Origin of the sequence: Hymenobacter psoromatis, from assembly GCF_020012125.1 — a bacterium.
In the GTDB taxonomy this organism is placed as follows: Bacteria; Bacteroidota; Bacteroidia; order Cytophagales; family Hymenobacteraceae; genus Hymenobacter; species Hymenobacter psoromatis.
Genome location: NZ_JAIFAG010000001.1, coordinates 56,660 through 287,345, shown reverse-complemented (window position 1 = coordinate 287,345; position 230,686 = coordinate 56,660). Strand labels below are relative to the sequence as shown.

The following is a 230,686-nucleotide window of genomic DNA, read 5'->3' as shown; positions in this document are numbered from 1 at the left end:
CACGGCCCCGGCTCGCTCTGCGGCAAAACCACCAGCCCCGACCTCGACAGCACCATCGGCAAGGAGCTGGCTACCAACTATGCCCTGCAACCCCAGTCGGAGCCGGAGTTTATCGCGGCGCTGCTCGCCGACCAGCCCTTCGTGCCCAAGTATTTCGGCCACGACGTGCAACTCAACAAGCAGGGCGCGCCCAGCTTTGAGGATAGCGTGCGGTCGGTGCCGCGCCTGGGCGGCGGGGCGGCGCTCGCGCCGGGCGTGCTCGTGGTGGATGCCCGGCCGGCCGCGCAGTTCCGGGCCGGCCACCTGCCCGGCGCGCTCAACCTCCAGGATGGCGGCAAGTTTGAGACCTGGCTTGGCGCGGTGGTCGGCCCCCAGGAGCCGTTCTACCTGCTGGCCGACACCCAGATTCAACTCGACGCGGTGCTGCGCAAAACGGCCAAAATCGGCTACGAGGGCAATATCAAGGGTGCGCTGCTGGCCCCTACCCCCCTGCCCGCCACCAGCCCCGCCACGGACGTGGCCGCCGTGCGCGCCCACCCCGCGCAGTTCACCATCGTGGACGTGCGCAACCGCTCGGAAGCCGCTAAAAAACTGTTCGACCACGCCTTACTCATCCCGCTACCCGGGCTGCGCGAGCGCGTGGGTGAAATCCCAACCGATAAGCCCGTGCTGGTGCACTGCGCCGGCGGCTACCGCTCGGCGGCCGGGGCCAGCATCATTGAAGCTGGCTTGCCGGGGGTAGCAGTGTACGATTTAGGCGAGGCGGTGGAGGAGTTTGTAGAGCGATGAGATTCTTACTGCTGACTGGTTTCTTCTTGCTGCATCTAACTGTATTTGCGCAGCAGCAACAACCTTGGCCTCGAAACCGAACTACTGGCCGCGTAGAATTTAATGGACGATTGCGGTGGCCTGATACCGTTCGCACTGAATTGCAACGGCAAATACTGGTGCGGCATTGGTATCGCAGCAAGCTGACCAATAATACCGTCAAAGAGATACAGTCCTTTGTTCTCTCAAGTGGCACCACGTATGGCGACGTACCGAAAGAAAGCTGCTACAAATTAAGCATTTTAAATGAAGATGATGAGCGTTTCAACTTATGTTTTCATATAAAATTAAACGCTGATAGCATCGGACTAAATTACTATTTTTTCGATTTTGAAGGCAGTTACCTAGCAATAGATAATGGCAGTGGTTTCTCGCTAGAAGAAGTACTGAAAGGAGATGAAACTCGCACACAGTCCGTCATGGATGGGTTTCATGAAAAGCTACTTTTGGCATTGAAATCCTGGTAGCTTTTTGTTAAGGTGTCTAATAAACGTTACTCCCCTACCCCCGCACCAGCCTGCTACTGTCCCACAGTAGCAGGCTGGTGCGGGGGTAGGTATTCACATCAATCAGTCAATTATCCTTGATTCCTACCTTTGCCGCAAGCGCGTTTAGGTAGTCCCCAATGGCCAGACGGTAGCCTCTGAAAAGAGGAAACCCCGGCTGCGGACACAGACCGGGGTTTCAATGCGGGGTTCTAGACCAACCCAACAGCATACTCACAAGCAAGATAATGGACCGGGGCGAAAAAAACCTCCCCTACCCCCGCACCAGCTTGCTACCGTCCCACAGCGGCAGCACGTCGGGGTAGGTATCTACCTGGGTGCAGAAGAGGTAGTCGTCGTTAGCTTCCAGCTCGCGCAGGCGGCGCAGGGCGGCCGACTGGTGCAGGTAGCCGGGCAGGTCGGCACGGGCGTTTTGCCAGAGCTGGTAGGCGGTGAGGGCGGCGTCGGACTCGCTGATATCGAGGCCGTGGGGGAGCAGGCGCTCGGCCAGGGCCCCGCCCAGCAGGGTGTCTTCGAGGCAAAACTTGCCCTTCCAGCCGGCGGCCACTACCAGGATGTCGCGCTGCTGCGCCAGGCAGAAATCGGCCACGGCCGTCAGGTTGATGAACGCGCCGCACACCAGGGCCTCGGCGGCCAGCGAGTGGCGCAGGGCCTTGGTGCCGTTGGTGGTGCTGATGGCCAGCTCGCGGCCCCGCACCGGGTAGTCTTCGTGCAGTAGCTCGAAGGGCGAGTTACCTATGTCCACACCCGCAGCCCGCACGCCGTCGCGCTCGGAGGCGGTGAGGCAGCCGCGCTCGTGGCCCAGCGCGATGCACTCGGCCACGGTGGTAACCGGGTACACGGCCGTCATGCCCTGGTGCAGCGCCGTGGCGATGGTGCTGGTGGCCCGAAACACGTCCACGATAACGGCCACCTGCCCGCGCAGGTCATAGAGGGGTAGCAGGTCGGGCGAGAAGCAGAGGTCTAATTTCATGGGAATTTTAGTCGTCCGTCATTGCGAGCAAAGCGAAGCAATCACACCCGAACGGTGGACGAACGAGCTGGTAGAACGACCGGCGCGGGTATCGTTCAGGTGCGATTGCCGCGCTGCGCTCGCAATGACGGACGGGTTCGGCTATATTATTAAACTTCTTCCGTGCCTGGCACCAGCGGCAGCTTAGCTACCGTAGCGGGCAGATTCTTGCCGCGCACCTGCACGAAAATGGGCGTGCCGGGAGCCGCCAGCGCGGTTTGCACGTAGCCCAGGCCAATGCCCCGGCCCAGCGTCGGCGACTGCCCGCCGCTGGTGACTTCGCCGATGGGCGCGCCTTGCGCGTCCACGAGGGGGTAGTGGCTGCGGGGCAGGCCGCCGGGGCCGTCCATGACGAAGCCCACGAGCTTGCGCGTGACGCCGGCCGCCTTTTGGGCCTTTAGGGCCTCGCTGTTGGTGAAGTCTTTGGTGAACTTAGTAATCCAGCCCAGGCCGGCTTCGAGCGGCGAGGTTTGGTCGGTGATGTCGTTGCCGTAGAGGCAGTAGCCCATTTCGAGGCGCAGGGTGTCGCGCGCGCCCAGCCCGATAGGCTTGATGCCGAAGGGCTTACCGGCTGCCATGATTTTATCCCAAACCTGGGCAGCGTACTCATTAGGCACGTACAGCTCGAAGCCGCCCGCCCCGGTGTAGCCGGTGGCCGAGATGATGACGCCCGGCGCGTCTGCAAAGGTGCCCTGCACAAAGCTGTAATACGGAATGGCAGTCAGGTCCACATCCGTGAGCGTGCGCAGGGCGGCGGCCGCTTTCGGACCCTGCACGGCGAAGAGGCTGAGCTGGTCGGAGAGGTTTTCCATCGCTACCCCCTCGGTATTGTGCTGTTGCAGCCAGTTCCAATCTTTTTCGATGTTGGAAGCATTGACGACCAGGAAGTAGTCTTCCTCGGCGAGCATGTACACGAGCAGGTCGTCCACAATGCCACCCTCGGCGTTGGGCAGGCACGAGTACTGGGCCTTGCCGGGCGCGAGCTTGCTGGCATCGTTGGAAGTAGTGCGCTGGATGAGGGCCAGGGCGCGGGGGCCGCGCAGCCGAAACTCGCCCATGTGCGACACGTCGAACATCCCTACCCCCCGCCGCACGGTGTGGTGCTCATCAAGGTCGGAGGAGTAGCGCACGGGCATGGCGTAGCCGGCAAACGGGACGATTTTGGCCCCCAGCTGCTGGTGGGTGGCGTGCAGGGCAACGGTTTTGAGCGGGGTGGCTTCCATGAAAAAGGGGGGGTAGGCGGGGCGGGGTAGGGAGCCGCAAAGCTACTTCGGGGCCGCGCAACGCCCGCCTTACCCCCTTACCTTTGCCCCATGTCTCCGGCCGCTATCAAACAGGACTTCGAGTCCGCCCTTGTCAAGCACTTTTCCTTTAAAGCGCGGCTGCGCTCCTTTTTGCACGGCAATGGCAACGAGGAAGGCCCCCTGCGCGACCCTGACTTGTGCAGCCTGGGCCAGTGGATAGCTGAGCGCCACCAGGGCACCTACCAGCACCTGCCCGAAATGCGCGAGCTGGACCAGCTGCACCGCCTCATCCATACGCGCGCCAACCGCCTGATGGACTTATACCTGGCTGGCCACCGCGAGGAAGCCCTGGTGGGCTTTGGCGAAGTGCAAGTTTTGGCCGACGACCTACTGGCGCTGCTGCAAACTATGGAAGCCAAACTGCGTAATGCCCAAGCCTGACCGGCCCTGGGTGCCATGAAAATCAACCTTACCACTAAAATATTCGCGGGTTTTTTGCTGCTACTGGGGCTATTTACCACGGTAGTGCTCATCAACTACCGGCTGGCCGGGCAGGTGCTGCGCAACTCGCAGCGAGTGGAGGCCTCGCAGCGCACCTCGGCCGACGGCACCACGCTGCTGCGCAACATCATCGACATGGAAACCGGCTTTCGGGGCTACCTGCTGCTGGGCAATGAGCAGATGCTGCAGCCCTACTACTCCGGCGAGCGCGACTTGCTGCACCGCTTTCAAACGGTGCGCGAAGAACTGACTGACGAGCCGCAGCAGCGCCAGCGCCTTGACACGACCCAGCACTTATTTCAGCAGTGGACGGCCTATACGCACTTGCTGATAAGCGAAAAGCGCGCCATCCATCAGCGCGATGCTACCCAAACGGGCCTCGCCGGGATGCCGCACGCCAGCTTGGGTGCGGGCTTATCAGGCAAGCAGGTAATGGATGCCATTCGCTTTCAGATGAGCCACTTCGATGAGGTGGAAAACAACAACCGCCAGGTGCAGCGCCAGCGCCTAGCCGACAGCATTACGCGGGCGCAGCGGCTGTCGGGGCTGCTCACGGGTCTGGCCCTGGTGTTCGGGCTGCTGTGGGCCGTATACCTCGTGCGGCTGCTGGGCCGCCGCCTGCGGGGCATGATAACGATGGCTCGCCGCTTGGCCGAAGGCGACTACAAAACCCAGCTCGTGGACGACGGCCACGACGAGATGAGTGAGCTGACCGCCGCCCTCAATACGATGGCCCACACCATCGACCAAAATATTACCCAGCTCGAAGGCCGCAACCAGGAGCTGGACCAGTTTGCCTACGTGGTATCGCACGACCTGAAAGCCCCCCTGCGGGGCATTGAAAGCGCCTCGCGTTGGATTGAGGAAGACATGGAGCAGACCGGCCTGCCGGCCCACGTGCGCGAGTTTCTGGCCCTGATGCGGCAGCGCGTGCACCGTATGGAAAACCTTATTACCGGTATTCTGGCGCTGGCGCGGGTGGGCCGCGTGGTGGAGGCCAACGAGGCCGTATTCGTGCGGCAGCTGCTGCGCGAAATTACCGATACCCTGGACCTACCCCCCGGAATGCACCTGGAGCTGCCCTTTTTCCTGCCTACCCTACCCACCAACCGCACCCAGCTCCAGCAGGTATTTACTAACTTGATTTCCAACGCCGTAAAGTACCACGACCACCCCGAGGCGGGCACCATCCGCATCGGCTGCGAGGACCTGAACGATAACTTCTACCAGTTTTCGGTGCAGGACGATGGGCCGGGCATCGCGGCCGAATACCACGAGCGCATCTTCATCATTTTCCAAACCCTGGTGGAGCGCGATGCGCTCGAAAGCACGGGGGTAGGGCTGGCCATTGTGAAGAAAATAGTGGAGCGCCAGGGCGGCCGCATCTGGGTCGAGTCGGCGGAAGGCCAGGGCGCTACCTTCTTCTTTACCTGGCCCAAGAAGCCGGCCGCCAAGACCGCCGCCACTAGCGCGCAAGCCGTGCCACCCGCCCAGCTGCTGGCCCAGGTTCAGTAGCGGGCCCGCATCCTTTCGGGGGCCAGCTGCGTTAAAACGGCTCAGCCTATTTTGGCCCCTGCCCGCCTAGTTTTCGCCATGACCCCGCTTTCCTCGCCGGCCGCGCCGAGTATTCTCCTTGTTGAAGACGACCAGATGGACGTCATGAACGTGCAGCGCGAGCTGCGCAAGCAAAACATCACCGTACCGCTGGTGCACGCCCGCAACGGCCGCGAAGCCCTCAACCTGTTGCGCGGCGAAAATGGGGAAACCAAAATTGAGCGCCCCGGCCTAGTCATGCTCGACCTGAACATGCCCCGCCTCAATGGGCTGGAGCTACTCAAAATTTTGCGCGAAGACTCGGAGTTCAGCGACCTCAACGTGTTCATTATGACCACCTCGGACCTCGACACCGACCGCTCGGGGGCCAATGCGCTGGGCGTGAGCGGCTACATTATCAAGCCCCTTACCTTCGATGCCTTCGGCAGCGAAGGCGGCGGCACTGTCGATGGCTTCAGCCTATTTCTGGATTTGCTCAAGCTGAAGAATTCGTAATAAAGGAATAACAAGAGAACGTTCTGCTGACGCAGGACGCATCTCGCCCGCGCAGGTAATTCTACCGGTTGAGGTTAGTTGCGCGGGCGAGATGCTTCCTTCGTCAGCATGACCGTTCTTTTTAGTACCTATTACCTCATTACCCATTTAAAGCAGCCGGAACCCCATGCGGTGGTGGGGGGTAGGGCCGTGGGCGCGCAGGGCGGCCCGGTGGGCGGCGGTGGGGTAGCCCGCGTTCTGCGCCCAGCCGTAGGCCGGAAACTCGTCGGCCAGCCGCGCCAGGTGCTCATCGCGGAAGGTTTTGGCCAGGATGGAGGCGGCCGCGATGTGTCGAAACCGGCCGTCGCCGCCCACGGCGCAAGTGTGCGGCAGGCCGGGGTAGGGCCGGAAGCGGTTGCCATCGACCAGCAGGTGGATGGCGGGCACGGCCAGCGCGGCCACGGCCCGGTGCATAGCTAGGTAGCTGGCCTGCGCAATGTTGATAGCCTCAATTTCGGCCACCGAAGCTTCGCCCACGGCCCAGGCCACGGCCTCGGCGCAAATGGTGGCGCGCAACGCCACCCGGCGGCGGGCCGTGAGTAGCTTCGAGTCGTGGAGGAAGGGCGGGTTAAAATTGGGGGGTAGGATGACGGCGGCCGCAAATACCGGGCCCGCCAGGCAGCCGCGCCCGGCCTCGTCGAGGCCCGCCTCGTGGGGGTGGCCAGTGTGGGTAGCGAGCAGGCCCACCGCCGGAGAAGAAGCACTACGCATAAGCAAAACGGCCCCACCGGCCAAACGCCAGCGGGGCCGCAAAGGTTGGCGGGCGCGGGCTAGAAACGCAGCACCTGCAAGAAAAACACCTGCCGCTCGGGGCCGTTGCGGCCGGCGCGCAGGCGCTGAAAGCCGCTGGCCACATACTGGCCATTGGCCCAGGGCAGCAGGTCAGACTGGCGCACGTCAAGCACTTTTTCCGGCTCGGCGGCCGAAGAGGTGAGCAGGTCCACTTTCGTGTCGTTGGGGCTGGCTTCGCTTTGCGTAATGCGCTTGTAGTGCAGCTCATTATCGAAGAGGTAGGCCAGCACCAGACCACCATTGGCCAGGGGCAGGGGCTGCACGGCCTCTTCCAGTTCGGTGCGCACGATACCGGGCCCTACCACGAAGTTATTATCCCACAAAAGATTACCACGCTTATCGAAGCCGCACACCAACACATGGGTAGTCCGAAAGCCCACGAACGTGCGGTTGTTGCCGTAGCCGCCGTAGCCGTAGCCGCCCGCGCCGGGGTAGCGCCCGGTGAGGGGGTAGGAGCTTAGCGAAGACAGCGTGTTGCCATATCCGTTGTTGGAGTAAGTGTACTGGGGCGTGTATACTTCGGCCACGAGGGTGTAGCCGCCATCGGGCTGGCGCAGCAGCTCGTGCAGCAGCAGGTGGTAGTGCCAGCGCAGGGGGCTGGCGGCGCGGGCCTCGCGGCGGGCGGCGCGGCCTTGGAGGCGGGCTTGGTGACCAGGCCCCAGGTAATCAAAAAAGTGCCGGAAGCGCTTAAAGTCATAAAAGCGCAGGCCCGAATGGGTGCTGGCTGAATTATCGGCGCGCGGGCTGAGGTCGGTGGCAAATAACCCCTGGGCGTAGCGCAGGTCGCGCAGGCCGTAGGTGCCGGCCAGCAGGCGGGTAGTAGTGTCTTCAGGCGAGCTGAGCTGGGCCGTGAGTAGGCTACGCTCGCTCTCGGTTTGCACCAGCTCCGAGTTGAGCAGCTCGCCCTGGGTAGCCGACAAGCGCTTGACCAGCAGGCGCTGCTTACGGCCGTTGCTCTGGCTGAGCACGAACTCGGCCCGGCCGGCGGGGCGGTCGGCTACGCTGGTCAGCTCGGTGTTGAGGGGCTCGTAGAGGGAGGGCAGAAACTGAAAGCGCCCGCTGGCCACGTCGAGCAGCAGCACGGTCTGGTGCAGCTGGTCCGCGAGCGTCACGTTGACCAGCAGCCGCCCCGTCATAGCCTTTACGCTCACCACGTCGCGGCACAGCTTGGTATCGAAGTTCTGGGCGCGCACCTGGCCGTCGTGCACATTGTAGGCCACCGCCAGCAGGCGGCCCGGCTTGTCGGGCGAGTTGAATAGGGCGTAGGCGATGCCCGGCTCGCTGGTCATACGCTTCAGCTCATACTCGGGCGCAATTTCCAGGCTCACCTCGTTGCGTAGGTGTAGGTCGGCCCCGTACTGCTGAAACACATAGCGCGCCTTGCGCTGGCCCGGCGGCTGGTGCCGGATGAAGAGCACCACGGCCGTATCGGCGGGCATGGCTTGCACTTGCACGTCGTCGTTGGCGGGGTCGAGCAGCAGCTCGGCGCGGGCCACCTGCTGGGGCGCGTCGGGCGGGGGCGGGGGGGTAGGGCGCTGCGCCAGCGTCGCCAGCGGCAGGCAGCCTATGCTCAGCAAGCAGGCGAAGAAGTGTTTCATGGGGTCAGTCGCGCAACGCCGCCCACGCGCGAATAGTTGGCCGGGCTCTCACGAAGTTAACCCTTTTTCCGCGCTTTAATTTCCGGCGGCAAAAGGAGCTGAGCGCGAGACCGTTTGCCACTAGGAGCGCGGCAATGACAAACGGCCCTACCCCTCCCCCAACGCCAGCACCACGTCGAACTCGTCGGGTGTGATGGGCGTCACCGAGAGGCGCGACTGCCGGATGAGGCCCAGGCCGGCCAGCCGGGGCGCGGCCTTGAGGGCGGCCAGCGGCACGGGGCGGGCCAGCGGCGCGTGGGGCCGCAGGCGCACGGCCACCCAGGGGCTGCCGGCCTCGGCCGTGGCATCGGGGGCGGCGGGAGCGTGCACGCGGGCCACACCCACTACCGCCTTCTCGCTCACGCTGTGATAAAACAGCACGAGGTCGCCGGGTTGCATGGCTTGCAGGTTGTTGCGGGCCTGGTAGTTGCGCACGCCCGTCCAGTCGGTGCCGGTCTCCTGCACAAAGTCAGCCCAGGAATAAGTTTCGGGTTCAGACTTAACGAGCCAATGCTTCATGGCCACAAAGGTCGGGTGGGCGGCGGCTCATTTAGTAAAAAAGTAAGTTCGTCCATATTACTTTTAAGGCGTCGTCCTACCAGTATTTCCCAGATTTATTTATGCCAGTAGCATGCTGCATTAGCTTAATTAGCAAGCGAGTGACCTGGCTAAAGTGTGGAGGCAACTTTTTCTCAAAAGTTTAGGCCGCTTTTCTTAGTACTTTGAAATAGCCTTTTTTTGAGAAAAAGTTGACTGCAAGTGTCTTATTTTCGTATACCGCCCGTCTCATCCCGCCCTGCCTTCACCTGCGAAAACCAGTACTGCGCCTACCCCCTGTTTTAGCCTACCCCCAGTGAGCGACGAGATACACGAGATTACGGACGAGCTAACCATCGTAAAGGATGAGGTGGGCATGGCCAAGCCCACTATGCGGCGCTTTGCGGTGAACGTGGCTTCGCTGTTCAGCGTGCAGATTGCCAACTTTCTGCTGCCGCTGCTCACAGTGCCCTACGTGGTGCGCATCATTGGCCCCGAAAAGCTGGGCTTGCTCAACTTTTCGCAGGCCTACGTCACCTATTTCAGCCTGCTCATCAACTACGGCTTCGACATGGCGGCTGTGCGCAGCATCGCCGCCAATCGCGCCGACAAGGAGGCCACCAACCGTATTTTCAGCCAGGTAATGGCCGGCAAAACGCTGCTCTGGGTGCTTTCGACGGTCGTTTTTGTCGCGGTTTCACTGTCGAACGCCGAGTTTAAGGCGCACCTGTTTTTGCACGTGTGTACCTACCTGGTGTGCATCGGCACGGTGCTCTCGCCGTTCTGGCTTTACCAGGCAATGGAGGATTTGGGGCGGGTAGCGCTCTTCAACCTGGCGGTGAAGCTGATTTTCTCGCTGTCGGTGCTGCTGCTTATCCGGCAGGCCGGCGATTATTTCTACCAGAACCTGGCTATCAGCGTCTCGCAGATTGTGGTGAGCGTGGGAGCGCTGTACGTAGCCATGCGGCGGTTTGGCATCCGGTTTAGCTGGCCCAGCGGGCCCGAGCTGCGCACCCGGTTTCGGGAGGACCGCACGCTGTTTTTCTCGTCGGTCACGATTACGATTTACGCCAGCTCCAACGTTTTCATCCTGGGCCTAATGAGCCTGCCCTACAACGTGGGCATCTACGCGGCCGGCACCCGGCTCGAGGGCATGGCCGAAACCTTCGTGGGCCTGGCCCTGAACCAGGCGCTGTTTCCGGTGGTGGCCCAGGCGTTTGGGCAGGGGCGCGAGCAGGGGCTGCGCATGGTGCGCACCACGTTTTTCCCACTCTTTATTCTCTTGAGCATCGTGGCGGTGGGGCTGTGGCTATTGGGGCCATTCGTGCTCACGCTACTCTACGGCACCAAGTTTCAGGATGCCGGCACCGTGCTGCGCGTGGTGTGCGTGCTGCCGCTCATTATCGGCCTCAGTGGCCTGCTGGGCATTCATACCATGATAAACCTGCGCATGGACCGCGCTTTTTTCACCATCACGGCGGTGGGCTCGGTCATTGGGCTAACGCTTAACTGGCTACTCATCCGGCCCTTTGCCCACATTGGGGCGGCCTACGCGCTGGTGCTCACCGAGCTCTATATCACGCTGGCCATGTATGGCTACCTGCGCTGGAAAGGCATCAATGTCATCAAGCTCTCTCACCTGCGCGAAGCTATTGACTTTACTAAAACTAGAATCCAAACCCTTAGAAATCGGTAAGTTATGGAAACTGTTGCCGCCGTATTAGTTACGTATAATCGCCTGGCCGACCTTCAGCTCTGCCTCGACAGCCTGCGCCGCCAGACCCGGCCGCTCGACCGGATTTTCGTCATCAACAATGGCAGTACCGACGGCACCGCCGAGTGGCTGGCTACCCAGCCCGACCTGGCCGTGACGACCCAGGCCAACCTGGGTGGTGCGGGCGGCTTCGCCACGGGCATCCAGACGGGCTATGACGCCGGCTACACCTGGCTCTGGTGCATGGACGACGACTGCCTGGCCGAGCCCGACGCGCTGGCCCAGCTGCTGGCCTCGCCCAACCTGGGGCCGTGCATCAAAAATGCTATGTCGGTGAGCGCCAGTAACTCCGAGGAACTAGCCTTCTTCGTGGACCGCCCCAACCAAAACTACCGTAAGGTGACCGACATGACAAGCCACGACCTGGTGTACGGGGTAGCGTCGTTCTTCAACGGCACGCTCGTTCACTCAGAGGTGGTAAAAGCTATCGGCGTGCCCGATAAGTCGCTGTTTATTTGGGGCGATGAGGTAGAGTATATGACGCGGGCCCAGAAAAATGGTTTCCCCATCGTCACGGTGCCCCGCAGCGTTTTCTACCACCCGGCTTCGTTTGACCGCGACGGCATTCCGTGGCCTGCCGCCTGGAAGCAGTACTACGCCGTGCGTAACCAGCGCCGGGTGCTACAAAATCAGTTTGGTAACACCCTGGGCCGGGTGCTATTTGCCAGCTGGGCTGCCAAAGCCACCTTTCAGCAAGCCGTATCCAAGCGCAAGAACCGCTTTTATAACTTCCTGCTCTACGGCGAGGCGATGGTGGATAGCCTCACCAATAACTTCGGCAAGCGCCCCGATACCATTCGCACGCTTCAGCTCTACAAGCGGCGGCATCGGTAATGGAATATTAAAAGAGCGTCATGCTGAGCTTGTCGAAGCATCTCTACTGCGTAACCAACTTCTAACATTGAGGTTAGCTATGCGATAGAGATGCTTCGACAAGCTCAGCATGACGCTCTTTTAGTACTCCTACCCCCTTACTTCTGCGTGACTTGCATACTCACGCGGCGGTTCAAAGAGCGGCCTTCTTCGGTGTCGTTATCGGAGATGTTATCGAGCGCGCCGAAGCCGACGGCTACGAGGCGGCTGGGGGTTACGCCCATGCTCACGAGTGCGTCCATCGTGGACTTGGCCCGCTCGCGGCTCAGCTGCAGGTTGCGCAACGGGTTGCCCGAATTGTCGGTGTAGCCGCCCACCTTGATTTTAGCCGCTGGAAACCGCTTCAGAATGCTGGCCACGTTGGAGAGCTGCCACAGCGACTCGTTGGTCAGCGTGGCTTTGTTCGACTCAAAATAGATGCGGTCGAAGCCAATCCAGTCCTTGGTGGGGTCCACGAGGTCCACTTCTTTGCTGGGGTCAATCAGAAATTGATAAAGCTTACTCTCGGTAGAGGCCGCGCCGATAATCTGGCGCACGCCATTTTTGAGCTTTAGCACGACTGGTACCGCCCCCGTGCCCCGGCTGACGCCTGGGCTGCGGTTCACCACCGGCAGGGCCGTGTAGGGGTGGTTGGCTACGGCCGCCGCGCCCTCGGCGAGGGTAGGGGCGCTCGTGGCCGCGGCGTCGGCGGCCGCCGGAGCGCCAGTGGTGCGCGTACCCAGGATGTAGCCAAACTCGGCCATCGCCAGCAGGCTCACGCCGACCAGCAGTGCATTGGAGCCTCTGGTAATCCACGAGCCGCCAGCCGCGGCTACCATCGGGCGCGCCACGATGGGCGCGGCTGCTACCACGGCGGCGGGCGTGCTGGGAGCCACTTGGTGGGGCCGCAGCCACTGGCCCAGCTGCTGGGCCGTCCAGTTATTTTCGGTCACTAACCGGCCCATTACGGCCAAGGCGGCCCCGGCCACGGTTTCGAGCAGCTGGCCCACGGTGGCGGTTTGCACGCCGGTTTCCTTCACGATGCGATTGACTGTGCCGTGGTAGCGGTCGTCGAGCACCGAGCGCACGAGGTCGGCCCCCTGCTGACCCGAATCCGGGGCGGTACCCGCCTCGCGGGCCAGGTTCCAGACTACCTCACGGCCGGTCGTCTGGCCGGCCGTTTCGGCGAAGGCGCTCATGACTACCTCCGTTACGCGCGCCAGGGCCGTATGCTCGCTGGCGGGCGCTTCGCCGGGCCGGGCCGGAGTGGCGGCAGGCTGCTGATGGTCACGGATGAAATTTTCAATTTCTTCCGGCATGTGTTGAAGCGTAGTCATGGCGAAGGCGAGAAAAAGGTGAGGAACTCCTACTTTTTATTCTATTAATACAACTTCTACTTACGACGCATACCCCTTGACAGATTGCGGGCAGCAACCGAACCAAGGCCCAGGGAAAATGCGGGGGTAGGAAAAAGCTGGCGGCCGGCTACCCGGCCAGCCAACGGCTAAGCCAACTACTAACTAGCTATTCTTAAAGCAGTTCGACTTTACCACCGGGATAAACCACGAAGTTGGCGCTGTCGAGCACTAGCGCGCCGGCGTTGTCTTTGCGGCGGTAGGTGTGTAGCAGCTGCGTACCCAGGCGGGTCGTGTCCTTCACCCCGATAAATTTATTGGCAATTACCAGTAGCGAATCGTTGTACTTATTGGCCTTGCCGTAGACCGTCTCGATGGCTTTGTTGCGGGCGGGCGGGTCGTGGCGGGCCAGGGAGGCTTTGTAGTTGGCCAGCGCCTTGTTGCGTGGCACTAGGGCATCATCAAACACCTTCATGGCCACCACGCCTTTAATAGCTGCCTCACTTTGGCGCGTATACACTACTGGCCTACCCCACTTAACCGGCTCGTAGCCCGGAAATTCCGCCTTATTGGCTTCTATGTAAGTCGCTACTGCTTTTTGCAGCGAGTCGGTAGGAGCCACGGCAGTAGGGGCCGCGCCAGCCGGGGCACTGGCCGGCGTAGAGGGATTGGTGCAGCCGGCGGCAGCCAGCAGAACGAGCGGGAGAAGATTTTTTTTCATAGAACGGGTAAGTAGTAGGGGAAGCGAAGCAGGTGGCCAGTACAATTTTTAGTCAGAAAAAAATAAACTACGCGGCAACTGATTAACGAAACTTACGGTGGAGGTTACCAGCCGGAGCACCGGGGCGCTATACGGTGCAGCGGGCCATCAAGTTAGGCCCCCAAGGGGCAGAACACAGCAAAAGTCAGCAACCGCGACAGCCGCCTACCCCCACTCTTCCGTATGGGTCGGCTAAGCTACTAAAAATAGGCTGATTTGGTTTGAAAAAATAAATTTTCCAATTTTGCAAAACCGCTGCCTGTCATTTTATCGCTAAATAATTGTGCCGTGAGGGAGCGCCACCCTTTTTTCACTTCTTAACCACACCCTCATGATTTCATTTTTCCGCTTGTCGTTCCTTAGCCTGGGGCTACTAATAGTGGGGCTCAGCGGCTGCGTAGTGCAGAACAAGCTGCCCTACCTACAGGGAGGCAATTACTCGACTACGCAGCCCTCAGAGGTGCAAAACGCCCGCCCGGTCTACCTGCTTCAGCCCGGCGATGTGCTCAGCATTAAAGTACAAAGCGTGCAGCCCGCGCTGAGTGATATTTTCAACGTGCAGGGGCCGCAGGTGATAACCTCCGGCGACCCCGGCGTACTGTACCTGACGGGCTACTCGGTAGATGACACAGGTATGATTACGCTGCCCACCATTGGCAAGCTGAAAATGGCGGGCCTGAGCGTGGAGGATGCTCAGACGCTGGTGCGCACCAAAGTGGGCGCTTACGTGCGCGATGCCAACGTATTGGTTAAATTGCTAAGCTTTAAAATAACAGTGCTAGGCGAGGTACGCCAGCCGGGGCGCTACTTCATCTATAATCCGCAGGCTACCGTATTGGAAGCGCTGGGGCTGGCCGGTGACCTCACCGAGTTTGGCAACCGTCAGAACGTCAAGCTTATCCGGCAAACGGCGAAAGGCTCAGAGGTTGTGCTCCTGAACCTTACGGACCCCAAGCTGCTTCAATCGCCCTACTATTACTTGCTGCCCAACGATGCCCTGTACGTGGAGCCCATGAAGGCCCGCACCGACCGCGGCAATGCCAACAACCTGAGCCTGCTGTTCGCGGGTATTTCGGCCATCGTACTGTTAATTAGCTACATCACCCTTAAGCGTAATTAAGTTGCTGCCTGACAGCCGGCTTGTTTACCGCTCCCAACCTTCCTTCCGCTATGGAATCACGTCCTGTGCCGTTCGCGGCCGAAATTGACTTGCACGAGCTTTTTTTTAAGCTTCAGCGCCGCTGGCCATTATTTGTGGGCTCGCTGCTGCTGGCCGGGGCCCTGGCCTGGGTGTACCTGCAAGTAAAAACGCCGGTGTATGATTTTGAATCGACGCTGCTCATCGGCGACCAATCGACGGGCTCGAAGCAGGCCCAGGAATTGTTGCAGCTACTTGACAGCAAGCCCAAGGGCCTCAAGCTCGAGGATGAGGTAGGGCTGCTTACTTCGTCGGGGATGATGCGGCGCACGCTGGCCCAGTTGCCCTTCACGGTGAGCTACTTCGTGGAGCCCAACTCGTGGCTGAACTGGGTGCGGCCTTTGCAGGTGCGCGAGCGGGCGGCCGGCGACCTACCCTTCTGGGTGGTGGCCGTGCCGGGCCGGCCACAGCTCACGGGCGTGCCCATTTATGTAGAGACGCTGCCCGACGGCAAGTTTCGCATTCATGCCGATGCCAAGCGCGGCGAGTTGCGCCAGCTGGCCACCGGCGACTTGGTGCGCGAGGTGCTGGGCGTCAAGTTTGATAAAACTATCGCGGCCGGCGACACGCTGCGCAGCCCCCTACTTACGGTGGTGCTGCGCCCCGAGCCCGACCAGCTGGGCACCAGCGAGGGCCAGTATTTTTTCAAGCTCAACGACCTGAGCAGCCTAGTGGGTGACTACCAGAGCCGCCTGAAGGTGAAGCCTACTGACCACGAGTCGCGCATTCTGGAGCTGAGCGTGCAGGGCTCGGTGCCGGCCAAGGAGCAGCAGTTTCTGAACACGCTGATGAATACCTACGTGCAGGACGACTTGCTGCAAAAAAATCTGATTGGGGGCAAGACGGTGGCTTTTTTGGATAACGAAATCAATAAGCTGGCCGATTCCAAGAATCGGGCTTCGCAGAGCCTCAGCTCGTTCCGCTCGGCCAATAGCCTGGTGGATGCGGGCACGCAGTCGGGGGTAGGGATTCAGCAGCAAACCGAGTTGAATTCCAATCGCAACCGCCTAGCTACCAGCCGCCGCTACTACCAGAACATGCTCAGCTACCTGAAGGAACACCGTGGCCCCAGCCGCTTGGCGGCGCTGAGCAGCGCCGGCGTGGAGGACCCGGCCACGACGGGGCTCATCCAGCAGCTCTCGGAGCTGAATAGCCAGCGGGCCTCGCTCATCGTGAACGGCACCGAGATAAACCCGATAGTAGTGGCGCTGGATGAGAAAATCAGCACAACCAAGGAGCTACTTATTCAGACCCTGACCGGCCTGATAAACAGCTCAGGCAGCGCCCTCAGCGATGTGGAGCAGCAGCTGGGCAGCGTGCGCGGCCAGCTCACCAAGATGCCCGAGAACGAGCGCCAGATGAACAACCTGCAGAACACCAGCAACTTCAACGAGAAGAACTATAGCTACCTGGTGGAGAAGCGCAACGAGGCGGCCATCGCGCTGGCTACCAACGTGACGGATAAGAAAGTGGTGGACCCGGCCAAACAGAATGGCCTGGGGCCCTCAGCCCCTAAGCCACTGCTGGTGGCGTTGCTGGCCGTGCTGGCCGGCCTGCTGCTACCCGCCGCCGTAGTGCTGATGCAGGACAAAACCAACCGCCGGGTGCAGAGCAAGGAGGACCTGGCCCGTCTTACCAACATTCCGCTACTGGGCGTGATTCCGCACGGCACCCAAGAGGACAAGCAAACCATGCTGCACGACCCGCGCAGCTCCATCGCGGAGGCCTTTCGGGCGGTGCGGGTGAATATGCAGTACTTAGCGGCTGGCCTCGACAAGCGCGTGATTGGCGTTACGTCGTCGGTGCCGGGTGAGGGCAAAAGCTTCTGCACCGTGAACCTGGCCGCCGAGCTGGCCCAGAGCGGCCGCCGCGTGGCCGTGCTAGAGTGCGACATGCGCCGCCCTACCCTGGCTGGCTACTTCGGCATCAGCTCGCGCGCGCCACATGGCCTGAGCACCTACCTGGCCGGCGAGAGCACCTTGGATGAAGCCCGCAGCCGCACCAGCATCCCGAGCCTCGACGTGCTGTGCTGCGGCCCGCTACCCCAAAACCCCACCCGCCTCATCGAGAGCCCGCGCCTGGCCGAGCTGATTCAGCAGCTGCGCGAGGAGTACGACTACCTGCTGGTGGATATTCCGCCGCTGGGCTACGTCTCGGAATTCCTGGTGCTGCTGCAATACCTGGATGCCAAAATTTACGTGGTGCGCCAGAACTACACCGACCGCGCCCTGGTGGGCCAGATAACCGAGATGCACCGCGACCACAAAGTGAAGCAACTCTATATGGTTATCAATGACGTGCACTTTGGCAATACCTACGAGTATCGCCACAAAGCGAATGCGTATAAATACGGGGTATAAAACCAGCCGTCGTAGCGAGCTTGCACAGTAATTGCTATGACAAGATTTGCGAACAGCTCAACCTAACATGGCAGTAACCACCCAAAATCTAACTTCTACCGCCGTGCGCGGGGTGCAGTGGACGACGGCGGCCACGGTGCTGACAGCAGTGCTCCAGATTGGCTACACTGCCGTGATGGCCCGGCTGCTCGACCCCGCCGCCTTCGGCTTGGTGGCGATGGCGGGGGTAGTACTGCGCTTTGGCAGCTACTTCGCCGAAATGGGCCTGGGCCACGCCCTGGTGCAGCGCCTGAGCATTGACGACGACGACGTGCGGGCCACCTTCACGGCCTCCCTGGGGCTAGGGCTGGCGGTAGCGGGCGTGGCTTGGCTGGCCGCGCCGCTGGCCGTTTTTTTCCTGAAAAATGATGCCGTGGTGCCGCTGGTGCGGGTGCAGGCGCTAGGCTTTATTTTGGTGGGCCTGGGGGCCACGGCTACGAGTATGCTGCGCCGCGAGATGCGCTTCGAGGCCCTGGCCAAGGTGGAGGTGGCGGCCTACGTGCTGGGCTACGGGGGGGTAGGCGTAACGCTGGGCCTGCTGGGCGCGGGCGTGTGGAGCCTAATTGCGGCCAGCCTGGCGCAGCAGCTGTTCGCGGCGCTGTTTAGCTACGGTGTGGTGCGGCATTCGCTGCGGTTTATTTTCCACAAAGCGCCCTACGCCCGGCTGCTGGGCTACGGCGGGCGGGTGTCGGTGGTCGGCTTCTTGGAATTTATCAATGGCAACCTCGATACACTGCTCATTGGGCGGCTACTGGGCTCGGTGCTACTGGGCATCTACAACCGCGCCTATATGCTGCTGTACCTGCCCATGTACTTCCTGACCAACAGCCTGGCGCGGGTGGCTTTTCCGGCGTTCAGCAAGATTCAGAATGACTTGCCGCGGGTGCGGGCTTTGTACCTGACTAGCAGCACGCTGGTAGCCACCGTGGTGCTGCCCGTGTGCGCCGGCGTGGCCGTGGCCGCCCCCGAGCTGGTGGCCGTGCTGCTGGGCCCACGCTGGGCCAACTCCGTACCGATTCTGCGGGTGCTGTGCCTGTCCATCCCACTGAGCATGACCACCTTATTCGCGGGCGTAGTGGCCGATGCCCGCGCCAACCTGCACCAGAAGATTATCCTCAACCTGCTGTTTATGGGCCTGCTCTCGGGCTTATTTTGGATGCTGAAGGGCTACGGGCTGGCCGGCATAGCGGGAGCCATCGGTACGGGCGAGGTGGTACGCACTTTCCTCTACATGCGCGTGACGCACAACGACATTGGCCTGCCCTACGGGCGGCTATTCGGCATTTACCGGGCCGGCGCGCTCAATGCCGCTGCCGTGGGGGTAGGGCTGCTGGGCGTGGCTACGCTGGTGCGCCCGCTGCACCTGCCGCCCGTGCTGGCCTTACTGGCCCTGATGGCCACCGGGGCCGTGGTGCTGAGCGCGGTAATGCTACGCTGGCCTTCGGCTGAGCTACGGCCCGTGCTGGCGCAGGCCCTGGCCAAGCTGCGTAGCTTGGCGGCTATGCCCACCGGCGTGCGCGCCCGGCTGACGCGCTACGCCGGCTTTCTGGAGCGGCGGCCGGGCGTGCTGGCTGCCTTCGATGACTTTGACCAACCCCTCATCCCGTGAATATTCTGCTGACTTCCCTGCAAGTGCCGGGCGCGGCCTCGGGGGTGCGGGTGCACTACGAGCGGCTGGCGGCGCTACTGCGCGCCCAGGACCATCGCGTAACGGTGGTGACCCAGGACGACCTGCGGCCCTGGCTCCGGCGCGCCATTGGGGTAGGGCGGCGGGCGCTGGGGGTGTTCGGGACGCTGGGCCGGCGCGTGGGCCTGGAGCTGGGACAGGTACTGGAAATCTATTTTGCCATCGACCACCGGCAGCCCTATGACGTGGTAAATGCCCAGGACGTGGCCAGCGGCTGGGCCGCCCGCCTGGCCCTGCGCGACCGCGTGCCGGTGGTAGTGACCGGCCACTACAACGACCACCCCGGCACCGAAGTAGTGCAACAGCTGGCCCTACCCCCCCGCGGCTGGGCAGCCCGCTTCGAGGGGCGCTGGTTTAATTTTCTGCTGCATCGCACCCGGTTCTTTTTAGGAATTTCGGAGTACGCGCTCCGGCTCACCCAGCCCTTCCTACCCCCGGATGCGCAGACGGCCATCGCCCACAACGGCGTGGATATGGCCGCCTTCGCGCCGGGCGCGGGGATGCTCGGCGCGGGGCTTGATTTGCGGGCCAAGTTTCCCGGTCGGCCCATCATCCTGAATATTGGGCAGCTCGAAGCGCGCAAAAACCAGCGCTACCTGGTGGCCGTGGCCGCCGAGCTGCGCCAGCGCTACCCCGGCTGCGTCACGGTGCTGGTGGGCCAGGGCGAAGACGAAGAGTTGCTGCGCAATCTCATTGCAGAACAGGGACTGGAAAACGATGTGGTGCTGCTGGGTTACTACCCCCACGTAATCCATTTGCTGCACGCCGCCGACCTCTACGTGCACGTAGCGCTGCGCGAAAACTGTCCCTACGTGGTGATTGAGGCCATTGCTGCCGGCTGCCCGGCCTTGGCCCTGGCGGCCGGCGGTAGCCCCGAGCTGCTGGCTGCCACCCCCGAAGCCTCCCTGCCCCAGGCTACGCCGCCCGCCGCGCTGGCCGCCCAAGTGGCCGAGTTGCTGGCTAACCCCGCCGCCCTGCTGAGCTTGCAGCAGCGCCAGTATACCTACGCTCGCACCCGCTTCGACCGGGCGGCGATGGTGCGCAATACGCTGGCCTTTTACCGGCGGGCAGCGGGGCTGGCTCCACTGCCCGCCGAGGTGCCCGCTGAGGCACTGGTGGCAGAGTGAGCCGGCGGCAAATGACTGCGTGCGCAGGGAGCCGCGGTGATGCGCGAAATATCATCTGCCTAAATTACGTAAGTCTCCCTGGCACTCCGTAACGTTAAAACCCAACTTTTGCGCCGATATTCGGTAAGCGACGGGGCAGCAGCTGAATAAGCGCTGGCCCGTTTTATTTCTCATGAAAATTCGTCTCAACTTTCTCGTCATCCTGCCGCTGCTGGCCGTGCTGGCTACCAACGCGGCATTTTGGGAGTTCATCTACGGGCCGCAGGTGGACCAGGAGCCCGACGGCGTTAAGCTCTACACCTATGCGCTGTTCGCGGCTTCGGTGGGCGCGCTGGTGCTGTACGCGCGCTACATGGAGCCGCTTATCAAGCGGTGGATGTGGGTAGTAGTAGCCGCCATTGGCGGGCTGATGCTGGAATCTTACGCCAACCAGGGCTCGTGGCTGGCCTACCCCCACGTGTTCAGCAAGCTCTTCGTGCTGCTGATTATGTTCGGGATTTATGCCTTTTACCGGCGCTTCGGGCTGCCCTCGCTGGGCCAGGTTATTGGGGTAATGACGTTTGTGCTGCTGGCCAACCTGCTGGTTTTTCACCGCGACTCGCTCAGTCTGAGCGCCTTCGCGGAGAATGAGCGGGGCTTTGGCTCATCATCGGCCTACCTGTTTGTGCTCGTGACCCTGTACTGCCTCAACCGCTACCTCACCCGCGGCGGGCTGACGATGCTACTGGGCTTTTTCGTGTGCCTGCCGCTGATTATTTTCTTGCAGCACCGCTCGGTATGGATTGCCACGGCGGTGGCCGTGCCCCTCGACATGTGGCTGCTGCGCCGGGCACCGGGCACCAGCTTTTCGTTTTCCAAAGTAGCGATGCTGGTGCTGGTGCCGGGTATTCTGGGTTCGCTGGGCGTCACGGCCATCGTGCTGAACAACCCCGAGGTGGTGACCCGGATGCAGGACAACGTGGAGGACATGGCCAACGCCGACAAGCAGGGCACCGGCAGCTGGCGGCTCAAGCAGATTGAGTCGTACATGCCGCTGGTGTACGAGCGGCCCATCGCGGGCTGGCGCCTGGAGGGCTTCGAGGTGCCCATGCAGTTCTACGACCCCAGCAACGACCAGCCGATGTGGGCCGACCGCACCGGTCACCACTTCCATAATTTCTACCTCGACCGGGCCTTTTACTTTGGCATTATTGGTATTTTGATGGTGCTGCTGGTGCCCATTGTTCGCATCGTGCAGCGGCTGTGGCAGCCCGGCCCCATGCGGCCCGATACGGCGCTGCTGATTGCTTATTTCGGCTGTTTGCTGGTGTTTTCGGCATCCTACGACTGGTCTACGTATCACTTTGGGCTGCTGGGGCTGCTGCTGGCCGCTTTGGCCGAGCCGGAGCCCCGCCCGCTACCACTCGTTTCCTTACCCCCCACCGAGCCCGAGACCGCGCCCGTACCTGCCGAGCTGATGCCGGCTTAATCGTTTGTCATGACCGCGCTGCGCTCGCAAGGACAAACTATTTTCGCTAATCACTCTATAACTTTTAACTCCCCCAATGCCTGCTCCTGACCAAGCGGCCGAAGCGTTGCAAACGCCCGTGCTGCTCCTGATATTCAGCCGGCCTGACACCACGCGGCGCGTGTTTGACACCATTCGGCGCGCCCGGCCTACCCGTCTCTACGTGGCCGCCGACGGGCCCCGCCCCGGCCACCCCACTGATGCCGCCCGCTGCGCCGAAACCCGCGCCGTGGTGCAGGAAGTGGATTGGCCCTGCGAGGTGTTCACGCTGTTTCAGGAAGCCAACCTGAACTGCGGGCTGGCCCCGGTCACGGCCATGAACTGGTTTTTTGCGCACGAGCCGGAGGGCATTATTCTGGAAGATGACTGCGTGCCCGCGCCCAGCTTTTTTCGGTTTTGCCAGGAGCTGCTGGCCCGCTACCGCGATGATGCGCGGGTGATGCACATTGGGGGTAACAACTTTGGCTCGGAGGCGCAACAGCCGCTCGCGCCCGATGCGCCTTCGTACCATTTCTCCACGCAGCGCAACAGCTGGGGCTGGGCTACCTGGCGGCGCGCCTGGCAGCTGTATGACTATCACCTCACTGATTTTGAGGGGGTAGCGAAAGCGGGCGAGCTGAACGACAGCTTCACCGGGCCGCTCGAAAAGCGCTACCGGCTGGGCAAAATGGCCGGCGTGCGCGCCCTGCCCCAGCCGCCCGACGTGTGGGACTACCAGTGGGAGTACACTATTGCGCGGCACCACGGCCTCTACATCGTGCCGGCCGTGAACCTGGTGGGCAACATTGGCTTCGGCAATGGCTCGACCCATACCCACGACAGCGCCGACAACATGGCCGCCCTGCCCGCCCGCGACCTAAGCTTTCCGCTGCGCCACCCGGCCGTGGTAGCCCAGGACCGCCGCCGCGACAACCGCCGCTTCAACGAGTTCTTGCTGAGCCGGGTCGGGGCCATTGTGCGGCGCGTGTTCGCGGGCCAGAAGCCGGTGGCAGCGGGCCTACAAAGCCCGAAGGTGAAGCAAAGCGCAGGGTAGGATTTAGCCTGCCGCCTGGTGCATAGCGTTAATTATAAGTTGATTATTTAGTATATTCCTTGGCTAACTTAATTAAGTAGCAAAACGTCAAGCTAACGCTTACCTTACACTGCTTTTCCCGCATGAAAATTCTGCTCTCCGCCTATGCCTGCGACCCCTTGCACGGCAGCGAGGAAGGCTCGGGCTTCAACTGGCTGTGGCAGGTGGCCGCGCTGGGCCACGAGGTGTGGTGCCTCACTACCCCCCGCGGCCGCGCCAACCTGGAGCAGGTGCTGGCCGAGCGCGCCGCCGACCCGGTGGCGGGCCGCATTCACCCGATATATATCACGGTGCCTAAGGCCATTGACTACGCCTACCGCTGGCAGCCGGGCGTTTATCTGCATTACCTGGCGTGGCAGTACCGGGCCTGGCGCGTGGCCCGGCAGCTCGATGCACAGGTGAATTTTGACGTGGTGCACCACGTCACCTATAACAGCCTGCAAATGGCGTCTTGGCTGTGGCGCTTAAAAAAGCCGCTGCTGCTGGGCCCGCTGGGCGGCGGCATGACGGCCCCCGCCACCCTGCGCCGCTACCTGCCCGACTGGTTCAAGACCGAAACCGTGCGCAACGGCATCAGTAACCTGCTCACTACGTTTGACCCTAACGTGCGGCAGTCCGTGCGCCACGCGGCGCTAGTGTTGGTGGCTAACAGCGACACGGCCGCGCTAGCCCGGCGGCTGGGCGCGCGCCGGGTAGCGCTGGTGATGAGCGCCGCGTTGGCCGCCGACTATTTCCCGGCCGCCTACGTGCCCCGGCCGCCGCTGGCGGGCCGCGAGCTGCGCATTTTGTGGCTGGCCCGGCTGTTTCCGCGCAAAGGGCTGCACCTGGTACTTGACGCACTGGGCCGGGTAGATAAGCGGGTGAAATTTCACTTGGATGTGATGGGCGATGGGCCAGTGGGGCCGCTGGTGCCCGGCTGGATTGCCGCCGCCGGCCTCACCGACCGCGTAACCTGGCACGGCAGCGTACCTTATGAGGCCACCCGCGCCGCCTACCTCGGCCACGACCTATTCATGCTGTGCAGCCTGCGCGACACCTACGCCAATCAGTATCTGGAGTCAATGTCGCTGGGCCTGCCCATCCTGACCCTGGACCACCACGGGGCCACTGACTTCATCCCCGACGCGGCGGGCATCAAGGTGCCGGTGCAGTCGGCCGACGCCACCGTCGAGGCCCTGGCGCGGGCCGTGGAAACCCTCTGGGACCACCCCGAGCGGCTGGACGCGATGGGCCGGGCGGGCTTCGCCTACGCCGCGCAGTTTGCCTTGCCCAAGCTTGTGGCCAGTTTGTATCAACTGGCGGCCGATACTGCGCCCGAGCTGGCGGGGCTGGCGGTTGGTAGAAGGAATTAAAATAGAAGAATTAAGTGAAAAGTATTTGTCATTGCGAGCGCAGCGCGGCAATCGCACTCAAACGAAACCCGCGCCAATCGTTCGTCCATCGTTTGGATGCGATTGCCGCGCTGCGCTCGCAATGACAAATACTTTTCAGATAGAATTCGTAACCAAAAAACATGCTTTACATCGTTATCCCCGTTTTTAATCGCTGGCGCTACACCAGCGCCTGCCTGGATTCGCTGCGGGCGCAGACCAACCAGGACTTTCGGGTAATTGTGGTGGACGATGGCTCCACTGACGAGACGGCCGCCGCGCTGGCCCACGACTACCCCGAGGTGGAAGTAGTAACCGGCAGCGGTAATCTGTTCTGGACGGCCGGCGTGAACCGGGGCATCGAGCGCGCCCTGGCGCTGGGGGCCGACCGCGTGCTGACCCTCAACAACGACGTGCTGACCGCGCCCGACTTTGTGGCCCAGATGCTGGCCGCCGCTGCCAAAAATCCCCGCGCCGTACTCGGCGCGCTGGAGTTTGACGCCAATACCGGCCAGGCCATTTACGGTGGTGAGCGGCTGAGCTTCAAGACCAATACCCGCTCTGATTTGTTGGATGAACTGCCGGCCGACCAGCGCACGGGGCTGCACCCGGTGACGTATTTGCCGGGGCGCGGGCTGCTTATTCCGAAGGCGGTGATTGACAGAGTGGGGTTGTTTGATGACAAGCGTCTGCCGCACTACCTGGCCGATTTTGACTATACCAGCGTGGCGCGCCGGGCGGGCTTCCCGGTGTATTGTAACTACGAGGCCCGCCTCAGCACCTACCCCGAAGAAAGCGGCCAGACCCTGACCCGCAAGCACCGCAGCGTAAAGGGCTATTTTCAGCATCTGTTCGGCATCCGGGGTGGGGGTAATATGGTCAATTTCACCCATTTTGCTCTTAAAAACTGCCCTTGGCCTTACTTGCCTTATTTCCTGCTGAACGGCTACGCCCGCCGGCTGGTAGGCTACTTTCTGCACTAAATGACGGTTTCCTACCATGCACTCGCTTGGCTGACACTGGTGCTGGGTAGCGCGCTGAGTGCCTGCGCCAGCCACCACGCCGGCGGCGAGGCCACCCTGGTTATCACCAAGGGCGGCACTTACTCGGGCCGCTACCAGAGCGCGGCCTCGGGCGTGGCCTGCGTGCGGGTGGCCACCACCGAGCTGGTGGTGCTCGATGGCTGCGTACTCACCGGCCCCGGCAATCTCATTGAGGCCGGCGAAGGGGCCGACCTAACTGTGCGCAACTGCCGCGGCCAGGGCCTACCCCCCACCGTGGATAAGCAAGCGCCCGGCCACTTTCTGGATGTGTATAAGCCCCAGCGCCTGGTAGTGGAGCACAATTTCTTCGCCCAAACCAGCGGCATGGTCGTCAACCGCTGGCGCGGCACCAGCGGCGCGCTACTGGTGCGCTACAACCAGGCCCGCGACGTGGACGGGCGCTGGCGCGGTAACGCGGGCGGCACGCATTGCAGCTTCTTGATTCTGAACACCGTGGCGCACCTGCCGGGCGTAGAAATCGCGTTCAACGAAGTGTTGAACGCGCCCGACAAGAGTTTAGTGGAGGATAACATCAACCTCTACAACTCGTCGGGCACGGCGGCCAGTCCCTTGCGGGTGCACGATAATTTTGTGCGCGGGGCCTACCCCTACCCCGCCTCGGCGGGCCAGTTTACGGGCACGGGAATGACTACCGATGGCGACGCGAAAACCCTGGCCGAAGCCGGCGGCTTCATCGAGGCCGACCATAACCAGTTTGTGAGCACCGGCAATGCGGGCATGAACCTCGCGGCCGGGCACGATATTTTTTATCATGATAACCGCGTCATTACCAGCGGCTTGTTACCCGGCGGCCAGCGCTTCAACGCTACGCACGCCGGGCTGGGCATCTTTAATTTTTACAAGCAGCCGGCCAACGTTTTTTTCAACAACCGCGCCGAGCGCAACGTCATCGGCTACGTGCGCTGGGGGGCCGGCAGCCCCTACCCCGACCGCCAGGACCTGAGCACCGACAACTGCGCCACTTGCACGGCCACCGAGCATTTGCCCAATCCCATCACGCCCGCCACGGAAGCAGGCGAGTGGGCGCGGTGGCAGCAGAAACTGCAAAAGCAGGGCGTGACGGTGGGGCCACTGCTTTCGGGTGGCAAGTGAGGTAGTTAGTAAACGGGGTAGTAGTATTTTTATTCTAATAATTGACTAATTATCAACGAGGTATGTACATCGCCGTTTTAGGCCCCATTGCTACTAACGACCTGCTACTACCCGCCGAGCAGGACGGCCGCGCCTACCCGGCGGGCCGGGCCGGCGCGCCGCTGGTTAGCAATCTTATCAAGGAGTACATTGCCCGCGGCCACCGCGTGCTGGCTTTGACGCTGGATGACCAACTGGGCGACGACGACGCGCCTTTCGTGCACGAAGGCCCTGGCCTGACCTATGTGGTGGTACCTAGTCGCAGCCGCACTTTCCGGCCCAACGGCCGGCGACTGGGCCGCACCGCCGACTTTTTCTGGCTGGAGCGCCGGCAGTTGCTGGCGCAGCTACGCCGTTACCAACCTGAGGCAGTACATGCGCACTGGACCTACGAGTTTGCGGTGCCCGCGCTCCGCTACGACCGCCGCGCCTTAGTGACGGTGCACGATAACGCGCTGGTTATCTACCGCTATGTGCGCACGCTCAACCGGCTGTTTCACCTGGCAATGGCGCGTTACGTGTTCTGGAAAGGGCGGCGCTTCACGGCCGTATCGCCCTACATGGCCGCCTCAGTGCAGCCCTGGACGCGCAACCCGGTACTGGTGGTGCCTAACCCCGTGGTAGTGCCCGAGCGCGCCAGCTCGGAGCGGGCCCCGCTCAGCGCACCCGTCCTCAGCGTGGTGGTAAATGGTTGGGACGACCGCAAAAACAGCAAAAATGCGCTGCTGGCCTTCAAGGAAGTGCAGCGGCGGCACCCGGCGGCGCGGCTCTGGGCAATGGGCACGGCCTTCGCGCCAGGCGAAGAAGCGGCCGAGTTTTGCCGGGAGAACGACGTGCCGAATGTAATTTTTCTGGGCCCTACCCCCCACCACGAGGTACTAGCCCGCCTGGCGGCCAGCACGCTCGTACTGCACACCTCGCTGGAAGAGTCGTTCGGGATGGTGCTGGTGGAGGCGATGGCCTACGGCGTGCCCGTAGTGGCCGGCCAGGCCAGCGGGGCCGTGCCTTGGGTGGTGGCCGACGGCGGCCTGCTGGTGGACGTGACCAGCGTGGCCGACATTGCCGGGGCTATAGAACGCCTCCTCACCGACCCGGTCCTGTACGAGCAAGTGGCGGCGCGGGCCGTAGCTATCGTAGCCGAACGCTTCCCGCTGGCTAAAGTCGCGGACCAGTACCTGGCGCTACTGGCCGGTTCCTGAAGTACCCGCTCTTGCTTAGCGGGCCCGTTCCATCAAACGTCTTTTCTTAACCCAAACTTAATATAAGGCTTTTCGAAGCGGCCGTCTGGCAAAGCGTGCCCCAGCTGCCTCAACCGGCACTTTCGGTAGGACTCGGGTTAGCATTGACCACTCGGGCGGCGTGGCGCGGTAGGCTAGCGGGAGTCCGGTCTTAGCTGGCTGAGGGTGTGCTTCTAAGCCGGGTTCATAGTCCAACTAAAAACGGGTAGGCAGCGGCACGGCCTGTAATAAATAAGCTCAACAGTTATTCATATTAATTTCACTTTTCCCATAAAATCATTACTAGGGTATACAGTTTTAACTACGAAACAAAATTATAGCTTTCGCTGGCTCAATAGCTTATAAGTGCCGCGCGGCTTTTATCTTTGCTTAGATAGCCTACATTCATTTTATACTCTTTTAAGTTTTAGTAATCTGTTTTAAGTATGGTTAAACCAACCAGTTTTAGAGCTTGGCTGCTGGCGGCGGCTAGTATACTACCTGCTTGGGCCTCGGCGCAGGCCATTAACTACGCGGGGCCGCTCGTTATCACGCAGGGCGGCACCTACTCGGGCAACTACCAGAGCCTGGACTCGCGGGTGCCGTGCATCTTGGTCAATACGACCGCGCCGGTGGTGTTGCTAGGCTGCAAGCTATCGGGAGCCGGCCACCTCATTCAGTCCGGTACTGGTGCCAACCTGACGGTTCGGGAGTGCAGCGGGGTCGGCCTAGCACCTTCCGTTGATGGCCAGCCACCCGGCCACTTCCTCGACTCGTACCAGTCGCAGAGTCTGGTGGTAGAGCACAACTCGTTTAGCGGCACCAGTGGCATTGTGGTCAACCGCTGGGCCGGCAACTCCGGTGCCCTGACCGTGCGCTACAACCAAGTGCGCAACGTGGATGGCCGCTGGCGCAACAACGGCGGCAGCAGCCGGTGCAGCTTTTTGCAGCTGAACACGGTAAGCAACCTAGCGGGCGTGGAAATTGCCTTCAATGAGGTGATTAACACCCCCAACCAGAGCCTGGTAGAGGATAACATCAACTTCTACAACGCGTCGGGCACGGCGGGCAGCCCTATTCGGGTGCATGACAATTTTGTGCGCGGAGCCTACCCCTACCCCGCCACGGCGGGTACTTTCACGGGCACCGGCCTCACCACCGACGGCGATGCTTCGCTATTAGGCACGGCCGCGGGCTACATCGAGGCCAGCGCCAACCAATTCGTGAGCACCTGCAATGCGGCCATGAATATCGCAGCCGGCCACGACGTCTATTATCACGACAACCGCATCGTTACCAGCGGAATGCTGCCCGATGGCACCCACCTGAGTACCACGTACGCGGGTACGGCCGTTTTCAATTACTACAACCAGCTGGCCAGCGTCTTTTTCAACAACCGGATTGTTAATAACACCATCGGCTACGTACGCTGGGGGTCTACTAATCCCTACCCCGACCGCCAGGACCTGAGCCCCGGTGCCTGCGCCACCTGCACCGGCACCACCAGCCTGCCCAACCCCATAACGCTAGCCACCGAGGATAACGAGTATGCCCTCTGGCAGCAGAAGCTGGCCCAGAATGGCGTGACTGTGGGACCAACCGGGGCGGCCGCTCCGGCCTCGCGCCCTGCGGCTACTACCCCCGGCAGCATCGTTAACCCCGGCTTCGAAGCCGACAACACCCCGGTTGGCGCACCCGCCGGCTGGCAGACTACCACCGGCCAGGGTACCAACGACAACGCCGACTACACCGAAGCCTACGGCGGGGCGCACTCGGGCACTTACCACGGCACGCACTACCGACCCGAAGCCTACGAAGTGTATACCTACCAGGTAGTTACCGGCCTGGCCAATGGCACCTATACGCTGAGCGCCTGGGTGAAAAGTAGTGGTGGCCAGAGCCTAACCCAACTCAAAGCCAGCAACTTCGGTAGCAACGCCCTGACGACCGGTATTGCTGCTGCACCCGATAACTGGGTGCAGGTATCGGTACCGAATATCAGTGTGAGCAACGGGCAGTGCGAAATTGGCGTGTACTCAAATGCTGGGGCCGGGCAGTGGCTATACTTTGATGACTTCACGCTCACCAAAACGGCGGCCAACGTACCGCCCAGGGTAACGCTCACCGCCTCGGCAGCGAGCCTCACCCTGGGCCAGGCCCTGTTGCTGAGCGCTGCTGCTGCCGATAGCGATGGCACTATCGCCAAGGTTGAGTTCTTTGCCGGCACCACCAAGCTGGGCGAAGACGGCGTCGCGCCTTACCAGCTAAGCTGGACGCCTACCGCCACCGGCACGTATGCCCTCACGGCCGTGGCCACCGACAATACCGGGACCGCTACTACCTCGGCCGCCACCACGGTGACCGTAGCCGCCGCTCCGGCCCCTACCCCCCCGGCTTCGGCGAGTGGCAACCTGGTCGTCAACCCTGGCTTCGAGGCCGACAACGCCCCGGTAGATGCACCCACCGGCTGGCAGACTACCACCGGCCCCGGTACCAACGACAACGCCGACTACACCGAAGCCTTTCCCGGCGCGCACAACGGCCTTTACCACGGCACGCAGTTCCGGCCCGAGCCTTACCAGGTATATACCTACCAGGTAATCAGCAACCTGCCTACTGGCACCTATTCGCTGAGCGCCTGGATGAAAAGCAGTGGTGGCCAGAGCCTAGCTCAGCTGCAAGCCCGCAACTTTGGCGGCAACGCCCTAACGGCCGACGTGGCCGCTACCCCCGACGGGCAGTGGGTACTCATCACCATTCCCAACATCGCAGTCAGCAGCGGGCAGTGCGAAATCGGCTTTTACTCGCAGGCAGGTAGCGGTCAGTGGCTTTACTTTGATGATGTGCAACTGGTAGCGCAGAATGGTAACGCGAGCCCTACCCCTCCCCCGACCACGGGCCCTACCCTCTTCCCCAACCCCGCCGACAGTCAGGTAACGGTGGATGCCTCCTTCCCCCGCGCCGATTTGGCGGTCATTTCCTTTATTGATGCGCAAGGCAATCTGGCTGGCAGGCACTGGCGCACGGTTACGCCCGGCGACAACCAGCTTTCCGTCTATATCGCCTACCTGCCAAGCGGCCTGTATACTGTATCTATCACCAGCAATAGTGATAGCAGCCAGCCGCCTATCAAATTGCGGCTAGAAGTGCGGCACTAGGCTATCAGCAAAGAAAGGGGGGTAGGGAGGTCTAAGCGGACTTCCCTACCCCCCTTCTTTTGGCTGATAGCCTAGCTCCTGAAATAAGTAATTCACCAAGGAGGCTACTCTAAAGCCCACACAAAATAAACGCTCTATCAGGGCCTATTGGCTATTTCCAGGCTCTGGCCAGTATCTGGCGGGCCATGAGGTAGAGGAAGCGGGAATTGGTGAGCAGGTAGCGCCGCCACAGGCGGCGGGGCTCCAGCCAGAGGCGATAGGCCCATTCCAGCCACATGCGGCGCGCCCACACTGGCAGGCGCTGCTCCAGGCCCGCGTAGACCAGAAATGCCTGCCCCACACCCAGCATACAAGCTTTTACCTGGCCTTGGTGGGCCGCCATCCACTTCTCCTGGCGCGGGCAGCCCAGCGCCACGAACAGCAGGTCGGGGTCAGCAGCGTTGATGGCCGCTGTGTGGGCGGCTTCCTCGGCAGGGGTAAGAGGGCGGAACGGGGGGGCGCAGGTGCCCACAATGCGCAGCGCCGGCAACTCCTGAGCCGCCCGCGCCACGATGGCTTGCAGTACCTCATCGGTGGTGCCGTAGAAATATACCGACTGCCCGCGTCGCGCGGCCTCAGTTAGCAGGGCGGGTAGCAGGTCCATGCCCGCTACCCGCTCCTGAGGGTGGCCGCCGCGCCAGCCCGCGATGCTGGCTACGGGGCCGCCATCAGGCGTCACGAGGTCAGCCTTTTCCAATACCTGCTGAAACTCCGTATCGCGGTGCGCCTCTACGAGCATGTGCACGTTAGCGCAGCACACGTAGGCCGACGTACGGGCCGCGCCCAGCTTCAGAATAGTTTCGACAAATTCCGGGAACGGGCCCGTGGCAATGGGCGAATCAAGCACTAGCTGCTTCGACAACATAGGATAAGGTAGCTTACTAACCACTAACTAGGACGCGTTGCCGAAGCTGCTCGCTTACTTAGCAAAGCAACCCCGGCAACGCGCTTTTAGCCAGCAATCAATTAATAGGCGTTTTTCTCGCCAGAAATCATGTTTTTCACCGTCTTCAGGATGATTTGCAAATCTAGTAGCAGCGACCAGTTTTCCACATACTTTAGGTCATATTCCACGCGCTTTTCCATTGCACCCAGAGCACGGGTTTCACCCCGGTAGCCATTCACCTGCGCGTAGCCCGTAATGCCGGGCGTCACGGTATGACGGTGAGCATACGTATGGATATACTTGGAATACTCTTCGAGCTGCGACTGCATATTGGGCCGGGGGCCAACTACCGACATGTGGCCCAGCCACACGTTGAAAAACTGCGGCAGCTCATCGAGGCTTGAAGCCCGCAGAAACCGGCCAACACGCGTTACGCGGGCATCACCCTTCGTGGCTTGCAGCTCAGTGCCGCTCAGGTCGGTGCGCATAGTACGCAGCTTATAGCACGGAAACAGCTTGTTGCGCTTGCCCGGCCGCATTTGCTTAAAAAACACCGGCCCCGGTGAGTCGAGCTTAATGAGCAGGGCCAGAATAGGAAGTAGTATCGGGAAAATCCCGCCGATAACCAAGCCTGAAAAGGCCAGGTCAAATGCCCGCTTCGAGAGCTGGTTGGCGCGCGAGCCCAAGGGATGGCGGCGCACCGTCAGGATGGGGCCGTAGTCGTGGTACTGCACGGTCACGTTCTTGCGCAGCGTACCCTCAAAATCCGGCACGATGCGGAAGCTGATGAAATTATCATCGGCGAAGCTTGACAGTTCTTCCACGCTATCAGTATGGTCTAGAGGCAGGGCGAAGTACATTTCATCCACTTGCTCGTGCTCGCAGAAGGCCGGCAGGTCACTCAGGCGGCCTAGCACTAAGTGGCTAACCTCAGCGGGGGCCGGCTCGTCGGTGAAGAACCCTAAGAAGTGGTTCGCGGCCGGGTCGTGCACGGTCAGGAAGCGATAAAGGTCGATACCGCTACGGCTTGCCCCTACCATTACAAACCGGTTTTGGGTGCGGCCCCACCGGTAGCGATAAGTACGGCGCAAGAAGGCCAGCACCAGCCGTCCACCCATCATGCCCACTCCCGCCAGGCCATAAAGTACGCCCAGGTAGCGCAACGGCATCAGGTGCACTTGCAGCAGCACCACGCCCGCCGTCAGCACTATCATGTGCAGAATAAGCGTCCGCACCAGCGCCCAGGATTTCTCCCAGTAAGTGGTTAGGCGCTCGCTCGGGTTGGGCGCAACCGGAGCCGCAAACTGCCCAGCCAAAATCCACCACAGCAGGGCGAAAATGGCAAAGAACAGCGAGTAATTTTCCCCAAATTGCCAGTCGCCACGCTGGTAGTAGCAAACCAGCCGAAAGGACCCGAGGATAACTAGCACATCCAAAATCAGCAGAATAAACTGATTAAGGTAAATGCGTTGTTTGTAAAGTACCATGTCAATAGTTGATTAGTCTGTTTTCGAAGAGGAGAGCGGAGTTCTTTTGAAGGGTGGGAGTTTTCAAAAGCTCCACTAAAATACGCCGCTTATATGTAAATGGACTTCGAAAAGATGTGCTTAAAGAAGATTTAGTTGAAATATCATAAGACAACTGCCTTTTCAATGGTAAAATGCTTAGAATAATTATAAAAAATAAAGTGACCACATTGGCACTTTGCAATGCTTATAAGTCCCTGCATAGGTCTTGGCCATGACTCCCGAAGCCCAGAAAGCCTCTTTCCTTAGCGAGAACAGGTAATTTTTAAGGGCAGGAGGGTAAAAAACAGTTTTTTAAATTTATTACATTATTAAATCGTTAATTACCAGCTTATTACATACTATGCACGCAGTTTGTCCATTTTATGGGATAGCTACACATTCTTCCACATAGCACCCCCAAAGAGGTACACAAAATAGGGTTTAGCCTGCCTGGATGGGAGTTACAGAGGGTAGCGACGCAGCTTAAGTACGCCTTTTTGGTAAGCCAGTACCGCCAATTCATAATTGGGTGGAGCTTCCGGGAGCTGGATACGCAGTCGGCCGGAGCTAGTTTCACTCCAGTTGCCTTCTTGGGCCAGCAGACCACCGCCGGAGGCTACGTCGTAGCGAATGAAGCGGCCCGCCGGCCCTAGCCAGAAGCCCGGCCGCCCGCCCGGCCGGTACCGAAAGCGGTAGGTATTGCGGCGGTACGCGAGTGTGTCGGCGCGGCTGGCTTCGGGCACCAGCAGCCAGGTACCTTGCAAGGCGGCCAGCTCGCCCGTGGGCAGCTCGGCAGAATGGCGGTCGGCGGCGGAGTGGCAGGCAACGAGTAGCAGCCAGCTCACTGGCAGCCCACGTAGCAGCTTTGAAGCAGCAAAGGACATAGCAGACAATACTACGTAGAATGCCTACCCCACGCCTACTTTTGGACTCTTCTTAAATTCCTGGCTTCTGGCTTAGAAGTTAACCGGTGCAGGTATATAGCTATTCAGAATCAGGAATCCAAAACAACGAAATGGACAACCGCGCCCTTATTAAAGCCTTCCGGCTCACGGCTCAGCTGCTGGAGTTGCACGACGAAAACGCCTTCAAGATAAGGGCTTACGAGGGTACCGCTACGGCCCTGGAGCAGTTGGAGTTTCCGGTGGCCGAGGTGGAGCGCCCTGGCCTGCCCGACCGCACCGGCCTGAGCAAAACCCAGGCCGCTAAGGTGGCCGAGCTGCTCGATACCGGTACGTTTGAGGAGCTTCAGCGCTTGATTGACACTACCCCCCCCGGCGTGGTTGAGCTGCTGAATATCAAGGGTATCGGCCCAAAGAAAGTGCGCGCCCTGTGGCGCGATGCGGGCATCGAGGGGCCCGACCAGCTGCGCGAGGCCGCCGAAGCCGGCACCGTGGCCAAACTCAAGGGCTTCGGGGCCAAAACTCAGGAAAGCATCCTGGCCGCGCTGGCCTTCACTGACCAGAGCGCGGGCAAGCTGCTGTTTTCGCAGGCCGAACAACTGGCGAATGACTTGGCCGCGCGCCTGCGCCAGGTGCCGGGGGTAGGCGCAGTGGCTGCCGCCGGCGAGGTGCGCCGCGCCCTCGAAATCGTGGAAACGGTCGAAATCCTGGCCGCCGCCGCTGACCCCGCGCCCATCCACGCGCTGCTCGATGCCGCACCCGGCCTGCGCACCGATGCCCGGCGCTCGGGCCCCTGGGCCTGGCGCGGCACGGCCGCCGACTCGGGGGTAGGCGTGGCGGTGCGCGTGGTAGCTGAAGCCGATTTTGTGAACCAGCTTTTTGGGGCGACCGGCAACGAGGCGCACCTGAGCGCGCCGCTGCCCGGCGCGGGCCCCGGCCAGCCCGCTACCCTGCGCCAGTGGGCCAAGCGCGAGGTATTCAGCAGCGAGGAAGCCATCTATGAAAAAGCCGGCCTGCAATACGTAGTGCCCGAGCTGCGCGAGGGCCTGGGCGAAATTGAGCTGGCCGCCGCGCACAAAATTCCGCGCCTGCTGGAAGACAGCGACCTGCGCGGCTCGCTGCACAACCACAGCACCTACTCCGATGGCAACCACTCGCTGCGCCAAATGGCTACTTTTTTGCGCGATGCGGGCTACGAGTACCTCGGCATCTGCGACCACTCGCAGGCGGCGCACTACGCTCAGGGCCTCAGCCCCGAGCGCGTGCGCCAGCAGCAGCGCGAGATTGACGAGCTGAACGCCGAGCTAGCCCCATTTCGCATTTTCAAGGGCATTGAGGCCGATATTTTAGGTGATGGCAGCCTGGACTACGACGCGGAGCTGCGCGACACCTTCGACTTCATTGTGGCAAGCATCCACTCTAATTTGAAGATGGACGAGCAACGCGCCACCGAGCGCCTGCTGGCCGCCATTGCCAACCCGCACTGCACCATGCTGGGCCACCCCACCGGCCGGCTACTGCTGCGCCGCGCCGGCTACCCCATTGATTTTAAGGCCGTTATTGATGCCTGCGCCGAGCACCAGGTTATCATCGAAATCAACGCTAACCCTTGGCGGCTCGACCTTGACTGGCGCTGGGTGCGCTACGCGCTCAGCCAGGGCGTGCAGCTCAGCGTTAACCCCGATGCCCACCACACCGCCGGCTACGCCGATATGCGCTACGGCGTGCTGGCCGGTCGCAAGGGTATGTTAACTAAGGAGATGACGTTTAATACGAAGTCGGTGGACGAGGCGGCGGCGTACTTTGAGGCGCGGAAAGCAAAGTTTAGAAGGTAACAGCACGTCATGCTTCCCTTCGGTCTGCATGACGTGCTGTTAGCCATTCCCATGAAAATCCTCGTTCTCCGCTTCTCCTCCATCGGCGACATCGTGCTGACGACGCCAGTGGTGCGGCAGCTCAAAACTCAATTGCCGGGGGCGCAAGTACACTTCGCCACCAAGCCCGCTTTTGCCAAGCTCTTTGAGGCCAGCCCCTACGTGGACAAGCTGCACCTGCTCAGCGGCAGCCTGGGCGAGCTGGTGCGCGAGCTGCGCGCCGAGCGGTTCGATTTTATCGTGGATTTGCATCATAACCTGCGCACCCGGCTCATCCGCTGGCAGCTGCCCGGCGTGCCCGGCCGAGCCTTCGACAAGCTCAACTGGCAGAAATACCTGCTGGTGCGCTTTAAAATCGACCGCCTACCCCCCCTCCACCTCGTGGACCGCTACCGGGCCGCCGCCGCCCCGCTGGGCATCCACGACGATGGCGCGGGGCTCGATTACTTCATTCCGCCTGCGCAGGAAGTGGACGTGGCGGCGGCCCTACCCCCCGGTTTCCGGCCGGGGCACTACGTGGCGGTGGCCATCGGCGCGCAGCACGCCACCAAGCGCCTACCCCCCGATAAGCTCATCGAGCTGGTGCGCCACCTGGCCCCACGCCCGGTAGTGCTGCTCGGTGGTTCCGAAGACGAGCCAATCGGCCATGCCATCGAGCTGGCAATCGCCCCTTCACCCATTTACAACGGCTGCGGGCGATTTTCGCTGCATCAATCGGCGTCGCTGCTGCGGCAGGCGCAGTTTGTGGTGAGCCACGACACGGGGCTGATGCACATCGCGGCGGCGTTTAAGCAACAGGTTTTCAGCGTGTGGGGCAACACGGTGCCGCAGTTCGGCATGTACCCCTACCGCACGCCATTTGAGGTGCTGGAAGTGCCGGGCCTACCCTGCCGGCCATGCTCCAAGATTGGCTTCGCGCAGTGCCCGCAGGGGCATTTCAAGTGCATGAGGGAGCAGGACTTGGCGCGGGACTGGCCGGAGTAGTTCCCTTTATTGGCAACTTACTTCCAGTCGCCCCCGCCGCCCGCGCCCTTCTCCCCTTCCGGCTTCAGCAACCGAAACTCCACCCGGCGGTTGATGCGGGCGTCGGCCTCGGTCAGCTCATCTTTGAGGGGCTTGCTGGAGCCGTAGCCGAAGCTCTCGATGCGGTCGGGGTTGATTTTACCCTTGCGCTCGATGTAGCGGCGGATTTCCTCGGCGCGGTCCTGCGAGAGCTTTTCGTTCACGTCGGGGTCGCCGCGGCCATCGGTGTAGCCCGCGATGCTGAGCCGGAACGTGGGATGGTCGGCCAGAAACACGGTAATGCGGTCCAGGGTGGAATGCATGCCGGGCAAAATCCCCGACTTACCGGCTTCAAACTCAATGTTTTTAAAAATAAGCGGCAGCTTGTAATCGATGCTGTTGGTGAGCAGGCTCATCACGGTATCGCCCTGCAAGGCAAACTTTTTCTCCACCGTGAAGGCATCGGGACTCTGGATGAGCATGGCGTAGTGCGAACCGTCCATCAGCTCAAAATCGAAGGAGCCATCGGGCCGCAAGTACTTGCTGGCTACCTCAATCCCATTATCCAGGTCGATGATGCTGATGATGCCCTTCAGCGGGCGGCGGCTCACCGAGTCCGTGAGCGTGCCGGCTACCTGGGTGGTCGCCAGCGGCTGGGCCTCCATTGGCAGCGGGAAGGAGTAGAGGTCCAGGTTTTCCATGTCCTGGGCCTCAGAGCGGGCGTAGTAGAGGTTTTTGCTCTGGCTATCGATAGTAAAGTAATATTCTGACCCTTTGCCATTTACGAGCGGCCCAATGTTGCGCGGCTCCTGCCAGCGGCCGCCTACCCGGTAGGTTTTGTAGATGTCGAAATCGCCGAAATTGAGCAGCTGCCCCCGCGAGCTGAAATACAACACCTGGTAGAGCGGGTGAAAAAACGGGCTTACCTCGCTCTCGCGGGTGTTCACGGTGGGACCCAGATTCAGGGCCTTACCCCACTGACCATTCTTGGCCTTCACGGTGTAATAAATGTCGCTGAGGCCGAAGCCGCCCAGCCGGTCGGAGGCGAAATACAGCGTATCCTCCTTAGGCGAGAGGGTCGGCTGCGAGTCCCAGGCGGGCGAGTTCACGAGCGGGCCGAGGCTTTGAGGATTGCTCCACTGGCCATCCGCGCTGAGCGTGGCGGTGAAAAGGTCGCAGTTGCCGTGGCAGGTAGGGCACTCGCATCGGGCGAAGAAAATAGTGCGCCCATCGTGCGAAAAGCAGGCCGAGCCCTCGTTGTAGGGCGAGTTGATGGGCTTAGGTAGCGGCTGGGCATCAGACCAGTACGTGGGCCCGTCGCGGTGCGAGACATACAGGTTCTCGTCTACTTTGGCGCGCACGCCCTTGCCCATTTGGCGCTTCGAGCTGAAGAGCAGCAGCGAGTCGCCGGCCCCCAGCGCCGGGCCGTAGTCCGGAAATTTGGAGTTGATGGCGTCGCCCATGTTGGTGTACACGTTTTTGGGCGGGTGGAAGGTGTTGAGGCTCTTGCGGTATTCCACCACCTCGTAATATACCTTGAGGGGCACGTAGAGGTCGGCCGTTTTCTCTTCTAAGGAGTCATAATAAAGCTGCACGCGGCGCACGTCGGTGCGGTGGTGCTTCAGGGCCAGCCGGAAATAAGTCTTGGCCAGCTCCTGCGACCGGGCGCTGGCACTGTCGCGCTGCAAGAGCTGGCCCAGGTGCCAGAGCAGCTCGGTATTACGGTAAAAATTCTCGATGCCAAACTGGCCCACGTACTGCGTCAGCAGGGTGCGCGCCTCGGCGTAGTGGTGGTGGCGCTCAGCCCGCTGAATGGCTTTGAGGGCTTTTTTATCCTCAAAAAACGCAACTTTATTCACATTGGGAAAGTCCGGCGTGCCATCGGGCCGCACGCGCAGGCGGCGCGCAATGCGCCCCCGCAGGGCCCGCTGCTGGTAAGCTGGGCGAGCCGTAGGCGGGGGGGTAGGGCGGCTAGCCGCCTGGGGCGGTGCCTTAGCCGGGCGGGGTGCCTGCTGTGCCCGCGCGGCCAGGCCGCTCACGGCCAGCACGAAAGCCAGTAGGCCAGCTAATAACGAACGAAACATAAATTGAAGCAAGCGAATAGAATAGGACACTTATTACTAAAGGAAATCACACCGCAAGTTCTCTCCAAAAAATCCTTTTTGTTAATAGTCGCCTGCCAACCCGCAAACAATACGCCGGATTGGCCGCCGCTGAGGGCTGGCACGGCCCTTGTCTTCTACCCCCTACCCCGGCCGTATATTAGCCCGATGGTTGCTAGCTGCCAGGTTGACAGCCGCTAGCGCGCGTTCCGCGCGGTCTATTTTTAGTGAGCTACCAGCCGTTGGCGGGTAGCTAATTGCCTTCTCTATGCCTTTTGATTTGTCCCGCCCCGGCCACGCGCTGGCCGGCGGTCCCGATTCGCCCGCCGACGCTATCGCCATTATGGCTGCCGACCCCGACCACCTGCTACCAGTTGTTGACGCGCCCGCCGTGCTGGCCATCTTGCCGGTGCGCAATACGGTGCTTTTTCCGGGGGTAGTGCTGCCGGTGACGGTGACGCGCAAAAAAAGCATTCGGCTGGTGCGCAAGCTGGCCGCCAAAAACGAAAAGCTGCTCGGTGTAGTGGCCCAGCGCCACCCCGACGCCGACGAGCCCGGCACCGAAGACCTGTACCCGGTGGGCACTCTGGCCCGCATTCTAAAGCTCATCGACCAGCCCGATGATACGGTGACCATCATCATTCAGGGGCAGGCGCGCTTCGTGGTGGGCGAGGAGTTGACGCACTCGCCGCAACTCACGGTGCGGGCCACGTACTTTGAGGAGAAAGCCCTGGATGCCGACAAGGACGGCGAGTTGGTGCTGCTGCAGAGCCTGCGCGAAGCCGCCAGTAAAGTGCTGGAATTGACGCCCGAAATTCCGACGGAGGCGCGCAATATGCTGGATGGCATTCAGTCGCCGGCCTTTCTGATTCACTTTCTCTCCTCTAATGTGCAGCTGGAGCTGCCGGCCAAGCAGCGCCTGCTCGAGCTGGCCGAGCCCGAGGCCCAGGCCCGCCAGCTGCTCGAAGCGCTGCTGCGGCAGATTGAGCTGCTGGAGATTAAGAACGATATTCGGACCAAAGTCCACACCGGCATTGATGCTGAGCAGCGGGAGTATTTTCTGCGCAAGCAGCTCAAAACCTTGCAGGACGAGCTGGGCCAGGGCGAAGGCAGCCCCGAGGGCGACGTGGACGCGCTGCGTGCCCGCGCCCTCACCAAAAAGTGGCCCGAGGCCACGGCTAAGCACTTTGAGAAGGAGCTGAGCAAGCTGGGGCGGCTCAACCAGATGTCGCCCGACTACCCGGTGACGCTCAACTACGTGGAGTTTTTGCTGGATTTGCCCTGGGGCGCGACGACCAAGGATAAGTTCAACCTCAAAACGGCCAAGAAAATCCTGGATGCCGACCACTTTGGGCTGGAGAAAGTAAAGGAGCGCATCCTCGAATACCTGGCCGTGCTGAAGTTGAAACAGGATTTAAAAGCGCCGATTTTATGTCTCTACGGGCCGCCTGGCGTGGGCAAAACCTCGCTGGGGCGCAGCATTGCGCAGGCACTGGGCCGCAAGTACGTGCGCTTGAGCCTGGGCGGCGTGCGCGACGAGGCTGAGATTCGGGGGCACCGCAAAACCTACGTGGGAGCCATGCCGGGCCGCATTATCTCGCAGATAAAGAAGGCCGGCGTGAGCAACCCGGTCATTATTCTGGATGAGATTGACAAGGTGAGCAGCGACTTCCGGGGCGACCCGTCGTCGGCGCTGCTGGAAGTGCTGGACCCGGAGCAAAACTCGACGTTCACGGATAACTACCTGGAAGTGGAGTACGATTTGAGCCGCGTGCTGTTTATCGCCACGGCCAACTCTTTGGAAACCATTCAGCCCGCCCTGCGCGACCGGATGGAGATTATCGACCTCACCGGCTACACCCAGGAGGAGAAAGTACAGATTGCCCGCAAGCATCTCTGGCCCAAGCAGCTGCGCGAACACGGCCTGGGTGAAACGGAAGTAAAAATCACCGACCAGGCCCTGCACCGCGTGGCCGACGACTACACCCGCGAAAGTGGCGTGCGCAGCCTGGAGCGCCAGCTCGCGGCCCTTACCCGCCACCTGGCCCGCCGCAAGGCCAGCAAGGAAGCCCTACCCCCCCAGCTGGACCCAAGCGACGTGCTGCGCATTCTGGGCGCGCCGCGCTTCGAGCGCGACAAGGACCAGGACCACGACACGGCTGGCGTAGTCACGGGCCTGGCCTGGACCAGCGTGGGCGGCGATATCTTGTTCGTGGAGAGCCTCTTGAGTCGGGGCCGGGGTAAGCTTACGCTCAGCGGACAGCTCGGCGACGTGATGAAGGAATCGGCGATTACGGCGCTCTCGTACCTGCGCTCGCGGGGCGACGAGTTGGGCATCGACCACCGCTTGTTTGAGCAGTACGACCTGCACATTCACTTTCCCGAGGGCGGCATTCCGAAGGACGGGCCGAGCGCGGGCATCGCCATTTTTACGAGCATCGCCTCGGCTTATACCCAGCGCAAGATTCGGCCAAAGATGGCCATGACCGGCGAAATCACGCTGCGCGGGCGGGTGCTTCCGGTGGGCGGCATCAAGGAAAAGCTGCTGGCCGCGCGCCGGGCGGGCATTGATATGATTATTCTTTCGCCTAAAAACCGCAAGGACGTGGAGGAAATCCCGGCCGAGTACCTCAAGGGCGTGCGCATTCACTACGCCGAGCGCGTGGACGACGTGCTGGCCGTGGCCCTGCTGCCCGAGCTGGTGGCTCGCCCCCAGAAGCTACCCGTGCGCGACGAGGCCCCCGCCCCCGTAGGGCCGAGCGTGGAGGTGCAATGAGGTAGCGCGATTAGCTTTAGCTCACCGGAAAAATGTAGAGTCAGCTTTAGTTTGCCAACGGTAATTTTTCTGGCTTCCGGCAAGCTAAAGTGCCCCCTATGTTCGTTGGCCCAGCAAGCCAAAGCTGACTACACGCCCGCCACCCTGTTAGTTATATGAAACAACTGCTACCGTTTTTTCTGCTGCTGTCCTTCGCCGCCCAGGCTCAGATTGGCGGGCGGGCGGCGTTTCAGAGTCTGTCCCTACCCCCCTCGGCGCAGCTGGCCGGGCTGGGCGGCATGACGGCCTCGGCCCGCAGTGCCGACCCGACGCAATTTTTTGCCAGCCCGGCGCTGCTGTACAACGCTAATGACAACGCCGCAGCCGCGAGCTACGTGGCCTACGTGGCGGATATTAAGCAGAGCACGCTAGCCTACGCCTTCAATACCGAGAAGCGTGGGCGCTTCGGATTAGGATTGTCGTATTTCAATTACGGGAGCTTTGATAGCTACGACGCGGCGGGCAACCTGCTGAGTACGTTTGCGGTGAATGAATACGTGCTGGCAGCGGCCGACTCGTATACGAAGGGCAAGTTTACCTTCGGCCTCACGGCCAAGCTGGCCGTGTCGAGCATTGCGGGCGTGCGGGCACTAGCGCTGGCCGGCGATGCAGGCGTGCTCTACAAGCCACGGGCGGACCAGGATTTTACGGTGGGCCTGGTGGTGAAGAACGCGGGCGGAATGCTGGTGCCCTACATTGCCCGCGCCCGTGAGCCCCTACCCCTCGATGTGCAGCTGGGCACTACCATCAAGCCCGAGCACATGCCATTGCGCTTCACCTTTACGGCCCACCACTTGCAGCAGTGGAATATTCAATATCTGGACCCCAACGCGACCTCGACCAACCCGGCCGGCGACACAGTGCGGGCCAGTAAAAACTTCGCCGACAACCTGGCCCGGCACCTCACCGTGGGGGCCGAGCTGCTGCTAGGCAAGGGCCTGAGCCTGCGCGCGGGCTACAACCATTTGCAAGCCCGCGAGCTGCGCCTCGATAACGTGGGCGGCGGGGCCGGCTTCAGCTTCGGGGCAATGGTGCGGATTTCGCAGTTTCAGCTCGATTACACGTATGCGACCCTGCAAGCCGCGGGCAGTAGCAACTATATTACCCTCAGCCATCGTTTTGGGGCGGCTACTCCTTGAGAAGAAACGCTAACTGCTTTGTTAACTAAAGAACGGTCATGCTGACGAAGGAAGCATCTCTACCGCATAGTAATTCTGACGATTGGAATTAGTTACGCAGTAGAGATGCTTCCTTCGTCAGCATGACCGTTCTTTACTCATTGCCCTTTCCTACCCCCTCTATTTTCCCGAATGCTAGCTACCACCTTTCTTACCCCGGCCCAGATTGTGGCCGAACTCGATAAGTATATCATCGGCCAGCATGAGGCCAAGCGCCACGTGGCCATTGCGCTGCGCAACCGCTGGCGGCGGCTGCACGCTCCGGCCGACATGCAAAAGGAGATTGTGCCGAACAATATTCTGATGATTGGGGCCACGGGCGTGGGCAAAACCGAGATTGCCCGCCGCCTCGCCATCCTGGCCGATGCGCCGTTTGTGAAGGTCGAGGCCAGCAAGTTTACCGAAGTTGGCTACGTGGGGCGCGACGTGGAAAGCATGGTGCGCGACCTGGCCGAGCAGGCTGTGAGCCGCCTGCGCCAGCGCCGCCAGGAGGAGGTGAAAGCCCAGGCTGCCCAGGCCGTGGAAGACATTATCCTCGATGCGCTCATCCCGCCCCTCAAGGCTCCGGCTAAAGAGGGGGGTAGTAGCTCCAGCCTGGGTTTCGGCATCGGCATCAGCGCCGAGAGCATTGCCGGCGATGCCGTGCCCAACTCGGACCAGGAGCTAAACGAGCGCACCCGCGAGCGCTTCCGCCAGAAAATTCGCAATGGTGAGCTGGAAGACCGCCGCATCGAAATCAGCGTGGCGCAGGGCGGCCCAAGCGTGGGCATCATGGGCGCGCCGGGCATGATGGATGAAGCCACGATGTCGGGTTTGCAGGATATGCTGGGCTCGATGATGCCCAAAAAGCAGCGCAAGCGCAAGGTGACCGTGGCCGAAGCCCGCAAAATTCTGCTCGACGAGGAGGCCGCCAAGCTCGTGGATATGGATGAAATCAAAGAGGAGGCCATCCGCCAGACCGAGAATTCGGGCATCATCTTCATTGATGAGATTGACAAGGTAGCTACCGCTGGCGGCGGCAAGAACGGCGGCCCCGACGTGAGCCGCCAGGGTGTGCAACGCGATTTGCTACCCATCGTGGAGGGTTCGGCCGTGAACACCAAGTACGGCATCGTGAACACCGACCACATCCTGTTTATCGCCGCTGGGGCCTTCCACGTCAGCAAGCCCTCGGACCTCATTCCCGAGCTGCAAGGCCGCTTCCCCATCCGGGTAGAGCTGCAAAGCCTGACCAAAGACGACTTTTACCGCATTCTCAAAGACCCCAAAAACGCCCTCACCAAGCAGTACCAAGCCCTGCTGGCTTCCGAAGACGTGCAGTTGATTTTTGAGGACGAGGCCCTGCTCAAAGTGGCCGACATCGCGGCCGAGGTCAATTCCGAAGTCGAAAACATCGGGGCCCGCCGCCTGCACACCGTGATGAGCCGCCTGCTCAACGACCTGCTTTACGACGTACCGGATAAAATCGCGGCCGGCGCAGCGCTCACCATCACCCCGCAGCTGGTGGAAGAGCGCCTGCGCGACATGGTGAAAAACCGTGACATGAGCCAGTACATTCTGTGATAAACGAGGGCGTTTATAACGCATTAAAAAGCCCCCGGCCAAAAGTTGGCCGGGGGCTTTTTTTCAATAAACAGCGGGTTTAGAAACCCGTGTTCTGCACGATGATACCACCCGTAATGTTCACCTCCCGCGTGGGGAGGGGGAACAGGTTACGGAAAGTTTGGGTGTAGGTTGGCAGCGTCGTTTGCACGGTATTTGTGCGGCGCAAGTCCATCCAGTACTGCCCTTCGTAGGCCAGCTCCAGGCGGCGCTGAAGCAGAATATCGGTCACCAGGTCGGCCGCGGTCGTAGCGGTGCTGGGAGCCAGGCCGGCCCGGCTGCGGATGATGTTGAGCTGGGCAGTAGCCGTTATCAGGTCGCCGGTCTGCGCGGCGGCTTCGGCAGTCGTCAACACCACCTCGGCATAGCGCACGCAGCTGAAGTAATCGTCACGGGTGGCCGTGTGGGTGTACTTCAGCGTGGTACCAGCGGGTGTGAGGTTGTTATTGATAGGTAGGCGCTTATCGCCGGCCGGGTGGGCGGCAATCAGGGCCGGGCCGGGGTCAAACTCGTTGCGGCCACCGGGCGAAGGATACCAGTAGAAGGCATATAAGTTCTGGTCGGTGTTGGAGAAAGACAGCTGCCAGATGGCATCGGGAATAGTGGTGGAAGCCAGCGACAGCGAGGCAAAGCCTGCTACGGCCGGCACCTGCTGGGCATATTTCAGCGCGTCGGCATAGTTACGCAGCCACAGCTCCAGCCGGGCCCGCAGTGCCAGCGCCGCGTTTTTGGTGCAGCGCACCGACCCGCCGCTCGCGGCCACGGGCAGGTTGGCGATGGCAAAATCCAAGTCGGCCCGGATGGCCGTCACCACATCGGCCTCCGAAGCGCGGGCGATGGGGGTAGCCTCCGTGGTACTGGGCACAGGTAGCAGGCGCAGAGGCACCCCTACCCCACTGGGGTAGCCAAAGCCCTGCGTCGTACCGCCCCAATAGCCCAGCAGGTTCATGTAGTTGTAAGCGCGCAGGCAGCGGGCTTCGGCCTGGGTAGTCAGCTTCGGAAAGGCCGGGTCGGTGATATTGTCGCTCTGCTGCAGCAGGTAATTAACGCGGTTGATACCGTCGTAAATGACCTGCCACGTATTTTGTATCTGCACGTTATCGCCCGCGAGCAGGTTTTGTCCTATGTAGCCGAAAGTAGTATTGTAGGTTCCTACTTCCAGAATATTACCCGAAATCAGCTCCCCCATAGAAGAGTATCCTACCCCCTGGTAGTCGGCCGCCTGCACTGCGTCGTAGCAGCCAACTAAGCCGGCGGCGGCGTCCTCCTTGGTGGTGTAGCCAATGGAGGAATTGATAGCCGCCTGGGGCTGCACGTCCAGCGCTTTGTTGCAGCCGCCCAGCCCCAGCGTCAGGGTGAAAGCAGCACTGGCCAGTAGCCAGTGAAAAGAATTAAGTTTCATAGTACGAACTGACGAATAAAATTAAAAGCCGAGGTTTACTCCACCCGTGATGGTCCGGGCCTGCGGGTAGGTGAAGAAGTCCGTGCCCAGCGCCGTATTAGACCCGGCCACGGTATTCAGCTCCGGGTCGAGGCCCGTGTACTTGGTGAACGTGACCAGGTTTTGGGCCTGCACGTAGAAGCGCAGCGTGCGCACGTGCACGTGTGAAATCAGGTCCGTCGGCAGGTTGTAGCCCAGTGTTACCGTCTTGAAACGACCATAAGAGCCGTTTTCCAGGAAGCGGTCCGACGTGCGGGTATTGCCATTCGGGTCGCCATACACGGCGCGCGGCACGTCGGTATTGGTGTTAGTTGGCGTCCAGCGGTTCAGCACGGCCACATCCTGGCCGTATACCGAACTCATGCCCTGGTTGTAGGCCCGCGGGTTGTTGTAAATCTGGTTACCCACGTTGAACTGGAAGAACACGTTCAAGTCCACCCCCTTGTAGCGGAAGGTGTTCGTGATGCCGCCGAAGTACTTAGGCTGGGCATTACCGATGATTTCCTGGTCAGCGGCCGTAACAACGCCGTCGCCGTTCAGGTCCTTAAACTTGATATCGCCGGGGCGGGTAGCCGCCGTCTGGTACGCTCCCGTGGGCGACTTTGAGTTCAGGGTATTAATCTCATCCTGCGTCTGGAAGATGTGGTCTACGCGGTAGCCATAAAAGGCTCCGAGCGGCTCGCCCACTTTTAGGCGGCTGGCAAAGCCCTGCGCTATACCCGTGGGGCTAGGGTCCGATAAGGCCGTTACTTTATTGCGATTGAACGAGATATTGAAATTGGTAGTCCAGCCGAAGCTGTTTCCATCGCCGGCCAGGTTTATCGTCGTCAGGGCTAGCTCCAGGCCCTTATTTTCCAGGCTGCCGATGTTGGCATTGTAGCTCAGGTAGCCCGTATCGAGGGGTAGTGGGGCAGCCAGCAGCAGGTTGCTGGTAATACGCTTATAGATATCCGCCGACAGGTAAATACGGTTTTGCAGGGTTGCGATATCCAGGCCGATGTTGTAGTTTTTCGTGCTCTCCCACTTGAGCGCCGGGTTGGCCAGCTGGCTAGGTGCCAGGCCACCCTGGCCCTGGTAGTTGTAGCCCCCACCGATGAGGCCCACCGCCGGGAAGTCAGCGTTGGCAATGGTGCCGAAGTTGTTGTTACCGGTCTGGCCGAAGCTGGCGCGCAGCTTTAATTCCGACAGGGCCGTCTGGCCCTTCAGAAATGCCTCGTCAATCACGCGCCAGCCCGCCGACACCGCCGCAAAATAGCCTACCCGGTTGTTTATACCGAAGTTCGAAGAGTTATCGCGCCGCACCGAGCCGCCCAGCAGGTATTTGCCTTTGTAGGCATAATTAAGCTTGAGCAACTGGCTGAACAGCGTGCTGTTGGTCGCAAAAGACGTCGCGGCCGTTTTGTTCGCTCCCGCCGACAGCAATTGAATAGAGTTGCTAGGGAAACCAGTGGCCTCGGCAAAAATGCTGCTGTAGCTGGTGCGCTGATATTCTACTACGCCCAGGGCGGTCAACGAATGGTCAGTAGCGAAGATATGCGAATAATTAACGGAGCTGATGTGGTTGAAGCGGGGCTGCTCCACGGAGCCAGCCGAGGCATCACCATTAACCGACGCCCCGGCGTTGGTGATAGTCGGGTAGAAGCGGTCGTCGCGCTCGTACAGGTAGTCGAGGCTGAACGTGGCCCGGTAGCGCAGGTCTTTGATAAACTCAAACTCTGTATACTGCGTGGCCAGCAGGCGGTTATCTACCGACTTGATAAGCGGAACGTTGGCTGCTACAATGGGATTTTCGAGCGAGCCATTTTTGTAGTAGGTCCCATTAGGATTAAATACGGGCAGGTCGGAAGCGTATAAGCGAGCCGTGGTGAGCACCCCGTAAATACTGTTGTCGTTGTTAACTCGATTATTCGCGGCCGAGCTTAAGCCAATTGATAACCCCATTCGGATTTTATCCGACAGGTTGTTATCCAGCGACAGGCGGGCACTGGCCCGGTTATAGCCCGAGCCCACCAGGGTACCCTGCTGGTTGAAGTCATTCACCGACAAGCGGTAGCGCGACTTATCCGTGCCGCCCGAAAAGGTTACGGCGTAGTTACTGATGGGAGCCGAGCGTAGCACGGGGCTTACCCAGTCGGTGGTAGGAGCCGTGGAGGGGTCCTGAAACTGGCTTAGCGGCCGGTAGAAATTATTAGCGGGCTGCGCATACTGGTATATACTGCCGACTTTCGTTATGCCCCCAGGCCCGAAATAGTAGGCGGTTAGGTCAGCGAGACTGCGAAATTGAACTCCAAGCGCATTGATAGTTCCATCAGCATTCGCCGGGTAATAGTTGCTGATTTCATCCAGAAACACCTGCGTTTGCTGCGGGCCATCTATCACCTTGGGGCGCTTCCACACCGTCGAACGTCCCGTGTAGTACTCCAGGTTTACCTGCGTTTTACCGGCTTGGCCGCGCTTGGTGGTAATGAGCACTACCCCATTGGAACCCCGCGAACCATAAACGGCCGCCGCGGCAGCATCTTTTAGCACTTCAATCGTGGCAATGTCGTTGGGGTTCAGGTCGCTCAGGCCGTTGGTGGTCTGGTTGCCCGTACCCAGCTGCGACGTGTTGCCCGTATTAATCGGCAGGCCATCCACCACGTACAGCGGCTCGCTGCTGGCCAGAATGGAGGCCGCCCCCCGCACGCGCACCGAAATGCCCCCGCCCGGTGCCCCCGAATTTTGCGATACCTGCACCCCAGCCGCCCGGCCTTGCAGGGCCTGGTCTACACCGGTAACGGGCTGGTCCTTGTACTGGTTGGAGTTGACGGTAGCAACCGACCCCGTTAGCTCGCGGCGGCTTACCTGCTCCCCATAGCCGAGCACAACTACTTCGCTCAGCTGTTTGCTGTCCGGCCCCAACGCGATATCCAGGTTGTTGCGGTCGCCTAGCAGTACTTCCTGGGTGGTCATGCCCACTGAGCTAATCACCAGAGTACCTCCTATTCCGGGCACGCTCAGGCTAAAGCGCCCGTCGGCACTGGTTGATACCCCCGTAGTGGTGCCTTTCAAAAGCACCGTAGTACCCGGCAGGCCCTCGCCGGTTTTCTGGTCCGTTATCCGTCCAGTTACCGTGCGGGTTTGGGCCAGCACCGCCTGGAACAGGGTAAGCATGAGCACTATGCTCATAAGTAGCTTTTTCTTCATGCGGAATGCTTGTTAAGAAAGTGTGATTAAAAAATGTGTTCACTGTGAAGCCACTAAAGTATGGCGCAAACTTGAATAACATGCACAAAAAGGGGCTTACTGCTTATTATTTACCTAAAAAAAATAAAAGAGCCCCCGGCCACGAAGGCCAGGGGCTCTTAAGCTGGGCAGTAAACAGGGCTACTCCCCTTAAAAAATTATGCCTAGTAGCCGGGGTTCTGCTGGCCAGCTAGGGTAGGGTTAATCTGCGTTTCGGTGCTAGGGATGGGCCACAGAAACAACGTGCTATTAGCCGCTCCCTTGTAGGGCACGGCTGCCAACTTGGGGGTAGCCCCGGCTCCGCAGATGTAGCTAGCAATCGTAAACTGACTGGCCTGGCCGTTCAGCTTGCCAGGAATACCACCGCCTGGAATGGGCGCATACACGGGGTCGGTAGCCAGGCGGGAGATATCGCCCCAGCGCAAGCCCTCGCCTACGAACTCAATGCGGCGCTCGTTCAGGATGGCCTGTACTAGCTTGGTACCTGTGAGAGACCCAGCCGCGTACTGGTCGGTGGCGGCCACCGAGCGGTTACGCACGGCGTTAAGCAGGGCCAGCCCTTGGGCATCATTACCGCTGCGGGCCTGAGCCTCGGCCTGGTTCAGCAGCACTTCGGCGTAGCGCATAATGGGGTTGTAGTCCGTCGAGGTAGCCGCGTCTAGGTACTTCCGGATAACGTAGCACGGACGCACGCCATCTTGCTGCATCATCTCGGTGCGGCGCAGGTCATTGCAGGTAAAGAATGGTGCATTGTACAGAATGGGGCTCACCCCAAGCAGCGAGCGACCGTTGATACCAGGAATGGAATCTGTCGGGGTAGAGGCTGAACCAAAAACGTTGGGTATGGCTCCGTTTACGCCGGGATTGCTGATGTTGCTGTTTTCAATCGAGAAGATACTCTCGTTCGTAGTACCTGCTCCCACGAAGGCAGACCGTTGCGTTGGCATTAGTACCAGACCGTTGATAGGGCTGGTGAACGTAGAAGTACCGCTGATGAGCTTGTTACCCTCCGTGATAGCCCCGGCCCAGTCGCCCTGGTAGATATGCAGGCGCTGCTTCAAGGCAATGGCCGCCGCCTTAGTGGCATGGGTCTTCAGCGCTCCGGCATCACTCGACAGATTAGCCTCGGCAAAGTCCAGGTCGGCCAGCATCTTGGTGTACACGTCGGATACCAGACCCCGGCCTACCAGCCCGGCAGCTCCCAGGGCCTCTGGCGTGTTGATGGGCGTATCGCGGTAGGGTACGCCGGCGTTATTGCCGTTGCCATCGGTGTAGGGTTTGGAGAAGTTGATAACCAGTTCCATGTGCGCCAGCGCCCGCAAAAAGCGCATTTCGCCTTCGTACCCCGCCTCGGTAGCGGCCGGGATAACCCCCGCTGTCGCCGCCTGCTGAATTCCTTCAATGGTTACGTTAGCTTGGTTAATCAGCGCGTAGCAGTTGGCCCACATATACACGATATTGGGGCTATTGGCCGTGATATTGTTCCTGAATACAATACCGAAGAAACCGGCCATATCAGTCACGTCCTCCCCGCGGGCATCGCCCAGGTCCGTAGAGGCCGCGCCAAACGGGTAGCCCCGCCCGCCACCCGAGGTGCCGTTATAAAAACCCACCTGGGCCGCGTTGTACACGCCCGTTACAGCCAGGGCAATCCGGGCCGGGTCGGTATATACGGCCGTTTCCGACAGCGCATCCTGCGGCACCACGTTGGTTACGTTGCAGGCTCCTAGCAGCAAGCCCAGGCCCAGCGTGGCCGTAAAAGCCTTGCGCCGGGTAGCTCCTCCTAAAGACATAAAATTTTTCATTGATAAGAAGTAAAGCAAGAGTTAGAAAGCTACGTTCAAGCCACCCGTGAACACCCGCTGCTGCGGGTTGCTGTTGTAGTCGAGGCCGGTCAAGGTATTGGGATTACCACCGTTGGCAGTCGAATTAACCGTGTTCACCTCCGGGTCTACCCCTTTGTAATTGGTGAACGTGTACAGATTCTGCACCTGCCCGAAGATGCGCACGCGGCTCAGGTTCAGCGCGCCTACGTAGCGGGTAGGCAGGGTGTAGCCCAGTGTGATATTCTGCACGCGCACGAAATTGGCAGTCTGCACGAAGCGCGACGACGACGCGTTGGTCGTATTGACGAAGTCGCCCGAACCCAGCGACAAACGGGGGGTAGTGCCGTCGCCCGGATTGGTAGGCGACTGCCAGCGGCCCAGGATTTCCGAGCCGTTGTTCAGGAAGTCCTGACGCAGCAGCTGCTGGCGCGTGATGTTCATCACGGAGTTGCCGAAGTTGTAGCGGAAGAAGATATCCAGGTCGAATCCTTTATAGGTAAAGGTGTTGTCTAAGCCACCAAAAGCCTTGGGGTTCGTCTGGCCCAGGATAATCTTATCAGCCGTGCCGAGGCTGGACTGCTTCGATATATTGCCCGGATTGGCTGGGTCGTACACCGCGTAGGTACCCGTATCAATGTTACCCTGCACGAGCGAGCCATCCGCCTTACGCCAGATGGGATTACCATTGGCGAGGTCTACCCCGCGGTAATCATAGCCGTACAGCGAGCCGATGGACGAGCCCACCTGCGTAATAGTGTAGGTGCCGCCCTGGAACACACCCGGAATGGGGTTATTGCCCGGCCCCGTCGAAGTAATCTGGTTAACGTTGGTCGAGAAATTTACACTCGACGACCAAGTAAAGTTTTCGTTGCGGATGTTCTGCGTCGTTACCGACAACTCGAGGCCCTTGTTCCACAGCGAACCTACGTTGGCATTATAAGAACTGTTGGGTACCCCGAACGACTGCGGCAGCGGCACGGCCAGAATCAGGCCATCATTGAAGTTGCGGTAGTAGTCAGCCGTAAACGTAATGCGTCCGTCGAGGAAGCCCATGTCAACCCCGTAATCCTGCTTCTTGCTGTTCTCCCAACGCAGGTTGCTGTTGCCAAACTGTCCGTAAGAAATGCCCGACTGGTTGCCGTACTGCGCGGGGTTGTAGATGCCAGCGTAGGGGTAGAAACCAATGTCGGAGTTACCTACGCGGGCGTAGGAGGCGCGCAGCTTTAGGTCCGTCCAGACCTTGCCCAGCGCAGAGTTCTTAAAGAAATCTTCCTGCGACACGCGCCAGCCGATGGAGCCACCGGGGAACCAGCCACGCTGATGACCAGGAGCCAGCGAAGAAAGAGCATCCGAGCGCACGGTACCGCTCACCAGGTAGCGGTCTTTAAACGAATAGTTCAGGCGGCCGAAGTACGACTGGTAGCCCTGCTGCAAGAAGTCGCCGCCGACGACTTGCGAGCCGAGCGTCTGCGTAATAATACCGTTTTGGCCCAATAGGCGGTCCGAGAGCTTGGTACCCGATGCATAGTAGTAATCCGCATTAGTTTTCTGGTACTCTACCCCCACTACGGCGTTGATTTTGTGGTCTTCGGCAATGACGTTGTTATAAGTAGCCGTGTTCTGGAAGTTCCAGCGAATGTTGGGGCTGAACTGCTGTTGCACGTAACCATTCGAGCCGCGGCCGTCACCCTGGCGGGGGTCGTAGTACAACAGGTCATCTTCCAACTGGGTATCGGTGCTGAGCTGCGAGCGAATGCGCAGGTTTTTGATTGGCTCCACTTCCAGGTAGCCATTGCCCAGAATGCGGTAGCTGACGGAGCGGTAGATGTTATTTTCGATGCCGAAAATGACGTTGGGGTAGGCGAAAGAGATATCCGCCGTGTTATTGCCGCGGCCCAGGAAGCCACCGGAGCTGGCGTAGGGCGAGCCGTCGGGATTGCGGGCCGGCACGTTCGGAAACAACGACAAAGCCGAGGCCACGTTGCCCGACAGGCCGTTGGTGCTGGTGTTCAGGCCCAGCGTCTGGGTGCGGGTTATACCGGCGTTGAAGCCGACGCGCAGCCAGGGCTTTATTTCACTGTCCACATTGGCACGGAAGGTGAAGCGCTGCAGCGAATTCGCCTTGACTACCCCCTTCTGGTCGGTGAAGCCGCCCGAGAAGAAGAAGTTGGTTTTATCCGTCGAGCCCGACACGGCCACCGAATGGTTTTGCTGGATGCCGGTGCGGAAAATCTGGCTCTGCCAGTCGGTGCTCACCGGGTTGCCATTGGCATCGGAGTAGGCCGCAGCCAGCGGCACAGCAGTTGGGTCGGCATTGAACTGCTTCTCATTGCTGATTTTGATGAAGTCATCGGCCCCTAGCACTGAGTAGCGCTTCAGGGTTTTGGCCGCGCCAATATAGGCATTGTAAGTAACAGTAGCCTTGCCCTTACGGCCGTGCTTGGTCGTGATGAGGATAACACCGTTGGCACCGCGGGAGCCATAGATAGCCGTAGCCGAGCCGTCTTTCAACACCTCGTAAGACTCGATGTCGTTCGGGTTTATATCGGCCAGGCCGCTTGACCCGTTTTCGTCAATCCCGCTGTTCTGGCCCGTGAAGATGGGCTGGCCATCCACTACCACTAGCGGAGTGGAACCCGAGGAAATCGAGTTCGCTCCCCGAATCTGGATACGGGGCTGCTGGCCCAGCAAAGCGCTGGGCGTTTGCACCGCCACGCCGGCGGCGCGGCCTCCAAGCTGTTGCGCGAAGCTGGGGGTAGCCAAGTTGGCTACCGCCTCGCCCTGCACCGTAGCAATAGAGCCCGTCAGGTCGCGGCGCTCCTGGGTGCCGTAGCCGGTCACGACTACCTCACTCAACACTTTGTTGTCGGCCGCTAGGCCCACAGTGAGTTGCGAGTCGGCTCCGAGCGGACGCTCCTGCGTTACATAATTAACTGAACTGAAAACTAAGGTGCCTCCCGTGGCGGGAACAGTCAGGCTAAATGCCCCGTCCGAGTTGGTAGATACGCCGTTGGTCGTGCCTTTCAGGAGAACCGTTACGCCGGGCAGGCCCTCGCCGGTCTTCTGGTCCGTTACCCTTCCCGATACCGTCCGCGTTTGGGCTAGCGCTACATGGAATAGGGTAAGCATGAGTACAATACTCATGAGTAAGATTTTTTTCATTGAGAAAAAAGGAAGGTGAAAAGAGATAAGAAAATAATACCAAATACAATTGGCATGGGTAAAAATGTGGCGCAATATAAGGTCAAACACGCGACTCGGAAGCCGCTTCCATCAGCTACGGGCCAGCATTTTTTAATTCATTTCAAAATGGAAAATTAACATGCGGCATATTTTATTCTTTGATAAATTTTAATTATTCTACCAAATCTCCTGCGCATCTGCACGAGTAGTACCCCTTACTAATTTTGTTTTTATACACTATAGAGTATATAAAAATTTATTTTGAATTCATCCTGCTAACAGGCTCTTCAGAAAGTCATATGGGCATAGCGCAAACTCCCTAGCTTATGCTACTGGCCGCCACTCGGCCTCCTGAATGCTTGCTGGGTAGCGCACATAAAGTTGTCTTCGCGTGATAGATAAGTTAAATGAATTTATTATGAAAATTCAAAACTACTCTTTTACCACTTCGCAATTGAATTTTTTATCCATCTGCACCATGCAAGAGCAGCATTGACTGCGGGTGCGCCCAATTCAACTGTCACTAATAATTGCTGTTATTTGGATTTTTTGGTTTCAGAATAGCCTGCATACTCATCCACAATCTTCTCATAATAAGCGCAATAGCCCCTAATCCGCCGTAATAATATCCGAAAAATATAGTGGTGGCTGCCTGTTTCCGAAAGTTATCTTTTTTGCTGACCTACTTGGCTAATTTTTACATTCGGTAAGAATGTGATAACTTGGCCTGTGATTCGACTCTTTTTGGCAGTGAGTTAATCTTTTTTTCCACTTTTTACCCCTTCAAGTATGAAGAATTTTTCCCTGTTAGTGGTCCTGCTGCTTAGTTGCCTATGGCAGCAGGCGGCGGCCCAAAACCGGACAGTGGCGGGCCGCGTGACGGAGCGGGCCTCCGGGCAAGGACTACCGGGCGTAACGGTTATCGTTAAAGGGCAACCGACTATCGGCACCTCTACCAACGCCGACGGTGCTTACACCCTGAGCGTGCCCACTACGGCGACCACCTTAGTATTCAGCTTCATCGGCTACACGTTGATAGAGCAAGCCATCGGCAATGGCGCTAACATCAATGCGGCCCTGGCCACCGACGCCAAGCAACTGGGCGAGGTAGTAGTGACGGGCGCGCTGGGTATCCAGCGCCAGGAGCAGCAGGTGGGCTACGCCACGGCTACGCTCGACACCAAAGAAGTTACCCAGGCGCGCCCGACCAACGTGGTGAGCGGCCTGGCCGGCAAGGTTTCGGGCTTGCAGATTCAAACTACGAACAGCGGCATCAACCCTACCCCCCGCGTGACGCTACGCGGCAGCCGTTCGCTGACGGGTAACAACGAAGCCCTCATCGTTATTGACGGGGTTATTACGACCAATGAAGTACTCGGCGCACTGAACCCCGACGACATCGGGTCTATCTCCGTGCTGAAAGGGGCTAACGCCGCTGCGCTCTACGGCTCGCAGGCTTCCAACGGAGCACTTATTATTACTACTAAGCGGGGCGGCACTACCCCTGTAGTTAATTTCTCGCACACCTCGCAGTTTGAGTCCATCTCGTTCCTGCCTAAGTTTCAGAACGAGTTTGGCCCCGGCTCGCCCGACTGGTACAACAACTCGCCGAATGCAAAAGCAGGCATCTTCTTCAAGCCCGACAACACGCCGGACTCGGGTTATGGCTACCAGTACCAAGGGTTTGAAAACCAGCAGTACGGCCCGCGCTACGACGGCTCGCTCCGGCCTTTCGGCCAGCCGCTGGCTGATGGCAGCGTGCAGCAAATCACCTATTCGCCGCATCCCGACGCGAAGAAGGATTTTTTCAACACTGGCTACCAGATGCAGAACGGGGTGTCGTTTTCGGGCGGGGATGAGAAAACCAAGTTTTTTGCCTCCTACCAGAATCTGCACAACAACGGCATCGTGCCCAAGGATAAGTATGACCGTAACAGCTTCCGCTTCAACGCTTCGCGCGAGCTGGGCCGGCTGACGGTGGGCTTCAACGTCTCGTACGTGCTGCAAGCCTCAGACTTCACCTCCAACCTGGACCGCAATACGTCGGTGTATTGGAACGTGTTTAACACGACTTCGCTGGCACCGCTCACGCAGTACAGCGACTATAAGAATGATAAGTACTCGGAACCTAACTACGGCTACTACAACGCCTACTATTACAACCCGTACTTTATCCTCGACGCTAACCGCACGAACGATAAGCGCAACACGCTCCAGGGCAACATTGACCTGTCGTATAAGATATCGAACGGGCTGCGGTTGCAATACCGCCTGGGTACTACCTCTATCGAGCAGGCAAGCCTGACCACCCAGAACAAATTCTCGCTGGCCGATGGCTCGCCCAAGCAGATTACCAGCTATTCCGGCTTCGTGCAGGATTTGAGCAGCAACCTGCGCCGCATCAACTCGGACCTGTTTGTTAGCCTGGATAAGACCGTTGGCAATTTTAACATACAAGCCATCCTGGGTAATAACGTGCAGCAACTGGACAGCCGCTACGGCTACGTGGCTTCGACCGCGCTGGCCGTGCCCGACCAGTTCAACCTCAACAACCGGGTAGGTAACCTGGATGGCTTCGACGCGCACGCCCAAAGCCGGGTATATGCCTTCTACGCCGACCTGACCCTGGGCTACAAGGATTTCTTCTATCTGCACGGCTCGGGCCGCAACGATAATATCTCGATTTTGGATGCTAGCAACCGCAGCTTCGTCTACCCTGGGGTAGATGCCTCGTTCGTGTTCAGCAACGCTATCCCGGCCCTGAAAGACGCTTCGTTCCTGGACTACGGCAAGATTCGCGGCGGTATCACCAAGGTAAGCCAGGTGAACCTGCCCAGCGCCACGGGCATTGGGGTATACCAGACCGGCGGTGCTTATTCGCTGAATTCGACTTATTCGGCCGGTACGGGCTTCCCCTTCGGTGGCCTGGCCTCCTTCACCGCCAACAACGGGCTGGTGCAGCCGGGCCTGCTGCCGGAAAACACGGTGTCGGTTGAAACCGGCATTGAGCTAAGCTTCCTCAAGCGGCGCATAGCTGCGGGGGCTACCTACTACCAGCAGAAGAGCACCGGCCAAACGGTTACGACGAGCGTTTCGTCTACCTCTGGCTACAGCAGCCTGCTACTCAACGCGGGTGAAGTGCAGAACAAAGGTATTGAGGCTGATTTGAACATCACGCCCGTGCGGACTGATAACGGCTTGACTATCACGCTAGGAGGTAACTTCAACTATAACAACAACAAAGTAATCTCGCTGCTGAACCACATGCCGCTGAACCTAACGGCGGGTAGCGGAGCCGTTGGCCAAACCGCCAACGCCGGTCTTTACGCGGTCGAAGGTCAGCCTTTCCCGGTGTTGCAGGGTACTTCCTACCAGCGCACCGATGCTGGCCAGGTAAAAGAGACACAAGTGAGCGACCCCAACGACCCGAACCTGGTGCGCTACGCCCCGCTGATTGATACCAACTTCAAAACCTTCGGCAACACGCAGCCCAAGTATAAGTATGGCTTCAACGCCAACATCACCTACAAGGGCCTGACGCTGGCCGGGCAGGGTGAGCTACGCACGGGCTACGTGATATACAATACCATTGGCGAGAACCTCGACTTCACCGGGGGCGGCATCCGCAGCACGCAGTACGGCCGCAAAGACTTCGTGTATCCCAACTCGGCCATCTCGAACGACGGGGGCAAAACCTACGCACCGAATACTGCCGGCCTGACGCCGGGTGGCTCGGAGTTCTGGGCCAATACGGCGAGCTGGAACACGGGCGTAGCCGAAAACTACGTGACCAGCGGCACCTTCTTCAAGATTCGGCAGATAGCCCTGAGCTATGCTGTGCCGGTGGCAGTAGCTTCGAAATTTGGGTTTGTGAAAGGGGCGACGATTAGCGTATACGGGCGTAACCTCTATACCTGGGTGCCCAAGGAGAACATCTACACCGACCCCGAATTCAGCGGCGTACAAGCCGGTAGCAACGGCATCGGTATCAACACCGTGCTGCAAACTCCCCCGACCAAGTTTTACGGGGGCACCATCAGCGTAACTCTTTAATTTAATCTACATGAAGCTATTTTTAAGAGCAGCGGCGGCGGTGGTACTTACTACTGCCGCGGTAGGCTGCAAGTCGTTTCTCGACATTAATGCGAACCCGAACAACGCGACTTCGGAAACCCCCGATGCTATTCTAGGGGTAGCTTTGGCTACCACGGCCGCCAACTACACCGGCGGGGTGTTGCCCGGACCCAACGATAACTACAACAGCCTCAACAGCTTTACGGCCGGATACTGGAGCAAGTCGGGTACTGTGAGTGGCTACTCCTCGGAGCGGACGTACAATTACTCCAACACGTATTACCAGACCGTGTGGAGCAGCACGTATGACAACCTGAATGACTATCAGATTATTCAGACTACCGGGATGGCTACCGGCTACCCTAATCACGCGGCCATCGCCCGCATCATGAAGGTCTATAACTTCCTGCTGCTGGTGGACGAATACGGCGATATTCCGTACACCAATGCTTTAAAAGGCATTGCTAATACGGCTCCTACCTACGACAAAGCGGCCGATATCTACAAAGATTTTATTGTGCAGTTGAAAGGCGCGCTAACGGACATTGATGCTGCCGCCGCCCTGAAGAACCCGAGCGCGCGGGGCGTAGGCCCCGAGGATATCGTGTTTAAAGGTGACATGACGAAGTGGAAACAATTTGCCAACAGCCTGCGTCTACGCATCTTGTTGCGCGAATCGCAGACCAACGATGCTGCCCTGAATGCTTACGTAGCAACGGAGTTGAGTGCCGTGCAGGCGGATGCCAACGGCTTTATCACGGCGGACGTGGTGGCCCAGCCGGGTTATGCTACTAACACCAACCAGCAAAACCCGTTCTACGACCGCTACGGCTTTGGGGTGGGCCTGACCCGCGCCACGACCGAATATAGCTTCATCCTTCCGACCAATTACATCATTGCCCAGTATATCAGCAATGATGACTCGGCCCGCATTGGGCAGCTGTACCGAGTAGGGACGAAGGATAGCGTGGCCGCCTACCTGGGCGGCACGCTGGGCGAACGCTTGGCTCCGCAGTTTGACCCCACTACCCCCGATGTAGGCTCGCGCCTCCTTCAGGGTGGTACCTTTTTGAGGGGCCCTAATCAGCCCACTATACTCATGCTTTTGTCGGAGCAGCTCTTTTCCAAAGCGGAAGCCGAAACCCGGAACCTATTTATGGGGGGTGAAGCCGCAGCCAAATCGGATTATTACGATGGCATCAAGTCCTCCTTCATCTCCACCTTCCGGGCTGCTACCGTGGCTCCGGCTTCGCTGGCTGCCGCCAGCACCGCGCCGGGGGCAACGCAGTATGCCGCGTACATTGCGAATAATGCTAAAAACCCCGAAGTGAATTACGATTTGGCTTCGCCAACTGGTAACCTGGGCAAGCAGTATATCATTCTGTACCAAAAGTACATAGCTGAAAATACCGTAGCCAGTACCGAAGGTTGGGATGACTACCGCCGCGCCGCGCAGCCGAAAATTCCGGCTTCGCTGCAGTCCAACTCGCCCCGTCCCGATAAGCTGCCAACCCGTCTGCTATATCCGTTGAGCGAGAGCAACACGAATAGCGCTAATATTCCGGCGGGCGTTACCCAGTTTACGCCTATCTTCTGGGATGTGGTGGATTAACCTTCCTACCCCTACTACTAAAAAGGGCTGCCCGCTTGGGCAGCCCTTTTTTTAACGTTCCCATCGAAGAAATAGCATCTGCTCTCCAGCTACACGCAGGCTAAAGCCTAGGCTATATACCAGTCAATTCTGCATCAAAAACCCTTTGATGTACTCGTCCAAATCCCCGTCCAGCACGTTTTGCACGTCAGTGCGCTCGATGCCAGTGCGCAGGTCCTTGATGAGCTTATAGGGGTGTAGCACGTAATTGCGAATTTGGGAACCGAAGTCGATGCGCTTTTTGGTGGCTTCTACTTTATCGCGCTCCACGTTGCGCTTGTCCATCTCGACCTGGTAGAGGCGCGACTTGAGCATGCGCAGGGCGTGTTCCTTGTTCATAAGCTGCGAGCGCTCAATCTGCACGGCAATGATGATGCCGCTGGGCGCGTGGGTGAGGCGCACGGCGGTTTCGACCTTGTTCACGTTCTGGCCGCCCGCGCCGCCGGCCCGGAAGGTATCCCAGGATATATCAGCGGGGTTAATTTCAATGTGAATTGTATCATCCACCACGGGGTAGGCAAACACGGACGCGAACGAGGTGTGCCGCCGCCCGCTGCTGTCGAAGGGCGACATGCGCACCAGCCGGTGCACCCCAATTTCGCTCTTGAGGTAGCCGTAGGCAAAAGGCCCATCAATTTCGAGCGAAGCCGACTTAATGCCCGCGCCTTCGCCCGGCTGGTAGCTCAGCTGCTTCACGGTAAAGCCTTTGCCTTCGCCCCACATGATGTACATGCGCATGAGCATCTCGGCCCAGTCCTGGCTTTCGGTGCCGCCCGCGCCGGGGTTGATGTCGATAATGGCCGATAGCTGGTCTTCCTCATCGGAGAGCATCCGCTTAAATTCCAGCGCCTCTACCTTGGCTTGGGTGGCGTCGTATTCAGTCTGGATTTCGGTCTCCGTGGCTTCGCCTTCCCGATAGAAGTCGTAGAGCACGTCGGTATCGGCCACGGCCTGCTGCACGGCTTCGTAGTCGTCGGTCCAGGTCTTGATGCTCTTGATTTCCTTGAGCTTCACCTCCGCGGCTTTGGAGTCGTCCCAGAAGTCGGGGGCGAGGGTTTCGGCCTCGGCGGCGGCTACCTGTTCTTTGCGGGCATCGTAGTCAAAGATACCTCCTCAGGGCCTCAGCGCGGCCCCTCAAGTCCTTTATCTGGTCTTGGGTCATGTGGTGAATGGATGGATGATTATGGTACAAAGAACGTCATGCTGACGTAAGGAAGCATGACGTTCTTTTGGCAGCTTACCACCGGGCCCTACCCCCCTCACTTCACCGCCACCATCCAGCCGTGCGGGTCGGGGGCGTGGCCGGTGCGGAGGTCTTCCAGGGTTACCCCTACCCGGCGCGAAAAGCTGGTTTCGGTCAGGGCGGGCAGGTCGTGGTCCTGGCCTTCGTAGCCGATGGTGGCGATGGGCGCAATGGTCACGGCCGTGCCAACGCCAAACGCTTCCTGAAGCCGGCCAGCGGCCAGGGCATCCATCACCTCGCGGCTGGACACCTGACGCTCCTCCACGGTCAGGCCCCAGTCGCGGGCCAGCTGCAACACCGAGCGGCGCGTGATGCCATCCAGAATGGAGCTGGACACGGCCGGCGTTACCAGCTTGTTATTCAAGATAAAAGCCACGTTCATCGTGCCCGATTCCTCAATGTATTGATGCTCGGTGGCATCGGTCCAGAGCAGCTGGTCGTAGCCCTGCTGCTGCGCCAGGCGGGTAGGCAGCATGGCGGCACCGTAGTTGCCGGCATTCTTGGCATAGCCGGCCCCACCGGGGGCAGCGCGCACGTACTGCTGCTCAAAACGCACCCGCAGCGGCTTCTTGAAAAACGACGCAACCGGGCAGGTAATGATACCGAAATGGTAGGTGTTGGAGGGCCGCACGCCCAAAAAGCCATCAGTAGCGAACATGAACGGCCGGATGTAGAGCGAACTGCCCGGCGCGCCCGGTACCCAGGCCGTATCCAGCTTCACCAACTCGCACAGGCCCTGCATGAAGACCTCCTCGGGCACTGGCGGCATGGCCATGCGCTCGGCCGAGGTATTGAGGCGGTGCCAGTTATCCAGGGGCCGGAAGAGGGCTACCCCCCCATCGGCCTGCCGATACGCCTTCATACCCTCAAAAATGGCCTGGCCGTAGTGCAGGGCCGAGTTGGCGGGGCTCACGGCCAGTGGGCCGTAGGGCACGATGCGCGGGGCCTGCCACTCGCCGCCCGTAAACTCCACGGTCAGCATGTGGTCGGCGAAGAGCTTGCCAAATTCGAGCTTGGTCAGGTCCATTTCCGCGAGGCGGGAAGTGGCAGCGGGCTGAATATCAATGGTGAAAGTATCGAGCATGGGGTTGATTATTAGTTGTTAATTGTTACTCGTTTGTCACTGCGAGCCTGCGAAGCAACCCTTCCTAATCGGCTGCTGACGTCCGCGAGGCGTGAAGGGAAGTTTGCTTCGCAGGCTCGTGAGGACAAGCGATTTTTAACCCGCAAGCCGTGGCTTCCAGGTAACTTCCGCTACCCCCAATTCGTGCGCCATCGCTCGGCTGAGCACGAAGAGAAAGTCAGATAACCGATTGAGGTACATTATTACTAAATCCTCCACCGGCGACTCTTCGCGCAGGTGAATGACCAGGCGCTCGGCGCGGCGGCACACGCAGCGCGCCACGTGCGCAAACGACACCGACGGGTGCCCGCCGGGCAGCACAAACTCGCGTAGCGGCTCCAGGTCCTTATCCAGCCGGTCCATCTCGATTTCGAGCAGGGTTACGTCGGCATCGTGCAGGTCGGGCAAGCGCTGGCGCGGGTCTTTGGCCGGGTCGGTGGCCAGGTGCGAACCGATGGTGAAGAGCCGGTCTTGAATTTCCTTGAGCAAGTCGCGGCGGGCCGCGTTCACGTCCTGGTCGCGCAGCAAGCCGATATAGGAGTTTAGCTCATCCACTGTGCCGTAGCAATCAATGCGCAGGCTCGACTTGGGTACCCGCGTGCCGCCAATGAGCGAAGTCAGGCCCTTATCGCCGGTTTTAGTGTAGATTTTCATTTAACAAGTATCAATTAACATTTAGCAGAACAACGTGCGCTGCGAATGGCCGCTCCTCTTTCAGTATCACGCACAGGCTGCTAATTCATAACCAGCCCGCGTGCTAAATGATACCTGTTAGTTGTTAAAGGAGGCCACCGCCGGCCGGGCGATTTCGTGGTTTACCTCGTCAGTTTCAACCAAGCCGTCGCGCAGGCGCACGATGCGGTGGGCATAGCGAGCGATGTCCTCCTCGTGCGTCACCATAATAATGGTGTTGCCTTTGGCGTAAAGCGCCTCGAACAAACCCATAATCTCGTAGCTGGTTTTGGAGTCGAGCGCGCCGGTGGGCTCGTCGGCCAGCAGCACGCTGGGGACGTTGACGAGGGCGCGGGCGATGGCCACGCGCTGGCGCTGGCCGCCGCTCAGCTCGTTGGGACGGTGGCCGGCGCGGTCGGCCAGGCCCACCGAGCGCAGGGCTTCGAGGGCGCGCTCGGTGCGGTCGCGCTTGTTCAGGCCGGCGTAGATGAGGGGTAGGGCCACGTTTTCGAGCGAAGTGGAGCGCGGCAGCAGGTTAAAAGTCTGGAAAACGAAGCCGATTTCCTTGTTGCGCACCTCGGCCAGCTCATTGTCGCTCATGCGGCTCACGTCCTGGCCGTTGAGGATGTACTCGCCCTTGGTGGGCGTGTCGAGGCAGCCCACAATGTTCATCAGCGTGCTCTTGCCCGAGCCCGATGGCCCCATAAACGCCACGTATTCCCCGCGCTTAATATCAATGCTCACCGAGCGCAGGGCGTGGATGTGCTCGGTGCCCATCACGTATTCCTTGGCGATGTCGTGGGTTTGGATAACGAAAGGCGTGGGGCTGGCGGCAAGCATGGGGGTAGGGCTAAAAAAATCAGCGCGCGGGCACCGCAGGCTGGTCGAAGGCGGCATTGGCCGCCGCGTGGGCCGCCCGGTGCGCCGCGAATTGCGTCAGCAAGTTAGCGTATTCGGCCGGGCTAAGGCGCGAGCGCAGCTCCGCCAGCGCCGACTGTCCCATCTCCAGCAAGCCCGCGTCGGCGGCGGCCAGCGCGTAGGCCCGCAGCAGCGGTTCGGAAGCCGGGTTTTCGGTCAGGCCCCGGTTCAGGGCATCGTAGGCGTTGGTATAGTCTTTTTGACTGGCAAAAAAGCGGGCGGCGGCCAGCACAGCAGGCTCGTTGAAGGGCGCTTCGGCTAGCACTTGCTGGTAAAGACGGGTAGCGCGGGCAGGGTCGGGTGCCGCGGCACGGGCCGCGGCCAGTTGGTCATCCCCGATTACAGAACCCGGAGAATTTGCCGGCCGGCTATCCGCCGCCAGCGCCGCCAGCAGCTTGCGGGCTACGGGCCGCTGCGCGGAATCCAGCGCCAGCCGCCGCGCCACGGCCGCGGCCGAATCGGGCTGCCCGGCCAGCGCGAGCGCCCACGCCTGGGCCGGCCGGGCCTCCGGGAAGCCGCTACGGCCAGAATGCGCCAGCTGGGCGGCCGCCGTGGCGTACTGCCGCTGCTGCAATTGCCACAGCCCCAGCACATACTGAAAATACCCCGCCGTGGCCGACGAGCCGGCCGTGAGCGGGGCCAGCGTTTGGCGGGCGGCCAGCTCCTGGCCAGCCGCGTGCTTCAGCAGAGCTTGCAGAAACACCAGCTGCTCGTAATAAGGCGCGTTGGCCGGGCGCTCGGCGGCGGCGACTAGGCGGGGTAGCAGCTGCTGGCTGGCCCCTACCCCGGCGCGAACGGCCAGCAGCGCCGCGTGGTAGAGCTGGGCAAACGTGGCCTCGTCGAGGTCAGGGTTAAGGTTGGCAGCGGCGGGGGGGGTAGGGCCAGAAGCCGACCGGCCAGCCAGCAGCCGCGTCAGCGCTAAGTTAGCCAGCAGGGCGGGCTCAGTGGTTGAAGGGGGGGGTAGGGCGGCCAGCTTTTGAGCGGCGGGCAACAGGTTTTGGCTTACTAAAAAAGCCAGCTGGTTGGCGCGGCCCACGGCGCTGCCGGGGCGCAGCTGCTCGGCTTTATCGAGGTACACGGCCACCGAATCGGTGAGCGACGAGCGGGTGAAAAGCTGGGCCAGGTCGGAGGTGAGGGCAAAATCGCGCGGCGCGGCGCGGCGGGCCTGCCGCAGCACATCGAGGGCATCGAGGAAGTCGGATGGGCCGGTGAGCAGGGCGTTGAGGTGCAGGCTGACTTTGGCGCTGGGCTGGCGCAGCAGGGCACGGCGCAGGGCATTGATTTCGTTCTGGCGCTGGTCGCGAAAGCGGTAGAGCGCCGCCCGGCCCAGTTGCGCCGGCTGGTTGAAGCGGTCGAGCACGTCGCCACTTTCGGCGTAGTAGCGCTCGGCGAGCAGGGCCAGGGGCAGGTCGTCGGGCCGGGCCTCGCTCTGCCGGCGCGCGAGGTCGCCGAGCTGGTTGTACTGCCCCGCCCGCACCAGGTCGGGCAGCGGCCAGCCATTGCGCAGCTCCATCAACAGCAAAGCCCCTACCCCCAGAATATAGACGGTAAAAAACGGCAGCCGGCGCGGCTCGAACACCACCCGGTACACCCGCAGCCGCTGCTTTATCAGCCCCCCAAAATTGACGAGCACGTAAAGCAGAAACGCCGCCCCCAGCAGCAGCAGCGCCCGCCCGCTGAACGAACGCATGGCCGCCAGCAAAGGCGCGTTGTCCGTGGCCAGGGCGTAGCCGAGGGCGGCGGCGGCGGCGGCCGTTAGCAGCCAGTACAGGGGCCGGGCGGCCGGGTAGGGCAGCCAGCCGCCGTAGCTGGGAGCGCGGTAGCGCAGGCCCAGGCCGCCCGTGAGCACGGCCGGCAGCAGCAGCAGCAGCGGGTCGAGGTGCCAGCCGCCAGCCAGCAGCAGCTCGTCGTTGTTCCACCAATAAAGCCCCAGCGCGCCCAGGTAGAGCAGGCTGGCCAGCACGAAAGGCAGCCGCCCGAACCGGCTCGCGGGTCGCTCGGCCTGGGTGTTGAACCAGAGCAAGGCGCGCACATTCTCTACCCCTACCCACAGTACCAGCGCGGCCACCAGCGCGGCCCCGGCAGGCGTGGCGTAGGCAGCCAGGTGCAGGGCCGTTTCGGCCAGCGGCAGCTGGGTGCGGGATAGTACTAAAGCCACCAGACCCGCCATCAGGCCCTCAAAGATAACGACCCGCCACACCGCCCGCACCCGGTCGCCGAAGAGCTGCAACCCCAGCGCCGCCGCCCCCAATATGCTCAGGCTCAGAGCTAAAAAATATTGCCGGGTAGGGTTGAAAATACCCAGGCCGTCGGCGTTGAGCGCCAGCAGCAGGAACACTACCGGCACCGTGCCGGCCAGGAAAGCCGGCCGCCGCAGCATACTCACCACCGCCAGCCAGCCGGCCAGGGCCACGGCCAGCGTGCCCAGCCACAAGCCCGCCGCCAGTGGCTGGGGGTAGGGCCCGCCCACGTCGTGGGTGAGGGTGGTGAGATAGCCGCTCACGGGCAGCGGCAGCCGCGCTGCGCCCACGGCCACCGAGTCCAGCACCAGGGGCACCGGGGCCAGGTTCGGCACCAGCCGCAGCGGCAGCGTGGCATCGGCCCCCGCAAAATAAGCATACACCGCGCCGGCCACAGCCAGCAAAGCCAGCAGCGCGGGCAGCCCCGGCAGGCGGCGCAGAAAAGGCAGGTCAGGCAAAAGGAATGAGTTGAAATGTAGAGACGCACCCCTTAGCATCTCTCGGCGTAAGGGTAACCGTTCAAATAAGGGTGGCCGTTCGATGTAAAGAGACGCGAAGGGTCGCGTCTCTACATGCCTTTAGTCCAGCACTTTCGGCACGCGGAAGTAGTCTGAGTCCTTGCGTGGCGCATTCAGCAGGCCCTCCTGGTGGCTCACAGTGTTGCGGGCCTCGTCGTCGCGCAGCACGTTGATTTCGTGCGAGAGGTGCACCAGCGGCGCTACCCCCTCGGTATCAACTTGCGCAAGCTGGTCTACCCAGGCCAGAATTTTATTGAGGTCGGTGAGCATCTGCGCCTCGTGGGCGGGGTCAAATTCGAGGCGGGCCAGGTGGGCCAGGCCGCGCAGGGTTTCGGTATTCATAAAGTGAAACGGTGAGTTAGCGATTGATTGAGTTAATGCAGGAGGAAGGAGTGATGAGTTGAGTGGGAAGCGTTTTCAGTGACAACGCACTAAATCGCTAATTCACCGCCAGGTGCTGGGCTCCGGGATGCCGCGGCCTTCGGGCACGAAGTCGTCGGCAATCTGGGCCATTACCTGGGCTTTGAGGGCGGGCACGTCGGCCTCGGTGAGGCCCTTGGTTTCGATGGCTTCGTGGAAGACGACGCGCAGCTTGGCGTGGCGCACGCGCAGGCCCGCTACGGAAGGCATAAACCGGTGGTTCAGGGGCATACTCACCGGCACCACTGGCACGCCCAGGCTGATGGCCAGCTGAAACGCGCCGTCTTGGAAGGGTAGCAGCTCCTCGCCGGGCTTGGGGCCGATGGTACCCTCCGGGAACATCGCCAGCGGGCGGCCCTCTTTCAGCCCCTGCCGGGCCAGGGCAATGGCCCGGCCCCGGCTCACCACGCTCCGGCGATTGACGGGAATGTATGTTTTGCCAAACAACGGCCCCCACAATGGAAACTTTGCCAGCGATTCCTTACCCATCATATTGAGAAAGCCCGGAACGGTGTGAAACAGCACCATAATATCGATGTAGGAGCCGTGGTTGGCCACGTAAATGCAGGGCTGCGGGATTGGCTGGGTATTTTCCCGAATAATTTCGAGCGATACACCCCATAATATAAAGGAAAACTTGGCCCAGTTGCGGTTGAGGCCGTGCAAATACCGCTGCCACGCGGGCCGGCGCACCAGCACCAGCATCAGCGGGTAGGTAACGAAAAAGTACGAAACAAACCAGAACGTAGCCCAGGTGGTATAGAGGCGGTGACCCAGGTAGCGTAGTAGCTTCGGCATGCCGGCAAAATTACGGCCTACCCGCGGTTGGCGCGGCCAATGGGGGTAGGCGGACGGCAGAACCAGCTTTCTCGCAGAGGGCTACACGGAGGCTCGCGGAATCCGTCGCCTTTCATTAATCAACGAGGTTTTACTTTTTATTTACCCCGCAGCGTCAGTTGGGCGGTACTGTCCTGGGCCACGCGCAGGGCCTCGCGCAGCTCGGCGTCATCGTCGCGCAGCACGGCGCGGGCGGCTTCGGGGCCGTAGGCCAGGCGGGCGATATCGGCCTTGAGAGCCCCGCGCAGGGCAGGTGCGCAGCGGCGCAGCGCGGCCCGGTCGGGGCGCAGGCCGGCCTGGGCGGCCAGGCGCAGCAAGCCATCCAGCTCGGTATCGGTGACCAGAAACACGGCCTGGTACTGCGCAAAGCGCAGGCCGCCCAGCTCCACCTTATGTTGCCGGTAGAAAGCCAGCGCGTAGGCTTGGAGTGCGCCCAGGCGCTGGAGGCGGCCATAATAGGCCGATTGAGCGAGGGTATCGCGGGGTACAAATACGTCGGGCATGATACCGCCGCCGCCATACACCACCCGGCCGTGGTCGGTGCGAAAGCGCGGGCCTACGGCAAACTGCACGGTGTCGGCCGCGGCCAGCTCGCCCCGCTGCTGGCGGCCGGCCAGCTCCTGGTCGTAGGTTTCCTTGTCGGGGCCGTAGGGCTTCTGAATGCAGCGGCCTACCGGCGTGTAGTAGCGGGCCACCGTGAGGCGCAGCTCGCCGCCCTCCTGCAAGGCAATGGGCTGCTGCACCAGGCCCTTGCCGAAGGTGCGGCGGCCCACCAGCAGGGCGCGGTCGTGGTCTTGCAGCGCGCCGGCCAGCACTTCGGCGGCCGAGGCGCTATTTTCGTCCACGAGCACCACCAGCGGGGGCTGCTCCCAGTCGCCGGCCTCGTGGGCGTAGGTTTCGGAGTCGTATTGCTCGTCTTTGCCCACGGTATACACGATTTTGCGCGACCCGGCGATAAACTCATCGGCCAGGCGGGTGGCGCGGTCGAGGTAGCCGCCGGGGTTGCCGCGCAGGTCCAGGATGAGCCGCTTCACGCTTTGGTGCCGCAGGTCGGCCAGCTGGGCCTTAAATTCATCATACGTACTGCTAGCAAACCGATTAACCCGAATATAACCCGTCTGATTATCCTCCAGCAGCACGCCAGGCTCAACGGATAGATTGGGCAGGCGGCCCCGGCTAAATTGAAACCGCAACGGCTGCACCTGGCCCGGCCGAGCCACCACCAAGCTCACGCTGCTGCCACGCGGCCCGTGCAGCAGCTGCCCCAGCCGCCCGTAGCTGAGGTGCGCCCCGGCCACGGGGGTAGGGCCCACCCGCAGCAGCTGGTCGCCGGGTAGCAGGCCCGCCCCGGCGGCCGGGCCGCCGGGCAGCGCGGTCACCACGGTCGCGGTATCCCGAAAAAGATTGAACTCCAGCCCTACCCCATCAAAGCTGCTTTGCAGAAACGCATCAATCTGCTCCCGGTCCTGGGCCCGGATGTAGACGGAGTGCGGGTCGAGCTTGCCCAGTAGCTGGGCCACGGCATAGTTGGTCAGCCCATCAGCATCCACCGAGTCCACGTAGTCGCGGTCCACGTAGGTGAGGATTTCTTTATAGCGCAGGTAGCCGCGGGCCGTAGCGTCGGGGTTTTCGGTACGGGGCCGGAAGGGGTTGGTACCCAGAATAATGCCAATTCCGAGCGTAAGCAGGGGTAGCAGCGCCAGCCCCCACCGCCGCGCCCCCCAGCCGGCGCGGGCGGGTTGCCGGGCCGGATTAATAGCCCCGGCGGGCAGCAGCGGCGTAGCCATAAAAAGAATAGATAACGAAATAAAATTTAACTCACCAAGGATAAATAGCTTAATCAGAGCAAATTTATTGCATTATGCGCCGGTTAGTTACGAGTTCTCAACCCAGCAGGTCATTTTCGAACTAGGCCCCTACATTTTATTGTTAAAGTTCAATCGGCATGCTATTTCGGCCCTGCCCTCGGTGGGCCCGGCGGCCGAAAGGGGGGTAGGGCTGGTCAGGCGGCTGCCGCGCACGATAGCCGCCTGGCCACGCCCTACCCCTGCGGCCGAGCCGTATCTTTGCAGCTTTCGCTAACGCTCATGTCTCCTACCCCGCCCGGCCGCATTCTTGCCCTCGACTACGGCCACAAGCGGGTGGGGCTGGCCATTACTGACCCTTTGCAGCTCATCGCTTCGCCGCTAGATACTATTCATAGCCAAGATGTTATAAAGTTCGTTCTCGACTATCATCAGCGCGAGCCGCTGGCCGCCGTGGTAGTTGGGATGCCGCGCACGCTGCTGAATGAGCCCACCGACTCGACCAGCGCCGTGGTGGGGCTGTTGCGCCGCCTGCGCCGCGAGCTGCCCGCCGTGCCCATTCACGAAGTGGACGAGCGCTTCACCTCGCGCCTGGCCAAGCAGGCCATGCTGGCCGGCGGCCTGGGCCGCAAAGCCCGCCAAAACAAGGCCACCGTGGATAAGGTGAGCGCGGCGCTTATTCTCCAGTCTTTTTTAGAATCCCCTTTGCACGCATGATTCTCCCGATTGTTGCCATCGGCGACCCCGTTCTCAAGACCCTCGCCAAAAACCTGCCCGCTGACCTGCCCGCCACTGACCTGCAGCAGCTGGTACAGGATATGTTTGAAACCATGTACGCGGCCCACGGCGTGGGCCTGGCCGCCCCGCAGGTGGGCCGCAGCGTGCGCCTGTTCGTAATGGACTCGGGCCCGATGGTGACCGTGGACGAAGACGACGAAGATGAGCCCGTGGAAGTAGCTGCCCCCGACGAAATCGCCGAAATGCCCTTCAAACGCGCCTTCATCAACCCCCAAATGCTGAGCGAAACCGGCGAGCCCTGGGGCTTCGAGGAAGGCTGCCTGAGCATACCGGGGGTGCGCGAGCTGGTGCAGCGCTGCCCCAGCATCTTGCTGCGCTACGAGGACGAAAACCGCCAAGTGCACGAGGAGGCATTCAGCGGCATGGCCGCCCGCATTATTCAGCACGAGTACGACCACCTGGAAGGCATCTTGTTCACGGACAAGCTTTCCGCTTTCAAAAAGCAACTGCTGAAAGGCCGGCTGGCCCGCATCAGCAAGGGCGATGTGAAGCACGAATACCGGATGAAATTTCCGACCAGCGTGCGCCGCTAGCAGGGGGGTAGGGCCGCATGACAGTAAAACTGGCATATTCTCTGGGATATGCCAGTTTTTTCGCGTTTTACTGGCATATCAGGACGAAACAGCTAGTAGGCTATTCTTCAAGATGAATGTAAGTTTGCTGGCTAACAGCCGCTTACTTATGAAGAATCTCTTCTTTTTCTGCCTTCTCTCGCTGGTATTGCCCGCGCCGGTGCGCGCCTGGGGCTTTTTCGGGCACCGATTACTCAATCGGCTGGCCGTATACACGTTGCCGCCCGAGATGCTGCCGTTTTTCAAGGCTAATATTGACTATCTCACCAACAACGCTACCCGGCCCGACTCGCGGCGCACGGTGGTGCCCACCGAGGCCCCGCGCCACTTCATGGATGTGGACGTGTACGGCGATAGTGCGCTTACGCGCCACGGCCTACCCCGCGCCTACGCCGATGCGGTGGCCCTGGCCGGCGGCGAGGATTCCTTGCTGCGCCACGGCATCGTGCCCTGGCAGGTGGCCCTCATAAAAAACCAGCTCACCGCCGCCTTCCGCGCTCAGGACACCGACCGCATCCTGTACCTGGCCGCCGACCTGGGGCACTACGTAGCCGATGCCTGCGTGCCACTGCACACCACCCGCAACTACAACGGCCAACTTACCGGCCAGCGCGGCATTCACGCGCTCTGGGAGTCGCGCCTACCCGAGCTGCAAGCTACTGACTACGACCTGCTCACCGGCCAGGCTCCCTACCTGGAGCAGCCCACCGAAGCCGCCTGGGCCGCCGTGGCCCGCGCCCACGCCGCCGTAGACTCGGTGTTTCGCATGGAAAAGCTGGTATCGGCGGAGCTGGCCGAGGACCGCAAATTCAGCTACGAGCAGCGCGGCAACCAGACCATCCGGGTCTACTCGCGCGAGTTCAGCCTCGCCTACCACCGGCGCTTAAACGGCCAGGTGGAGCGCCAGCTTCGCTACGCGGCCCGGCTCATCGGAGCTTTCTGGTACACCTGCTGGGTCGATGCCGGCCAGCCCGACCTCACAGGCCTGGACCAGCAGCCTTCGGCCGCCGCGCAGCTGCAAGCCGCGCAGGAAGCCAAGGCGGCGAGCGCCGCGCCCCCTACCCCCCTGCCGGGGCATGAGGAGTAGGCTCCGCTATTAAGCAATAACCCAACTGCTACCTGAAACGGAAGTGGGCGGGCTGCTCGTCAAAAGTGAGAGACGCTAAATCTTGGGATTTATGTCGCCCATTAGCGCATCATAGGACAGGTTTTCGGCCGGCGTCATGTTGTTGGGCAGGCGAATGTCGTCAGTGTCTTGCACGCGCAGCGTGAGCAGGCCCCCCAGAATCATCCCCGCCCCACCCAGCACCAGCGCGCCCAGCGTGTTGCCGTTGAACAAGTGGTTGGTCAGGAAGCCTAAGCCTACCGAGGCGATGATTTGCGGCGTAACGATGAAAAAGTTGAATACGCCCATGTAGTATCCCATTTTATTGGCGGGTAGCGCGCCGGCCAGCATGGCGTAGGGCATCGACAAAATGCTGGCCCAGGCAATGCCCACTAGCGCCATTGACCCCAGCAGCAGGCGCGGGTCATTGACTAGGCTCAGCGAAATCAGCCCAAACCCACCAATAACCAGGCACAGCATGTGGGTGAAGCGGCGGCTGGTACGCCGGGCCAGCACGGGCAGCAAAAACGCGAAGATGGCCGCTACCCCGTTGCGCACCGACGAGCAGATGCCCAGCCAGTCGGCCCCATCGTTGTACTGCTGTTGCACCCGCTTGAGGTCGGTAGTTGCGGAGGGCGTCAGCGGCATATTTTTCAGCGCGTAGCCGGCCAGGTTGGTCGTAATAACCTTGTCGGCGCTGCTTGCCTGGTGGGCAGTAATATCGGCGATGTCGGCGCGCAGGGCGGCTAGCTCTTTCACTTTTTTCTCGGCTTCCGTGGTCTGGCTCAGGTCGAAGAAGCTTTTGCTAGGTACATCTTTTACCGCCGCCGAGGCATGTGCTACCCGCTGCGCTACCTGCTGATATAAGTCGCTGCTGACCCTCATGTTGTAAATATTGCTGGTAATGGCATTGGTAGAGTAAATCCACATGGCAAACAGCGCAAACCAGGTAAACAGCTGCACCACAGCTAGCTGACTCATGGCCTTGGGCATGTTAAAAATACCCATAAACGAGGCTTTGATGCCGCCAAACATGGTGCCCTCCTGCTTCTCGCGCTCGAATTCGGCCATATCCACTGGTGGATATTCGCGGGTGGTGAACACGGTGTACATCACAGCCAGAAAGAGCGCCGCCCCGCCCATGTAAAATGCGTATTTCACGGAAGGCGGAATAACGCCCTGCGGCGCAATGTTGGCCACGTGAAACAGATTGGTGAACAGCCACGGCAGGCAAGCCGCGATAACCGACCCCACTCCAATAAAAAAGCTCTGCGTAGCAAAGCCGGTGGTGCGCTGGTTGGCCGGCAGTAGGTCGCCCACAAAAGCCCGGAACGGCTCCATCGAGATGTTGATGCTAGCATCCATAATCCACAGCATACTAGCTGCCACCAGGAGCGAGCCAGAATTGGGCATGAAAAACAGCGCCAGCGTAGCCAGCAGCGCGCCCACGAAGAAAAACGGCCGCCGCCGCCCCCAGGTAGGGTGCCAGGTTCGGTCGGAGAAGTAGCCAATAATTGGCTGCACCAGCAGTCCGGTGAGCGGGGCCGCAATCCAGAGCAGCGGCAAGTCATCCTTGTTGGCGCCAAGGGTTTCAAAAATGCGGCTCACGTTGGAGTTCTGCAATTCAAACCCAAACTGGATACCCAGAAAGCCGAAGCTCATGTTCCAGATTTGCCAGAAGCTGAGGCGGGGCTTGACGCGCAGCGCGCCGGACGAAGCAACCACGGGAGAGGCGGCCATAGGGGGTAGGGAGCGAAGGGTGGGAAAGAGAGGGAAAAATACGCCGGCCCGGCCAGCTTATTCGCGCGGCTTTATCTCCAGCACCAGCGCGGCCAGCGGCTCCAGGGTGAGGTTGAGGCCGGGCCGGGCCTCCCCGCCGCCCAGCAGGTCGCGGTAGGTGTACACGCGCTGCGGGTCGAGGCCCACGCGCTGCATCACTTCGCTGGGAATGAGCAGGGTAGGGCGATACGTTTTGGTATCGCTGAAGTTGACCACCACCAGTACCTGCTGGCCTTTGGTATAGCGCAAAAAAGCGTACACCTTCTGCTGGTCGTATTCTTTACTGAGATTATTGGCATCTTGCAGCTCGTAGAACTGGCCCCGGCGGATGGCCTCGCTGCTGCCCGCCAGCATGAGCAGGCGCTTGTAAAAATCGCGCAGCTTCTGCTGGTCCTCGCTTAGCTTGCCACCGTCCATCTTGCCCTGGTTCAGCCACTTCTGCCACTGCGGCACGCCCCAGTAATCGAAAATGGTGGTGCGGCCGTCGGCTCCCGAAAAGCCCTCACTGCCCGCGGCGGGCTCGCCCACTTCCTGGCCCATGTAGAGCATCACCGGGCCGCTGCTCAGGGTGGCCGATACCGTCATGGCCGGGATGGCGCGGCGCGGGTCACCGGCAAATTCCGGGGACGCAATGCGCTGCTCGTCATGGTTTTCCAGGAAGCGCAGCATGTGCGAGCCGAAGCCGCGCGACTCCGTTTTCCAAACGTGGGTGATGTCGTCGGTGGTGCCTTCCTGGCGCATCAGCCGGCGCAGGCCGTCGTAGAGGCCCACCTTATCGTACAAAAAATCGAAGTGGCCCTTGGTGAGGTAGGTATTGTATTCTTTGGGAGTATAGGCCTCGCCGAGGAAGAGAATGCCGGGCTTCACCTTTTTAATTTCGGGGATAACGTAGGCCCAAAACTCGACGGGCACCATCTCGGCCACGTCGCAGCGAAAGCCGTCCACGTCCTTCTCAGCCCAATACACCAAGATGTCGCGCATCTTGCGCCAGGTGTCGGGTATCGGCTCGAAATACAGCTGGCGACCATGCTGGTAGTCCACACCGTAGTTGAGCTTAATGGTTTCAAACCAGTCATCAACCGTGGGCGCGGCCGAAAATACGTCGTTGCCAGTGGCCTTGGCCGGAAATTCGTTGTATTTGCCGTCTTCGCCTGGCCCCTTCAGTTCTCCCAGCGGGTTGTAGCCGGCCGGCACCACGAAGTGCTGGCCGGGCAGGTAGTAGAAGTTATTATTGGGCGCGAACGCCTTGGCTTTGTCATCTTGCGCGCCCAGGTCTACCACACCCGCCGGCTTGGCATCGGAGTGATATGAGCGCGCTACGTGGTTGGGAATGAAGTCGATGATAACTTTCAAACCGTGGTCGTGGGTACGCTTGACGAGGGCCTGAAACTCTTCCAGACGGTTCTTTTTGTTCACCGCCAGGTCGGGGTCCACGTCGTAGTAGTCCTTCACGGCGTAGGGCGAGCCGGCGCGGCCTTTTACCACGTCGGCATCGTCGGCGGGCAGGCCGGCCTGGGGGTAGCTGGTCATGGTGGCGTGCTCCAGCACGCCGGTGTACCACACGTGCGAGGCTCCCAATTCCTTTATCTTGGTCAGGGCCAGGTCATTGATATCGTCAAATTTCCCGCAACCGTTTTCTGTGATGGTGCCGTAGGGTTTGTTCAGCGCCACCTTGTTGCCGAAGAGGCGGGGTAGGAGCTGGTAGATAACGAGCTTGTTATCCTGCGGAATCTCGTCGGTGGTGTTAGGGTCTTGGGCGAGGGTCACGAGGGGCAAGAGCAAGGTGAGGGCTAGTAAGAGATTTTTCATGGGGTAGGCGATGTTTTTACCGCGGAAGACGCGGAGGTATTCGCGGAAGGGCGCGGAGGCAACGGCTCGGTCATGCCGTTAACTTTCCGAAAAATACCTTCTTTAATGCGTGCCACATTGAAATTAATCAATAAGCCCGCCCGGCATCCCGATAGCTTTAAATAAGTCACTAACTGCATGTGATGAACGTCCAGGATATTTTCCAAAGCTTTTAGCTCAACTATCACTTTGCCTTCCACCAGCAGGTCTATGCGGTAGCCTATATCCAAACTGACCTCACCGTAGTTCATCGGCAAGCCAACCTGACTTTTAACCGTCAGGCCAGCTTTCTGCAATTCGTGCATTAATGCCGCCTCATAAGCAGACTCCAACAACCCCGGTCCCAGTGCAGTATGCACATTATAAGCAGATTGCCTAATCAAATACGTAATATCGTTTTCGTGCATGAGCTTCCGCGTCTTCCGCGAGTACTTCCGCGTCTTCCGCGGTTAAAAAAAATTACTTCCGCAATTCTACTACCCAAACCGTGCGTGCTGGCACCGTTAGGCTTTTCAAATCCGACACCCCTACCCCACTCACTACCTCCACCCCGGAAGCAAACCCGCTGGTGCGCTCCGCAAACCGCGTGCCGTCCACCGTTTTTGCCTGGTCCGTGTTATTTGCGATAACCATCACGCAATCAGCCTCATTGTACCGAAAATAGGTATAAATCCCATCCTGCGGGATGAACTGCATGAGCTTACCGCTGCTCAGCACCGGGTGCGCTTTCCGGTAGTTGGCCAGCTTGCTCACATAGTCGAACGCCGCGCCCGCCTGCCCCGGCCGCTCCTTAAAATAGTTGAGCTTATCGCCCGCCCAGCCGCCCGGAAAGTCCTCCCGCACCTTGCCGTCGGGGTCCGAAAAGTTCTTCATTAGCACCTCCGTGCCGTAGTATAATTGTGGGATACCGCGCAACGTTAGCAGCCAGGCAATTCCCATCTTATACTTCGCAAAATCTTCGCCAATAACCGAATAAAACCGGCTCATGTCGTGGTTATCCAGGAAGGTCACGTTGCGCGTGGCATCGGTATAGAGCCAGTCGCTTTGCAGCGATTGATAGATTTTGTTCAAGTCGCCGCCCTTCAGCGCGTCGGCGATGGCGAAGGTGGTGATGAAGTCCAGCACGCCCGGCAGGTTCGACTTAAAGCCATTAACGGGCGGGAAGATATTCTGCGCGAAAAACGCCTGCTCAGAAGGCGTGCCTTCCCACGCCTCGCCGTAGAGCGTCAGCTTGGGGTATTCGTCGGCCAGCGCTTTGCCCCAATCCATCAGGAACTGCGGGTCGGAATAGGGGTAGGTATCGATGCGGTAGCCATCGAGGCCGGTGCTTTCCACCCACCACAAAAAATTCTGGGTTGAATACGTCGCCACCAACGGGTTACTCTGGTTCACATCGGCCATTGTGGTGTCAAACCAGCCGTCGTTCTCCAGCTTCCGGTCCAGGGCCGAGCCGTGAGGGTCATTCAAAGCATACGCATTGTAGTTGCTGCGCGTGAAGGTCGGGAAGTGGTGAAACCAGTCGGCCGCCGGCTGGTCCAGGTATAGGTAATTATTAGTGCCCCAGTGGTTTAGCACAATGTCCTGCACCACCTTCAGCCCGTTGGCGTGGGCGGCCCGCACAAACTGCCCATACTCGGCATTGGTACCGTAGCGCGGGTCGATTTTATAGCAGTCCGTCACGGCGTAGCCGTGGTAGCTGGCCTTGGGCATGTCGTTCTCTATCAGGGGGGTAGGCCAGATAGCCGTCACGCCCAGCTGCTTCAGGTAGTCGAAGTGGTTCTGGATGCCGCGCAGGTCGCCACCGTGGCGGGCGTACATCGAGTCGCGGGCCACCCGGCTCACGCGGGTGCCTTTCACCACGTCGTTCCGCGGGTCGCCGTTCGAGAAGCGGTCCGGCATCAGCATGTAAATAAAGTCGGCCTGGGTGAGGCCCTGCGTGCGCGCCGCCTCCTGGTTGCGGGGCCGCAACTCGTAGGTCTGCGTGAAGCTTTTGTTACCTTTAAACTGAAGCCGAAGCTGGCCGGGCTGCGCCTGCGGGCTTACTGTTAGGTTCACCAGCAAGTAGTTAGCACTTTCCAGCTTCTGAAAGCCGTCGAGCGTCACGCCGGGGTAGGCGGCCAGCGCTACCTGGCTAGCGGCGATGCCCGGCGCGTGCACCAGCAGCTGCAACTTCGGGTTTTTCATACCCACAAACCAATACGTGGGGTCCACCCGCACGGGGGGGGTAGGGCGGGCCGCCGGGCGGACTAGCGGGAGCGGCGAACCGGCCAGGACCGGCGAGGCCGCCAAAAACGAAACGGCCGCCAGCGGGGCCAACAACGCGCGAAAAACCGACATAGCGCAGATACTGAAGAAGTAGGGTGGGAAAAAGAGCGAAAAGCTGCGGAGTCGAAAAACCAATCTGACCTGCCAAAAAAAAGCCATTTTGGCCCGCAAACCATTGCGGCGCGCGTCCCGGCAGCTAGCCCCCAAAGTACGCCGACTTGCTTGGCCGCGCCGCTAGCTTTGGGCCGCGGGCGCTTCCTTTGTAGCCGCGAACCCTCTTAGAAACAACTCGCTACCCCTTTTTTTACATGGCATTTCAATTCAAAATGGCGGCTCCGGCGGCCAAATACAAGGCCCCGGCTGCCTACTTCTCGATGGAGTTTGCCCTCGACCAGAGCCTAAAGATTTATTCCGGCGGTCTGGGCTTCCTGGCTGGCTCGCACATGCGCTCGGCCTACGAGCTGAAGCAGAACCTAATTGGCATCGGAATGCTCTGGACATATGGGTATTACGACCAGGTGCGCAACCCCGACCAGACCATGAAAGCCGAGTTTCTGCATAAGCAATACTCGTTTTTGGAAGACACGGGCCTCGTGTTCCCGGTCACCATTCACGATGCCGAGGTGCACGTGAAGGCCTTGTACCTGTCCCCCGAGACGTTCGGCACCGCGCCCATGTTCTTCCTCACCACCGATATTGAGGAGAATGACTACCTCTCGCGCACTATCTCACACCACCTCTACGACCCGGACGCCGCCACCCGCGTGGCCCAAAGCATTGTGCTGGGGGTAGGCGGTGGCAAGCTGCTCGACGTGCTAGGCCGTAAAACCGACATCTACCACCTCAACGAAGGCCACGGCCTGCCGCTGGCGTTTTTCCTCTACGAAAAGTACGGTCGTGACCTGGCCGAAGTGCAAAAGCACTTGGTTTTCACCACCCATACGCCCGAGCTGGCCGGCAACGAGGAGCGCCCTATGAAGCTGCTGCGCGACATGAGCTTCTTCGCCGGGGTGCCCGAGGAAGACGTGCGCCGCGAGGCCCGCCTCGACGGCGACTCGCTCAACTACACGCTCACCGCCCTGCGCTTTGCCCGCCGGGCCAACGCCGTGAGCAAGGTGCACGGCGAGGTGGCCAATGAGATGTGGGGCCACTATGAAGGCATCTGCCCCATTATTTCCATTACTAACTCGCAGAACGGCACCTACTGGCGCGACCCGCAACTGGCCGCCGCCCTAAAAGCCAAGGACGACAAGGCCCTACTGGCCCGCAAGCGCGAGCTGAAGGTGGCGTTTTTCAAGACCGTGGCCGACCAGACCGGCACCCTGCTCGACCCCGACGCGCTGACCATCGTGTGGGCCCGGCGCTTCGCCGCCTACAAGCGCGCCGACCTCATCCTGCGTGATTTTGAGCGCTTTGTGAAACTCGTGAGCGATGATGCGCGGCCGGTGCAGGTCATTTGGGCCGGCAAGCCCTACCCCAAGGACTACGGCGCGATTGACATCTTCAACACCATCATTCGCAAGACGCTGAACCTCAAGCGCTGCGCCGTGCTCACGGGCTACGAGCTGGCCCTAAGTGCCGAGATGAAGAAGGGCTCCGACATCTGGCTCAATACCCCGCGCTACCCCCGCGAGGCCAGCGGTACCAGCGGCATGACCGCCGCCATGAACGCCTGCGTGAGCCTGAGCATCGCCGACGGCTGGATTCCCGAATTTGCCAAGGACGGCGAAAACAGCTTCCTCATCGCGCACGCCAACGTGACGCTACCCGACGCGCAAAAAGATGACCACGAGGCTGATAACCTGCTCACCGTGCTCGAAAATACGGTGATACCAATGTACTACGACCAACCTAAGCAGTTCTTGAAAGTGGTGAAAGCGGCCATGAAGGACGTGGAGCCCGAGTTTGAGAGCACCCGCATGGCGCGGGAATATTACGAGCTGCTATATAAAGCCTAGACCACGGATTCGTCAGATTTTTCGGATTCGTCGGATTTTGTAGACGGCTCGTTAGGCCCTACCCACCCGTCATGGCGAGCAAAGCGAAGCAACCGCATCTGAACGATACCCACACGGGTCGTTCGGATGCGATTGCTTCGCTTTGCTCGCCATGACAAACGGGTCTGATGCCAGTACTTACAATGTCGGCTTCACGTCGAAGGTGAAGCTGGTGCTGCCGGGCTGGCCGCTGGCGCTGAGGGCCTGCACCACGACCAGGTAGCGGCCGGGCTGGTCGCTGGTGTAGAAATTCAGCGTTTGGGGCGAATTGGGGGGTAGGCGCAGGTCGGGGTTCCAGTAGAGGAGGTGGCGCAGGTCTGGGAGGCGGCTTTGCTGCTGGGCGGCGGTTTCGTAGCGCGGGGCGTAGAACTCGCGGGGCACCTGCAAGCCCTCGTATTCTTCGATGAGCGCCTTGGGGTTGAGCGGAAAGCCGCCGAGGTCGCCCTGGTACGTGGCGAAGCTCACCACGCCTTCGTAGAGCTGGGAGCCCAGGAAATAGCGGCTGGCCATCACGTCGAGTCGCTTGATTTTGAGCGGGTCGAAACTCATTATCTGGTTGATATTAAAGATTGGCAGGCCGTCGAGCAGCGTCAGCGGGTTTTCCTGCAGGTTGAGGTGGCGGGGGCGGTCTATCACCACGAAGTGGAAGCCGTCGCGACGCTTGCGCACCAGCACGGCGGGCACGTACTCGCGCAGCACGTCCTCCACGGTGGGGAAGCGGGTGTAGTCATCCAAAAAAAACTGCTCGCTGGGCTTGCCATAAAACGCCACCGTGTCGCCGGGCACTGGGCGCAGCTGCGGCGCGGGCGCGGGGTAGGCGGTTAGCGCTTGCACCAGCAAGTGCCGCTCGGAGAGCGAGGCCGCCCAGCGCGCCGGCAGCGGGGCCAGCCCCGGCGCGGCCCAGCCGCCGCCCGCCGCCGCGAAGGGGCTCAGCAGCTCTACGCGGGCGGTGCTGTCGGCAGTGGCCGAATTGGTTTGGAGCACCAGCTTGCGCAGACCGTAAAAATCGGGCAGTTCAAATTGCACCCGGCCGTCGGCCTGGCTCAGGGCATTAGCGAATTGGAATGCGCGGCCGGGCAAGGACAGGTAGGTTACGGTGCCCGGCCGCGGCGCGCCGCCCGGCGCGCTCACGCGGGCTTGCAGCAGGTAGCCGTTCAACTCGGGGGGGTAGGCGGGCGGCGGGGGCGGGCCGGAAGCCAGCACATCGTCCCAGCGGAAGCGCCGCCAGCCCTGGGTCAGCATCAGGTTGTCGGCCGCCCGGCGGGCCGCGGCGCTGGAATCGCGGCAGTAGTAGCCGGCATCCTCGACGTAGCCGGGCAGGTCGGCGGCCAGTAGCAGGTAGCTGGCAATATCCGCGGCCGGCGCGCCGGCGGCCAATGAATCGAGCCGATACACCGCCAGCGAAGCCTGGGCGGGCGCGGCGGCCGCCAGGCGCAGCGCCACCGGCTGGCGCGGGCCGTAGGCCGCCTGGTCGGCAGTAGCGGCCAATGTCAGCGTTTCGGCCCGCGTGGGCCGCCGGAAATACAGTCGCTCGGCCACCGGCCGCCGCCCACTGAACACCGTGAAGTGCGTGATACCCGGCCGCAGCTGCCGCCCATCTACCCGAAACACCGCCAGGCCATTTGTTGGCATCGCCGAGGCCACGGCCGCCACCTGCTGTCCGCCGTGGGTAAGCAGGTGCAGCGGCTCAGTTGCACCGCGCACTTCCAAAGTAAGCTGCTCATTACCTGATTCTTGCAATTGCAGCGCGTAGCCCTGGGGCGCGGCCGGCAGTAGCGGCTGGCTCAGCACCTGGCCGCCGGGCAGGCGCACGGTTGCAACGTACTTAGCGCCCGCCGCCGGGGTCAGCTCGAAGCGACCCAGGCCCGCCTTGCGGGTTTGGAAGGTGGCCACGATGGTGCCGCGCTCGTCAGCTACGGTGCCGGTGGCGACTAAGCCCCTACCCTGCCCGTCGGTGAGCTGCACGCCCATCCGGCCGGGCAAACCCACCACCAGCTGGCCGCCTTCGGGGTAGAGCCCTACCCCCGCCGTGGGGGCCGGGCCGGCGGCGGCCGGGGGGGTAGGCTGCCAGGTATTGACAATGGTAATCGGGGCCTGGAAGTAGAAGGCCGGGCCCGCGTTTTTCATCCAGTTGGTGTAGGCGCGCAGCACGTAGCGGCCGGTGGACAGCTCGGGGGGTAGGGCCAGCGCGCCCTGGCCCACCGCCCCGCGCAAAGCCAGCTTGGCTTGCAGTACGGGGTGCTGGCTGGCGTCCATCAGCTCCACGTAGGCTACTTTGCTCATAGCTAGCGGGCGATGAGCGGTGCCATCCACGGCGTACACTTTCAGCCACATGGTTTCGCCCGCCGCGTAGGCCGGCCGGTCGGGGTGCACGAACAGCTGCTCGGTGAGCGTCTGGCGGGCGTAGCGGCGCAGCTGCGGGGCCAGCGAATCGGCCGGGGCCTGGGCCCACGCCGCGCCGGGGGGCAGGAGGCTCAGGGCAGCCAGCAGCGGCGAAAGTGGGAAAAGGCGCACGGGAAAACGGAGAAAAATCGGTTCGCGGAAAATTCTAACTTCAGCCCTACCCTACCAGAAACTGGGCTGCACGGTGGTACCGCGCAGGCGGCAGTCGGCGCAGTCGGCGGAGGTGACGTAGTAGCCATTGGGTGAATTATCCACCGGTATGGAATTCGGCAGCTTCAACACGGCGATGACTGCCGGAAAATCGCACTTACCGTTGAGGTCGCAAAAACGCAATTCGCCGACGACGCACTGCTGGTAAGGGCTATCAAACTGCCAGTCTTTAGGAAACGGCAACTCGGCGCGATTGATGAAGAGGCGCTGGTACTGCACCGTGTGCGCCCCCACAAAGCCCAGCACCGGCTCGCTGGCCTGCCCCACCCGGTGCACGTTGCCCGTGAGCTGGGTCGGCAGCGGGTCGTTCACCGTGCCCACGGCCTCCGTGTTCTTGCGCAGCAGCTCGCGGTAGGCAAACTCGTCGGCCGTCTCGGCCGCTTGGCTCACCAGCACGCTGTAGCGGACAATCAGGCGCTCGGCCCGGCTGGAAAAACTCAGCACGATGGCGTTGGCAATGGCATCTTGGCTGAGCGCGGCCGAGGTGCCCTGCTTGATAGCCGTAGGCTGCTCGGTGCGCCAGCAGGTGTAAATCGGGGTCGTGCGCCCGTCAATAGTCGACTGGCCTACTATCGGGTGGGGATAATATTCTAAAAACGAACGTACACCCGCATTAAACTGCCAGGTTTCGACCGCGCCCCAGCGGTAGTAGCGCGCCTGCCCGGCCGGGTCGTGGGTGCTGAGCTGCACCTGTAATTGGTCACCGCTAAGCTGCCAGCCGAGCTTGTCGATGGGCGGCGTCACTTTCAAGGGCACCGGGTCGGACTCATAACCAGCGTTGGCGCTGGTGGTAATGCGCAGCTGGTATTGCCGGCCAGCATTCAGCACCAAGCTATCAGACTGGTAGGTGCCGGGCACCGTCTCGCGCAAGGGGTAGCGCCCGCCGGCATCGTCCGTGATGGCCACGCTGGCCCCCGGCTCGGCGGGCGGGGCGGTGGTAGCAGCCACATTGGTGGTGCGCGAGAGTAAAAACGCAGAGCGCCCGTTGCCGTTGATGAAGCCATCCACCACCAGAAACGTGTTGGGCGCGTTGATGACATCGGGCACGTAGGGCTCCACGCAGCCCGCCAGCGCCAACAAGGTCAGCCGCGCACCCCAGCGGGCCAGCAGTTCGGAGGTTGAAAATCGGCGCATCACAGACGGAAATTATACGTGAGGGTTGGGATGGGACTCCCGAAGATGGAGAGCTTATAGCCTTTCAACTGCCCATCAACCGTTTGGAAATAAACTGAATACGGATTTTTGCGACCCAGCAGGTTGTACACGCCCACCGTCCAGGAGCTGTGGGCCAGCTTCTTGACTTTATGATTGCCCTCGAAGTTCACCGCCAAGTCCACGCGCATGTAGTCGGGCACGCGGTAGGCGTTGCGGTCGGAGTAGTACACGCGCAGCGCCTGGTCGATGTAGTACTTAGCCAGGGGTAGGGTGATGGGCCGGCCGGTAGTGTAGTTAAAGTTCACCCCCGCGTTCAGGCGGCGCGAGAAGCGGTAGTTGCCCACCAGCGTCACGTCGTGGGGCTTGTCGTAGTTGCTGGGGTACCAGGCCCCGCCGTTCACCACGTCGGTAGGGGTATTTACCTGCACCAGGGAGCGGGCGTACGTATAGCTGAGCCAGCCGTTTATCTTCCCCTCCGTTTTGCGCAGCAGAAACTCCACGCCGTAGGCGCGGCCCTGGCCGTTCACCAGGTCGGTTTCGAGGTGGGGGTTGAGCAGCAGCACGGCCCCGCTCTTGTAATCCAGAAAATCCTGGGTGCGCTTATAGTAGCCTTCCACCGAAAATTCCACCGTGTTGCGCTTGAAATTGTGGTAGTAGCCCAGCGATACTTGGTCGCCCACCTGCGGGCGGATATAGTTGTCGCTCAGCTTCCAGCTATCGGTGGGCGACACCACCGTAGTGTTCGAGAGCTGGTGAATGTATTGGCGCTGGCGCGTCAGGCTGGCTTTGATGGACGAGTGTGCCGTCAGCTCCAGCCGGGTTGAGAGCCGCCACTCGGGGCCGCCGTAGTGAGCCAGCACCTGGCCCGAACCGTAGGTTTCTGTGCCGGTAGCGGTGTTTTCGCTGCGCGAAAGGCCCGGTTGGTACTGCGTGACGGTACGCGGCCCCAGCGCCTGGTAAAACGAGTAGCGCAGCCCCGCCAGCACCGAAAAGCGCGGGCTTACCTCAAACTGGTCCGAGGCGTACACGGCACTCTCCGCCGCCCGCTCGTGCTGAATGGTGGTGGGTAGCAGCAGCGAGGCATCGCCCAGCGGCTGCTGGTTGCCGGGCGCGGTATTATACAAAATGGAGCTGGCCCCAAAATCCACGATGTGCCGGGCGCTGGCCAAGTAGTTGAAATTGGCTTGCAGCGAGCTTTGATTAATGTTGTAGGCAAATGCCGAGGCCGTAGTTGGGTTCAGCGTCGTGTTCAGGCCGAAGCCGTAGCGGCTGTAAGCCCCGATGGCCGTGCTTTGCAGCTTATCACCAAAGGTGTGCTTCCACTTGAGGCTGCCGGCCGTGTTCCGATACTCATACACGGTATCGCTGGCCAGCCGAAAGCGGTCGTGGCTGATGTAGCCGCTGGCCTGCAAGGTATTGTGTTTATCCAGGTCGTAAACCAGCGTCGCGTTCAGGTCGTAAAAGGAAGCCGCGCTGCGCTGCAAGGCCGCGTTGGGCACCTTGTGCAGCAGCCAGTCGGCATACGAAATCCGGCCGCCCACCAGAAACGAGCCCTTGCTGCCGGCCAGCGGCCCTTCCAGCGCCAGCCGGCTGGTCAGCGGCCCGATTCCGCCGGACACCCCCAGCTTGTTGCGCTGCCCCTCGCGCCCCACAATGTCGAGCACTGACGATAAGCGCCCGCCGTACTTAGCCGGAATCGCGCTTTTATACAATTCCACGGATTTCACCACATCCGCATTAAACGCCGAGAAAAACCCGAACAAGTGGGCCGGATTGTAAATCGTGGCGTCGTTATAGAGTACCAGGTTCTGGTCGGTGCCGCCGCCGCGCACGCTCAGGCCGGTGCTGCCCTCGCCCACGGTTTTTACGCCCGGCAGCGTCATCACCACCCGCAGAATATCGGCCTCGCCAAACACGGTGGGCACCTGCTTGATAGTTTTGAGGTCGAGTAATTGCGTGCCCATTTGCAGCCCGCGCACGTTCTGCTCCTTCTTGCCTTCCACTACCACCTCGTTCAGATTGGCCGCGTCGGGGGCCACTTCCAGGTCGAGGCGGCCGTCGCCGCGCAGCCACACCTGCCGCCGCGTGCTCCGAATACCCATGCCCCGAATATTCACATTGTAGCGGCCCACCGGCAGCGTGAGCGCGTAGTGGCCCTCGCGGTCGGTGGCTACCCCCACGCTCGGGGCCTCCACGTACACGGCCACGCCTAGCGCCGGCTGCCGGGTGCCCGCCACCCGCACCGTGCCCGTGAGCGTGACTTTGCCGGTCCCTACCCCCCCTCGCTGCGCCGTACCCACCTCGTAGAGCTTAAACTCGGAGGAGCCGGCCAGCGCGCCGCCGCTCCCGCCACTAGCCGGGCGGACGGGGGTAGGCGGCGGCGGCAGCACGGCGGGCAGCGCGCCCGGCTGAAAAGCATCGTCGGGAATGCGGACTTGCAGCGGTGCGTTGGCCGTAACGTACACCCGCCGGGCGGCCTCATCAAGGGCAAAGTGCAATTGCGCCCGCCCCAGCACCTGCGTCAGCAGGGCCGGCAGTGGCAATCCACTAGCCTGCATCCGCACCACCACGGTATCGGTGGCGGCCGGGTCGAAGAAGAAGCGGTAGGCCGTTTGGGCCTCCACCTGCCGCACAAACTCGGCGAAGGGCAGGCCCCGGAAGTCGCCGCTGACCCCGCCCGGCGCGGGCTGCTGCGCCCAGGCCGCCGGGCCGGCCAGCAGCAGGCTTAGCGTTAGTAGAAGCGGGTAGCGTTTGGGCATATGGGTTATTTTTTGAGCTGCTAGCCTTCTGAGTACTTTGTCCTTGCGAGCGCAGCGCGGCAATCTTTCCTGGTCGTTCGCTTCATCAAGTTAGTACCCCTAACGACCAGGAAAGATTGCCGCGCTGCGCTCGCAAGGACAAACGAGTTTTGATAAATCTCACAGCGAATAGTAGTACCGTAGCAGCTGCCCAGCCGAGGCAGCGCGGTCGGTGGGCTTAAAGCTCAGGTGCTGCTGCCGGGCGTAGCGTTGCAGCTCGGTTTGGTGGGCGGGCAGCAGCGCCAGCAGCTTTTTCAGGCTCGTAACCGTGGTTGTAATAGTGGGCGTGCGCACGAAAAGCTCGTCAGTTTGCTGGTATTCCAGCGTCAGGGCCTGACTGATGATAGTTTGGTGCACCTGCTTACGGTGGCGGGCCAGCAGGCGCACGGGACCTTCGGCCAGCAGCTCGTAGTAGCCGGTGGGGAGGGCTCCGGCCAGCGTATCGCCCACCAACCGCACGAAGCGGCGGCTGCCCAGCGTGAAGCCCGCCACGTGCGCGGCCGGCAGCACGATGGTTGCCGTCAGGCTGGGGTAGAATAACAGCAGCTCATCGCGCAGCAAATCGTAATTCAGCGGCACGTCCGCAAACGTGCCGCCGCGATACATTACGCTGCCGGTTTGGGCCTGGGGCTGCTCCCAAAACTGGTGGCCCCGCGTGCCCGGCGTGGTATAGTCCACGTACTCGGGCCCGTCGTAAAGCATTTGCTCGGTGCCCAGCGCTGCCGCGTAGGTGCGACCTGCCGCCGCCACGGCGGCGGCCGTGGCGGCCGTATCAGGGGCAGGGGCCTGCGCCGCGGCGGGCAGGCGCAGCGCCAGGCTCAGTAGACTTAGCAGAACAGCCACGCGCCCGCGCCACCAGGGGGGTAGGGCAGGCAATTTGACGCGCATACGCATGGGGTAGATTCCGGTCGGAAAAGGCTTGTTTTCAGGAAGGATAACGCGCCGCAAGATAGGGTAAGCGCTACCAATCAGCAAGCCGCCGCCTACCCCCGCTGCCGGGCGCAAGCACCCCCGCTCGCCCCGGCCCCGACCGCAGCAGACAACACGAAGCGGCCTCGCTGCGTCTACCCAAAACCTGGTGCGAAGCGCCCACCACCGTCGGCCGTCGGCGTTTGGTTAAGTTCCATCCTGAGTACGCTCAAAACCCAACCCTCGCGTAGGCAGCCGCGCCGCGGCGTATCCGCGAAATCCATTAAATCAGTTTGAATCTGCGGTCCTATGTGTGGTCGTTATACCGTTATTACCCCCGCGTCGGCCTTAGCCCGGCGCTTTGCGGCGCAGGAAGCCCCTACCCCCGCGCCCAACTTCAACGCCGCGCCCTCGCAGGCGTTGCCCATTATCACCAATGCCGCGCCCGGCCAGATTCAACTGGTGCGCTGGGGCCTGGTACCCGCCTGGAGCCGCGACCCGGCCAGCGGCCCCAAGCCCATCAACGCCCGCGCCGAAACGCTGGCCGAAAAGCCGAGTTTCCGGCAGCTGCTGGCCCGGCGGCGCTGCCTGGTCCTGGCCGATTCGTTCTACGAGTGGCAGGCCACCGAGCGGGGCAAGGTGCCGCACCGCATTCTGCTCCAAAATGAGGAGCCCTTTGCTTTCGCCGGCCTCTGGGATGAGTGGGTGGATAAAGCGTCGGGCGAGGTGCACCCCACTTTCACCATCATCACCACCGAGCCTAATGAGCTGATGGCCAGGCTCCACAACCGGATGCCCGTCATCCTGCCCGGCCCCGACGCCGAGCGCGCCTGGCTTGCCGACGACCTCGCGCCCGCCGCCCATCAGAAATTGCTGGTGCCCTACCCCACCGATTTGATGCAGGAGTACGCCGTCACAACCCGCGTCAACTCGCCTGCTCACAACGACCCCGACGTGCTGGCCGCCGCGTAAGGCACCAAGTGGAGTAGTCTGTCCTTGCGAGCGAAGCGCAGTAATCGCATCCGAACGATGGACGCACGACCAGCGTGGGTGTCGTTTGGGTGCGATTGCCGCGCTGCGCTCGCAAAGACAACTTCTTGTCTTTTAAGCTTCTAATTTCTCACAGCGCCGGCTTCACTTCCAGCACCAGGCGGGCGCTACCGGCGCGGCCATCGGCGGCGAGGCCCTGGGCTACTACCAGGTAGCGGCCCACTTGGTCGGAGGTGTAGAAGGTGAGCGTGCGGGGCTGGCCGGGCGTCAGGGTCATGTCGGGCTGCCAGTGGAGCAGGTTGCGGAAGTCGGGGAGGCGGCTTTGCTGCCGGGCGGCGGTTTCGTAGCGCGGGGCGAAAAACTCGCGCTCGCCCTGCAAACCCTCGTACTCTTCGAGCAGCGCCTGGGGGGGTAGGGGGAAGCCGGCCAGGTCGCCCTTGTAGGTGGTGTAGCTCACCACACCGTCGTAGGTGAGGGGGCCGTGGAAAAAGTGGCCATCTACCACGTCGAGCTTACGGATTTTTAAGGGGCTGAAAGCCATTATCTTATTCACATCAAACACCGGCACGCCGTCGAGCAGCACCAGTGGGTTGTTGCGAAACGTGGCGTCGTTGCGCTTGTCCACCACCAGGAAGTGGAAGCCGTCGCGGCGCTTGCGCACCAGCACGCCGGGCACGTACTCGCGCATCACTTCCTCCAGCACCGGAAAGCGGGTGTAGTCATCCAGTAAATACTGCTCGTCGGGCCGGCCATAAAAGGCCAGCGTATCGTGCGCGGGTTGGGTATACGCATTCTCAAAGCGGCTGAAAAACCTGCGCTGCGTCTGCACCTGCACCGAGCGCTGGGTGAGGGCCGCCGCCAGCCCCTGGCTTAGCGCGAAAGGCCGAGCCTGTCCGGCCGCGAACTGCGTCGAAAACGGACTCAACAGCTCCAAGTGATACGTGCTATCGCGCAAATAATCGGTTTGTAGCACCAGCTGGGTAGGGCCGTAAAACGGGTTCGTCTCAAACCGTAAAATACCATCTACTTGGCTAATAGCATTATACAGCCGAATGGCCCGGCTCGGCGAGGCCAGGTAGGCGGTGAGGCCGGCGGCCGGCGCGCCGGTGCGGCGGTCCGTGAGGCGGCCGCGCACGAAGTGGCCGTTCACCTCGGGCAGGTAGGGGAGCGCGGGCGGGCGGGCAGCCAGCACATCGTCCCAGCGGAAGCGGCTCCAGCCCTGGGTCAGCAGCAGGTTGTCGAGGGCGGCGCGGGCGGTAGCGCTGGTATCGCGCAGGTAGTAGTTGGGCGCTTCCACGTGGCCTTTCAGCTCCGAGGTCAAACTCAAAAACGTATCAATGTCGGCCGGCTCGGCGGCGTTCAGCGAGTCGAGCTGGTACACGGCCAGCGAGGCGTTGGCGGGCGCGTCGGCGCGCAGCTGCACTTCCACGCGGGCGCGGGGGGCGTAGCCGGCCGGCGCGGCCACGACCAACGCCAGCGGGTGCCGGGGCCGCTGAAAATACAGCCGCTCGGCGCGGGGCCGCGCCGCGCCGTCAAACAGCGTGAAGCGCATCGTGCCGTCGGGCAGGTCTTTTTTGGCAAACGCAAACTCCCCTACCCCCCCGACCAGCGGGCCACGAACCGCGGCCACGATGCGCTGGCCGGCGTGCCCCAGCACCGCCACCGGGCCGGGGGGTAGGGCGCTGCCCTGGGCCTGCACCGTCAGGCGCACGGAGTCGGCGGTGGCGTCGGCCAGGCGCAGCACGTAGCCGGCTTCAGTGGCGGCTGGCAGCGGCACACTAATATCTTGTCCATCCGTTATTTGAACAGCAGCTACGTAGCCCGCGCCGGCCAGTGCGGGCGTGAAATCAAAGCTGCCCAGGCCGAATTTCAGCGTCTCGAATGTGGCTACGGGCTGGCCTTGCGCATCGCGCACAATGCCGGTGGCGGCCACGCCCTGGCCGGCCGCGTTCACCACGCGCAGGCCCACGCGGCTGCGCAGGCCGCGCACCAGCTGGCCGCCTTCGGGGAAGAACTGCACGTCGTAGCCGGCCGCGGCGGGCCGAGCGGCGGGGCCGGGCGGGCGGGCAGTATTGAGCACCGTGACCGGGCAGTGGAAGTAGCCTTCGGGGCTGAAATTGCGCATCCAGCTGGTGTAGGCGCGCAGCACGTAGGGGCCGGCGGGCAGGTCGGGGGGTAGGGCCAGCGAGCCGTGGCCGGTGGCGCGGCTCAGCGCCAGCCGGGCTTGCAGCACGGGCTGCTGCTGAGCATTAAGCAGCTCCACGTAGGCGATTTTGCTCAGGGCTAGCGGCTGGTGCCGGGTGCCATCCACGGCGTAGATTTTCAGCCACATGGTTTCGCCGGCCGCGTAGGTGGGCCGGTCGAGGTGCGCGAACAGCTGCTCGACCAACGCCTGCCGGGTATAGCGCGCAAACGGCCGGCTGAGGCCCGGCAGTGAGTCGGGCACGGCCTGGGCTTGGGCCAAAGCGGGGGGTAGGGCCGCCAGCCGGAGCGCCAGCAGTAACAGGCGCGAAAAGCGGCGAAGAAAAATAGCAGACATTATGCTAGGGATGAGATGCTTATCATTCAAAATGAGTCGCCTAGCGCCAGAAGCTCGGCCGCAGGTTACTGCCGCCGCGGGCGCGGCAGTCCACGCAGTCGGCCGAAGCGCCGAGGTAGCCGACCTCGGCACCCTTTTCGTTGTACGCCGGGTCAATGGGTAAGGTCTTATCGCCAATAAGCAAGCCCCTGGCCTCAAATGGTGAGTAGACATCGGGCATTTTACCGCAGCTTTCGTAGCCCGTCTCAAACAGCCAGTTGGAGGGCAAGGGCAGCTCGGTGCGGTCAATGAAAATGCGGCGGCTGCGCACCGAATGCGCCCCCACGTAGCCCAGTACCGGCTCGGCGGGGTCGGCCACGTTGTGCAGGTTGCCGGTGAGCTGCGTTGGCAGCGCATCGTAGAGCGAGCCGATGTTTTCGGTGTTTTTCTTCAACGTTTCCCAGTACTTATACTCGTCGGCAGTCTGGCCGTATTGCAGCACCAGAATACTGTACCGGATGCGCAGCTTCACCGACTTATTAAGAATAAGTCCCAGCGGCTGCCGGCTCAGCACATCCTGGGCCAGCGCGGCGGTGCTACCCAGGTTAATCGTGTTCGAGCCCGCCGTGTTCCAGCAGTGGTAAATGTCTTCGTTGCGCCGCACAAATTCGCTACTGTCTTTATTATAAACCAAATGCGAGTAGAAAGCCGAGGTGTAGAGCCAGGTCTCCTGGTAGTCCCAGCGGTAGAAGGTAGTGGGGCGGCCGGGCGCGCCGTGAGTCGACACGGCGATTTGCACACCCTCACCGGTGTAATTCCAGGAAACAGTATCAATGGGCGGCGTCAGCTGCACCGGCACTAAGTCCGATGCGTAGGCCGCGCCGCCCGCCGTGGTCACTCGCAGTTTGTAGTGCCGGGTCGAGTCCAGGGGCTGAGGTTGGCTTAGGGTGTAGGTGCCGGCCGGCTGCTCGCTGAGCGAGTAATCGTTACCCAAATCATCCTCAATCAGCACCTTAGCCTGGCTTTCGGCCTGGGGCTGGCTGGCCGTCAGCCCCAGCGTGCGCGAGAGCCGGAACGTGCTTGGCCCGTTGGTGCGGATGTAGCCATCCACTACCAAATAGCTTTTGGCGGCGGCGGGTACGGGCGCGTTATAGGGCTTCACGCAGCTGGCCAGCTGCAGAAGCAGCATTATTCCTCCCCACGTCATCCCACCCCCTCTCCTTCGGGAGAGGGGAGCCTGACGACTTGCTACTGCACATGACCGGCTCCCCTCTCCCGAAGGAGAGGGGATGGGATGAACGTCAGAACCGCACATTGTACGTAACCGTCGGGATGGGCGAGCCGAAAATGGAAAGCTGATAGCCATTGATAGTGCCGTTTTGCGACTTGTAATAGACGGAATAAGGATTCTGGCGGCCGGTGAGGTTGTACACGCCCACCGTCCAGGAGCTGTGGAAAGGCTTGTGGATTTTATGATTACCCTCGATGTTGAGTGACATATCCACGCGGAAATAATCGGGCACCCGGTAGGCGTTGCGGTCGGAGTAAAGCAGGCGCAACGTATTGTTCACGTAGTACTTAGCCAGCGGCAGCGTGATGGGCCGGCCGGTGCTGTAGTTCACGTTCATGGAGGTGCTGAAGCGGCGCGAGAAGCGGTAGTTGCCCACTAGCGTGGCTTCGTGAGGCTTGTCGTAGTTGCCGGGGTAGTAGCGGCCGCCGTTCACCTGGTCGGTGGCGGTGTTTACCTGCACCAGCGTGCGGGCGTAAGTGTAGCTGAGCCAGCCATTGAGGCGGCCGGTGGACTTACGCAGCAGGAATTCTACACCGTAGGCGCGGCCGCGGGCGTTCAGCACGTCGGTTTCGATATGGTGGTTGAGGATGAGCACCGCGCCGCTCTTGTAATCCACGAAGTCGCGGGTGGTTTTGAAATAGCCCTCCACCGATGCCTCAATGGTGTTCTGCCGGAAATTGCGGTAGTAGCCCAGCGCGAACTGGTCGCCGACCTGCGGGCGCAGGTAGCGGCCGCTCAGCTTCCAGGTGTCGGTGGGCGACATGGCGGCCGTGTTCGAGAGCTGGTGAATGTACTGGCGCGTGCGCCCCGCGCTGGCCTTGAGCGAGGAGCTAGGCGTCAGCGCGTAGCGCGCCGCCAGCCGGTACTCGGGCCCCTGGTAGGTCTGGATAATCTGGTTGCTACCGTAGTTTGTAACGCCCGTAATGGTGCTTTCCGAGCGTGAAACATTGGGCAGGTAGCTGTTCACCAGTCCCGGCCCCAGTGCGTTATAGAGCGAGTAGCGCAGGCCCAGGTCGAGGGCCAGGCGGGGGGTAGCGTCCCAGTGGTCGGCGGCGTAGAGGGCACTTTCCAGGCCCTGCTCGCGGCCCAGCACGTCGGTCTTGGTCAAGGAGTTATCGCCCAGCGGCACGCGCTCGCCGGGCGCAATGCGGTAGAGCGTGCTGCTCCCCCCGAAGGTGACGGTGTGCCGCGCATCGCGGTAATAGGTGAGGTCGGCGCGCAGCCCGGTCTGGTTCAGGGCGTAGGCAAAGCGCGAGGCGCTGACCGGGTTTTGGTCGCTCGAATTGCTGAGTGCGTAGCGGCTGTACGTGCCCGTGAGCACCCCCGCCAGCTGGCTACTAAAGCCGTGCTGCCACTTCACGCTGGCGGCCGTGTTGCGGTACTCAAACGTGGTGTCGCTAGCCAGCCGGAAGTGGTCGCGGCTCACGTAACCGGTGGCGTACAAGGAGTTGCGCGCATCGAGGTCGTAGCTCAGGTGCGCGTTCAGGTCGTAGAACGAGGCTGCGCTTTTCTTCAAACTGGCATCGGGCGCGAGGTGCAGCAGCCAGTCGGAATACGAGGTGCGGCCGCCCACCAGAAACGAGCCTTTGTCCTTCACCAGCGGTCCTTCCAGGGTGAGGCGGCTGGTAAGCGGCCCAATGCCGGCCGAGCTGGCCAGCTTCTTGCGGTTGCCCTCGCGGGTTTCCACGTCCAGCACCGAGGCCAGCCTACCCCCATACTTGGCCGGAATGGCGCTCTTGTACAGCTCCACCGACTTCACCGCGTCGGGGTTAAAAGCCGAGAAAAAGCCGAACAAGTGCGCCGGGTTATAAATCGTCGCGTCGTTAAATAAAACCAGGTTCTGGTCCGTGTTGCCGCCCCGCACGCTAAAGCCCGTGCTACCCTCGCCGATGGACTTCACGCCCGGCAGCAGCAGCACCGCCCGCAGCACGTCGGCCTCGCCAAACACCGAGGGCAGTTGCTTTATCTGCTTGATGTCCAGCTTCTCCACACCCATGCGGGTGCTGCTCACGTTCTGGTCCTGCCCCCCAATCACCACCACTTCCTTGAGGGGCGTAATGTCCTGCTCTACCTCCACGTCGAGCGGGCCGCTGGCGAACAGCTGCACCTGGCGGCGGGCGTTGCGCAGCCCAATGCCGCGCACGTTCACCGTGTAGCGGCCCACCGGCAAAGTCAGGGCGTAGGCCCCAAACTGGTCAGTGGCGGTGCCGATAACCGGCCCTTCCACGAACACCGCCGCGCCCACCACCGGCTCGCCGGTGCGGGCATCGCGCACGCGGCCGGTGAGGGTAGCCCGGCCGCCGGCCGGCGCAGCCTGCCCCCTACCCACCTCGTAGAGCCGGGTGGCCGCGGGCCGGCTGGGCGCGCCCGCGCCAGCGGCCGGCTCTTCGGGGCGGCCAGCGGCCACGTCGGGCGCGGGCGCGGTGAAGTAGCCGGGCGGCAGCGCGGTCTGGATGGCGGGCGCAGTCGAGATGAAAACGTGGCGGGCCGCATCCACGGCAAACTGCAACTTGCTGCCCGCCAGCGCCTGCCCCAGCACCTCGGCCAGCGGCTGCCCGGTCGCGTTCAGGCTGATAGTCAGGCTATCCACGTCGGCCGCGTCGTAAAAGAAGCGGTAGGGCGTAGCGGCTTCCACGCGCCGCGCAAACTCCGCGAAGCGCACCCGCTCAAACTGCCCGCTGATGGGCGGCCCCGCCTGCTGCCCGTAGCCACGCAGCGCGCCGCTCAGCAAGATTAGCAGGAAACCCAGACGGTAAATTATTAGCATAGAATGTGGTAAAGAGAGTTTTTTTCAAGTACTGAAGCAGTTATTCAACTGGTAAAAGAACGGTCATGCTGAGCTTGTCGAAGCATCTCTGCCGCTTAATTCGGGCTGTTCAACGATGCGGCAGAGATGCTTCGACAAGCTCAGCATGACCGTTTTCTTACCTACTTAAAGTAATCCCCTACCCCACTACCGCAGCGTATTATAATATCCCACCAGCGCCGTGAGCGAATACTGCCGCAGGCCCTCGCCAAAGCTCAGGTGCTGCTTGCGCACGAATTTCTGCAAGGCCGCTTTCTGGTCCGGGAACGCCGCCAGCACGTCTTTGAGGCGGGTGACGGGGTAATAGGCGTCGTGGTGCTGCACCACGTAGCGCGTGGTTTGCTCAAAGTGGCCTTCCATGCCGGCGGGGGTAGGGCGCTCGTAGCTTTTTTTGTGGTGCCGGGCCAGCAGCCGGGCCGGGCCATCCACGAGCAGGTCGTAGAAGCCGGTGCGCACCTGCGGGTTGGCCACCGAGTCGGTGACCAGGCGCACGAAGCGGTGGCCGGCCAGCGTGAACGTGGCTACTTTTTCGGGCACCAGCTGCAAGCTGATGGCCCGGCCGGGCGGCTGCACCACCAGCTGGTCGCGCTGGCAGTCGTAGCGCATGGGCACCGCCGCGTAGGCAAAGCCATCGTAGCGCACGCTGCCCAGCTGCACCTCGCTCACCGGAAAAAACGGGCTACCCTGCACGTAGGGCTTGGTGCGGTTCACGTAGTCGGTGCCGCTGAGCAGGCGCGAGTCGGCCAGGGTGGCGGCGTGGTAGCGCTGGGTGGCGGCCCGCACGGCGGCAGCGGTGCTGCTATCAGCCGCTGCAATTTCTTGAGCCTGAACCCGATAAAATCCCGTAGCCAGGAGCAGGCAAAGACTGTAGAATGCGAAAAAATTCATGTAAGCACGCAGAAACTCAAATGTAGCACCTGAGGAATAAGTGGAGAGGGTAGCATGAGGAACTGAGGAAGCCGTTTGTCTTTCCTCATTCCAAAGCCTATCCTCCCGACCTTTGCGAGCCGCCGGTCGTTGCCTTGCCCATGAAAAAAATAGTTTCCCACCTGCTGCGCCGGTTGGGCCGCCGCCCGGCCCGCGTGCCGGTCACTGTGCGCCTGACCCGCGTGCCGGCCAACACGCCAGCCGGCGCGACCATCTACCTGGCCGGCTCCGGCAATGGCTGGACGACCGACGACCCGGCCTACGCCCTCAGCTTCGACCCCGCCGACGGCAGCTACTACCTGGCCCTACCCCCCGGCCGCGGCACGCTCGACTTCAAGTTTTGCCGAGGCAGCTGGCCCACCATCGAAACCGACGCCGACAACCGCGCCATCCCCAACCGCCGCTACCTCTACGGCCAGGGCCCCGCCGAGCTGCGGCTGGAGGTGCTGAACTGGGAGGACCAGGGCGGTTTTATTCCGCCGCGCCAGCACTCGGCTTCGCCTAATGTGCACATTCTCAGTCCCGCCTTTGCCATGCCGCAGCTGCGGCGCGTGCGCCGGGTGTGGGTGTACCTGCCGCCCGGCTACGCCGCCGACGCGGCGCGTCGCTACCCCGTGCTCTACCTGCAAGACGGCCAGAACGTGTTCGACCAGTACACCTCCTTTGCCGGCGAGTGGGGCGTGGACGAAACCCTCGACCAGCTCGCCGCCAGCGGCCAGGACCCGCGCGGCTGCGTGGTGGTGGCCGTGGACAATGCCGCCCGGCACCGCCTCGACGAGTATTCGCCCTGGCATAATGCCCGCCTCCGGCGCGGCGGTGAGGGCGAGCAATACGTTGATTTTCTGGTGAATACCCTCAAGCCATTCATCGACCATCACTATCGCACCCGGCCCGAGCGGGCGGCTACCTACGTGGCGGGCTCCAGCATGGGCGCACTCATCGCCACCTACGCGGCCCTGCGCTACCCGGCCGTGTTTGGGGGGGTAGGGGCCTTTTCACCGGCCTACTGGTTTGCCGGGCCAAGCCTGCTGACTTACGTGGCCCAGCACCCGCCCCGCCCCGATACCCGCTGGTATTTCGCGTGCGGCACCCTCGAAAGCCCCACGATGCTGCCGCTCATGGCCACCGTGCGCGACGCCCTCCAAGCCGCCGGCGTACCAGCTGACAACTTGAATTTCAACGCCCTACCCGACGGTCAGCATGCCGAGTGGTTCTGGCGGCGCGAGTTTGCGGCGGGGTACGAGTGGCTGGTTGATTGTTAATCGTTTGTCCTTGCGAGCATTTTGCGCATCAAGCAAAGACGCGGCAAGGACAAACGTTTTCGATTACGAAGCCGAAACCCGAAACTTCCCGTAATACGCGCAAAACTCACGCAGCGCGCAAACTTCGCACTTCGGCGAGCGGGCCACGCATACGTAGCGGCCGTGCAGAATAAGCCAGTGGTGCGCCTTCGGGATGACAGCCGGCGGAATATACTTGACCAGCGCTTTCTCCACGGCCAGGGGGGTAGTGGCCGTTTTGGGCACCAGCCCCAGCCGGTGCGACACCCGAAAAACGTGCGTATCGACGGCCATCACGGGCTGGTTATAAATCACAGACACGACGACGTTGGCCGTTTTGCGCCCTACCCCCGGCAGGCGTTGCAACTCCTCGATGGTACTCGGCACCTCGCCGCCAAAGTCGCTGGTGAGTAGCCGGCCCAGGCCAGCCAGGTGCTTAGCCTTATTATTAGGGTAGGAAACGCTGCGGATAAACGGGAAAATATCCTCGGCCGCGGCTTCGCCCAATTCATAGGGGGTAGGGAATTGCGCCAGCAACGCGGGCATTACCTGGTTCACGCGCTTGTCGGTGCACTGCGCGCTCAGCACCACGGCCACGATAAGCTCATATGGGCTGGCGTAGGCCAGCTCGGTTTTAGGCTCCGGGAAGTGGGTGGCGAAGTAGTCGAGAAAGCGACGAAACCGTTCGGGCCGGGTCATTTGGGGGGGTAGGGTGGTGCTATTCGCTAAAAGAGAACGTCATGCTTATCTGGCGTCCGCTTGTCGAAGCATCTCTGCCGCGCCAGTTGGTTTACTAACCTAAGCGGCGCGGCAGAGATGCTTCGACAAGCGGACGCCAGATGAGCATGACGTTCTTCTTTTTGAAAAAACGACCTTCTCTATGAAATAAATTGTACCCTTCAGCGCATGAACGTGCTGGCGTACTGCAAGATAGTGGCCGTAGTAGCCGAGCGCGGAGCGCGGGCCAGGTGGTCGAGGGTGCGCTGGGCAAGCAGCAGGTCGGCGCAAGCTACGGCCAGAGCGGGGTCGTGGAGCAGGGCATCCTCGACCTCGTGCTGCTCGTCAGCTGGCAATTCGTTGTACACGTAGCGAAGCAACGTCGGGTGGGGTAAGGTTTGAATCATACAGGAGCGAATGCGCGGCCATTTTTTTCCGCAGGTTGATGAGAGCATAACGCATGCGGCCCAGCGCCGTGTTGATGCTGACGCCGGTCGCGTCGGCAATCTCCTGAAAGCTCATATCGCCGTAGTGGCGCATAAGCAGCACTTCTTTCTGGGCAGCGGGTAGTTCTTGAATGAGCTGGCGCAGGTGCGCGTGGCTTTCTTCGCGCCCCAGCGCGTCGTCGGCCGACTCTTCCGACAGGTGTAACGAATTAGCAAGCCCCATGTTGTCATCGAGGCTGGTTTGGGGCGCTCTTTTTGCGCGGCGGAAGGCGTCGATGGCCAGGTTGTGCGCGATGCGGCACAGCCAGGAGCCAAATTTGCCCTCGTCCTGGTAACGCCCGCTCTTCAGGGTGTGAATGGCTTTGATAAACGTATCCTGGGTCAGGTCGTCGGCCATGTCCTCATCGCGCACTACGAGGTGAATGGTAGTGTAGACCCGCGCCTGGTGGCGCTGGAGCAGTTGGGCAAACGCCGCTTCGCGGCCCGCCAGGTAGAGGTCGATGAGCGCGGAATCGCTCGGCTGCATGGGTTCCATAAAGAACTACGGGTAAAGGGTAACGTAGAGCTTTGGGTCGATAGTATGCAGTAAGAAGTTAAAAAAAGGAACGCGGGTTAAAAAGAAGGCCCGCCATAATCAAGCCAAATGTAGCAGGCAGCTGCGGGATTATCCACCCGGAGCGGAAGGCTACTTAAAAAAAAGTTGGTATTGCCCGTAGCCTACCCCGCTGCGCTAACCTAAGCAGCAGCTTATCGTTGTAGAAGCGGCGGTTATTTCCCCCGCCGGCTCCTTAAGTTATGCGTCTAATTTCTTCTCTTCCCGCGCTGGCCCTGGGGCTGGCGGCCGTGCTCAGCAGCTGCGGCAAGCATTCCGAAAAAAGCACACCCACGAGTGACAACCCGAGCGATAACGTGCGGCTGAGATTCAATCTCAAGCCCGGCAGTAAATTTTCTTACGACGCACAGAGCGTGCAGGCTATTGAGGCCGGGGGCCAGAATATCAAGCAGGACATTACGATGGTCAGCTCGTTCGCGGTGAAGTCGGCCGCCGACAGCGCCACAAAGCTGGACGTGAGCTACGACCGGGTCGCGATGAAGATGGACGCGGGCAGCCAGCAAATGACCTACGATAGCCGCGACCCCAGCACCAAGGGCAGCCCGCTCGCCCTGATGGGTGGCCTGGTGGGCAAGCACTTCACGGTGGGCGTGACCGAGGCCGGCCGGGTAACCAGCGTACAGGGCGTGAGCGAGTTGGTGAACAGCCTGGTGGACCCCGCCAACCCCAACGCCGTAGCCATGCGCACCCAACTGAGCCAGACGCTTAACGATAAGGCTATCAAGAGCATGATGGAGCAGTCGTTTAACATCTATCCCAACCACGCCGTGCAACCCGGCGACACCTGGACTAAGGTAACTTCCGTGACAATGGGCCCCATGACCATGAGTGCCACCAGCACCTATAAGCTCAACAGCATCAGCGACGGTGTGGCCCACATTGGCGTCAGCAGCAAGCTCGACGGGCAGGGCGCGGTGAGCCTAGCCGGCACCCAGACTGGCACAATGGACGTGGACGTGGCCACCGGCCTACTTGCCGACAGCCAGCTCAAGCAAACGCTGACGGGCACGCCCGCCATGAAAATCGCCACTACGATTCATATTAAAGGTACTAAGGAGTAAAGAATTTATTTCCTGATAAAGCTAGCTGTCATTACGAACATTTTGCGCATCAAGCAAGGTCGTGGCAATCGCACCTGCGCATAATGGCCGAGCAAGCGGCGCGCGTGTCGTTCTGAAGCGATTGCCGCGCTGCGCTCGCAATGACAGACGTTAATCATTAATCACTAATCATTAATTTCTACCCTCCTATGCCTACCTACCTCGCTTTGCACTACTGGGCCGGAGCCGGCCGCGAGTTTGACCTGCTGGCCCCGCTGCTGCCGCCGGGTAGCCGCCTGCTGGCCCCCGACCTGCCCGGCTTTGGGGCGCAGGCCGCGCCGGCGGGCTTCGACTACTCGGTGCGCGCCTACACCGACTGGCTGGCGCACTACATTGCGGAGAATCAGCTCGCTGACTATCAGATTATTGGTCATAGCATGAGCGGTAAGTTTGCGCTGGCGTTGGCGGCGCGGCGGCCGGCGGGGCTGCGCGGGCTGGTGCTACTTTCGCCCTCGCCCCCGAGCCCGGAGCCCATCAGTGATGCCGACCGGGCGGCCAGCCTGGCGGCCTACGGCCAGCCCGCCGAAGCTGAGAAAACAGTTGATAAAATCACGGGCCTGCCCCTACCCCCCGGCTGGCGCGAGCACGTGGTGGACGACAACCTGCGCACCAGCCAGGCCGCCTGGGATGCCTGGCTGGAACACGGCTCGCGCGAGGATATTTCGGCCCTGATGCCCCAGGTGCAGGTGCCCTGCCGCCTGCTGGTGGGCGAGCACGACCACGCCATTCCGCTGGCGGCCCAGCGCCGCCAGACGCTACCGCTGCTACCCCCCGGCTCGCCGCTGGTGGTGATGCCCGGCGCGGGCCACCTGCTGCCGCTGGAAGACCCCATTATGGTGGCTAAGGAGTGCGTGGGGTAGTAAATGTGCGGTAAACTTTAGCTTGCGGTAAACAACATCACATTAATCAACTACTTGCGGCAAGCGAAAGCTTATCCTAACCTTATGCCTACCTACCAGAATCCCGTGCTGGATACCGATTTCCCGGACCCCAGCATCACGCTGGCCCCGGATGGCTATTACTACGCCTACGCCACCCAGACGAAGTATAAGAACCAAATTATCAATATTCAGGCGGCCCGGTCCCTGGACTTAGCCACCTGGGAGTATCTGGGCGAAGTGCTACCCCACAAAGCCGCCTGGGCCGCCACCAGCCAGCGCTATTGGGCCCCCGACGTGAGCCAGCGCGCTGATGGCCGCTATATCATGTACTTCTCGGCGCAGCCCAACGACCCGCAGGCCGGCATGGGCATGGGCGTGGCGCTGGCCGAGCACCCGGCCGGCCCCTTTGTAGCGCAGGCCGAACCGCTGCTGGCGGGCGGCCCTGGCTTTCAAGATATTGACCCCATGCGCTTCGTGGAGCCGGAAACCGGGCGGCAGCTGCTGTTTTGGGGCTCGGGCTTTGGGCCGCTGCGGGTGCGCGAGCTGGCCGCCAATGGCCTAAGTTTCGCCGCTGGCAGCGCGGCCGAGGTGGTGGTGCAGCCGCTGCCGGCCGGGGAAGCCACTTACGGCCACCTCATTGAGGGCAGCTGGGTGCACTACCGCGCCGGGTGGTACTACCTGTTTTACTCTGGCGACAACTGCTGCGGGGCCCACGCCAGCTACGCCGTACTGGCCGCCCGCGCCCGCCAGCCCACCGGCCCCTACCAAACGCTGGCCCAGGCCCGCGGCGGCGACGGCACCATCCTCACCGAAAATACCCGCTGGCTGGCCCCCGGCCACAACTGCCTCGTCACCGATGCGCAGGGCCAGGACTGGCTTCTCTACCACGCCATCGACCGCCACCAGCCCACCTTCGACGCTATCAATGACGAGCAAGGCCAGTCGCGCCGCGTGCTGCTGCTGAGCAAAGTCAGCTACGATGCCGAGGGCTGGCCTTTTATAAAGGCTTAGGGATTGATGCCGTTCTGCTTACTCGCTGAACGCCCCTAATCCCCCTGGCGTGTTTCTGAGGGTGGCAGAGGACGGCTACGCTGTTGGCCCTGGATTCGTACCGAATCTACTGGCTCATCCTGAACTGGCTCGATGAGTGAGGCCTTGCTTAAGGACAAGTGGAGACTACTCCCTGAATGAGGCAGTTGACGACTTTGGTTTTGGAGTCTACACAAATATTTTGGGCGTATTTAGTCACCAGCAGGCCGCGGGCAAAGCCGTTGCGGAGCAGGCTGTTGGTTACGTGTCCCCCGTCCACATGAAAAAAAGCCACCAAGTCGTCGCCCGCTGAGTCGAAATAACAGTTTTCTACGAACATATTCCGGGCTAAGGCATCGTTGGGCTGGTTCAACTGAGGCCCCCCGTGCGGGCTGGCCAGGCAGGGCGACTGCCCCTGAAGGGGCGGGTCCTTATCAATCCGGCAACCGGAAATAAGAACATTTGTCGGACCACCCCGCACCAATACCCGAGTCGAACGCATCCACCGCACCCGAACGAACTGAATACGGTTGCCACCCTGTCCAAACCAGACGGCATTGCCCGCCGCCATCGATTTGATGCCAATCAGGTCGCCTACCAAAAACGGGGTGATGCGGGGATACTTGAGCTGCATCAGCCAGCGGTTAGCAGTCACCCGCGTGGCTATGGTCCAGTCCACCTGCGCCACCGTCATATCTAGCAGAGGGTTGTTAGGATTGTGGCTGTAGCGCCGAAGATACTTCCCCGGATTGCCTTGCGGCGCTACGATTCGTTGCGGCGTAGGGAAACCAGGTTGGATGTCGAGCCAAACTTGACCTGGCTCCACGCGTGCCACAATGCCCTGCGAAACAGTCATCCGAGGCCGGGTACAAGTCAGGTCGCGCAGGGTAAAGTTGCGGACGGCACTGCCCATAAATTCGCTGCTGGCCATGTCGGTGAAGACCAGCGTAGTCTTATCCATACCCGCTCCCTGAATCGTGAGCTGGCCCCTGGGCCCCGTCTGCAAGGAGTTTCCCAACGCAATGCCCGCCCCACCTGTCCCGCCGATGGCGTACCGGCCGGCATTTATCTGGATAATGATGGTATCGTTGGGGCTCGTTTTAAAATGGGCCCGTGCCTCATCAACGGCCATTTGGAGGGATGCCTGCGTAATATGACCGTATTTGACAGCTACGTTCCAGACGAGCGTGGTGGAAGTTGGTTCGGGGGCAACGGCCTCTGAACGGCAGGAAAATGGCCGGGCCTCAACGAATAATAGGCCAATCGAAAGCAGCAGAATAAGTTTTTGCATAATCGTCAAGCGTTTTCATCTATGGAGCCAGCACTTTTACTTCAATGATGTTTTTCAACACTGGTTTAAATAGGGAATATGTAAGTCAGAGGAACCAGGAAATATTATGCTGTGGCTGGCGCGTAATGGATGCCGGTGGCGTGCCCTACCCCTGGCCTAGGGCAACTGGCGCACTACGGATACCTACTTCCGGCCGCTACGGGGGCTTAAGCAGCAAGCTGCACATCGTGGCTGACGCCCACGGCCGTTTTGTACGAGGCTGCCCTTGCTCGGCGAGTTACCCCCCGCCCACCTACTCGCCGACCGCAGCTACGACGCCGGACCCGTTAGCCTGGCCGCTCGTGGCACCTACGCCATCATCTCGCCGCGGTGCAAGCGCTATTGCCCCTGCCTGTATTACCCTGTGCGCTATGCCCAGCGCCAGGCCATTGAACGACTTTTTAGCCGCCTCAAACGCCAGTTCGCCGCGCGCTACGACAAGCCGAACAAGCATTGGTTAGCTCTTACTCACATGGCTGCCACTATGGTCTGGCTCCGCCACTGTTGACAATTCCTACCCCTACTAAAAGGCCCCTATTCCAGCGAGCGGCCACGGAAGAGGATGTAGCCCAGGTGGCCGTACACGCCGAAGCGGTGGGCGGGGTCATCGTAGTATTCGGCGTGCACAGCCAGCGGGCCCACGGGGGTGGTGAGGATGAGGCCCGTAACGGCCGTGAGGTAGGGCCGGCTGAGGCCCTTGCCGCGCTCGGCTATCTGGTTATTGTCGGTAAGGGGGGTAAGGTTGGTATGAGCGAAAAGCTCAGAGCGCCACTCCAGCTTGCCCAGCACCGGCTGCGAGTAGCGCAGCCCGGCCGCCACAAAGCGCGGCGAGCGGTAGTGCTCCATAAAGAGCGTGCGCGAATCGACCAGCGGCGCGAAAACGGGCGCGGTCGTCAGCGAAGAGCGATAGTTGAAAAACGTGCCCTGGCCGCTGACCGAGATTTCCCCGAAGTAGCCCCAGGCCGACTTGTCCTGGCGCAGGGGGTAGTAGCGCTCATAGGTGCCCCTGAATTGTAGCCACTCGTGGTGCCGCGAGCGCTCGCCCAGGTCCTGGGTGTTGGAGGTAGTGCCGGGGTCGTAGACCTCGGTGCCCGTGACGCCCCGCACCGTGATAACGGCGCGCTGGCCCGCCGTGGCGTACTGCTTGCGGTTGAGCGAGTTGCGGGTAAAGCGCAACGCCGCAGTGCCGCCCTTAAATGAGGTGCGGTCGAGCCGGTCCGACGACTGTAAATCGGTCGCGTTAGCATAGTTGTCCACGTTGAAGAAAGCCCCTGCGTCGAGTACCACGCGCGAGCGGTAGCGCGGCGACACCCCAAACTGCGCGCCCACTTTCGTGTCCTTTTGCAGCACCTGCGTATTCACCACATCTCGGCCCAGCAGGCCGCCCGTCTGCTGGTAGTCCCACTGGTTGTAGGTCACGATGGGCGATACGTAGAACGGCAGCCGCCCCGGCGCATTCAGCCGGAACGACGCCTGCGCGCCGTTGTAGAAGCGCCCTACACTCACGTTGGCCGCCACCGAGTACAGCAGCCGCCGCAGGTAGCGAAACTCCACGCCCAAATACAAGCTCTCGATGGGCCGGGTGCTCAGGGCGAAGCCGACCTCAGCCGAAACGTTGTTATTGCGTTGCACGTCGAGCCCGAACACGTAGCCCTTCAGTTCCGGGTCGTAGCGCAGGCGCGGGTAGATATTGCGGAAATAGCTGTCCGAAGCCAAGCGGTAGTAGCCGTTCTCCAGCCCGTCGAGGGTGTAGGTAGCGCCATCCTTCGGGAAAAAGCTGCGGGCATACTCGTTCTGGTCGGGGCGCAGGCCGCTCACTTCTACCTTCACGAAGCGGGGGGTAGGCACGCCCTGCTGAAAAGCCAGGCGGCGCGCCTGCAAGGCCACCGTATCGACGCGACGCGCGATGCGCTGCCGAATTTCGGGTAGCTTGAGCTGGGTAGCTGTGTCGCCCTCGGCAATGAGCGTGCGCACCTTATCGAAGTCGGCTGCGCCCAGGCCGCCCAGGTCCGGTTGAATGTAGATACCGTTTTTCCCCACGCTATTAGTATCGGCCACGCTGGTACCCAAAAAAATCAACGTAGTGGTCAGCAACTCATTATCTTTCTTGTAAGGATATTTCTTGAGCGCCACATCGCCCACGTTCACCCCAATGATAACGTCGGGCTTAAACTCCTTCCGCATCACGTCCGTCGGAAAATTATCCAGCACGGCCCCGTCGAACAGGTAGCGCCCGTCGAGGTTGCGAATGGGCCGGAAAGCCAGGGGGTAGGCCATCGAGTTGCGCACGGCATCGGCCAGCAAGCCCGACTTTTGCACCACCTTCTCGCGCGTGAAGACTTCCGTGGCCAGGCAGCGGTAGGGCACGAACAGGTTGTCGAAATTATAGTTGGCCTCAGCCGCCGCCGGGGCTAGCAGTTTCGCCAAGGCAAAGTTGAGGTTCAGGTCGTTGACGAGGGTAGGCGTGATGGTGGCCTGAAAGGTGGAGTCAATGGACAGGCCCAGGTTGAGGGCAGCGGGTGAGGGCTCAGCCGTGAGAAAATTGTACGTTTGGTCGGGCAGCGTTTTGCCGGTGGCCCAGCGCTGAAAATCCTCCGAGAGTACAATCTGCTCAATATCGCGCGGCGAATAGCCGGCCGCGTACATGGCTCCTACCACCGCCCCCATGCTATTGCCCACAATGTAGTCAATGGGGATACCGTTGGCTTCCAGCTGCTTGAGTACGCCCACGTGCGCCAGGCCCTTGGCCCCGCCGCCACTTAGCACCAGTCCTACTCGCTGGGCCGAGGCCGGGCCCGCCAGCTGCACTATCAACCACCCCCATAAAAGCCAGCGTAATCCGTTTAGCCGCATAGTCTGTTCTGCCAAAATGTAGCTGGCAAGTTACGCGCATCGCGCCGACGGCTCTGGCCAAAGCCCACTACTTGCGGCCAGCCAGGGCCCGGCTGACCACCAGCTAATCGAAACACCGGAATTTGTTCAATATTCTGATAATGAACCTTAAACAAACATAAAAACTTATCCGCACCGTGCAACCCGCGTGCCGGCCGCGCGTAATTTTGGTATTCTACCTTTCTGGCCCTGTGATGAAAACTACTGCCCCCGATGATGCCAGCAGCACCCCAGCTCGCAAACGAACCAAGACTCGGCCCGCCGCCCGCCGCCGCACCGCCGAAAACACGTACTCGGACCCCGCCCTACGCGAGCGCCTGAAAACCGAAATCAGGGTGGCCGCCAAGGGCGGTGAGCCCGGCACCTGGAGCGCCCGCAAGTCGCAGTTGCTCACCCTGGCCTACCAAAAGGCTGGTGGCGGCTACCTCCAGCGCCACCCCAATTCCAAGCAAACCAACCTGCACCACTGGACGGAGCAAGACTGGAAAACAGCCGATGGCCAGCCTGCCCGCCGCGCCGGCGGCACCACCCGCTACCTGCCCGCCGAAGCCTGGGACAAGCTCACTCCTGCCCAACAAAAGGCCACTAGCGCTAAAAAGCAGGCGGGTTCCAGGGCCGGCGAACACACCGTACCCAACACCGCGGCCGCCAAGCGCGCCCGCGGGCAAGCTAAGTAGGCAGGCCCGGAGCAGCCTTGGCAGCTCGGTTAGGTCAATTTTAAGGTACTGAGCAAGCTGGTTTAAATCGGCCGCCGTATAGGAGCTTTATTCTCGCCCTATGCTTGACAATATCAAAGAACTTTGGTCTGACCTGCTGGGTCTTTCTGCCTCTGCCAGCACTATTACCACCAGCCAGATTTGCTGGCGCACGGGAGTCATCTTTGTCATCGCTATTGTGCTGCTCCGCCTGTCGGGCCGTCGCACGTTTGCCAGCAGTAGTGCCCTCGAAACCATTGTTAAGTTTATGCTCGGTGGGCTGCTGAGCCGCGCCATTGCGGCGGCTGGCCCGTTTGGGGCCACTATCGCGGCGGCCGTCACGCTGGTGGTGCTGCACCGGGTTATCGCCTACGCCACGTACTTTTTCCCACCCCTAGGCCGCTTAATTAAGGGGGAGCCTTCCATTCTGGCCGAAGGTGACCTCATTCACTACGACGAACTGCGCGTAGCCAGCTTTTCCGAGCAAGCCATGCGCGCCGCCGTGCGCGGCGCGGCCAACCTCGACGACCTCAGCGAAACCAAAACCGTGCGCCTGGAGCACGACGGCTCCGTAAGTGTGGTGAAGAAGGAGAAGGAGTAAGCGGGTTTCAGCGCCGCCGTAGGTATACCAGGCTGAACTTAGTAAAGCTCTAATACGCCACTGGTTGGGGAATCAACTAACTGTTGAATAGTTGACAAATGTAGCCTCAATAACGCAGCCAATGAGCGAGTTGACTGGTTACCGACCCGTAGCATAACTACTTTGGGCGGAAAACCCAGCACTCCGGCAAAGCGATAAAAATCGTCATCATTGGTAACAACCAGGTAGCCAGGTCTTTTTGCCCAGTCCCAGATGTCGTGGTCCTCGGCCGGGTTGGGCAACCCAGTTTTACTAACGTGTCGCACTTACACGGGCAGTTCCGTCAACTGGCGAACGAGCCGGTATGATAAATTGGCATCTAGCAGCCAGTTCATTTAAGCAGCAAGTTGACGAGTGGGCTCCTCCAAATTGGCCGCGAAGGCCAAAGCCGCCCGAATGTGGACCACCGTTAATTCGGGGAAGTCCTCGATAATTTCTTCGTTTGTCATCCCAGAAGCCAGCCAACCCAGAATGTCCTGCACCGCGATGCGTGTGCCGGTAATGCAGGGCTTGCCAAACCGAATGCCGGGCTGCGTGCTGATAAGTGATGGCGAAGTATTCATAAGGAGCTAAAATTACGGCTTTTAATCTCTCTTCCCCTTCAGCATCTGCTTCAAAGCCCCCAACTCGTCGCGCAACTTGGCAGCTTGCAAAAAGTCCAATTCCTTAGCGGCGGCTTCCATTCGCTTTTCGGTGGTTTTAATGAGCTTTTCCAGCTCGGCTCGGTTCATCATGGCCACTACCGGCTCAGCGGCCATTGCCAGGGCCGCACCGCCTTCGGCGTAGGCTCCGGCGGGGGCCTGGGCCTCTACAGTGCGGTAGTCGGCCAGGTCGGTCTGGCCTAGAATCTGGGCGTGGCTCTTGCGCACCGTGCGCGGCGTGATGCCGTGTTCCTCGTTATATGCCTGTTGGGTGGCGCGGCGGCGGTTGGTTTCGTCAATGGCGCGCTGCATCGAGCCCGTCATGCGGTCGGCGTAGAGAATGACTTTGCCGCGCTCATTACGCGCCGCCCTACCCATCGTCTGGATGAGCGAGCGCTGGTCGCGCAGGAAGCCTTCCTTGTCGGCATCCAGAATGGCTACCAGGCTAACTTCCGGCAAATCAAGGCCTTCGCGCAGTAGGTTTACGCCAATAAGCACATCTACCTCGCCCAGCCGCAGGCGGCGCAGAATCTCCACCCGGTCCAGCGTCTTCACGTCCGAGTGAATATATTCGACCTTAATACCCAGGCGCTCCATATACTTACTCAGCTCTTCGGCCATGCGCTTGGTGAGGGTCGTCACTAGCACGCGGTCGCCGGCCTTCACCCGCTCATCCACCTCATCGAGCAGGTCGTCAATCTGGTTCACGCTAGGCCGCAGGTCAATTACCGGGTCCAGCAGGCCGGTGGGGCGGATAATTTGCTCCACCACTACCCCATTAGCCTGAGTCAGCTCATAGTCAGCCGGCGTGGCACTCACGAATACCGCCTGCCGGTACATACTCTCGAACTCGTTGAATGTCAGCGGCCTATTGTCAAAAGCGGAGGGTAGGCGGAAGCCATACTCGATGAGGGCCGTCTTGCGCGAGCGGTCACCGCCCCACATGGCCCGGATTTGCGGAATGGTGGCGTGGCTCTCGTCCACAACCAGCAGATAATCCTTGGGGAAATAATCGAGCAAACAGAACGGCCGCGAGCCCGGCTCGCGCCGGTCGAAGTAGCGCGAGTAGTTCTCAATACCCGAGCAGTAGCCCAGCTCGCGTATCATTTCGAGGTCAAACTCAGTGCGCTCCTGAATGCGGCGGGCCTCCACGTCGCGACCCTCCTTCTCAAAGTACTTGTGCTGCTGCACCATATCATCCTGAATTTCGTGGATGGCGGTGTTCAGCGTCTCCTTACCCGTCACAAACAGGTTGGCGGGGTAGAGGGTCATATTCTTCTCATCCGAGAGCTTACGCCCGCTCACGGGGTCAATCTTCTGAATCGCCTCAATCTCATCGCCGAAGAAGAAAATGCGGTAGGCGTAGTCGGCGTAGGCCGGAAACACGTCCACCGTATCGCCCTTCACCCGAAACGAGCCGCGCTTGAACTCGACCTCGGTGCGCGAGTACAGAATCTGCACAAACTGGTAGAGCAGGTTATTGCGCGAGTAGCGGTGGCCGGGCGCCAAGAAGATAACATTCTTGCTAAATTCCTCCGGGTTACCAATACCATAAATACATGATACTGAAGCAATCACCACCACATCGCGCCGCCCGCTCAGCAGCGTGCTGGTGCAGTGTAGCCGCAGCTTCTCAATCTCCTCATTGATGGCTAAGTCCTTCTCAATAAAGACGTCGGAGCTGGCAATGTAGGCTTCCGGCTGGTAATAGTCGTAGTAGCTGATATAGTACTCAACGGCATTATTCGGGAAGAACCCCTTAAACTCGCCGTAGAGCTGGGCAGCCAGCGTCTTATTGTGGCACAGTACCAGAGCCGGCTTGCCGGTTTCGGCAATCACGTTGGCCATCGTGAAGGTTTTACCGGTACCCGTGGCTCCGAGCAGCACCTGGGCCGGCTCGCCGGCCTCAACACCCTGCACGAGCTGAGCAATGGCGCGCGGCTGGTCGCCGGTAGGTTGAAAGTCGGAAGTAAGCTGGTACGTGGACATGCGCGAGCGGCTGGAAAAAGGCCAATCTTGCAAACCCTAAACCCACCGCCGAGGTTTCCGCGCTTTCGAGAAAAAGCGAGGGGGTAGGGCCTAGCGCGGGTCGCGCCACACCAGCTGCTCGTCGGTAGCCTGCTGGTAGAACTCCGGGCAGCGGCCGTCACCTTTGCCACTCAGGCCGCCGCTGGGGGCACACAGTACGTTAAAGCACCCGTCATAGAGTGTGACGAACTGGTCGCAGCATGTCTGGTCCGAGGCCAGGTATACCTTCTGGCCTTGCCACTTATACTGCCAGATAGTGTAGGCTGGGTTGCCCTTGGGCTTGGCTTGCAGCTCCACTATTTTGACCTGTAGGCTAGTAGTCGAGCATTCCGGCGTGGGCGCTACCTCCTTCTGGCACCGAGCAGCCAGCAGGGGCAGCACCACTAGAGCAGCCAGGGCGCTCAAACGAAATTTTCGCATAGCTCAGAAGGGCGAGGAATAAAGTAATTAACTGATGCTCAAGCGCGCCGCGCTTAAGGAAGCTGGGACACGAGCCGGGCGCTACCCACCGCAGCGCGCGAGTAGGGCCGACTGGCTTCCTGGCGCTGGCCCAGGCAGTGGCGGGTGGCCAGCCGCGCCCCCACGATGCAGCCACCTGCTGCTGCCACCAGCAATAAGCGTAAGAGAAAAGGCATAAGCTTTTTTTAAAGGATAGTACGCAGCGGCCCAGCGATGGCAGCCCGGCAAATTAAGGGGCTTTAGGACTACGGCCCAGCTCCAGGCCAGCTTCCAGCCCAAAGCTATAGGGCCGCGGCTGGTGCCAGAAATCCTGGCCGGGGTCGGCGCTCATACTCAAAATGCCGACCTCAGCCACCGGCCCCAGGTTGAGGGCCCACTGGTGGCCCGCCGGCCGGTACTGAATGCCGCCCCCGCCCCGCAGGCCCGCCGTCAGGTGCCGGTAGGGCGAGCTGGTCGAGAGTAGAGTGTAGGTGCGCGTGGCTTCGGGCACGCCTTCCACTTCGCTGTGGGCACTGAATAACGTGGTGAGCAGCGCGCCCATTCGGCCGTAGAGCGAGAAGCCCGACTTCACGGGGTTAGTGTAGCGGGCCTCAGCCGACACGCTGGCCGCGCGGTAGCGGTACGTCGTGCGTTGCGCCTGGGCCTGCGGCGGCAGCGCCTGCATATACGCGAGGGTTGCTACCGGGCCGTCGTCATAAATCGCCGCGCCCGCCGAGCTGGCCGTGTTTTGGCTCAGCTCCAGGGCCGTGCGCAGGCCCCAGCGGCTAGCCCCCAGGCGGCGGGTAGCCCACAGGCTCAGGCGCTGGCCCAGGCCCTGGTGCAGGCTCTCGCGGTACTCTACCGTGGTGGGGCGGGCAATGGCTACCGCGTTTGTCGTCACAAAGCTTCCGTAGCTCGCAGTAGCCTTCGTGAAGTTGATATTGGGCTGAAACGCGCTGACCGCGTAGCCGAGCCCAAACTGCCAGTGCCGCGCCAGCTCCACCGGCGGCATCGTCACCGGCACGGGGTCCAAGCTGGCGGGCAAGGCCGCCACGGGCAGCGCCAGGCCCGCCTCGTGGGTGGCCAGCAGGCCAGCGGCCCCGGCCGGGCCGTCTTCCGCGCCCATCGGTGTGCCAGTCGCAGCCAGGGCTACCGCCACTGGGAGGGGTAGAGAGCCCGAGACGGCTTCGGCAGTTGTAGCCGGCGGAGCAATAGCCACATTACCAGTAAGATAAGCCCGCCCAGTGGCCTCACCCGAAACAATAGCCCCATCTGGGCTGGCCAGCAGTGTGCCCGGCGCAAAGCGCCCTAAATGGCGACGGCCGGCCCGGACGCGCGAAGTGGGGGTAGCAACCTGGGCAACGGCCGCTCCAGGGTGAGTGGCAGGGGGTAGGGCCACGGAGGCCAGCGTAGAAGTTTGGTCGATAGCGGGCGGGGTGGTAGTAGCAAGGGTAGCGTCGGAGCGGTTGGTAATAGAAACCGGGCTGAGCTGCGGCGGAGCCAGAGCCGCGCCTGCCCGGCGGGCGGTAGCCAGGCCGGGCCGGTCGGCCGCCGCGGGGGTAGCCGTGGCCAGCGTGGGGGCCGGGGCTAGCTGGCTGTGCAGCCAGCCGCCCCCGGCCAGCGAAGCCAGCAGCAGGCTGGCCGCGATGGCCCAGCGGTGCGCGCGCAGCCGCCGCCGGTACTGTTCATTCTGAGCTAGCAAGAGGCTATTGTCCAGCTGCTCCCACACGTGAGGGCGCGGGGGCACCGCCGCCGCCTCGCTCTCGAGCAGGTGGTGGCGGAACAGGTCTTCTAAGCTACCCTTGGGCGGGGTCGGGGATTCCATAAATGAGTAATTGAAATTATTTAGCGGGAGGTTGGAGGCGGGCGAGCTTGGTTTGGAGCACCACGCGGGCGCGGGAATATTGCGATTTGCTGGTGCCCTCCGAGATACTCAGCATCTCCCCGATTTCCCGGTGCGTGTAGCCTTCGATGGCGTAGAGGTTGAATACCAGCCGGTAGCGCGGGGCCAACTCCTGCACCACAGCCAGCAGCTCGCCGTAGGCGTAGCTGCTGAAGGTAAATTCTTCGCTGGCCAGTAGCTCGGGATAGTCGCCGTCGCTCACGGCTACCAGTGGGGCGTTGCGGCGGTGCTGGCGCAGGGCCGCATTCACCATGATGCGCCGAATCCAGTATTCGAGTGGGCACTCGCGCCGAAAACTGCCCAGGGTCCGAAACACCGTTAGAAAACCTTCTTGCAACACGTCTTCGGCCTCAAACGTCGTCTGGGCATAGCGCAGGCACACGGCCATCATGCGGGCGGCGTAGCGGTCGTAGAGCTGTTTCTGAGCCAGTTGCCGGCCTTGCAGGCAGCCCTCAATGAGCTCGGCTTCGGTGGGCAGGGTAGCACCACTAGAGCGGCTTACCGTCAAGTTATTAGCAGTAGGCATCGGGGTTCCAGGGACCAGCGCGGGCCAGGCGGCGGCACTCATAGCAGGGGCCGGCGCAGGCCGGCGTAAACTCGGGTAACCATGTGCATCATTAGCTAGCTGCCTACGAAATATACGCCTGCCCACCGGGCCTACCGCTACGCCTTCTAAGAAGCCTACCCCCCACCAGGCGTTGCATACGTAGCGTAAATTATTTTATTTTTAAGCTAAATTTTTATAAGTCAGAATATTACGCACGCATAACTTCTGTTAATTAAACAATGTAACTACATTTAATGTATAAACATCTGTCAGCCTCAAGCGCTACCTGCAACTAGCTGGGCCCGCGCGCATTTCTTATTTTTCACCCCATTTTCTCCCTCATGAAAACGCTCATTTTATTTTATTCGACCTACGGCCACGTTTGGAAGCTAGCGGAAGCCGTGGCGGAAGGTGCGCGCGAAGTAGCCGGCAACGAGGTAACTATCAAGCGCGTCCCTGAAACCCTGGCCCAGGAAATCCTGGACAAAACGGGCGCGACCGAGGCGCAGCAGGCTTTCGCCCACGTGCCCGTGGCTACCCCCAACGAGTTGGCCGATTACGACGCCATCATTTTCGGCACGCCAACCCGCTACGGCAACCTCTGCGGCCAGATGCAAGCCTTCATGGATAGCACCGGCGGCCTATGGGCCACGGGCGCACTGGTGGGCAAGGTGGGCGGGGCTTTCGTGAGCACGGCCACCCAGCACGGCGGCCAAGAAGAAACCATCCGCAACTTCCACACCGAGCTGCTGCACCACGGCTTCGTTATCGTGGGCCTACCCTACGCCTGGCAGGGCCAGATGGGTTACACCGAAGTAACCGGCGGCACGCCCTACGGTGCCAGCACCGTGGCCGGCGGCCAGGGCGAGCGCCAGCCGAGCCCCAACGAGCTGGAAGGAGCCCGCTTCCAGGGTCGCCACACCGCCCAGATTGCCAGTAAATTGGCGAAATAAGGAAATGGTAATTGAGTGCATAAAGAGAACGGTCATGCTGACGAAGGAAGCATGACCGTTCTCTTTATGCACTCAATTACCATTTCCCTCAATTACCATTTCGCCATTCCAGATGGCCCAGGCGGCTTCGGCTTGCAGCTCCAGCATTTCCAGACCGTTTCTGATTTGGGCGCCCGCGGCCAAGCCACGCTGCAAAAACAGGGTTTCGGGCGGGTTATAAATGAGGTCGAACAGGTAGTGTCCCGGCGTGAGGGCTTCGTAGGGCAGCGGCGGGCATTCTTCTACGGCCGGGTAGGTACCTAGCGGGGTCGTATTGATAAGGAGCGGATGCGCCGCCAGCACCGCCGGAGTCAGCTCGGCGTAGGTGAGATGCCCGGCTTGCGGGCGGCGTGAAACCGGCTGGCTGGCAATACCTAGCTCGCGCAGCGCCACGGCTACGGCCTTGGCCGCGCCGCCGGTGCCCAGCACCAGTGCCCGCGCCTCCGCCCCGCGCACGGGGTAGAAGCGCCGTAGCGATTCCCGGAAGCCCACGTAATCGGTATTGTGTCCTACCAGCTCGCCACCGGCACGCAGCTCAATAACGTTGACCGCTCCCACCAGCGCGGCCGAGGGCGCGAGCCGCGCGAGGTAGAGACCCATCTGCTCTTTATAAGGAATGGTGACGTTCAGGCCCGCCAGGTCGGGGTAGCGGGCCAGCAGTTGCGGCAGCTCAGCGGCCTCGGCCAGCTCAAACAGCTCGTAGCGACAATCAGCTAGCCCCAAGTCAGTGAACTTTTGACTGAAGTACCGCTGCGAAAATGAGTGGGCTAACGAACGGCCCAGCAGCCCGAAAGTGCGCATAAGCTGTAAAAAAGAAATGGTACCCTACCCCCCCTACGCCGGCCGGCCTTGCAGCTTGCCGCGCACGAACTGCCACAGCGGCGGCAGCACCGACACCAGAATAATGGCGTAGATAACCAGCGTAAAATTATTTTTCACTAGCGGGATATTCCCAAAAAGGTAGCCCGCCAGCGTCAGCGACACCACCCACAGCACCGCCCCTGCAATGCTGAACGAGGCGAAATGCCGGTACGTCATGGTGCCTACCCCCGCCACAAAGGGCGCAAACGTGCGCACGATGGGTACGAAGCGCGCCATAATGATGGTCTTACCCCCGTGCTTGGCATAAAACGCCTGCGTCTGCTCCAGGTACTTGCGCTTCAAAAACCGGAAGTCCTCCCGAAATACCCTGGGGCCAAGGTAGTCGCCAATGGCGTAGTTCAGGTTATCACCAATAAACGCGGCCACTATCAGCAGCGGAATCAGGTAGCCAATTTGAAGCAGCGGCTGGCCAGTTTCGGGGCTGACCTGCGCGGCCAGCGTGCCCGCCACGAATAGCAGCGAGTCGCCGGGCAGAAAGGGCAGCACCACTACTCCGGTTTCAGTAAAGATTATCAGAAAAAGAATCAGGTACGTTAGGTTGCCGTAATCGTGCACTACGCTTACCAGCGTCTTGTCGAGGTGCAGCAGTAAGTCTAAAAAGTGCTTGAGTAACTCCATGCGGGGTAGGGTTGAATGCGCAAAGAAAGGGCGGCTGGTACGAAGATTGCGAAGCCGCCGCCCAACTTGGGCTGGATGGCCTGCGTTTAAGGCGGGCCAAAACTCTACTCTCATGATTGTGTACCAAGGCGGTGACTGGTGGCAGGCACTTCGCCACTTTCACACGTCGGCCGTCATTCGCCGGCTGCTGGTGCGCGTCAGCGTAGTAGGTATTTACAACGGACTTATTGCCCTTTGGGGACTGGAGCTTCACCATCCCATGCTCAGTATCAGCCGGGAATATTTTTCCTTCCTGGGTATTCTGCTGAGTTTGCTAATGGTCTTTCGTACCAACACGGCCTACGACCGCTACTACGAGGGCCGCAAAGTATGGGGGCAGCTCATTTCGCAGTGCCGGGGCCTGGCCATCGAGTTCAACGCCGTACTACCCCGCGATGCCATCGCCAGCCGGCGCTACTTCGCCGCGCTCATCTCCAACTTCCCCTTCGCGCTCAAAGGCTCGTTACGCGGCCAAATGAAATTTGAGCAAATGGAAGCCACGCCCGACATTATGGAGCGGCTGCGCACGGCCGAAAACGTGGCCGCCACCATCCTGGCCGTGTTGCAGGAAAGCCTGGAGCAGTTGCGCCAAGTTGAAATTATTCGTGATACGCACTTGCTCACCTTCAAGCCCCATTTCTTAGGCATGATGTCAGTCAGCGGCACCTGCGAACGCATTAAGGCTACCCCCATCCCTTTTTCCTATACCTTTTTCATTAAGGCGTACATTCTGACTTTTATCGGGGTAATGCCGTTCGTGCTACTGTCCACCTCTGGCTTCTTTATGATTCCTATTGCCATGTTCGGGGCCTACGCGCTGCTGGGCCTGGAAATGATTGGCGAGGAAATCGAGAACCCTTTTGGGCTGGATTCCAACGACCTACCCCTCACGCAGCTCTCGAACCGCATCCGGTTCAGCGTGCACGATATTCTGCGCGTTGAGCTTTCCGAGCAGAAAAAGGCTCTGGCAGCTATGCCTTACAGCGTAGTGCACTAAAACTATAATCCTACTTTCTGACGGGATAAGCAAAACCGCTTCCAGCATTGGTGCGTATCTTGCGGCCGGTTGCATTATTTGCAGCTGATTTAGGCTTTTGTTACTTTGTGGGATTTTTCTTAGAAAGAAGTTAACCTCACATGACCTCTTGCGTACAAGGCCACACTTGCGTTTTTGAACGCTTTTAACTCAGCACCTTCACTCCTTTTTTCATCATGCAAAATCTTACTCTTACGCCGAAAGGTAGGCCCGGCTGGGCGTCTTGGCGGGTTTTATTACCATTTTTAGTCCTGCTTGCAGGTCTGAGTTCTTCGCGTTCGGCGTGGGGACAGGTATACTTTAATGCGAGTGACCTAACAGTTAGCGCAACTACTACCACAGCTTCTTCCAACACACTTTATTTCGGTCTACGAGGGCAGGACTCTACTACTACTCGTTTTGCGGGAGCAGACTTAGGTAAAGGTGGAATCTTTGACCTGACAACTGGTAGTTTGGCCATTGCCGCAATTAGTGACACGCTAAACGGTGCAACTAAGACAATACCAGTTAATAGCTCTAATTTTTACTACCGGGTGTATCTAAAGGGTACGATGACAAGTTCTATACCCGCTTATAAAAGTCTGCCTTTAACGTTAACTTCTACTAAAACCAGTTCTCCAGTAACGTACATTTATAGCAGTTCTATCGACTTATTAGCTATTGCTAAAACGATTGGCGGTGGTACGTTTCAGGTTGATATATACTATGATGCTAATTATAAGAATGGTAGCAAGCCTTCAACAAATCTTCCTAACCCTGGCAATGGAGCTACTAATCCATACAGCGCAACTTTCACTGTACTAGCCCCTGCAGTTACGCCTAACGGAGCTACCACGACTTGGATTAGCCAGACTAACACTGCTGCCGGTGTTGATTGGCTAAATGCAGATAACTGGACTAACGGCGTTCCCACGCGCAATGCTGATGCCATTATCCCGGATAAAGGACCTAATTCCGCTTTTACAGTTACTCCCCTACTTGGTGACCCTGCGGCAACTTATGAGGTTAGGAGCCTAACTCTTAACGGTACAGCTAACAGTACGCGGGCACTTGTGCGTATCGGCCAATCTACTACGAATGGCACACCGATAGGCGCTACGCTACGTGTTTTTGGCGATTTGAACAACTACGCCGGTGGTCTACTAGGCGGTGTTGTGGGCTCACCAGGAGTACAGGACTCTACGCTCAACTCTACTGTGGTGTTTGCTCGCAATGATGGTAATCCTCAGGCTATCAGAGGGCTTCTAAGTGTTACAGATATTGTCGTTGAAGGCAGCGGTATTAAAGCGGTTATCAATGAAATTGATATATTAAATACACTAGTCTTCAAGGCGGCACCTAGGGGCACTGGCGCTATCCTACGTACAGCGGCAGATAATGCTAATTTTGACATTAATACTACGCAAACTACTAAGGTGGTTATAAATAATACCGGTATCTTGCAAGGAGAAACTAACACCTCCTATATTCAGGGAATAACAATCGCGGAAAGAACGATGAGTGTGGGCACACCGCAGACCTTTGGCAATATTGGCCTTGACCTCACTCCCACTCTGCCTGTAAGCGGGACTGTTAAGATTACGCGAACCGTCGGCGACCCTCTCACCCCACCGTCTACTACTGCCAATCCTTTGCCAATAAAGAGGCAGTATGGTATAACGGGTGATATCAATAATGGCAATACTACAGATATCGTATTCCATTATCTTAACTCAACAGATGAGTTGAATGGTAACCCGGAGCAAAATCTGACAATTTTTAAAACGGCCAATAACGGCCCTCCTTATAACCTTGTTGGCCGGACTGGGAATGTGGATATAGTAAATCACACCGTGACGCGACTGGGTTATAATGGCTCGCTCAACACCATAACCCTAGGAGATGAATTTAATCCTCTTCCGGTGGTCCTAGTCTCATTCAACGCTACCCGTAGTGCTGCTAACGCCCTGCTCACCTGGAAAACCGCTACGGAAACCAATAGCAGAGGCTTCGAAGTGCAGGTATCTACCGACGGCACTACTTTCCGCACATTAGGGTTTGTGAGCAGCGAAACGCCTAACAGCATACAGGCCAAAAACTACAAGTACGTGGACACGGAGAGTGGTAAGTTTGGTAATCGCTACTACCGCCTACACCAAGTGGATTTGGACGGTAAAGATTCGTACTCGCCCACGCGGGCCTTGAACTTCGATGGTTCGGCGACTGGCGCGGTAGCGTTATCCGTTTATCCCAATCCCTTCCTTGATACCGATAAGGTAAGTCTCAACTTCGGTAGTGACGTATCTAACGGGGTTGCTCAAGTGCAGCTGATTGACATGGTGGGCCGAACGGTACGCCAGCAGAGCCTGACCATTAACAATGCCAGCCTAGACTTGGGCGACCTGAGCGACCTGCATACCGGAATGTACTTGGCCCGCATCACGCTGGCGGATGGCAGTACCCAATCGGTACGCCTGCAGAAAAAGTAGACACTGGTTTATCTTGATTAAAAGGCAGGCTTTTTTCAGGAAGCCTGCCTTTTTTTAGTTAGAGTTGGTGCTAAATCGGCCGTCATTGTGAGCCTGCGAAGTAGTTGAACTTAACCGACACCTGCACCGCTCGTTTTGGAATGGTGCGGATGCGATTGCTTTGCAGTGTTCGCAATGGCGACCGATTACACGTTGTTATTAGCTTGAGAATCCGTACCTTTGCGGCCCTGTCAAGGTGGCGGGCCGGGAGCTAACCCTCGTGGTATCAAGACAAACTGCGCTTCGGCTTCGGGTTCCGGCTGTGGTGTTCAGGTATTTAGGAACCCGCTACACATGGCAGAATTGGTTGACGATTTCGACTGGGACAATGTCGGAGCAGGCGGCTTTGGCGGTAACTACAACGCCGAGCAGCGCGCTGAGCTGGAAAAGCTTTACAGCGACACCCTCACCACCGTTCAGGAGGAAGAGGTAATTAAAGGCACCGTGGTGGGCATGACCGACCGTGATGTTATCCTGAACATCGGCTTCAAATCAGATGGCCTCGTGCCGCTGAGCGAATTCCGCGACCTGCCCGACCTCAAGGTGGGCGACGAGGTGGACGTATTCATCGAAGACCAGGAGGATGCCAACGGCCAGCTCATCCTGAGCCGCAAGAAGGCTAAAATTAAGCAGGCCTGGAACGCGATTTACGCAGCTCTGGAGAATGATACCGTGCTGGAAGGCGTGGTGAAGCGCCGTACCAAGGGTGGCCTCATCATGGAGATGGATGGCGTAGAAGCTTTCCTCCCCGGCTCGCAAATCGACGTGAAGCCCATCCGCGACTTCGACATCTATGTGGGTCGCCGCATGGAAGTAAAAGTGGTGAAAATCAACGCCGCTTTCGACAACGTAGTGGTGTCGCACAAGGTCCTCATCGAGAAGGACCTGGAGCAGCAGCGCGAAGCCATCCTGAACAACCTCGAAAAAGGTCAGATTCTGGAAGGCAACATCAAGAACATGACCAACTTCGGCGTGTTCATCGACCTCGGCGGTGTCGATGGTCTGCTGCACATCACGGACATTTCGTGGGGCCGCATCGCTCACCCGAGCGAGGCACTGCAGCTCGACCAGAAACTCAACGTGGTGGTGTTGGACTTCGACGAGGCCAAGAAGCGTATTTCGCTGGGCCTGAAGCAGCTGACGCCGCACCCGTGGGATTCGCTGCCGGCCGACCTCGGTCCCGGCTCGCGTGTGCAGGGCCGCATCGTGAACGTGGCCGACTACGGCGCGTTTATGGAAGTGGTACCGGGCGTAGAAGGCCTGATTCACGTGTCGGAAATGAGCTGGAGCCAGCACCTGCGCAACCCGCAGGACTTCATCAAGCAGGGCGACATTGTGGAGGCAGTCGTACTGACCCTCGACCGTGAAGACCGCAAGATGAGCCTAGGTATCAAGCAACTGACCGAAGACCCGTGGACGCGTGGCGACTTCTCCGAGAAGTTTGCCGTGGGTACCAAGCACAGCGGCCAGGTGCGTAACCTCACCAACTTCGGCCTCTTCGTAGAGCTGGAAGAAGGCGTAGACGGCCTCGTGCACGTGTCGGACCTTTCGTGGACCAAGAAAGTGAAGCACCCTTCGGAAGTGGTAAAGGTTGGCGACAAGCTCGACGTAGTAGTACTCGAGTTGGATATGTCGGCCCGCCGCCTCGCCCTAGGTGTGAAGCAGCTGGAGGAAAACCCCTGGGATACTTTCCAGACGGTATTCACCCCCGGCTCGGTCCACAAGGCTACCATCACCGAGAAGTCGGACCGTGGTGCGGTGCTCGAATTGCCTTACGGCATCGAAGGCTTCGCCTACCCCAAGGGCTTGGTGAAGGAAGACGGCACGACCGCCGAAAACGGCGAGCAGCTGGACTTCCGCGTCACGGAGTTCTCCAAGGATGACCGCCGCGTGGTGCTCTCGCACACCGCCGTGTATAACAAGGAGGACGAAAGCAACCGCGTCGGCAACTCGAAATTCGCTAAGAAGTCGCCCGCTAGCGGCGCTACCACCGGCGAAGGCAAGCTGAGCGACCTCAAGAAGCCGGCTGACAAGAATACCCTTGGCGACCTCGACGCCCTCAGCGCCCTGCGCGACCAGTTGGCCACCACCGAGCGCCAGACCGCCGAGGACCGCCTGAAGTCCCGCGCCGATGCTGACGTGCCACTAGCTGGCCCGTCGCCCGACAACGCGGACATCGCCTAAGGCGCTGCGCGTGAGTTGAAAAAGAGCCCCGGCCTTGCGGTCGGGGCTCTTTTATGAGCTATAGCTTGGGCAATGTATTCTTTTAGCGTACCTTTGTGCCCCCAAGCCGGTAACGTGACCGAGCGGCTAGGTAGAGGTCTGCAAAACCTCCTACGGCGGTTCGAATCCGCCCGTTACCTCAAATAAAAACCCCACTCAGTAGTAGCCGAGTGGGGTTTTTATTTAGCCTAGTGCTGAAGTACTAGATTCCGGCCATTTTACGGCCTTTCAGATTTTGCTTGGCACCATCTAGCTGCAATTGCAGCGACTTGAGCTTTTGTTTTTCGGCATCAACCAATTTTTTCTGGGTATCAACTTGGTCTTGCAAAATCTGGGCCTTTTGGGCCTGCTGCGCAATGTAAGGGTCGCTGGAATTCACGCCACTGATACCACGTGAGCAACTAACTAGCCCTATGCTTAGGGCAGCAGCGATGAGGATTGTTTTGACAGGCATAATCATAAGAGAGTTCAGGCTTACGGGATGAAGTATATGTGTGAGCGGCTGGCCGTTAAAGTGGTAAGGCAGCACGCGGCAGGTATTAAGTAGTGTTTGCTTTTAATGAAAATGGCACTTTTCAAGCTCACAGCCGCTCCCTGATACTAAAGGGGGGTAGGGCCTCAAGCGCGGCGCACTTTGGCTGCTTTGCCGGCTACAACGGGGCTGCGGACAACTGAATAAGCCCCGCGGTGCCTACATTGCTAAGCCGCTGGCTGAGCCTGGTGGCTTATTCTTGCCCTGGCTATATGAAGATTATTGACCTGCGCACCATGCGCGGCCCGAGCTACTGGTCGGTGAAGCACTACCGGCTCATCGTGTGCAAAGTTGACTTACAAGACCTTGCCGGCGAGTGGAGCAATACCCTGGACGGCTTTGCCGAACGCCTGACGGCGCTGCTGCCCGGCATTGGGCAGCCGCACGAGCCGGGCAGCCCTTCCAGCAAGCAGCTGGCCAAGCACCCGCCCCTGTCGCAGGAGCAGCTGGCCGATGGCGAGCCGCTGGGCCACGTGGTGCAGCACGTGGCGCTGGAGCTGCAGCGCCAGGCCGGGATGCCGGTATTCTGGGGCAAAAGCTATCCGGCCCGTGAGGAAGGCGTCGAGTATGTGGTGTTTGCCTACCAAGAGGAGCGCGCCGGGCGCTACGCCGCCCAAGCTGCCGTGGAGCTGGTAGAGGCCCTGGCGAAAGGCGAGGAGTTTCATCTGAAGCCCGTGATTGACGAGCTGCACGACATTCGGGAGGAGGAGTTTTTTGGGCCCAGTACCTGGAGCATCGTAGCTGAGGCGGCCTCGCGTAATATTCCGTATATCCAACTCAAGAACAGCAATATTATCCAGCTTGGCTACGGGCACAACCAGCGCCGCATCTGGGCTACTACCACCAACCTGACCTCGCACGCCGGGGTAGAGGTGGCTGGTAATAAGAACCGCACCAAGGCCATGCTGGAAGATGGCGGCGTGCCGGTGCCGCGCGGCACCACGGTGTATTCGGAGGACGGCCTGCGCGACGCCATTGAGGAGTTGGGCTTTCCCATCGTGACCAAGCCGCTCGATGGCAACCACGGCAAGGGGGCCACCATCCGCATCATGAACTGGGAAGACGCCGCGGAGGGCCTGAAAGCCGCCAAGGAATACTCGCGAGCCGTGATTGTGGAGCAGTTTGTGGAGGGTGACGACCACCGCCTGCTGGTAGTAAACGGCAAGCTCATCGCCGCCGCCCGGCGCACGCCGGCGGCCGTGGTGGGCGATGGGCAGCTGACTGTTCAGCAGCTTATTGATAAAGTGAACACGGACCCGCGGCGGGGGGTAGGGCATGAGAAAGTGCTGACCGCCATCAAAGCCGACCAGCACACACTCGACATTTTGAAGGGCCACGACCTGACCCTCGACTCGGTGCTGCCGGCCGGCAAAACGCTGTACCTGAAGAGCACCGCCAACATCAGCACCGGCGGCACGGCCACCGACGTAACCGACCTCGTGGACCCCTACAACGTGCTGCTGGCCGAGCGCGTAGCCGGCATCGTGGGTCTCGACATCTGCGGCATCGACATGCTGACCAGCGACATTGCCATCCCGCTGAACCAGACGCGCGGGGCAGTGATTGAGGTGAATGCCGCCCCCGGCTTTCGGATGCACATCGCCCCTACCGAGGGCCTGGCGCGCAACGTGGCCGCGCCGGTTATCGACATGCTGTTTCCGCCCGGCAGCACGGCCCGCATTCCGATTATCGCCGTCACGGGCACCAACGGCAAGACGACCACTACCCGCCTCATCGCGCACCTGGTAGCCAGCATTGGCTATAAAGTGGGCTTCACGACCACCGACGGCATTTATATTCAAGGCGTGCAGCTGCAAAAAGGCGACTGCACGGGCGGCCAAAGCGCCGAGTTTGTGCTGCGCGACCCCACCGTGAACTACGCCGTGCTCGAAACGGCGCGCGGCGGCATGTTGCGCTCGGGCCTGGGCTTCCATACCTGCGACATTGCGGTGGTCACCAACGTGGCCGCTGACCACCTGGGAATGCGCGACATTTATACCGTGGAGGAAATGGCCGCCGTGAAAGGCGTGCTGCCCCGCACGGTGCGCAAAAATGGCTGGGCCGTGCTGAATGCCGACGATGACCTGGTGTATGAGATGGGCCGCCATCTGGAGTGCCGGGTGGCCTATTTCTCGATGAATGAGCATAACCCGCGCATTCAGGAGCACGTGGAGGCCGGCGGCGTGGCCGCCGTGTACGAGGAAGGCTACCTCACCATTTACAAGAACTCGTACAAGCTGCGCATCGACCGGGCGGTGGAGTTCCCGGTCACGCTGGGGGGTAGGGCCACGTTCAACATCGAAAATGCGCTGGCCGCCGCGCTGGCCGGCTACCTGGCGGGCTTCGACAAAGACACGATTAAGACGGCCTTCCGCACCTTCATCCCCTCGGCTACCAAAACGCCGGGCCGCATGAACGTGTACAAGTTTCCGCGCTTTGAGGTGATTGTGGACTACGCCCACAACACGGCCGGCATTACGCGCTTCGCCGAGTTTATGGACGCCACCACGGCGACCTGCAAGATGGGGGTAGTGAGCGGCCTGGGCGACCGCCGCGACGAGGATACGCTGGGCTTTGCCCGCATCGCGGGTCGCATTTTTGATGAAGTTATTTTGCGGCAGGACCGTGACCTGCGCGGTAAAACTGCCGAGCAACTGCGCGAGATTATGACCCGCGGCCTGCGCCTGGATAAGGCGGAACTGCCGATTACTTACATTGAAAATGAGCTGGAAGCCATTGACCACGTGCTAGCTACCGCGCCCGACGGCGCGGTAGTGGTGCTGCTGACGGAAGACATCGCGGGCGTGCTCAAGAAGCTCGATGCGTTTGAGGCGGGGGGTAGGGCCACTGATTAGACAACTGCTGCATAAGTTGTAGAGACGCGACCCTTCGCGTCTCTCTTCGCGTGAATGATTGCCCAACGAAGAGAGACGCGAAGGGTCGCGTCTCTACAGACCTAAAGGCTTTCACAAGTAACGATTTATCTATTCACCCATGAACTACCTCGCGCAAATAGCCTTGGCGGCCGTTGCTTTGGGGCTGGCGGCTTCCTGCCAGTCGTCTTCTACCTCGGAAAAAACTACGGCTGGCACTGGCGGCAATAAAGACCTGAACGGCCTGTTCGGGCAGTACTGGGATAAACAGTCGCGGCTGGACCCGCTGGCCGCGACGGGACAGGGCGACAGCCGCTACAACGACATCTTGCCCAATGACCAGACGCAGGCGTGGCGTGATACGCTGGGCGCATTTTACCAGAATTATTTGGGTAAGCTGGAAAAATACGACCGCAACGCGCTGGACGACAACGACAAAATCAGCTACGACATCTTTCAGTATGAGATGCAGCAGCGGCTGGCGGGCCTCAAGCTCACTACCTGGATGCTACCGTTTCAGCAGTTTTGGGGCCTCCCCCTCACGCTGGGGCAGTACGGCTCGGGGCAGGGCAACCAACCTTTCAAAACGGTGAAGGACTACGACAACTGGCTGGGCCGGGTGCACGGCTATACGCTGTGGGCCGACTCAGCCATTGGCAACTTCCGGCGCGGGATGCGGGCGGGGGTAGTGCTGCCCAAGTCGCTGGTGACGAAGATGATTCCGCAGATGCGCGGCAAGGATATCGTGGTGACGGACCCCACCAAATCGCTGTTTTACGGGCCGATAAAGCTGCTGCCCAAAAGCTTTTCGGCGGCCGATAAGCAGCGCATCACCGAAGCCTATAAAAAGGCCATTATGACCGAGCTGGTGCCGACGTATCAGAAGCTGGGCAATTTTCTGGAGCAGGAATATTTGCCGAAGGCGCGGCTGACGAGCGGGATTTCGGCGGTGCCGGGCGGGGCGGGCATGTACGACTACGATGTAGCGTACTGGACCACGACCAGCAAAACGCCCGCCGACATCTACCAGACCGGCCTCTCGGAAGTGGCCCGCATCAAGGGCGAGATGGAGAAGGTGAAGGCGCAGGTTGGCTTTAAGGGCGACCTACCGGCGTTTTTCACCTACCTCAAAACGGACAAGAAATTTATGCCCTATACCCAGCCGGGGCAGGTGCTGGACGCTTTCCGCAAGATTCAGGCGACCATCGACCCGAATCTGAAGAAGATGTTTGGGCACGTGCCCAAAACGCCGTTTGAGATTCGGCAGACCGAAAAGTTCCGCGAAGCCTCCGCTTCGGCCGAGTACAACCCCGGCTCGCCCGACGGCAGCCGGCCGGGCGTGTTCTACGTGCCGATTGCCGACGCCACGAAGTTCAACACCACCTCGGGCATGGAATCGCTGTTTTTGCACGAGGCTATTCCGGGGCACCACTACCAGATTTCGTTGCAGCAGGAAAACCAGGACCTGCCCAAGTTCCGGCAGTTTGCCTGGTACGGGGCAATGGGCGAGGGTTGGGCGCTTTACTCCGAAAGCCTGGGCAAGGAGCTGGGCCTCTACACCGACCCCTACCAGTACATGGGCGCGCTCGGCGACGAGATGCACCGCGCCGTGCGCCTGGTAGTAGACACTGGCCTGCACGCCCGCAACATGACCCGCGAGCAGGCCATCAAATACATGATGGATAACGAGCCCATCAGCGAGGATGGGGCCACGGCCGAGATTGAGCGCTACATGGCCATTCCGGGCCAGGCGCTGAGCTACAAAACTGGCCAGCTCAAAATCCGCGAGCTACGCACCCGCTACGAAAAGGCGTTGGGCAGCAAGTTCAAGCTCAGCGACTTTCACGACGAGTTGCTCAAAGACGGCGTAATGCCGCTGGCCGTGCTCGAAAAGAAGATGGACGCCTGGGCGGCCGGGGTGAAGTAGGCCGAACAGGCTTACACAAAAGACAAAAGCCGTTGGTCCCTGCGAGCGCTTTGTTCGCAGGGACCAACGGCTTTTGCGTGAGTTCTACACTATTCCCTACCCCTGCTTTTTCCGCAGCAGTGCCACTAACCCAACCACCGCGCCGGCCACGGCCAGCGCTTTGAGCCAGGGATTTACCAGCGGGGGCGGCACCGAGCGCACGCCGCTAGCATCGGCCACGGCGGGCTCGTGGGCATAGCGCCCGATTTTGGGCCGGGCTTCGGCGTTGAAATGCGTCGCCAGGTCGGCCAGCTGCTGGCGCAGCGCCTCGCCGTGCATGGCAATGCCGTGGCCGGTGGCGGCCACTTCGGGCGCAAGGGCCAGCAGGGCGGCCACCGAGCGGCGGGCCGCGTCCCAGTCGGGGGTGAAGTAGGCGGGCGGGCCGTGCACCTGCTGTTTTTGAGTGAGGGTAGCCAGCGCCGACTCGCCCACGACCGTCGTGAAAGCATCGCCGGCCACGAGCACCTTATCCGCGTTGCGGAAGAACGACACGTGGCCGGGCGTGTGGCCGGGGGTAGGCAGCCAGCGCCAGCCGGGCAGGCCGGGCACAGTGTGGTCGGTGGGCAGCGGTTGCACCCGCGCGCCGAAGTCGTAGGGCTGCCGGGGGTAGAGAAACGAACTCCAGGCCATGAGACCCCCGCCCACCGTGGGGTCGGCCGGGGGGTAGGCCGAGCGGCCGGTGAGGTAGGGCAGCTCCAGCGGGTGGGCATACACGGGCACGTCGGGCCAGGTTTCGAGCAGTCCGGCCAGGCCCCCGGCGTGGTCGAAGTGGCCGTGCGTCAACAAGATGGCCACTGGGGGGGTAGGGCCGAACGCTTCTGCGGCGTGCCGCCTGATTTTTTCGGCCGAGCCCGCCAGGCCGGCATCAACCAGCACCCAATCGCCAGCGGGCTGCGCCGGGTCGGCGGCGGCGTAGTAGAGATTCACGAACACGTCGCGCAGCACGTGCAGGCCGGGCGCAACGGCCATAAAAGCGGGCGTACTGGCCCGCGAGGCGTGGTTGGAAGTCATAAGCAGCGTGGCACAAGCTTCAGCTTATGCGAATTAAGCAGGAAAGAAAGTAGCATACGGCAGTTAGCCGAGAACAGCGACGCACCCCGGCTTGCCGGCTGAAAAGTCGCGCGCCGCAGCAAGCTAGCTCACCCTACCCCCCCAGCCTGCTTCTCCGGCCTGAGTGCCTAAAAAGGGGAGTGAGTTGGGGTCCGACCCCAACTCACTCCCCTTTTTAGGCACTCGGGTTCACTTTATAAGCACTCGGGTTCGCTTTTTGGGGAGTTGAGCTCTCTTTTTAGGGAGTTGACTTCGCTTTTCAGGCAACTGACCTCCTAAAAAGTGGAGTGCAGTAGGGTCGGACCCCAACTCACTCCTCTTTTTGGGCAGTCGTTGCCCGAATCTCACCCGAGATGCTCAACGATGGGCGGGGGCGAGCCCCGCACCCAACTGCGTTGCCGCCGAAATCGCGCAATCGGTTGCTCCGCTACTCCCGCGTGAGCCGCAGCACTTGGCTGAATTGCGCGCCCTGCACCCGCACCAGGTAGGTACCCCGGCTCAGCGTGCCCAGGGCTAGGGCGGCAGTGCTGCCGCCGCCTACCGCCCGCGCCGGCAGCACTGCCCGGCCCAGCAGGTCGAATACCGTGATGGTGTAATTGCCGGGGGGTAGGCCGGTCAGGTCGAGGGTAGCGAGACTGGTACCGACCGGGTTGGGGTAGAGGCGGGCCAGTGCGGCGGCCGCGGCGGGGGTAGTGGCCAGCGGCGCGGCCGGGGCGCTCAGCCGGTAGATGGTGCCGCTCTGGTCATCCGAAATCAACAGGCCACCTTGTGGGTCCACGGCCGTATCGACGGGCCGGCCCCAGGCGCTACCAACGGTGGGGCCGCTGAAGCCCGCCACCAGGTCCTGCTGCGCGCCGGGCGCTTGGGTGGTCGGGTTCCAGGGAAAATAAACCACCTTGTAGCCGGCGGGCGCGGTGCGGTTCCAAGAGCCGTGCAGGGCGATAACGGCCGCCTGCTTATACGCCGCCGGAAAGGCCGTGCCCTGCAAAAACGTGAGGCCCAGCGCCGCCGAGTGCGCCGGAATCCCTTTGCTGATGCGCGTCATGGCGGCCGCGGCCACGTGGCCGTCGCGGTTCCAGTCGTAGTCGCGGTCGAAGGGCATGTTGTCCCAGCCCGAGTCCGTGTCGGGGTTGGGGTTGAAGAATGGCCAGCCGTAGTTGGCCCCGTCGTTCACCTGCGTAAACTCGTCGGGCGGGTGGTTGTCCACGTACTCCGGCAGCACCTGGCCGTATTTGCCCGTGCCGTCGTTGAGGGGGTAGGGCGTGTTATCGCGGTTGTTCACCGCCACCCACAGCGTGTTGGTGCCGGGCACGAAGGCCAGGCCCTCGGCATTGCGCAGGCCGCGGGCAAAGAGCCGGCGGTTGCTGCCATCGGCCTCATATTGGTAAATGGCCCCGCGCACCGGGTCGCTCTGCGTGTCGGAGAGGCAGGCGTTGCAGCTGGAGGCGACGCTGACGTAGAGCTTATCGTTGCCGTCGAGGGCTATATTCTTGAGCGCGTGGGCGTAGGCACCCTGCAATTCGGGCGTGCTGGCATCGGGCAAGCCGGTAATTATAACCTGGCGGCCTTGGCCCGTGAGGTCGCCAGCCTGATACACGTAGCGGTTTATCTGGTTGCTTTCACTCAAATACAAATAAGTAGTGCTCCCAATGGTGTGAAAGACCATATCGTGCGGCTGGCGCAGGCCGGCCACAAAGTCGGTCACCACCGGCGGCCCGCCCGCGCTACCCGGCCGCACCAGCGCCACCTTACCCGCCCCCGGCTGCGACACCAGCAGATTACCATCGGGCGTCATCGCCAGAAACCGCGCCCCCGGCACCCGCGCGTACACCGCAATGGCAAAGCCGGCCGGCACCCGCAGCGTGCGCGGCACGTCGAAGGGCGCGCCAGCCAGCGTGGCCGGCACCGTGAGGGTTACCGTGGCTGGCGCGGGCAGCTGGGCGCGGGCGGGCCCGGCCAGCGCCAGGCCGAGGCCGGCTGCCAGCACCAAGTGGCAAAAGGTAGGGTAGGAAGTAGTTTTCATGGAGAAAAGAAAGCAAAAACAGCCAGACGGTTTCGCGGGGCAAATCAGGCAGGCCGCGTGGCAGTGCGCGGGCCGCATGAAGCTGAGCTAAAGTTAGCTACGGCAAGCTAAAGCTTACCCTACCCCCCGGCTGCGCCCCAACTCCCGGCCCCGGCCCGCGTAAGCCTGACCATTTCGCAACTGCTTATGAACCTCAACAACTTTGAGCTGGCCTTCGTGTTGGGTCGGCTGCTGCTGGGCCTCAACTTCCTGCTGCACGGGCTGGTGCGCCTACCCAAGCTGGCCGCGTTCAGCGCCGGCATCGAGAAGGAATTTGCCACCGCGCCGCTGCCCCCGGCCCTGGTCAGCGCCTACGCCCACGCCCTACCCTTCGCCGAAGGCAGCATCGGCCTGCTGCTACTGCTGGGGCTGTGGACGCGCCCGGCGCTGGTAGCCGCCATGCTGGTGCTAATGAGCCTGGTCTTCGGCAGCAGCCTGCTGGAAAAGTGGAGCCTGGTGGGCGACCAGCTACTCTACGGCCTCTATATCATTACGCTGGTGCTGCATTTGCAGCGCAACCGCCTGTGCCTCGACCCGGTAGCGGCCACCTGAGTAGTTACACGTGTGGCAGAGATACTTTGCGTTGTAAACGCCAGCTGAGCAAGCTGTTCCTTTTGGTTAATTACCAAAATCTTCTGCTACTTGCTCACTGATAATTGCTCACTGTTCATTGACGAAAGTGCCTACCCCTCCCCTACCGGCCGAAGCCGCGCGCTTTCCGCGGGCGGTGCCCTTCATTATCGGCAACGAGGTAGCCGAGCGCTTCAGCTACTATGGGATGCGAGCCATTCTGCCCACATTTCTGGTGGCGCAGTTTTTCAACCCCACGCACAGCGCGGCGCTCACGGCGGCGGCCGAGGCGCGGGCCAATGACTTCGTGCACTCGTTCGCGGCGCTGGGCTACGCGCTGCCGGTGGTGGGCGCGCTGCTAGCCGACTGGGTGCTGGGCAAGTACCGCGTTATCCTGTGGCTGTCGTTGTTTTATTGCCTGGGCCACGCGCTGCTGGCGGCCTACACCGAGGATTTGGCGGGCTTTCGGGCGGGGCTCATTGTGATTGCCATTGGCATGGGCGGCATTAAATCGAGCGTAACGGCCAACCTCGGCGACCAGTTCGACCAGCAAAATGCCCACCTGCTACCGAAGGCTTACGGCTGGTTTCAGCTGGCCATTGATGCGGGAGCGGCGGTGTCTACGGCGCTCATCCCGGAGCTGTATGCCTACGCTGGCGCGGCCTGGGCCTTCGGCGTGCCGGGGCTACTGATGGGGGCGGCGGCATTCACGTTCTGGCGGGGGCGGCGGCACTACGTGCGGGTGCCGCCCACCGGCTTGCGCGCCGGCCTGCGCCACGCGCTGGGGCCGGGCGAAAGCCGCGCCGCGCTGCGCCGGGTGGGCGTCATTTTCCTGTTCATCCCGGTGCTGTGGGCGCTTTACAACCAGAGCGAGTCGGAGTGGGTGCTGCAAGCGGCGCACCTCGACCGCCACCTGTGGCCCGGCTACGCGCCGCTACCCGAGCAGCTGCAGATTCTGGGTATCGTGTTCGGCATCGGGCTCAATCCGCTGCTGACCTACCGCATTTACCCGGCGCTGGCGCGGCGCGGCATCCGGGCCACGCCGCTGCGACGCATGGGACTCGGGATGGTGCTGGTGGCGCTGGCCGTGGGCATTATCGCGGGCGTGCAGCACGGCCTCGATGGGGGGGGTAGCCCCTCGGTGTGGTGGCAGGTACTGGCCTACTTCGTGGTGGCTGGCGGCACGCTCATGGTGGCCGTCACGGGCCTCGAATTCGCCTACACCCACGCGCCGCCGGCCCTCAAGAGCCTGACGACTTCGCTGTGGCTGCTCACCATTGCGGGCGGCAATTATTTCCTGGCCCTGATGAACGCCAGCATTGTGCGGGGCGGCTTTTTTGCCCGGTTTCAGGGCGCGAATTACTACTGGTTTTTCGTGGGCTTGATGGCCGTGAACTTCACGTTGTTTATCCTGGTGGCGACGCGGCTCACCCAGAAAACGTATGTTGGTCCCCTACCCCTCTCACTGGAGCCATTGGCGGAGTAGACAGCTAGCAAAATGGCTATGGGTATTCCCCCCAGGGCCGGCCACTGGGGCGCTTGGGCAAAATATTGAAACGCTGAAGCTGCTCAATATGATGGCTTTTACAAACGCCACTCATTTTGATAGCGGGTTGCGCACAGTTTTCGACCCGGCATGGTTTATTGCTTGCCTCGAATGTGTTGCGAGCCTCGTAATCAGCCATCATGGCGCTATAAATCAGCCAAGTAGCCGGCTGGGTATAGGGTTCGCTCAACCAATCTTTTATTTCAATGGCTGGTACCTGAAATAGGTATTCTTTGTTGCTAAAATTCCACTCACGACCAGTCTGCCAATAGTGGGAACAGTGTGGGCATTGCCACAATTTCAGTTTCGAGACATCCTGTTCAGCAAGCACCAGCAGCTTCTTAGCAAGCGCACGGGATTCGCTTATTCGCTTGTTGATGCTAGCGCGCGTGAGCTTAAGAGCAGGGTAGCTAGTACAAGAGCAGTTCATTACCTCGAAAATAGTTGGAATAACGTCGTACTAATGACCATCCAACACTAACTCCAGCAAGAATCCTTGCTGTAAAAGAGAAGTGCCACTTCGTGAGCAGACTGAACATTTACAAGCGCTGCTAGGTCGTAGGCTTACTACTTTAACCTGCCCGCATCCTACTCCCCATGCAGCACATCACCGCCGCCGACATTACGGCTTTTGAAAAAGTTTACCGCCTTAATTTCGTGAATGGCCTGCCGGGCTACAAGCCGGCCAACCTCGTGGGCACGGCCGCGCCCGATGGCCGCACCAACCTCGCCATTTTCAGCTCGGTGCTACACCTGGGCTCCGACCCGGCGGTGCTGGGCATGGTAACGCGCCCTACCACCGTGCCGCGCCATACCTACCAGAATATCAAGGACAACGGCGGTGCCTACACCCTGAACCACGTGCCACTGCCGCTGGCGGCCCAGGCCCACTACACGTCGGCCAATTTTGAGGATGAGTCGGAGTTTGAGGCCTGCGGCTTCACGGCTGTTTTTCGGGATGATTTTCCGGCACCCTACGTGGCCGAGAGTCCGCTCAGCATCGGGCTGCGGCTAAAGGAAGAGCACGCTATTTTCAACGGCACGGTGCTGCTGGTGGGTACCGTCGAGCACGTGTACCTGCGCCCCGAGGCCCTGCGTCCCGACGGCACCCTGGACCTGGCCGCCGCCGCCACGGCCGCCATTTCGGGCCTCGATGGCTACCATCAGGTGCTGCCGCCCGTGCGCTACGGCTATGCCCGGCCGGGGCAGTTTCCGCAGCCTATAGCGTGAGCTGCTAGCTAGTGGGTTATAGCTGTTGGCTGTTCGTTTTTTTCATCGAACGCGGCCAACAGCTACAAGCTACATACTACCCGTATTGCTGTTTTTACCCGAAGTCGGAGTTTTGGGCGGGGTCATATTCTGGTCTATCGAACCCATTTTGCCGCTTGCCGTTTGGGGCGAAGTGGTGTTATTGCCAGCCGGGGCTGAATTGAGCTGCTCGTTGACCGTGGCGTGCTTGAGCGCTTGGGCCGAGCCGACGCCAATGGGCGTAGTCACGATTTGGCGGTTGTTGACGCTGTCGGCGTTCGCATCGGCGTTGGTGTAGCCGGGCGGATTGCTGAAGCCGGTGCGCTCCTGCGGGTTTTTGCCGGGGCTATAATTGTAGTCGCAGGCCGTGAGCAGGGTAGCTACGCTGCCCAGCAGCAGGGCCAGGGCGGGGCGAAAAGAAACTTTCATTCGAAAAGCAGGTAGTTTACTGGTGCAAAGATGCAGCCCGCCCGCCGTTTTTACTCGCAAGGTGGCCGTTGGGTTTTAAGAAGGGGGTAGGGAGAATGTGCGGTAAGCTTTAGCTTGCCAGCTTAAAAACAAACCTCATAAATAGCTTCCAACCGCCGCAGCGCGTTGCTTACTCTTTAATTTGATAACCGGCAGGCTAAAGCTTGCCGCGCACCCGCCTACCCCCCATCCCACCCTTATGCTTCGCCGCACCCTCACTGCCCTGGCGCGCACGGCGCTGCTGCCCGCGCGCGGGGCTGCGCTGCTGTACCGGGCGGGGCGGGCGCACCAGCATTTTTTCGAGCCCGTGCTCAACGGCGCGCTCGGCGACCAGCTGGCCGCGCGCCACGACCCGCGCGCCATTGCCCTGAGCTTTCGGCGCGGGGGCCGCGACGTGGCCGTGGCCGAGTTGGGCCTGAGCACGCTGCACCAAAAAACGGTGGTGTTCGTGCACGGGCTGATGGGCGACGAGCTTATCTGGCAAACCGGCTTTCAGGATGCGCCCGCCGGGCCGCTGCGCTACGGGCCGCGCCTGGCCGCCGAGCGGGGCTGCCGCCCGCTCTACGTGCGCTACAATTCGGGCCTGCACATCTCCGAAAATGGCCGCGCCCTGAGCCAGCTGCTTACGGAGCTGGTGGCGGCCTACCCCCACGCCGTGGGCGAGCTGGTGCTCGTGGGCCACAGCATGGGCGGCCTGCTCATCCGCTCGGCGGGGTATTACGCTTCTTCGATTATCAGCAAGCAGTTGTCAGTTAGCAATGAGCAGGTGCCTAAACCGCGCGGAAGACCCAAAAAACCGATACCTGGTAACTGTTCCCTACTAACTGAAAAAGCGCCTTGGCTGGCGCACTTGCGCACGGTATTTCTACTGGGCGTGCCGCACGAGGGCTCGTACCTGGAGCAAAACGGCCGGCTGGTAGAGCGCCTGCTGAAGCGCATCAACCTGATGCCCACGCGGTTTGTGAGCGAGGCCATTGCGCGGCGCTCCAATGGCATCAAGGACCTGGGCGAGTCGCTGCTGGTGGACGAAGACTGGCAGCAGCCCGACGACCCGGCCCTACCCCGGCCCCGCACGCCGGTGCCGCTGCTGCCCGGCGTGCGCTACCACGTGCTGGTGGGCGAGTGGCTGCGCGCCAGCCGCCCGCAGGTGCTGCGCGAGTATTTTGGCGATGGCCTGGTGGGGGCAACCAGCGGCCGGGCTACCGAGCTGGCCGACGAAACAGCGTTGCCGCCTGGCACCGCCGTGCGCACGGCGCGCTTTGCCGGGCAGCACCATAGCGGGCTGCTGCACCACCCGGCGGTGTACCAATACCTGCAGCAGTGGATGTAGGCCGCATGAAGTTGGGCCCAAGCTAAACTTTTAGCAGCCAAGCGCGTCTAGCCGGGTAGGGAGTTGCCCGCGGGGGGTAGCCGGTTGGATTTTTACAGTCATTATTTTTATGAAATCACTACTTTACTTTCTTTGCACGCTGGCTTTGCTGGCCCGCACCGCCGCCGCGCAGACGATTACCAACGCTGGCTTCGAAACCTGGGTTACCCGCGATAGCGTGGAGGCCCCCACCGGCTGGCTGAACACGGATGATGTATATGCCTATTATTATAATAAGCCAACCGGCACTTTTGACATAGGGGCCGTCACCAAATCCACAGACGCGCACAGCGGCAACTATGCCGCCAAGCTAACCACTACCAGCGTGCCCTTGACCAATAATAGCACGGCGCTGGTACCGGGCCTACTGGTACTGGGCGCTCAAGCCGGAAAGTATAATTTTCTGGGCATCCCCGTCGGCGGTACTGGCTACAACAAGCGGCCTACCCAAATGCAGTTCTCCTACAAATTTAGTGGGGCAGATGCAGACTCAGCACTCGCGCTGGTGTACCTCAGCAGCTCGAGCAACGGCAAGCCCGTTGTGGCCGGAATAGGCGGGCAGTATCTGGCAGCTTCTGCCACGTATGTCACCGTTAGTCTTCCCATCACCTACGACCCTAATAATAGCACTGTGCCCGACTCCATCCACATCATATTCGCGTCGGGTTATAGCCAGCATATTGGCAGTAACTTCCCAACTAATGTCAAAGCCGGCTCGACGCTGCTGGTGGATGATATTTCGCTGAGCGGGGGCGGCGTGCTGGCCACGCGGGCCGATGCCGGCACGCAGGCGCAGCTCACGGTAGCGCCTAACCCCGCCCCGGCGGGCCGCTTCCAGCTGGCGGCCGCCGAGCCAGCGCTGGCCTCGGCCGCCTACACGGTATTCGATATGCTGGGCCAGGTAGTGGCGCGGCAGCCCGCGCTGGCCGTGCCCAGCTCCACCCGCGAGCTGGATTTAAGTGGCCTGCGCACGGGCATCTATCAATTGCGCCTCGACTCGCCGAAAGGCCTGATAACCCGCCAGCTGGTGGTGCAATAGGGAGTGGGTAGTAGGGGAATGTGAAAGAACAGTCCTGCTCACCTGGCATACCAAAAGAAGCATCTTGTCCGCGCAACTAACCCTACTCATTGGAGTTAGCTACGCGAGCGAGATACTTCCTCCGGTACGCCAGATGAGCAGGACCGTTCTTGCAGTATCCATTATTTATTGCCCTAGTACTACATGAGCCCTACCCCTGCTGAGGCCCGGCCCGACCTGCGCACCCCGTTTGCCTATCATATTTTTCGGGCCATCTGGATTGCCTCGCTCGTGAGCAACGTGGGTACCTGGATGCAGAACGTGGCCGGCGTGTGGCTCGTGACGACCCTCACCACCTCGGCCCTGCTGGTGGCACTCATGCAAACGGCGACCAGCCTGCCCGCCTTTTTGCTGAGTATGCCGGCCGGGGCCATCGGCGACCTCATCGACCGACGCAAGCTGCTGCTGTTTACGCAGGGCTTTATGGCGGCGGTGGCGCTGGCGCTGGGCGCGTTTACACTGGCGGGGCCGCACACGTTCATCGGGCCCATTCGGGCGATTGACGTGCTGGGCTTCACGTTTTTGCTGGGCATGGGCTCGGCCCTGAACGGCCCCATCTGGCAAACGGTGACCACCGAGCTGGTGCCGCGGCCGGTGCTGCCGTTTGCCATTACGCTCAACGGGGTCAGCAACAATATTGCCCGCGCCATCGGGCCGGCGCTGGGCGGGCTTATCATCGCTTACTACTCGCCGGGCTGGGTATTTATGTTGAATGGCTTGTCGTTTCTGGGCACCTGGGCGGTGGTGTACCGGTGGCGGCGCGAGGCGCAGAGCGAGGGCGGGCCAGCCGAAAACTTTTCGGGCGCGCTGCGGGCGGGCATTCGCTACGTGCAGTACTCGCCGCCGCTGGTGGCGGTGCTGGTGCGCACGTTCGCCTTCGCGTTTGGGGCCAGCACCTTGTGGGCGCTGCTGAGCGTGGTGGTGGCGCGGCGGCTGCACCTGCAGTCGGGCTCCTACGCCGTGATGCTGTCGTGGCTCGGGGCCGGGGCCGTCACGGGCGCGCTGCTCATCGGGCGCATCGGCTACCGCTTCAACCTCAACCGCCGGGTGCTGCTGGGCTCGTTTGTCTTCGTGGGCACCAACCTGAGCATGGCGCTAGTTACCAGCGAGTACTGGCTCTTTCCGGTGATGTTTCTGACGGGCATGGCCTGGCTCATCGTCATGACCAGCTTCAGCACCAGCGTGCAGCTGCACGTGCCTAAGTGGGTGCAGGCGCGGGCGGTGAGCATCTACATGCTCGTGTTTCAGGCCGGCATGACGCTGGGCAGCGTCGTGTGGGGCGAGCTGGCCGACCGCACTACCCTCACGCTGGCGCTGCTTATTGCGGCCGGCTGGCTGCTGGCCAGCCTGGCGCTGGCGCTGCCCTTCCCCATGCACGAGCCCGAGGGCCTCGACTTCTCGCCCGCCGAGCCCTGGAGCGACCGCCTACCCCTCGCCGAAGAGCCCATTGAGGCCGAAGACGGCCCCGTAATAGTGATGATAGACTACGACGTGGACCCGGCCGACCACCCGGCCTTTCAGGTGGCGGCGCGGCAGCTCACGCGCCTGCGCCTGCGCGACGGCGCCCTGCGGGCCGGTGTGTTCACCGACGTGAGCCAGCCGCGGCGGCTCACCGAGTTTTTTTACGTGGCCACCTGGGCCGAGCACGAGCGCCAGCACCACCGCTTCACCCGCGACGACCAGCAGGTGGAGGCCGAGGTGCGGCGCTTCCACCAGGGCGATGAGCCGCCGCGCGTGACGCACTTTCTGGCCTTCCCGCGCACGCCCAACGTGGAGGTGGCCGTTCCGCCGCTGCAAGTGGCGGGCAGCGCGCAGTAGGTAGTTATAAATAGGTTGGTCAACCTCATACTTACCCACTGCGCTAGCGGTTGCCCAGGTTCTCCGCTTTCCAGCGCATGGCCGACTGCACCCGCGTGCGCCCGCTGGGATGGTCGAAGAAGATGACTTCTTCGAGGGGGGTAGGCTCCAGCTTGCGGTATTCGGAAAGCTTGATGGCGATGCTGGCGAAGCCGTCGGGCTGGCGCGCGGCGTTCAGGCCAAACATATCAGCCTCCTGCTCATTGGTGCGAATAATGGTGTTGGTGATGGGCGTGGCCAGCAAGCCAGCCACCGTAAACAGCGCCACCAGCAGGGGTAGGCCGCCCACGTCGGCCAGCCCGGCAATGCCCCACTGCGGCCCGTAGCGCGCCACCAGCCGCCGGAAGGCCCAGTCCACGAGCTTGAACCCGAGGCCCAGCAGCACGATAAAGAAGACCAGCATTTTCACAATGTGATTGAGCACGTAGTGACCCAGCTCGTGGCCCATCACGGCCTGAATTTCGGCCGGCGTACTGCGGTTCAGCAAGTTATCGTTGAGCGAGACGCGGATGGTACTGCCCAGGCCGCTCACGTTGGCGCTGATGCGCTTGCTCTGCTTGGAGGCGTCGAAGTAATACACGTTGTCGGCCGGCACGCCGTTGGCGCGGGCCATGCGCAAGATGCCGTCGCGCACCGGGCCGGGGGGCAGGGCCGTGTATTTGTTGAACAGCGGGCTGATAAACACCGGCCCCAGGGCCACGCTGATTACCAGAAACCCGGCCATCAGCGCCGTACCCCAGGCCCACCAGCTGGCCCCGGTGCGCCGAATGGCGGCATACAGCGCCAGTACCACGAGGCTGCCAAACACCACTGATAGCGCCAGACCCGTGAGCGTTTCGCCCGCCCAGGCCCCGAACGTCAGGTTCGACAAGCCATACTGGTGCTCGCGCACGAAGCCTTCGTAAATCGTGAGCGGCAGGGTGAGCACGAACGACGCCAGCAGGTACAGCGCGGCGTAGGCCAGGGTGCGCAGCCAGCGCTGGGGTAGGCGCTCGGCCAGGGCTCGCAGCCGGCGCGACAGGCCCAGGCCCAGAAACACGCCGGCCACGGCCAGCGCGTACACCACGCCCCAGAGCTGCAGCCAGTAGCCACCCTCAAAGTAGGCGTCCGACTTAGCCTTTTGGGCCGGCGTGAGGGTGTCGAGGTAGTGCCGGGTGGCGGCCTCCACGTTAAACGCCGGCGGGGGGGTAGGGGCCGCGCTGGCCAGCGCAGGCTGGGCGGCCGGCGCGGCCAGCGTGCTGAGGAGCAAAACCAATAGGAACAGTAGCTTATGAAGCATCGCCAGAGGAGGTAGAAGTGAAGCCGGCCACCGGGCCGCGCGTCGCAAGCTACCAGGTTTTCAGGCAGTTTACCAATTTTGCCCAACAGCTGCCCTCACGCACGAGCAGCCGCCCGAAACCGGACGGCTGCTTGTTTATCGGTCCTGATTGCTACGCGCCAGCGGCGCTACCACGAGCCGCTGTTGTCGTCGGTGCTGTCGAAGCCGCCGCCGCCCGTATCGCCCGACGAAGTGTCGTCGTACGACGAATTATCGGAGGAGAAATAGTCACCCGAATTACTCGACTCATTGCCCGAGAAATAGTCGGGTGCTTTATCGTCGTTGCTGCTGGCGCTACTGCCGCCGCGGCCCGAAAAATAGTCGCCAGCCGCGCCCGTACCGGCCGCCGCTGCGCCGGCACCCAGGCCACTGTTGTTGTTAGTGTTGTTGCCAAACTGCTGCGGAGCGCTGCTACCCGAGTCGTGGCTGCCGCCCAGGCGGTTGCCGAGGTAGGCCCCGGCCGCCGCCGCCGCGCCCGTAGCCAAAATGCCGCCCATCCCGCTGCCGCCGCTGGTGTTACCGCCCTGGTTGGGGTAGTTGCCGGGCGTTGGGCCATTTTGATTAGGGTAGAAGGTGGGCTGATTGGGCTGGGCATTCGCATTCGCGTTGGGGTAAAAACTGGGTGTGCCGCCGTTGTTCGAGGCTGCGCTCTTGCTCCGAAACATCCGAATAATGAAAAACAGGATGCCGCCAATGACCAGCGCCCCGATGAGCAGCGCGCCCATCCCAATACCCGGCGAAACGGGTGCCGGGGCGGTTTCGGATTGAATGGCCCCGGCCGGCTCGGTGAGGGTAGCGGCGGGGGTAGCAGGGTCCGGCATGGCATTGTTGTCGCTCAGGCTGCTGCCTGCGGCCCCGGCTGCACCCGTAGTGGTGGCGGCGCTGGTCGTTCCTTGGCCCGGTGCCGAGCCGGGGTTAGCCGTCACCAGCAGGCGGTTGAGGCCGGCACGCAGGCCGGCAAAGTAGTTACCCTGCTTGAACTCGGGAGTCATTTCGCCGATAACGCGGCTGGTTACGGCGGGCGTAATCACGCGGGCCAGGCCCGCGCCGGGCTGAATGGACACCTTGTGGTCCTGGGCACTGAGCAGCACCACCACGCCGTTGTTTTTGCCGCGCTGGCCTACCCCCCAGGCGGTGCCCAGCGCGCGGGCGTAGTCGGCGGCCGAGCGGCCGCCCAGGCTGGGCACCGTCACGACGACGACCTGGGTACCGGTTTTCTCGGCGTAGCTGCGCAGGCCGCCATCGAGCTTTTTGGCGTCGCCGGCGCTCAGCAGGTTGCCTTGGTCAGTAACAAAGGTGAAGGGCACCGGGCGGGCGGGCAGTCCATTGGCCGACTGGGCCGCAACGGGCCCGTGCAGGCAGACCCCAACCCAAAGCAACAGAAACACAAAGCGATTCATGGCGGAACGGGGAAAAGTGAATGAGTGCATTCGCCTTCTACGGCCCGCCCGGCCCGGCGGCTGCCCCGGTTGAGCCGGGCTGGGCCGCTATCAGCCCTCTTTTCAGCTGCCCTCACCTAAAATTTTATCAAAAAAAGGCACTTATTTGATACTCATGAAAAACATTAACTATCAGTTGCTTATTTATAAAACGTACCTCACCCTCTAATTTTCCTACCCATGCAGACCATCCTACTTGACGTCATGCGCATCCCGGTTGATGACCCAGTTGCGTTTACTTTCTTCACGGGCTACATGGCAATGGCAGCCGCGTCGGTGTTTTTTCTGTTTGAGCGCAGCACCGTGGCCGATAAGTGGAAAACTTCCCTTTTGATTTCGGGAATGATTACCGGTATCGCCGCCGTGCATTATTATTACATGCGCGACTACTACCTTAGTACCCATCAAACCCCCGTGGCTCTACGTTACATCGACTGGACACTGACTGTGCCGCTGATGGTGATAGAATTTTATCTGTTGGTACGGTCTGCCGGCGCTAAAATCGGTCTGCTTTGGAAGCTCGTCATCGCGGCCGTGTTCATGCTTGTGTGCGGCTACATCGGCGAGGCCTTCACTGATGGTTCCAAAACCCACTCGAACCTGTGGGGGGCGCTGTCTACGCTGGGCTACCTCTACATTCTGTATTCGGCCTGGTACGGTGAAATTGCGCAGCTGGCGGCTAAGTCCGACTCAGTGGCCGTGCAAAAAGGAGTGCGCTACTTATCTTGGTTTATTTTTGCTGGCTGGGCAATTTACCCCATTGGCTACATGGCCATGCCCGGTGGCCTGCTCGGGCCCGACGGCCTCAACCTACTGAAGTCGAGCAGCCTTGACCTGATATATAACCTCGGCGACGCCGTTAATAAAATCGGTTTTGGCCTAGTTGTGTACAGCATTGCCCGTAGCGAGTCGGTGGTGCAGGCTCACCCGCAGCAAGACGTGGGGGCTGGGGCCAGAGAAAAGGTTATGGTCTAAGCTACTGGCCGCTCCCACGCGGCCCCTTTCGACAGGCCGTTGCACCGCTTTTTTGCCGGGCAACGGCCTGTTTTGGTTTTCAACCATTTTGCCATGTTCGCCACCGACCCTGATTTTGCTTCCAGCTGGCCCCAGCGGCGCTACTCCTACGCCGCGGTGCTCGCGCTGGCGGGGCTGGGCGCAGCTTTTCCGGCGGCGGCCGGGCGGCTGCTGAGCCTGCCGCTGGCGGTGGGCATGGTGCTGCTGGGCGTGGCACACGGGGCCTGTGACCAGTTGGTGGTTCCGGCCGCTGGGCGGGCGGGCAGCGGCTGGCGCTACTGGCTCGGCTTTTTGGGAGGCTACCTGGGCCTGGCTGGCGTGGTGGGCGTACTGTGGTGGCGCTGGCCGGCCCCGGCGGTCGGCATTTTTCTGGTGCTCACAGTATGGCACTGGGGCTCGGCCGACGCACCCGGTCCGAACCCTGCTCCGCTGGGCCTGTGGCTGGCGCACAGCGTGTTGCGCGGCCTATTGATATTTGCGGTACCCGCCTGGTGCTGGCCCGCCGAAACGGCCGGGGTAGTCAACAATCTACTCACGTTTATGGGGGCCGCGCCGCTGGGCACCACCACTTTTACCACTGGGGCCCACGTGCTGGCCGGACTCACGCTGGGTGGGCATCTGAGCCTGTGGCTGTGGTATGCCTGGTACCGGCGTGGAGCCGGGCTGCTCACCGAGGCGCTGGAGGTGCTGCTGCTCACGGGATTGTTTGTGGCGTTGCCGCCCCGGCTATCGGTAGGCGTGTACTTTGTATTTTGGCATAGTCTGCAGCATGTGCTGCGCCTCACGGGCTGGCTGGGCTACACCCCGGCCGCCCCAGGCCCGGCGCTACTGCCGCGGCTGGTGTTTTTTTTGCGCCGGGCGGCCCCGCTGCTGCTGCTGAGTTGCGTGGCCCTGCTGGCGCTGGGCTACCTGGCGGCCGCCCACCGACCCGATGCTAATACCTGGTTTAGTTTGGCGCTGGTGGTAGCCTCAATAGTGACGCTACCCCACGCCCTGCTCGTAACCACCGTAATGGATGCCGCGCGCTGGCGCGGTGCCCTTGGCCAAGGCACGAATTAACGCACGGCTGGCCGGCAGCGGCGGGTAGGTGGCGGGCCGCCGCTAACCTGCCAGATGCCCGGAAACTGCACTTATCCACCCTAACCGGGGTTGTACTTTTGCGAGGGGGTAGGGAACTTGCGCAGCGCAGGTTCCCTACCCCCTCGTTTGGCTTGTGCAGCGTGCAGAAGCTTGCTGTAGCTGCCGATGGGCGATGCGGCCCCGTTCCGGCGGTCCGCTTCGCGGCGGCTAACCAGCTGGTTTTCTACCGATTTATGCTTTTGCCAAGATTTGCGCCCCCGCGCTCGTTCCACGCCGAACTCAAGCGCCGCACGGCTGATTACTTCACCACCACGGGCAAGGCGCAGACCGGCAACGGCGCGCTGCTGGGCAAGGCGCTGCTGCTGCTGGGCAGCCTACTGGCGCTGTACGTGCACCTGATTTTTTTCACGCCCCCGCGGCCCTGGGCGCTGGCCGAGTGCGTGCTGATGGGCACCGTGCTGGCCCTCATTGGCTTCAACGTGATGCACGACGGCGCGCACGGCAGCTTTAGCCGCTACGGCTGGCTGAACAAGTCGGCGGCCTTCACCCTCAACGTATTAGGGGGTAGCAGCTACATGTGGGATGCCAAGCACAATACCGTGCACCACATGTATACCAACATCGACGGCGTGGATGACGACCTCGATATCCGGCCCTGGATGCGCCTCACGCCCGACCAGCCGCGCCACCGCGCACACCGCTTTCAGCACCTGTATTTCGGCTTTTTCTACTGCCTGCTCTTCATCTCCTGGGTGCTGTTTACGGACTACCAGAAGTACTTCAGCCGGCGCATTGGCAGCGTGGCCCTCAAGCCGATGAGCACCAATGACCACTTCATTTTTTGGGGCTTTAAGGTGCTGAACCTGGGGCTGTACGTGGCGCTGCCCATCTACACGGTGGGCTGGGCCGGCTGGCTGGCGGGCTTCCTGCTCACGGGCGCGGTGGCGGGCTTCGTGCTCAGCATCGTGTTTCAGTTGGCGCACACCGTGGAGCAAACGGCCTTCCCGGTGCCCCACGCCACCACCCGCAAGCTGGAGGACGAGTGGGCCATTCACCAGCTGCGCACTACCGCCAACTTTGCCACCGACAACCGCCTGATTAGCTGGCTGGTAGGCGGGCTCAATTTTCAGGTTGAGCACCATTTATTCCCTAAAATCTCGCACGTGCACTACCCCAAGCTGAGCAAAATCATCCGGGAAACGTGCGCCGAGTTTGGCCTACCCTACCAGGAATACCCCAAAATGCGCTCGGCCGTGGCCTCGCACGTGGCCTTTCTGCGCCAGATGGGCCGCGCGTAGGTCGTTCTACGCGCGGACTCGCAAAGTCCGCGCTACTTGTTCTTAATCGCGGCCAGCATCTTGCCCAGCTCGGCGTGCGAGTAAACCTTGCCGCGCGACACTACGGCCACGATTTTTCGAGTGTTGTGAATATCGGCCAGCGGGTTGGCGCTCAGCAGTACTAGGTCGGCATCTTTGCCTTCGGCGATGCTGCCGCTGCGGTCGGCCACGCCCATAAACGTGGCCCCGCTGAGCGTGGCGGCGCGCAGGGCCTGGGCGGGCGTGAGGCCGACCTGCACCAGCAGCACCAACTCATCTTGCAGCGAGGCACCAGGGTAGGTAAACGAGTTGAACGCCCCGCTGTCGGAGCCGGCCAGCACCGTGACGCCGGCCGCCTGCATCAGCGGCACGAGGCTCATAAACTTGGTTTCGAGCTTCTCGGTAAAGGTACGGCCGGCCGGCGACTGCGTGCGGGCGCTGGCCAGGCGTTTGGCGTAGGTGCGCTGAATTTTAGGGTCGATGTAGGCCAGAAGGGTGTCATGGGCGTGGTTGTCGGGGGTTAGCTCGGCCAGGATTTTGCCGATGGCCAGCGTGGGCACGGCCACCGTGTGGTGGCTAGCCATGAGCCGGAAAATGCGCTGCGCGGCGGCCGGGCTGTAGGTATCGTACACGGCCGGCAGCATCGCAAATAACCCCAGCGGCTTGCTGGCAGTGAGGCTGTTGCGCACCAGCGCCGTGAGGCTGTCCTCCTTACTGGAGCAGGCTTTGAAGACGTAGTATAAATGCTCGGTGCCATCGAGGCCGCGGTTTATGGCCTCGGCCAAGGTCACCGAGTACGGCATGTGGCCGGTGGTTTTCAGACCCCTTTTTTCGGCTTGGCTGATGGTTTCGAGGTAAGCAGGGCCCGAGATTTTGCTGTCGTAAATCTTCACAAAGTCCACCTTCAGCTTTTGCAGCGAGTCAAGGGCGCGGCTCACGTCGGCGGGCTTCACTACTTCGAGCGAGCCGGGCCAGGTGGCACCGGGACCGTCGATTTTGGGGCCTGAGGTGAAGAGGCGCGGGCCGGCCAGCGTGCCGGCCGCTTCCTCCTGCCGCCACTTGAAAATGTAGGGCGTGAGGTCGCCGCCGCAGTCGCGCACCGTGGTGATGCCGTGGGCCAGGTATAGGGTCAGGCTCTTTTTATTGGCCGCCGCCAGGCTATCACCGCCCCGGAAGTGCACGTGCATGTCCCAGAGGCCGGGCAGCAGGAAGCGGCCGGTACCGTCCAGCGTTTGGCGGGCCTGATAATGCGTCTGGTTTTCGGGGCCGACCCGCATGATTTTACCGCCCGTCACGGCCACTGCTTGGCCGGGTAGTAGCCGGCCGGTGGCCACGTCTACCACGCTCACATGCTTGATAACCAGGTCGTATGTTAGCAAGGGGGTAGGGCGGTGGCCGAAGTCCATCAGCAGCGCGGCCACGGACAAGCCAAGCAAAAGGCGCGTGAGTTTCATATTGAAAAGGGAAGAGGTCAGCCGGAGGCTAAAGGTAGGCGGGGCCACGCGCCCTACCCCCAACACAACCCGCGGCCAAGCGCAACAGTAAGGCAGGGCATGCATAAACTCCGCACGCTCTGGCGCAATCTCAATTCCAGCCTGTGGTTTGTGCCCACAATTATGGTTATCGTGGCCCTGGGGCTAGCCTACGGCCTGGTTATCCTCGACCTGCGCATCGGGCACAAGTGGGTGAGCGACTACCCCCTGCTTTTTGGCGCGGGGGCCGATGGCGCGCGCGGCGTGCTCACGGCCATCGCGGGCTCCATGATGACGGTGGCGGCCCTTATTTTCTCGCTCACCCTGAGCACGTTGGCTCAGGTATCGAGCCAGTACACGCCGCGGGTGCTGCGCAACTTTATGCGCAGCCGCACCAACCAGGTGGTGCTGGGCTTTTTCGTCAGCATTTTCGTGTATTGCCTATTCGTGCTGCGCACGATTCGCGGCAGCGACGAGGGTAATTTCATCCCGTCGCTGGCCGTGACGGGTGGCCTGGTGCTGGCGGTGGTAAGCATCGGGATACTGGTATTTTTCATTCACCACATGGCCTCGTCTATTCAGGCGGCCAACATTGTGCGGGAAGTGACGCGCGAAACGGAGCGGGCCATTGCGCGGCTGTTTCCGAAGCAGCTGGGCGATGACGCCGACGATATTGGCACGGGCACCCAGGCCGATAACCTGGTCTGGGTGCCCGTGCCGGCAACTCAGAACGGCTACGTGCAGAGCGTCGATACCCAGGGCCTGCTGGCCCTGGCCCGCGACCTGTCCGGCGTGGTGCGCATGGAGCGCGGCATTGGCAGCTTCGTGGCGCGCGGGGCGGCGCTGGTGTCGGTGGCGCACTACACGGGCGGCCCCCTACCCCTCACCAGAGACCTGACGGACGACCTAAACGAGCAGTTCAGCCTGGGTAGCCAGCGCTCGGTGGAGCAGGACGTGGGCTTTGGGCTGCGCCAAATCGTGGATATCGCCCTCAAGGCGCTCTCGCCGGGCATCAACGACACTACTACCTCAGTCATCTGCATCGACTATCTGGGTACGCTGCTGGCGCAGCTGGCCGGCAGCCACTTCGGCAGCGCCCTGCGCGCCGACGACGACGGCCGGGTGCGCGTGGTAGCCTTACAGCCCTCCTTCGCCGACTACGTGGCCACGGCCTTTAATCAGGTACGGGTGTCGGGCGAGGCCAACGTGGCCGTGTACCTGCGCCTGCTAGCGGCTATCGGCACGGCTGCCGCCCGCATCCGCGCCACCGACCGCCGCCTCACGTTAAGCCTGCAAGTCAGTTACATCCGCGAGGCCGCCGACCGCACCCTCGCCACCGACTACGAGCGCAGCCAGGTGCGCGTGCGGGCTACCGAAGTAGAAGCGCTGCTGGCCGACGAAAAAGCGTAGCCGAGCTTCCCCTTGTCGAGAACTGCCGGGCTAGCGGCCGCACCGGGCGAGGCCTACCCGAAGCGGCCCGCAAGCTGTTTCGTTGCTAAAAAAAATTGTGGCTCACGCGAGAGCAACAGCTTTTTTTGGCTTGGCGTTATTCTACTGCTACTTACTTCTTGCCTACGGTTCACTTTATTCGGCAGCGCGGCTTTTTATGGGCTGGCAGGATAACTGAAAAAAGGCGGCCTGGACTGAACCCCGCCCTTCCTGCTTCGTACCAATCAGTCTACCCTCACCCTCTACCTTTTCCACAATGGCAGACCACCAATTGCTACCCCTCGTTAAGCAAGGGCTAGCGGCAATGAAAACCGGCAGCAAAATAGCCGCCAAAGCTACCGCCGACATCGAAGACGACGCAACCCACGAGCAGCTCAAAGCGGCCCTGAAGCAGGGCAACGAAACGTCCAAGCAGTGGACAGCGCGCATTGACCGGGCCATAGAAGAAGCTGGCGGAGCCGACGAACTTGACAACCCCGTGCAGGAGGCTCACTACGAAGTCAGCAAGCGCATTCGCGGGAAAGCCAAGAGCGACTACACCCGCGACCTGGGCATTATCACCGCCGGCCAGCTGGCGCTACACTACTGGATTGCCTCCTTCGGCACCATGCACGCCTACGCCAAGCGGGCCGGCCTGAGCCAGACGGCTCAGGACATGGAAACCTGCGTGAACGAAGCCAAGCAAGCCGACGAGCAGCACACCCAGTTGGCCATCCACATTATGGAAACTGCCTAACCAGGCTGTCAGCGCTACCCGCCGTTGGGTGGCAGCCTTTGAAACGGGTTTTTATTGCTGCCAGTGGCAGCAATAAAAACCCGTTTTTGCTATCCTGCCGCTCCTACCCCCCTTCGGCCAGCAAGCCTGACTCATCTTTCAGCCCTACCCCCGAGAGTTGCCGCCGCAGCGCCTCGTTTAGTAAATAGAAGAGCTTATCGGCGGCCGCTTCGTAGCTCAGGCCGCCGGGCCGGATATTCGACACGCAGTTGCGGGCCTCGTCGGTGAGGCCGGGCCGGGGGCCGTAGGTGAAGTACGCACCCAAGCTATCGGGTGCGCTCAGACCCGGTCGCTCGCCGATGAGCACCAGCACCAGCCGGGCGCGTAGCAGTTGGCCCACCTCGTCGCCGAGGGCTACGCGCGCCTGCTCGGCCAGCACCAGCGGACCCAACCGAAAACCGGCTCCTCGTAGCGCGAGCACTAGTCGGCGCAGCAGGGGTAGGGCGTGTTGATTTGTAGCTGTGGCCGAGAGGCCATCGGCCAGCACCAGGGCCACATCGCAAGGGCCCGCCGCGGCATCGGCCAAGTGGGCGCGGCCGGCTTCATCGAGCTGCCGGCCGCGGTCGGGGCGCCGCAGGTAGTCGGGGCGGGTAGCAGCTTGGCTGTGCACTTCCAGCACTGGTAAACCCAGCTCACCTAACGCGACTGGCAGTTCTTTATTCAACTCCGAATAAACCGCGTCGCGGGCATGGGCGTGAGCCAGTTTAAACGCCAGCGCCTCGCGCAATGGCACGCTGGTGCCGCTGCGGCCCAGCCCGATGCGGGCGGCCGTGAAGGCACGCAAGCCCGCCCAGGGGTCGGGCTCCGGCGAAGGGGTAGGGAGCGCGGGCAGGTCGGACATAGCTAGTAAAATCAGGCGCACAGGGCGGTCGGCAGCTGGCCCAACAGGTGCGCCGCCGTGGCCGGCAGCTGGTGCCCGCGCTCGTCAAAAATACCCTGCCGCACCAGCCAGGCGGCAAACTCGGGCGCGGGCCGCAGGCCCAGCGCCTGGCGCAGGTACAGCGCATCGTGGAAGGAAGTGGACTGGTAGCCGAGCATGATGTCATCGGCTCCCGGCACGCCCATGATGAAGTTGCAGCCCGCCACGCCCAGCAGCGTGAGCAGGGTGTCCATGTCGTCCTGGTCGGCCTCGGCGTGGTTGGTATAGCACACGTCCATGCCCATCGGCAGGCCCAGCAACTTGGCGCAAAAGTGGTCTTCCAGCGCGGCGCGAATAATCTGCTTGCCGTCGTAAAGGTATTCGGGGCCGATGAAGCCGACCACCGAATTGACCAGCAGCGGCCGGAAGCGCCGGGCCACGGCGTAGGCCCGCGCCTCGCAGGTTTGCTGGTCGAGGCCGTGGTGGGCACTGGCCGACAGCGCGCTCCCTTGGCCGGTTTCAAAGTATAGCACGTTATTGCCCAGCGTGCCGCGGCCCAGCGCCAACGTGGCTTCGTGGGCTTCTCGCAATAAACTCAAACTAATACCAAAGCTCTTATTCGCCGCCTCAGTGCCAGCGATGGATTGGAAGGCAAGGTCCACCGGCGCGCCCTGCTTTATCAAATCGAGGGTAGTCGTGACGTGGCACAGCACGCAGGTTTGGGTTGGGATTTCGTAGCGCTGGCGCACGCCGTCGAGCATGCGCAGCAGGTCGCCCACCTGCCGGGTATTATCGGTGGCGGGGTTGATGCCGATAACCGCATCGCCGCTACCGTAAAGCAGGCCATCGACGAGGCTGGCCGCGATGCCGCGCGGGTCGTCGGTGGGGTGGTTGGGCTGGAGGCGGGTGGCCAAATGCCCGCGCAGCCCCAGCGTATTGCGAAACCGCGTGACGACCTCCACGCGCCGGGCCACCGCAATCAGCTCCTGATTGCGCAGCAGCTTGCTCACGGCGGCCGCCATTTCGGGCGTGAGGCCGGGGGCCAGCGCCGCCAGCATGACCCCGTCGGCCCCGTCCGACACCAGCCAGTCGCGCAGCTCGCCCACCGTGAAGGAAGCAATAGGTGCGAACGCCGCCGCATCGTGGGTGTCAATGATAAGGCGCGTCACCTCATCCTGCTCATAAGGCACCAGCGCCTCGTGCAGAAAAGTGCGCAGCGGCACATCGGCCAGGGCATACTGGGCGGCCACGCGCTCCTCGTAGGTGGCAGCGGCCACGCCGGCCAGCTCGTCGCCCGCGCGCCGGGGGGTAGCCCGCGCCAGCAGCGTTTTCAGGTCATCAAAGACGTAGGTGCGGGAGCCGACAGTGTGGCGATACGACATAAGCGCAGGTAAGGGCAGGCCTGCCAGCAAGATACCGCCGGCCCGCTTAAATCGGGCCGCGCCCGCCCGGCCCCACCCTACCCCCACGTTTTACGTACAACGCTTAACATTCCTTTTCCCAACTCTCATTCTCATGGCCACCACCGTAAAAACCCCCAGCCACACCGACCCCGAAACCAAGAAGAAGGAAGACAAGAACGAAACCACTATCAAGGACAAACCCTCGGGCAAAAGCGTAAAAACGCAGAAGAAATAACTGCCTGTTTTGGCAGTAAAAAGCCCGGCCTCCTTGCGAAAGCCGGGCTTTTTGCGTTTCGTTTTCTCAGGCTAACCGCCTACGCGAGCGCTTGCAGCGCCAAGTCGGGGGTAGGCTCCACGGCACGCTCGAAGCGCAGGCGGCCGCCCACGTCGGTACCCATCGAGGCAAAGCCGTTGGCCAATAATATGCGTTGGGGTATCAGGTCTTCGGGTGGGACATGGGACACCAGTAGGTGCACCTGGCCCGTGGCGGTGGCCTGTTGCACCAGGCCGGCCACCAACTCGCGGCCCAGGCCCTGGCCGCGCCACTCAGGCACGAGGTAACCGGTGATTTCGGCGCAGCCCACCGCATCGGGCGGGCCCAGGAAGGCGGCCGTGCCGATGAGGGTGCGGGGCGTGGCCCCGTCGGGCTTGCGCAGCACGTACCAGTCGTACCAGCCGGCCGCGTCGCGGCCGCCGGCCGTGAGCACACCCAGCGCGCGGGTCAGCGCCTCTTCCCGCTCGGGCAGGGCCGGCGGCCAGCTGGGGGGTAGGGCCGCGCCGAGCAGGGCGGGGAAATAGCGCGGCTTTTGCAACTCCGCCGTGAGCAGGGCCCGGCTAGTGGCCAATAGCATCAGCCGCGGCGTTTGGGTGATGAGCGGAATCATGGGAAGGTTAAGAGTAATTAGTTAAGAATTAAGAGATAAAAAAGAACGTCATGCTGACGAAGGAAGCATCTTGGCCGCGTGAGTAATCCTAACGTTAGGAGTTAGCTACGCAAGCGAGATGCTTCTTATCGTTAGCATGACGTTCTTTTTAATTCTCCTTCACGCCGCCGCGTAGCTCGGCGCACCTTCTTCAACCACTACCGCCGCCCGGCCAATGCGCTGGGTGCGGGCCCGCAGCAGGGCCGTGACTTCAGTCTCGGTGCGGGGGGTAGGGCGCAACTCCACGAAGTGGCGGGCCAGCAGGTCGTAGCGCTTACCCATCAGAAAGAAAAAGATGTGCAGAAAGTGGATGCCATCGAAGACAATGGCCTCGTTCTCGGCGTACAGAGCCAGGTTTTTGCGAAAGTGCGCGGGGTGGTCGGTCCAGTGCAGGGCTGGCTTGAGGTGGTGGCTGATGTGGTAGCCGTCGTTCCAGCACTTGTGGTTGTAGCTGGTATTGATGCAGGTCACGCTGTTGGTGTAGCAGTTGTCGGGGCTGTCGGCGGCCACGAAGGCGTGCTGCGCCCAGTTGCCCAACATCATAATAACCCGCGACAAGACAAGTGGTACCACGAACACAGCCAGCGTGGCTGGCAGGTTCACGAAGGCCAGCGCTGCGGTGAGCCCCACATACAGCAGCTCGCCGCGCAGCAGCCGCAAGCGTAAAGTTGGCTTATTGCGCCGCGTGAAGTAGCCCGCCAGCCGCACCGCGCCCAGCGCCAGAAAATCGCTGACGTAGCGCAGAAACCCGCCCAGCGAGTCGCGCTGGTAGTACATGGTGGAGCTTTGGTCGTCGGGCAGGTTGTTTTCGGGGTGGTGCATCCCCATGTGGTGCACGAAGTACGACTCCGGCGTTTGACCAAACAGCGGGGCCAGCACCCACGGAATGTACTGGTTCAGCCAGTTATGTTTTTTCTTGAACAGCACCCGGTGGCTAGTGCAGTGCAGCATCAGCCCAAACGGCCCCTTGTAGCGCGCATTGCTAAAGAAGAAAAACAGCCCGAAAGTGGCCCACCACCACGCCCCGCGCAGCGCTGGCACGAACAGCAACACCGCCAGCGGCAGCATGGTAACCGTTATTTTGAGGCAGAGGTAGGCAAAGGGCATGTCGCGCTCGTCCTGCAAGTAGCAGCTCAGCCCACGGTGTAGCGCCGAGGGAGCCGCCGGCCGGCAATACACCGGGTCGGTCGAGGCGGCGAGTACTTTCATACAGGTGGGATAGGGAAACCGGCCGGGGCCGGGGTAGGCGGACCAGCAGTGTGGCCCGGAAACCAAACGCGGCTCAGCGGCGGGCCAGTGGTGGCCCCAGCGTCCACCAACACGCACGCGGCGAGCAGATACTGTTAAGATAAAGGCAGAGAACTTAAAGTAGTTCCAGCTCCGGTAAAGATACGGAGCGGCCGCGCCAAAAACCCACGGGTTTTTCGCGCCGCATACCCGAAAATTTCGAGAAAAACAAACTTTTCCACCCCCCGCGAGCGGTTGTATCTTTACCCGATAACCGTTTCCGCTGCCCGCCATGCCCGTTTTCTCCCACCTGCATTCTCACACCCAATATTCGCTGCTCGACGGCCAGGCCAGCATTTCGGCCCTCATGAAGAAGGCCCAGGCCGACGGCATGCCCGCCGTGGCCCTCACCGACCACGGCAACATGTTCGGGGCCTTCAACTTCGTGGCCGAGGCCAATAAGTACAACGTGAAGCCCATTGTGGGCTGCGAGTTTTACCTGGTGGCCGACCGCCACAAGAAATCCTTTTTGCGCGAAAAAGGCGAAAAGGACAACCGCTACCATCAGCTGCTGCTGGCTAAGGACCAGGCCGGCTACCACAACCTGAGCAAGCTCTGCTCGATGAGCTTCATCGAGGGCGTGTACTCCAAGTTCCCGCGCATTGATAAAGAGCTGCTGATGCAGTACCACGAGGGCCTGATTGCCACCTCGTGCTGCATCGGCGCCGAGGTGCCGCAGGCCATTTTATTCGAGAGTGAGGAGCGGGCCGAGGAGCTGCTGAAATGGTGGCTCGACGTGTTTGGCGAGGACTACTACATCGAGATTCAGCGGCACGGGCTGATGAACTTCGACGGCACCGGCAAGAGCCAGGAGGACGTGAACCAGGTGCTGCTGCGGCTGGCAAAGAAGTACAACGTTAAGGTTATCTGCACCAACGACTCGCACTACGTGGACCAGACCGACTACGCGGCCCACGACCTGCTGCTGTGCGTGAACACGGCCGAGGAGCGCAGCATCCCGGTCGGTGATTTCGAGACGAACTACTACACCGTGCTCACCGCCGACCAGCGCGTACACTACGACACCCTCGACAACCTGAAAGCCGCCCACAGCTACGACGAGAATGCCCGCCGGATGCTGGCCCGCATCGATGAGGAGCTGCAAAAGCCGCCGAAGCAGCGCAAGCGCCGCTTCGGCTTCGCCAACGACCAGTTCTTTTTCAAGAGCCAGGCGCAGATGAACGCGCTCTTCGCCGACGTACCGGCGAGTGTGGATAACACGAACGAAATTGTGGATAAGATTACGCCGCCCAAGCTGGCGCGCGATATCCTGCTGCCCAACTTCCCCCTACCCCCCCAGTTTGCCAACGCCGACGACTACCTGCGCGAGCTCACTTTCAAAGGCGCGTTTGAAGGCCCCAAGCCGCGCTACTCCGAGCGCACGGCCGAGGTGGAGGAGCGCCTGAACTACGAGCTGCGCATCATCCAGACAATGGGCTTTGCGGGCTATTTTCTGATTACCCAGGACTTTATCAACAAGGGCCGAAGCATGGGCGTGGCCGTGGGGCCAGGCCGCGGCTCGGCAGCCGGCTCGGCAGTGGCCTACTGCGTGGGCATCACCAACATTGACCCCATTAAGTACTCGCTGCTGTTCGAGCGCTTTTTGAACCCGGAGCGCGTGTCGATGCCCGATATCGACATTGACTTTGACGATGTGAACCGCCAGAAAGTCATTGACTACGTGGTGCAGAAATACGGCAAAACGCAGGTGGCGCAAATTATCACTTTCGGCACGATGGCCGCCAAAAGTTCTATCAAGGACGTGGCGCGGGCCTTGGAGTTGCCCCTACCCGCCGCCAACGAGATTGCCAAGCTCGTGCCCGAAAAGCCCGGCACTACCCTGGCCGGAGCCTTCCGCGATGTACCCGAGCTAGCCGCCATCCGCGCCGACCAGAGCGACCTCAAGGGCCAGATTCTGGCCCTGGCCGAGCGCCTCGAAGGCTCGGTGCGCAACACTGGCATTCACGCGGCGGGCATCATCATCGCGCCAGATGATATTACCAAGTATATCCCCGTCTCGACTTCCAAAGACTCGGACCTGCTCATCACGCAGTTCGACGGCAAGGTAATTGAGAGCGCCGGGATGCTGAAGATGGACTTTCTGGGTCTTAAAACCCTGACCATCATTGTGGACGCGCTGAATCTGATTGAGCGCAACCACGGCCTCAAGATTGATATTGACGACATCCCGCTCGATGACGAGAAGACCTACCAGCTCTACCAACGCGGCGACACCATCGGCACTTTCCAGTTTGAAAGTGAAGGCATGCGCATGTACCTCAAGGACCTGAAACCCACCAACATTGAGGACCTCATTGCCATGAACGCGCTCTACCGGCCCGGCCCCATGCAGTTCATCCCGGACTTCATCAACCGCAAGCACGGCCGCGAGCCGGTGGAGTACCCGCACGAGCTGCTAAAGCCTATTCTGGACTATAGCCAGGGAATTATGGTGTACCAGGAGCAAATCATGCAAACGGCGCAGATTCTGGCGGGCTATTCGCTGGGCGGGGCCGACCTGTTGCGCCGGGCAATGGGTAAGAAGGACATGAAGAAGATGGCCTTGGAGCGCGAGAAATTCATCGAGGGCGCGGGCAAGCTGCACAAGATTCCGGCGAAGAAAGCGAGTGAAGTGTTCGACGTGATGGAGAAGTTCGCCGAGTACGGATTTAACCGCTCCCACTCAGCTGCTTATAGCGTAGTTGCCTATCAAACCGGGTATTTGAAGGCCAACTACCCCGCCGAATACATGGCCGCCGTGCTCACCAACAACATGGGCGACATCAAGAAGGTGACCTTTTTTATCGAGGAGGCCCGCAAGCAGGGGGTAGCTGTGCTGGGGCCCGACGTGAACGAAAGCGAGCAGAAATTCAACGTGCCGCGCGCCAACCAGATTCGCTTCGGGCTGGCCGCCATCAAGGGTGCGGGCGAGGCAGCCGTACTGGAATTGGTGGAGGAGCGCCAAAAAAAGGGTCCCTTCTCCGACGTTTTTGATTTTGCCAAGCGCATCAACCTGCGCTCGGTGAACAAGAAAACCTGGGAGAGCCTGGCCCAGGCCGGCGCGTTCGACAGCTTCGAGAAGTACAACCGCCGGCAGTTCATGGACGCGCCGGCCGGCGACCAGAACCTCATCGAAAAGGCGATGAAACTGGGCCAGCAGTATCAGGCAGCCAAGGAGTCGGCGCAGCATAGCTTGTTCGGGGCCAGCGCGTTCGGGGCCGTAGCCGCGCCCCTACCCAAGGTGCCGGACCTGGACGAGTGGAGCACCACCGAGAAGCTGCGCCGCGAAAAGGAAGTGGTAGGCTTCTACCTCTCGGGCCACCCGCTCGACATCTACCGCATGGAAATTGATGCCTACTGCACCTGCCCGCTCGACAAGCTGGAAGACCAGAAAGGCAAGGACGTGAACATCGCGGGCCTGATTTCGGGCGTCCTATTCCGCACCACCAAGAGTGGGCAACCGATGGTGTCGTTCAACGTGGAGGACTACGATTCCAGCATCAATCTGGCACTGTTCCGCGACGACTACAGCAAGTTTGGGCCGCTCATCAACCCCAAAAACTACCACAACGAGCAGGTGCCACCCATGTTCATTCGGGGCAAAATGGAGCTGCGCTACGGTACGCAGGACCAGTGGGAATTGAAAATTAAGACGATGGAACAGCTCGCCAACGTGGCTGACAAACTCAGCAAGGGCGTGCGCGTGAAGCTGGACCTGCGCACCGTGACCGGCCCCATGATTGACCGCTTGCAGGAAGCCATTGAGCACGCTAAGGGCTCGAAGCGGCTCGAAATTCAGTTCGTGGAGCCCCACGAGCGGCTGGCGGTAGACATGTTTTCGCGCCGCTTTCAAATTGAGCCTAAGTCGTTTATCGAGAAGATGCGTGAGTTTGAGTTGGATGTGTGCTCCCTATTGTAGCTCACCTAGCCCTACTGAACTTTCCCCTACCCCATTTGTTTTACTACAACTCTGCTACCTTGCGGCCCCGTTGGCCGTACACGCCAGACGTTTCTTCACTTTTAAATTCCTAGCGTCATGGCGCACAAAGCAATTGAAATAACCGATGCCAACTTCGAGGAGATTATTAACTCGGACAAGCCGGTACTCGTGGACTTCTGGGCCGAATGGTGTGGCCCGTGCCGCATGGTAGGCCCGGTGGTAGAGGAGCTAGCCGGCGAATTTGAAGGCAAAGCCATCATCGGTAAAGTAGACGTGGATGCTAACCCGCAGACTTCTATGAAGTTCGGTATCCGCAGCATTCCTACCCTGCTCGTATTCAAGAACGGCCAGATTGTGGATAAGCAGGTAGGGGCCGTGCCCAAGCACGTACTCGCCCAGAAGCTCGAAGCTCAGGTGACGGCGTAGTTGCCCGCCCACTAGCCACTTATAGTATTAAACCCCCCGTGCCAGCTCTGGTACGGGGGGTTTTTATGGGTGAGGCAGCCACTGCTAGCATACTTGGGCATTGTGCTTTTGGCGGTAGATAGCCCGGCTGGCGCGGCGCTCGTCGCCCCAGATTTCGCGGTGCTCGTCCGGCGTCACGATGCCATCGGCGCGGGCAGCGCGCTTGTCGGCCGTGATGTCGGCTTCGCGCGTGCAGGCACGCCGCCTCGGGGCGGGTTAGCTCACCCGAGGCTACCCCTTGGCGAATGCGGGCCCGCTCGGCTTGCTGAGTATTGCGCGGGGCCGGGGTTTGAGCTTGAACGCTGGCAGCCAATAGGAGAAGCGCGACTACCGCCGAAAACAACTTATTTTTTATGAGAATAGTAGTCAAAAAGGGCAAATAAGAACCCGTGATGTCTTATTGTTGGATGCGAAGCTAGCCAGCGAGTTTGATAAGCAGACTGTCCACGGCAAGTCAGATGCGGCCGGCCCTGCTATATTAGGCGCGCGTTCTGCCAGCTAGGCAGTCACCTTCACCACCTTTCCCTACCCCCATGAACCGCTTTCTTAGTTTTCTTGCTGCCCTGTTGATAGCGGGCGGCCTGTCGGCCCAGGCTCAAACGGCCCCGGCTAGCACCATGAGCAGCAGCTCGACCAAGATGACGACGACTAAAACGGCCCCGGCCGCGATGTCGCATACTACTACCACTACCAGCACCAAGGGCATGAAGGCCGATGGCACGCCCGATATGCGCTACAAGGCCAATAAAGTGGCCAAATCGACCACCACCAAAACCGGTCCGATGAAGGCTGACGGCACGCCCGACATGCGCTACAAGACCAACAAAACAACGACTACCTCTAAGACCAAGATGTAGAGTAGCCCCGCGGCCATCACTTAAAAAGCCCTTTCGACCAGAGTCGAAAGGGCTTTTTAAGTGATGGCCGGTCCTGGCCAACAAGGGGGGTAGGATGCTCAGTCGGCCTTGAGCGCGACGGGCCGGCTGAACAGTTCATCGAGCAACACCAGGGTTTCGGTCCGCACTACGCCCTCAATTAGCTCAATGCGTTCGCGCAGGATGGCCCGCAGGTGTTCGTTGTTGCGGCAGCGCAAGCACGTAAAAATATGGTAAGGGCCGGTAGCAAAGTACGCATCCGTTACCTCTATTATTTCACGTAGCTTTTCGGTTACGACTGCAATGAACGCATTGCTAAGCAGCGTGATACCGATATAAACCTGGGTGCCATAGCCCAGCTTGGCCAGGTCGAGCGAGAGAGTAGCCCGGCGCACAATACCCAGTTCTTCCAGGCGGTTCATGCGCCCATGTACCGTGCCCGCCGACACCTGAATCTGACGGGCAACTTCGGAATAAGGCAGCTTGGCATCCTGCACTAAAATATTGAGGATACGGTAGTCAACCATATCCAGCTCATACGTACGCACCATGAGAAAAACTAGCAGTAACGACACAAATTTAGCTCGAAACTGGTATTAATATTATATTTTTTAGCAAAAAAAAAAGAAGCTCTTGTTCTTAGGGGCTGCTTACCAGTATCTTTGAGGTTAGGTAAACGCGACTGGCATTTATCTACTCACAATGTAGTGTGGTGAAACTGGCAGACACGCCCTCCTATCTCGGGGGTGAAGACACTGGGATAAAGCGCTCGCTCTTCGGAGCGCGCGGCTAACCACTTCGTGGAGGTTCAAGTCCTTCCGCTACAGCGCGTGCTAAGAGGCGATTTTCTTCGGAAAAGCCGCCTCTTAGTCGTTTAGGGGCCTTAGCGTAGGGCCGCCAATTTCAGTAAGTTAGCGGTATTTGGACGGTCGGGGCCAACTCCCCCTGTCAGGATGCGTACTTTTGTGATACTAGGCTGCCCGACCGTTCGTGTCCGTAGGTAGCCAGGCACATGGGCTTACAAGTATTCCTGACTTTTTTACTGATTTTAGTAAACGCTTTTTTCGTTGCTGCCGAGTTTTCCCTTATCCGGGTTCGCTTCTCGCAGCTCGAACTCAAGGCCAAGGAGGGCAGCCGCCTGGCCGGACAGGCCCTGAGGGTGGTGCGCCGCCTCTATGATTACTTGTCGGCCACGCAGCTCGGCGTCACGCTGTCGTCGCTGCTGCTAGGAGCCGTGGGCGAGCAGCTATTTACGGGCCTCGTGCTCGACCTGCTACCCCGCCTGGGCCTGACCATCAGTCTAGCAACGGCGCACAGCATTGCCGTCACGGTGGGGCTGATTATTCTGACTTTTCTGCACGTGCTCTTCGGTGAGCTGTTTCCGAAGGCGCTGGCCATTCAGCGGCCCGAGGCTATCAGCCTGGCGCTGGTGGTGCCGTTGCGCATCTTCTACCTGGGCACGCTGCCGCTAACCTGGTTTTTGTCGAAAGCTTCCAACCTGCTGCTCGGGGCGGTGGGCCTGAGCAGCGCGCACGGCAGTGCCGAAGCCCATACCTCCGACGAGTTGCGCCTGCTCATCGACCAGAGTAAGGAGAGCGGCCAGATTCAGGACTCAGAGCACGAGTTGATTGAGAATGTCTTTCAGTTCAACGACCGCATGGTGAAGCAGATAATGGTGCCCCGCACCAAACTCGCTGCCGTGAACGTGAACGCCACCGACGACGAAATCCTGGAGCTAGTATTCAGCGAAGGCTTTTCGCGGTTGCCCGTGTACGAAAACAACATCGATAATATCGTGGGCGTGCTCTACGTCAAGGACTTACTACCCCTGGTTCGGCGGCAGCAGCCCTTGGAGCTTGCCCGCATCATGCGCACGGCTTACTTCGTGCCTGAGACCAAGAAAATTAACCGGCTGCTACGCCAGTTTCAGCGCAAGCACCTGGTAATGGCCATCGTGAGTGACGAGTTTGGCGGCGTGTCGGGTATTGTCACCATTGAGGATATTATGGAGGAGTTGGTGGGCGAAATCCAGGACGAGTACGACAACGAGGTGCCCGTAGTGGAGAAGATTTCGGAGTCGGAGTACCGCGTGAATACCTCCACGGCGATTCCCGACGCCAACGAGTACTTGCCCTACCCCCTGCCCGAAGGCGAAGACTACGAAACCGTGGGCGGCCTGCTCAACGTGCTCTACGGCAACATTCCGGAGGTGGGCGACGTGGCCGTGCTAGAGCCTTACGAGTTTCGGGTGCTGAGCCGTGACCGCCGCGTGGTAGAGCTGGTGCAACTACGGGTGCTGAGCCCGGCCGCGCCGGCCAGCGAGCCCACCGATGCCCTGTAGCAGACAACGCGGTGCTTCCGACCCACAAAAACGCCCCCGGCACGCATACGTGCCGGGGGCGTTTGGCTATCTAGTTAATAGCTGCCGTATTAACTAGATGTTGTTGAAGATGAAGATAATGAGACCTACCACAATAGCAATTGCGCCAATCGTATCGAGGAAGCCCGACCCTACGATGAGGCCGATAATGAGCACCGCCAAACCAATGACGGCGAGGCCTAGGTAGGCCGACGACTTGGCCGTGGCGTGCGCCGTACCGGCCGTGTTCTGCTGGCGCGTCTCCGCTTTAGTCAGGCGGTTGAGTACTTTTTTCAGCATTATTCGCTGCACCAGATTGGGCTTGGCTGTAGGGGTAGCAGCAAAGGCTGGCGCAGCGGCTACCGGGGCAGTAATTTTAGTAGCGGCCGCCCGAGACTGGGTGGCAACTGGGAGGGCAACGGCGGGCACCGCCACCGAAACCGGCAGCGTGGTAACGGGCGTACTGGCTACTGCCTGGACTACTGAGGCTGGCGCGGCGACGGCCGGCGCAGCTGCTACCGGAGCCTTGGCCACGACGTGTGAGGTAGTGCCCAGATAGGCGGGCACGCTGGGATTGAAGGCGTAGTTGGCCCGGCTGCATGAGCTGAGCGAGGCGGCGGCAAAAGTCAGGGCTGCCAGGGAGCGATAAGTATTTTTCATGGGAAAAGGCTGGAAGGTGTAGGCCGCTATACGCGACTTACGATTAACAAGGTTCTCTCATAACGCACTTCTCCTTAGACCTATAGCCGTGCTTAACCAGGAATTTTTGGGATAAGTACTTTTAAATAAATCACTTATTTTTTATCCCGTTCCGCTTTAAACTCACGGGTGTTCAGTGAGCTTTCCGCGCGCAACTGCTGCGATGCGCGTCACGTGGAGGCATTAGCAACGGCCCTCTCCTACCGCACTAGAAGGCCCGCCGGGCTACACCAATGAGCAGCTAGTGCGAGGCCAAAGGTGCTTATTACAGGTGCAATACTTTTTGTTTTCCTCGCACTGAACTACCCCTGCGCCGGCTTTTATAAGCAGTCAAAATAACTAATCCAATTATTAGTAAAAAGTTCGTTTCCATTATAGCTTTACGCGCCTTTTATAGAAAAACAATAGTGCCTATCCTTATGGAAGCCTCTAGACTACGACGCTTAGTTACCTGCCTTATCGACTTTGGGTGCAGCTTTTTCCTTTTTCTGGCGGTGCTACGGCTGCTACCCGCTAGGCTTGTGCCTGTTGAATCTTACCGCTTTGTGTTATTAGGAAGCACTTTTTTGTACTATGCGGTCAGTGAGATGCTATTCGTTCGAACTGTAGGAAAGCTAATGACGGGCACCAACATTGTAACCACTACTGACGAGGAGCCGGCACGGGGCCAGCTGCTCGTGCGCACTGCCTGCCGCTTTCTGCCGCTAGAGCCACTGAGTCTTTTATTTAGCCGCCGGAAACTGAGCTGGCACGACCGCTTTTCTAAGACTAAGGTTATCTATTTAGGAACTTAAAACTGGCATATCTTTGAAATAACCATTCCCTTTTTTCTGTCACCTTTTTTCTTTCTCTCGCATGTCAAAACTCAAACAAGCTACTGCCTGCGGGCTAATCCTGCTCTCCCTTTCCGCAAGCAGCTGCGCCACCATCTTCGGGGGCCCGGTAACCGACTACCAGCGCACAAAGCCCGCGGCTGGCCAGCCACAACGCTCCGTGCGGGTAGGCGCACTAATCGCCGACATCGTACTATTTTTACCTAGCCTAGTTGTTGATTTTGCCACCGGGGCCATTTACAAGCCCCAAGGCAAGTAGCCGCTAAAAATGAGCGGAAGGCCATGCAGCTACTTGGGCTGCATGGCCTTTTTATTTGTTACCAAACCAGCTGGCGTACAGCTGATAATTGGCGGCCGTGCGGCTTATGCCCTCGGCCTGCACCGCGCTCACGGGCTTTATTTTTTGAGCGGGCACGCCGGCATAGAGGTAGCCGGGCTCGCAAACCGTGCGTTCGAGCACTACGGCCCCGGCCGCGATGAGGCAGCCGCTTCCCACCACGGCGTGGTCCATGACGATGGCCCCCATACCGATGAGCACGTCGTCGGCCACGGTGCAGCCGTGCACGATGGCCCGGTGCCCGATGCTCACCCGCGAGCCGATGGTGAGGGCCGCCTTTTCATAGGTACAGTGCAGCACGGCCCCGTCCTGGATGTTGGTTTCGTCGCCGATGCGGATGCGGTTGACGTCGCCCCGCACCACGGCCCCGAACCATACGGTACAGCCCCGGCCCAGCACTACGTCGCCCACCACGGTCGCATTGTCGGCCAGAAAGCAGTTGGGGCCGATGATGGGCCAGATTCCGTGAACGGGGAGCAGCAGTGCAGGCATAGGGGGTAGTGTAAACTAGGCGCAATGTAAAGCAGCCCGGCCGGCGGGCTATTAACTAGCGTGGAACCCTGACCTTCACCCAGCCGCCATTAAGGAGCACTAATTTCGAATTAATCAAGCAGTTACCCTCATGAAAAATCCATTGCTACTCTTCGCTACCCTCTTGACGCTGGGCGTGGGAACTGGCGCGTGCACGCCCAACGACAAAACGGACTCAACGGCCTCGACCACCGACAACGCCGCGGCCGCGGCCGATACCGTGGGCGCGCGGCAGCAGCTAAAGCAGGACCGGGCCGGCGTCCGGCTAGATAGCGCCGGCACAACGCCCGTTCGCGGCCAGCCAACCAACTGAGACTGCCTTGAAGAGACGTGAAAAAAGCGCTGAGCGACGGGTTACCTTTCGTGAGGAGGTTTGATTAAGCGGTGAACTTTCATTTGTTATTCACCCGCAATTTTTTTCTCCATGAATACTTCCCTCAAAACCCTGTTTACCGCCGCCATCGCCCTGAGCTTCACTGCCTGTTCGAGCGAGACCGCCAAGAAGGAGAACGCCGACGGCACCACGACGACCACGACGGAGGTAACAACTCCCAGCACGGACTCGGTAGGCACCAAAATGGACGCCGCCGGCGACAAGATGGACGCCAAAATGAACGCCGCTGGCGATAAGATGAACGCTAATATGGACGCCGCCGGCGACAAGATGGACGCCAAAATGAACGAGGCTGGGGCTAAGATGGATGCCGCTGGCGACAAGATGCAGGCTAACGCCGCCGAAACCAAAGCTAAGATGGACGCTAAGATGGACGCCGCCGGCCACAAGATGAATGCGATGGGCGACGCCGCCGCCAAGTCGGCCCGCGAAACCAAGGAGAATATGCAGAATTCCGTAAAATAGTACGGCCTTTAACCCTTGCCTCCGAGCCCGCGCCTACCCGGCGCGGGCTTTTTGGTGCGCTGGTCGGGCGGGGCGGGTGTATTTTGCCGCGTGTTATTTCGCCGCCGCCCTCCCACCGTTCCCGCCGACGTACTCTCCGACCAGGAGGTGCTGGCGCGCTACCGCCAAAGTGGCGACGTGGGCGCGCTGGGCGTACTTTATGAGCGGCACTTGCCAGAAATATTCGCCGTATGCCGCCGCTACCTGGCCCCGCCCGATGAGGATGCCCAGGACGCAGCCATGCAGCTCTTCGAGCAATTGGTGGTGAAGCTGCGCAGCCACGCGCCCGACAATTTTTCGGCCTGGCTCTACACCACAGCCCGCAATTTTTGCCTGATGGAGCTGCGCGCCCGGCAGCGCGGCACAGCCAGCGGCGGCCCGCTGGTGCTCTTCCCGGAAGCTATTGACGTGGAAAATGCCGCCGCCCGGCATCTACCCAATGCCATTACCGAGGCCGAAGCCGACCGCCAGCACGAAGACGACCTGCAAGCCTTGGAGCTGGCCCTGAGCCAGCTCCCCCCCGAGCAGCGCCGCTGCCTGGAATTATTTTACCTGGAAGAAAAATCGTATCAGGAAATAGTGGCCGCTACCAGCCTAGCCCTCAACCTAGTGAAAAGCCACCTGCAAAACGGCCGCCGAATGCTCAAGCGTAGCATAGGCAAGGAATGGAGAATGAAGAAGGAGGAATAAGAAGTCATTTCTTCAAGCGCTTATATTCCCCCTACCCCCCCAAAATCACGTCCTCATTCCACCTTCCTGATTTCTATTTAAATATGCTGCCTGCCCACCCGCTGCTGAACGCTACTGCCCCAGCCGGCCCGCACCTGCCGGTAGCGCTGCTGCGCCAGTATGCGGCGGGCACGCTGGCCCCGGCGGCCCGGCACCGCGTGGAGGCTCACACCCTGGCCTGCGACCGCTGCGCCGACATGCTGGAGGGCCTGCTGCAAACCCCGCCCGCCACCACCGACCAGGCGCTGGCCCGGCTGCAACAGCGCCTCCGCCAGCGCGTGCAACCGCCTGCCCCGGCCCGGCTGGCCCGGCGGCCCCGGCGGCACCGCTGGCTGGGGCCGCAGCTGGCCACGGCGGCGGCGCTGCTGCTGGGCCTGCTGGCCGGCGGCTGGTGGGCCTGGCAGCAGCGGCAGCGCCCAGCCGTGCCAGTCGCCAGCGTAGCGCTCCCCAGCCGCACCGAGACCCCTACCCCCCCCGCCCCGGCCAACGCCAGGGCGGTAGCCAGCCAGCCATCACCCACACCCACGCCCACACCCATTGGGGGCTATGCGGCCCTGCATGAGTATTTGCAAAAAGGTGCTGCCGCATTCAACCCGAACCCCCAGAACGGCCCACGCCGCATGGGCCGGGTGGTGGTGCGGCTACGCATCGGGGCCGATGGCCAGGTGCAGCGGGCCGAGACCGTGCGCAAGCTGCGCGCCGACTATGATGCCGAAGCCATGCGGCTTCTGCGAAAAGGCCCTACCTGGCAGTCTGACCTCAACGCTAGCCCGACGGTCGATGTGACGGTAGTATTTTAGGGATTGGGGATGACAGTCCGGTAATGCGAGCAACGTAAAGCAATCGCAGCCGAATGAGTGTCGTTCGGCTACGATTGCTTTGCGTTGCTCGTAATGACAGGCGATTAATCCCTGGCCCTTACTCTCCTGCTCTCTACATCTTCATTCCGGCCCGGAACGAACCGTCGTCCACGGTTTTCAGGAATTTGCGAAGGCCGGTCATGTACGTTTGTTGGTCATCATACATGGCCATGTGGCTACCCTGCGGGCAGATGAGGGCGGCCCCCTGCTTCACCTGGGTGGCAATCCAGGCCATGTGGGCGGGGTCCATTGTGTCGTACTTCCCGCCAATGCTCAGCACCGGAATTGTGAGCTGGGGCAAGTCCTTGGTACGGTCCCAATGGGTGAGCTTGCCCGAAATGCCGAACTCGCTGGGACCCTGCATCGTCACGTAGAGCGATTGGTTAATCTTGCTCATGGCGCGGCGCACCGGCTCGGGGTTAGGCACAATACGGCACAAGTGCTCGGCATAAAAATTGGGTTCGAGCAGGCCCATGTAGCGCGGGTTGCCGAAGTCCTTTTTAGCTTCAATCTGCCGGATTTCCTGAAGCACTTCGGGTTTTAATTGCTTGGCCAATACCTCGTCGGCATACTTGCCGTAGGCGGGGCAGCTCATCATCATATTACTAATAATGAGACCTTTGAGGTTTTTCTGGTATTTGAAAGCGTACTCGGCAGCCAGGATGCCACCCCAGGAGTGGCCCAGCAGGTAGAAGTTATCCTTATTGAGGTTGAGCGCCTGGCGCACCTGCTCCACTTCTTCCACGTAGCGCGGCAGGCTCCACATGCTGGTGTCGCGGGGGTTGTCGGAGTTGCCGCAGCCCAGCTGGTCGTAGTAAATAAACTCCACCCCATCCTGGGGCAGAAAGCTTTCCATGCACTCAAAGTACTCGTGCGTAGCTCCCGGCCCGCCATTCAGCAGCAAAAGCTTGATTTTTGGGTTGTTACCGAACTTCTTGGTCCAGACGTTGAACGTCCCCTTGGGGGTAGTAATGGGAATAACTTGCACGCCGCCGGTTTTCACGCCCGTTTCCTGGGCTGGGAAGTAGGCGCTGGACGCAGCGGCCGGGGTAGTAGGGGCACTGGGCTGGCAGGCGGGCAGCGTGGCGGCCAGCAGCAGGCCGGCGGCGCGGCGAGCGAGGGTAGAAAAAGGCATAAGTCAGGACTGAGCGGCACGGGCGTTCGTACCAGTCTGCCAAGCTACTACGCGAATCTTTTGAAGTCAAAAAGCCGCCGGCCAAAATGACCGGCGGCTTCTCTCCTAATGGAAGGTAACTACCCGCTGTACCCACCGCCGCTTTCGGGCTCGGTGGCGCTGCCACTGGGCTTAGTGGGGGTAGGCAGGTCAGTTTCGGTTTTGATTTCTACGTTTTCGTAGTCGGGCACGCCGTCGCCTTGCACGGGTACGGGTGGCTCGGTGTGGGGGTCGGGGGTAGGCTGGCTCATGGAAGCAGGAATAAAGTGAGGGGGTAGGGACTTTTGGAAAGCAAACGAGTTTACGCAGCTGGCCTCCTAATGGCTGCCGGCCGCCGGGCCAGGGTTGTACTTTTGCACGGGCCGCCGGCCGGTTTTTACCGGTTTATCCGCCTACCATTTCATTCCTTTCCCTTCTTCCTGACATGAATTTTCGGACTGAAAAAGATACGATGGGCCCCGTGCAAGTGCCCGCCGACGCCTACTGGGGCGCGCAAACGCAGCGCAGCATCGAGAACTTCCCCATCGCGCAGGATATCAACAAGATGCCGAAGGAAATTATCCAAGCCTTCGCTTATCTCAAGAAAGCCGCCGCCCTCACCAACCGCGACGCGGGCGTGCTCGACGCCGACAAAGCCGCCCTCATCGGGCAGGTGGCCGACGAGATTCTGGCCGGCCAGTTGGCCGACCAATTCCCCTTGGTGGTGTGGCAAACCGGCTCGGGCACGCAGTCGAACATGAACGTGAATGAGGTGATTGCCTACCGCGGCCACGTGCTGCAAGGCGGTCAGCTAGCCGACGAAAAGAAGTTTCTGGCTCCCAACGACGACGTGAATAAGTCGCAGTCGAGCAACGACACCTTCCCAACGGCCATGCACATCGCGGCCTACAAGATACTGATGGACAACACTATTCCTGGTATTACCAAGCTGCGCGATACGCTGCGGAAGAAATCGGAAGAGTTCAAGCACATCGTCAAAATCGGGCGCACGCACTTCATGGATGCCACGCCGCTGACGCTGGGCCAGGAGTTTTCGGGCTACGCTTCGCAGCTCGACCACGGCCTGCGGGCCATTCATAATTCCCTACCCCACCTCAGCGAGCTGGCGCTGGGCGGCACGGCTGTGGGCACGGGCATCAACACGCCGCCCGGCTACGCCGTGAGCGTGGCCCAGCACATCGCGGAGCTGACCGGCCTACCCTTCGTCACGGCTGAAAACAAGTTTGAGGCACTGGCCGCCCACGATGCCATCGTGGAAGCCCACGGCGCGCTCAAAACGGTGGCCGTGAGCCTGATGAAAATCGCTAACGACGTGCGGATGCTCAGCAGCGGCCCGCGCGCCGGCATCGGCGAAATCTCGATTCCCGACAATGAGCCGGGCTCCAGCATCATGCCCGGCAAGGTAAATCCCACGCAGTGCGAGGCCATGACGATGGTTTCGGCCCAGGTAATGGGCAACGACGTGGCCATCACGGTGGGCGGCTCGCTGGGCCACTTCGAGCTGAACGTGTTCAAGCCGGTGATGATTTACAACTTTCTGCACTCGGCCCGCCTCATTGGCGACGTGTGCGCGGCCTTCAACGACAAGTGCGCGGTGGGTATTGAGCCCATTTTGCCCAATATTAAGAAGCACGTCGATAGCAGCCTGATGCTGGTGACGGCCCTCAACCCGCACATCGGCTACTACAAAGCCGCCGAAATTGCCCAAACGGCCCACAAAAACAACTCGACCCTTAAGGAAACCGCCGTGCAGCTCGGCTACGTCACCCCCGAGCAGTTCGACGAGTGGCTGAAACCCGAGGACATGGTAGGGGAAATTTAAGGGATGAGGGATTAAGGGGAACGTCATGCTGACGGAGGAAGCATCTCTGCCGCGTAAGTAACTATAAATTATGAAGTTACTTACGCGGTAGAAATGCTTCCTCCGTCAGCATGACGTTCTTGTTTACTCTATTCTCATTAATCATTAATCCTTGTTCAATATCGTTCTACACCTTTCGGCGCGTGTAGCGCGATGGTAACTGCACAACGGAGCACGAAAGCTGGCTCAAGGCCGATATTTACAAGCTTTTCATGCACACGCCCACTTCGCGGCGAAAACACCTGGCGGAAGTGCACGCCTATGCGGGCAGCTTTGTTTTTGCATCTTTGCGGCTGCTTTACTTTCTGCCAGCCATGCCTTTAGATTTCACTCAAAACCTAGTCCTGGAAAACAGCCGCGTGCGCCTGCGCCCGCTCGAAACCGCTGATTTTGAAGAATTAAAGGCCATCGCCTTTGACCCTGCCATCTGGCAGTTCACCATTACCCGCGCCGACGACGCACTGAGCCTGGCCGCCTACGTGACGGCGGCCGAGCAGGCGCGACAGGCCGGGCAGCGCTACCCCTTCGTCATTATTGACCGGGCCAGCGGGCGGCTGGCAGGCAGCACTAGTTACTATACGATTGACCTGGATAACCAGAAGCTGAGTATCGGCTACACCTGGATGGGCACGGACTTTCAGCGCACGGGTCTCAACCGGGCGGCCAAGCACCTGCTGCTGGGCTACGCCTTCGACCAGCTAGGCTGCGAGCGTGTGGAGCTGGAAACTGACAGCCGCAACCATAAGTCGCAAACGGCCATGCGCCGCATGGGGGCCACTGAGGAGGGCACCCTGCGCAGCCACCGCGTTCTACAGGATGGCTACCGGCGCGATACGGTCATTTTCAGCATCTTGCGGCCCGAGTGGCACGAGTTGCGCCGCACCACGTTTGCCGAGTACAATGTCTGAGCCGACCGGGCCCGCGGCCCTACCCCCCGCCGGGCGGCCGGGCCTGCTGCGCCGCCGGGTAGCCAGCTTCGGGCACGCGCTGCGAGGCGTGGGTAGCGCGCTGCGCTCGGAAGTGCATTTGCAGCTGCACGCGGTAGCTACGGCGGTGGTGTTGGGGGTAGGGCTTTATTTTCAGTTGAGGCCCACGGAATGGGCCCTGGTGGCGCTGGCGGTGGCCGGCGTGTGGGCCGCCGAGCTGTTCAACACGGCCATTGAAACGCTCACTAATCTGCTATCGCCGGGCTACCACCCGCTGGCGGGCCGGGCCAAAGACGTGGCAGCCGGGGCCGTGCTGCTAGCCGCGCTGGGCGCGCTGGCGGTGGGTAGCTGCGTGTTCGGGCCTAAAATCTGGGCCTTACTGCCGCGCTAACTATTCGAGCCGGTTGGCGTAAGGGTAAACGCTTTTAACGCTCCCCTTTTCCTGCTTTTTGCCATGCGCCGCTCGTTTACTCCGTTTATCGCGCTGCTTGCCGCGCTACCCCTACTCTTGGTATCCTGCCAGCAGGATGTGGTAGTGAACACGCCTACTACTCCCCCCGTCGAAGGCTTTGTGAGCCAGCCCGATACGCCGGCTCCTACCAGCACGAATACCGTGGACCCCGTGCCCGCCCGCGACATGCGCCTCGATAGTACTGCCCGCCCTATTTGGCTACAGCGCCACATTCAGGGCATACTGGCTGAGCGTAAACGCAACCCCATTATCCGCGTCACCCGCTACAAGTACGATGGCGAAACGGTCTACTACGAGTCGGCCCCTTGCTGCGAGCAGCAGTCTACCCTCTACGATGCGAAAGGCCAGGTGCTATGCCATCCCGAAGGCGGCCTCACCGGCAAGGGCGATGGCCGCTGCGGCAACTTCGATAAGCGCAAAACCGACCCCGAGTTGGTGTGGGAGGACCCGCGGTAAATTTTTCAGTCAAATACTAAGAGAACGTCATGCTGAGCTTGTCGAAGCATGACGTTTTTTGTTCGCTCAACAAGTCAATAACTACCTCCTTGAATTACCCCTTCACCATTTCATGATTAATACTATCGCTAAGCTCGGCACCTTCAACGTGTGGGCCAACGAAACGCTGCTGCGCCGCCTCGATTCCTCCGTAGCTGCCGGCAAAGAGGCCCCGGCAGCCGCGCTGCGCATTTTCAGCCACGTCATCAATGCCCAGGCCATCTGGATTGCACGCCTCAGCGGCACCGCCAGTCCGCTTAAAGTGTGGCAGGAGCATGACCTGGCCGGCCTGCACCACTGGCACAAGCAAACCTCTCAAAAGTTTGCCGACCTCTGCGCCAATGCTGATGAGCAGGAGCTGCTACGCCACATCCAGTACTCCAACTCCCAGGGCGATGCCTTCGACTCGCAGGTGAGCGATATTCTGACGCACTGCGTGGTGCACGCCAGCTATCACCGCGGCCAGGTAGCTACCAAAATGCGCGAAGGCGGTCTGGAGCCCGTCAATTCCGACTTCATCACCTACTGCCGCGAGGTAAGTGGGCAGGTAGCGCCACAACTCTGACCATTAAATAGCGCGAATTGTGCGGGATTTCACGAATTTTTTGGACGATTCACGCCTACGATTTGCCAAAAAAGGCCACCCAAGCGGGTGGCCTTTCTCAGTGAACCAGCGGGCTACTTCTTGGTCGTATCGGCCGGCGCGGGGGGGGTAGGGGTTGCCTTGCGCCCACCGCCAAACAGGCTGTTCAACCCATTGCCAATGGCCTGCTTTGCTTTGGCTTCAGCTTCCAGCTTCTTCTTCTGAATCTCCAGATTCAGTTGTTCCTGGGCATTTTGCTGGGTAACGGCAGTAGCCTTCTGGGTGCTGTCACCCTTGGCTCTATTCTTATTGGCGAGGCCCAACAGCGCGTCGGTGAGCTTGGTCTTCACCACGTTAGTCACGATGGCTTTACCCTGGTCCTTGAGGCTGCCGCTGGTCAGCTTCACGGTGGGGCTGCTGATGTTGCCCCCAATGTCGAGGCCCAGCGTCACGCGGTCAGTACCCTGAATATTCTGCACGCCGGTCAGTTGCGTAAGCTTGCTGTTCAACGCATTACCAAGTTTGCCGGTGGGCGCGTTTATGGCGGCCACGTAGTCCACGATGCCGGCCAGGCTGTTGGTGCCGCCCAGCGTCAGCTTAAGGTCGCCTACCGCGAAGTCGAAAGGCTTCACGATGAGCTTGCCATCCACAATCTGCGCGTTCACGACCTTGTTTATAATGCTCAGGTTTTTCAGCTCCGGCAAGGTCGTGAGGCTGGCAATCTGGCTGAGGGTAGGCGATTGCAACACGCTGGCTTTCAAGATATCAAATACGCCGTTACCACTTAGCGTGCTCAACTTGGGCAGCATATCCTGGCCCATCTCGCCGCTGGCGCTGAAGGTGGTGTTGAACACGCCCTGCACCGCCGCGGCCAGCGGCACCAGCGCCTTCACGGTGTTGAATGCCTGGAAAGCACTCTGAAAATTCAGGTTTTTAATATTCAGCCCCAGGTCAAATTTGGGATGAGCCAGGTTCTGGGTATTATAGCTGCCGGTGGTGCCAAAGGTGGCACCCAGGGTGTTGAAAGTCAGATTTTTAAGCGTCGCTATTTGGTTATTCACCGTCACGGTGCCAGTGGCGTTGGTTAGCTTCAGGTTGTCGTAGGTCACGTTGTCTACCTTGCTGTTGAGCACCAGGTCGAAGAACTTCGGAATGGCGACTACCCCGCTGGCCTGGGTCGGCGCGGCCTTGCCAGTGGCCGTACTCTTGTTGCTCACGGGGTCCACCATAAACTCGTTCACGTTGAAATTGTGCGAGTTAACCGTTAGGTTACCGCGCAGCGGCTGGCCGGGCGTGAAGAGGTAGCCCAGGTAGTTGCTCACCGTGCCACTGGCCGCAAAGTCGGAAGTGCCAGCCGTGCCATTCAGGCTCTGAACCACAATCTGGTTGTTGTTGAAGGTGCCCGTCGCGCTGCTGATGTTCACGCCCTGCGGTAGCTCTTTACTCTGGTAAGTCACGTTCTTCGCCTGCACCGTGCCGCTGGCCTTCACGTTCTGGTAGCGGCCGGCGTTCACGTCGGCCATGTTGCCGGCGGCGGCAATGTTGCCGCTCACGCGGCCCGTCACGGTCATGCCCTGCAAGGGAAAAATCCTGGTGATTTTGGTAAGGTCCACCGTACCCTTCACGTCGGCGTCGAAGACGGGCGAGTTGATGTTGTGGGCCGCCAAGCGGCCATCGAGCGGCTCACCTTCCAGCAGCATGTGAAACTGCGGCAGGTTTACGTAAGTATCATTCACCTGGCCCGTGGCGTTCACCACCGTGCCACTCAGATTGATATCCTCAATCGGGGCCGGAAACTTATCCGATTTCACGTAGCCATTGGTCATCTTGATGGCGGCGTTCACCACCGGCATCTGGGTCTTCGAGTACGTACCTTTGCCGGTAGCATCCACGAAAAACTGGCCGCGCATGGTGAGGCCGGCCACCGGGTACACTTTCAGCGCCTCGGCCAGGTTCACGTTGGCCTTCACGCGGCCGTCCACCTGCATGGGGTTGAGGCCGTCGATGGCCACGTTGCCATCTACCGGGTTGGTACCCAGGTCCAGGTGAAAATTCGATATATTGACTTTCACATTATTCGTGAAGCCCGAGGGGTTATCCACCACCATCGCCACGTTGATGTTCTTGGCCTCCTGCGGCAGCTGCGGATACTTGAAGCGGCCGTTGGTCACGGTCAGGTTCACGCCGTAGCCAGGCATCCGTAACTTATTTTGCACGCCCTTGTAGTAGCCGCTAAAGGCTACCTGCCCGCTCGCCGCCACGTCCTTAAACTGCGCGTTGAACACGCCCGGCACCAAGCTCAGGATGTTCTTGAAGTCGGTTTGCAGCGCCTTGAACGTGATGTCGTAGGTGATATCGGTGGCGTTGGGCAGCCCAATGGCACCCGCGAAGCTGAACGGGAAATCGTTGAGCTTCACCTGGTTTTCCTTGAAGGTATACAGATGCTTGTTCAGGTCCATCGCCAACGCCACGTCGGCATTCACCTGCTTATTGGTCAGGTAGTCGATGCCGTTGTAGGTGGCCGTGAGCTTATTGATGGTCGTGTTAGACGTCAGGTCGAAGATATTCTTCGCAAAATCGCCCTTGCCGGTGTGGTTCACGCCGCGTGCGTCCATTCGGAAGGGAATGCTCCGGTCATCATAGCGCAAGCGCCCGTTGGTAATTTTCCAACCCTGAATGGCCAGATTCACCGAGCTGGTATCCTGCCCTTTCGAGGCGGCGGCCGAGTTCGAAAGCATGATATCCCAGTTGGCACGCCCGCTCTTGAGCACCTCAATGGCAATGTCAGGCTGGTCGAGGGCCACGCTTTTCACGTCAATCTGCTGGCCCTTGATGACGCTCATCAAATCGAGCCCTACCCGCAAGTCGGGCAGGTAAGCCAGCGTGTCGCGGCTGAACGAGTCCAGCCCAATCACGCGCAGGTTCTTGATATCCAGACCTAAATTGGGAAACGTGCTGAGCAACGTCACGTCAATATCGGCAGGATTATACTGCACCTTGGCGCGCACGCGCTGCGCAATCTGTTTATCGGCGAGCGCCCGCAGCTTGTCTTTAAATAAAAACGGCGCGGCCACCAGCGCCACCACCAGTAGCACGACAAATACCAGAAAACCAAGCAGAATCTTGCGCATCAGAAGAGGTAATTAAATAACGTCGGGCAAAAATAGCGCCCAGCGGGGCCGGTTGGGGGCACCCGCGCTTTAACGCGAAAATGGAGCCGATTGCGCCTTGCACACAGCTTTTTTCTGTAAATACTCCTTTTTTCCTTTACAAAAAAGCCCGGTCGAAGATGTCTCCGACCGGGCCTGGCAGCAAGTAGGGGATGAGTTATTTAGTTGCATGCTGCTCCAGGTACTGGTAGCGGGCGCGCGTCTGGTCGGGCCCGGCCTGGGTGGTCACGTCAAGGCGCATCACCTGGCCATTCTGCTGGCTGGCGGCTGGCCAGGGGGGTAGGCCCACGCCGTTGGGGTTGCCAGTTTTGATGAAGTTGGCGAAATAGCCCTGCATCACTTTCGACACCTGGTAATCATCGGGCGTCCAGGCAAATACCTTGTTAGTAGGCAGGTTGCCCAGCGCGTACTCAATCTCGGCCGAGTGCACGGCACCCTTGGCGGGCGGGGCGGGGGTAGGGGCCGCGCCGGTACCCTTGGTGACGCCGCCGGCCAGGTTGGCGGTGGCGTTGCCCATTGCGGGCGTCATGGCCGGGCGGGGGCGGGCGTAGAGGTAGCGGTATACCGGCTGGCCGCCGGTCTGGAGCTGGGCATCGGCCAGCTTCCAGGTGCTGTAGGCGATGAAGCGGTCACTGGCCAGGTCGGTGGCGGCCTGCTCGGCCTGCGCGTCGGTAGTGGCGGGATAGAGGCGCTGAATGTCAGCCGCCTGCTCGCCATACAGCTTTTGCACGGCGGCGCTGTAGTTGGCTACCGTGGGCGCGTTCGGGCCCAGCACCATCTGGTAGCCCATCTCCTGCGAGTTCCAGCCCACCAGCAGCGGCACGTGCGCCTGCTGGCCGGCGGCAAAAATCTCGGCCGGCGAGCGCGGCAGAAAATACCCATCCACAATGGGCGCAAAGCGCGGCGCGCCCTGCTTGCCGCTGGCCTCCAGCAGCTGCTGGGCCGGCAGCGCCCGCAACGCAGCCAGTGAAGAGGCACCCAGGCTGGTAGCAAACCCTACCCCCGTCTGCTCGCCCTGCGCCAGGGTGGGTAGCGGCTGCAAGCCCAGCAGCGAGCCGCTTTCGGCAATGGCACCCACCAGTAGGTTTTTAGAAGCCGGCGCGGCTAGCTGCGCGCTCACCGACCACGAGCCCGCCGACTCGCCCCCAATGGTAACGTGCTGCGGGTCGCCGCCAAAGGCCGCGATATTGGCCCGCACCCACTGCATGGCCGCTTGCTGGTCGAGCAGACCATAGTTGCCCGAGGCGTGGTGCGGCGATTCCTTGGTCAGCTCGGGGTGGGCCATAAAGCCGAACACGCCCAGGCGGTAGTTCACCGTCACGGTCACGATGCCTTGCTTGGCCAGGCTTTCGCCGTCGTAGCGCGGCTCCGAGCCATCGCCGGCCACGAAACCGCCGCCGTAGAAATACACCAGCACCGGCCGCTTTTCCTGGGCCGTTTTCGCGCCCGTCCACACGTTCAGGTACAGGCAGTCCTCGCTCACGCCATTCGAGCGAAAATTCATGTCGCCAAATAGCGGCAGCTGCATGGCGCGCGGCCCAAACTGCGTGGCCGGTCGCACGTTGGTCCACTTCGCGGCCGGCTGCGGGGCCTGCCAGCGACGCTCGCCCACGGGCGGCGCGGCGTAGGGAATACCCTTGAACTCGTGGATGCCGCTGGCGGCAGTAGCGCCGGCCAGCCGGCCGCCGGCTACCTGCACCTGGTTTTGGGCAAGGTTGGAAGCAGGCTTCTGAGCCACGGCCACGATGGTCAGGAAAAGGGGGGGTAGGAAAAGTAGCAGTTTCATGGCGAAAAGTAGCGCGAAGTTTCCACTTCGTACGCAAGCACGGCGAGCATCGTCGTTTGCACTGTGCGGTTCTGCCTGCTCGCGGCGCTCGCGCACGAAGTTGAGAAACTTCACGCTACACGCAAAAAGCCCCGCTGCCAGCTTGGCAACGGGGCTTTCTTAAAAAGCTAACAACCCAAAAACTACAGCAGCTCCGTGCTACGCTTCACGAAGGCCGTAAGCGCCTCGCCCTTCAGCATCCCTTGCGTGAGCAGGGCCAAGTCGAAGGCCTGCTTGGCAATGGTTTCGCCGCCGTCGGCCAGCACCTTTTGCACCAGCGGGCTGTTGGCGTTCACCGTCACGTCGAACGAGTCGGGTAGGGAGCCGAACATCTGCATGCCGCCCCCGCCACCGGTGCGCTGCATGTCTTTCATGCGGCGCATAAACTCGTTTTGGGTGATGACCACTGGCGCATCCTGCGGCGAAAGGGCCGCCACTTTGACGTGCATGGTCTCGTTGTGGATAGCGCTTTTAAAGGTTTCCTCTAGCTTCTTCTGGTCGTCTTCGCTCAGCACGCTAGCCGGGGCCTCTTCTTTTTCAATGAGCTGGCTGGCTGTGGCCGAGTCTACGCGCTTGAACGTGGTTTTCTCCAATTTTTGCTCCAGCAAACCAATGAAATGCGGGTCGAGCACCTGGTCCATATTCAGCACGTCGTAGCCGCGCTCCTGGGCCGCCGCCACGAAGCCGTGCTGGCGCTCGGCGTCGGTGGTATAAAGTACTACGGTGTTGCCGTCTTTGTCCTGCTGATTGGCCTGAATATGCTCGGTGTACTCGGTGAGCGTGTATAGCTTACCCTCCACGCTTTTCAGCAGCACAAAGTCCTTGGCACGCTCGTAAAACTTATCATCCGAGAGCATCCCGTACTTTACAAACACCCCAATATCAGCCCATTTTTCCTCGTAGCCAGCGCGGTCCTTGCGAAACAGCTCGGCCAGCTTATCAGCCACTTTACGGGTGATGTAGGTGTTGATTTTGCGCACGTTGGCATCGGCTTGCAGGAAGCTACGCGACACGTTCAACGGAATATCGGGCGAGTCAATCACGCCGTGGAGCAGCATCAGAAACTCGGGTACTACATCCTTCACTTCATCGGTGATGAATACCTGCCGCGAGTAGAGCTGAATCTTATTACGCTGAAATTGCAGCTCGTCCTTCACCTTCGGGAAGTACAAAATACCCGTGAGGTGAAACGGATAGTCCACGTTCAGGTGAATCCAGAACAGCGGCTCATCCATGCTCATCGGATACAGCTCGTGGTAGAACTTCCGGTAGTCCTCATCGGTCAGGTCGGCCGGCTGCTTGGTCCAGATGGGCGTCGTATCGTTAATTAGCTGACCCTCAAACTCAATCGGGACGGGCAGGAACTTGCAGTACTTGGTGAGGATGGTACGCAAACGGGCTTCCTCCAGAAACTCGTCCGAGTCTTCGGCTACATGCAGCACCACATCAGTGCCGCGCTCGGCCTTGGCGTGCTCGCCGGTGGGCTCGTCCAGGGTAAACTGCGTGCTGCCGTCGCAAATCCAGTGCGCGGTCAGGGCATCTTCTCTATAGGATTTCGACCAGATTTCCACTTCTTTCGACACCATGAAGGCCGAGTAGAAGCCCAGGCCGAACTGCCCGATTATCTGGTCTTTAGCCTGCGCATCGGTTTCCTTGTACTTCTCCACAAACTCGGTAGCGCCGGAGAAAGCAATCTGGTTGATGTACTTCTTGATTTCATTGCCCGTCATGCCCAGGCCGTGGTCCGACACCGTGATTTTGCGGGCTTCCTTATCCACAGTCACGCGCACTTTCAGCTCACCCAGCTCGCCGGTAAACTCGCCCTGCCGGGCCAGGCTTTGCAATTTCTGCGTGGCATCAACGGCGTTGCTGACGAGCTCGCGCAGGAAAATCTCGTGGTCAGAATACAAGAACTTCTTGATAATGGGGAAGATGTTCTCGGTGTGAATGGAAATAGAGCCGGTTTCGGACATGGGAATAGCGAAATGGTGGAAAACAACAAAAGGCTGACTAACAGGCCGGGGCCGTGCGTCAACCTTCCATTTCAAAGGGTGTTCCAAGCGGGTGCTGGCTGCCAACCTGGCAGCCGAGCCGCCAGGCTACAGTTGGTAATACGCGCGGGGACCGGCCACGTCGTCGGTTTTGCTGGTGCGGGCGCAGTGTTGCACCCATTCGATGAGCAGGGCCGGCAGGCGGGGCGAGTAGTCGGTGAGCCAGTGCATGCCGGCTTCGGACTGCGCGAAAAATTGCAAATCGAACCGAATGTGCAGGCTCACTGCGCCCAGCAGGTCCTCCACTACGTGCTGGTTGTAGATGCGCTTGGCCGTGAGCACCACTACCACCTGTCGCAGGGGCAGGGTGAGCAGGGAGGGAATAAAGCTCTTGCTCAGCCATAGCTGGTCATAGACCGAAATATCGGGCAAAGTGTTCATATCCAGCAACACCCGCTTTACTCCCAGCTGGCGTACTAGTTGACATATTTGCCCAAATGCCTCGCGGAAGCCACTCATTTGGCGACCACCTACCCACGCAATCCGCGCTACCCCGAGCGCGACATCATGTTGCACACAAAGCTCTTTAACAGAGTCAATTATCATATAGCTAAACCGTAAGCATCTTTACTAAATACAATCAAGTGGAAGATAGAAAAAGAGAGAATCGGCCCACTTACGAAAAAGACTTAAGAGTGGTCGTTCTAAGTCTAACTTTTTTTCAATAAGCCATTCCCTGGACTTAAAGCGGGTAGCGTGCAGTTTTTTAGTATTAATAAAAGTTAAATGTTTACCAGTTTTTATTAGTTACTACTATATTTTTTAAAATTATTTTATCGACTCTTCATCCACTCAAAATTCTACTATCAGGTGGCGGCTGGTCGGCCCAGTATGCGTTGGCCAGCGCCGGGCTTATACGTGGGAAGCGCAGCGCTGTCAGTCCGCAAAAAGTATGGCAAGGTAGAGCGGGAAACGGCAGGTAGCCCCAGAACCTACCCTCATTTGAAGCCGGCGGTGCTTACCGGCCACAAATGAGGGTAGGGCTGGCTGCTTGCGCTGAACGTAAGGTGCAGGGCGGGGTACACTTCCCCAGCGAAGGCCGGCCTCTTTCTATTTCCATGCCGGAAACTTCGAGGCGAACAAACATAACGTGACCATTATTTGAAACATTGTTGCTTTTTTGCGAAAGCTTTCCAGTGATTTATCAGTAGCTTTGTCAAAAGGAAAGCAGTATTGGCTACCGGCTTTGTAGTTGCCTCTGCTTTCCTTATGCCAGCATGTTGCGGTCTGCTTTTCGTCCCTACCTCGCCTTTCTATTGCTGCTCTGCCTCACGCGGACGCTGCTGCCGGAGGCATGGGTGCTGGCGCTGCACGGCCACGAGCATACCACGGAGGAACTGGCCTTCACGGTCGGCCGGGGCCACAGCCACGCTGTGGCGGGCAAGGCCCTGCTCACGCCCAAGCACACGCACTGCCACGAAGACACGTTTTACAACGTGCCCTTCGTGGCTTCCCCGCCGGTGGTGATGCCCTTGCCCCGCGTGCTGCTGAGCTATCAGCCGCTGGCGATACCCTTCACGCTGGCCTGCTCGGCCACCGAGCTACGGCGCACGGCGCTACGCGGCCCCCCGGTGGGGTAAGGCTCCCGTCTGGTTTAATTCTGAGCCGCCGTAGGGTGCCAGGACCGCCGTGGGCGGGCCGGCCGCGGCCGTACTGGCCGCCCGTGGGCGGCGCAATTTTCTCATTATCTTGGGTATATCTCTTGCAAACGGCCGCGTGGCGGCCGGGCGGGGGCTGTTGGTGCTGGCTTGGCTGCTGGGCGGCGTACCCCTTGGTACGCAAGCCCAGGTAGAGCCTACCCCGGCCTGCGCGCTGAACCTGGCGGGGCGCATCACGGACCAGCGCACCGGCGAGCCGCTGCCGGGCACCGTGCTGCGGCTGGATGAAACCAGCGCCGCCGAAGCCGCCGATGCCGATGGCCACTACCACTTTAACCAGCTGTGCGCGGGGAAGTACCACCTGCACGCCACCTTCGTGGGCTACGCCGAGCAGGTGCTGACCGTGACGATGCGCGGCAGCGTGACCAACCTGGATATCAAGCTAAAAGCCGCCGCCGGGCAGTTGGGCGAGGTGCGGGTAGATGGGGCTAAGGAGACCCGACCGCTCATCAGCCAGAGCCAGACTACACTGACCGGGCGGGCCTTGCAGCAAACGCGGGGCCTCAACCTGGCGGCCGCCTTGCAGGGCATTACGGGGGTGTACAGCATCCAGACCGGCCCCACGATTGCCAAGCCCGTGATTCACGGCCTGTACGGCAACCGGGTGCTGATTCTGAACAACGGTGTGCGGCAGGAGGGCCAGCAGTGGGCCAACGACCACGCACCCGAGATTGACCCCTTTACCGCTACCCGCCTCACCGTGATTAAGGGCGCGGCCAGCATCCGCTATGGGGCCGATGCCATCGGCGGCGTGGTGCTGGTGGAGCCGGCGGCCCTGCCCGACACGGCGGGGGTAGGCGGCGAGGTGAACCTGGTGGGTATGACCAACGGCCGGCTGGGCGCGGCTTCGGCCTTCGTGCAGGGTGCCATTCCGGCCGACTCGGCGGGCGGGGGCGGCGGGCGGGGGCGGGGGCTGCTGCACGGCCTCAGCTACCGGGTGCAGGGCACGCTGCGGCGGGCCGGCACGGCGCGCTCGGCGAACTACTACATCACTAACACCGGCTTGCAGGAGCAGAACTACTCGCTGGCGCTAAACTATCACCGGGGCATTATCGCTACCGAACTGTTTTTCAGCCGCTTCGATACCAAGCTGGGCATCTTTTCGGGCTCCGAAACGGGCTCGGTGACGGACTTGCTGAGTGCCATTGACCGCAACCGGCCACTGACGCCAGACGTGTTTACCTATACTATCAGCCGGCCCTACCAGGCGGTGGTACACCAGCTCTTCAAGACCAAAGCCACGGCCACGCTGCCGGGCGGCGGCCAGGTGCAGGCCACCTACGCCCGCCAAACAGACGCCCGCTCGGAGTACGGCGACCAACTGCCCTATAACCCGGCGCTGGGCGATGTGCCCGACCTGTTTCTAAGCCTGACCTCGCACACTCTCGACCTAGCCTACCTCACGCCCACCACCGGGCCGTGTTCGGCTACGGCGGGCTTCCAGGGTGTGACGCAGGCCAACATTCGGGAATACCAGTTTCTGATTCCCAACTTCCGCAATTACGGGGCGGGGGCCTACGTGCTGGGCAAGCATCGCGGCGAACGCCTGACCCTGGAAGGCGGCCTGCGCTATGATTACCGCTGGCTGCGGGCCTTTTTTACCGACGTGAGCACCGGCCGCATCACGCGGCCCACCACCATCTACCAAGCCGTGACGGGCACCGTGGGCGGCCTGCTCGACCTGGGCCACGGCCTCACGCTGAGCACCAACCTGGCCACCGCCTGGCGGCCGCCTACCGTGAATGAGCTGTACGCGGCCGGCGTGCACCAGAGCGCGGCCACCTACGAAATCGGTGACCCGAACCTGACTAAGGAGCAGGCTTACAACGGCAGCGCCAGCCTTTTATACAGCGGAACGAAGGTGGAGAGCGAAGTGGGCGGCTATGTCAACTACATCCGCAACTACCTGTACCTGGCCCCAGCGGGGCGCTACATCCGCACCGTGCGCGGGGCCTACCCGGCCTTCGACTATACGCAGGCCAACGCGCTCTTCAAGGGCCTTGACGCGCGCATGAGCTACCGGCCGGTGCCGCGGCTGACCTTCAGTTCGTCGGCCTCGCTGCTGTGGGCCTACAACGAGAGCGCCCACGACTACCTCATCTACGCGCCGCCCAACCGCTGGCAGAACGGCGTGCGATTTAGCCTGGGCGGCGATGCCGGGCCGCTGCGCCAGAGCTACGTGGGCCTCAATAACCAGTTTGTGGCCCGCCAGGGCTGCACGCCGGCCAGCGGCGACTACGCCCCCGCCCCGGCCGCCTATGACCTATGGGGAGCCGAGGCCGGCACCCTGCTCCACGCCGGTCACCAGCTGTTCGACATCAGCCTGACGGCCAGCAACTTATTAAACCGCGAATACCGCGATTACCTCAACCGTTTCCGCTACTACACCGCCGACGTGGGCCAGAATATTCAGCTCCGCGTGCGCGTGCCGTTTTAGGCTAAAATAGTGCCGCTTGTCATTGCTTCGCTCTGTCCGCAATGACAAAATATTAATAATCAACATTCAACCATTTTTCCTTTCCAACTCCATGTTTTTAACCGTGAAATCTACCCCCAAAGTCCGCGTGGCGGCAATGGCCGGGCTGCTAGCCGCCCTGGCCGGATGCAGCAAAAATGAAGAAGTAGTGGCCCCAACCGTGGCCAACGAAGCCCTCACGACGACCATCCTGACGCTGACCAACACCGCCAACCCCACCGACGTGCAAACCGCCACCTGGGAGCAATTACTTGACAGCAAGGGCAATCCGCTGACGCCCGACGTGAGCAAGGCCAACCTCAACCTAACCGCCAACGCCAACTACACCGGCCAGTTGGGCATTCTGGACAAGAGCCAGACGCCAACCTTCGACGTGGGCAACGAGATTGCGACGCAACGGGCTAATTATCACCACGTTTTCTACCAGCCGCTGCCTACCAACCAGCCGTTGATGATTCCGGCTCCAACTGGTACTGGGGCTGATATCTACCCCGCGCCCATTCCGACGCCCCTACCCACTAGCCCGCCCTTGAACCTAACGGTGACCACTACCGACGTGGATACCAACACCCCGGCGCTGCCACTGGGCTTCAAAACGACCTTCAAGACCGGGGCGGCCAGTACTGGCTATCTGCGCGTGGTGCTGCGCCACCAGCCCAATGTGAAAGACGGCACTTTCGCCCCTGGCTCCACGGACCTCGACGTGGGCTTTAACGTGAGCATTAAATAGTTAATCGCACTGCCAGGCGGCCTTAAGTCAACTTTCAAAACTCAATTTTCCATGAAACTCCTACCCCTTCTGCTGGCCGCCGCCCTACCCCTGGCCGCCGCCGCGCAGACTACCCCTAATCCCGGCTACGTGGGCCTGAACGTCGGGGCCTCCTTCGCCTTGGGCGACTTTGGCAAGTCCGATTACTTTAATAACCAAGCGGGCTTCGCCAAAACGGGCCTGCACCTGGCCCTCGACGGCGCGCACTACTTCGGCGGCGGCATCGTGGGCCTGGCGGGCCAGGTGGCATTCAGCGACAACGGCCGGCTGAAAACCAAGGACCTAGACCAAATCGGGGCCGGCTTCACGGACGGCTTCGGGGTGGATGAAAGCACGCTGCGCAGCGGCAGCCGCTACCGTCGCCTCACGGCGATGGTGGGCCCCTCGTTTATGTTTCCGCTTGGCAGCAAGCTGCGGCTGGAGGCGCGCGGCCTGGTAGGTATCGTGCACAGCTTCAGCACGCCTACCCTCACCGTGCAGCTCGAAGACAACGCCCAGACGCTGCTGACGCAATACAGCTCTACGAGCACCGTGTTTGGCTACCAGGCGGGCCTGGGGCTGCACTACGCCCTGGCCCAGCGCGTGGGCCTGGTGCTGCGCGGCGACTTTATGGGAGCCAGTGCCTTCACCGTTGACAATGGCAACCGCACCAACAACGCCGGCCGCTTGCAGACCAAGCAGCCCGTTTCGGCCTTCAATACGTCGCTGGGCCTGGCTTTCAATTTCGGGAAGTAAGTCTTGGATTTTCGCTCCCTACCCCCCTCACTCCCTATGACCCGTTCTTTCGTTCCTGCCTTTGCCGCCGCCCTGCTGGGCTGCGGGCTGGTGCTGACCGGCTGCCAGCCGGCCGCCGACAAAACCGCCGCAACCACGACGGGCGCGCCCGCCGCCGGGCCGGCCATCACGCACGCCGAGTTGGTGGCCGACCACCAGAAGATGGAGGCTGACCACCGCATCATGCAAACCGCCGATTCGGTGATGGAGGTGGACCACCGCCAGGCACTGGCGGCGGCCAAACAGGCCGGCATCGAGAATACGCCGGCTTTCCAGGCTCTCGAGAAGCGCCACGATACCCTCATTCAACAGCACCAGGACGTGATAAAGCGCCACGATGCCGTGATAAAGCGTCACGCCGAGCTGGAAGCCAAGCACGAAAGCGGTGGCGTGCCCGAAGCCCAAATGCGCCAGGACCACGACCAGATGAAGACCGAAGACCAGCAGATTCAGCAGGAGCACAAGCAATTGGTAGCGGACCACGCCAGTATGATGGCCGAGCACCAGAAGCTGCTCGCTGAGGCTAAGAAATAAGGTTTTGTAGAAACGCGACCCATCGCGTCTCTCCCCCATTCGCACTGCTTGACCCCTGATGCCGAGAGACGCGATGGGTCGCGTCTCTACCTCGGGTAGGCGCGCCGATTTTTCTCTGGTTTGGTTTAGAGAAATTACAGACAGACCCCGGCCGCTGGTTGGGGTTTGTTTGCGTAAGGGAGGGCCGGACGGCGATTGTTGCCGTTCTTGCTACTGCCCTGCGCTTTCCTATGTCAAACCAGTTTACGACTACCTTACTGCTGAGCGCCCTGGCGCTATCGGCGGCGGCCCAAACGAGCCCTACCCCCCCGGCGGCCGGCCGCCGGGCCAGCGCGGCCGCCTTTGGCGGCCGGCTGGTGGATGCCACTACTAATGAGCCCCTACCAGGGGCCAATGTGATATTCCCGGACCTCAAGCAGGGCGCGGCCACCGATGCCGACGGGCGCTTTAGCTTCAGCGACCTACCCAGGGGCAAGTTTCTGGTGCAGATAACTTCGCTGGGCTACAACACGGTGAGCCGGACGGTGGACACGGGTAGCAACGAGCCACTGCTGGTGGGCCTGAGCCCGGCAGCCACCGAAATCGGGCAGGTGGTGGTCACGGGCGTGTCGCAGGCCACGGCGCTGCGCCGCTCGCCGGTGCCCACGACGGTGGTGGACCACACGCGCCTCAACCAGACCTCGGCCACCAATGCCGTGGATGCCATTGCCCACACGCCGGGCGTGAGCCAGATTACGACTGGGGCCGCTATCAGCAAGCCGGTAGTGCGCGGGCTGGGCTACAACCGGGTAGTGACGCTCAACAACGGGGCGCGGCAGGAAGGCCAGCAGTGGGGCGACGAGCACGGCATCGAGATTGACCAGTTCAGCATCGACCGGGCCGAGATTATCAAGGGGCCGGGCTCCTTATTGTATGGCTCCGACGCGATGGCGGGCGTTATCAACTTCCTGGCCCCCGACCCGGTGGCGGAGGGCCACGTTATCGGCTCAGCCACAGCTACCTACCAGACCAACAACCGCCAGCAGGGCTATTCTTTCGAGAACGCGGGCAATATCAACGGCCTGAACTGGCTGGCGCGCGGTACCCGCAAGGTGGCCGGCGACTACCAGAACCGCTACGACGGCCGGGTTTTTAATTCGGGCTTCAATGAGTGGGACGCCAATGCCTACGTGGGCCTGAACAAAAGCTGGGGCTACTCGCACTTGACGTTCAGCACCTTCAACCAAAACCTGGGCTTGATTGAGGGTGGGCGCGACAGCCTGAGCGGGCGCTTCGTGCGCGACGTGGCGGTAGGCACCACCGTGGAGCAGCGCATCGTGACCGACGATGAGCTGCACGGCTACCAGCTGTTCGTGCCGCGCCAGCGCATCAACCACCTGCGCTTCGGCACCGACAATAATTTTATTATCGGCGACCAGGGCGGGCGGCTCACGCTGCAAGTCAACTACCAGCAGAATTTGCGCCGCGAGTTTGGCGACGTGCTCCAGCCCGACACGCCGCAGCTGTACTTCCAGCTGCGCACCGTGGACTACGCGGTGCGGTATTTTCTACCCGAATTCAAGGGCTGGAACCTGGCTGTGGGCAGTACCGGCCTGCGCCAGCAAAACCGCAACCTGGCCACCGAATTCCTGATTCCGGCTTATAATCTGACCGAAGGCGGCGTATTTGGGGTAGTGAAAAGGTCGTTTGGCGGGCTCGACCTCAGCGGCGGGCTGCGCTACGACGTGCGCCGCATCGCAGCTCAGAGTCTATATCTCGACGCCAACGAGCGCCCTACCCCCCCTACCACACCGGGGGCCGAAACCAAGTTTCCAGGTTTTCAAAGCACGTTCGATAACTACAGCGGTAGCCTGGGTGCGGCCTATAACCTCAGCGACCGGCTCACGGTGAAGGCCAATATCGCCCGCGGCTTTCGCGCGCCCAACATCGCCGAGCTGGGGGCCAACGGGGTGCACGAGGGTACCATCCGCTACGAGGTGGGTAGGCCCGATTTGCGGGCCGAAACCAGCTTGCAGCTCGATGCGGGCGCGAGCTACGTGACGGACCACGTGCGCTTTTCGGTGGATGCGTTTGAGAACAGCATCAGCAATTATATTTTTGAGCGGCGGGTACTGGGCCGGGCGGGCCGCGACTCGGTGGTAAATGCCGGGCCGCCGCCCATTGGGCTGTTTCAGTACGTGCAGGGGCAGGCGCGGCTGCTGGGCGGCGAGGCTACCCTCGATTTTCACCCGCATCCGCTGGATTGGCTGCACTTTGAGAACTCGTATTCGCTGGTGCGCGCCCGGCAGCTCGATGCGCCCGAGGGCCAGCAGTTTCTGCCCTTCATTCCGGCCGACCGCTTTCAGAGCGAGCTGCGCGGCAATTTTCGCCGCCAGGGCAAGCGCCTCACCAACGTGTACGCCCGCTTTCAGCTGGAGCAGACTTTCGCCCAAAACCGCTACTACGCCGCCTACGACACCGAAACCGCCACCCCAGCCTATACCTTGTTCAATGCCGGGGCCGGCACCGACGTGGCCGACGAGAAGGGCCGCACGCTGTTCTCTATCTATCTCACAGCGAACAACTTATTTGACAAAGCCTACCAAAGTCACCTTAGCCGCCTCAAGTACGAGGAGGTCAACAACGCCACCGGCCGGCGCGGGGTGTTTAACCTGGGCCGCACGCTGAGCGTGAAGGTGGTAGTACCGCTATCGTTTAAGTAAGCGCGCCGCCTTCGCAAGTAAAGCCGCCAGCCTGGAGTAGGGTGGGCGGCTTTTATTTTGGCAATGATATACGAGTTTACACCAGGTAACAACTTATTGAGATTTTGAGCGTATATTTACACCAGATTAACGGCCTGGTGTTATGCTCCCTACTTTCAAAAGCCTGCTCGACTTGGTAAAAGCTTTCCCCAATGAGGAAGCTTGCACGCTGCACTTAGAAGCGTTGCGTTGGAACGGCACCCCCGTTTCGCCCTTTGACCCTACTTCTAAGGTCTACAAATGCGCTGGGCACCGCTACAAGTGCAAGAACACCAATAAGTACTTCAACGTCAAGGTGGGTACCATCTTCGAGGACACCAAGATACCGCTGCAAAAGTGGTTCATGGCCCTCTATATCTTCTCGTCGCATAAGAAGGGTATTAGCTCGCACCAGTTAGCGAAGGATATTGACGTAACGCAAAAGAGCGCATGGTTCATGCTGCATCGTTTGCGTTATGCTTTCGCGCACCCCAACTTTCAAGCTACGATGGACGGCACCGTAGAAGTAGACGAAACCTTTGTTGGGGGCAAAGAGAGTAACAAGCACGCGAACAAGAAAACGCCAAACAATCAAGGCCGTAGCCTCAAAACTAAGAAGGCAGTTGTTGGTGTCTTGCAGCGCGACGGGCACGCAATCGCGCAAGTAGTAGAAGATGTAACCAGTGCTACGCTCGTTACTATCATTCAAGAGACGGTTGAAGCTGGCGCGACGGTACACACCGACGAGTACCAGGCTTACCGCCCGATTGCCGCCGTGTACGACCATCAGATTGTACGCCACAGTGCTAAGCAGTATGTAGAAGGGAAAGCCCACACCAACGGCTTAGAAGGCTTTTGGAGCCACTTCAAGCGCATGGTTGACGGCATCTATCACCACGTCAGCTTTGAGCACCTGCAAGCCTATGTAACGGAGTTTTCGCTTCGCTGGAATACGCGCCGTTCGGCAACATCTGACCGCTTCAATTTCATTCTTGGCAATGTTGCCGGCCGCCTCACTTACCAAACTTTGATTGCCCGCTAATATGGAAAAGAGCAGAAAAATCACTCACGAAGGAGAGTTAGACTTAAATGGCGTCAAAATACCCTGCTATGTATTAGAGGATGGAACTCGCTTAATCGCTGCGCGTGGTATTCAAACGGCGATTAAATTAGTAGATGGCCCTGTAAGCGATGCTGCCAAATCATCTGGGGTAGCACTTAGCCGTTTTTTGAATATCAACTGGCTTAAGTCGCTGATTGTTAAGGGGAACAAGCTGGAGCATTTCGAGCCTGTTTCTGTCCATAAAGGCAGGCAGCGCATCAACGGCTATGAGGCTACTATGCTAGTTGAGTTCTGTGATATAATGCTAGATGCTCGGAAGCAGGGGCTATTAAAAACAGAAAGGCAGTATATAGTGGCAGACCAATGCGAAATACTTATTCGCAGCCTAGCTAGGGTCGGCGTTATTGCCTTGGTAGATGAGGCTACGGGCTATCAGTATGACCGCGAAAGAGACGAGCTGCAAAAGATTCTTAAAGCTTATATTGGCGAAGAGCTACTTGCTTGGCGTAAGCGATTCCCCGATGAATTTTACCGTGAAATTTTTCGCCTTAATGGATGGGATTTTACAGTAAAAGGCATCAAGCAGCGCCCTGGCATCATTGGTACATGGACTAAGCAGTTCATCTATGCTCCGATGCCTAGGGGGGTGCTGCCAGCCCTAATTGATAAAACTCCGCAGCCTACCGGCAAACGCAAGCCTAAATTACACCAAGCACTCAGCGAGGATACAGGCGTTCCACACTTAGAAAAACAGCTCGTTTCAGTTGTTACCTTAATGAATGTCTCCAACGATTGGAAAGAATTCAAAGGGCTATTCGAGCGCAAGTTTGGACAGCAAGTGCTTGATTTTGGTGACAAAGAAATTGACGATATACCGCCGCGAAGTGATTTTGACATTGTCCTTACTGGCCTTCTTTCTGTCCCGCCACCGTCAAAAGATGATAAGCCTGGTAGACCTTCTGATGAGGAAGATGATGAAACTGGCGCAGAAGAAGTAGAATCTTGATAGAATAGAAAAGGCCCCGCACTGCGGGGCCTTTTCTATTCTACTTTATAACGATTACGCTCCATCTGCTGCATTGCAACTTTTCGTTGCGCAATGTCCAAATCAATCGCCTTTCTTTTCGCTGAACTGATGCCCGGTTTGTTTCGGTCTGCCTCCAACTCTGCAATCCATTGGCTTTCTTTCTTGACTAACTGCGTATGGTTATAGTTGCGCCTAAGCCATCTTATTCCCCAGCCTATTCCCCAACCTATAGGGGAAACAAGGGTAGTAAATAGCGTATGCTTTTCAAGTGGCAGTGTAGTATTTACAATGAATGTCAGCACAGCAATAATACTGACTTCCAGTGTTGGCTTTTCTATTAAAGATTCAGCCATGCTTAATCTACCTCTGCCATCAAGTCTACAAGTTTGCGGCCTTCTTTAACTCCTGCCTTCGTGTTGATAATAACAGACCTGCCAGTGTCCTTATTTGTAACCTTCACTTTGTGCGAGCGGAACATTTGCCACAGCGCTAGCCCAGTAGTTGAGACGCCGACCATTCCGACTAGCCATTCGGCTAGAACTCCAATAGCGCCCATAATAAAACGAAAAAATGGTGAGTAGTGCCCTCTTTCACAGCAGAGGGTAAGCTGCAAATAGCCAGTATACTAACAACTTATCTTGTTCGGGGGTGCAAAGATACCGTATTCTTACCGCTATTTACGGTACAATGGTCATTCTAGTATCACACCCGTTAGAAAATAAGTACTTAACGCAATTTACACTTGGTGTAAACTCGTATATCATTGCCTTTATTTTAGCCTAGGGTGGGTGATACTTCGGGCTAAAGCGGATTACTTAGTATCATGACTGCTTTCCCTTCTTCCCTACCCCCCTCGCCGGCTGCCAAGCTACGCCAAGACCTGCTGGCTAACCGCGAGCGAGCCCTGGCGCAGCTGTACCGGCACGCTTTTCCGCTGGTGCGCCGCCACGTGTGCCAGCAGGGCGGCTCGGCCCAGGATGCGCAGGACGTGTTTCAGGATGCGCTGGTGGTGCTGTACGAGCAGGCGGTGAGTGGCACGCTCGTGCTCACGGCTTCGGCCAGCACCTACGTGCTGGGCATTGGCCGCCACCTGTGGCACCACGAGCAGCGCCGCCGCGCCCGCCTGCCGCACGAACCACTGCCCGACGACTTTGCCCCGCTGGCTGCCGAAGAGGTGGAAGATTCTACCGAGCCAGCCTTCGCCGTGCGCGATTACGTGGCACAGCTCGGCGAGAAATGCCGGAGTATCCTGCTGGCTTTCTACTACTTTCAGCAGCCGCTAACCCAGATTGCCGAGGCCAATGGCTACCGCTCGGTGCGCTCGGCGACGGTGCAAAAATTCAAGTGCCTGGAACGACTGCGCGAGTCGGTGCGCGCCGCCTTCCGGGCCGAAACCATCGACTACTAACCCATGCGCCCCGCCCTCGAACGCCTATCGCTGATTGAAGAGCAGCTGCGCAATGGCCCGGCCGCGCTGCCCGCCGCCGAGTGGCAGCTACGCCGCCTGCTCGACCCCGACCTCGACGCCGACGTGGCCGCGCAGCAGCAGCTGTACCAGTGCCTGCGGCTGGCTGGCCGGCGCCAGCTGCGGCGCGAGCTGGCGGCCCTGCACGCGCGGCTCTACGGCCAGCCCCGCTGGCTGGCCTGGGCCCAGCGACTAGCCGCTGGCCTGGGCATTATTACCCGCTGATTTTCAGTATTTTAGGAATTACGTTACCACCGCCCAAATGGGCGAATGGGCAGCGCTGCGCCTTGCCCTACCCCCTCTTTTCTTTTTAATCTCATGCTTACGCACCAGGAATTTCGCAAGTTTGCCGTCAGGCACCAAGGCCTCAATGGCCTGGCCGTGGACCAGTACGTGCACCAGCTGGCCGGCGTGGCCCGGCCCCTGGTTACCAACATGACCCGCTCGGTTATTGAGGAGCGCCCGCAGAATTTTCGCGAAATCGACGTGTTTTCGCGCCTCATCATGGACCGGATTATTTTTCTGGGCACCACGGTGGAGGAAACAATTGGTAATATCATCACGGCCCAGCTGCTATTTCTGGAATCGGCCGACGCCACGAAGGATATCCTGCTGTACGTCAACTCGCCCGGCGGCTCGGTCTACGCCGGGCTGGGTATTTATGACACCATGCAATACGTGCGGCCCGACGTAGCCACCATTTGCACGGGCCTGGCCGCCTCGATGGGGGCTTTTTTGCTGGCGGGCGGGGCCCTGGGCAAGCGCTCGGCCCTGCCCCATGCCCGCGTGATGATTCACCAGCCGAGCGGGGGCGTGCAGGGGCCTTCGGCCGATATTGAGATTACGGCCCGCGAAGTGGTGAAGCTCCGCCACGAGCTGTACACCATCTACGCCGAGCGCACCGGCAAAACCTACCAGCAAATTCATGACGACTCGGACCGCGACCATTGGCTGCGCGCCGATGAGGCAAAGGAATACGGCCTAATTGACGAAGTACTGGTTCGCCAGCCGGCCTAGCAAGCTCAGGCTTGGCGGGGGGGGGTAGGGCACCCAAATGTGCTGTTGCTGCGTTATGGGGACAATTAGTTTTGTTTTGCCATGCCTCACGACCACCACGACCATTCGCACGCCGGCCACGTACACGCCGCCCCGCCGCCCGGCGGCCAGTTCAGCGCCGCCTTCGCCTGGGGCATTGGGCTAAACCTAGCCTTCGTAGTGGCCGAAGTGGTGGGTGGCATGTGGGCCAATTCGGCAGCGCTGCTCTCCGACGCGGGCCACAACCTGAGCGACGTGCTAGCCCTGGCCCTGGCCTGGGGCGCGGCCTGGCTGGCCGGCCGGCCGGCCACCATACGCTACACGTTTGGCTACCGGGGTGCTACCATTCAGGCGGCCTTGCTGAATGCGGCGCTGCTCTACGGCGCGCTGGGCTTTATTCTGTGGGAAACCGTGGAGCACCTGCGCCACCCCGCGCCCGTCAACGGCGTGGCCGTGATGGGCCTGGCCGGGGCGGGCATCCTGGTTAATGGCTTCACGGCCTGGCTGTTCCGGGCCGGGCAAAAGAGCGATGTGAACGTGCGCGGCGCTTACCTGCACATGCTCACCGACGCGCTGGTGAGCCTGGGCGTAGTCATCGGCGGGGCTATTACCTACTTCACGCACTGGACCTGGCTCGACCCGATTATTAGCCTCGGCCTGCTGGTCGTTATCGCGGTAGGCTCGTGGAGTTTGCTGCGCGATACCGTGCGCCTGGGCCTGCAAGGCGTGCCCGATGGCATCGACTTAGCAAAGGTGCAGCAGTTTATGCTGGCCCAGCCCGGCGTGCAAAGCCTGCACGACCTGCACATCTGGAGCCTGAGCAGCGACGGCCACGACACCGCTCTTATGGCCCACCTCGTGCGCCCCGGCGGTGCCGACGCCGCTTGGCTGGCCAGCCTCTCGGCCGGGCTGCTGCGCGAGTTTCACATTCACCACAGCACCGTGCAGGTCGAAGACTCGGAGCTGGAGCACGGCTGCCAGAGCGGCTGTAAGGTGCCCGCGCCAGCGCTGGCTGTCTGAACCGCGGATTTTTCGAATTAGTTGGATTGGCCGGATTTTGTAGTCGATTTACTCTTCGCTACTCCCTGCTTGGGCAATGAGCTGGTGAGCGCACAATTTGGTCGTGGGTAGCGGGTGGGTACCCGGCCACTACTACCAGCAGAAAAGTCTGCCTTGCGGGCGTTATTTTTCGCCATGCAAACTCCCACCCGCCCAGCATCGCCCACAAAATCCGACCTATCTGGAAAATCCGCCGCATCCGTGGTCCAGACCAGCCGCCTGCTTTCGGCCGTGGTCGTGGTGGCTTCGCTAGGCTACTTCGTGGATATTTACGACCTCATCCTCTTCAGTATCGTGCGGGTTAAGAGCCTGGCTGAGTTGGGTATTGTCGATAAGGTCGCCGTCAAAACGCAGGGCGAATACTTGCTCTCGATGCAGATGGGCGGCATGCTGCTGGGCGGCATTTTGTGGGGCATTCTGGGCGACAAGAAGGGCCGGCTCTCGGTGCTGTTTGGCTCCATTCTGATGTATTCGCTGGCCAACCTGGCCAATGCCTACGTGCACACCCTGGACCAATACGCCTGGCTGCGGCTGGTGGCGGGGGTAGGGTTGGCCGGCGAGCTGGGCGCGGGCATCACCCTCGTGAGCGAAAGTTTGCCCAAGGAGCGGCGCGGCCTGGGCACCATGATAGTGGCCACCGTGGGCGTGAGCGGGGCCATGCTGGGCTACTGGGTAGGTAGCCGCCTGGGCTGGCGCACGGCCTACCTGGTGGGCGGCGGGCTGGGCCTGGCGCTGCTGGTGCTGCGCGTGAGCGTATTCGAGTCTGGGATGTTCCAAAAGACCAAAGAAAGCACCGTGGCGCGCGGCAACTTCCTGGCCCTCTTTACCAATGCCGCGCTGCTGGGGCGCTACGTACGCTGCCTACTCATTGGGGTGCCGCTGTGGTTTGTGGTGGGCATTCTCATCACCTTCTCGCCCGAGTTTGCCGATGCGCTGGGCGTGCGGGTACCGGCCGGCGAGGCGCCGGTGACGGCCGGGCTGGCGGTGTTCTGGTGCTATTTTGGGCTGGTATTCGGCGATTTTTTCAGCGGTGGGCTTAGCCAATTATTGAAAAGCCGCAACCGGGCTTTGCAAATTTTCCTGGTTTTCTGCACGCTGCTGGTGGGGTTTTATTTGTTTGGGTTGCGCGGCGCTACCCCTGCTTTTTTCTACGTTGTGTGCTTCGTGCTGGGCATTTCGGTGGGTTTCTGGGCGTTGTTTGTGACGGTGGCGGCCGAGCAGTTTGGCACCAACCTGCGGGCCACGGTGGCCACCACGGCCCCCAACTTTGCGCGTGGCGCGGTGGTGGGGCTGGTGCCGGCCTTTCGGTGGGCCGAGGCGCATCTGGGCGGGCGCATCACGGGCGCGGCGGCGCTGGGCGGCCTCACGCTGGTAGTGGCCTTCTGGGCCGTGAGCACCCTACCCGAGAGCTTCGGTAAAGACCTGGATTACAGTGAGCCAACGTAGGCGCGAACTATCTTACCGCCTGTGCGTTTAAGGCAGGGTTCTCTTAAAGAACCTCATCTGTTACTTATGAAAAAGCTATTTATCGGGGCTACTTTCGCCCTCAGCGCATTAATCGCTACATCGGCCCACGCCCAGACTACTACCCCCGATGCCACCCCGGCTACCCCCCAAACGGTACAGGATGCGAAAACGACGTATGACCAGCAGCGTGACCAGCGCAAGACGGCCGACCAAGCGGTGGCTGACAATCGCCGCCAACTGAAGCAGCAGGAAAGCCAGACCCGCGACCTAAAAAGCCAGATGAAGCAGCAGCGCGAGCAGGCAAAGCAGCAAAACGAGCAGCTTAAAATGGCCCGCGAGCAGTCGAAAGCCGCCAAGCAGCAGGAAAAAGCGGCTAAAGAACAAATGAAAGCGCAAAAGGCAGCGGAGAAAGCCGCCAGCAAAGCACAGTAAATTAGCTTATTAAACCATCCTTAGGGGCTAGCCATTCAGAAAGCTCCGGTTTCGGCCGGAGCTTTTTTTGCGTTTGCCCGTATGCCTTCTTTCCAGCTTTCCTTATCTGCCGCATGGCTGCCAAAAATCCCGCCCGCTACTACCCCCTGCACCATTATATATTGCTGCCCCTCACGCTGCTGATGGTGGGCTACACCATCCGGCGCTACGTAGGCGTGGCCGGCGACGACTCCGAGATTGCACGCCTCTGGTTTTCGCTGGCGGCCGTCACGCTCCTTTTTTTCGTCACGCTCGTGATGCTGCGCCAGCACTACGCCCTGCTGCTGCAAGACCGGGTAGCCCGCCTCGAAGTGCGCCAACGCTACTTCGAGGTAAGCGGCCAGCGCTTCGCCCCACTCGAAAAAGAGCTTTCTCTCAAGCAAATCTTAACCCTACGCCTGGCCGGCGACCAGGAGCTGCCCGCCCTGGCCCTGGCTACCGCCCGCGAAAAGCTGGCCCCCAAAGCCATTCTGGCCCGCATCACCGATTTCCAATTTGATACCATGCGGGTATGATGGGAGGTATATGAGTAGCTGAGTAAGTTGGCTACTCGTCTAGTTTCCCGCTCATTTACTCCGCTACTCATCTACCGCTTATGATTCTTTACAACGTTACCACCAGCCTGGAGCCCAGTATCGCCGACGAGTGGGTGGCCTACATGCGCGAGCACCACATGGCCGACGTAATGGGTACCGGCTGCTTTATCCGCAGCGTATTGCTGCACCTGCTGAACGAGGAAGACGATGGCGTAACCTACGCCGCTCAGTATTTTAGCGTGAGCCTGGAGCAGCTGGAGGCTTATCAGCAGCACTTTGCCCCCGCCCTGCACCAGGAGATGGACAAAAAGTTTGCGGGCAAATACCACTCCTTCCGCACCGTGCTGGAAGTGGTGGAGTAGGCAGTAGCAGTAATAGCAAGAGGTACCAAAAGAACGGTCATGCTTCCTTCATCAGCATGACCGTTCTTTTGGTACTCGCTACCCATTATCCCCTACTCATTACCTATCTCAAATAGCGTAAAGCTCCACACATCGGCCCATTCGGCAATCTGGAGCTGGGTGCTTTTGCCCGCGCCGTGGCCGGCGTTTACGTCGATGCGGATGAGGACGGGGGTAGGGCCGGCCTGGCAGACTTGCAGCTCGGCGGCGAATTTAAAGGAATGCGCTGGCACCACGCGGTCGTCGTGGTCGGCGGTCGTGATGAGGGTAGCGGGGTAGGCCGTGCCGGCTTTCAGGTTATGTAAGGGCGAGTAAGCCAGCAGGTTGCGAAACTGCGCCTCGTCGTCGGCAGTGCCGTACTCGGGTGCCCAGTTCCAGCCGATGGTGAATTTCTGGTACCTGAGCATGTCCATGACGCCCACGGCGGGGAGGGCCACCCGGCACAGGTCGGGCCGCTGCGTCATGATGGCACCCACCAGCAGGCCGCCATTCGAGCCGCCCGCGATGGCCAGCTTCGCCGGGCTGGTATAGCCCTGGGCAAACAGCGTTTCGGCCGCCGCCGCGAAGTCGTCGAACACGTTTTGCTTATGGGGCGTCATACCGGCCTGGTGCCAGGCCTCGCCGTACTCGCCGCCGCCGCGTAGGTTCGGAATGGCCAGCACGCCGCCCCGCTCCAGCCACAGCATGCGCGCCACCGAGAAGCCCGGCGTCAGGCTCACGTTGAAGCCGCCGTAGGCGTAGAGGTAAGTCGGGTTCTGCCCATCCAGTGCCAGCCCTTTTTTGTGGGTGATGAACATCGGTATCCGCGTGCCATCCTTACTCTCGTAAAAAACCTGCGTCGTCTCATAATCAGCCGGTTGCACGTCTACCGTTGGCGCGCTGAATACCGTGCTCCCGTTCGTGGCCGGGTCGTATTGGTAAATAGTGGTGGGGTAGGTAAACGACGTGAAAGCGTAGTGCAGCACCTTGTCATCGCGCCGCCCCCCGAAGCCGCCTGCCGTACCAATGGCCGGCAGCGCCACGTCGTGCCGCCACGCGCCCGCCTCCGAATACACCCGCACCCGCGAGCTGGCATCGTGCAAATAAGTAGCCAGCAGGCAACCCGCCGCTAAGCTGATACCCTCGAGCTTCTCGCTGGTTTCGGGCAGCACTTCGGCCCAGTCGGTAGGCCGGCGCGGGTCTACGCGCACCACCCGGAAGTTGGGCGCGTGGTCATTCGTATACAGTAAAAGCTCGTCGCCGAGGCTACCAATCACGCTCGTCTCAAACTCGTAGCTGGGCTGCATAATCGTCCAGACCTGGGCCTGGGCGGGGTCGCGCAGGTCGCGCACCAGCAGGCGGTTGCCATCGCTGAGCCCGTCGGTCAGGCTCAGGCACAGCCAGCGCTCGTCCTCCGTCACGTCGGCGATGCGGAAGCCCAGGGCCATTTCCGGGTTTTCGTACACCAGCTCGTCGGCGCTTTGGGGCGTACCCAGGCGGTGGTAGTACACCTTGTGAAACTCGTTTTTGCCGGCCAGCGCGGCCTCGCCGGGCGGGGGCGCGTCGTAGGCGCTGTAATAAAAGCCGTCGCCCGCCCAGGCCACGCCCGACACCTTCACCCAGTCCAGCTCATCGGGCAGGGGTAGGCGGCTGGCCATATCGAGCAGCCGGATTTGCTGCCAGTCCGAGCCGCCGCCGCTGGTCGTGTAGGCCAGGTAGCGGTGGTCGGGGCTGAAGTGCAGGCCCATCAGCGCCGTAGTGCCCTCTGCCGAAAACTGATTGGGGTCGAGCAGCACTTCCGCCGCGCTCAGCGGCTGGCCGGGGGGTAGGGCGTACACCACGGCCTGGTTTTGCAGCCCATCATTCTTACTGAAAATCAGTAATTTCCCCTCCTGGCTCGGCACGCCATAGCGCGCGTAGTTCCAGAGTTGGGTCAGCCGCTCGCGCAGCTCCGTGCGGAATGGAATCTGGTCAAGATAGGCGAACGTCACCTCGTTTTCGGCCCGCACCCAGGCCGTGGTTTCGGCCGAGTCGGCATCTTCCAGCCAGCGGTACGGGTCGGGCACGTCGGTGCCAAAGTAGGTATCGGGCCGCGGGTCACGGCGGGCAGCAGGGTAGGGCAAGGTTAAGGAGGAATTATGAATTTAGAATTTATGCAAAAACACCCGTCATGGCAAGCAGCGCAAAGCCATGACAAAAGGCTTGGCTGCTCAGCGCTGCTTCACCGTCGGCTCGGGCCGCTCCAGCGTCGGCGATTCGCTGATGGTGCGCTTATTAGAAACAGCATTAGCGCGCAGCGCGGCCTTGCGGGCATCCTGGCGGGGTGTCGCCAGCTGGCAGCCGGCCGCCAGTAGCAGCCCGGCCAGCGCGCCGATTCGCAGGGTAGTTAACCCAAATTGCGGACTAGGTGCAGGGTATAATGTACTACTTGGGTTGATTAATTTTAGCATGCATTTTATGCTCGAAAGAAATGACCAACTGGCACACAACAGTCTGCGAAACAAACGAAATCACTATTCATTATATCAGAACCGGGAGAAGCAAACCACCTGTGATTCTGCTACATGGGTTAATGACTAACGGCCTGTGCTGGGCAGGTTTGGCACAGGCCCTGGAGGAAGAATACGACGTAATCATGCCAGAGGACATGGCCAGTCAAGTGTACCGGACTATAGATACCGATACAAAGACCACGCAAACGATATTGTCGGTTTAATAACTGCCCTCAGACTTCCTCCTTCCTACCTGCTCGGGCATTCGATGGTGCTAACACGCAGCCGGGGCCCGGATGTTTCACGGGCGAGCCGGCTCAGGCGTCGGGGGTAGGCGGGCGTTGGGCTTCGGCCAGGCGTTCGGCCACAATGGCTTCTAGCTGCTGGCGCTGGGCGGCCGTTAGCTCGCGGGGGTTGGCGGCCCGGCGCAGCTCGCGCAACGTGCGGCTCAGGCTGGCGCGTAACAGGGCGTATAGCACCAGGCTCAGTAAGCTGAAAATTAACGCTAACGGCGCAAAAATTCGGTCGAGCAGCGGCTCTTTCGTCACCACTGCGGGGGTAGGGCGGCCAGGTGTGGCTGCCGGGCCGGCCTCGGCCACTTCGGCGGGGCCGGTGAGCGGGTCGGCGGGATGGGCGGCTTCGGGGGCGGGGGCCACATCGGCGGGGGGTAGGCCGGTTTGCACGTAGTCAGTCAGCTTTTTTTCCAGCGTTTGGAGGCCCGCCAGGCGGGCGGGGGCGCGCTGCCGGGCGGGCGAGGCGCGCAGCTTGCCGATTATAGCCCGCACAAGCGCCGTCAACCGGGCCGAATTAGTCTTCAACCCCTTGTAAATCTTCCCCTTACCCTCAATGGGCGTGTACAGCACCGAGTAAATACGCAGGCTATCGGGGCGCAGGCTGGCGGCCAGGGCGTTCAGGTTGCCGCCCTCACAGCGCAGCGTACCCTGGAGCTGCGGCCGGCCCGCATCCGCGTACACGTAGCGGGCAGTGGCGCACCAGATTTGCACTTTGGCCTCGTCTAGTGAGGGTTGGCCGAGGGGCGTTTGGGCGTGGGCAGCAGGAGCGGCCAGCAGCGCGGCCACCAGCAGCGCCCACCGCCAGGGGCCAGCAACGAGAGTTTGCATAAGCGAAAGTACGGGGTAGGCCGGAGCCAATTAGGGGCCGGAAAGTACAACCCGGTCGGCGCTCGGTCCTACGGCGGGGGTAGGGCCTGTTATCTTTGCGGGCCGATTATTTTTTGGGTTATGCATATTGAAATTTTAAAATCGAAAATCCACCGCGTCCGCGTGACGCAGGCCGAACTGAACTACGTGGGCAGCATCACAATTGATGAGGACCTGCTCGACGCGGCCAATATGGTAGAGAATGAGAAGGTTACCGTCGTGAACGTTAACAATGGCGAGCGCCTCGAAACTTACACCATTAAGGGTGCGCGCGGCTCGGGCATGATTTGCCTCAACGGCCCTGCCGCCCGCCGGGCCGCCGTGGGCGATATCGTTATTATTATTTCCTACGGCCTCATTGATTTTAAAGAAGCCCGCGCCCACCAGCCCACGGTCATTTTTCCCGACCATCATAATCAGCTTGTTCAGGAAAGCTCCTAATTCCCCAAAATGAAGCACCTGCTTACCGTTCTAAAATACGTGCTGCTGCTGGGCATTTCGGCGGCGCTGATGTGGTACGCGGTGCGCGGGCAGGATTTGTCGCGCATTGGACACTACATCCGCACGGCTAATTATTTCTGGCTGATAGTCAGCTTGTTTATTTCCACCCTGGGCTACCTCAGCCGGGCTTACCGCTGGCAGATGCAGCTGAATGCCTCGCGCACGCCGGCCCCCTACTGGGCCACCTACCACGCTATGATGGTGGGCTACCTGGCCAACCTGGTGCTGCCGCGCATGGGCGAGGTCATTCGTTGCTCGGTGCTGCGGCGCACGAGCGCCGTGCCGGTGCAAGTGGCCCTGGGCACGGTCGTGACGGAGCGCGTCATCGACGTGCTGGTGCTGCTGGGGCTACTGGGGGCCACGCTGGCCCTCGATTTTAAGACCTTCTGGGCCTTTGTGACCGATAAGCTGCTGGGCGGGCAATACGATGCTTTGGCCCGCAACCGTACACCCCTGCTACTGGCCGGGCTGGGCGCGCTGGTGCTACTAGCCGTGGCCGCCTACACGCTGGTGCGCAACCTGGAGCGCCTGCGCCAAAACGCACTGTTCAATAAAGCCAGCCAGTTTGTAAAGGGCCTGCTGGCGGGCGTGTTCAGCATTCGGAAGCTCGACAATAAGTGGTTATTTCTGTTCCACACCTTTTTTACCTGGGGCGTTTATTTCCTGCTTGACTACCTGGCCTTTTTCTGCTTTCCCGAAACCTACGGCCTGGGCTGGCGGGCGGGCCTGGCGGTGCTCACCTTTGGCGCGTTTGGCATGGCCGCGCCGGTGGCGGGCGGCATTGGGCCATTTCACGTGCTGGTGCAGAGCGTACTGGTGGTGTACGGCCTTAGCCGGGAGGCCGGTATTGCCTACGCGCTGGTCGTGCACGGGGCCCAAACACTACTGGTCGTGCTGCTGGGCGGCATCAGCTTCGTGGCTGTGGCCGCCGCCGACCGGCGCAGCGTGGCCCAGGAGGCCGAAGCCCTAAGCAACGAGCCGCTGGTGAGTGAGTAGGGTAGGGTAAGCTTTAGCTTGCCGTGTTAGCAGCTAGAGCTTATTTTTCTACTTCCATCACGGCCAGTTGAAGCTTACCCCCTACATTTTATGACCGCCGATAAAATCCTGACCCGCGCCCAACTACCCGCTACGCTGGCCACCTGGCGCGCCGCTGGCGAGCGCCTCGTGTTCACCAACGGCTGCTTTGATTTGCTGCACCTGGGGCACGTCGATTATCTCGAAAAAGCCCGCGCCCTTGGCGACCGGCTGGTGGTGGGCCTCAATACCGATGCCTCGGTGCGCGTGCTCAAGCCCGGCCGGCCCTTGCAGGATGAAACTTCGCGGGCTCGCGTGCTGGCCGCGTTGGCCTTCGTGGATGCGGTGGTGCTCTTCGGTGAGCCTACCCCCCTGCAACTCATCGAAGCCGTGCGGCCCGACGTGCTGGTGAAGGGAGACGACTACGCCATTGACGGAATTGTGGGCCATGAACTGGTGTTAAACAGTGGCGGGCAGGTCCTGACCGTGCCGCTCGTTACGGGCTACAGTACGTCCGGCATCGTAGCCAAAGCCCGTCTATCGTAAATCATTGTTCTTCAAGTTTTTGACTTATATATAATCGGAGTTGAAAATCTATCAAAGCTATGTTTATCATTCTTATTCTCCTTATGCTCGTAAGCTGGGGCATTCAACAGCGGCTGCGAAGCAAGTTTCGGCAATACGGCGAGATTAGCTTGCGCTCAGGCCTGAGTGGCCGTGAGATAGCCGCCAAGATGCTGGCCGACCACGGCATTCGTGACGTGCAGATTATCAGCACTGAAGGCCAGCTTTCGGACCACTACAACCCCACCGATAAAACCGTGAACCTGAGCGCCGACGTGTACGCTGGGCGCTCGGCCACGGCCGCCGCCGTGGCGGCCCACGAGTGCGGCCACGCCGTGCAGCACGCGCAGGCGTATAGCTTTTTGCGGCTACGCTCGGCGCTGGTGCCGGCGCTGTCGTCAGTGTCGCGCATGATGCCGCTGCTGCTGCTGGCGGGCGTTGTGCTGCTGCGCGTAAGCCTGCTGCCGTTGGGCCTGGCGGTGGCGCTATTCGCGCTGGCTACGTTGTTTTCGTTCATTACGCTGCCCGTTGAGTTTGATGCCTCGCGCCGTGCTCTGGCTTGGATGGACCGCAGTGGCGTGGTGACAACCAGCGAGCACGCCGTAGCCAAAAATGCGCTCTGGTGGGCGGCCATGACCTACGTGGTAGCGGCCATCAGCTCGCTGGCCACACTGCTCTACTACGGCTCTATGCTGCTCGGCGGCCGCCGTAGCTAAGACTAGCTACTAGTTTAGATAACCCGCAGATTGTGAATACGGCAAGTAGCTTCGCTGTTCAGCCTAAAGTCTTTTTTCCGGCTGGCTGCTGCTAAAAGTTGTATTTTTGCGTAGTAAAGTATTACGTCCTACTCTCCCACCCCTCCTACCCTACCCCCCTTTGTGTCATGATGACTTCCACGGCGCCCGCCTCTCCTTTCCAGCTCACCGAAGAGCACTTGGCCGTGCAGGCCGCCGCCCGCGACTTTGCCCAGAGTGAGCTGTGGGCGGGCGTAATTGAGCGCGATGAACACCAGAAATTCCCCGTCGCCCAAGTTAAGCGCATGGGCGAGCTAGGCTTTATGGGCATGATGGTGAGCCCCGAATACGGCGGCTCAGGCCTCGATACCATCAGCTACGTGCTGGCAATGGAGGAGATTTCCAAAGTTGATGCTTCGTGCTCGGTTATCATGTCGGTTAATAACTCACTGGTTTGCTGGGGCCTGGAAAAATATGGCAGCGAGGAGCAGAAGCGCAAGTATCTGCCCCGCCTCACCAGCGGCGAGATTGTTGGGGCCTTCGCCCTTTCCGAGCCCGAAGCCGGCTCCGACGCCACCAGCCAGCGCACCACCGCCGAAGACAAAGGCGATTACTATCTGCTGAACGGCACCAAAAACTGGATTACTAACGGTACTACGGCCTCGGTATATCTGGTTATCGCCCAGACACATCCTGAGCTAAAGCACCGCGGCATTAATGTCATTATCGTGGACAAGGATACGCCCGGCTTTACGCAGGGCCCCAAGGAAAACAAGCTCGGCATTCGCGGCTCCGATACTTGCTCACTGATGTTTACCGACGTAAAAGTGCCCAGGGAAAACCGCATTGGCGAAGATGGCTTCGGCTTCAAGTTTGCGATGCAAGTGCTGGCGGGCGGCCGCATCGGCATCGCGGCCCAGGCGCTGGGTATCGCTTCGGGTTCGCTGGAACTGAGCATTAAATACGCGAAGGAGCGCAAGGCATTTGGCGTAGAAATAGCCAAGCACCAGGCAATTCAATTTAAACTAGCTGACATGGCGACCAACGTGGACGCTGCCCGCCTGTTGTGCCTGCAAGCTGCCGCCGACAAGGACAACCAAGCCGACTATGCTAAGAGTGGCGCAATGGCCAAGCTCTTCGCCTCCAAAGTGGCGATGGACTCGGCCGTGGAGGCTGTGCAAATTCATGGTGGCTACGGCTTTGTGAAGGAATACCACGTGGAGCGCTTCATGCGCGACGCTAAGATTACCCAGATTTATGAAGGCACCTCGGAGATTCAAAAAATCGTGATTTCCCGCGAAATTCTGAAGTAAGCGGATTGCGAAATTAAATTTTTCTAAGAAGTTGTACTGAACCCAGGTCCGCTCGACCTGGGTTTTTTTATTTAAATGAATTTTTTTTAGAATTGATTGCAGTAATTTGCTTTAACTTTGGGTACTTTTACAAGGCAATTTCCACTTTTTCTTGAAAACAACATATATGCAATGGAAGATTACAATAAGGTAATTGAATCATTAGGAGTCCGGTATATTAAGGCCAAGAATCTGGTTCTTCGCCAGCCCTTTATGGTCCGCAACGCCTACGACGTTGGTAACAACCTTATTCTGCTGCACCGGGGTCGATTAGTTTTCGGCGATGACGAGCAAACGGTAGAGGAAGGCGAACTGCTATTTTTACCGGGTGGCCGGCCCGCCCGCGTGGGTTACGGTGAGGGCGCGGCGGCACGCCTCATTTCCAACGACGATTTGATAACAAACAAAGACCGGTTTTTTACTTCCAACGATAAGCTCGACTATATCGGCGATGCGGAGGAGAGCCACAGCTTCGTTTCATTTGAGGCTAAGGTTTTCGACTCGGTTAACTTTTTCGCTTCGCTCGACGTGCCGGCCTTCGTAATCAGGGGCAACACGAAGCTGGCTAATTTGGTCATCAAGGTTATTGAGGAGTCTTTGCAGGACCTGCCGGGCCGCGAGCGCCTCATCAACATTTATACCGAGAACCTGGTGGTGGAAGTGGTGCGCTACATTCTGCGTAACAACCTGTTTGTGGAGCAGTTGGCTACCAATAGCACCTACTTTAAGGACCCGCGCCTAATTGACCTTTTCAACTTCATCAAGGAAAACCTGAGCGGTGACCTCTCCAACAAGGTGCTAGCCGGCGTAGCCAACGTGAGCGAGGACTATGTGGGGCAGTATTTTAAGATGCTGACCAACATTAATCCGCAGGACTACATTGAGTATCAGCGCATGGAGCGCGCCGTATCGCTGCTGCGCACCACCAAGAAGAGCATCCGCGACATCGGCAAGGAAGTGGGCTACAAGGACACGGCTTATTTCTGCCGCCGCTTCAAGATGATGTTTGGCATCCCGGCTGGCAAGATGCGCCGCCGCGAAACGGCCATGAACATCTGAAAACGGCAGATTTTACCTGATTCAACGAATTTCGCAGATAACAGTACGGCGGCCCTGACGGGCCGCCGTACTATTTTTAGGGGGGTAGGGCGAACGAGGGCGGATGGCCTAGGGCTACGCTACGCTCATAGCTGGCCTTGCAGGTAAAGCTGCTTGAGGCGGCGGCGCAGGGCGTAGCAGGCTTTCTGGGCGGGGTCATCGCCATCGTTGGTCAGCATCACGAATGCCACGCGCTGGCTCGGATACAGGATGGTGTGGCAAAAAAACGTGCCAGCGCTGCCATTGTGCAAGCTGACGAGCGCGCCCGTGGTGGCCAGCGTACTCACGGCCCAGCCGTAGGCGTAGGCGGGTAGCCCGAAGTGCAGCCGCTGATACGTGGCGGCCGATACGTAGTTATTTTGACCTAAAAGCCCATTCAGGTGCAACTGCACGAGGCGCGCAAAATCGGGCAGGGGCATGGCCAGGTCACCGGCCGGGGCCATATAATCGTTGAGTTGGTAAAAGTGGGTAGGCCCCAGCGGCGTAAAGGCGCTGTCGGCGGGCGTTGCGCGCCAGTGGCCCCAGGGCTGCCGGGCATCGTGGCGATTGGGGAAACCCAGCACGTAATGCAGCTTCAATTTATGGAAGGTCTTGGCTACCAGCTTTTCCCATGAATAGCCGCTGGCTTGCGCCAGCATGAGAGCCGCCAACACGTAGCCGGCATTGGAATAGACGTAGAACTGGCCGGGAGCCGGCGCTACGGGCGGTTGCCGCAGCACAACGGCGGCAAACTGCAAGCGCCTTTCCGAGACGGAACCGGTAAGCTTGGGTAGCGTTTCGTAGTCACTACCCGCCGTGTACGGCTGAATGCCCGCCCGGTGCGAGAGAAGGTCGCCCAGCGTCACGTTGGTATAGAGGGGTAGGGCTGCGGCGCGAAGCGCAGGCACTACATCCAGCAATTTGCTATCCCACCTGATTTTACCTTCTTCTACCAGTTTGCCGGCTAGCAGGCTAGTAACGCTTTTAGTATCGGAACCTAGGTGGAAATAATCGGTCAGCGCGATGGGGTTGGGCTGGTCGTTGCGCCGCACACCGCCGTACACGTACCGGATGCGGCCCGGCTCAATGATGGCTGCGCTCAGCGCTGGCAGGTGGTAGTGAGCGCGGATACTATCCAGCGCCTGCTGCGCGGCTAGCGATTGTGCCAAGGCTGTACGCGATAGACCGCAGCCTAGTACACAGCAGCACACAAAGTAACGAACCCTCATCAGCAGCAAGAAGAATAACCAAAAATTGACCTGGCATACTGCGCTATCCGACAGTTCGTTACCGTCCCTACCCCCTTTGTTTTACTGCACCGGCTGGCTGGCCGTAGCCCCGCGCACGGCCGCCACCGCTTCGGCCAAGAAGCTAGGGTCACGCTCAATATGGTTGCCGACCACTACCATATCGGCCCCGGCGGCTAGCGCGGCGTATATTTTCTCGCCCGTGTTAAGGCCGCCACCCACGATAAGCGGCGTTTCGACGGCGGCGCGCACAGCCCTAATCATGGCCGCCGACACGGGTTGCTGCGCACCGCTGCCGCCATCGAGGTACATGAGGCGCAGGCCCAACTGCTCACCAGCCAGCGCGGTGACTGCCGCAATGCTGGGCTTATCATGAGGTAGAGGCGCAGTGCCGCTAACGTAAGAGGCCGTAGTAGGCCGGCCGCTATCCACCAGTATATAGCCGGTAGGTAGAATTTGTAAGCCGCTCTGGCGCAGGCGGCCAGCGGCAATTACGTGCTGGCCGATGAGAAAATCAGGATTGCGCCCTGAGATGAGCGAAAGCAGCAAAATGCCGTCGGCGGAGGAATCTACGTGCAGGGCGTGACTCGGAAAAAGCAGCACCGGCACCTGCGGAGCCTCGGCTTTTAATAACGCAATGAGGGCTGTCTGGTGCTCGGTAAGCACCAAGCTGCCTCCTACGAGGAAAAAATCAACGGGGTGCTGCTGAATCAGGCGTAATAGGTGCCGCAGGCGGGCAGGCTCAAAATCGTCGGGGTCAAGCAAAATAGCTAAGGCCTTGCGGCCGTGCAGCCGCAGCCCGGCCAGCGTGTCAAGCAAGCGGCTCGCGGGCGGTGGTAGAGTCGTCGTCGGGGTGGGCGGCGGCAGAGACATCCTGAACGGCAGAAGTAGCGGGCCACGTAGCGGGCGGCACGCCCTTCGCAGCTGATGAAGGCACAAGGTCGGCATTTTTGCCGGTTTCGTCCTTATCCTTGGGCAGAATATCCTGCACGGCCTTAGTCACCAGCGCCAGGGCCATGCCTGCCGCCTGCGCCGCGATAAACCGGCCGGTTTCGCTCTTGGCAAACGCTAGCAGCGCCGGGCCGATAACGCTGCCCCTGGGCTTCTTCTCTTTTTCTCCTTGTGCTTCTTTAGTGAGGTCTCCCTCCTCGTCGGTCGGCTCGGCAAAGCTATTGGAGTGAGGTAAGCGACGGCTGTCATCGAAGGGAAGGTCCGGGTGCGAGCCAGCCGCAGCGTAGTCTGTTTTTCCAACGTTAGTAGGCTCTTCCTTGGCAGCATCGGAGCCGTGGTGCGGAGCCGAATGCGGTGGAAAGTCGGGGTCGTGGCTCAGGCCATTGTCATCCAAATCCGAATCGGGCCCGTCGAAGTAAAAGCCATCGGGCGAATCGGCACGGTAGCTCCGGTCCTCATAGTCCGGCTCTTGAAAGCTAGGCGTCCAGTCGTTGGTATCCCAGGCATCGTCGTCGAAGCTATCGAAACCCGCGTAGTCGTCGAAGAGATGTTGGTCTTTCTTCTTCTTTTTAGACTTACTACCCCCGAATGCCTTGGTAATTAGCCAGATGCTACCCACCAGGCCGGCCCCAATAGCGGCTACTTTGCCTGCCTGCACGGTGGTGGCTTTTATCTCCGCCACATCACCGCGCAATGCACGCTCATACTCCAGCTTTTTGCGTTCCAGAAATTCTTTTTCGTTTTCAAATAAAGGGTTGGTCGGCTCAGTCATGGTCGTGGTGATTTGGCAAAAAGGCCCCGAAACTAACGGGTAGCAGCTTACGAACGCTTATCTGATTTATAAATAGTGTTATTCAGCAGCTTATCGGCTACCCCCTGGAATACTTTCTTATCAATGCCTACAAAAAACAGAATCGCCAGCAGCAAGTAGAGCGCTGCTACGAGCCCGAAGCCCGCTGACGAGCTATCCAGGGCACTGTTCAGCACGAAGCCCAAATAAATAGAGCCAAAAATGATGAACAGGAACCCCAGCAGACCCAGCGCTACCCCGTGCACGGTGCTCACGAATATACTTTTTGCTTTTTCCTGAGCTTCGAGGCGCACGAGGTCGATGCGCGTATCCAGGTAGCCGGTCAGGTTGCTGATGAGGCTATCGTTGCGCGGCGTTTTGTCGTCGGTCAGGGTGGCCATGCGAGCGGAATTGTTTAGCGAGTAAAGTAGGTTAAGGCGGGGCCGGTGGCAAGGACTTTGCCGGCTGGAGTTTCTTTACGCAAAACTTGTCGGCAGGGCTGCCTTTCCCCGGCGCTTTCGTTTAAATTTCCGCGGCGTGAGTCAGAACTATTACCAAGTACTCGGGGTGCCGCCTACCGCGTCGGCGGCTGTTATTAAGCAAGCTTACCGCCGCCTAGCCACCGCCCTGCACCCCGACAAGCATCAGGGCGACCCGCGCTACGAGGAGCAGTTTAAGGCCGTGGCCGTGGCCTACGGCGTGCTTTCGAACCCCGACCGCCGGGCGCAGTACGACTACCGGCTTCAGCAGGCCGCCCGCCCGGCTGAGGCTACCCGCTACGCCCCGGCCGATGGCCCTTCGGTATATAAGATGCCCGGCGACCGCACCACTACCCCCCCGCTGCGCACCCGCCCGCCCGCCGGCAGCCGCGAGCGCCACTACCAGCAGCGCGTGCCGCGCCAGCAGGCGCGCTTCAACCGCCAGGATTTCTGGCTGGTGGGCGGCCTGATAGGCTTGATTTTTTTGTTTGGCATTTCGGTTAAAATTGTGATGGACCGGGTGCAGGCCAATGCGTACATGGCCGATGCGCGCACAGCCTTCGCCCGCGGGCAATGGCCCGAAGCTGAGCGCCAGCTTGACCAGGCCCTCGAATTTCGGAACGACCACGTGGAGGCCCTGCGCCTGCGCGGCCAGCTGCACCAGGACGTGGACCACAACCTACCCGCCGCCCGCGCCGACTACGAGGCCGCCCTGCTGGCTGGCCCCGTAGCTGCCCTACCCCCCGCTGAGGCGGCCACACTGCTCTACCGGCTGGGGCGCTGCCAGGCCGGCCTGCACCAGCCCGCCGAGGCCGAGCGCAGTTATTGCCGCGCCCTGGCCCTTGACTCTACTTTGGCCGAAGCCTACCTGGCCCGCGGCGAAAATCGCCTGCTGGAGCTGCGTCGCACCCTACCCGCCCTGGCTGACCTGCGCCGCGGGGCTGGCAAGCTCACCCGTACCAGCCGCGCCGTACCCCTACCCTACCTTCAGGCCGAAGGCGCGGCCCTCACCCACCTGGCCCGCTACGCCGAGGCCCGCCGCGTGTATTTGCAGGCGCTGGAAAGCCAGCCGCAAGATGGCCGCACGCTATTTTTACTGGGCCGCCTGGCCCAGCAAACGGGCGACTCCACTAGCGGCTGTGAGTTTTTCCGGCGCGGGGCCAGGGCCGGGTATTCTTACGCCGAAGCCGCCGCGAAACAGTGTAGATAAGGAGGGTAGGAGGATAAAATTCTACCTCTTACCTTCCTACCCCTTAATTATACCCTGCGCCCTTTTTGGCTTTTACGTCGGCCACGAACTCCTTGACGCGCTGCTCTTCTGAGCGCTGGCAGATGAGAAGCACGTTGTCATACTCGGCCACAATGTAGCCTTCGAGGCCCTGCACTACGACGAGGCGCTCGTGGGGCGTTTTAATGATGCAGGCGCGGGTGTCGTAGAGCAGGGCGTCGCCATCCACCACGTTGTCGTGCTCGTCGCGGCGGTCGCTCACGCGGTGCAGCGAGTCCCAGGTGCCGAGGTCGCTCCAGCCAATGTCGGCGGGCAGCACATACACGTTATTGGCCTTTTCCATGATGCCGAAGTCGATGCTGATGTTGGGGCAGCGCGAGTAAGCTTCGTCAATAAAAGCAGCTTCCTGGGACGTGCCCAGGCGGCTGGCCCCTTCGTCAAACACCTCGGCAATGTCGCTCAGCGAATCGTGAAAAGCTTTGATAATCACCTCGGCACGCCAGATGAACAGGCCGGCATTCCAGAGAAAGTCGCCGCTGTCCAGAAACATACGGGCTAGCTCGGCGTTGGGCTTCTCGGTGAACGTTTTGACCTTGCATAAGTCGGTGCCATCCAGGCGGTTAGCCGGGTCATCCAGGTACTGAATGTAGCCGTAGCCCGTGTCGGGGCGCGAGGGGTGAATGCCTAGCGTCACGAGCACCTCGTACTGGCGGGCGGCGGCCACGGCCTCCCGAATGAGGCGGCGGAACTCCTCTTCGCGCAGCACGGCGTGGTCGGCGGGCGTCACGATGATAGTGGCCTGGGGGTCGCGCTGCGCGATGCAGTAACTGGCGTAGGCAATGCAGGGCGCAGTATTGCGCCCGATGGGCTCACCCAGAATTTGGGTAAGAGCCAGGTCGGGCAGATGCTCCTGCACCAGCTTCACGTAGTCGCGGTTAGTCACCACGTACACGTTTTCGGGCGGGCAAATGCCCCGGAAGCGGTCCACGGTGAGCTGGAGCATAGAGCGGCCCACGCCCAGCACGTCGTGAAACTGCTTGGGGTGCTGCGTGCGGCTGAACGGCCAAAACCGGCTGCCAATGCCACCGGCCATTACTACGAGATACGTACTGTTCATAAGCAAAGCCAGAGGATTGAGGCCGCTAAGATAGGCCGCAACCCGTGCTAAGCGGCCCCGGCAGCGGGGGTAGGGCGGGCGGCCGCGGCGGCCAGCCGGGTAGCTTGCAGGGCGGCATCGTAGTGGCCCTGCCCGGCACGGTGGCGCAGCTGCCGCAGCTCCCAAAAGCCATTGAGGCCGCTGAGCAGGCCCACTTTGCTACCGGCCGCATCGTTCCAGCACACGGGCTGCTCGCGCAGGCGCAGGCCGGCCCGGTAGGCCAGCAGCAGCAGCTCCACGTCGAAGCCGAAGCGGTCGAGGGCGGCGGCTTCGGCCAAGGGCCGGCACACGGCCAGCCGGAAAGCCTTGAAGCCGCACTGCGTATCCCAGTAGGGCAGGCCGGTGGCGGCCCGCGTCACGAGGTTGAAAAACCGCCCGCTTTGCTCGCGCAACCAAGGCTGGTGCACGCCAATGAGGCTACGGTCGAGCGCCCGCGAGCCGAACACCACGTCGTAGTCGCCGGCCAGAATGGGGCCTAGCAGCTTGGGCAGTTCCTCAATAGGCGTAGAGAGGTCGGCATCCGAAAACACGGCTATTTGCCCCTGGGCAGCCAGCAGACCCTGGCGCACGGCGTAGCCCTTACCCCGATTGGGCTGGTAGCTGATGACGCGGGCCGCCACTTGCCCGGTGCGGGCCGCGAAGCCGGTTTCGGCTACCAGCCGGGTATCGTCCGTCGAGCCGTCGTCAATCACCAGCACCTCGCTGGGGTAGGGCTGGGCATTAAGGTAGGCCAAGACCTTTTCGAGCGACTGGCCGAGCCGGGCTTCCTCATTATAAGCCGGAATAAGCAGGGAAACTAAAGGGGTCTGCAAGGCAAAGGATACTACGCGAAAGTCAACGCCCAAATAAGATACAGCATGCAACCTATCGACGGGTAGCTTCCAAAGGTCTAGCCGCAAAGGTATTTAAACACGCCGGCTCGTTTCGTAACAAGTTAGGTAAACGCAAAAAAATTGCCAATCAATTGAGTATGAAAATACTGAAACGCCTACCCCCACTAAATCTCGAAGGTCGCTCACACCAGCCCCTCACGCAGCAAATCGTGCAAGTGAATAAAGCCTGCGAACTGCCCGCCCTCGGTCACGATAAGCTGGGTAATATTGCGGGCCTGCATCCGGGCCAGGGCCTCGGCAGCAAATTCCTGAATATCAATGGTAGCAGGCTGAGGCGTGAGGATATCGTGGGCGGTAAGGGCGTCCAGCGCGGCTAGGTGGCCACGGCCCAGCATCCGGCGCAGGTCGCCATCGGTAATAATGCCAGCCAGGCGGCCGGCCTCGTCGAGCACGGCGGTCGCGCCCAGGCGCTTGCCCGATATCTCCAGCAGCACCTCGCGCAGCGGCGCGGCCAGGCCCACTTGCGGGCGCTGGTTTTGGCGGCTGAGGTCGCCCACGGTCAGGTAGAGGCGCTTGCCGAGGGTGCCGCCGGGGTGCAGGCGGGCAAAGTCCTGGGCCGTAAACTGGCGGCTTTCGAGCAGGCACACGGCCAGGGCGTCGCCCAGGGCCAGCGCAGCGGTGGTGCTGGTGGTGGGGGCCAGGTCGTGGGGGCACGCCTCGCGGCGAATGGGCGTGTGCAGCACGTAATCGGCCTGCCGGGCCAGGTAGGAATCGGCGTTGGCGACGAGCGCGGCCAGCCCTACCCCCTTGCGGCGCAGCAGCGGCACCAGCACTTTAATTTCGGGCGTGTCGCCGCTCTTACTAATGGCAATTACAAAGTCGCCAGTCTGAATCATGCCCAGGTCGCCATGAATAGCATCAGCGGCATGCATAAATAGGGCCGGGCTACCCGTGCCGTTGAGCGTGGCCACGAGTTTGCCGGCGATGTGGGCGCTCTTGCCTACCCCGGTTACCACAATGCGACCCTTCAGCGCCAGTAGCACCGCCACGCACTGGGCAAAGTCGGGGGTAGCAGCCAAGGCCTGGGCGGCGTCGCGCAGGGCATCGGCTTCGGTGAGCAGCACCTGGCGGGCCACGGCCAGCACGTCGGTGGGGGGAGGGGTTTGCACGGCCAAAAATACGGGTAGCGAGGATTGATAAGCCGGCCCGGTGAATTTTTTATCGCCGCCTCGCCGCGGAGGCGCGCAGGAAGTTACTGAATCGTGAAGCCGGGGGTCAGCCGGAACTTTTTCGAAATGTTTGATGTAAACGACGCTTTTTTTTCAAAAAAAGCGCTTCTTGCTTATCTTCGCTTAGAACCTCCGCTCGTAGCTCCGCCTTATTTTTCTAGTCTATGTCCCTGACCGCCGTTGCTGAACCAGTTGCCTTCCAGCCCGAAATAAAAGCCACGCTTAAGGAAGTATTCGGCTTTGGGCAATTTAGAGGCACCCAAGAAGCTGTTATTCAGAATATTATTGCCGGCAACAACACATTTGTCATCATGCCCACGGGAGCGGGCAAAAGCCTGTGCTACCAGCTGCCAGCCTTGGTGCTGCCGGGCACGGCCATCGTCATCTCGCCGCTCATTGCCCTGATGAAAAATCAGGTGGACCAGCTTTCGGCCTTCGGCGTGAACGCGCAGGTGTACAATTCGACGCTGACCAAGACGGAGCAGACCCGCGTGCGAAAGGACGTGATTTCGGGCGAGGTACGGCTGCTATACGTGGCCCCGGAAAGCCTAACCAAAGAAGACACTATTGCTTTTTTGCAAAAAGCCAGCATCTCGTTCGTGGCCATCGACGAGGCGCACTGCATCTCGGAATGGGGCCACGACTTCCGGCCCGAGTACCGCAAGATTCGCGGCATCATTGATAATCTAGGGGGTAGGATTCCGCTCATCGCCCTCACGGCCACGGCCACGCCTAAAGTGCAGCTCGACATCCAGAAAAACCTGCAAATGGATGATGCGAACGTGTTCAAAACCAGCTTCAACCGCACCAATCTTTACTACGAGGTGCGCGCCAAGCGTAACACCAAGAAGCAACTCATTCAATACGTGCAGCACCACAAGGGCAAAGCGGGCATTATCTATTGCCTGAGCCGCAAGAAGGTGGAGGAAGTGGCCGAGCTGCTGCGCGTGAACGACGTGCGCGCCCTGCCCTACCACGCTGGCCTCGACCCGCACACCCGGATGAACAATCAGGATGCGTTTCTGAACGAGGACTGCGACGTGATTGTGGCTACTATTGCCTTCGGCATGGGTATCGATAAGCCCGATGTGCGCTTCGTGATTCACTACGACGCGCCCAAGAGCATTGAGGGCTACTACCAGGAAACTGGCCGTGGCGGCCGCGATGGCATGGAGGGTAACTGCCTGATGTTCTACAGCTACGACGATATTCTGAAGCTCGAAAAATTCAGCAAGGACAAGCCCGTGACCGAGCGCGACAATGCCCGGCAACTGCTGCTGGAAATGACGAACTACTCGGAAAGCGCCGTGTGCCGCCGCCGCCAACTGCTGCACTATTTCGGCGAGCGGCTGGACCAGGACTGCGGCTTTTGCGACAACTGCCGCCACCCGAAAGAGAAATTTGACGGTACCGCCCACGTGGCCCTGGCCCTGCGCGCCGTGGTGCAGACCGAGGCGCGCTTTGGGCTCGACCACGTGGCTCAGGTGCTGCTCGGCCTCAGCAATCCGCACATCGAGAGCTACGGCCACACCGGCCTGCCGGTGTATGGCCAGGGTAAGGCCCTGAGCGGCGACATGCAGCATTGGCTTTCAGTACTGCGTCAGTGCCTGCTCAATAGCCTGCTGGAGAAGGATATCGACTCCATCGGGCTGGTGCGTATTACGGAGAAGGGTATTGATTTTATCGAAAATCCCTACCCCCTGACGCTGACCAAAGACCACGATTTTGAGGCCGAGAAGCAAGAGGAAGAGGACGGCGAGAAAATCCAGCAGGCCGCGGGCCACGATGAGGCGCTGTTTACGCAGCTTAAGGAACTGCGCAAGCAACTGGCTAAGCAGAAAAACCTGCCGCCCTACGTGCTCTTCCAGGACCCCAGCCTGAAGGAGATGGCCACTACCTACCCTACCTCGCTACACGAGTTGACGCACATTGCGGGGGTAGGCCAGGGCAAGGCGCAGAAGTTCGGCGCGCCCTTCGCGGCCGCCATCAAGAAGTACGTGGAGGACAACGATATTGAGACGGCCGCCGACGTCATTATCAAGTCTACCGTCAACCGCTCCAAGCTCAAGATTTACATCATCCAGCAGATTGATAAGAAGATGGACCTGACCGGCATCGCCCGCAGCCAGGGCATCACGATGCCTGATTTGATGGAGGAAATTGAGCACATCTGCTACTCCGGCACCCGCTTGAACCTTAGCTATTATATCCGCGAAAATGTGGATGAAGACAAGCAGACCGAGATTTTTGACTACTTCATGACGGCGGCTTCGGACAATATCGCGCTAGCCATGAGTGAGCTGGGGGCGGATGACTTTACGGAAGAGGAAGTGCGGCTGATGCGCATTAAATTCCTAAGCGAAGTGGCCAACTAAACCGCAGATTCAAGCAGATTTAACGGATGACGCGGCTACGCCGCTCAAGCGGCTGGCTGGCAGCGAACACTAAGAAGGGCGGCCCTAGGGCCGCCCTTCTTAGTGTTCGCTTAAACTCGCTCAAACCGCTGACATAGCAACGAAAGCCGCGTAGCCAGCCGCTTCAGCGGCATACCCACGTACTTCGTTTGAATCTGCGGGCTAGCAGTACTCTTCGAATGCGCCTTGCAGATTATTGACGATACGCATTAGGTCTGAGCCCTCGATGTGGTATCGCTCAATCATGTGCACCAGCTCGCCATCCTTAAAGAGGCCGATGCAGGGCGAAGAAGGGGGGTAGGGCAGCAGATGCGCGCGCATCTGGGCTACGGCGTCGGTTTCCATGCCGGCAAAAACGGTAACCAGCTTGCCGGGCTTTTTGTCGGCACTGGCCAGGGCCAGCTTGAGGGCGGGGCGGGCCTTGGCGGCGGCGCAGCCACACACCGAGTTTACGGCCACCAGCACGGTGCCTTCAGTGCCGGCCAGGGCCGCATCAACGGCCTCGGGGGTCATCAGTTGCTCGAAGCCAGCCTCCGTCAGGTCCTGGCGGATGGGGGCAACCATGTATTCGGGATAAACAGCCATCTTGAATAAGATAAAGAAGTGCGCGGCACTACCGCCGGACACGTACAAAATTACGGCGCAATTGGCGCTGCCTAACATAAGGCGGCAGGGTCTTAAAAAGTTTAGCCTTTGAGTACTAGTTTGGCCGGGACCAAGTTGTTCGTTGCTTGGAGAAGCGTGCCCGGCGAGGGTTGGGCTGTAGTCGGCCAAAACTTCCCCGAAGCTGGCTCGCACTGGTAACTTGCGGGAAGTAGCCGATTTAAGCAGTCTAGCAGTAATTTTTTTGCGTGAGTACGTGGCGGTTAAATAAGCAGTGCTGGTGGCGCTGGCTGGTGGTGGGGCTGCTGAGCCTGCGGGCGTTGGCGGACGTGGCCGGGCCGGGGCCGCGAATGCCACAAGCTTTCGTGCGGCATTTTGGGCCGGCGCAGGGCTTGCGCCAACCTTTTATATACTGCCTGCTCCAAGACCAGCAGGGTTATCTCTGGCTGGGCACCGCCGAAGGCTTGGTGCGCTACGACGGCCAGCAGTTCGTGACGCTTACTACCCGCGATGGGCTGGCCGAAGACTTCGTGACCGGCCTCTGGCAAGACCCCGCCACCGGCGCGCTGTGGGTGGCGCACAACCAGGGCGGCCGCTCGGTGCGGCCGGCCCCCGACCAGCCTTTCCGGCCCGCGCCGGCCGGGCTGCGGGGCGGGCCAGCCAGCCAGCCGGGGCCGGCCGTCCCCGATACCGCCCGCCTCGGGGCGTACTTACGGCACTTCCACTTGGCCCTACCCCCCGACGTAGTGCCCACCTGCCTGCTCGAAGACCGCGAGGGCAACGCCTGGCTCGGCACCGCCGGCCAGGGCCTTTGGCAGCATGCCGACCGCTACCTGAGCCTGTGGCCCCTGGCCAGCGCGCCGCCGGGCGCTCGCCGGGGGGTAGCGCTGGCCCGGCCAGCGGCGCTGGGCGGCGGGCTTTGGATAGGAACGGGGGATGCCGTGCAAGTTATTGTGGGGCTGAGCGCGGCGCGGCCGGTGCCGGGACTGCCGCCTAGCCTTGGCTCGGCCATAACGGCCCTGGCCTACGCGCCCGGCTCGGGCTTGTGGGTGGGCACGGAGGCCGATGGCGTATATGTATTACCCCCTAAAACGACTGCCAACCCTGCGCCCGCCGCGCAGCATTTTACGACGGCTACTGGCCTGCTGCACAACAGTATCTACGCCCTGTTGGCCGACCATACCGGCCGCGTGTGGGTGGGCACGCACAACTCGGGGCTGGCCGTGTGGGAGCCGGAGCCGCGCCGCTTTCGGTACGAAAAACTGACGCCCGTGGGCCTCGATGCCAGCGCCTTAGCGGAGGATGCGGCCGGCACTATTTGGGTGGGCACCGAAGGACAGGGCTTGTTTTTTAAACCCAGGAACCGACCCTGGCAGCACCTGACTAAAGCTGAGGGCACGCTGCCCGACGACTACTTTACCGGCCTGCTGCCGCTGCCCCCGCCGCTGGCCGGCGCACTAGTGCTGGTGCATCCGCAGGGCCTGAGTTTGTTGGACATAAATCACTGCCCTACCCCCCTCACCGCGCCCGACGACCCGCTGGTGCGCGCCACCCTACCCCCCGCTACGCTGACGGCCGGCCCCCGCCCGCTGGCCTGGCTGCCCACTCGCGCCGGCGTGCTGCGCCTTGACCTGGGCCTGCTGGCGCGCTGGCAGCCGGGCCGCGCGCCTACCCCCGGCCTAGCCCTCAGCGGGGCCGAAGTGGACGGCGAAGCCCGGCCGGCCGGCCGCCTCGGCGAGCTGCCGGCCGGCCGGCACCGCGTCAGCTTTGCGCTGGCGGGCATCAGCCTGGGGGCGGAGGGGGCCGGAAACCTGGCGTACCGCTACCGCCTGCGCGGCTTGGCCGACGAGTGGAGCCGCCCCAGCCCGGCCGCCGAGGCGCAGTTTGTGGGCCTGGGGCCGGGCCGCTACGTGCTGGAAGCACAAGTGCGCCGCGCCGCGCCGGGTGCGCCGTGGAGCCCGGCGGCCACCGCCGCGTTTACCATCGCCACGCCCTGGTGGCGCACGCCGGCCGCGCTGGTGCTGGGGCTGCTGGGGCTGGCCGGCCTGCTGGTGGCCGTAGTGCGCGCCCGCGAACGGGCCTTGCGCCGCCAAAAGCTTCAGCTGGAAAGCACCGTGCAGGAGCGCACCAGCGAGCTGCGGCAGAAAAACTACGCCATCGAGCAGATAAATGGGGACTTGCGGGTAGCCCGCGACGCGGCCGAAGCCTCCCGCCGGGCCAAGGCCCAGTTTCTGGCCAATATGAGCCACGAAATTCGCACGCCGATGAACGCCGTTATTGGCCTCACCAACCTGCTGCACCACACGCCCACCAACCCCGAGCAGCGCGAATACCTGGCGGCCATCGGCACGTCGTCGCAAAACTTACTTGTGATTCTCAACGACATCCTCGACTCGTCCAAAATGGAGGCCGGCAAGCTGACCCTGGAGCAGGTGGCGTTCCGGCTGCCCGAGGCGGTGCGCGGCCTGCGCACGCTCTTCCGCTACGCCGCCGACAGCAAGGGCCTGCGCCTGGCCGTGCTGGTGGCCGACGACGTGCCCGAGGCCGTGCTGGGCGACCCCGTACGCCTGCAGCAAGTGCTGGTCAACCTGGTCAGCAACGCGCTGAAATTCACCCGTCAGGGTGGTGTCACGCTACGCGTGAGCCGCGTTCCTACCCCCCCGGCCGGGGCCGGGCACGCCCTGCTGCGCTTCGAGGTGGAGGACACCGGTATTGGCATTGCGGGCGATAAGCTGGCGAGCATTTTTGAGGATTTTTCGCAGGCCAATCCCAGCACTACCCGCGAGTTTGGCGGCACGGGCCTGGGCCTGAGCATTGCCCGCAACCTGGTGCAGCTGCACGGCGGCCGGCTGGCCGTGCGCAGCGAGGAAGGGGTAGGCTCGACCTTTTATTTTGACTTAACCTACCCCCTGGCCGACCCTACGCTGGCGCAGCCCGGTGCCGTGGCCGGGCCGCTGCCAGCCTTCGAGCCCGCCCTGCGGGTGCTGGTGGCCGAAGACAACCAGCTCAACCAGCTGGTGGCCCGCAAAACGCTGGAAAATTGGAACGTACACGTCACCATCGCCGATAATGGCCGCCTGGCAGTGGCGCAAGTAGTGACCGCCACCGAGCCTTTCGACCTGGTATTGATGGACGTGCAGATGCCCGAGCTGGATGGCTACGAGGCCACCCGCGCCTTGCGCCGGCATTTTCCCGACGCGGCCCGGCTGCCCATCATCGGCCTCACGGCCTCGGTGCTGCCCGAAGACCGCAGCCTGGCCCTGGCCGCCGGCATGAACGACCTGCTGGCCAAGCCCTTCGAGCCGGCCGTGCTATATGCCCGGCTGGCGCACTTTGCCGGGCGGGCCACGGGGCCGGCCATGAGCCTAGCTCCCACCGCCCTACCCCCCGCCGCGCCCCCCACTCTGCACCCCAACTGGCAGCAGCTGGAGGAGCTGGCCGGCGGCAACGAAGACTTTATTAAGCAGGTTATCAATACCTTCCTGACGGAAGCCCCGGCCATTGAGCAGCTCCTGGTGGCGGCCTGCCCCCACGACGTGGCCGGCCTGGCCGCCGCCGCCCACAAGCTTAAGGGGCAGGTGGCGTACTTTGGCGTAGCGGGCCTGCACGCCCAGCTCGATGAGCTGGAGCGCGGGGCTCGCACGCCCGGCTACCCCTACTGCGAGCCCCTGCTGCACACGGTGCGGCAGCAGCTGGGGCAGCTTTATTCGCAGCTGCAAGCGCGGGTCTGAGGGGGGTAGGCGCGGCCCTCCCGCCCATGCCGTCAGTTTTTACGCTGAGTGGGGCGGCCGCTTTGCCCGCGGCCCCTATTTTTGCTGGCCTACCCCCCGGTTTTATTTCTCCCTCAAGCTGCAGCATGACTACTCCTTCTCCTGAGCTTGACGCGGCTCCGCTTCGCTGCCTGGTCATCGACGATGACCCGCTTTCGGTGCAGATAGTGCGCAATTGCATTGCCAATACGCCTTTTTTGGAGGCGTCGGGCGCTTGCGGCAGCGCTATCGAAGCGGCCGAAATACTGCGCACCCAGGCGTTCGACGTGCTGTTTCTGGACGTGGAAATGCCGCTGATGTCGGGCCTCGACCTGCTGCGCACCCTGCCCGAGCCACCGCAGGTGGTGCTTATCACCGGCAGCCAATCGTATGCGGTGCAGGCGTTTGAGTTTGCCGTGGCCGACTACCTGCTGAAGCCGCTGAGCTATTCGCGCTTTCTGCAAGCCGCCCAAAAGGTGTTGGAAAACATCAATGCCCAGCGCGCCGCGGCCTCCGATGACCCCGGCGCGCCGCCCGCCGGCAGCCCCGATTTCACCTTCGTGAAGGTGGATAACAAGCTCGTGCGCGTCGATTTTGCCGATGTGTACTATGTGGAGGCGCTCGGCGACTACGTGCACCTCGTTACGGCGCGCGGCAAGCTCATCGTATATAGTACGATGCGCGCCATTGAGGAGAAATTTCCGGCTCAGCGCTTCGTGCGGGTGCACCGCTCCTTTATTATCAATATCGACTTCGTGCAGGCCCTGGAAGATAATTCGCTGCTTATCAAGGATAAGTATATTCCGGTTGGCCAAACGTATTTGCGGGGTCTGCTCGTGCGCCTTAATAAGCTGTAAGTGCCCGCGCGACCTGGCTTCTTTTTCTCACCTTTTTTCGCTACCCAGTGCGTTCTTTCCCTACCCCCTCTTTTTCAGTTAACTGGCGGCAGGGCCTAGTGGCGGCCGTGGCGGCCCTGAGCTTGCTACCCGCCCTGGCGCGCGCCCAAACCACGCCGGCCGAGGCAGATGCGCCGCCCGCCGCCGCCAACTGCGGCCCCGTGCAGCCCGCTGAGCTGTGCGTCGATTTTGACGCTACCCGCTCGGTAGATGCTGCGGCCGGCCCACTCGAATACCGCTGGAATATGGGCGACGGCACCACGCTCACGGGCCTCACCGTTACGCACTGCTACGCCAAGCGCGACCGCTACCAGGTGGTACTCGATGTGGTAGTACCCGCCACCGGCGAGGTGCGGCCCGCCGAAAAAACCTTCGACGTGGATTTGCTGCGCAAGCCGGTACTCAACTTCAGCGTGGGGCCCACCCGCACGGTGCGCGTGGGCCAGGCGGTGGCCTTCGACGCCCTCGACTCGGTACTACCCGAGTGCCAGGCGGTGGTAGTCATCTGGGATTTTCGGGATGGCTCCATTGCGCAGGGCCGGCAGGCCGCGCACACGTTTCGCAAGCCGGGCCGCTTTCCGGTGCGCATGAGCCTGCGTGGCTACGGCCCCGGCGCGTGCGCGGCCAGCAACTGTGTTAGCCAGGAAGTTATCGTGGAGCTGTAGCCGGGGCTACTCCGGCGCGCCATCGCGCAGAATGCGCAGCGTTAGGGCCCACAGGTCTTCGTAGGGGATAATCTCAATCTCGGCATCGGCTTCCCCTTCTGGCGGGGCTTGCCGGAGGCTGGCCAGCAAAACTTTGCCGCGCCGGGCCAGCAGCACTTGGTCAAAATTTGCTTCGGGCAGCAGCATCAGCAGCCGCAAAAAGGTGCGGCTGCGAAGCGTGGCTGCATCGCGCAGGTGGCGCTGCTGGTACTTGCGCAGGCGCTCCAGGCGCGAAAGCACGGGCTCCAGCATCCTCTGCTGCAAAAAGTGCAACACCTGAAACACGAGAATGGCTACATTGTAGCCCCGCTTGTCGCGGCTGTACTCGGGCACGCTTAGGGCTGCGAACACGGCCAGCTGGTTGCGGCGGCGCACCGCGATGCGCTCCGGCGGCTGCACGAATTCGGTATACGCCCCCATCAACTCCCAACGGGCCAGCGCCGATGGCCGCAGCTTGGTATACGACGGGTTTTTGTGCACTACGTACAGTAGGCGCAGGGCGCGCTCATACTCATTCGCATGCAGGGCCAGCAGCAGGTAGTGCTCATAAAAATAAAACCAGTTGCTGGAAGTAGGGTGAAAATCAGGCGCGTACCTGTCGGCCAGCTTCAGGCCCGCCGCTGCCTGCCGGCCGCGCAAATGCGCGTAGATGCTCATGAACTGGTTGAAGCGGTTGTCGAACCGCCGGGCATTAAGCTTACCTTCCCGCAACAGCTTATCGGCTAAGGCAGTCTGCCGAATAATGGTCTGGTAGTGACCCGTCAATTCGGCTTCCACGATGCGCAGCCGGTAGAGGATGATAAACGTACCAAATGTATCGGCCTGCTTGTGCAGCTGCTCGACCTGCGCGATGTAGGCCATCATCTTGGGCAGCATGGCCCGCCGGGCCGCTACCGTCTTGGTCATCGTTAGGGTAACGTTGTTTAGAATCTGCTGGGATTCCTGCTCTTTAACCAACACTCCGCGTAGCTTCTTAGCTTTTCTTTCAAGAGACTGATATTTAGTACGTTGTCGTTGCTCAGTATATAACCTCAATAATTGAGAAGCAGCTTCTTCAGCATGAGCAGTAAATTCACCCTGCTCAGCTAAGCTCAGGCAGCGGCGCAATAATTTTTCCGTTAATGCATATTCACCCTCTAAATACAGAATGCTTACCTTATGCAATAAATCCAGGCACTCTATTTCGTAGCGCCTGGAAATCACTAATCGGGAGTCAGCATGGTCGAGAAAGAGCAAGTGGTTAAGCAACCTGTCCTGTAACCGGCCTCGCAACTTACGCAAAGCAGCCTGGCTAGCCGCTGAGCCAGAGCCGTACATCCTTTTGGTCAATTGCGCTAGGGTCAAATGCGGCTCCGCAACTACTATCTGCATCAGTTGCTCTTCTTTGCCTGGTTGCGGCGACTCAAGGTCGAGTAACACCTTCTTATTTGTCCGTCGCAATGTCACAATCCGGGCTAAATTTGCAAGTTCATCCATCACAAAACAGCGTTTAGGTAGTAAAAACGGCTTTCTTTGTAAAAATTATATTCGAAATAGACGGGTAAAAAAGGACCAAAGTGTCCTTGTGACCAAGTAGATTCTACCAGACCTTTGTATGGTAAAGGTCCGGTTTGTTTTACGTTAAGATGTCACATTTGGGCATTTTTTTGCAAAACAGACTGAGCTATACACTGGAGAAAAATCATTTCATACTAACTAAAGCCAATTTTTTCGTGATTTAATGACAAAAATCATGGCTTTTGTCATTGTCACAAATAATAAGCTTTTGTCCTTTTGAGGCTAACGAATTGGGAGGAGATTTGTACAACAATTCACCCCAACCTCTTCGTACCTCATGTTTTACTTCCTCGCTGCCGCCCTGCTTCAACTCGCAACTGCTGGCCAACTCGCTGGTACTAATACTATCGGCAGCAGCGGCTGGGGCAACGACGTGGCCGCCATCGGCAGCAGCGGCTGGGGCAACGACGTGGCCGCCATCGGCAGCAGCGGCTGGGGCAACGACGTGGCCGCCATCGGCAGCAGCGGCTGGGGCAACGACGTGGCCGCCATCGGCAGCAGCGGCTGGGGCAACGACGTGGCCGCCATCGGCAGCAGCGGCTGGGGCAACGACATAAGCTAATATTGATGTAGGCCAACCAGTTTGGTTTTGCCAGTTCAAGGCGATAGTTGCTGGTAATTCTTCTACCTGAGCGCTAACTTGCGGCAGCAGTTTTAATGTAAAAACTGCTGCGCAATGAAATACCTAAGCTTGCTTAGTAGCTTGGTGCTAGTAGTTAGTGCCTGTCAGCCAGATGCCAGCGTTTCGTCAACTGAAGCTGTTCGCATCCGCTGGGCTCGTGACCCGGAAACCCTGGACCCGCTGACGCAGCCGAATCAAAATGCCACTGATGCCAGCTACTTGCTGCATCTGGGACTGCTACAAGTAAATTACCAAACCAACGAATACGCGCCGGCGCTGGCGCAGAGCCTACCCGGCGTGCAGGTACTGGGTGACTCGCTGACCCAACTCGACTATCACCTGCGGCCCACCGCCGCCTGGGACAATGGCCGCCCGGTACTGGCCACCGACGTGGCGTTTACCCTAAAGCTGATGCATTGCCCCGGCCTGCCCAACGAGTCGGCCCGCGAGCAGTTTGGTTTTATTCGGCAGCTGCGCGCCGACCCGGCCGACCCGCGCCACTTTACTCTGGTATGCCGGGGGCAGGCCAATGATTACCAGATAACTTCGGGCGACTTTCCAGTTTTACCAGAAGATATTTTGGACCCAGCGCACACACTGCGCGACTTTCCGCTGAGTGTGTTGCAAGACTGGCTACCGAAGCGGCCGCCCGCCCCGGCAGTAGCAGCGCTGGTGCGGCGTTACCTGGCAGCGGGCCTGGCTAAGCACCCCGGCCACTTGCCCGGCTGCGGCCCTTACCGGCTAGCAGCTTGGGAGCCCAACCGCCGCCTGCTGTTTCAGCGCAAAGCCCACTGGTGGGCCGATGCGCTGCGCCCCGTACCTTTCGTGTTGCAGGCGCGGCCCCGGCAGCTCGACTATTTGATAATACCCGATGATGCGGCGGCGGTGCTGGCGCTACGGCGGCAAGAGGTAGACGTGTACCCGCACGTGCCCGCCCGCGTTTTTGAGCGGCTACGGGCCTCTGAAGCCGCCCGTAGCGAGCTGGCATTTTATACCTCACCCTCGTATGATGTGCTCACGGTGGGGTTTAACACCCAGCACGCCGCCTTGCGCGATAAGTACACACGCCAAGCACTGAGCCGGCTCTTTGACCCCGTAGGGTTGTTGGCCGCTACGCAGCTGGGGGAGGGTAGGCGCACTGTGGGCCTATTGTCGCCTACCAGTCAATTTTATAACGATAGCCTGCCTCTACTGACTTATGCGCCCACCCAGGCGCAGAGTCTATTGCGCCTGGCGGGCTGGCAGCGCCAAGCCAACGGCCAGTGGCGGCAGCCCAATAATCCGCAGCCTTTGGCGCTGGCCCTGCGCTACCGGGCCGACGAAGCGACCTTTGCCACCGCGGCGCTTCAGTTTAAGGCAGCGGCTGAGCAGTTGAGCATTCAGGTTACGCTGCTGCCGATGGAGGCGGCCATGCTGGGCCAGGCACTCCAGGCCGGTGATTTTGACTTGTACATTCGCTTGGTGAAAGGCAATCCATTCGGGCTGAATTTTGAGTCTATGCTGCACTCGCGAGCTATTGGCAGCGGCAACATTACGGGCTTTGGCCGGCCGGATACCGACCACCTGCTGGAAGCTATTGCGGCGGAGGGTAACATACTGCGGCGGCGGGTACTGCTCCGGCGCTTTCAGGCCCTGCTACGCGATGAAATGCCCATTTTACCCCTATTCTTTTTAAATAATCACTTGATTGTCAATCGCGGGCTGCGGCACGTTGTCATCTCTAGTCTGAAGCCGGGCTATGCTGCCACCGCGCTTTTCTGGGCCGCGGCCGACAGCACAGGTTCACACTCGCCTGCTACTCCGTAAGCGATGAGATGGTGGCTGCTGGCCCGGCTGGGGCGCGCGGTGCTGGCGGCCTGGGGCATCGCTTCGCTGGTCTTTTTGGGTAGCCGCCTGCTGCCGGTCAGCCCTGAGCAGCTCTCCCTGCGTGAAACCGACGACCTGACCTACCTTCCCGACGGGACCCAGACGCTAGCCGCTGCCCAACTAGCCAGCCGACAGCGCCTGGGTTTGGCCGAGCCTGTTTTTTACTGGACGCGATTACCCGGCCCCACCAACCAGTGGCAGTGGCACGGCCCGCACAACCAGTACCACCATTGGCTGGGGCAGCTGCTGCGTGGCAGCCTCGGCACCTCTTACCGGGACGGTCAGCCCGTGACCCGGCTCCTGGCCCAGGCACTGATTGTGAGTGTACCGCTGGCTGGGGGCGCGGCCGTGCTGGCTACTGGTTTGGCCCTGGGGCTGGCGTTGTACCTGGCGCGCGCGGCGCGGGGCAAGCGGCGCGCCGGCCTGCGCGCCGCACTGGCAGCCTTGCAAATGACGCCCGTTTTCCTGGTGTCGCTGGCGCTGCTGCTGCTGTTTGCCAATCCCGACCTGCTCAACCTGATGCCGGCAGCGGGCCGGGCCCCGGCGGCCGGGCCGCTGGCAGCCGCTGGCTACTGGGCGGCGCGGGCCGTGCTACCGCTGCTCAGCCTGGTGCTGGTGGTACTACCCGAGCTAACCCTGCCGCTGGCGGCTGCCCTGCGCTACGAATTGAGCGCGGGCTATGCCACCACGGCCCGCGCCAAGGGCCTGCCCCTGCGCCGGGTGCTGCGGCAGCACGCCCTACCCAACGCCATCCTACCCCTCTTCACTATTCTCACCGAGTTGCTGCCTACCCTAGTGGCCGGCACCGTGGTGGTCGAAGTGGTGTTTGCGCTGCCGGGTAGCGGCCGCCTGCTGGCCGAGGCCGCCGCCACCCACGACTATCCCGTGGTGGTGGGTGGCGTGCTACTGGTAGCAGCCGTACGGCTGCTGGGCTTGGTGCTGGCCGATGTGCTGTATTTTGTGGTGGACCCCCGCCTCCGCCCCACCGCATGACGCATCGCCGCCGTCCTTTAGCCTACTGGCTGGCCCTTAGTTGGCTAGGGCTGATTATCGTCGCCGGGCTACTGGCCCCGTGGCTTCCTTTGCCCTACCCCGCCGCTACCCCCGACCTGCTGCACATATCCACGCCGCCCAGCGCGCTGCACTACCTGGGCACCGACCCCCTGGGGCGCGACGTGCTGGCCGGACTGGTAGCGGGCGCGCGGCAGCTGGTACGGCTGAGCCTGCCCGCCGTGGGCCTGGCTACTGCGCTGGGTGCGGCAGCCGGCGGAGCAGCCGGTTTCTGGGGCAACAGCCGGCTGCGGTTACCCCTGGCGGTGCTACCCTGGCTGCTGGGGCTGGCCTGGTGGCAGCTCGCCCTACCCACCCGGCCGGGGCTGACGCTGGCTTTTGGGGTAGGAGCCCTGGCCCTAACGCTGGGCAGCCTGCCTAGGCACAGGCCGGGGGGTAGGGCAGGCGGACGCACATTCGCTCTACCGCTCGACGGCCTGGTGCTGGGAGCCACGGCCATGCTGGGGGCCGTGCCCCGCCTAATACTGCTGGCCGCGCTGGCCGCGGGGCCGCCCCTGAGCGCGCCATTGCTGCTGGGCCTGCTGGCACTAGTAGCCTGGCCCGAGACTGCGCGCCTCGTGCGCGCCCAGATGCTGCGCGTCCGGGTGCTGCCATTTCTGGAGGCGGCGCGGGCTAGTGGGCTGCCGGGCTGGCGCGTGTGGCTGCGCCATGCCATGCCGCACGCTTGCCAGCCGCTCTACGCCTTCGCACCTCTTACTCTAGCAGGGCTGGTGGGCTTGGAGAATACCCTGGCTTTCCTCGGTATCGGCCAGTCGCCGGACGTGGTGAGCTGGGGTAGCCAACTCACCACCGTGCGCCAGGACCCAGCGGCCTGGTGGGTAGCGCTAGGCCCCGGCCTGGCCCTGTTTTGCACGTTGCTGGCTCTGCAGCAATTGGGCCGCAGCCTTGCCACTCCGATTACGAGCTACCCGAAGAACACCTAAGGCATTTGCTTTGCAGGAGTATTTGTCACAAACAGGCGTCTTACCAGTCAGCAATAATTTTTTTAACAAAATCGTAAGGCTCTTTTTATCAAATAAATAAGCTGAATTTTCATTTTGTACGATTATTATTTTTGACTTATTTTTTTATAATTTATAATTATTCTAGGTCAAATAGCTTTTTTGCGATGTCACAAAAGAAGAACTTATGTCCTTTTAATTGGGCGAGGTCAACCTTAACATTGTAACGAATTATCACCTACAGCTACTTCGTGTCCCCCTATTTAGTCCCTTTATCTGCCGCCTACCCCATGAAAGCCACTTATTCATCCCGTCAGGATTTCGCACGTTCGGGGTCGTTGCCCACCGAATATTCCTCGCTGGCCGCCGGCCGCGATTTCACAACCCTAGATGGCCGTCTGGTGCCGCGCGCTCTGGGCGAAGCGGCTTTGCGCCAACGCACCGCGATGCTCATCGGTGGCCTGTTAATCGGTGAGTGGCCAGAGCAGCTTTAAATAGTTCTACCCTACTGGGTGGGCCGTGCATCACGAATTTATTACCCTTACTATTAAGCAACTCACTTAAGTTATTTTAATCCCATTAGTCCTTTTATCAATTTCCATTTATCGCATCCCAAGTATTTTTTTAGAAGCGGAAGGCTTATAGCTGAAAAGCCCGTTGGCACTGCCAATGGGCTTTTTTTTGTGCGGGCTGCTAGTCTGCGGCGGCGGTTTGCTGCGCCAGCAGGGCAATACCTTCGGCGAAGGTGCGGGGCGCGTAGCCCAGGTCGCGCACTGCCTTGTCGATACAGAAGCCAGTGCGCGGCGGCCGGCGGGCGGGCTGCGTGAAGGTGCGGCTATCTACCCGCTCTAGCAGCGTGGCATCGAGCTGGAAGTAGGCGGCCACTTGCCGGGCCATCTCGTAGGGCGTCAGCAGTTCGGGGCCACCGAGGTGGTAGATGCCCTGGGCCGACTGCCGGGCCAGCAGCCAGCAGCCCAGGGCCAGGTCCTCGGCCAAGGTAGGCGTGCGCCACTGGTCATCTACTACCTTGATAGCCTGATTCTTACTGAGCGATTCGCGCACCCACAGCACGAGATTGCTGCGGCTGCCGGCCGTGAGTGTGCCATACACGAGCACCGTGCGGGCGATGGCCCAGCGCAGGCCAGGTGTGCCTTGCACGGCGCGCTCGGCGGCCAACTTACTGCGGCCGTAGTGGCTTAACGGGTCGGGGGTAGCGTCTTCGGCCAGCAGGCTTTGCTGGCCGTTGAAAATGAAATCGGTGCTGAGGTGCGTAAGGTGAATATCGAGGCGGGCGCAGGCGGCAGCCAGGTACTCCACGGCCGTCACATTCTGAGTCCAGCAGGCTTCCTGGTTCAGTTCGCACTCGTCCACCTGGGTCATGGCAGCGGTGTGGAGGAGCTGCGTCGGGCGCTCCTGGGCCAGCACCTGCTGCACCTGAGCAGCATCCGTCACGTCGAGGGGTACGAAGCGCAGACGGGGGTAGCACCCGGCCAAGCGGTTGTCGCCGCGAGCCGTGGCTACTACTTCCACGTCGGGCATCTCGTGCAGCAGGGCCACGAGCTTCTGGCCCAGCAGACCATTGGAGCCGGTTAGCAAAATTTTCATGCGCTACTGATACGAATAACCGTACAACTCACTGATTTTCTTTTTCTTGACCCTTTCTACTTTCATAGTCATTTTGAGGTCGGCCAGGGGCCGGTCGCGGGCATCGCGGGGTAGGGCGGCTATTTTATCCAGTACCTCCTGCCCACTTATTACTTGGCCAAACACGGTATATTGCCCATCCAGCGAATGCGCGCCCTGCTTATTCACCACCACGTAAAACTGACTAGCGTTGCTGGCGCGCTGCGGGTTCACGAAATCGGCCTGGCGGGCGGCGGCTACGGCCCCATAGTCGTGCCGGTGGCCGGCCAGCTCAGCCGGAATCGTGGCTTCGTGAGCAGGACCCTGGCCGTCGTTAATGGGGTCATTGTCCTTGCTATTCGGGTCGCCACCCTGCACCATGAAGCCGGGGATGACCCGGTGAAAAGTCGTGCCGTCATAGTAGCCCGATTCAGACTTTTTCAGAAAATTAGTCCGGTGTAAGGGCGTGTCACTGAACAAGATAAGCTTAATATCCCCCAGGCTCGTGCTGATGGTCACCACGTCATCCTTCTTGCTTTTGCGCGGCGCTTTTGCAGCCAGGACGGGTAGACTCAACAGTAGCCAACCTAGGATAAAGATTTGGTTTCTGAAACGTAAGCTATTCATTTTATAACAATCAAGTAAGAACCGGCAAACTTACGGCGCACCTACCCTTACCGCCTACCCCTCACAATTCGCCTCGCTGCTCGCGGATACTAGCCAGGATAGCTGAGCCCCCTTGACCGAGCACGTGCTCAGCCACGGCCATGCCCAGGCCTTCGGCCTGCGCAGCAGGAGCAGTTTGAGTGAAATCCACGTATTCCTCCCCGCTAAGGCTGATAATACCCCCGTGCAGGCGCACGTCGCCGGCAGAAGTCAGCGTTGCCAACGCGAACGACGGGATGCTGCACCCACCTTCCATCGTGCGCAAAAAAGCGCGCTCGGCCAGCAGGCAGCGGTGGGTGTCGGGGTGGTCGAGGGCCTGTTTTATCTTCGCTTTCAGCTCATTATCTAAAAAGCGCGAACTCTCCACGGCGATGCTGCCCTGGCCCACGGGCGGCACGAAGCGGTCGGCGGGCAGCACGTGGCGAATGAGGCCGTCGTAGCCCATGCGGTGCACGCCGGCATAGGCCAGGACCAGGGCATCGTACTGGCCTTCCTCGAGCTTGCGCAGGCGGGTTTGGAGGTTACCGCGGGCCTCGGCGGTGCCGGCCAGGGGGTAGAAGCGGCGCAGCAGCGCCCGGCGGCGGGTGCTGCTGGTGCCCAGCATAATGCCCGGCTTGGCCAGGTCGAAGTCTTCCTGAAAGCTGATAACCACGTCGTTCACCTGCTCGCGCTCCAGAAAAGCCAGCAACTCCAGGTCGGGCGGGATGGTACTTTGCACGTCTTTGGCCGAGTGGATGGCCAGGTGGGTTTCGCCGCGACGCAGGCTTTCTTCCAGCTCTTCGGTGAACACGCCCTTGGCCCCGATTTTGGTGAGCGAGCGGTCCAGCACCTTGTCGCCGATGGTTTGCATGGGCACGATTTCGGTGGGTAGGCCGGCTTGGTTGAGCAGGCTGGCCACGTGCTCGGTTTGCCAGAGGGCGAGGCGCGAGGCGCGGGTAGCGAGGCGGATGGGGTCGGGCATTTTACAGTTTATTGGTTCCGAGTTTCTAATTCCGGGTTCCGGGTTCTTTATTGATATTCAAACCAGAAACTCGGAACTCAAAACCCGAAGTAACCTAGTCTTTCCCCACAAATAACGGGTGAAAGCGCACGCCGTGCAGCCCACTGTACTCAATGGATGGGGTAGGGATTTTGAAAAACTGCCCGGCTCCCAGCAAGCGCTGGCCGGTATTGTTGAGGCCCGGCAGGCGCGCCAGGTTGATGTCGGGCGCGAGGTAAAATTGGCGGTAGCGGGTGAATTTTACTTCTTTACCCGCCGCGTCGAAGTAGGGTGGGTTGGCGTGGCCGCCGGTCATGCCACTCGCGCCGTAGCCCACATCCAGGTTCAGCCAACGTGGGAATGACGGCCCCACCGGTAGCACCGATGCCACGTTGAACGAGAGCCAATACTGCTGGCCATTGTAGTCCTTTAGCATCTGGCTACCAATGCTTTTTCCCAGTAAATTAGGTCGGTAGCCGGGGTAGATGCTCTGCCGCCAGCCGTAGCGCAGGCTGGCTTTTTGCTCGCCGAAGCCGTACTGCTGGCCCATAAATAAGCCGATGCCACTGATGTTGGCTACCATGTCGCCCTTCGAGAAGCCCCAGCCCTCGGAGCGGCCGTCAAATAGCTCAATAGTAGTCTGGTAGAGCAAGGAAATGAGCCCGCCCGTGAGGATGCTGGCCCGCTCATTAACCCCGCTCCAGCGGAAAAGCTGGTACTCGCCCTGGCTGATGGCGTAGGCCGTAGTGGCGTGGCCCACCTTGTCCATTTGCAGCCACTCGCCGTTGTCGTTGAAGGTATGAAATGGCACCCGCTTGGTGTACCAGGTTTTGCCTAAGAAGTAGGAAGTCAGCGCATATACGACTGCCGTACCCGCCACCACACCAATAAACCGGCCTTGGTGAATGCCCATGTCCGGGGTCGAGTCGGGGGGTAGGGGCGGCGGCGCTTGCGCCCGCGCCGTGTGCA

187 protein-coding genes and 1 tRNA gene (2 of these 188 cut by a window edge) are annotated in these 230,686 nt (G+C 60.7%); 101 read left to right on the top strand and 87 right to left on the bottom strand.

The annotated features are described in order from the left end of the window. A protein-coding gene (locus LC531_RS01205) for an MBL fold metallo-hydrolase (RefSeq protein WP_223648502.1) crosses the window boundary here: on the top strand, positions 1 to 789 show its 3' portion. The gene continues 579 nt to the left of window position 1, outside the view; the window shows 789 of its 1,368 coding nt (coding positions 580–1,368); its start codon lies off the left edge, out of view; its stop codon occupies positions 787 to 789. Continuing rightward, positions 786 to 1,295 carry a hypothetical protein gene (locus LC531_RS01200; protein WP_223648501.1) on the top strand — a complete coding sequence of 170 codons (510 nt, stop codon included), beginning with the start codon at positions 786 to 788 and terminating at the stop codon, positions 1,293 to 1,295. Before LC531_RS01205 ends, LC531_RS01200 begins: the two co-directional genes overlap by 4 nt. A 292-nt stretch (positions 1,296 to 1,587) precedes the next feature. On the opposite strand, the gene LC531_RS01195 is transcribed toward LC531_RS01200, so the two are convergent. Both LC531_RS01195 and gcvT read right to left on the bottom strand, forming a co-directional pair. Further along, positions 1,588 to 2,307, bottom strand: coding sequence for a 2-phosphosulfolactate phosphatase (locus LC531_RS01195; protein WP_223648500.1), 720 nt, complete (start codon positions 2,305 to 2,307; stop codon positions 1,588 to 1,590). A gap of 149 nt (positions 2,308 to 2,456) precedes the next feature. Continuing rightward, positions 2,457 to 3,569, bottom strand: coding sequence for a glycine cleavage system aminomethyltransferase GcvT (gcvT, locus tag LC531_RS01190; protein WP_223648499.1), 1,113 nt, complete (start codon positions 3,567 to 3,569; stop codon positions 2,457 to 2,459). Positions 3,570 to 3,659: 90 nt separating this feature from the next. On the opposite strand from gcvT, the gene LC531_RS01185 reads away from it, so the two are divergent. The 3 genes from LC531_RS01185 (at position 3,660) to LC531_RS01175 (ending at position 6,140) form a co-directional block, all read left to right on the top strand. Next, positions 3,660 to 4,031, top strand: a complete 372-nt coding sequence (locus LC531_RS01185; protein WP_223648498.1) for a CZB domain-containing protein — start codon at positions 3,660 to 3,662, stop codon at positions 4,029 to 4,031. A gap of 15 nt (positions 4,032 to 4,046) precedes the next feature. Further along, positions 4,047 to 5,606 (top strand): sensor histidine kinase, encoded by a 1,560-nt coding sequence (locus LC531_RS01180; protein ID WP_223648497.1) that lies wholly within the window; start codon positions 4,047 to 4,049, stop codon positions 5,604 to 5,606. Positions 5,607 to 5,684: 78 nt separating this feature from the next. Beyond that, on the top strand, positions 5,685 to 6,140 hold the full coding sequence (locus LC531_RS01175; protein WP_223648496.1) for a response regulator: 456 nt from the start codon (positions 5,685 to 5,687) through the stop codon (positions 6,138 to 6,140). A 147-nt stretch (positions 6,141 to 6,287) separates the two neighbouring features. Here the strand turns inward: LC531_RS01175 and LC531_RS01170 are convergent, their stop codons facing one another. The 3 genes from LC531_RS01170 to LC531_RS01160 all read right to left on the bottom strand — a co-directional run bounded on the left by LC531_RS01170 (position 6,288) and on the right by LC531_RS01160 (position 9,127). After that, entirely contained in the window at positions 6,288 to 6,890 is a 603-nt protein-coding gene (locus tag LC531_RS01170; protein ID WP_223648495.1) for a ribonuclease HII, read from the bottom strand. 59 nt (positions 6,891 to 6,949) lie between these two features. Further along, positions 6,950 to 8,569, bottom strand: coding sequence for a hypothetical protein (locus LC531_RS01165; RefSeq protein ID WP_223648494.1), 1,620 nt, complete (start codon positions 8,567 to 8,569; stop codon positions 6,950 to 6,952). Positions 8,570 to 8,716: 147 nt separating this feature from the next. Further along, entirely contained in the window at positions 8,717 to 9,127 is a 411-nt protein-coding gene (locus LC531_RS01160) for an EVE domain-containing protein (RefSeq protein ID WP_223648493.1), read from the bottom strand. A 334-nt stretch (positions 9,128 to 9,461) separates the two neighbouring features. On the opposite strand from LC531_RS01160, the gene LC531_RS01155 reads away from it, so the two are divergent. Beyond that, complete coding sequence (locus LC531_RS01155; RefSeq protein ID WP_223648492.1) at positions 9,462 to 10,841, top strand: flippase; 1,380 nt, start codon at positions 9,462 to 9,464, stop codon at positions 10,839 to 10,841. 3 nt (positions 10,842 to 10,844) lie between these two features. Then, a complete protein-coding gene (locus LC531_RS01150) occupies positions 10,845 to 11,753 on the top strand; it encodes a glycosyltransferase family 2 protein (RefSeq protein ID WP_223648491.1) in 909 nt (302 codons plus the stop codon). Between the two features lie 137 nt (positions 11,754 to 11,890). Here the strand turns inward: LC531_RS01150 and LC531_RS01145 are convergent, their stop codons facing one another. After that, positions 11,891 to 13,108, bottom strand: a complete 1,218-nt coding sequence (locus tag LC531_RS01145) for an OmpA family protein (protein WP_223648490.1) — start codon at positions 13,106 to 13,108, stop codon at positions 11,891 to 11,893. A gap of 193 nt (positions 13,109 to 13,301) precedes the next feature. Next, a complete protein-coding gene (locus LC531_RS01140; protein WP_223648489.1) occupies positions 13,302 to 13,847 on the bottom strand; it encodes a hypothetical protein in 546 nt (181 codons plus the stop codon). 370 nt (positions 13,848 to 14,217) lie between these two features. Between LC531_RS01140 and LC531_RS01135 the strand changes: the two genes are divergently transcribed. The 11 genes from LC531_RS01135 (at position 14,218) to LC531_RS01085 (ending at position 30,816) form a co-directional block, all read left to right on the top strand. Then, complete coding sequence (locus LC531_RS01135) at positions 14,218 to 15,006, top strand: polysaccharide biosynthesis/export family protein (protein WP_223648488.1); 789 nt, start codon at positions 14,218 to 14,220, stop codon at positions 15,004 to 15,006. Between the two features lie 50 nt (positions 15,007 to 15,056). Beyond that, a complete protein-coding gene (locus LC531_RS01130) occupies positions 15,057 to 17,444 on the top strand; it encodes a polysaccharide biosynthesis tyrosine autokinase (RefSeq protein ID WP_223648487.1) in 2,388 nt (795 codons plus the stop codon). Positions 17,445 to 17,511: 67 nt separating this feature from the next. Next, positions 17,512 to 19,092 carry a lipopolysaccharide biosynthesis protein gene (locus LC531_RS01125; protein ID WP_223648486.1) on the top strand — a complete coding sequence of 527 codons (1,581 nt, stop codon included), beginning with the start codon at positions 17,512 to 17,514 and terminating at the stop codon, positions 19,090 to 19,092. Next, entirely contained in the window at positions 19,089 to 20,297 is a 1,209-nt protein-coding gene (locus LC531_RS01120; RefSeq protein ID WP_223648485.1) for a glycosyltransferase family 4 protein, read from the top strand. The genes LC531_RS01125 and LC531_RS01120 overlap by 4 nt, the downstream gene beginning before the upstream one ends. A gap of 172 nt (positions 20,298 to 20,469) precedes the next feature. Then, positions 20,470 to 21,765 carry an O-antigen ligase family protein gene (locus tag LC531_RS01115; RefSeq protein WP_223648484.1) on the top strand — a complete coding sequence of 432 codons (1,296 nt, stop codon included), beginning with the start codon at positions 20,470 to 20,472 and terminating at the stop codon, positions 21,763 to 21,765. A gap of 76 nt (positions 21,766 to 21,841) precedes the next feature. Next, entirely contained in the window at positions 21,842 to 22,837 is a 996-nt protein-coding gene (locus tag LC531_RS01110) for a nucleotide-diphospho-sugar transferase (RefSeq protein ID WP_223648483.1), read from the top strand. A gap of 122 nt (positions 22,838 to 22,959) precedes the next feature. Beyond that, the gene (locus LC531_RS01105; RefSeq protein ID WP_223648482.1) at positions 22,960 to 24,228 is read left to right on the top strand and encodes a glycosyltransferase family 4 protein; all 1,269 of its coding nucleotides are present in this window, start codon (positions 22,960 to 22,962) and stop codon (positions 24,226 to 24,228) included. A 161-nt stretch (positions 24,229 to 24,389) separates the two neighbouring features. Then, the gene (locus LC531_RS01100) at positions 24,390 to 25,229 is read left to right on the top strand and encodes a glycosyltransferase family 2 protein (protein ID WP_223648481.1); all 840 of its coding nucleotides are present in this window, start codon (positions 24,390 to 24,392) and stop codon (positions 25,227 to 25,229) included. Beyond that, complete coding sequence (locus tag LC531_RS01095) at positions 25,230 to 26,402, top strand: hypothetical protein (RefSeq protein WP_223648480.1); 1,173 nt, start codon at positions 25,230 to 25,232, stop codon at positions 26,400 to 26,402. A 62-nt stretch (positions 26,403 to 26,464) separates the two neighbouring features. After that, positions 26,465 to 27,640, top strand: a complete 1,176-nt coding sequence (locus LC531_RS01090; RefSeq protein WP_223648479.1) for a glycosyltransferase family 4 protein — start codon at positions 26,465 to 26,467, stop codon at positions 27,638 to 27,640. A 464-nt stretch (positions 27,641 to 28,104) separates the two neighbouring features. Continuing rightward, positions 28,105 to 30,816 (top strand): Ig-like domain-containing protein, encoded by a 2,712-nt coding sequence (locus LC531_RS01085; RefSeq protein WP_223648478.1) that lies wholly within the window; start codon positions 28,105 to 28,107, stop codon positions 30,814 to 30,816. Between the two features lie 151 nt (positions 30,817 to 30,967). On the opposite strand, the gene LC531_RS01080 is transcribed toward LC531_RS01085, so the two are convergent. From LC531_RS01080 to LC531_RS01070, 3 genes are all read right to left on the bottom strand, one after another. Next, positions 30,968 to 31,720, bottom strand: a complete 753-nt coding sequence (locus LC531_RS01080; protein WP_223648477.1) for a WecB/TagA/CpsF family glycosyltransferase — start codon at positions 31,718 to 31,720, stop codon at positions 30,968 to 30,970. A 101-nt stretch (positions 31,721 to 31,821) separates the two neighbouring features. Further along, complete coding sequence (locus LC531_RS01075; RefSeq protein WP_223648476.1) at positions 31,822 to 33,228, bottom strand: exopolysaccharide biosynthesis polyprenyl glycosylphosphotransferase; 1,407 nt, start codon at positions 33,226 to 33,228, stop codon at positions 31,822 to 31,824. A 482-nt stretch (positions 33,229 to 33,710) separates the two neighbouring features. Next, on the bottom strand, positions 33,711 to 34,133 hold the full coding sequence (locus LC531_RS01070) for a hypothetical protein (RefSeq protein WP_223648475.1): 423 nt from the start codon (positions 34,131 to 34,133) through the stop codon (positions 33,711 to 33,713). Between the two features lie 131 nt (positions 34,134 to 34,264). Here LC531_RS01070 and LC531_RS01065 point away from each other — a divergent pair, with 131 nt between their 5' ends. Continuing rightward, on the top strand, positions 34,265 to 35,986 hold the full coding sequence (locus LC531_RS01065; protein ID WP_223648474.1) for a helix-hairpin-helix domain-containing protein: 1,722 nt from the start codon (positions 34,265 to 34,267) through the stop codon (positions 35,984 to 35,986). A gap of 51 nt (positions 35,987 to 36,037) precedes the next feature. Further along, on the top strand, positions 36,038 to 37,009 hold the full coding sequence (locus LC531_RS01060) for a glycosyltransferase family 9 protein (protein WP_223648473.1): 972 nt from the start codon (positions 36,038 to 36,040) through the stop codon (positions 37,007 to 37,009). Between the two features lie 17 nt (positions 37,010 to 37,026). On the opposite strand, the gene LC531_RS01055 is transcribed toward LC531_RS01060, so the two are convergent. After that, positions 37,027 to 39,111 (bottom strand): OmpA family protein, encoded by a 2,085-nt coding sequence (locus tag LC531_RS01055; protein ID WP_223648472.1) that lies wholly within the window; start codon positions 39,109 to 39,111, stop codon positions 37,027 to 37,029. Between the two features lie 286 nt (positions 39,112 to 39,397). Here LC531_RS01055 and lon point away from each other — a divergent pair, with 286 nt between their 5' ends. The 3 genes from lon (at position 39,398) to hslU (ending at position 44,685) form a co-directional block, all read left to right on the top strand. Continuing rightward, positions 39,398 to 41,905, top strand: a complete 2,508-nt coding sequence (lon, locus tag LC531_RS01050; RefSeq protein ID WP_416138355.1) for an endopeptidase La — start codon at positions 39,398 to 39,400, stop codon at positions 41,903 to 41,905. A gap of 155 nt (positions 41,906 to 42,060) precedes the next feature. Next, positions 42,061 to 43,083: a type IX secretion system protein PorQ gene (gene porQ / locus LC531_RS01045; RefSeq protein ID WP_223648471.1), complete on the top strand. Its 1,023-nt coding sequence runs from the start codon at positions 42,061 to 42,063 to the stop codon at positions 43,081 to 43,083. Between the two features lie 171 nt (positions 43,084 to 43,254). Continuing rightward, a complete protein-coding gene (gene hslU, locus LC531_RS01040) occupies positions 43,255 to 44,685 on the top strand; it encodes an ATP-dependent protease ATPase subunit HslU (RefSeq protein WP_223648470.1) in 1,431 nt (476 codons plus the stop codon). Between the two features lie 79 nt (positions 44,686 to 44,764). Here hslU and LC531_RS01035 read toward each other — a convergent pair whose 3' ends face one another. From LC531_RS01035 to LC531_RS01020, 4 genes are all read right to left on the bottom strand, one after another. Beyond that, on the bottom strand, positions 44,765 to 46,126 hold the full coding sequence (locus tag LC531_RS01035) for a RagB/SusD family nutrient uptake outer membrane protein (RefSeq protein WP_223648469.1): 1,362 nt from the start codon (positions 46,124 to 46,126) through the stop codon (positions 44,765 to 44,767). Positions 46,127 to 46,147: 21 nt separating this feature from the next. After that, entirely contained in the window at positions 46,148 to 49,318 is a 3,171-nt protein-coding gene (locus tag LC531_RS01030; RefSeq protein WP_223648468.1) for a SusC/RagA family TonB-linked outer membrane protein, read from the bottom strand. Positions 49,319 to 49,554: 236 nt separating this feature from the next. Next, the gene (locus LC531_RS01025; protein WP_223648467.1) at positions 49,555 to 51,183 is read right to left on the bottom strand and encodes a RagB/SusD family nutrient uptake outer membrane protein; all 1,629 of its coding nucleotides are present in this window, start codon (positions 51,181 to 51,183) and stop codon (positions 49,555 to 49,557) included. A gap of 33 nt (positions 51,184 to 51,216) precedes the next feature. Beyond that, positions 51,217 to 54,345, bottom strand: a complete 3,129-nt coding sequence (locus LC531_RS01020) for a SusC/RagA family TonB-linked outer membrane protein (RefSeq protein ID WP_223648466.1) — start codon at positions 54,343 to 54,345, stop codon at positions 51,217 to 51,219. A gap of 843 nt (positions 54,346 to 55,188) precedes the next feature. Here LC531_RS01020 and LC531_RS01015 point away from each other — a divergent pair. Both LC531_RS01015 and LC531_RS01010 read left to right on the top strand, forming a co-directional pair. After that, positions 55,189 to 58,452, top strand: a complete 3,264-nt coding sequence (locus tag LC531_RS01015; protein WP_223648465.1) for a SusC/RagA family TonB-linked outer membrane protein — start codon at positions 55,189 to 55,191, stop codon at positions 58,450 to 58,452. Between the two features lie 10 nt (positions 58,453 to 58,462). Next, on the top strand, positions 58,463 to 60,085 hold the full coding sequence (locus tag LC531_RS01010) for a SusD/RagB family nutrient-binding outer membrane lipoprotein (RefSeq protein WP_223648464.1): 1,623 nt from the start codon (positions 58,463 to 58,465) through the stop codon (positions 60,083 to 60,085). A gap of 123 nt (positions 60,086 to 60,208) precedes the next feature. Here the strand turns inward: LC531_RS01010 and prfB are convergent. From prfB to LC531_RS00970, 8 genes are all read right to left on the bottom strand, one after another. Beyond that, positions 60,209 to 61,286 (bottom strand): peptide chain release factor 2 gene (gene prfB / locus LC531_RS01005; RefSeq protein WP_223648463.1). Its coding sequence is split into 2 segments (ribosomal slippage): positions 60,209 to 61,234 and positions 61,236 to 61,286, totalling 1,077 coding nucleotides; the frame shifts between segments, so codons are not numbered across the junction. A 97-nt stretch (positions 61,287 to 61,383) separates the two neighbouring features. After that, positions 61,384 to 62,451, bottom strand: coding sequence for a branched-chain amino acid aminotransferase (locus LC531_RS01000; protein WP_223648462.1), 1,068 nt, complete (start codon positions 62,449 to 62,451; stop codon positions 61,384 to 61,386). A 135-nt stretch (positions 62,452 to 62,586) separates the two neighbouring features. After that, complete coding sequence (locus LC531_RS00995) at positions 62,587 to 63,144, bottom strand: cob(I)yrinic acid a,c-diamide adenosyltransferase (protein ID WP_223648461.1); 558 nt, start codon at positions 63,142 to 63,144, stop codon at positions 62,587 to 62,589. A gap of 117 nt (positions 63,145 to 63,261) precedes the next feature. Then, on the bottom strand, positions 63,262 to 64,002 hold the full coding sequence (locus LC531_RS00990; protein ID WP_223648460.1) for an ABC transporter ATP-binding protein: 741 nt from the start codon (positions 64,000 to 64,002) through the stop codon (positions 63,262 to 63,264). Between the two features lie 19 nt (positions 64,003 to 64,021). Beyond that, on the bottom strand, positions 64,022 to 66,778 hold the full coding sequence (locus LC531_RS00985) for a hypothetical protein (RefSeq protein ID WP_223648459.1): 2,757 nt from the start codon (positions 66,776 to 66,778) through the stop codon (positions 64,022 to 64,024). Positions 66,779 to 66,898: 120 nt separating this feature from the next. Beyond that, on the bottom strand, positions 66,899 to 67,180 hold the full coding sequence (gatC, locus tag LC531_RS00980; protein ID WP_223648458.1) for an Asp-tRNA(Asn)/Glu-tRNA(Gln) amidotransferase subunit GatC: 282 nt from the start codon (positions 67,178 to 67,180) through the stop codon (positions 66,899 to 66,901). Positions 67,181 to 67,282: 102 nt separating this feature from the next. After that, positions 67,283 to 68,056 (bottom strand): lysophospholipid acyltransferase family protein, encoded by a 774-nt coding sequence (locus LC531_RS00975; RefSeq protein ID WP_223648457.1) that lies wholly within the window; start codon positions 68,054 to 68,056, stop codon positions 67,283 to 67,285. 137 nt (positions 68,057 to 68,193) lie between these two features. Then, on the bottom strand, positions 68,194 to 69,882 hold the full coding sequence (locus tag LC531_RS00970; RefSeq protein ID WP_223648456.1) for a S41 family peptidase: 1,689 nt from the start codon (positions 69,880 to 69,882) through the stop codon (positions 68,194 to 68,196). A gap of 300 nt (positions 69,883 to 70,182) precedes the next feature. Between LC531_RS00970 and ruvX the strand changes: the two genes are divergently transcribed. The 3 genes from ruvX (at position 70,183) to LC531_RS00955 (ending at position 72,357) form a co-directional block, all read left to right on the top strand. Further along, complete coding sequence (gene ruvX / locus LC531_RS00965; RefSeq protein ID WP_223648455.1) at positions 70,183 to 70,617, top strand: Holliday junction resolvase RuvX; 435 nt, start codon at positions 70,183 to 70,185, stop codon at positions 70,615 to 70,617. After that, positions 70,614 to 71,231 (top strand): peptide deformylase, encoded by a 618-nt coding sequence (gene def, locus LC531_RS00960; protein WP_223648454.1) that lies wholly within the window; start codon positions 70,614 to 70,616, stop codon positions 71,229 to 71,231. The genes ruvX and def overlap by 4 nt, the downstream gene beginning before the upstream one ends. Positions 71,232 to 71,379: 148 nt before the next feature. Then, entirely contained in the window at positions 71,380 to 72,357 is a 978-nt protein-coding gene (locus tag LC531_RS00955; RefSeq protein WP_223648453.1) for a zinc dependent phospholipase C family protein, read from the top strand. 75 nt (positions 72,358 to 72,432) lie between these two features. Here LC531_RS00955 and LC531_RS00950 read toward each other — a convergent pair whose 3' ends face one another. From LC531_RS00950 to LC531_RS00935, 4 genes are read right to left on the bottom strand one after another with little or no spacing between them, the layout of a single operon-like run. Then, positions 72,433 to 74,115: an MFS transporter gene (locus LC531_RS00950; protein WP_223648452.1), complete on the bottom strand. Its 1,683-nt coding sequence runs from the start codon at positions 74,113 to 74,115 to the stop codon at positions 72,433 to 72,435. A gap of 57 nt (positions 74,116 to 74,172) precedes the next feature. Further along, positions 74,173 to 75,963, bottom strand: a complete 1,791-nt coding sequence (locus LC531_RS00945) for an alpha-amylase family glycosyl hydrolase (protein WP_223648451.1) — start codon at positions 75,961 to 75,963, stop codon at positions 74,173 to 74,175. After that, positions 75,960 to 76,409: a GxxExxY protein gene (locus LC531_RS00940; protein WP_332874858.1), complete on the bottom strand. Its 450-nt coding sequence runs from the start codon at positions 76,407 to 76,409 to the stop codon at positions 75,960 to 75,962. The genes LC531_RS00945 and LC531_RS00940 overlap by 4 nt, the downstream gene beginning before the upstream one ends. A gap of 52 nt (positions 76,410 to 76,461) precedes the next feature. After that, positions 76,462 to 78,339 carry an alpha-amylase family glycosyl hydrolase gene (locus LC531_RS00935; RefSeq protein WP_223648450.1) on the bottom strand — a complete coding sequence of 626 codons (1,878 nt, stop codon included), beginning with the start codon at positions 78,337 to 78,339 and terminating at the stop codon, positions 76,462 to 76,464. 236 nt (positions 78,340 to 78,575) lie between these two features. Here LC531_RS00935 and glgP point away from each other — a divergent pair, with 236 nt between their 5' ends. Next, the gene (glgP, locus tag LC531_RS00930; protein ID WP_223648449.1) at positions 78,576 to 80,225 is read left to right on the top strand and encodes an alpha-glucan family phosphorylase; all 1,650 of its coding nucleotides are present in this window, start codon (positions 78,576 to 78,578) and stop codon (positions 80,223 to 80,225) included. Positions 80,226 to 80,402: 177 nt separating this feature from the next. Here glgP and LC531_RS00925 read toward each other — a convergent pair whose 3' ends face one another. The 4 genes from LC531_RS00925 to LC531_RS00910 form a co-directional block, all read right to left on the bottom strand. Continuing rightward, a complete protein-coding gene (locus LC531_RS00925; RefSeq protein WP_223648448.1) occupies positions 80,403 to 82,778 on the bottom strand; it encodes a hypothetical protein in 2,376 nt (791 codons plus the stop codon). 51 nt (positions 82,779 to 82,829) lie between these two features. Further along, positions 82,830 to 84,011, bottom strand: coding sequence for a DUF4249 domain-containing protein (locus tag LC531_RS00920; RefSeq protein WP_223648447.1), 1,182 nt, complete (start codon positions 84,009 to 84,011; stop codon positions 82,830 to 82,832). Further along, a complete protein-coding gene (locus LC531_RS00915; protein ID WP_223648446.1) occupies positions 84,011 to 86,791 on the bottom strand; it encodes a TonB-dependent receptor in 2,781 nt (926 codons plus the stop codon). Before LC531_RS00915 ends, LC531_RS00920 begins: the two co-directional genes overlap by 1 nt. A gap of 159 nt (positions 86,792 to 86,950) precedes the next feature. Next, on the bottom strand, positions 86,951 to 87,718 hold the full coding sequence (locus LC531_RS00910; protein ID WP_223648445.1) for a hypothetical protein: 768 nt from the start codon (positions 87,716 to 87,718) through the stop codon (positions 86,951 to 86,953). Between the two features lie 330 nt (positions 87,719 to 88,048). On the opposite strand from LC531_RS00910, the gene LC531_RS00905 reads away from it, so the two are divergent. Continuing rightward, positions 88,049 to 88,711: an SOS response-associated peptidase gene (locus LC531_RS00905; RefSeq protein WP_223648444.1), complete on the top strand. Its 663-nt coding sequence runs from the start codon at positions 88,049 to 88,051 to the stop codon at positions 88,709 to 88,711. A 148-nt stretch (positions 88,712 to 88,859) separates the two neighbouring features. Here LC531_RS00905 and LC531_RS00900 read toward each other — a convergent pair whose 3' ends face one another. The 4 genes from LC531_RS00900 to LC531_RS00885 form a co-directional block, all read right to left on the bottom strand. After that, entirely contained in the window at positions 88,860 to 91,268 is a 2,409-nt protein-coding gene (locus LC531_RS00900; RefSeq protein WP_223648443.1) for a hypothetical protein, read from the bottom strand. A 40-nt stretch (positions 91,269 to 91,308) separates the two neighbouring features. After that, positions 91,309 to 92,436, bottom strand: a complete 1,128-nt coding sequence (locus LC531_RS00895) for a DUF4249 domain-containing protein (RefSeq protein WP_223648442.1) — start codon at positions 92,434 to 92,436, stop codon at positions 91,309 to 91,311. A 112-nt stretch (positions 92,437 to 92,548) separates the two neighbouring features. After that, the gene (locus LC531_RS00890) at positions 92,549 to 95,305 is read right to left on the bottom strand and encodes a TonB-dependent receptor (protein ID WP_223648441.1); all 2,757 of its coding nucleotides are present in this window, start codon (positions 95,303 to 95,305) and stop codon (positions 92,549 to 92,551) included. Positions 95,306 to 95,491: 186 nt separating this feature from the next. Continuing rightward, positions 95,492 to 96,232, bottom strand: a complete 741-nt coding sequence (locus tag LC531_RS00885; protein ID WP_223648440.1) for a hypothetical protein — start codon at positions 96,230 to 96,232, stop codon at positions 95,492 to 95,494. A gap of 140 nt (positions 96,233 to 96,372) precedes the next feature. On the opposite strand from LC531_RS00885, the gene LC531_RS00880 reads away from it, so the two are divergent. Continuing rightward, complete coding sequence (locus LC531_RS00880; protein ID WP_223648439.1) at positions 96,373 to 97,533, top strand: alpha/beta hydrolase-fold protein; 1,161 nt, start codon at positions 96,373 to 96,375, stop codon at positions 97,531 to 97,533. Positions 97,534 to 97,596: 63 nt separating this feature from the next. On the opposite strand, the gene nth is transcribed toward LC531_RS00880, so the two are convergent. From nth to LC531_RS00865, 3 genes are all read right to left on the bottom strand, one after another. Continuing rightward, complete coding sequence (gene nth / locus LC531_RS00875) at positions 97,597 to 98,250, bottom strand: endonuclease III (protein ID WP_223648438.1); 654 nt, start codon at positions 98,248 to 98,250, stop codon at positions 97,597 to 97,599. Between the two features lie 200 nt (positions 98,251 to 98,450). Next, complete coding sequence (locus tag LC531_RS00870) at positions 98,451 to 98,648, bottom strand: hypothetical protein (RefSeq protein ID WP_223648437.1); 198 nt, start codon at positions 98,646 to 98,648, stop codon at positions 98,451 to 98,453. Next, positions 98,614 to 99,249, bottom strand: coding sequence for an RNA polymerase sigma factor (locus LC531_RS00865; protein WP_223648436.1), 636 nt, complete (start codon positions 99,247 to 99,249; stop codon positions 98,614 to 98,616). Before LC531_RS00865 ends, LC531_RS00870 begins: the two co-directional genes overlap by 35 nt. Positions 99,250 to 99,509: 260 nt before the next feature. Between LC531_RS00865 and LC531_RS00860 the strand changes: the two genes are divergently transcribed. The 3 genes from LC531_RS00860 to LC531_RS00850 all read left to right on the top strand — a co-directional run bounded on the left by LC531_RS00860 (position 99,510) and on the right by LC531_RS00850 (position 102,319). Then, positions 99,510 to 100,388, top strand: a complete 879-nt coding sequence (locus tag LC531_RS00860) for a DUF6263 family protein (RefSeq protein WP_223648435.1) — start codon at positions 99,510 to 99,512, stop codon at positions 100,386 to 100,388. Positions 100,389 to 100,576: 188 nt separating this feature from the next. Continuing rightward, the gene (locus LC531_RS00855) at positions 100,577 to 101,287 is read left to right on the top strand and encodes an alpha/beta fold hydrolase (RefSeq protein ID WP_223648434.1); all 711 of its coding nucleotides are present in this window, start codon (positions 100,577 to 100,579) and stop codon (positions 101,285 to 101,287) included. Between the two features lie 84 nt (positions 101,288 to 101,371). Next, on the top strand, positions 101,372 to 102,319 hold the full coding sequence (locus tag LC531_RS00850; protein ID WP_223648433.1) for a glycoside hydrolase family 43 protein: 948 nt from the start codon (positions 101,372 to 101,374) through the stop codon (positions 102,317 to 102,319). Positions 102,320 to 102,467: 148 nt separating this feature from the next. Here the strand turns inward: LC531_RS00850 and LC531_RS00845 are convergent, their stop codons facing one another. Continuing rightward, positions 102,468 to 103,637 (bottom strand): hypothetical protein, encoded by a 1,170-nt coding sequence (locus LC531_RS00845; protein WP_223648432.1) that lies wholly within the window; start codon positions 103,635 to 103,637, stop codon positions 102,468 to 102,470. A gap of 564 nt (positions 103,638 to 104,201) precedes the next feature. Next, a complete protein-coding gene (locus LC531_RS00840; RefSeq protein WP_223653824.1) occupies positions 104,202 to 106,475 on the bottom strand; it encodes a patatin-like phospholipase family protein in 2,274 nt (757 codons plus the stop codon). A gap of 278 nt (positions 106,476 to 106,753) precedes the next feature. Here LC531_RS00840 and LC531_RS00835 point away from each other — a divergent pair, with 278 nt between their 5' ends. After that, entirely contained in the window at positions 106,754 to 107,236 is a 483-nt protein-coding gene (locus LC531_RS00835; protein WP_223648431.1) for a hypothetical protein, read from the top strand. A gap of 100 nt (positions 107,237 to 107,336) precedes the next feature. Continuing rightward, entirely contained in the window at positions 107,337 to 107,855 is a 519-nt protein-coding gene (locus LC531_RS00830) for a DUF421 domain-containing protein (protein WP_223648430.1), read from the top strand. A 38-nt stretch (positions 107,856 to 107,893) separates the two neighbouring features. Here LC531_RS00830 and LC531_RS00825 read toward each other — a convergent pair whose 3' ends face one another. The 7 genes from LC531_RS00825 to LC531_RS00795 all read right to left on the bottom strand — a co-directional run bounded on the left by LC531_RS00825 (position 107,894) and on the right by LC531_RS00795 (position 113,430). Then, positions 107,894 to 108,160, bottom strand: a complete 267-nt coding sequence (locus tag LC531_RS00825; RefSeq protein ID WP_223648429.1) for a DUF5615 family PIN-like protein — start codon at positions 108,158 to 108,160, stop codon at positions 107,894 to 107,896. Between the two features lie 69 nt (positions 108,161 to 108,229). After that, positions 108,230 to 108,457 (bottom strand): DUF433 domain-containing protein, encoded by a 228-nt coding sequence (locus LC531_RS00820; RefSeq protein ID WP_223648428.1) that lies wholly within the window; start codon positions 108,455 to 108,457, stop codon positions 108,230 to 108,232. 21 nt (positions 108,458 to 108,478) lie between these two features. Further along, positions 108,479 to 110,524: an excinuclease ABC subunit UvrB gene (uvrB, locus tag LC531_RS00815; protein ID WP_223648427.1), complete on the bottom strand. Its 2,046-nt coding sequence runs from the start codon at positions 110,522 to 110,524 to the stop codon at positions 108,479 to 108,481. A gap of 90 nt (positions 110,525 to 110,614) precedes the next feature. Next, positions 110,615 to 110,983: a DUF6970 domain-containing protein gene (locus LC531_RS00810; RefSeq protein ID WP_223648426.1), complete on the bottom strand. Its 369-nt coding sequence runs from the start codon at positions 110,981 to 110,983 to the stop codon at positions 110,615 to 110,617. Between the two features lie 53 nt (positions 110,984 to 111,036). Further along, positions 111,037 to 111,198, bottom strand: coding sequence for a hypothetical protein (locus LC531_RS00805; protein ID WP_223648425.1), 162 nt, complete (start codon positions 111,196 to 111,198; stop codon positions 111,037 to 111,039). Positions 111,199 to 111,251: 53 nt separating this feature from the next. Next, complete coding sequence (locus tag LC531_RS00800; protein WP_223648424.1) at positions 111,252 to 112,826, bottom strand: hypothetical protein; 1,575 nt, start codon at positions 112,824 to 112,826, stop codon at positions 111,252 to 111,254. Between the two features lie 16 nt (positions 112,827 to 112,842). Beyond that, positions 112,843 to 113,430, bottom strand: coding sequence for an RNA polymerase sigma factor (locus LC531_RS00795; RefSeq protein ID WP_223648423.1), 588 nt, complete (start codon positions 113,428 to 113,430; stop codon positions 112,843 to 112,845). Between the two features lie 362 nt (positions 113,431 to 113,792). On the opposite strand from LC531_RS00795, the gene wrbA reads away from it, so the two are divergent. Continuing rightward, on the top strand, positions 113,793 to 114,404 hold the full coding sequence (gene wrbA, locus LC531_RS00790) for an NAD(P)H:quinone oxidoreductase (protein WP_223648422.1): 612 nt from the start codon (positions 113,793 to 113,795) through the stop codon (positions 114,402 to 114,404). Between the two features lie 72 nt (positions 114,405 to 114,476). Here the strand turns inward: wrbA and LC531_RS00785 are convergent, their stop codons facing one another. Beyond that, positions 114,477 to 115,244 (bottom strand): shikimate dehydrogenase family protein, encoded by a 768-nt coding sequence (locus tag LC531_RS00785; RefSeq protein WP_223648421.1) that lies wholly within the window; start codon positions 115,242 to 115,244, stop codon positions 114,477 to 114,479. A 33-nt stretch (positions 115,245 to 115,277) separates the two neighbouring features. Then, positions 115,278 to 115,943, bottom strand: coding sequence for a DedA family protein (locus tag LC531_RS00780; protein ID WP_223648420.1), 666 nt, complete (start codon positions 115,941 to 115,943; stop codon positions 115,278 to 115,280). 112 nt (positions 115,944 to 116,055) lie between these two features. Here LC531_RS00780 and LC531_RS00775 point away from each other — a divergent pair, with 112 nt between their 5' ends. The 4 genes from LC531_RS00775 to LC531_RS00760 all read left to right on the top strand — a co-directional run bounded on the left by LC531_RS00775 (position 116,056) and on the right by LC531_RS00760 (position 121,888). Continuing rightward, positions 116,056 to 116,979, top strand: coding sequence for a bestrophin family protein (locus tag LC531_RS00775; RefSeq protein WP_223648419.1), 924 nt, complete (start codon positions 116,056 to 116,058; stop codon positions 116,977 to 116,979). 215 nt (positions 116,980 to 117,194) lie between these two features. Then, positions 117,195 to 119,486 (top strand): T9SS type A sorting domain-containing protein, encoded by a 2,292-nt coding sequence (locus LC531_RS00770; RefSeq protein ID WP_223648418.1) that lies wholly within the window; start codon positions 117,195 to 117,197, stop codon positions 119,484 to 119,486. A gap of 333 nt (positions 119,487 to 119,819) precedes the next feature. Further along, on the top strand, positions 119,820 to 121,709 hold the full coding sequence (gene rpsA, locus LC531_RS00765; RefSeq protein WP_223648417.1) for a 30S ribosomal protein S1: 1,890 nt from the start codon (positions 119,820 to 119,822) through the stop codon (positions 121,707 to 121,709). Positions 121,710 to 121,817: 108 nt separating this feature from the next. Next, positions 121,818 to 121,888 (top strand) — tRNA-Cys (locus tag LC531_RS00760). Positions 121,889 to 121,950: 62 nt separating this feature from the next. Here LC531_RS00760 and LC531_RS00755 read toward each other — a convergent pair. Next, on the bottom strand, positions 121,951 to 122,277 hold the full coding sequence (locus LC531_RS00755) for a hypothetical protein (protein ID WP_223648416.1): 327 nt from the start codon (positions 122,275 to 122,277) through the stop codon (positions 121,951 to 121,953). A gap of 215 nt (positions 122,278 to 122,492) precedes the next feature. Here LC531_RS00755 and cphA point away from each other — a divergent pair, with 215 nt between their 5' ends. Next, positions 122,493 to 125,135, top strand: a complete 2,643-nt coding sequence (gene cphA, locus LC531_RS00750; RefSeq protein WP_223648415.1) for a cyanophycin synthetase — start codon at positions 122,493 to 122,495, stop codon at positions 125,133 to 125,135. A 139-nt stretch (positions 125,136 to 125,274) separates the two neighbouring features. Next, entirely contained in the window at positions 125,275 to 127,080 is a 1,806-nt protein-coding gene (locus tag LC531_RS00745) for a DUF885 domain-containing protein (protein ID WP_223648414.1), read from the top strand. A 96-nt stretch (positions 127,081 to 127,176) separates the two neighbouring features. On the opposite strand, the gene LC531_RS00740 is transcribed toward LC531_RS00745, so the two are convergent. Together LC531_RS00740 and LC531_RS00735 are read right to left on the bottom strand one after the other, a co-directional pair. Next, positions 127,177 to 128,130 (bottom strand): MBL fold metallo-hydrolase, encoded by a 954-nt coding sequence (locus tag LC531_RS00740; protein WP_223648413.1) that lies wholly within the window; start codon positions 128,128 to 128,130, stop codon positions 127,177 to 127,179. A 466-nt stretch (positions 128,131 to 128,596) separates the two neighbouring features. Next, on the bottom strand, positions 128,597 to 130,192 hold the full coding sequence (locus LC531_RS00735; protein WP_223648412.1) for a PQQ-dependent sugar dehydrogenase: 1,596 nt from the start codon (positions 130,190 to 130,192) through the stop codon (positions 128,597 to 128,599). 186 nt (positions 130,193 to 130,378) lie between these two features. Between LC531_RS00735 and LC531_RS00730 the strand changes: the two genes are divergently transcribed. Together LC531_RS00730 and LC531_RS00725 are read left to right on the top strand one after the other, a co-directional pair. Further along, positions 130,379 to 130,783: a DoxX family membrane protein gene (locus tag LC531_RS00730; protein ID WP_223648411.1), complete on the top strand. Its 405-nt coding sequence runs from the start codon at positions 130,379 to 130,381 to the stop codon at positions 130,781 to 130,783. A gap of 127 nt (positions 130,784 to 130,910) precedes the next feature. After that, complete coding sequence (locus LC531_RS00725) at positions 130,911 to 132,287, top strand: POT family MFS transporter (protein ID WP_223648410.1); 1,377 nt, start codon at positions 130,911 to 130,913, stop codon at positions 132,285 to 132,287. A gap of 16 nt (positions 132,288 to 132,303) precedes the next feature. Here the strand turns inward: LC531_RS00725 and LC531_RS00720 are convergent, their stop codons facing one another. Beyond that, positions 132,304 to 132,777 (bottom strand): hypothetical protein, encoded by a 474-nt coding sequence (locus tag LC531_RS00720; RefSeq protein ID WP_223648409.1) that lies wholly within the window; start codon positions 132,775 to 132,777, stop codon positions 132,304 to 132,306. A gap of 167 nt (positions 132,778 to 132,944) precedes the next feature. Here LC531_RS00720 and LC531_RS00715 point away from each other — a divergent pair, with 167 nt between their 5' ends. Beyond that, positions 132,945 to 133,577 (top strand): flavin reductase family protein, encoded by a 633-nt coding sequence (locus LC531_RS00715; protein WP_223648408.1) that lies wholly within the window; start codon positions 132,945 to 132,947, stop codon positions 133,575 to 133,577. Positions 133,578 to 133,646: 69 nt separating this feature from the next. Here LC531_RS00715 and LC531_RS00710 read toward each other — a convergent pair whose 3' ends face one another. Beyond that, entirely contained in the window at positions 133,647 to 134,024 is a 378-nt protein-coding gene (locus LC531_RS00710) for a hypothetical protein (RefSeq protein WP_223648407.1), read from the bottom strand. A gap of 238 nt (positions 134,025 to 134,262) precedes the next feature. On the opposite strand from LC531_RS00710, the gene LC531_RS00705 reads away from it, so the two are divergent. The 3 genes from LC531_RS00705 (at position 134,263) to LC531_RS00695 (ending at position 138,328) form a co-directional block, all read left to right on the top strand. After that, positions 134,263 to 135,393: an esterase/lipase family protein gene (locus LC531_RS00705; RefSeq protein ID WP_223648406.1), complete on the top strand. Its 1,131-nt coding sequence runs from the start codon at positions 134,263 to 134,265 to the stop codon at positions 135,391 to 135,393. Positions 135,394 to 135,502: 109 nt separating this feature from the next. Next, positions 135,503 to 136,471, top strand: coding sequence for a T9SS type A sorting domain-containing protein (locus tag LC531_RS00700; protein ID WP_223648405.1), 969 nt, complete (start codon positions 135,503 to 135,505; stop codon positions 136,469 to 136,471). 183 nt (positions 136,472 to 136,654) lie between these two features. Beyond that, positions 136,655 to 138,328, top strand: a complete 1,674-nt coding sequence (locus LC531_RS00695) for an MFS transporter (RefSeq protein ID WP_223648404.1) — start codon at positions 136,655 to 136,657, stop codon at positions 138,326 to 138,328. A 43-nt stretch (positions 138,329 to 138,371) separates the two neighbouring features. On the opposite strand, the gene LC531_RS00690 is transcribed toward LC531_RS00695, so the two are convergent. Both LC531_RS00690 and LC531_RS00685 read right to left on the bottom strand, forming a co-directional pair. Further along, positions 138,372 to 139,646, bottom strand: a complete 1,275-nt coding sequence (locus tag LC531_RS00690; protein WP_223648403.1) for a M48 family metallopeptidase — start codon at positions 139,644 to 139,646, stop codon at positions 138,372 to 138,374. Between the two features lie 167 nt (positions 139,647 to 139,813). After that, positions 139,814 to 141,085: a TPM domain-containing protein gene (locus LC531_RS00685; RefSeq protein ID WP_223648402.1), complete on the bottom strand. Its 1,272-nt coding sequence runs from the start codon at positions 141,083 to 141,085 to the stop codon at positions 139,814 to 139,816. A gap of 219 nt (positions 141,086 to 141,304) precedes the next feature. On the opposite strand from LC531_RS00685, the gene LC531_RS00680 reads away from it, so the two are divergent. The 3 genes from LC531_RS00680 to LC531_RS00670 all read left to right on the top strand — a co-directional run bounded on the left by LC531_RS00680 (position 141,305) and on the right by LC531_RS00670 (position 144,516). Continuing rightward, positions 141,305 to 142,099 carry a bacteriorhodopsin-like gene (locus tag LC531_RS00680; RefSeq protein ID WP_223648401.1) on the top strand — a complete coding sequence of 265 codons (795 nt, stop codon included), beginning with the start codon at positions 141,305 to 141,307 and terminating at the stop codon, positions 142,097 to 142,099. A gap of 93 nt (positions 142,100 to 142,192) precedes the next feature. Next, complete coding sequence (locus LC531_RS00675) at positions 142,193 to 143,197, top strand: Brp/Blh family beta-carotene 15,15'-dioxygenase (protein ID WP_223648400.1); 1,005 nt, start codon at positions 142,193 to 142,195, stop codon at positions 143,195 to 143,197. Positions 143,198 to 143,451: 254 nt separating this feature from the next. After that, positions 143,452 to 144,516 carry a fatty acid desaturase family protein gene (locus LC531_RS00670; RefSeq protein WP_223648399.1) on the top strand — a complete coding sequence of 355 codons (1,065 nt, stop codon included), beginning with the start codon at positions 143,452 to 143,454 and terminating at the stop codon, positions 144,514 to 144,516. A 32-nt stretch (positions 144,517 to 144,548) separates the two neighbouring features. Here the strand turns inward: LC531_RS00670 and LC531_RS00665 are convergent, their stop codons facing one another. Further along, the gene (locus LC531_RS00665; RefSeq protein WP_223648398.1) at positions 144,549 to 145,988 is read right to left on the bottom strand and encodes an amidohydrolase family protein; all 1,440 of its coding nucleotides are present in this window, start codon (positions 145,986 to 145,988) and stop codon (positions 144,549 to 144,551) included. 99 nt (positions 145,989 to 146,087) lie between these two features. Between LC531_RS00665 and LC531_RS00660 the strand changes: the two genes are divergently transcribed. Both LC531_RS00660 and LC531_RS00655 read left to right on the top strand, forming a co-directional pair. After that, the gene (locus LC531_RS00660) at positions 146,088 to 147,416 is read left to right on the top strand and encodes a DUF2254 domain-containing protein (protein ID WP_223648397.1); all 1,329 of its coding nucleotides are present in this window, start codon (positions 146,088 to 146,090) and stop codon (positions 147,414 to 147,416) included. A 295-nt stretch (positions 147,417 to 147,711) separates the two neighbouring features. Continuing rightward, positions 147,712 to 148,191 (top strand): DUF892 family protein, encoded by a 480-nt coding sequence (locus LC531_RS00655; RefSeq protein ID WP_223648396.1) that lies wholly within the window; start codon positions 147,712 to 147,714, stop codon positions 148,189 to 148,191. A 103-nt stretch (positions 148,192 to 148,294) separates the two neighbouring features. On the opposite strand, the gene eutC is transcribed toward LC531_RS00655, so the two are convergent. Together eutC and LC531_RS00645 are read right to left on the bottom strand one after the other, a co-directional pair. After that, positions 148,295 to 149,071 carry an ethanolamine ammonia-lyase subunit EutC gene (eutC, locus tag LC531_RS00650; protein WP_223648395.1) on the bottom strand — a complete coding sequence of 259 codons (777 nt, stop codon included), beginning with the start codon at positions 149,069 to 149,071 and terminating at the stop codon, positions 148,295 to 148,297. A gap of 11 nt (positions 149,072 to 149,082) precedes the next feature. Continuing rightward, positions 149,083 to 150,471: an ethanolamine ammonia-lyase subunit EutB gene (locus LC531_RS00645; protein ID WP_223648394.1), complete on the bottom strand. Its 1,389-nt coding sequence runs from the start codon at positions 150,469 to 150,471 to the stop codon at positions 149,083 to 149,085. Positions 150,472 to 150,604: 133 nt separating this feature from the next. On the opposite strand from LC531_RS00645, the gene LC531_RS22575 reads away from it, so the two are divergent. Beyond that, a complete protein-coding gene (locus LC531_RS22575; protein ID WP_262903248.1) occupies positions 150,605 to 150,727 on the top strand; it encodes a hypothetical protein in 123 nt (40 codons plus the stop codon). A 79-nt stretch (positions 150,728 to 150,806) separates the two neighbouring features. Here LC531_RS22575 and LC531_RS00640 read toward each other — a convergent pair whose 3' ends face one another. Both LC531_RS00640 and LC531_RS00635 read right to left on the bottom strand, forming a co-directional pair. After that, positions 150,807 to 151,376, bottom strand: a complete 570-nt coding sequence (locus tag LC531_RS00640; RefSeq protein ID WP_223648393.1) for a GNAT family N-acetyltransferase — start codon at positions 151,374 to 151,376, stop codon at positions 150,807 to 150,809. Positions 151,377 to 151,535: 159 nt separating this feature from the next. Beyond that, entirely contained in the window at positions 151,536 to 152,624 is a 1,089-nt protein-coding gene (locus tag LC531_RS00635) for a fatty acid desaturase family protein (RefSeq protein ID WP_223648392.1), read from the bottom strand. A gap of 310 nt (positions 152,625 to 152,934) precedes the next feature. Here LC531_RS00635 and dnaE point away from each other — a divergent pair, with 310 nt between their 5' ends. The 3 genes from dnaE (at position 152,935) to LC531_RS00620 (ending at position 157,964) form a co-directional block, all read left to right on the top strand. Continuing rightward, positions 152,935 to 156,621, top strand: coding sequence for a DNA polymerase III subunit alpha (gene dnaE / locus LC531_RS00630; protein WP_223648391.1), 3,687 nt, complete (start codon positions 152,935 to 152,937; stop codon positions 156,619 to 156,621). Between the two features lie 117 nt (positions 156,622 to 156,738). Beyond that, positions 156,739 to 157,068, top strand: coding sequence for a thioredoxin (gene trxA, locus LC531_RS00625; RefSeq protein WP_223648390.1), 330 nt, complete (start codon positions 156,739 to 156,741; stop codon positions 157,066 to 157,068). 572 nt (positions 157,069 to 157,640) lie between these two features. Then, positions 157,641 to 157,964, top strand: a complete 324-nt coding sequence (locus LC531_RS00620) for a hypothetical protein (RefSeq protein WP_223648389.1) — start codon at positions 157,641 to 157,643, stop codon at positions 157,962 to 157,964. Positions 157,965 to 158,062: 98 nt separating this feature from the next. Here the strand turns inward: LC531_RS00620 and LC531_RS00615 are convergent, their stop codons facing one another. Beyond that, positions 158,063 to 158,533, bottom strand: a complete 471-nt coding sequence (locus tag LC531_RS00615) for an Lrp/AsnC family transcriptional regulator (protein WP_223648388.1) — start codon at positions 158,531 to 158,533, stop codon at positions 158,063 to 158,065. A gap of 461 nt (positions 158,534 to 158,994) precedes the next feature. Here LC531_RS00615 and LC531_RS00610 point away from each other — a divergent pair, with 461 nt between their 5' ends. After that, the gene (locus tag LC531_RS00610) at positions 158,995 to 160,323 is read left to right on the top strand and encodes a hemolysin family protein (RefSeq protein ID WP_223648387.1); all 1,329 of its coding nucleotides are present in this window, start codon (positions 158,995 to 158,997) and stop codon (positions 160,321 to 160,323) included. A gap of 93 nt (positions 160,324 to 160,416) precedes the next feature. On the opposite strand, the gene LC531_RS00605 is transcribed toward LC531_RS00610, so the two are convergent. Next, positions 160,417 to 161,001: a hypothetical protein gene (locus tag LC531_RS00605; RefSeq protein WP_223648386.1), complete on the bottom strand. Its 585-nt coding sequence runs from the start codon at positions 160,999 to 161,001 to the stop codon at positions 160,417 to 160,419. Between the two features lie 894 nt (positions 161,002 to 161,895). Between LC531_RS00605 and LC531_RS00595 the strand changes: the two genes are divergently transcribed. Next, positions 161,896 to 162,132 (top strand): hypothetical protein, encoded by a 237-nt coding sequence (locus LC531_RS00595; RefSeq protein ID WP_223648384.1) that lies wholly within the window; start codon positions 161,896 to 161,898, stop codon positions 162,130 to 162,132. A 51-nt stretch (positions 162,133 to 162,183) separates the two neighbouring features. On the opposite strand, the gene LC531_RS00590 is transcribed toward LC531_RS00595, so the two are convergent. Further along, on the bottom strand, positions 162,184 to 162,702 hold the full coding sequence (locus LC531_RS00590; protein ID WP_223648383.1) for a gamma carbonic anhydrase family protein: 519 nt from the start codon (positions 162,700 to 162,702) through the stop codon (positions 162,184 to 162,186). A 130-nt stretch (positions 162,703 to 162,832) separates the two neighbouring features. Here LC531_RS00590 and LC531_RS00585 point away from each other — a divergent pair, with 130 nt between their 5' ends. The 4 genes from LC531_RS00585 to LC531_RS00570 all read left to right on the top strand — a co-directional run bounded on the left by LC531_RS00585 (position 162,833) and on the right by LC531_RS00570 (position 165,168). Next, positions 162,833 to 163,054: a hypothetical protein gene (locus LC531_RS00585; RefSeq protein WP_223648382.1), complete on the top strand. Its 222-nt coding sequence runs from the start codon at positions 162,833 to 162,835 to the stop codon at positions 163,052 to 163,054. A gap of 111 nt (positions 163,055 to 163,165) precedes the next feature. Further along, positions 163,166 to 163,600 carry a hypothetical protein gene (locus tag LC531_RS00580; protein ID WP_223648381.1) on the top strand — a complete coding sequence of 145 codons (435 nt, stop codon included), beginning with the start codon at positions 163,166 to 163,168 and terminating at the stop codon, positions 163,598 to 163,600. A 15-nt stretch (positions 163,601 to 163,615) separates the two neighbouring features. Next, positions 163,616 to 164,329, top strand: coding sequence for an RNA polymerase sigma factor (locus tag LC531_RS00575; protein ID WP_223648380.1), 714 nt, complete (start codon positions 163,616 to 163,618; stop codon positions 164,327 to 164,329). Between the two features lie 83 nt (positions 164,330 to 164,412). Further along, complete coding sequence (locus tag LC531_RS00570) at positions 164,413 to 165,168, top strand: zf-HC2 domain-containing protein (protein WP_223648379.1); 756 nt, start codon at positions 164,413 to 164,415, stop codon at positions 165,166 to 165,168. 133 nt (positions 165,169 to 165,301) lie between these two features. Here LC531_RS00570 and LC531_RS00565 read toward each other — a convergent pair whose 3' ends face one another. Both LC531_RS00565 and LC531_RS00560 read right to left on the bottom strand, forming a co-directional pair. Next, a complete protein-coding gene (locus LC531_RS00565; RefSeq protein ID WP_223648378.1) occupies positions 165,302 to 166,363 on the bottom strand; it encodes a proline iminopeptidase-family hydrolase in 1,062 nt (353 codons plus the stop codon). 119 nt (positions 166,364 to 166,482) lie between these two features. Next, positions 166,483 to 166,653, bottom strand: a complete 171-nt coding sequence (locus LC531_RS00560; RefSeq protein ID WP_223648377.1) for a hypothetical protein — start codon at positions 166,651 to 166,653, stop codon at positions 166,483 to 166,485. 173 nt (positions 166,654 to 166,826) lie between these two features. On the opposite strand from LC531_RS00560, the gene fumC reads away from it, so the two are divergent. The 5 genes from fumC (at position 166,827) to LC531_RS00535 (ending at position 170,721) form a co-directional block, all read left to right on the top strand. Then, complete coding sequence (gene fumC, locus LC531_RS00555; RefSeq protein WP_223648376.1) at positions 166,827 to 168,224, top strand: class II fumarate hydratase; 1,398 nt, start codon at positions 166,827 to 166,829, stop codon at positions 168,222 to 168,224. 353 nt (positions 168,225 to 168,577) lie between these two features. After that, positions 168,578 to 169,171, top strand: a complete 594-nt coding sequence (locus tag LC531_RS00550; RefSeq protein WP_223648375.1) for a GNAT family N-acetyltransferase — start codon at positions 168,578 to 168,580, stop codon at positions 169,169 to 169,171. Continuing rightward, entirely contained in the window at positions 169,164 to 169,580 is a 417-nt protein-coding gene (locus LC531_RS00545) for a diacylglycerol kinase family protein (RefSeq protein ID WP_223648374.1), read from the top strand. Before LC531_RS00550 ends, LC531_RS00545 begins: the two co-directional genes overlap by 8 nt. A 63-nt stretch (positions 169,581 to 169,643) precedes the next feature. Then, positions 169,644 to 170,117, top strand: a complete 474-nt coding sequence (locus LC531_RS00540) for a DUF6970 domain-containing protein (protein ID WP_223648373.1) — start codon at positions 169,644 to 169,646, stop codon at positions 170,115 to 170,117. A 112-nt stretch (positions 170,118 to 170,229) separates the two neighbouring features. Then, positions 170,230 to 170,721, top strand: coding sequence for a DinB family protein (locus LC531_RS00535; RefSeq protein WP_223648372.1), 492 nt, complete (start codon positions 170,230 to 170,232; stop codon positions 170,719 to 170,721). Between the two features lie 113 nt (positions 170,722 to 170,834). Here the strand turns inward: LC531_RS00535 and LC531_RS00530 are convergent, their stop codons facing one another. The 4 genes from LC531_RS00530 to LC531_RS00515 all read right to left on the bottom strand — a co-directional run bounded on the left by LC531_RS00530 (position 170,835) and on the right by LC531_RS00515 (position 178,166). After that, a complete protein-coding gene (locus LC531_RS00530) occupies positions 170,835 to 173,870 on the bottom strand; it encodes an AsmA family protein (protein ID WP_223648371.1) in 3,036 nt (1,011 codons plus the stop codon). A gap of 196 nt (positions 173,871 to 174,066) precedes the next feature. Continuing rightward, positions 174,067 to 175,695, bottom strand: a complete 1,629-nt coding sequence (locus tag LC531_RS00525) for a carboxylesterase/lipase family protein (RefSeq protein WP_223648370.1) — start codon at positions 175,693 to 175,695, stop codon at positions 174,067 to 174,069. A 182-nt stretch (positions 175,696 to 175,877) separates the two neighbouring features. After that, the gene (gene htpG / locus LC531_RS00520; RefSeq protein WP_223648369.1) at positions 175,878 to 177,707 is read right to left on the bottom strand and encodes a molecular chaperone HtpG; all 1,830 of its coding nucleotides are present in this window, start codon (positions 177,705 to 177,707) and stop codon (positions 175,878 to 175,880) included. A 126-nt stretch (positions 177,708 to 177,833) separates the two neighbouring features. After that, positions 177,834 to 178,166 (bottom strand): hypothetical protein, encoded by a 333-nt coding sequence (locus LC531_RS00515; RefSeq protein WP_223648368.1) that lies wholly within the window; start codon positions 178,164 to 178,166, stop codon positions 177,834 to 177,836. A gap of 836 nt (positions 178,167 to 179,002) precedes the next feature. On the opposite strand from LC531_RS00515, the gene LC531_RS00510 reads away from it, so the two are divergent. The 8 genes from LC531_RS00510 (at position 179,003) to LC531_RS00475 (ending at position 188,785) form a co-directional block, all read left to right on the top strand. Further along, complete coding sequence (locus tag LC531_RS00510; protein ID WP_223648367.1) at positions 179,003 to 179,365, top strand: hypothetical protein; 363 nt, start codon at positions 179,003 to 179,005, stop codon at positions 179,363 to 179,365. A 109-nt stretch (positions 179,366 to 179,474) separates the two neighbouring features. Continuing rightward, a complete protein-coding gene (locus LC531_RS00505; protein ID WP_223648366.1) occupies positions 179,475 to 181,880 on the top strand; it encodes a TonB-dependent receptor in 2,406 nt (801 codons plus the stop codon). A gap of 91 nt (positions 181,881 to 181,971) precedes the next feature. Continuing rightward, complete coding sequence (locus tag LC531_RS00500) at positions 181,972 to 182,649, top strand: hypothetical protein (protein WP_223648365.1); 678 nt, start codon at positions 181,972 to 181,974, stop codon at positions 182,647 to 182,649. 51 nt (positions 182,650 to 182,700) lie between these two features. Next, positions 182,701 to 183,423, top strand: coding sequence for an outer membrane beta-barrel protein (locus tag LC531_RS00495; protein WP_223648364.1), 723 nt, complete (start codon positions 182,701 to 182,703; stop codon positions 183,421 to 183,423). 36 nt (positions 183,424 to 183,459) lie between these two features. Continuing rightward, positions 183,460 to 183,996 carry a hypothetical protein gene (locus tag LC531_RS00490; protein ID WP_223648363.1) on the top strand — a complete coding sequence of 179 codons (537 nt, stop codon included), beginning with the start codon at positions 183,460 to 183,462 and terminating at the stop codon, positions 183,994 to 183,996. 230 nt (positions 183,997 to 184,226) lie between these two features. Next, a complete protein-coding gene (locus tag LC531_RS00485) occupies positions 184,227 to 186,698 on the top strand; it encodes a TonB-dependent receptor (RefSeq protein WP_223648362.1) in 2,472 nt (823 codons plus the stop codon). A gap of 142 nt (positions 186,699 to 186,840) precedes the next feature. Continuing rightward, positions 186,841 to 187,758: an IS1595 family transposase gene (locus LC531_RS00480; RefSeq protein WP_223648361.1), complete on the top strand. Its 918-nt coding sequence runs from the start codon at positions 186,841 to 186,843 to the stop codon at positions 187,756 to 187,758. Between the two features lies 1 nt (position 187,759). Further along, positions 187,760 to 188,785, top strand: coding sequence for a P63C domain-containing protein (locus tag LC531_RS00475; protein WP_223648360.1), 1,026 nt, complete (start codon positions 187,760 to 187,762; stop codon positions 188,783 to 188,785). A 35-nt stretch (positions 188,786 to 188,820) separates the two neighbouring features. Here LC531_RS00475 and LC531_RS00470 read toward each other — a convergent pair whose 3' ends face one another. Next, on the bottom strand, positions 188,821 to 189,159 hold the full coding sequence (locus LC531_RS00470) for a hypothetical protein (RefSeq protein ID WP_223648359.1): 339 nt from the start codon (positions 189,157 to 189,159) through the stop codon (positions 188,821 to 188,823). Positions 189,160 to 189,629: 470 nt separating this feature from the next. On the opposite strand from LC531_RS00470, the gene LC531_RS00465 reads away from it, so the two are divergent. From LC531_RS00465 to LC531_RS00430, 8 genes are all read left to right on the top strand, one after another. Then, positions 189,630 to 190,214 carry an RNA polymerase sigma factor gene (locus LC531_RS00465; protein WP_223648358.1) on the top strand — a complete coding sequence of 195 codons (585 nt, stop codon included), beginning with the start codon at positions 189,630 to 189,632 and terminating at the stop codon, positions 190,212 to 190,214. A 3-nt stretch (positions 190,215 to 190,217) separates the two neighbouring features. Beyond that, positions 190,218 to 190,496, top strand: a complete 279-nt coding sequence (locus tag LC531_RS00460; RefSeq protein ID WP_223648357.1) for a hypothetical protein — start codon at positions 190,218 to 190,220, stop codon at positions 190,494 to 190,496. Positions 190,497 to 190,589: 93 nt separating this feature from the next. Then, complete coding sequence (locus LC531_RS00455; protein ID WP_223648356.1) at positions 190,590 to 191,288, top strand: ATP-dependent Clp protease proteolytic subunit; 699 nt, start codon at positions 190,590 to 190,592, stop codon at positions 191,286 to 191,288. Positions 191,289 to 191,369: 81 nt separating this feature from the next. Further along, entirely contained in the window at positions 191,370 to 192,326 is a 957-nt protein-coding gene (locus LC531_RS00450; RefSeq protein ID WP_223648355.1) for a cation diffusion facilitator family transporter, read from the top strand. 174 nt (positions 192,327 to 192,500) lie between these two features. Then, the gene (locus LC531_RS00445) at positions 192,501 to 193,811 is read left to right on the top strand and encodes an MFS transporter (RefSeq protein ID WP_223648354.1); all 1,311 of its coding nucleotides are present in this window, start codon (positions 192,501 to 192,503) and stop codon (positions 193,809 to 193,811) included. A gap of 66 nt (positions 193,812 to 193,877) precedes the next feature. Then, positions 193,878 to 194,264 carry a hypothetical protein gene (locus tag LC531_RS00440; protein ID WP_223648353.1) on the top strand — a complete coding sequence of 129 codons (387 nt, stop codon included), beginning with the start codon at positions 193,878 to 193,880 and terminating at the stop codon, positions 194,262 to 194,264. Between the two features lie 113 nt (positions 194,265 to 194,377). Beyond that, the gene (locus tag LC531_RS00435) at positions 194,378 to 194,818 is read left to right on the top strand and encodes a DUF6526 family protein (RefSeq protein ID WP_223648352.1); all 441 of its coding nucleotides are present in this window, start codon (positions 194,378 to 194,380) and stop codon (positions 194,816 to 194,818) included. Between the two features lie 80 nt (positions 194,819 to 194,898). After that, a complete protein-coding gene (locus LC531_RS00430) occupies positions 194,899 to 195,201 on the top strand; it encodes a DUF4286 family protein (protein WP_223648351.1) in 303 nt (100 codons plus the stop codon). Between the two features lie 92 nt (positions 195,202 to 195,293). Here the strand turns inward: LC531_RS00430 and LC531_RS00425 are convergent, their stop codons facing one another. From LC531_RS00425 to LC531_RS00415, 3 genes are all read right to left on the bottom strand, one after another. Next, positions 195,294 to 197,342, bottom strand: coding sequence for a prolyl oligopeptidase family serine peptidase (locus tag LC531_RS00425; RefSeq protein ID WP_223648350.1), 2,049 nt, complete (start codon positions 197,340 to 197,342; stop codon positions 195,294 to 195,296). Between the two features lie 87 nt (positions 197,343 to 197,429). Beyond that, positions 197,430 to 197,669: a hypothetical protein gene (locus LC531_RS00420; RefSeq protein WP_223648349.1), complete on the bottom strand. Its 240-nt coding sequence runs from the start codon at positions 197,667 to 197,669 to the stop codon at positions 197,430 to 197,432. A gap of 359 nt (positions 197,670 to 198,028) precedes the next feature. After that, complete coding sequence (locus LC531_RS00415; protein ID WP_223648348.1) at positions 198,029 to 198,832, bottom strand: hypothetical protein; 804 nt, start codon at positions 198,830 to 198,832, stop codon at positions 198,029 to 198,031. 120 nt (positions 198,833 to 198,952) lie between these two features. Between LC531_RS00415 and panD the strand changes: the two genes are divergently transcribed. The 6 genes from panD (at position 198,953) to LC531_RS00385 (ending at position 204,095) form a co-directional block, all read left to right on the top strand. Next, entirely contained in the window at positions 198,953 to 199,312 is a 360-nt protein-coding gene (gene panD, locus LC531_RS00410) for an aspartate 1-decarboxylase (protein WP_223648347.1), read from the top strand. 9 nt (positions 199,313 to 199,321) lie between these two features. Then, positions 199,322 to 200,368 (top strand): lysylphosphatidylglycerol synthase transmembrane domain-containing protein, encoded by a 1,047-nt coding sequence (locus tag LC531_RS00405; protein WP_223648346.1) that lies wholly within the window; start codon positions 199,322 to 199,324, stop codon positions 200,366 to 200,368. A gap of 90 nt (positions 200,369 to 200,458) precedes the next feature. Then, positions 200,459 to 200,932, top strand: coding sequence for a D-glycero-beta-D-manno-heptose 1-phosphate adenylyltransferase (gene rfaE2 / locus LC531_RS00400; protein ID WP_223648345.1), 474 nt, complete (start codon positions 200,459 to 200,461; stop codon positions 200,930 to 200,932). 59 nt (positions 200,933 to 200,991) lie between these two features. Next, positions 200,992 to 201,666: a zinc metallopeptidase gene (locus LC531_RS00395; protein ID WP_223648344.1), complete on the top strand. Its 675-nt coding sequence runs from the start codon at positions 200,992 to 200,994 to the stop codon at positions 201,664 to 201,666. 167 nt (positions 201,667 to 201,833) lie between these two features. After that, entirely contained in the window at positions 201,834 to 202,997 is a 1,164-nt protein-coding gene (locus LC531_RS00390; protein ID WP_269808150.1) for an acyl-CoA dehydrogenase, read from the top strand. Between the two features lie 171 nt (positions 202,998 to 203,168). Further along, complete coding sequence (locus tag LC531_RS00385; protein WP_223648343.1) at positions 203,169 to 204,095, top strand: AraC family transcriptional regulator; 927 nt, start codon at positions 203,169 to 203,171, stop codon at positions 204,093 to 204,095. Between the two features lie 125 nt (positions 204,096 to 204,220). Here the strand turns inward: LC531_RS00385 and LC531_RS00380 are convergent, their stop codons facing one another. From LC531_RS00380 to LC531_RS00365, 4 genes are all read right to left on the bottom strand, one after another. Next, on the bottom strand, positions 204,221 to 205,282 hold the full coding sequence (locus LC531_RS00380; RefSeq protein ID WP_223648342.1) for a serine hydrolase domain-containing protein: 1,062 nt from the start codon (positions 205,280 to 205,282) through the stop codon (positions 204,221 to 204,223). 141 nt (positions 205,283 to 205,423) lie between these two features. Beyond that, complete coding sequence (locus tag LC531_RS00375) at positions 205,424 to 206,179, bottom strand: geranylgeranylglyceryl/heptaprenylglyceryl phosphate synthase (RefSeq protein WP_223648341.1); 756 nt, start codon at positions 206,177 to 206,179, stop codon at positions 205,424 to 205,426. Beyond that, positions 206,172 to 207,083, bottom strand: a complete 912-nt coding sequence (locus LC531_RS00370; RefSeq protein WP_223648340.1) for a hypothetical protein — start codon at positions 207,081 to 207,083, stop codon at positions 206,172 to 206,174. The genes LC531_RS00375 and LC531_RS00370 overlap by 8 nt, the downstream gene beginning before the upstream one ends. A gap of 47 nt (positions 207,084 to 207,130) precedes the next feature. Then, entirely contained in the window at positions 207,131 to 207,502 is a 372-nt protein-coding gene (locus tag LC531_RS00365) for a phage holin family protein (RefSeq protein WP_223648339.1), read from the bottom strand. A gap of 136 nt (positions 207,503 to 207,638) precedes the next feature. Between LC531_RS00365 and LC531_RS00360 the strand changes: the two genes are divergently transcribed. Next, the gene (locus LC531_RS00360) at positions 207,639 to 208,790 is read left to right on the top strand and encodes a DnaJ domain-containing protein (RefSeq protein ID WP_223648338.1); all 1,152 of its coding nucleotides are present in this window, start codon (positions 207,639 to 207,641) and stop codon (positions 208,788 to 208,790) included. A gap of 43 nt (positions 208,791 to 208,833) precedes the next feature. Here the strand turns inward: LC531_RS00360 and LC531_RS00355 are convergent, their stop codons facing one another. The 3 genes from LC531_RS00355 to LC531_RS00345 form a co-directional block, all read right to left on the bottom strand. Beyond that, positions 208,834 to 209,925 carry a mannose-1-phosphate guanylyltransferase gene (locus LC531_RS00355; RefSeq protein WP_223648337.1) on the bottom strand — a complete coding sequence of 364 codons (1,092 nt, stop codon included), beginning with the start codon at positions 209,923 to 209,925 and terminating at the stop codon, positions 208,834 to 208,836. A gap of 47 nt (positions 209,926 to 209,972) precedes the next feature. Then, positions 209,973 to 210,776 (bottom strand): dolichyl-phosphate beta-glucosyltransferase, encoded by an 804-nt coding sequence (locus tag LC531_RS00350; RefSeq protein ID WP_223648336.1) that lies wholly within the window; start codon positions 210,774 to 210,776, stop codon positions 209,973 to 209,975. A 203-nt stretch (positions 210,777 to 210,979) separates the two neighbouring features. Then, positions 210,980 to 211,966: a KpsF/GutQ family sugar-phosphate isomerase gene (locus LC531_RS00345; RefSeq protein ID WP_223648335.1), complete on the bottom strand. Its 987-nt coding sequence runs from the start codon at positions 211,964 to 211,966 to the stop codon at positions 210,980 to 210,982. Between the two features lie 224 nt (positions 211,967 to 212,190). On the opposite strand from LC531_RS00345, the gene recQ reads away from it, so the two are divergent. Next, positions 212,191 to 214,401, top strand: a complete 2,211-nt coding sequence (gene recQ, locus LC531_RS00340) for a DNA helicase RecQ (protein ID WP_223648334.1) — start codon at positions 212,191 to 212,193, stop codon at positions 214,399 to 214,401. Between the two features lie 201 nt (positions 214,402 to 214,602). Here the strand turns inward: recQ and LC531_RS00335 are convergent, their stop codons facing one another. Next, positions 214,603 to 215,004, bottom strand: coding sequence for a BrxA/BrxB family bacilliredoxin (locus LC531_RS00335; RefSeq protein WP_269808149.1), 402 nt, complete (start codon positions 215,002 to 215,004; stop codon positions 214,603 to 214,605). Positions 215,005 to 215,291: 287 nt separating this feature from the next. On the opposite strand from LC531_RS00335, the gene LC531_RS00330 reads away from it, so the two are divergent. The 3 genes from LC531_RS00330 (at position 215,292) to LC531_RS00320 (ending at position 220,353) form a co-directional block, all read left to right on the top strand. Further along, on the top strand, positions 215,292 to 218,774 hold the full coding sequence (locus LC531_RS00330) for a hybrid sensor histidine kinase/response regulator (RefSeq protein WP_223648332.1): 3,483 nt from the start codon (positions 215,292 to 215,294) through the stop codon (positions 218,772 to 218,774). A gap of 125 nt (positions 218,775 to 218,899) precedes the next feature. Beyond that, positions 218,900 to 219,649, top strand: coding sequence for a LytR/AlgR family response regulator transcription factor (locus LC531_RS00325; protein WP_223648331.1), 750 nt, complete (start codon positions 218,900 to 218,902; stop codon positions 219,647 to 219,649). A gap of 47 nt (positions 219,650 to 219,696) precedes the next feature. Further along, positions 219,697 to 220,353: a PKD domain-containing protein gene (locus tag LC531_RS00320; protein ID WP_223648330.1), complete on the top strand. Its 657-nt coding sequence runs from the start codon at positions 219,697 to 219,699 to the stop codon at positions 220,351 to 220,353. Between the two features lie 6 nt (positions 220,354 to 220,359). Here LC531_RS00320 and LC531_RS00315 read toward each other — a convergent pair whose 3' ends face one another. Continuing rightward, on the bottom strand, positions 220,360 to 221,298 hold the full coding sequence (locus tag LC531_RS00315) for a hypothetical protein (RefSeq protein ID WP_223648329.1): 939 nt from the start codon (positions 221,296 to 221,298) through the stop codon (positions 220,360 to 220,362). 928 nt (positions 221,299 to 222,226) lie between these two features. On the opposite strand from LC531_RS00315, the gene LC531_RS00310 reads away from it, so the two are divergent. From LC531_RS00310 to LC531_RS00290, 5 genes are all read left to right on the top strand, one after another. Beyond that, positions 222,227 to 222,511 (top strand): hypothetical protein, encoded by a 285-nt coding sequence (locus LC531_RS00310; protein ID WP_223648328.1) that lies wholly within the window; start codon positions 222,227 to 222,229, stop codon positions 222,509 to 222,511. Between the two features lie 114 nt (positions 222,512 to 222,625). Continuing rightward, positions 222,626 to 224,377 (top strand): ABC transporter substrate-binding protein, encoded by a 1,752-nt coding sequence (locus LC531_RS00305; RefSeq protein ID WP_223648327.1) that lies wholly within the window; start codon positions 222,626 to 222,628, stop codon positions 224,375 to 224,377. 3 nt (positions 224,378 to 224,380) lie between these two features. Then, positions 224,381 to 225,430: an ABC transporter permease subunit gene (locus LC531_RS00300; RefSeq protein WP_223648326.1), complete on the top strand. Its 1,050-nt coding sequence runs from the start codon at positions 224,381 to 224,383 to the stop codon at positions 225,428 to 225,430. After that, complete coding sequence (locus LC531_RS00295; RefSeq protein ID WP_223648325.1) at positions 225,427 to 226,431, top strand: ABC transporter permease; 1,005 nt, start codon at positions 225,427 to 225,429, stop codon at positions 226,429 to 226,431. Before LC531_RS00300 ends, LC531_RS00295 begins: the two co-directional genes overlap by 4 nt. Positions 226,432 to 226,739: 308 nt before the next feature. Next, positions 226,740 to 226,943, top strand: coding sequence for a hypothetical protein (locus LC531_RS00290; protein ID WP_223648324.1), 204 nt, complete (start codon positions 226,740 to 226,742; stop codon positions 226,941 to 226,943). 199 nt (positions 226,944 to 227,142) lie between these two features. On the opposite strand, the gene LC531_RS00285 is transcribed toward LC531_RS00290, so the two are convergent. The 4 genes from LC531_RS00285 to LC531_RS00270 all read right to left on the bottom strand — a co-directional run. After that, positions 227,143 to 228,054, bottom strand: coding sequence for an SDR family oxidoreductase (locus LC531_RS00285; RefSeq protein WP_223648323.1), 912 nt, complete (start codon positions 228,052 to 228,054; stop codon positions 227,143 to 227,145). A gap of 3 nt (positions 228,055 to 228,057) precedes the next feature. Beyond that, entirely contained in the window at positions 228,058 to 228,648 is a 591-nt protein-coding gene (locus tag LC531_RS00280; RefSeq protein WP_223648322.1) for a peptidylprolyl isomerase, read from the bottom strand. Between the two features lie 112 nt (positions 228,649 to 228,760). Next, positions 228,761 to 229,699, bottom strand: coding sequence for a hydroxymethylbilane synthase (gene hemC / locus LC531_RS00275; RefSeq protein WP_223648321.1), 939 nt, complete (start codon positions 229,697 to 229,699; stop codon positions 228,761 to 228,763). 94 nt (positions 229,700 to 229,793) lie between these two features. Further along, positions 229,794 to 230,686, bottom strand: partial view of a DUF2279 domain-containing protein gene (locus LC531_RS00270; RefSeq protein WP_223648320.1) — the 3' portion only. Its footprint extends 43 nt past the window's final position; the window shows 893 of its 936 coding nt (coding positions 44–936); the start codon falls outside the window, past its right edge; the stop codon is at positions 229,794 to 229,796.

Excerpts from the sequence above, each read along its gene's own strand:
- LC531_RS01200 (WP_223648501.1), top strand. The coding sequence starts at position 786 with ATGAGATTCTTACTGCTGACTGGTTTCTTCTTGCTGCATCTAACTGTA.
- LC531_RS01195 (WP_223648500.1), bottom strand. The coding sequence starts at position 2,307 with ATGAAATTAGACCTCTGCTTCTCGCCCGACCTGCTACCCCTCTATGAC.
- gcvT (WP_223648499.1), bottom strand. The coding sequence starts at position 3,569 with ATGGAAGCCACCCCGCTCAAAACCGTTGCCCTGCACGCCACCCACCAG.
- LC531_RS01185 (WP_223648498.1), top strand. The coding sequence starts at position 3,660 with ATGTCTCCGGCCGCTATCAAACAGGACTTCGAGTCCGCCCTTGTCAAG.
- LC531_RS01180 (WP_223648497.1), top strand. The coding sequence starts at position 4,047 with ATGAAAATCAACCTTACCACTAAAATATTCGCGGGTTTTTTGCTGCTA.
- LC531_RS01175 (WP_223648496.1), top strand. The coding sequence starts at position 5,685 with ATGACCCCGCTTTCCTCGCCGGCCGCGCCGAGTATTCTCCTTGTTGAA.
- LC531_RS01170 (WP_223648495.1), bottom strand. The coding sequence starts at position 6,890 with ATGCGTAGTGCTTCTTCTCCGGCGGTGGGCCTGCTCGCTACCCACACT.
- LC531_RS01165 (WP_223648494.1), bottom strand. The coding sequence starts at position 8,569 with ATGAAACACTTCTTCGCCTGCTTGCTGAGCATAGGCTGCCTGCCGCTG.
- LC531_RS01160 (WP_223648493.1), bottom strand. The coding sequence starts at position 9,127 with ATGAAGCATTGGCTCGTTAAGTCTGAACCCGAAACTTATTCCTGGGCT.
- LC531_RS01150 (WP_223648491.1), top strand. The coding sequence starts at position 10,845 with ATGGAAACTGTTGCCGCCGTATTAGTTACGTATAATCGCCTGGCCGAC.
- LC531_RS01145 (WP_223648490.1), bottom strand. The coding sequence starts at position 13,108 with ATGACTACGCTTCAACACATGCCGGAAGAAATTGAAAATTTCATCCGT.
- LC531_RS01140 (WP_223648489.1), bottom strand. The coding sequence starts at position 13,847 with ATGAAAAAAAATCTTCTCCCGCTCGTTCTGCTGGCTGCCGCCGGCTGC.
- LC531_RS01135 (WP_223648488.1), top strand. The coding sequence starts at position 14,218 with ATGATTTCATTTTTCCGCTTGTCGTTCCTTAGCCTGGGGCTACTAATA.
- LC531_RS01130 (WP_223648487.1), top strand. The coding sequence starts at position 15,057 with ATGGAATCACGTCCTGTGCCGTTCGCGGCCGAAATTGACTTGCACGAG.
- LC531_RS01125 (WP_223648486.1), top strand. The coding sequence starts at position 17,512 with ATGGCAGTAACCACCCAAAATCTAACTTCTACCGCCGTGCGCGGGGTG.
- LC531_RS01115 (WP_223648484.1), top strand. The coding sequence starts at position 20,470 with ATGAAAATTCGTCTCAACTTTCTCGTCATCCTGCCGCTGCTGGCCGTG.
- LC531_RS01110 (WP_223648483.1), top strand. The coding sequence starts at position 21,842 with ATGCCTGCTCCTGACCAAGCGGCCGAAGCGTTGCAAACGCCCGTGCTG.
- LC531_RS01105 (WP_223648482.1), top strand. The coding sequence starts at position 22,960 with ATGAAAATTCTGCTCTCCGCCTATGCCTGCGACCCCTTGCACGGCAGC.
- LC531_RS01100 (WP_223648481.1), top strand. The coding sequence starts at position 24,390 with ATGCTTTACATCGTTATCCCCGTTTTTAATCGCTGGCGCTACACCAGC.
- LC531_RS01095 (WP_223648480.1), top strand. The coding sequence starts at position 25,230 with ATGACGGTTTCCTACCATGCACTCGCTTGGCTGACACTGGTGCTGGGT.
- LC531_RS01090 (WP_223648479.1), top strand. The coding sequence starts at position 26,465 with ATGTACATCGCCGTTTTAGGCCCCATTGCTACTAACGACCTGCTACTA.
- LC531_RS01085 (WP_223648478.1), top strand. The coding sequence starts at position 28,105 with ATGGTTAAACCAACCAGTTTTAGAGCTTGGCTGCTGGCGGCGGCTAGT.
- LC531_RS01080 (WP_223648477.1), bottom strand. The coding sequence starts at position 31,720 with ATGTTGTCGAAGCAGCTAGTGCTTGATTCGCCCATTGCCACGGGCCCG.
- LC531_RS01075 (WP_223648476.1), bottom strand. The coding sequence starts at position 33,228 with ATGGTACTTTACAAACAACGCATTTACCTTAATCAGTTTATTCTGCTG.
- LC531_RS01070 (WP_223648475.1), bottom strand. The coding sequence starts at position 34,133 with ATGTCCTTTGCTGCTTCAAAGCTGCTACGTGGGCTGCCAGTGAGCTGG.
- LC531_RS01065 (WP_223648474.1), top strand. The coding sequence starts at position 34,265 with ATGGACAACCGCGCCCTTATTAAAGCCTTCCGGCTCACGGCTCAGCTG.
- LC531_RS01060 (WP_223648473.1), top strand. The coding sequence starts at position 36,038 with ATGAAAATCCTCGTTCTCCGCTTCTCCTCCATCGGCGACATCGTGCTG.
- LC531_RS01055 (WP_223648472.1), bottom strand. The coding sequence starts at position 39,111 with ATGTTTCGTTCGTTATTAGCTGGCCTACTGGCTTTCGTGCTGGCCGTG.
- lon (WP_416138355.1), top strand. The coding sequence starts at position 39,398 with ATGCCTTTTGATTTGTCCCGCCCCGGCCACGCGCTGGCCGGCGGTCCC.
- porQ (WP_223648471.1), top strand. The coding sequence starts at position 42,061 with ATGAAACAACTGCTACCGTTTTTTCTGCTGCTGTCCTTCGCCGCCCAG.
- hslU (WP_223648470.1), top strand. The coding sequence starts at position 43,255 with ATGCTAGCTACCACCTTTCTTACCCCGGCCCAGATTGTGGCCGAACTC.
- LC531_RS01035 (WP_223648469.1), bottom strand. The coding sequence starts at position 46,126 with ATGAAACTTAATTCTTTTCACTGGCTACTGGCCAGTGCTGCTTTCACC.
- LC531_RS01030 (WP_223648468.1), bottom strand. The coding sequence starts at position 49,318 with ATGCTTACCCTGTTCCAGGCGGTGCTGGCCCAAACCCGCACGGTAACT.
- LC531_RS01025 (WP_223648467.1), bottom strand. The coding sequence starts at position 51,183 with ATGTCTTTAGGAGGAGCTACCCGGCGCAAGGCTTTTACGGCCACGCTG.
- LC531_RS01020 (WP_223648466.1), bottom strand. The coding sequence starts at position 54,345 with ATGCTTACCCTATTCCATGTAGCGCTAGCCCAAACGCGGACGGTATCG.
- LC531_RS01015 (WP_223648465.1), top strand. The coding sequence starts at position 55,189 with ATGAAGAATTTTTCCCTGTTAGTGGTCCTGCTGCTTAGTTGCCTATGG.
- LC531_RS01010 (WP_223648464.1), top strand. The coding sequence starts at position 58,463 with ATGAAGCTATTTTTAAGAGCAGCGGCGGCGGTGGTACTTACTACTGCC.
- LC531_RS01000 (WP_223648462.1), bottom strand. The coding sequence starts at position 62,451 with ATGCTCGATACTTTCACCATTGATATTCAGCCCGCTGCCACTTCCCGC.
- LC531_RS00995 (WP_223648461.1), bottom strand. The coding sequence starts at position 63,144 with ATGAAAATCTACACTAAAACCGGCGATAAGGGCCTGACTTCGCTCATT.
- LC531_RS00990 (WP_223648460.1), bottom strand. The coding sequence starts at position 64,002 with ATGCTTGCCGCCAGCCCCACGCCTTTCGTTATCCAAACCCACGACATC.
- gatC (WP_223648458.1), bottom strand. The coding sequence starts at position 67,180 with ATGAATACCGAAACCCTGCGCGGCCTGGCCCACCTGGCCCGCCTCGAA.
- LC531_RS00975 (WP_223648457.1), bottom strand. The coding sequence starts at position 68,056 with ATGCCGAAGCTACTACGCTACCTGGGTCACCGCCTCTATACCACCTGG.
- LC531_RS00970 (WP_223648456.1), bottom strand. The coding sequence starts at position 69,882 with ATGGCTACGCCGCTGCTGCCCGCCGGGGCTATTAATCCGGCCCGGCAA.
- ruvX (WP_223648455.1), top strand. The coding sequence starts at position 70,183 with ATGTCTCCTACCCCGCCCGGCCGCATTCTTGCCCTCGACTACGGCCAC.
- def (WP_223648454.1), top strand. The coding sequence starts at position 70,614 with ATGATTCTCCCGATTGTTGCCATCGGCGACCCCGTTCTCAAGACCCTC.
- LC531_RS00955 (WP_223648453.1), top strand. The coding sequence starts at position 71,380 with ATGAAGAATCTCTTCTTTTTCTGCCTTCTCTCGCTGGTATTGCCCGCG.
- LC531_RS00950 (WP_223648452.1), bottom strand. The coding sequence starts at position 74,115 with ATGGCCGCCTCTCCCGTGGTTGCTTCGTCCGGCGCGCTGCGCGTCAAG.
- LC531_RS00945 (WP_223648451.1), bottom strand. The coding sequence starts at position 75,963 with ATGAAAAATCTCTTACTAGCCCTCACCTTGCTCTTGCCCCTCGTGACC.
- LC531_RS00940 (WP_332874858.1), bottom strand. The coding sequence starts at position 76,409 with ATGCACGAAAACGATATTACGTATTTGATTAGGCAATCTGCTTATAAT.
- LC531_RS00935 (WP_223648450.1), bottom strand. The coding sequence starts at position 78,339 with ATGTCGGTTTTTCGCGCGTTGTTGGCCCCGCTGGCGGCCGTTTCGTTT.
- glgP (WP_223648449.1), top strand. The coding sequence starts at position 78,576 with ATGGCATTTCAATTCAAAATGGCGGCTCCGGCGGCCAAATACAAGGCC.
- LC531_RS00920 (WP_223648447.1), bottom strand. The coding sequence starts at position 84,011 with ATGCGCCGATTTTCAACCTCCGAACTGCTGGCCCGCTGGGGTGCGCGG.
- LC531_RS00915 (WP_223648446.1), bottom strand. The coding sequence starts at position 86,791 with ATGCCCAAACGCTACCCGCTTCTACTAACGCTAAGCCTGCTGCTGGCC.
- LC531_RS00910 (WP_223648445.1), bottom strand. The coding sequence starts at position 87,718 with ATGCGCGTCAAATTGCCTGCCCTACCCCCCTGGTGGCGCGGGCGCGTG.
- LC531_RS00905 (WP_223648444.1), top strand. The coding sequence starts at position 88,049 with ATGTGTGGTCGTTATACCGTTATTACCCCCGCGTCGGCCTTAGCCCGG.
- LC531_RS00900 (WP_223648443.1), bottom strand. The coding sequence starts at position 91,268 with ATGTCTGCTATTTTTCTTCGCCGCTTTTCGCGCCTGTTACTGCTGGCG.
- LC531_RS00895 (WP_223648442.1), bottom strand. The coding sequence starts at position 92,436 with ATGCTGCTTCTGCAGCTGGCCAGCTGCGTGAAGCCCTATAACGCGCCC.
- LC531_RS00890 (WP_223648441.1), bottom strand. The coding sequence starts at position 95,305 with ATGCTAATAATTTACCGTCTGGGTTTCCTGCTAATCTTGCTGAGCGGC.
- LC531_RS00885 (WP_223648440.1), bottom strand. The coding sequence starts at position 96,232 with ATGAATTTTTTCGCATTCTACAGTCTTTGCCTGCTCCTGGCTACGGGA.
- LC531_RS00880 (WP_223648439.1), top strand. The coding sequence starts at position 96,373 with ATGAAAAAAATAGTTTCCCACCTGCTGCGCCGGTTGGGCCGCCGCCCG.
- nth (WP_223648438.1), bottom strand. The coding sequence starts at position 98,250 with ATGACCCGGCCCGAACGGTTTCGTCGCTTTCTCGACTACTTCGCCACC.
- LC531_RS00865 (WP_223648436.1), bottom strand. The coding sequence starts at position 99,249 with ATGGAACCCATGCAGCCGAGCGATTCCGCGCTCATCGACCTCTACCTG.
- LC531_RS00860 (WP_223648435.1), top strand. The coding sequence starts at position 99,510 with ATGCGTCTAATTTCTTCTCTTCCCGCGCTGGCCCTGGGGCTGGCGGCC.
- LC531_RS00855 (WP_223648434.1), top strand. The coding sequence starts at position 100,577 with ATGCCTACCTACCTCGCTTTGCACTACTGGGCCGGAGCCGGCCGCGAG.
- LC531_RS00850 (WP_223648433.1), top strand. The coding sequence starts at position 101,372 with ATGCCTACCTACCAGAATCCCGTGCTGGATACCGATTTCCCGGACCCC.
- LC531_RS00835 (WP_223648431.1), top strand. The coding sequence starts at position 106,754 with ATGAAAACTACTGCCCCCGATGATGCCAGCAGCACCCCAGCTCGCAAA.
- LC531_RS00830 (WP_223648430.1), top strand. The coding sequence starts at position 107,337 with ATGCTTGACAATATCAAAGAACTTTGGTCTGACCTGCTGGGTCTTTCT.
- LC531_RS00820 (WP_223648428.1), bottom strand. The coding sequence starts at position 108,457 with ATGAATACTTCGCCATCACTTATCAGCACGCAGCCCGGCATTCGGTTT.
- uvrB (WP_223648427.1), bottom strand. The coding sequence starts at position 110,524 with ATGTCCACGTACCAGCTTACTTCCGACTTTCAACCTACCGGCGACCAG.
- LC531_RS00810 (WP_223648426.1), bottom strand. The coding sequence starts at position 110,983 with ATGCGAAAATTTCGTTTGAGCGCCCTGGCTGCTCTAGTGGTGCTGCCC.
- LC531_RS00805 (WP_223648425.1), bottom strand. The coding sequence starts at position 111,198 with ATGCCTTTTCTCTTACGCTTATTGCTGGTGGCAGCAGCAGGTGGCTGC.
- LC531_RS00800 (WP_223648424.1), bottom strand. The coding sequence starts at position 112,826 with ATGGAATCCCCGACCCCGCCCAAGGGTAGCTTAGAAGACCTGTTCCGC.
- LC531_RS00795 (WP_223648423.1), bottom strand. The coding sequence starts at position 113,430 with ATGCCTACTGCTAATAACTTGACGGTAAGCCGCTCTAGTGGTGCTACC.
- wrbA (WP_223648422.1), top strand. The coding sequence starts at position 113,793 with ATGAAAACGCTCATTTTATTTTATTCGACCTACGGCCACGTTTGGAAG.
- LC531_RS00785 (WP_223648421.1), bottom strand. The coding sequence starts at position 115,244 with ATGCGCACTTTCGGGCTGCTGGGCCGTTCGTTAGCCCACTCATTTTCG.
- LC531_RS00780 (WP_223648420.1), bottom strand. The coding sequence starts at position 115,943 with ATGGAGTTACTCAAGCACTTTTTAGACTTACTGCTGCACCTCGACAAG.
- LC531_RS00775 (WP_223648419.1), top strand. The coding sequence starts at position 116,056 with ATGATTGTGTACCAAGGCGGTGACTGGTGGCAGGCACTTCGCCACTTT.
- LC531_RS00770 (WP_223648418.1), top strand. The coding sequence starts at position 117,195 with ATGCAAAATCTTACTCTTACGCCGAAAGGTAGGCCCGGCTGGGCGTCT.
- rpsA (WP_223648417.1), top strand. The coding sequence starts at position 119,820 with ATGGCAGAATTGGTTGACGATTTCGACTGGGACAATGTCGGAGCAGGC.
- cphA (WP_223648415.1), top strand. The coding sequence starts at position 122,493 with ATGAAGATTATTGACCTGCGCACCATGCGCGGCCCGAGCTACTGGTCG.
- LC531_RS00745 (WP_223648414.1), top strand. The coding sequence starts at position 125,275 with ATGAACTACCTCGCGCAAATAGCCTTGGCGGCCGTTGCTTTGGGGCTG.
- LC531_RS00740 (WP_223648413.1), bottom strand. The coding sequence starts at position 128,130 with ATGACTTCCAACCACGCCTCGCGGGCCAGTACGCCCGCTTTTATGGCC.
- LC531_RS00735 (WP_223648412.1), bottom strand. The coding sequence starts at position 130,192 with ATGAAAACTACTTCCTACCCTACCTTTTGCCACTTGGTGCTGGCAGCC.
- LC531_RS00730 (WP_223648411.1), top strand. The coding sequence starts at position 130,379 with ATGAACCTCAACAACTTTGAGCTGGCCTTCGTGTTGGGTCGGCTGCTG.
- LC531_RS00720 (WP_223648409.1), bottom strand. The coding sequence starts at position 132,777 with ATGAACTGCTCTTGTACTAGCTACCCTGCTCTTAAGCTCACGCGCGCT.
- LC531_RS00715 (WP_223648408.1), top strand. The coding sequence starts at position 132,945 with ATGCAGCACATCACCGCCGCCGACATTACGGCTTTTGAAAAAGTTTAC.
- LC531_RS00710 (WP_223648407.1), bottom strand. The coding sequence starts at position 134,024 with ATGAAAGTTTCTTTTCGCCCCGCCCTGGCCCTGCTGCTGGGCAGCGTA.
- LC531_RS00705 (WP_223648406.1), top strand. The coding sequence starts at position 134,263 with ATGCTTCGCCGCACCCTCACTGCCCTGGCGCGCACGGCGCTGCTGCCC.
- LC531_RS00700 (WP_223648405.1), top strand. The coding sequence starts at position 135,503 with ATGAAATCACTACTTTACTTTCTTTGCACGCTGGCTTTGCTGGCCCGC.
- LC531_RS00695 (WP_223648404.1), top strand. The coding sequence starts at position 136,655 with ATGAGCCCTACCCCTGCTGAGGCCCGGCCCGACCTGCGCACCCCGTTT.
- LC531_RS00690 (WP_223648403.1), bottom strand. The coding sequence starts at position 139,646 with ATGCTTCATAAGCTACTGTTCCTATTGGTTTTGCTCCTCAGCACGCTG.
- LC531_RS00685 (WP_223648402.1), bottom strand. The coding sequence starts at position 141,085 with ATGAATCGCTTTGTGTTTCTGTTGCTTTGGGTTGGGGTCTGCCTGCAC.
- LC531_RS00680 (WP_223648401.1), top strand. The coding sequence starts at position 141,305 with ATGCAGACCATCCTACTTGACGTCATGCGCATCCCGGTTGATGACCCA.
- LC531_RS00675 (WP_223648400.1), top strand. The coding sequence starts at position 142,193 with ATGTTCGCCACCGACCCTGATTTTGCTTCCAGCTGGCCCCAGCGGCGC.
- LC531_RS00670 (WP_223648399.1), top strand. The coding sequence starts at position 143,452 with ATGCTTTTGCCAAGATTTGCGCCCCCGCGCTCGTTCCACGCCGAACTC.
- LC531_RS00665 (WP_223648398.1), bottom strand. The coding sequence starts at position 145,988 with ATGAAACTCACGCGCCTTTTGCTTGGCTTGTCCGTGGCCGCGCTGCTG.
- LC531_RS00660 (WP_223648397.1), top strand. The coding sequence starts at position 146,088 with ATGCATAAACTCCGCACGCTCTGGCGCAATCTCAATTCCAGCCTGTGG.
- LC531_RS00655 (WP_223648396.1), top strand. The coding sequence starts at position 147,712 with ATGGCAGACCACCAATTGCTACCCCTCGTTAAGCAAGGGCTAGCGGCA.
- eutC (WP_223648395.1), bottom strand. The coding sequence starts at position 149,071 with ATGTCCGACCTGCCCGCGCTCCCTACCCCTTCGCCGGAGCCCGACCCC.
- LC531_RS00645 (WP_223648394.1), bottom strand. The coding sequence starts at position 150,471 with ATGTCGTATCGCCACACTGTCGGCTCCCGCACCTACGTCTTTGATGAC.
- LC531_RS22575 (WP_262903248.1), top strand. The coding sequence starts at position 150,605 with ATGGCCACCACCGTAAAAACCCCCAGCCACACCGACCCCGAAACCAAG.
- LC531_RS00640 (WP_223648393.1), bottom strand. The coding sequence starts at position 151,376 with ATGATTCCGCTCATCACCCAAACGCCGCGGCTGATGCTATTGGCCACT.
- LC531_RS00635 (WP_223648392.1), bottom strand. The coding sequence starts at position 152,624 with ATGAAAGTACTCGCCGCCTCGACCGACCCGGTGTATTGCCGGCCGGCG.
- dnaE (WP_223648391.1), top strand. The coding sequence starts at position 152,935 with ATGCCCGTTTTCTCCCACCTGCATTCTCACACCCAATATTCGCTGCTC.
- trxA (WP_223648390.1), top strand. The coding sequence starts at position 156,739 with ATGGCGCACAAAGCAATTGAAATAACCGATGCCAACTTCGAGGAGATT.
- LC531_RS00620 (WP_223648389.1), top strand. The coding sequence starts at position 157,641 with ATGAACCGCTTTCTTAGTTTTCTTGCTGCCCTGTTGATAGCGGGCGGC.
- LC531_RS00615 (WP_223648388.1), bottom strand. The coding sequence starts at position 158,533 with ATGGTGCGTACGTATGAGCTGGATATGGTTGACTACCGTATCCTCAAT.
- LC531_RS00610 (WP_223648387.1), top strand. The coding sequence starts at position 158,995 with ATGGGCTTACAAGTATTCCTGACTTTTTTACTGATTTTAGTAAACGCT.
- LC531_RS00605 (WP_223648386.1), bottom strand. The coding sequence starts at position 161,001 with ATGAAAAATACTTATCGCTCCCTGGCAGCCCTGACTTTTGCCGCCGCC.
- LC531_RS00595 (WP_223648384.1), top strand. The coding sequence starts at position 161,896 with ATGTCAAAACTCAAACAAGCTACTGCCTGCGGGCTAATCCTGCTCTCC.
- LC531_RS00590 (WP_223648383.1), bottom strand. The coding sequence starts at position 162,702 with ATGCCTGCACTGCTGCTCCCCGTTCACGGAATCTGGCCCATCATCGGC.
- LC531_RS00585 (WP_223648382.1), top strand. The coding sequence starts at position 162,833 with ATGAAAAATCCATTGCTACTCTTCGCTACCCTCTTGACGCTGGGCGTG.
- LC531_RS00580 (WP_223648381.1), top strand. The coding sequence starts at position 163,166 with ATGAATACTTCCCTCAAAACCCTGTTTACCGCCGCCATCGCCCTGAGC.
- LC531_RS00570 (WP_223648379.1), top strand. The coding sequence starts at position 164,413 with ATGCTGCCTGCCCACCCGCTGCTGAACGCTACTGCCCCAGCCGGCCCG.
- LC531_RS00565 (WP_223648378.1), bottom strand. The coding sequence starts at position 166,363 with ATGCCTTTTTCTACCCTCGCTCGCCGCGCCGCCGGCCTGCTGCTGGCC.
- LC531_RS00560 (WP_223648377.1), bottom strand. The coding sequence starts at position 166,653 with ATGAGCCAGCCTACCCCCGACCCCCACACCGAGCCACCCGTACCCGTG.
- fumC (WP_223648376.1), top strand. The coding sequence starts at position 166,827 with ATGAATTTTCGGACTGAAAAAGATACGATGGGCCCCGTGCAAGTGCCC.
- LC531_RS00550 (WP_223648375.1), top strand. The coding sequence starts at position 168,578 with ATGCCTTTAGATTTCACTCAAAACCTAGTCCTGGAAAACAGCCGCGTG.
- LC531_RS00545 (WP_223648374.1), top strand. The coding sequence starts at position 169,164 with ATGTCTGAGCCGACCGGGCCCGCGGCCCTACCCCCCGCCGGGCGGCCG.
- LC531_RS00540 (WP_223648373.1), top strand. The coding sequence starts at position 169,644 with ATGCGCCGCTCGTTTACTCCGTTTATCGCGCTGCTTGCCGCGCTACCC.
- LC531_RS00535 (WP_223648372.1), top strand. The coding sequence starts at position 170,230 with ATGATTAATACTATCGCTAAGCTCGGCACCTTCAACGTGTGGGCCAAC.
- LC531_RS00530 (WP_223648371.1), bottom strand. The coding sequence starts at position 173,870 with ATGCGCAAGATTCTGCTTGGTTTTCTGGTATTTGTCGTGCTACTGGTG.
- LC531_RS00525 (WP_223648370.1), bottom strand. The coding sequence starts at position 175,695 with ATGAAACTGCTACTTTTCCTACCCCCCCTTTTCCTGACCATCGTGGCC.
- htpG (WP_223648369.1), bottom strand. The coding sequence starts at position 177,707 with ATGTCCGAAACCGGCTCTATTTCCATTCACACCGAGAACATCTTCCCC.
- LC531_RS00515 (WP_223648368.1), bottom strand. The coding sequence starts at position 178,166 with ATGAACACTTTGCCCGATATTTCGGTCTATGACCAGCTATGGCTGAGC.
- LC531_RS00510 (WP_223648367.1), top strand. The coding sequence starts at position 179,003 with ATGTTGCGGTCTGCTTTTCGTCCCTACCTCGCCTTTCTATTGCTGCTC.
- LC531_RS00500 (WP_223648365.1), top strand. The coding sequence starts at position 181,972 with ATGTTTTTAACCGTGAAATCTACCCCCAAAGTCCGCGTGGCGGCAATG.
- LC531_RS00495 (WP_223648364.1), top strand. The coding sequence starts at position 182,701 with ATGAAACTCCTACCCCTTCTGCTGGCCGCCGCCCTACCCCTGGCCGCC.
- LC531_RS00490 (WP_223648363.1), top strand. The coding sequence starts at position 183,460 with ATGACCCGTTCTTTCGTTCCTGCCTTTGCCGCCGCCCTGCTGGGCTGC.
- LC531_RS00485 (WP_223648362.1), top strand. The coding sequence starts at position 184,227 with ATGTCAAACCAGTTTACGACTACCTTACTGCTGAGCGCCCTGGCGCTA.
- LC531_RS00480 (WP_223648361.1), top strand. The coding sequence starts at position 186,841 with ATGCTCCCTACTTTCAAAAGCCTGCTCGACTTGGTAAAAGCTTTCCCC.
- LC531_RS00475 (WP_223648360.1), top strand. The coding sequence starts at position 187,760 with ATGGAAAAGAGCAGAAAAATCACTCACGAAGGAGAGTTAGACTTAAAT.
- LC531_RS00470 (WP_223648359.1), bottom strand. The coding sequence starts at position 189,159 with ATGGCTGAATCTTTAATAGAAAAGCCAACACTGGAAGTCAGTATTATT.
- LC531_RS00465 (WP_223648358.1), top strand. The coding sequence starts at position 189,630 with ATGACTGCTTTCCCTTCTTCCCTACCCCCCTCGCCGGCTGCCAAGCTA.
- LC531_RS00460 (WP_223648357.1), top strand. The coding sequence starts at position 190,218 with ATGCGCCCCGCCCTCGAACGCCTATCGCTGATTGAAGAGCAGCTGCGC.
- LC531_RS00455 (WP_223648356.1), top strand. The coding sequence starts at position 190,590 with ATGCTTACGCACCAGGAATTTCGCAAGTTTGCCGTCAGGCACCAAGGC.
- LC531_RS00450 (WP_223648355.1), top strand. The coding sequence starts at position 191,370 with ATGCCTCACGACCACCACGACCATTCGCACGCCGGCCACGTACACGCC.
- LC531_RS00445 (WP_223648354.1), top strand. The coding sequence starts at position 192,501 with ATGCAAACTCCCACCCGCCCAGCATCGCCCACAAAATCCGACCTATCT.
- LC531_RS00440 (WP_223648353.1), top strand. The coding sequence starts at position 193,878 with ATGAAAAAGCTATTTATCGGGGCTACTTTCGCCCTCAGCGCATTAATC.
- LC531_RS00435 (WP_223648352.1), top strand. The coding sequence starts at position 194,378 with ATGGCTGCCAAAAATCCCGCCCGCTACTACCCCCTGCACCATTATATA.
- LC531_RS00430 (WP_223648351.1), top strand. The coding sequence starts at position 194,899 with ATGATTCTTTACAACGTTACCACCAGCCTGGAGCCCAGTATCGCCGAC.
- LC531_RS00420 (WP_223648349.1), bottom strand. The coding sequence starts at position 197,669 with ATGCTAAAATTAATCAACCCAAGTAGTACATTATACCCTGCACCTAGT.
- LC531_RS00415 (WP_223648348.1), bottom strand. The coding sequence starts at position 198,832 with ATGCAAACTCTCGTTGCTGGCCCCTGGCGGTGGGCGCTGCTGGTGGCC.
- panD (WP_223648347.1), top strand. The coding sequence starts at position 198,953 with ATGCATATTGAAATTTTAAAATCGAAAATCCACCGCGTCCGCGTGACG.
- LC531_RS00405 (WP_223648346.1), top strand. The coding sequence starts at position 199,322 with ATGAAGCACCTGCTTACCGTTCTAAAATACGTGCTGCTGCTGGGCATT.
- rfaE2 (WP_223648345.1), top strand. The coding sequence starts at position 200,459 with ATGACCGCCGATAAAATCCTGACCCGCGCCCAACTACCCGCTACGCTG.
- LC531_RS00395 (WP_223648344.1), top strand. The coding sequence starts at position 200,992 with ATGTTTATCATTCTTATTCTCCTTATGCTCGTAAGCTGGGGCATTCAA.
- LC531_RS00390 (WP_269808150.1), top strand. The coding sequence starts at position 201,834 with ATGATGACTTCCACGGCGCCCGCCTCTCCTTTCCAGCTCACCGAAGAG.
- LC531_RS00385 (WP_223648343.1), top strand. The coding sequence starts at position 203,169 with ATGGAAGATTACAATAAGGTAATTGAATCATTAGGAGTCCGGTATATT.
- LC531_RS00370 (WP_223648340.1), bottom strand. The coding sequence starts at position 207,083 with ATGACTGAGCCGACCAACCCTTTATTTGAAAACGAAAAAGAATTTCTG.
- LC531_RS00365 (WP_223648339.1), bottom strand. The coding sequence starts at position 207,502 with ATGGCCACCCTGACCGACGACAAAACGCCGCGCAACGATAGCCTCATC.
- LC531_RS00355 (WP_223648337.1), bottom strand. The coding sequence starts at position 209,925 with ATGAACAGTACGTATCTCGTAGTAATGGCCGGTGGCATTGGCAGCCGG.
- recQ (WP_223648334.1), top strand. The coding sequence starts at position 212,191 with ATGTCCCTGACCGCCGTTGCTGAACCAGTTGCCTTCCAGCCCGAAATA.
- LC531_RS00335 (WP_269808149.1), bottom strand. The coding sequence starts at position 215,004 with ATGGTTGCCCCCATCCGCCAGGACCTGACGGAGGCTGGCTTCGAGCAA.
- LC531_RS00325 (WP_223648331.1), top strand. The coding sequence starts at position 218,900 with ATGACTACTCCTTCTCCTGAGCTTGACGCGGCTCCGCTTCGCTGCCTG.
- LC531_RS00315 (WP_223648329.1), bottom strand. The coding sequence starts at position 221,298 with ATGACCAAGACGGTAGCGGCCCGGCGGGCCATGCTGCCCAAGATGATG.
- LC531_RS00310 (WP_223648328.1), top strand. The coding sequence starts at position 222,227 with ATGTTTTACTTCCTCGCTGCCGCCCTGCTTCAACTCGCAACTGCTGGC.
- LC531_RS00305 (WP_223648327.1), top strand. The coding sequence starts at position 222,626 with ATGAAATACCTAAGCTTGCTTAGTAGCTTGGTGCTAGTAGTTAGTGCC.
- LC531_RS00300 (WP_223648326.1), top strand. The coding sequence starts at position 224,381 with ATGAGATGGTGGCTGCTGGCCCGGCTGGGGCGCGCGGTGCTGGCGGCC.
- LC531_RS00295 (WP_223648325.1), top strand. The coding sequence starts at position 225,427 with ATGACGCATCGCCGCCGTCCTTTAGCCTACTGGCTGGCCCTTAGTTGG.
- LC531_RS00290 (WP_223648324.1), top strand. The coding sequence starts at position 226,740 with ATGAAAGCCACTTATTCATCCCGTCAGGATTTCGCACGTTCGGGGTCG.
- LC531_RS00285 (WP_223648323.1), bottom strand. The coding sequence starts at position 228,054 with ATGAAAATTTTGCTAACCGGCTCCAATGGTCTGCTGGGCCAGAAGCTC.
- hemC (WP_223648321.1), bottom strand. The coding sequence starts at position 229,699 with ATGCCCGACCCCATCCGCCTCGCTACCCGCGCCTCGCGCCTCGCCCTC.